Source organism: Streptomyces sp. NPDC057280 (genome assembly GCF_042668605.1).
Classification (GTDB): domain Bacteria; phylum Actinomycetota; class Actinomycetes; order Streptomycetales; family Streptomycetaceae; genus Streptomyces.
Window position 1 is genome coordinate 1,752,501 of record NZ_JBHUYR010000001.1, and the last position, 226,070, is coordinate 1,978,570.

Below are 226,070 nucleotides of genomic sequence, written 5' to 3' on the forward strand. Positions count from 1 at the left end.
CCTGGACTCGCTGCTGGCGGAGAGCACGCTGCCGGACGGCACGCGCCTCGACCCGGCGCTGTCGGCCGACCCGCTGCTCGAGCCGGCCATGACGGACGGCGCCCGGCTCGACCCGGCCGCGGCCACCTCGTACGCGGCGGAGATCCGCGCCTGGGGCGCCACCGTCCAGGAGCGTCTGCGCGGCCTCGAGGCCCCCGCGAACCGGACCGTGGCCCAGGCCGCCGACCCCGTGGACGATCTCATCGCCCAGGTCGAGGCCGCCGTCGACGGTCTGCTCAGCTCGCTGACCTCGCTGGACCTCGGCGGGGTGCTGAGCGCGGTGACCGGGCTCCTGTCGCCCGTGCTCGGCCTCATCACCGGGCTGCTGGGCAGCGCGGTGCCGGACCTGCCCGACATCCCCGCGGCCTGATCAGCCGGCCTGCGCGGCGAACACCGCGTACGCCTGCTCAGCCGGCCTGCGCGGCGACACCTCGTACGCCTGCTCAGCCGACCTCCGCGGCGAACACCTCGTACGCCTGCTCGCCGAAGAGGACGAACCGCACCTCCGTCACCGAGGTCCGCGCGGCCCGCACCGTCTCCACGGCGATGCGGGCCGCGTCGTCCATCGGCCAGCGGTAGACACCGGTCGAGATCGCCGGGAACGCGACCGTACGGGCACCGAGCTCGTCGGCGACCTTCAGGGACTCCCGGTAGCAGGAGGCGAGCAGGGCCGAGCGGTCCTCGCTCGCGCTGAACACCGGGCCGACCGTGTGGATCACCCACCGCGCGTCCAGTTCACCGGCCGTCGTGGCGACCGCCTGGCCCGTCGGCAGCCCCTTGCCGTATCTCGAGGCGCGCAGCGCGCGGCACTCCGCGAGGATCGCCGGGCCGCCGCGCCGGTGGATGGCGCCGTCGACTCCTCCCCCGCCGAGGAGGGAGGAGTTCGCCGCGTTGACGATCGCGTCGACGCTCTCGCGTGTGATGTCGCCCTGGACGAGCGTGATGGTGGTCTCGGTCATGGCCCCCACTCTGTCCCGAGGCGGCTCACCATGCCACGGGCAGCGCCCTCTTCGCGACCTCGTCGGTGCCGGCCGGGTCCTTGACGCAGACGTGGGCCACCCGGTGGTCGGCGACCGCGCTTTCGCGCAGGAAGCGTGGCCGGCCGTGGAGGCACCGGACCGGTGAGATTCTTCGTCCGCCTATGCCTGCTGCTGTCGCAGCCGCCGCCACACCGCCTTCGCCGCGTTGTGCCCCGACATGCCGTGCACACCGGGGCCCGGCGGGGTGGCCGAGGAGCAGATGAAGACGGCCGGGTGCGGGGTGCCGTACGGGGACAGGGAGAGCTTGGGGCGCAGCAGGATCTGCAGGCCGGTGACCGCGCCGGCGCCGATGTCGCCTCCGACGTAGTTGGCGTTGCGGGCGGCCAGTTCGGGCGGGCCCGCGGTGGCGCGGGCCAGGACCCGGTCGCGGAACCCCGGGGCGAAGCGCTCCAGTTGGCGTTCGAGGGCGTCGGTGAGGTCGCCGTCCCAGCCGCTGGGGACATGGCCGTAGGCCCAGAAGACCTGCTTGCCCTCGGGTGCCCGGTCGGGGTCGACCACACCCGGCTGGACGGTGATCATGAACGGCTTGTCGGGGGCCCGGCCCTCCCGGGACGCGGCCCGCAGCGCGGTACCGATCTCCGCGCTGCTCGCACCGATCTGCACGGTCCCGGCGACGCGGGCCTCCGGCGCGGTCCAGGGCACCGGGCCGTCGAGCGCGTAGTCGACCTTGAAGACGCCCGGGCCGTACCGGTAGCCGTCGTAGTAGCTGCCGAGGCCGGCGATCCGGGCCAGGGCGGTGGGCGAGGTGTCGAAGACGTAGGCGCGCGCGGGCGGCAGGTCGTCGAGACGCTTGACCTCGTAGTCCGTGTGGACGGTGCCGCCGAGGTCCTTGAGGTACGCGGCGAGCGCGTCGGAGATCGACTGGGAGCCGCCGCGGGCGACGGGCCAGCCCCGGGCGTGCGCGGCGAGGGCGAAGACCAGGCCGATGGCGCCGGTGGCGAAGCCGGAGAGCGGTGCCATGACATGGGCGACGAGGCCGGAGAACAGGGCCTTGGCCCGCTCGTCGCGGAAGCGGCGCATCAGCCAGGTCGACGGCGGCATCCCGACGAGCCCGAACCGGGCGAGGGTCACCGGGTCACGGGGCAGCGCGGTCAGCGGCAGTGACATGAAGTCACGGGCCAGGGTGTCCCACTTGGGCAGGAACGGCTCGACGAGCCTGCGGTACGGCCCCGCGTCGCGCGCCCCGAACGAGGCGGCCGTCTCGGCGACCGACCGGGACAGCACGGCGGCGGTGCCGTCGGTGAAGGGGTGCGCCATGGGCAGCTCGGGCTGCAGCCACTCCAGGCCGTACCGCTCCAGGGGCAGGGCGCGGAACGCCGGGGAGTTGATGCCGAGGGGGTGGGCCGCGCTGCACGGGTCGTGCCGGAAGCCGGGGAGGGTGAGTTCCTCGGTGCGGGCTCCCCCGCCGACGGAGTCGCGGGCCTCGAAGACGGCCACGGAGAAGCCACGGCGGGCCAGCTCCACGGCAGCCGTCAGTCCGTTCGGCCCCGCACCCACCACGACCGCATCGAGCATCGACGGCACCTTCGGACCCCTTCGTCAGCCGATGGCCACTGGATCAGGATATGACGGGGCACCGACAGAGCCGGGCCGCGGGGGCGGTTCGGCGGGCGGGGCCGCACATCGGTCCATGACCGTCATCCCACCAGCCGCCGCTTGTGCCGTGCCGGACCTCAGACCGCGCCCGACGCCTGTGCCGTGCCGGACCACAGGCCGTGCCCGACGCCTGTGCCGTGCCGGACCTCAGGCCGTGCCCGCCAGCACCTCCGCGATGCGCCGGGCCGTCGCGGTGTCCCGGGCGGCGGTGAACGGCAGGGTGTTGCCGCCGGTGATGCGGAAGGGGTCGCCGGCACGGGTGAGGTGGGCGCCGCCCGCCTCCTCGACGAGGAGCAGCCCGGCCGCGTGGTCCCAAGCCGCCTCCCACGAGAACGCGGTGGCGTCCAACTGCCCGCGGGCGATGGCCAGATACTCCAGTCCGGCCGAGCCGCAGGGCCGCGGCGCGAGCCCGTCCCTCCACAGTCCGCGCAGGGCGTGCTTCTGCTCGTCCGTCGTGTAGTCCGGGTGGGACGTGGCCACTTCGAGGTCTCGGCCGGGCTCGGGCGGCCCGGCGTACAGCCGCTCCCCGTCGAGGAAGGCGCCCTGGCCCCGTACCGCCGTGGCCAGTTGGTCTCGGGCGGCCGCGTACGTCCACGAGGCGCGCACGACGCCGCCCTGGGCCAGCGCGATCAGCGTGCAGAACCCGGGGTCGCCGTGCACGAACTGCCGGGTCCCGTCGACCGGGTCGACGATCCAGACCGGGGCGTCGCCGCGTATCGCCTCGTACGAGGCCGGGTTGGCGTGCACCGCCTCCTCGCCGACCACGACGGAGCCGGGCAGCAGCGCGCCCAGCGCCTCGGTCAGATACTGCTCGGCGAGCCGGTCGGCGTCGGTCACCAAGTCGTGCGGTCCGCTCTTCTCGTCGACCTCGTGGGCGGCGAGCCGGCGGAAGCGGGGCATGATCTCGGCCGCGGCGGCCTTGCGGACCGCCTCCTCCACGTCGGCCGAGTGGCGGGCGAGAAACTCGTCGATGGTTTCCGTGTCTTCGATCATGACTCCATGAGAGCACGCGCCACTGACAATCCCCACCCGGCGGGTGGATGCCGGGTGGAATCGGGATGAACTCGCGAAGGCACAGGCCGGGGGCTCAGCGCCCCACGGCGTACCCCTGCATCCCGCGCGGGTTGGCCGCCGCCGACAGCACGCCGGTCTCCGGGTCCCGCGCGACGGCGCACAGCCGCCCTTCCGACCAGGCGTCCCCGACGGTCACGTCGTGCCCGCGCCGCCGCAGCTCCTCGACGACCTCCGCGGCCGTGCGCGCCTCGACCGTGACGCTCCCGGCCCGCATGCCGCGCGGGTAGAAGGAGCCGGGGAAGCTGTCGTTGTGCCAGTTCGGGGCGTCGACGGCGCCTTGCAGATCGAGCCCGCCCCGCACCGCCGGCCTCAGCGCGACGGCGAGGAAGAAGTGCAGCTGCCACTGGTCCTGCTGGTCCCCGCCGGGCGTGCCGAACGCCATGACGGGCACCCCGTCACGCAGCGCCAGGGAGGGCGTGAGGGTGGTCCGGGGTCGCCGCCCGGGCGTCAGCGAGTTGGGCAGGCCCTCCTCCAGCCAGGTCATCTGGAGCCGGGTGCCGAGCGGGAAGCCGAGTTCGGGCACCACGGGATTGGACTGCAACCAGCCTCCGCTCGGCGTGGCGGCGACCATGTTCCCCCACCGGTCGACGACGTCGAGGTGGCAGGTGTCGCCGCGGGTGGCACCGTCGGCGCCGACGCCGGGCTCCCCCGGCACCGGGGAGGTGGGCGGCTTGGCGACGGTGGGTTCGCCGACGCCCATGGGGCTGAACCCCGGATCGTCGGCAGCCGGCGCATGCGCCTGCGCGCACAGCCGGGGCGCCCGCCCTCCGGGGCTCCCGGGCCGCAGCTCGTACGAGGCCTTCTCCCCCACGAGCCCGCGCCGCCCGGCGTTGTACGCGTCCGACAACAACTCCCCCAGCGGCACCTCACCGGCGTCCCCGTACCAGGCCTCCCGGTCGGCCATGGCGAGCTTGCAGCCCTCGATCAGCAGATGCACGTACTCGGCGGAGCCGTACGCCGGAAGCTCCGCCGGCAGCAGGGCGAGCTGCTGCAACAGCACCGGCCCCTGGCTCCAGGGCCCCGCCTTGCACAGGGTCCAGCCGTTCCAGTCGTACGTCGCCGGCGCCTCGTACGTCGCGGACCACTGGGCGAGATCGTCAGCGGTGAGCGTCCCGGCGTGCCGCTCCCCACTGGTGTCCAGGGTGGGCCGCTGCGCCTGCCGCACCAGCGCCTCCCCGATGAACCCGGTGCGCCAGACCTCCCGGGCGGCCTCGATCTGCGCGCCCCGGTCACCGGCCCCGTCGACCTCGTCGAGCAGCCGCTTCCAGGTGGCGGCCAGGGCAGGATTCCGGAACAGCTCACCGGCCCTCGGCGCCTTCCCGCCCGGCAGGTACACCTCCGCCGACGAGGTCCACTCCGTCTCGAACAGTTCCCGTACGGTCTCGACGGTGGCGCCGACGTTCTCCACGGGCGCGTGGCCGTGTTCGGCGTACCCGGTGGCGTACTTGAGGACATCGGCGAGGGACTTGGTGCCGTAGTCCCGCAGCAACAGCATCCAGGCGTCGAAGGCGCCGGGGACGGCGGCGGCGAGGGGCCCGGTGCCGGGGACGAGGTCGAGCCCGAGCGACTTGTAGTGCGCGACGGTCGCCCCGGCGGGGGCAACTCCCTGCCCGCACAGCACACGCACGTCCCCACCGGCGGGCGCGAGCAGGATGGGCACCTCCCCGGCGGGCCCGTTGAGATGCGGTTCCACGACATGCAGCACGAACGCCCCTGCCACGGCGGCGTCGTAGGCATTGCCCCCGTCCTCCAGCACGGCCATCGCCGACTGCGAGGCCAGCCAGTGCGTGGAGGAGACCATGCCGAAGGTGCCCTGGAGGGTGGGGCGGGTGGTGAACACGGGCGGACTCCTCACAGCGCGGTGACGGTCCGATGATCGTACGCAGCCACACCTCTGCGTCAGGCCGCTCATCCGGCCGCCCCGCCCCGCGCCGTCACCAGCCCCGACTCGTAGGCGAACACCACCAACTGCGCCCGATCCCGCGCCCCCAGCTTCGTCATCGCCCGGCTCACATGGGTCTTCGCCGTGAACGGGCTGATCACCATGTGCTCGGCGATCTCCTCGTTGCTGAGGCCGCGTGCGGCCAGCGCGGTGACCTCGAGTTCGCGGCGGGTGAGGCATTCCAGGCCGGGGGCGGTGGCGCGGTCGGGTGGGCGGGAGACGAACTCGCCGATCAGGGTGCGGGTGACGGACGGGGACAGCAGCGCCTCACCGCCCGCCACCACCTCGATCGCCTGCAACAGCTCCGCCGGCTCGGTGTCTTTGAGGAGGAAGCCGCTCGCCCCCGCCCGCAGCGCCTCGAAGACGTACTCGTCCACGCCGTAGTTGGTGAGGATCACGACCCGGACGGTCGCGAGCGACGGATCCGCCGCGATGCGACGCGTCGCCTCGATGCCCGTCATCACCGGCATCTGTACGTCGATCAGCGCGATGTCCGGCACCTGCGCGCGCACCAGCTCCACGCCCCGTTCCCCGTCCGCCGCCTCCCCCACCACCTCGATGCCGTCCTCGGCGTCGAGGAGCGCCCGGAACCCGGCCCGCATGAGGGCCTGGTCGTCGACGAGGGCCACTCGGATCACGCGGCCACCTCCAACGGCAGCTCGGCCCGCACGCGGAACCCGCCCTCCGTCCGGGGAGCGGCGATCAGCGTGCCGCCCAGTGCGGTGACGCGTTCGTGCATGCCGCGCAGGCCGATGCCGGGCGTCACCGGGCGGTTCGGGTCAGCGTTGCCGTCGTCCTCCACCACCACCGTCACGCACTCCTCCCCGTACGCCAGCCGCACGCCCACCTTCGCCGCTCCCGCATGCCGCGCCGCGTTCGTCAACGCCTCCTGGACGATGCGGTACACCGCCCGGTCGACCGTCGCCCTCAACGGCTTCTCCTCGCCCTCCACGGTCAGCTGCACCGCCAGGCCTGCCGCCCGCGCCCGCTCCACCAGCACCGCCGGCGTGCCCGTGGGCTCGTCGGTGCGCAGCACCTCCAGCGTGGCGCGGAGTTCGCGCATGGCCTCGCCGCTCGCCTCCTGGATGGCGAGCAGGGCCTCCGGCACCTCCTCGCCGCGCTTGCGTGCCAGGTGCACCGCCACGCCCGCCTGGAGCTTGACGATCGAGATGCTGTGGGTCAGGGAGTCGTGCAACTCCCTGGCGATGCGCAGGCGTTCCTCGCCCGCGCGGCGCAGTGCGACCTCCTCGCGGGTGCGCTCCGCCTCCAGGGCGCGCTGTTCCGTCTGGCGGAGGTAGGCCTGCCAGTTGCGGTCGGCCAGGCCCGTCACGACCGCGCACAGGAACCAGCCCATGAGCAGCGCGGCCTGCTCGACGATCTGCCGGGTGGTCGGGCCCGTCGCGAGATACGCCACCAGGAACACCCCGCCCGCGACGGCCGCCCACGCGCGGTGGCCCACGCGTGCCGCCACGTGGCTCGCAGCGATGACGGGGAGGGCGGCAGGCGGGCCCGGGTGGGCGTGCAGGACGTACGCCGCGCCGCTCGCCGTCGCCACGGCCAGCACCGCCCTGGGCGCCGTGCGGTAGAGCGCCAGGACGGTCGAGGCGACGCCGATCAGCGCGTAGTCGGCGACCGTCGTGTCCGCGTCGAAGGCCGCCGTGACCCCGACGAGGGTGCCGACGAGGACCGCGAGGATCACGTCGACGAGCCGCTCACGCACGGCCACCCGCGCCCCCGGCCCAGCGCCCGCACCCAGCCCCGCCCCCGCCCCCGTCGCCGCTCCCGAGTCCGTCCCGTCGGCCGCCCCCGCCACCGTGCCTACGGTCGCCCCGCCCTGGATCCCGCTCATGTCGGCACACTAGACGGCCGTGCCGACACCCGCGTCAGCCCTGTGGACAACTCCGCGGCTACTCCCCCCGTAGTAGTCCGGCGCCCCCTCCGGCCTCGGCGTCGCAGCGGCAACTCCCTTCCGCCGTACGACGACCGGAGCCCCGTCCCCGGCGCACGCTGTCGCCCATGTCCACTTCATTCCGCTACACCGAGCCCCTGCCGCCCAAGGCAGCCACCGGACGCACCGCCGCGGTCTACGCGCAGCTGTCCCGCGACTTCGGCATCGACGAGCCGCCCACCTTCGTGGTGCTGTCCTCCGCTCCGGAACTCCTCGCCGCCACCTGGGCGTTGACGCGCGAGTCCCTGATCGCCGGCCCCGGTGGCCGGACCGGCAAGGAGCTCGCGGCGCTCGGGGTGTCGCTCGCCAACAAGTGTCCGTTCTGCGTGGACGCGCACACCGTGCTGCTGCACGCCACCGGCGACCACGTCATGGCCGAGCGCATCGCCAAGGGCCATCGGCCCGAGAACGAGGAGCACGCGCGCGTGCTGGACTGGGGCAGGCGGAGCAGGGTGCCCGGCGCGGCCTTCGGCGACGGATCGCTGCCCTTCTCCCGTGAGGACGCCCCGGGCTATCTCGGCACCGTGCTCGCCTTCCACTTCATCAACCGCGTCGTGTCCGCCCTGCTGACCGAGCGGATGCTGCCGGGCAACCTCCAGCGGTTCCGCGCGGTGCGCAGTCTCGCGGGCCGTACGCTCGCCCGGACCGTGCGCCGTACCGCCGTGCCCGGCGAGAGTCTCCCGCTGCTGGACCGCCCCGACCCCGGCGAGGCTCCCGCGTGGGCGGGCGGCACGCCGGTCGGGGTCGCGTACGCGGCGCTGCTCAGGGCCGCCATGGCGGGCGCGGGCCTCCTCACCCGCGAGGACCAGGACGTGGTCGAGGAGGTCCTTCAGGACTGGGGCGGGGAGCACCCCTCGCTCGCCCTGCCCGGCATCCCCGGCCGGGGCGAGCGGCCCGGGGCGCGGCTGGTGCTGCTGGCCGCGCTGGCGCCGTACCGGATCACGGACGAAGACGTGGCGGCGTGGCGCCGGCCGGAGCACACCGACCGCCACCTCGTGCACCTCGTGTCGTACGGGGCGTTCCTCGCCGTCGACCGGATCGAGTCGGCGTTCCGCCACGACATCGCACGCACATGAATCACAGAGAAACAGAGGTTCATAACGGGACACTCGGCGCGTCTGGTGTGCGTCAATCACAGGGCTCAGTCACCGCACATGCACGGAGCGAGTTGGCACTACCGCCCCACAGGGACTCGTGTGACACTGGCGTCCCGTCCACAGTGCGGACACCCTCCGCACCGCCTCCCGTCCACCGTGCGGGCGCCCCGCGCAGCCCGCGCCGCCCCCGTCCGCTGTGCGGACCCGTTCCGCACCCATCCCCCACGAGAAGTGCGCCTGTGCGTTCCCTGCCCCTGCCGCTCGCCCTGACCGCACGTCTGTCCCCGGTCGTCGTGCTCGCCGCCGTCGGCTGGACGCTGTCGTCCGGTCCCGCCTCCACCGGAGGTCACGAGTCCGCGTCGAACGACGACGGCGGCGGCACCAAGTCCGCGTCGGCCCCCGCCACCGCGGCGGCCTCGAAGACGTACGCCTCCTCGCCCGCTCCCTGCGGCAGCATCACGGTGAAGAACATCAAGTCGCTGGTCCCGGGCGCCAAGACGGCCGGCAAGGAGATCCCGTCGACGGACACGAAACTGCGCCGGACCTGCTCCTGGAACGCGCTCAAGGGCTACGACTACCGCTGGCTCGACGTGTCGTACGAGATCACGGACTCGGACGAGTCGGCGGCGAAGACGTACAAGCAGCGCATCGAGGAGAAGAGCGGCGGCGGGGCCGTCCCGGGTCTGGGCAACCAGGCCTACTCCGTCGTGAACCTCACCACGGAGGACAAGCAGCAGACACGTGAGGGCGTGGTGATCGTCCAGGCGTCCAACGCGCTGGTGGTCGTCACGTACAACGGCAGCGACTTCGAGTCGAAGAAGGCGCCCGACACCGACGTCATCAACAAGGGCGCCATCAAGGCGGCGAAGGACGCGGTGGCGGCGCTGGAGGCCGGTCAGTCCGGCTGACCGGCCTCCGCGCCCCCGGGGTCACACGCTCTCCTGCTCCCTCCCCAGCGGCAGCATCAGCGCGACGTACAGCACCAGCGAGGCCCCGAGGCCCACGGCCCAGCCGTAGTCGGCCAGCGGCTTGAGGAACGGGATCAGGCCGTCGGTCGGGAACGGTCCCGTCTTGGATCCGTCGGCGCCGACGCCGGAGTACGAGCCGCCGACCGCGAGCACACCGCCGACGACGAAGGCGAGGATCGCCCGCCAGTTCCAGCCGCCCGAGTACCAGTAGCGGCCGCCCGGCGTGTACAGGTCCGCCAGGTGCAGGACCGTACGGCGCACGATCCAGTAGTCGGCGATGAGGATGCCCGCGACCGTGCCGAGCAGACCGCCGACCACGCCGAGCCAGGTGAAGATGTAGAACTCCGGCGTCGAGATCAGCTTCCACGGGAAGATCAGGATGCCGACGACACCCGTGATCAGCGCGCCCGTACGGAAGTTGATGAGCTTCGGCGCGAGGTTCGCGAGGTCGTACGCCGGGGACACCACGTTCGCCGCGATGTTCACCGAGATGGTCGCGACCAGCACGATGATGAGCGCGAAGAGCAGGCCGAAGGCGTTGTCCGCCTTGGCGGCGAGGGTGACCGGGTCCCAGATCGCCTCGCCGTAGACCACCTCGGAGCCGGAGGTGACCAGCACCGCGAGGACCGCGAAGAGCGTCATGGTCGTCGGCAGGCCGAGCGACTGCCCCCACGTCTGCGCCTTCTGGCTGGCGCCGAAGCGGGTGAAGTCGGGGATGTTCAGCGACAGCGTCGCCCAGAAGCCGATCATGCCCATCAGCGACGGGAAGAAGACCGGCCAGAAGTCAGGGCCCCAGCCCAGCTTCGACGGCTGGTCGAGCAGCGCGCCGAAACCGTCCGCCTTGACCGCGATCCACACCAGCAGCACCAGCGCGCCGACGATCACGAAGGGCGCGGCCCAGTTCTCGAAGTGCCGCAGGAAGTCCATGCCGCGGTAGATGATCGCGATCTGCAGCGCCCAGAACAGCAGGAAGCACAGCCACAGCGGCCACGGGTTCCCGGCGATCTTCCCCGCGTTCTCCCAGTGCCCGCCGGTGAGCTTGGAGCCGAGGGCGAAGATGCCGCTGCCGCCGATCCAGGTCTGGATGCCGAACCAGCCGCAGGCCACGGCCGCCCGGATCAGCGCCGGGATGTTGGCGCCGCGCAGCCCGAACGAGGCACGCGCCAGCACCGGGAAGGGGATGCCGTACTTGGGTCCGGCGTGCCCGGTCGCCAGCATCGGCAACAGCACGATGACGTTGGCCAGGGCGATGGTGAACACCGCCTGCTTCCAGTCCATCCCGAGCGCGACCAGGCCGGAGGCCAGGGTCCAGCTGGGGATGCAGTGGGCCATGGAGATCCACAGGGCCGCGAAGTTGTACGTCGTCCACTTGCGTTCGGAGACCGGGACGGGACGCAGGTCCTCGTTGGCGAAGGGACTCTCGGCGGGAAAGGCCTCGGGACTGAGTTCGATACGGCCGCCGGCGTCGGCGGACTGGGATATGTGCGACCCCGTGGGGACTGTGTCGGTCATGGGCAGGCCAATCAGTGAGCGGGACGGGAGAGGCCGTGCGGGGGCCTTGGGCCCCTCTCCGCCCCGGGACGGCGGGGGGAGAGAGGTGTCAAGGTGTGGGGGGTCGGGGAGGTGGGGCTCAGGCGTTGACCGCGGGGATGACCTTCGCGCCGTACGCGTCGATGGTCGTCTCCTGCGCGTCGTGCATGTCGTAGACGGCGAACTGGTCGACGCCCAGCTCACGCAGGGCGTTGAGCTTCTCGATGTGCTTCTCGACGGGTCCGATGATGCAGAACCGGTCGACGATCTCGTCGGGTACGAACGCGGTGTCCGGGTTGTCGGCGCGCCCGTGATGCGAATAGTCGTACCCCTCACGGGCCTTGATGTAGTCCGTGAGTTCGTCCGGTACGGCGGCCGAGTGCTCGCCGTACTTCGACACCAGGTCGGCGACGTGGTTGCCGACCATCCCGCCGAACCAGCGGCACTGCTCGCGCGCGTGGGCGAGCGCCTCGGGCGAGTCGTCGGCCGTGACATAAGCGGGCGCGGCGACGCAGATCTTGACGTCGGACGGGTCACGACCGGCGGCGGCCGCCGCGTCCTTCACCGCCTTGACCATGTACTCGGTGAGATACAGGTCGGCGAGCTGGAGGATGAACCCGTCGGCCTCCTCCCCGGTCATCTTCAGGGCCTTCGGTCCGTATGCCGCCATCCATACGGGGAGTTCGGCGTCCTCCTTGATCCAGGGGAACTTGATGACCGTGCCGCCGAGGTCGGCCTCCTGGCCGGAGCCGAGGGCGCGGATGACCTTCATGGCCTCGCTGATGCGGGCCAGGGTGTTCGGGGTGCGGCCCGCGACGCGCATCGCGGAGTCGCCGCGGCCGATGCCGCAGACGGTGCGGTTGCCGAACATGTCGTTGAGGGTGGCGAAGGTGGAGGCGGTGACCTCCCAGGTGCGGGTGCCCGGGTTGGTGACCATGGGGCCGACCGTCAACTTCGTCGTGTTGGCGAGGATCTGACTGTAGATCACGAACGGTTCCTGCCAGAGCACGGCGGAGTCGAAGGTCCAGCCGTAGGTGAAGCCGTTGCGCTCGGCGCGCTTCATCAGGCTGACGACCTTCGAGGCCGGCGGGTCGGTCTGCAGGACGAGTCCGAAGTCCATGGGCGCCACTCCTAGTTGAGGTACTGACAGGTGGAACGCGGGGTGTAGACGCCGTGCCCTGCGTGCCCGGTGTACTCCCGCTCGGTGATGACGAGTTCGCCGCGCGAGAGAACGGACTCGACCCGGCCGGTGATGCGCTTGCCCTCGTACGCCGAGTAGTCGACGTTCATGTGGTGCGTCTCGACGGACAGGACCTGCTCGGCGTGCGGGTCGTAGATGACGACGTCCGCGTCGGCGCCGGGGGCGATGGTGCCCTTCTTCGGGTACATGCCGAACATGCGGGCCGGGGTGGCGCAGGCGATCTCGATCCAGCGGCGGCGGGTGATGTGTCCGTCGACGACGGCCTGGTGGAGCAGGTCCATGCGGTTCTCGACGCCGGGGAGGCCGTTGGGGATCTTCGAGAAGTCGCCGCGGCCGAGTTCCTTCTGTCCGACGAAGCAGAAGGGGCAGTGGTCGGTGGAGACGACCTGGAGGTCGTTGGTCCTCAGGCCCTGCCACAGCTTGGCCTGGTGCTCCTTGGGGCGCAGGGGCGTGCTGCACACGTACTTCGAGCCCTCGAAGTCCGGCTCGGCGAGGTTGTCGGTCGACAGGAAGAGGTACTGCGGGCAGGTCTCGCCGAAGACGTTGAGCCCCTCGTCGCGCGCCCGCGCCAGCTCGGCCACTGCCTCCATGGCCGAGACGTGCACGACGTACAGGGGGGCGCCGGCGACCTGGGCGAGCTTGATGGCGCGGTGCGTGGCCTCGGCCTCCAGCAGCGCCTTGCGCACCTCACCGTGATAGCGCGGGTCGGTCTCCCCGCGGGCCAGCGCCTGCTCGACCAGCACGTCGATCGCGATGCCGTTCTCGGCGTGCATCATGATCAGGCCGCCGTTCTCGGCGGAGCGCTGCATGGCGCGCAGGATCTGGCCGTCGTCGGAGTAGAAGACGCCGGGGTAGGCCATGAACTGCTTGAAGGAGGTCACCCCTTCCTCGACGAGCAGGTCCATCTCCTTGAGCGTCTCCTGGTTCACATCGGAGACGATCATGTGGAAGCCGTAGTCGATCGCGCAGTTGCCCTCGGCCTTGGCGTGCCAGGCGTCGAGGCCCTCGCGCAGGGAGTGGCCGACGCTCTGTACGGCGAAGTCGACGATCGTGGTCGTGCCGCCCCAGGCGGCGGCCCGGGTGCCGGTCTCGAAGGTGTCGGAGGCGAAGGTGCCGCCGAATGGCAGCTCCATGTGGGTGTGGGCGTCGACGCCACCGGGGATGACGTACTTCCCGGTGGCGTCGATGGTCCGCTCGCCGGTGAACGCTTCGGCGGCGGACGTGCCCGAGGCGGCGAGGGCGGCGATGCGGCCGTCCTCGATCAGCACGTCGGCGTGGATCTCGTCGGACGCGGTGATGACGAGACCACCGCGGATCACGGTACGGCTGCTCATGCTCCCTCTCCTGCCAGGGTGGACGATGTGATCAGGGTGCGGTCAGCGGCGGGTAGGCGTCCGGGCGGCGGTCCCGGTAGAACTGCCAGCGGTCGCGGACCTCGCGGAGCTTGGCCAGGTCCAGGTCGCGGACGACGAGTTCGGTCTCCTTGTCGGAGGCGACCTCGCCCACGAACTGGGCCTCCGGGTCGACGAAGTAGGTCGTCCCGTAGAAGTCGTTGTCGCCCAGTTCCTCGACACCCACCCGGTTGATCGCGCCGACGAAGTACTCGTTGGCGACGGCCGCGGCGGGCTGCTCCAGCTGCCACAGGTAGGCGGACAGTCCGCGGGAGGTGGCCGACGGGTTGAAGACGATCTCGGCACCCGCGAGGCCCAACGCCCGCCAGCCCTCGGGGAAGTGGCGGTCGTAGCAGATGTAGACGCCGATCCTCCCGACCTTGGTGTCGAAGACCGGCCAGCCCAGGTTGCCGGGGCGGAAGTAGAACTTCTCCCAGAATCCCGGGACTTGGGGAATGTGGTGCTTGCGGTACTTGCCGAGGTACGAGCCGTCGGCGTCGATCACGGCGGCCGTGTTGTAGAGGACGCCGGGCTGCTCCTCCTCGTACATCGGCAGGATCAGGACGATGCCGAGTTCCTTGGCGAGCGCCTGGAACCGCTTGACGATCGGCCCGTCCGGGATCTGCTCGGCGTACTCGTAGAACGCCTTGTCCTGGACCTGGCAGAAGTAGGGCCCGTAGAACAGCTCCTGGAAGCACAGGACCTGAGCACCCTGCGCGGCCGCGTCGCGGGCCGCCTGCTCGTGTACCTGGATCATCGATTCCTTGTCGCCCGTCCACGCGGTCTGGAAGAGGGCGGCACGGATCACTCTGCTCATCGGGACCTCCGGTCGCTCGGTGTGCGAGAAGGCTAGAAAGCCGGCGAGCAGGCTTTGAGTTGCACCGTGTCACGTCTGCGGGCGCCGGGCGAGCCACGGTGTCACCCTGTCGTGGACCCATGTTTCACCGCCGTTTTCCCAGGTCGTGGCATGTTTCAGGCCTGTTGCGCGTCATGCGCGAGGAGCGCGATGTGCACCGAGGCGGCCTGCTCGAAGTCGTCGAGGTCGACGCCGAGCCGGGTCTGTATCGCTTCGAGGCGCCGGTACAGCGCGGGGCGCGAGACGTGCTGGAGCTGGGCGGTGCGGGACTTGTTGCGACCGGTGGCGAGATACGTCCGCAGGACGGCCAGCAGCCCCTCCCCCGATCCGGAGTCGCACAGCAGCCCGTCCAGCTCTCGTTCGGCGAAGGACTGCACATGCGGGTCGTCGCGCAACAGCCGTATCAAGCCCCGCAGATGAACGTCCTTGAGGCGCACGACGGCCGGGAGGTCGAGCGCTCCGGAGGCGACGGCGTCGGCGACGTGCTGGGCCTCGCGCATCCCGGCGGGGACGTCGTCCCAGGCCGTGCGCGGGTCGGCCGCGGCCACGACCGTCTGGGTCAGCCGGGCCGCGAAGTTCGCCGTCAGGACGGCCGCGTCCTGGTCCCGGGCCAGGCTCAGCAGCACGGCGGTGACCCCGTCGGCGAGTTCGGCGACGAGCCCCGGCAGCCCCAACAGCCGCAGCACCCGGTCGAGTTCGGCCGGGTCACCGTCCCGTACGACGAGCGGCACGAACGTCCGCCGGTTGACGGGCAGTCCGGCGGCCCGCGCCCGCGGCAGCAGTTGCCGGGCCGGTACGACCCCGCTGACGAGGTCGGTGAGCAGGCTCTGCGCGGACTGCTCCTCCCAGGTGTGGGCGGAGTTGCCGCCGAGCATGCGGTGCAGGACGAGGGCCTCGGCGGCCCGGTCGGCGAGCAGCCGTCCGGAGGCGGTGTCGCCGCGGTAGCCGCAGAGCAGGATCTGCCCCCAGCGTTCCCCGCGCCCGCCCAGTTCGGCGCGGATCCAGCCGTCGCCCTCGGTGCCGCCGGCCTGCCGGGCGATGCGCTCCCAGTCGCGCAGCACGTCGTCCACGGCCGGCCGCTCCCCGGCGGTGGCGAGGACGCGGTGGGCGAGGTTGGTGACGACGACCGGGCAGGCGCTGTGCTGGGCGACCTCGTCGAGCAGGCGCTGGAGCGGGGCGCCCGCGGTGATGAGCCCGGTGAGGGAGGTCCGTACGGCTTCGGAGAGGCTGACGGCGGCGAACTTCCGCCGGACCAGCCGGGACTGCACCTCCTCGGTCAACTCGGCGAAGGGGAAGGGCCGGTGGAGGACGACCATGGGCAGCCCGCACCGCTCGGCGGCCCGGCGCATGACGTCCGGCGGGGCCGGGAAGGCCCGGCCCAGACCGAGGACGACGGCGGCGGCCTCCGCCCGGTGCAGGGACTGGATGTACTCGGCCTGCGCACCCTCGTCACCGGCGAGCAGCACCCCGGTGGTGAGGACCATCTCACCGCCGCTGAGCATGACGCCCACGTCGGCGGCCTCGGCGACATGCACCCAGCGCACCGCCCGGTCGAGCTGGGCCGCGCCGGCCACCACCTCGGGCTCCCCGGCGAGCACCCGTTCCAGGGTGAGGACCTGGCGGACGGACAGGGCCGGTGCCAAGTGGTCCAAGGTGGTGGTCATGGCGTACATCCCTTGCTGTGTCCTGCTAGTGAATGCTCCTCAGAGCGCTCTCGAGGATCGCGGCGCCCTCCTCGGCCTCCGCGACGGTGAGGGACAGCGGCGGGGCGACCCTCAGGGCGCTGGTGTTGTGGCCGCCGCCCTTGCCGATGAGCAGCCCGCCCGCGCGGCACGCCTCCAGCACGGCGCTCGCGGCGTCCGGGTCGGCCTGGTCGGTGCCGGGTTTCACCAGTTCGATGCCGAGCATCAGCCCGCGGCCACGGACCTCACGTACGCCGGGCACCTGTGCGGCGACGGCCCGCAGCCGTTCGACGAGGAGTCCGCCGACGCGCCGGGCGTTGCCCTGGAGGTCGTGTTCCAGGAGGTACGACAGGTTCGCGAGCCCCGCCGCCATGGTGATCTGGGTGCCGCCGAACGTCGAGATGCTGTTGGCGTCCAGGCAGTTCATGATCTCGGCGCGGGCGACGACACCGCCGATGGACATGCCGTTGCCGATGCCCTTGGCGAAGGTGAGGATGTCGGGCGGGCCGTGCTGTCCGTGGGCCTGCCAGCCCCAGAAGTTGTCGCCGGTGCGGCCCCAGCCGGTCTGCACCTCGTCCGCGATCCACAGGATGCCGCGCTCGTTCAGAACCTCCCGGAAGGCGGCGTACAGGCCGTCCGGCGGAGAGGTGAAGCCGCCGACGCCCTGGATCGGCTCGGCGATCAGGGCGGCGGGCGGGCGGGTGTGGCCGAGAAGATCCTTCAGGTCGTCGACACAGGCCGCGATGAAGTCGTCGTCGCTCAGCTCGGCGTAGGGGCCGCGGGTGCGGACGCCGCCGTGGACGTACAGCGTCTGGAGCGGGGACAGCGAGGTCGGGGACCAGCCGCGGTTGCCGGTGATGCCGACCGCGCTGAAGGAGCGGCCGTGGTAACTGTTGCGCATCGCCAGGATCGTGTTGCTGCGGCGGTACGTCGTCGCGAGCAGCAGGGCGGTGTCGTTGGCCTCGGTGCCGGAGGTGGTGAAGAACACGCGGGCGTCCGGGATGCCGGACAACTGGCCGATCCTCTCGGCCAGTTCGACCATGGGCCGGTTGAGGTAGAGCGTGGAGGAATGGATGATCCGCCCGGCCTGTTCGCTCACCGCCTTGGTGACCTCGGGCAGCGCGTGGGCGGTCATCGTGGTGAGGATGCCGCCGAAGAAGTCCAGATACTTGTTGCCCTCGGCGTCCCACACGTACCGGCCCTCGCCGTGCGTGATCTCCAGCGGGTTCTCGTAGTAGAGGGCGAGCCAGTCGGGGAGGACCGAACGATGGCGTGCGAACAGGTCGTTCACGGCTGCACCAGCCCCTCGTACGCGTCGGGCCTGCGGTCCCGGTAGAAGGCCCACTGCTGCCGTACCTCTTCGATGAGGTCGAAGTCGAGGTCGCGGACGACGAGTTCCTCCTCCTTGTCGCTCGCGGTCTCGCCGACGAACTGACCGCGCGGGTCGACGAAGTACGACGTCCCGTAGAAGTCGTTGTCGCCGTACTCCTCGACGCCCACGCGGTTGATCGCGGCGACGAAGTACTCGTTGGCGACGGCGGCCGCCGGCTGTTCGAGCCGCCAGAGGTAGGAGGACAGGCCGCGGTGGGTGGCGGAGGGGTTGTAGACGAGCTGGGCCCCGTTCAGGCCCAGTTGGCGCCAGCCCTCCGGGAAGTGGCGGTCGTAGCAGATGTAGACGCCGACCTTCCCCACGGCGGTGTCGAAGACCGGCCAGCCCACGTTGCCCGGCTTGAAGTAGTACTTCTCCCAGAAGCCCTTCACCTGCGGGATGTGGTGCTTGCGGTACTTGCCGAGGAAGGTGCCGTCGGCGTCGATCACGGCGGCGGTGTTGTAGTAGAAGCCGGACTGCTCGACCTCGAAGACCGGCACGACGATCACCATGCCGGTCTCGCGGGCGAGGTCCTGCATACGGCGCACGGTCGGCCCGTCGGGCACCGGCTCGGCCCACCGGTAGTGCTCCGGCTCCTGGACCTGGCAGAAGTAGGGGGCGTTGAACACTTCCTGGAAGCCGATGATCTTCGCACCCTGGCGGGCCGCCTCACGGGCGTGCTCCTCGTGTTTCGCCACCATGGACTCGGTGTCGCCGGTCCAGGTGGCCTGGACCAGAGCGGCACGAACGACGTTGGCCATGAGCTGCTCCTTCGACGGGACCTCAGAGCCTCTACGCCCGTAGACGCAGGCCGTAGAGGGTCGAAAGTAAGCCTCTCCGGGAGCCTTGCCAAGACCATCGTCGTTAACCCGCGGAGTCGATCACGTTTCACACTCACGTGGGTGAGCGCGGGCAGGTCGGACGGGCCCGCTCAGCCGGTGTGACCGGCGACCCGGAGGGCGTGGACGAGGTCCCAGTGCCGTTCCTCCGAGACCCCCTGGGCGGCCTCCAGGAGCAGCGGTACGAGAGTCTGCGGGCCGGGGGCGGCGCTGCGGGCGGCCTCCTCCGGGGTGCGGACGCGGACGTAGGCGTCGAGCAGGGCGCGCACCTCGCGCCGGCGCCCTTCGTGGACGAGCTCGAGCACGGCGTGCCCGACCTCCTCGGCGGGCCGTACGACGCCCTGCCGCAGCACCTGCTCCCCGTCCGCGCCGCGCCCCGCCTCCACCAGCGCGTCCGCCGCCGCGACGAGCCGCTCCGCGGGCAGCGAGGCGGCCTCCCACAGCAGCGTCGCCCAGTCGGCGCCGAGCCCGGCGTGCTGGAGTTCGGCGGCGAGCAGCGGGAAGCGCGCGGCGGGCCAGTAGGCGGCGTCGACCAGCAGGGCGTGCGCTTCCCCGCTCCGCCCCTCGCGACGCAGTCGTACGAGCTGCTCGACGGCCTGCACCACCTCGCGCCGGTCCCCGTCGTCCAGCCGCTCGGCCTGCGGCTCCGGTGCCTCAGCCGCCGCCCCGGCCCCGGCGAACCGGGCCCCGCGCGGGGTGCGCCGACCGGTCGCGGCCGGGGCGGACGGCGTCGGCTCGGCCGCGGGCGGCACGACGACAGCGGCGGCGTCCTCCTCGACCATCCCGGCGAACCGCGCACTGCCGCGGCGGCGCTTGCGCTGCTTGGGGGTGGGAGCCGGGTCGGTCACCTGACCGGAGGGCACGCCTGGATCACGGGGGCCGTCGGGGCCTTCGGGCCCTTCCGGAACGTCCGTGGAGACGGTCACGGGGTCACCGAGACCCTGCCGGGCCTGGCCCGCCGGTTCCTCCCAGGAGCCGGGGGAGCCGTCCGCCGGGGGGTGCCCGTGCCCGTACCACTCCTGGCCCGCGCCCACCCCTCCCGAGGCCGGCGCACCGCCGACGGCTTCCCCGCCGCCCGGCCATCCGGCCTCGCCCGCCTCCGCGCCGGTACGCGCGTCACGCTGCTGCGGCACGCTCGGGGCTCCCGCGCCGGCACCCCCGCCGTACGCGCTCCCGCCGTACCCGCTCCCGCCGTACGCGTCACGGCCGGACTGCCGTCCCGCCTGCGCCGCGCCACCGCTCGTCCGAGCGCCGCCGGCGCCCGCCTGGCCGCTCCCGCCGGACTCGTCGCCGAGGCGGAACACCGGCCGTCCGCGCCGGACCACCTGGGCCTGGCCACTGCTCGTGCGGCGCTCCAAGTCGGCCATGCGGGTGCGGAGTTCGGCACAGCGGGCGGTCGCGCGTTCGTGGTCGTCGCGGGCCCAGGCGAGGTCGAGGCGGATCGCGTCGGCGGCCTCCCGGGTGGTGGCGGTGGCGAGCAACTGGCCGAGTTCCGCCTGGCGTTCGGCGGCGTAGCGCTGCTCGCGGAGCATGACGTCGAGGCGGTCGCCGAGCGCGTCACGGGCACCGGGGCGGGCGTCGTACGCGGCGAGGGCCTCGGCGTGCAGGGTCCGGGCCCGTGCGACCTCGGGGGCGGCGACGGCGGGGCCGTACTCCGTGACGAGGTCCTGGAGGAGGGCCTCCACCACGTCCCAGGGCGGCACTTCACGCCCTTCGAGACAGGCCTGCATCCCGTCGGGGTCGCGCTGCCAGAACACCGCGCACCAGCCGCCGCCCTGATCCAGGCGCGCCAGCAGAGCGTCCAGGTAGTTCACGAACTCCCGTATGCGGCCCGGGAGTTGATCCACTGACATCGTTCAACTCCCGCCAGACCGGAGCACTCCGGTCCGTAAGACAACACGAGCCGTGTTACGAACGCGCTACGAAGAGTTTTCGGACTGGACGCAGAGTACGCCGCACCTGGCGGAACGTGACGTGCGGCAAGGTCACACAGGGACCAGGGCGCACCTCTCCACGATCTCGTCCATCGACAGCCCGAGGGCCCGCGCGAGCGCCGCCACCGTGAAGAACGCCGGCGTCGGCGCGCGGCCGGTCTCGATCTTCCGCAGGGTCTCGGCCGAGAGGCCCGCGCTCGCGGCGACGTCGGCCATGCTGCGGCCGCCGCGCGCCTCGCGCAGCAGCCGGCCGAGCCGCTCGCCGCGTTCACGCTCTTCGGGGGTCAGGGGGGTGCGCACCATGTCCCCCATTCTAATACCGGTATAGTAATTGGCATGGTGGAGCTGAAGACAGACACATCGATCGACGCCATGTACGAGGCCGGACAGGTCGTCGGACGTGCCCTCACGGCCGTGCGCAAGGCCGCCGACGTGGGCGTTTCCCTGCTGGAGCTGGACGAGGTGGCACACGACGTGCTCCGCGAGGCGGGCGCGACCTCGCCGTTCCTCGGCTACCGGCCCTCCTTCGCGCCGACCCCGTTCCCGGCCGTCCTGTGCGTCTCCGTGAACGACGCGATCGTGCACGGCATCCCCACCCGCTACCGGCTGCGCGACGGCGACCTCGTCTCCGCGGACTTCGGCGCCGAACTCGGCGGCTGGGTCGGCGACTCGGCGATCAGTTTCACGGTCGGCACTCCGCGCGAGGCGGACCTGCGCCTGATCGAGGCGGCGGAGCGGGCGCTGGACGCCGGGATCGCGGCGGCGGTCGTCGGCAACCGCATCGGCGACATCGCGCACGCGATCGGCACGGTGTGCCGCGCGGCCGGTTACGGCATCCCGGACGGCTTCGGCGGACACGGCATCGGCCGCCGGATGCACGAGGACCCGGGCGTCCCGAACGAGGGCCGCCCCGGCCGCGGCATGAAGCTGCGGCACGGCATGGTGCTGGCGATCGAGCCCATGGTGATCGGCGGCGGCACGGACGGCTACCACGCCGACGCCGACGGCTGGACCCTGCGCACGAACGACGGCTCCCGCGCGGCCCACGCGGAGCACACGGTGGCGATCACGGACGCGGGCCCCCGCGTCCTGACAGCACGCAACGACTGAATCTCCCGGCCCGGGGGCTCGTCCTGACGGCGCTGAGCCAGGGGCGTCGTCCTGAAGATGCTGGGCCGGGGGTCCGTCCTGAAGATGGTGGGCCGGGGGTCCGTCCTGAAGATGGTGGGCCGGGGCCTCGCACTGAGGCGCTGGCCCAGGAGCCTCGTCCTGAGGCGCTGGCCCGAGGACCTCGTCCTGAGGCACTGGGCCAGGGGCCCGTCCTGAAGATGCTGGGCCAGGGGCCTCATCCTGAAGGCGCTGCCCCAAGCTCCCGTCCTCAAGGCGCTGCCCCAAGCTCCCGTCCTCAAGGCGCTGCCCCGAGCTCCCGTCCTGAAGGCGCTGGCCCAGGCGCCCGTCCTGAAGGTGCTGCGGGGCAGCGATCGTGCGATCGTGTTCTACGAGCGCCAGGGCGGCCCGCACCCGGTCGGGCGCCGCCGCAGAGGTGCACGCGGGTCGTACGACGGAGCAGCGGTCGCAGGTGTAACGGGCTGCGGCCCGGGTTACCCGACTCCGGCACGTCGATCAGCGAGGGCGTCCCGGGCCCCGCAGGGACACCGGATGGGAACGGCCATGACCAGCGGCTTCAGCGGACCCGAAGGCTACGACCCCTTCGGCGAGTTCCTCGCCCGTTTCTTCGGCGGGCCCCGCCCCGGCCCCCGGCAGATCAACATCGGCCAGCTGCTGAGCCAACCGGCCCGGGAGCTGGTCCGGGGTGCCGCCCAGTACGCCGCCGAGCACGGCAGCCGGGATCTGGACACCCAGCATCTGCTGCGGGCCGCGCTGTCCGCAGAGCCGACCCGGAGTCTGCTCAGCCGGGCCGGCGCCGACCCCGACGAACTGGCGACGGAGATCGACGAGCGGTCGGGCCCGGTGCTGCACCCGCCGGGCGAGGCCCCGCCGCCGACCTCGCTGTCGCTGACCCCGGCCGCGAAGCGGGCCCTGCTCGACGCCCACGACCTGGCCCGGTCCCGCGGCGCCGGTCACATCGGCCCCGAGCACGTGCTGAGCGCGCTGGCCGCCAACCCCGACTCGGCGGCGGGCCACATCCTCAACTCGGCCCACTTCGCGCCGACCGGCCTGCCGCCCGAGGCCGCGCCCGACGCCGGGACCGCCCGCACCGACGCGCCGCGCGGCACCGGCACCCCGACCCTCGACAAGTACAGCCGCGATCTGACCGATCTGGCCCGGCGGGGCGGCATCGACCCGGTCATCGGGCGGGACGAGGAGATCGAGCAGACCATCGAGGTGCTCTCCCGGCGCGGCAAGAACAACCCGGTCCTCATCGGCGACGCCGGTGTCGGCAAGACCGCCATCGTGGAGGGGCTCGCCCAGCGGATCGCCGACGGGGACGTGCCCGACGTGCTCATCGGGCGGCGGGTCGTCGCACTAGACCTGACGGGCGTGGTCGCGGGCACCCGCTACCGGGGCGACTTCGAGGAGCGCCTCAACTCCATCGTCTCCGAGATCCGCGCGCACTCCGACCAGTTGATCGTCTTCATCGACGAGCTGCACACGGTGGTCGGCGCGGGCGGTGGCGGCGAGGCCGCGTCCATGGACGCCGGCAACATCCTCAAGCCCGCTCTCGCGCGCGGCGAGTTGCACATCGTCGGCGCGACCACGCTGGAAGAGTTCCGCCGGATCGAGAAGGACGCGGCGCTGGCCCGCCGCTTCCAGCCTATCCTCGTGCCCGAGCCGTCCGTCGCGGACGCGCTGGAGATCCTGCGCGGGCTGCGCGACCGCTACGAGGCCCACCACCAGGTCCGCTACACCGACGAGGCGTTGACGGCGGCCGTCGAGCTGTCCGACCGCTATCTCCCCGACCGCCGCCTGCCCGACAAGGCGATCGACCTCATCGACCAGGCGGGCGCCCGGGTACGGCTGCGGGCGCGCACCAAGGGCACGGACGTACGCGCCCTGGAGCGCGAGGTCGAGCAGCTCGTCCGGGACAAGGACCAGGCGGTCGCCGACGAGCAGTACGAGCAGGCCATGCAACTGCGCGACCGCATCACGGAGTTGAAGCAGCGCATCGGCGAGGCGAGCGGCAACGGCACGGCCGACGAGGGCCAGCACCTGGAGGTGACGGCTGAGGCGATCGCCGAGGTGGTGTCCCGGCAGACGGGCATCCCGGTCGCCAGCCTCACCCAGGAGGAGAAGGACAAGCTGCTCGGCCTGGAGGAACACCTGCACCAGCGGGTCGTCGGCCAGGAGGAGGCGGTCCGGGTCGTCTCCGACGCGGTGCTGCGCTCCCGGGCCGGGCTCGCCAGCCCCGACCGCCCGATCGGCAGCTTCCTCTTCCTCGGCCCGACCGGCGTCGGCAAGACGGAGCTGGCCCGCGCGCTCGCCGAGGCGCTGTTCGGCAGCGAGGAGCGCATGGTCCGCCTGGACATGAGCGAGTACCAGGAGCGCCACACCGTCAGCCGGCTGGTCGGCGCCCCGCCCGGATACGTCGGCCACGAGGAGGCCGGCCAGCTGACCGAGGTCGTCCGCCGGCACCCGTACTCGCTGCTGCTGCTGGACGAGGTCGAGAAGGCCCACCCGGACGTCTTCAACATCCTCCTCCAGGTCCTCGACGACGGGCGCCTCACCGACTCGCAGGGCCGCACGGTCGACTTCACCAACACGGTCGTGGTGATGACCAGCAACCTCGGTTCCGAGGCGATCACCCGGCGCGGCGCCGGCATCGGCTTCGGGGCGGGCGGCGCGGAGGCCGACGAGGAGGCGCGGCGCGAACAGATCCTGCGCCCGCTGCGGGAGCACTTCCGGCCCGAGTTCCTCAACCGTATCGACGAGATCGTCGTCTTCCGCCAGCTCACGGAGGAGCAACTCCGCCAGATCACCAACCTGTTGCTGGACCGCACCCGGCGCATGCTGCACGCCCAGGGCGTCACGGTCGACTTCACGGAGACGGCGGTCGACTGGCTCTCCCGCAAGGGCTACCAGCCGGAGTACGGCGCGCGTCCGTTGCGCCGCACGATCCAGCGCGAGGTGGACAACCAGCTGTCGCGGCTGCTGTTGGACGGGCGGGTGCAGGAGGGCGGCAGGGTCACGGTGGACGTGGCGGGCGAGCAGCTCGCGTTCCGGGCGGAGGGCGAGCTGCCCGCCCCCGAACTATGACGCGGGGTACACCACCTGCGCAGATCCCCCACCCCGCCGCACCGTCTCAGCGGCCGCCAGCCACTTCCCACCCGGCAGCCGCTGCACCCCGGTGGCCGCACCGATCTCGGCGTTCAACCGGAACCCGTGCCCGAGCGCTTCCAACTGCTTCCTCAACTCGCCGTTGTAGAGCGCCGGTTCGAGTTCGGTCGTGGTCTGGTTGCGCTGGCTGGCCCGCGGCGCGGCGATCGCGTCGACGAGCGGCAGCCCCCGGTCGACGAACTCGGTGAGCACCTGAAGAGCGGTCGTGATGATCGTCGCCCCACCGGGCGAACCCAGTGCCACCACGGGCTTGTTGTGCTGGTCGAGCACGATCGTCGGCGAGATGGACGACCGCGGCCGCTTGCCCGGCCCCGGCAGGTTCGGGTCGTGCACGGCCGGGTTCGCGGGCACGAAGGAGAAGTCGGTCAGCTCGTTGTTGAGAATGAACCCGCGCCCTGGCACGGTGATCCCGCTGCCGCCGGTCTGCTCGATGGTGAGGGTGTAGGCGACGACGTTCCCCCACTTGTCGGCGACCGTGAGATGTGTGGTGTTCTCGCCCTCGTACGTCGTCGGCGCCGCCGTCCCCGTGGAGCCGGGGGTGCGCGGGTCGCCGGGCGCCACCGGGCTGGTGAGCACCGCGTCGTCCTTGATGAGCGCGGCCCGCTCGTCGGCGTACCGCTGCGAGAGCAGCCCCTTCGTCGGTACGTCCTCGAAGGCCGGGTCGCCGACCCAGCGGCCGCGGTCGGCGAACGCGATGCGGCTGGCCTCGATGTAGTGGTGCAGGTACTGCACCTCGCTCGCCTTGGAGAGGTCGGTGTTCTCCAGGATGTTGAGGGCCTCACCGACCGTGGTGCCGCCGGAGGACGAGGGGGCGATGGAGTAGACGCCGAGGCCGCGGTAGGAGGTCTTGGTCGGCTTCTGGAGCTTGGCCCGGTAGGTCGCGAGGTCCTTCTCCGTCAGCTCGCCCGGGCGGGCTTTCCAGCCCGAAGCGGGGTCCACGGGAGGCTTGTTGACGGTGTCGAGGATGTCGTCGCCGAGGTCGCCGTGGTAGATCGCACCGACGCCCTTCTTGCCCAACTCGGCGTAGGTGCGGGCGAGATCGGGGTTCTTGAAGGTGGAGCCGACGACGGGGAGGGCGCCGTTGGGCAGGAAGAGCTTCGCCGTGTCGGGGAAGTAGCGGAAGCGGGTCTCGTTGAGGGCGGTCTGCGCGCGGAAGGTGTCGTCGACGGTGAAGCCGTCACGGGCGAGCTTCTCGGCCGGCTTGAGGACCGTGCCGAGTCTCCTGCTGCCCCACTGGTCGAGGGCGGTCGCCCAGGTGGCCGGCGTGCCGGGGGTGCCGACGCTCAGGCCGCTGGTCACCGCGTCGGCGAAGGCGAGGGGCTGGCCGTTCTCGACGAACAGGTCCGAGCCGGCGGTGAGCGGGGCGGTCTCGCGTCCGTCGATCGTGTGCACCGTACGGGACTTGGCGTCGTAGTAGACGAAGTAGCCGCCCCCGCCGATGCCGGAGGAGTAGGGCTCGGTGACGCCGAGCGCGGCGGCCGTGGCGACGGCGGCGTCGACGGCGTTGCCGCCCTTCCTCAGCACCTCGATGCCGGCGGCGGAGGCGTCCGCGTCGACGCTGGCCACGGCGCCGCCGTAGCCGACGGCGACGGGCACCTTCGGTGGTGTCGTGGCGGTTGTCGGTGGCGCCGCCGCCCCGACCGACACCACGGCGGCCGAGACCGCGAGCACCGACAGTTTCCGCGCGACAGGGCGACGCATGCGCACCTCCAGGCCAGGACAGTCCGCGCAGCGTAACCACAACACCGCGGGCTCGACAGCCCCATTCAGGGCAGCTGACATGAGATCGCCACACATCGAACACGGGTACGTACCAGCCATCCTGGCCCGCTAGCATGCGCGCCCATGAATGACGACGTGCGCAACATCGTCCTGGGCGTGGTGGCCGCCGGCATCAGTGCCACGCTCGGCTGGCTGGCCCGGACCTACTTGTGGAAGCGGAAACTCCGGCGCAAGCAGGCCTTCTTCGGGCTGCCCGACCACTCGGAGTCGCTGCTCGTCGTCAACCGGGACGCCGCCAGTCCCGACCTCGCGGTGCACCGCTACGACGTCTTCGCGCTGCTCGAACTCTCCGCGCTCATCAAGGACTGCGGCGCGCACGCCGATGTGATCACCCAGGACGCGGCGCGGCAGGGCTTCGGCGAACGGACGGAGTTCTGCGTGGGCGGGCCGGGGTCGAACCGCCGGATGGCCGCCCATATGCACGCCATGCTGCCGGGGGTGCGGGTCAATCTCGATCCGGAGCCGGGCCCCGACAAGCTGGCCTTCCAGATCGGCAGCGAGCGCTACCGGATGGAGAAGGGGCAGACCGAACACGTGCTGCTGGCGCGGCTCACCGCCGGCCAGCCGGGCCAGAGCCGCCCGGTGTTCCTGTTCTGCGGCCAGACCGCCATCACCAACCAGGCCGCGACCCGGTATCTCGCCCGCAACCACGAACGCCTGGCCCGCAAGTACGGGAACAACTCCTTCGTCCTGCTGCTGAAGGTGGTCAACTCACAGGCGTACGGCCCCGATGTCGCCGAACTGCTCGCCGACGTGACCCGGGCGGCACAGGCTCCGCTGCCGACCCCGCCGGCTCCCCGCAACTCGCACCGCGCCTCCTGAATTCATTCACACGACAACAATCGTTACCCCCACGTAACTTACCGACGGGTTACTTCCGGTAAGCGGCCGAGGTTACCGTTCGGTCACTTTGCACTGACACGAGTGAGGAGTGACCCGTGGGACACCATCGCAAGGCCCTGCGCACGACCGCCGTGGGCGCCGTCTCCGCGACGCTGATCGCCGGAAGCGCCCTCGGGTTCGCCCCGGCCGCCCAGGCCTCGACGGGCGGCATACGATTCGTCGACATCGCAGGCGACGGCGGCACCGTCCTCAAGGCGAACGTCATCACCCCGGCGGGCGCGGACGGTTCGCGGCGCTACCCGCTGATCGTGCTCCCCACGAGCTGGGGCCTGCCCCAGGTCGAGTATCTGGCGCAGGCGCAGAAGCTCGCGAACTCCGGCTATGTCGTGGTCAGTTACAACGTGCGCGGCTTCTGGCAGTCGGGCGGCAGGATAGAAGTCGCCGGCCCGCCCGACATAGCCGACGCGTCCAAGGTCATCGACTGGGCGCTCGCCAACACCCCCGCCGACGCACAGCACATCGGCATGGGCGGGGTCTCGTACGGCGCCGGCATCAGCCTCCTCGCCGCAGCGCACGACCAGCGCGTCAAGGCGGTCGCCGCGCTGAGCGGCTGGGCCGACCTCATCGACTCGATCTACTCGGGCCGCACCCAACACCTCCAGGCGGGCGCGCTGCTGGACGGCGCGAGCGTCGTCACGGGACGGCAGAGCCCCGAGATCCGGGAGATCTTCGACAACTTCTACGCCTCCAACCTGTCCAAGGAACAGGACATGATCAATTGGGGGAAGAAACGTTCTGCCGCCACCTATGTGGACCAACTGAACAAGAACGGCGCGGCGGTCATGATGGCCAACGCCTGGGGTGACTCGGTCTTCCCGCCCAACCAGTCGGCCGACTTCTACGAGAAGCTGACCGGCCCCAAGAGACTGGAGTTCCGCCCCGGCGACCACGCGACCGCCGAACTGACGGGCCTGTTCGGGCTCCCCAACGACGTGTGGACGGACACCGAGCGCTGGTTCGACCACTACCTCCAGGGCGACGACAACGGCATCGACCGCGAGCAGCCCGTCCAGCTCAAGTCCCGTTCCACCGGCGGCTACGAGGGCTACCCGGACTGGAAGTCGGTCGGCGCCACGACGAAGAAACTGGCCCTGTCCGGCACGACCACGCTCCACACCAACGTCGACTCGGGCGCGGACGGCGGGGTCGTCTTCCTCTCCAGCATCCTCGACCAGGTCGCCCGGATCCCCCCGGTCGCCTCGATCCCTCTGCTCCCCCGCCGCTGGGCGGCCGTATGGCAGTCGGAGAAGTACGCGACCGCCCAACGGGTGCGCGGCACCGCGAAGTTGCACACCACCGTCACCCCGACCGCGGAGAGCGGCACCCTCATCGCCTATCTGTACGACGTGGGCCCGCTCGGCCTCGGCAAGCTGGTCTCCCACGCGCCGTACACCTTCCACGGGCGGACGCCCGGCACGGCGTTCGGCCTCGACCTGGAGCTGTACTCCACGGCCTACGACGTCCCCGCGGGGCACCGTCTCGCCCTGGTCGTCGACACGGTCGACCCGCTCTACATCGAGCACAACCCGTCCGGCGCGCAGCTGACCTTCTCCTCGCCGGCGAACGACCCGTCGTACGTGTCGATTCCGCTGCGCGAGCAGTGATCTCCGGCCTACGCGCCGGGCGGGTATGGCTCTTGTGAGCTGCCACCCCCTACGGTCCCGGGGGCCGTGGGGGGCTCCTCACCGGGCGGCAGCGAGATCGCCTTCATCACAGGGATGAACGGCACATCGTAGTCGAGGCGCGGCACTCGGCCCGTCAGCGCCGTCAGTGCTTGAGGATCTTGGACAGGAAGTCCTTGGCCCGGTCGCTCTCGGGGTGGGTGAAGAACGCGTCGGGGGCGCGGTCCTCGATGATGCGGCCGTCGGCCATGAAGACCACGCGGTTGGCGGAGGCGCGGGCGAAGCCCATCTCATGGGTGACGACGACCATGGTCATGCCGTCGCGGGCGAGTTGCCGCATGACTTCGAGGACCTCGTTGATCATCTCCGGGTCGAGGGCCGAGGTCGGCTCGTCGAACAGCATCGCCTTGGGCTCCATGGCGAGGGCGCGGGCGATGGCCACGCGCTGCTGCTGGCCGCCGGAGAGCTGCGCCGGGTACTTGTCCGCCTGGTCGGCGAGGCCGACGCGGTCCAGGAGCCGGCGCGAGTGCTGGTCGGCGTCGTCCTTCTTGCGTTTGCGGACCTTGACCTGGGCGAGCGAGATGTTCTGCAGGACCGTCTTGTGGGCGAAGAGGTTGAAGGACTGGAAGACCATGCCGACCTCGGCGCGGAGCCCCGCGAGGGCTTTGCCCTCCTCCGGCAGCGGCCGGCCGTCCAGTTGGATCTCCCCGGACTGGATGGTCTCCAGCCGGTTGATCGTCCTGCACAGTGTCGACTTTCCCGACCCTGACGGGCCGATGACCACGACCACCTCCCCCTTGCCGACGGTGAGGTTGATGTCCCGCAGGACATGCAGCTCCCCGTAGTACTTGTTGACGTCACGCAGCTCGATCAACGGATCGACGGCCATGCCCAGCCCTACCCACTCTCAGCTGTGTCGCGGTTGCCGCAACCTATCCAGACAACAGTGGAGTTAATACACGACACGCACTTTTCGGGCATTAGCCGTATTTACGCCATGCTTATGTGCGGGTCCCGCTTCAGGCCTCCGCCACCTCACCGTAGACCTGGGAGAGTTCGGGCACCCCGCTCGCCGCCCAGTCGTGCCCGTCGGCGACCACGTCGAACTCCCGGCCGGAGGCGAGCCGGATCACCGGCTGGCCGTCGGCCCGGATCCCCCACACGGCGCCCGGCACGGTCCGCACGATCACCGTCCCGAGATACAGCCCGGCGTCGTTGCCGAGCCACTCCAGCACCTCGGCGTCGTCCCGCCACCGCGGCACCAGCTGGTCGAGGTCCTCCAACGAGGCGACGGTGTCGTCCAGTTGGACACCGGACCGGGCCGCCTGGTGGCGCAGCAGCTCGCACTCGGCGAGGAGTTCGGCGATGCCCTCGGCGTCGTGCGCCCCGGGTTCCTCGCGGCGGTTGCCCACAAAAGGGATCTTCATACGTCCAGCGTGTCATTCGCACCGGCGTGCGCACCACAGGCGCGCGGGCAGTCGATTCCGGGCGACTTCGCGCCGAGTTCGCGCATGGCGCGTTGACGCGTCACCCAGGGCCTCCCTACCTTCACCGTGCGTCACACGTCTCGTCCTGACCGGTCGTGAACGGGGGAATCAGGTGCGCCGCGGTGCCCGCATGTCCGTGCTCGTCCTCGCCCTGTTCACAGCGCTGACGCCGACCGCTCCCGTGCGGGCGGCGCCGGAGCACGGCGCCGAGGAACCCCTGCCGCTGGAGCGGCTCTTCGACAACACGGCCGTCAGCGACGACGCCCGCCCCGGCGAGGCGGACTTCGACGGCACCGGCGCCTCGCTGTCGGCAGCGGACCTGACGGCGGCGGGCTGGACGCCGGGCCGGACCCTGACCGTGCAGCGGGCACGGCTGACGTGGCCGCGCCGGGAACCGGGCGAGCCGGACAACGTGCGCGCCGCCGCCCAGTCGGTGCGCGTGACCGGCCGCGGCGACGCGCTCGCCTTCCTCGTGGCGGGCACGGACGGCGGCGACGTGACGGGCACGGGGTCGGTGTCGTATGCGAACGGCAGGACCTCCTCCTACCGCCTGGCCGCCCCCGACTGGCGCATCGGCCCGCTCGCCACGAAGGCGGTGGCCCTGCCGCACGTGAACACGCCCGGCGGCCAACTCACCGCGCGGGCGCGGCTGTACGTCGTGACAGTGCCGCTCGCGCGTGGACAGCAGGTGGCCTCGGTACGGCTGCCCAAGTCGCTTGGCATGCATGTGTTCGCCATGTCCGTGCGGGGCGATACGCCCGGCTGGACGGGGAGTTGGGCGGCGGCGACCGCCGGATATCCGGAGGTCGGGCCGTGGAGCGACCGTACGCTGCGGCTCGTCGTGCACACCTCGGTGGGCGGGCCTCGGGTGCGGCTGCGGTTCGACAACACCTTCGCGGCGGCGCCGGTACGGATCGGAAGTGCCACGGTGGCGGTCCAGGCCGCGGGCGCGGCGGCGCGGAAGACGCCGGTGGCGGTGGCCTTCGGGGGCGCGGCGGGCACCGAAGTGGCCGCCGGGGCCCAGGTGTTCAGCGATCCGCTCGACTTCGACGTACCCGCGGACAGCCATCTGCTGGTGAGCTTCCATCTGCCGGCGACGGTGACGGCGGCGCCCGTGCACCGGCTCGCGCGGCAGCGGTCGTACGTCAGCGAGGCGGGCGACCACGCCACGGACACCGCGGCGACGGCGTACACCACCGTCCTGACCAGCTGGCCGCTGCTGACCGGGGTGGACGTGGGCGGCGGCCCGGGGTCGGTGGTGCTGCTCGGGGACTCGATCACCGACGGGGAGAAGTCGACGGCCGACGCCGACCGGCGCTGGCCGGACGTGCTCGCGGACCGGCTGCTCGCCCAGGACGAGATCCCGCACTACGGCGTGCTCAACCAGGGGATCTCCGCGAATCGCGTGCTGAGCGACCGCTATCCCGGCGACGACGTCTCCACCGACACCGGCGGGGTGAGCGCCCTGCACCGCTTCGACCGGGACGTCCTCGCGCAGACCTCGGCGCGTACGGCGGTCGTCTTCCAGGGCGTCAACGACGTGCGGTGGGGTGCCACGGCCGACGAGGTGATCGCCGGGCTGCACGAGCTCGCCGACCGGGGGCATGCGCGGGGGCTGCGGATGCTGGCGGCGACGATCCTGCCCTGCGAGGGCGAGACCCGCTGCACAGCCGCCGTCGACGCCGAGCGGGCCGAGGTCAACGCCTGGATCCGGGACGCCGGTGAGTTCGACGGGGTCCTCGACTTCGACGGGGTCGCACGGGACCCCGGCCACCCGGCGCGGCTGCTGCCCGCGTACGACAGCGGGGACCATCTGCATCCGGGGGACGCGGGACTCGCGGCCCTGGCGGAGTCGGTGGATCTGCGGCTTCTGGTGCCGTAGGCGGGGCCACGGCCTCCGAGTCACCGGGCTCCCGGGTTCCGAAGCCGCTGCCGGCTACGGCACGTCGAGGTCCACGACCACCGGCGCGTGGTCCGAGGCGCCCTTGCCCTTGCGCTCCTCGCGGTCCACGTAGGCGTCGGTGACGGCCTTCGCGAACGGCTCGTTGCCGTAGACCAGGTCGATGCGCATGCCGCGGTTCTTGGGGAAGCAGAGCTGGCGGTAGTCCCAGTACGTGAAGGGGTGCTCGTACTTCAGGGGACGCGGGACCACGTCCGAGAGGCCGGCCTCACGCAGGGAGGCGAGGGCCGCGCGCTCGGCCGGGGTGACATGGGTGAGGCCCTCGAAGGCGGCCACGTCGTAGACGTCGTCGTCCGTCGGCGCCACGTTGTAGTCGCCCAGGATCGCGAACGGCCTGCTGCCCGCCGCGTCACCGGCGACGGCCGCCTTGAGGGCCTCGAACCACTGGAGCTTGTACGCGTAGTGCGGGTGGTCCACCTCGCGGCCGTTCGGCACGTACACCGACCACACCCGGACGCCGCCGCAGGTCGCGGAGATGGCACGGGGCTCGGGGGCACCGTCGTACCCGGGGTCGCCGGGCAGGCCCTTGACGACGTCCTCCAGGCCCACCCGGGACAGCACCGCCACGCCGTTCCACCTGCCGGTCGCGTGGACCGCCGCCTCGTAGCCCAGCTCGCGCAGCTGGTCGAAGGGGAACTGCGCCTCGGCCAGCTTGGCCTCCTGGAGGCAGAGCACGTCGGTGCCGCTGCTCTCCAGCCAGGCCAGGAGCCTCGGCAGGCGGGCGGTGATCGAGTTCACGTTCCAGGTAGCGATGCGCATGCCTGACAACCTACCGGGCCCCACTGACACTCACACCGACGTGCTCTCCCCGGGCGCGAGACGCAGGTGCTCGGCACCGCCGAGGGCGCCGATCTGGTTGTCGTAGATCGGCCGGGCGAGGTCGGTGAGCAGGGCGTCATGGACGTCGTACGCCCGGTGCGGCTTGACCTCGCGGACGTAGTCGATCACCTCGGAGATCTTGCTCCAGGGCGCCATGACCGGCAGCATCAGCGTCTCGACCGCGTGGTCGGGGACGGTGAGGGCGTCGCCGGGGTGGAAGACGCGGCCGCCGTCGATCAGGTAGCCGACGTTGGTGATGCGCGGGATGTCCGGGTGGATGACGGCGTGCAGCTCGCCGTGGACCTGCACGTCGAAGCCCGCGGCGGTGAAGGTGTCGCCGTGGCCGACGGTGTGCACGCGGCCGGGGAAGGCGGCGGAGATCTTCTCCGCGACCGACTTCAGGGTCCAGATCTCGGCGGCCGGATTCGCGTCCAGGGCCGCGCGCAGCCGCTCCTCGTTGAAGTGGTCGGGATGCTCGTGCGTGATCAGGATCGCTTCCGCGCCGACCGCGGCGTCCGCCTCGCTGAAGCCTCCGGGATCGAGGACGAGGGTGCGTCCGTCCTTCTCCAGACGGACGCAGGCGTGCGACTTCTTCGTGAGCTTCATGGGTCCCATCCTGCCGCGCCCGAGGGCCTCTCACTCCTCGGGGGTCGTCTCCTCCCGGATGACCTCCTGGGCCACCTTGAAGGCGCTGTTGGCCGCCGGTACGCCGCAGTACACGGCCGCCTGGAGGAGCACCTCCTTGATCTCGGCCGGGGTGAGGCCGTTGCGCAGGGCGGCCCGGACGTGGAAGCCGAGCTCGTCGAAGTGGCCGCCCGCGACCAGCGCGGTGAGCGAGACACAGCTGCGGGAGCGGCGGTCGAGGCCGGGGCGGTCCCAGATCTCGCCCCAGGCGTAGCGGGTGACGAACTCCTGGAAGTCGCCGGAGAACTCGTCGGCCTGCGCCAGCACCCGGTCCACGTGCGCGTCGCCGAGCACCTCGCGGCGCACCTTGAGCCCGGCGTCGTACGGGTCGGGCCGCCCGCCCAGCGCCTGGGGCGCCGGTGCGGCCGGGGCGATCTCGGCGATCGGCACGGTCTGGGGCGGCGGTCCCGCGGCGGCCAGGACCGGCTTGACGGGGGGCGCGGGGATCGCCGTCTGACCGGTGGTGGAGTCGTAGGCGGGCTGCCACGCGGTGGAGAAGTGCCGGACCAGGAGATCGGTGACGGCCCCGGGCTGCTCCACCGGTACGAGGTGCGAGGCGCCCGGTACGACGGCGAGCCGCGCGTCCGGGATGCCGGCGACCAGCGTACGGGCCTCCGCGGGGCCGGTGACCTGGTCGTCGGAGCCGACGAGGACAAGGGTCGGCACCCCGACACGGGCGAGTTCGGCCCGGACGTCGAACGCGGCGAGGGCCTCGCAGGCGGCGATGTAGCAGCCGGGGTCGGTGGTGCGGACCATCTGCACGGCCCAATCGGTGATCGCGGGCTGCGCGGCGGCGAACCCGCCGGTGAACCAGCGGTCCGGGGAGGTACGGGCGATGGGGTCGAGGCCGTTCGTCCGGACGATCACGCCCCGCTGCCGGAACTCGTCCGGCGTCCCGAACCGGGGCGAGGCGGCGATCAGGGCGAGCGAGGCGATCCGCTGCGGGTGCCGCAGCGCCAGCTCCAGGCCGATCGCGCCGCCGAACGCACAGCCCGTGTAGCCGAAACGCTGCACGCCGAGACCGTCGAGGGTGGCGAGCAGCCGGTCGGTGACGGCACCGACCGAACCGGCCGGGTAGGCGGGCGCGCCGCCGTGGCCCGGCAGGTCGAACCGGAAGACCCGCCACTGCTTGGCCAGCTCGGGGACCTGCCGGTCCCACATGTGCCAGGTGGTGCCGAGCGAGGGCCCCAGGATGAGGACCGGGGCGTCGTCCGGGCCGTCGAGGCGGTACTGGAGGGTGGGGGTCTGCGTCTCACTCACCGCTCCACGCTAACCGCCGTTTCCGAGGGCCCGGCCCCTGGGCCCCCAGTCCCCACACCTGGCTCCCGCACATCGACGGCGAACCCTCACAGGGCCTTCACCGAAGGGCGCGCTACCGGAAGCCGGGCGCCGGGGCGGGGACCTGGCCGCGGACGCGCACGCCGTAGCGGGTGCGCATGCGCCGCAGTTCCCACAGCCCGACGACGGTCACCGACACCGGGCCGCCGAGCAGCGAGCAGAGCTGCACGCCGGGCGGGCCCTGGGCCGGCATGCCGCTGTCGATGAAGTTGAAGATCGCGAAGACCCACACGAAGACCATCGTCACCACGGGCGGCAGCATCGGGTGGACGTGACCGGTGTTGAAGGCGCTGCGGGCGGAGTAGAGCGAGGCCAGGACGAAGAAGGGCAGTCCCCAGGCCAGCGCGACCAGCCCCACGATGCCGACGCAGAACCCCTGCCAGCCGCTCAGGTCGGTCTTGGCCAGCAGGGAGATCCCGAAAAGGATTCCGCCGAGGACGAGGACGGTCGTCACGTACCAGCCCACCGTCTTCAACGGGACCCGGAGCCGGGAGCGCAGGTGGGGCCGCAGGTGCGGGGGCGCGTAGTAGATGAAGCCGAGGATGATCAGGGGGCCGCCGACGATCAGCAGGACCGGGGCGACGAGCGCCTGGGCGGCGCTGCCGGCCGCCGCGTCCTGCCAGCCGCCCTGGTCCGTGCCGTAGACGAGGAACAGCAGGACGGTGGCGGCGGCGCCGAGGACGGTGCGGGCCGTCTGCACGCGGTCCACGGTGCGGTCCTGGATGTGATCCTGGCCCGCCTGCACGAAGAGGCGGCTGGCGACGCGGTGCGCGGAGCGGATGATGCTGCCGGTGAGGTAGGGCAGGGAGAAGAACCACAGCCGGCTGCGGCGGCGCGGCGCCCGGCCGCGCGTGGGCACGGGGGCCGGGGGCACGTAGGGGTAAGGGTTCTGCGGCGCCGTCGGCCCGTAGGGGCCGCCCTGGGGCGGCAGCCCGTAAGGGCTGTTCACCGGTTGCCCCGGCGGCGGGCCCCAGCCCTGGCCGCCGCCTGCGGTGCCGCCTGGATGTCCGGCCTGTCCTCCCGGGCCCGTGCCAGGACCCCACCCGCCCGTTGCCATGTCTCGTCCCCCGAGGTGTTTCTCTGTCAGTTCGCTGTGTCGCACGGCGACATCGCGGCAGTGTAGTGGCTCATGTGCCGAGCGCCGTCTCTGTATTTGTGGCGACATCGTGCACGAGAGATGTCAACTCTCCGGCGAGGCCCCGAGCCCGGTCAGGGCACCGACCGGGTCGAGGTCGGGTGTGCCGCGGGGCCACCAGTCGTCGGCGCCGGGGTCGGACTCGTAGGCGTACCACAACCCGTCGCGGCCCAGGCGGAGTTGGACATGGCCGCGGGGATGGGTGAGACGGTTGCGCCAGGGGCGGAAGGCCGGGAGGTCGGCGGCGAGGAGGAGCGGGCGGGCCCGGTCGAAGCGGCCGGCCGGCGGGTCCCAGGGTTCCTCCAGTACGGCGAGTCCCTCGAACCCGCCCTGCCGCCAGGCGGCGACCGCGCGCGCCAGATCGGACGGGGTGCGGTCGGCGGCGGAGGCGAGCGAGGCGTACAGCGAGCGGGTGGCGGCGGTGAGCCCGGAACCAGGGCGGGCCGCGGCGAGCCGCACCGCGTCCTGCCACAGCGTCAGCTCGGCGACCGGGTCGCGGCCGGTGGCGAGCAGGGCGTGGGCGCGGGCGGCGGCGTCGGTCGCGAGCTGGTCCAGCGCGAAGGGGTCCGGGCCGCCCGGGGCCGCCGGATAGACCGGGGGCTGCTGGGGGTGCGGCGGCACGGGCAACGGGGCGGGGAGAGGTGGAAGTCGCCGGGGGGCGAGGGCTTCGGCGGCGCGTACGCCGGGCAGGGGCGCCGGGCCCTTCTCCTGGGCGGCGCGGGCCGCGCGTGCGGCGCTCAGCCGGGAGAGGGTGTCGAGGAGTTCGCGCTCGCCCCGGCCACGCAGCAGGAGCAGCACGAAGGGGTCGGCGTCGAGCAGGCGGGCCGTCTGGTAGCAGAGCGCGGCGGCGTGCTTGCAGGGGTGGCCGCGGTCCGGGCAGCTGCAGTGCGGGTCCAGCTCGCCGGGCCCCGGGAGCAGCCGCGCCCTGCCCTCGGCGAGCGAATGCGGCATCTCCTTGTCGAGCAACGCGGCGATGTGCCCCGGCCGTTCGGCGGCGGCGTCTAGGAACCACTGCCACTCCGCGTCGTCCAGCGTCCGCAGCCGCACCTGGACCCGGTAGGGGCGGGGACGGCTCCCCTGCACGTACGCGAGGACCAGCCCGGGGGTCACGGTGATGGCGTCGACATTGCCCTGCTCGGCGTACCCGCGGCCGCGCGCGAGCCGCTTCGCGTCCAAGGCGCCCTCCTCCAGCGCCGTGACCCAGGCGTTGCCCCACCAGGTCTCGGCGAAGCCGTGCTCACCGTCCGCGGAACGGGGGCCGAACGCCGGGAAGGTACGCCGGAGTTCGCCGTCCCGGCCGGGGGCGGCCATGGAGCGGGGGTGGTGGGGGGCGGTGGTTGTGGTCGTGGTGGGCGAGTGCGGCCAGGTGGGGGCGGGGGCGGTGTCCGGCTCGATCGCTGTGGCGGTGGGGGGTGCGGGGCTGGTGGCCGCCGCTGTCGGTGGGGTGGTGCCGTGGGTCGCTGCCCAGTCGGCTGAGCTGTCGTGGGCGGCGATCGAGTCGGCCGAACTACCGCGGCCTGCCTGGCTGTCGCCGTCCTCCCTCCCTGTCCGCTCGTCCTCCTCGCTGGGCATGCTGAAGGCGTCACCGATGAGTGCCCGGAGGTCACGGGCCCGCACACCATCGCCTCGCCCGCCGCGCGGGGAGCCGGATGCCGCCGGCGCCGACCGCGGTACCGGACGCCTGCGCCGAGCGGCCTCGACCGCGTTCTCCTGCTGAGCCCGCCGCGCTTCCTTGCGCGCGGCGCGCAGGGCTTCCCGCACACGGTCGGCAGCCCCGTCCGGAGCGGGCGTCCCCACGCCGAGGGCGTCATCGGGTTCGGCCGGGTCGGGGGCTCCCCCAGCGGGGGCGCCTTCGGGCCTCGACCGGTCCGGAGCGGATCCTCTGCGGCTCCCCGGCTGGCCCGAAGCGGATTCCCCGTGGCTCTCCGACCGGCCGGGGGCGGATTCTCTGCGGCTCCCCGGCTGGCCCGAAGCGGGCTCTCCGTGGCTCCCCGACCGGCCGAGGGCGGATTCCCGCTGCCTCCCCGGCTGGCCCGGAGCAGGTTCCCCTCGCCTCCCAGGCTCATCATGAGCAGGTTCCCTCTGGTCCCCGACACCCTCGCCCGGGGCGCCGGCGGCCTCCGGCGCGTCATGCTCAGGTAGGCCGTCCGCTCCCGGCGCACCCCGCCGCTCCGATCGCGCCCGCCGCAACGCCTCGCGTGCGGCGTCGCCCGGCCGGGCCTCCCGGCGCTCGCCCGGCGCCGGTCCGGCGCCCTCGCTCCCCGTCGTCTCCGCAGCCGGTGCGGAGGCGGTCTCCTCGGTCGCGGAACCGGTACCCGCCGAGCCCTCCGTCTGCTCCAGGGCCTTCCGCTCCCGTGCCTCCCGCAGCGCGCGCCGCGCCTCGTCCGCCGGACGCCCGGTCATGATGTCCTCCGCAAGGAGACCAGGTCCGTCAGTTCGCGGTCCGTCAGTTCCGTGAGGGCCGATTCGCCGGAGCCCAGGATCGCGTCGGCGAGGGCCCGCTTCGCTTCGAGCATCTCGGCGATGCGGTCCTCCACCGTGCCCTCGGTGATCAGGCGGTGGACCTGGACCGGCTGGGTCTGGCCGATGCGGTAGGCGCGGTCGGTGGCCTGTTCCTCGACGGCCGGGTTCCACCAGCGGTCGAAGTGCACGACATGGCCCGCGCGGGTGAGGTTCAGGCCGGTGCCCGCGGCCTTCAGAGACAACACCAGGACCGGGGTCGCGCCGGCCTGGAAGCGGTCCACCATGCGCTCGCGCTCCGGCACCGGCGTGCCGCCGTGCAGCAGGTCCACGGGCACCGCGCGGGCGGCGAGGTGGGCGGTGATCAGGCGGGCCATGCCGACGTACTGCGTGAACACCAGTGCCGAGCCGTCCTCCGCGAGAACGGTGTCCAACAGCTCGTCGAGCAGGGCGAGTTTGCCGGAGCGCAGCACCAGTCGCTCGGCCGCCCCGGCCTCCTCCTTGAGGTACAGCGCGGGGTGGTCGCAGATCTGCTTCAGCGCACCCAGCAGCTTCAGCACCAGGCCCCTGCGGGCGATGCCGTCCGCCGTCTCGATGGCGTACAGGGACTCGCGGACCACCGCCTCGTAGAGGGAGGCCTGTTCGCGGGTGAGCGGGACGGGGTGGTCCGTCTCGGTCTTGGGCGGCAGTTCGGGGACGATGCCGGGGTCGGACTTCTTGCGGCGGAGAAGGAAGGGGCGGACGAGGCGGGCCAGTCGCTCCACGGCCTCCGTGTCCTCGCCGTTCTCCACTGCGCGGGCGTGCCGGGCCCGGAAGGACTTCAGGGGGCCGAGCAGGCCCGGGGTCGTCCAGTCGAGCAGGGCCCAGAGTTCCGAGAGGTTGTTCTCGACCGGGGTGCCGGTGAGGGCGACGCGCGCGGGCGACGGGATCGTGCGCAGCGCCTTCGCCGTCGCCGAGTACGGGTTCTTGACGTGCTGGGCCTCGTCCGCGACGACCATGCCCCAGGGCTGCTCGGCCAGGCGGGCGGCCGTCGACCGCATGGTGCCGTAGGTGGTCAGGACGAAACCGCCGTCGAGGTCGTCCAGGGTGCGGTCGGGGCCGTGGAAGCGGCGGACGGGGACGCCGGGCGCGAAACGGGCGATCTCCCGCTGCCAGTTGCCGAGGAGCGAGGCCGGGCAGACCACCAGGGTCGGCTCGCGGCGGGCGCGCTTGAGGTGCAGCGCGATCACCGTGATCGTCTTGCCGAGGCCCATGTCGTCGGCGAGGCAGCCGCCGAGGCCCAGGGTCGTCATGAGGTCCAGCCAGGCCAGGCCCCGGAGTTGGTAGTCACGCAGGGTGGCGTGCAGGCCCGGGGGCGGTTCCGCGGGCCTGACTCCCGTCGTCAGGCGGTCGCGCAGGGCGGCCAGCGCGCCGACCGGTACCGCCTCCACCGTCTCGCCGTCGACCTCGGCGCTGCCGGTGAGGGCGACGGAGAGAGCGTCGACCGGGTCGAGCAGGCCCAGTTCGCGCTTGCGGGCCTTGCGGACGAGCGCCGGGTCGACCAGCACCCACTGGTCGCGCAGGCGGACGACGGGCCGGTGCGCCTCGGCGAGCGCGTCCATCTCGGCCTCGGTGAGCGGGTCGCCGCCGAGCGCCAGCTGCCAGCGGAACTGGAGGAGTTCCTCGCTCCCGAAGAACCCGGTGCCGTCGGTCGCCGAGCCGGGGGCCGGTCGTACGACGGCGGCGGCGCTGAGGTCGTGCGCCAGGTCCCGGGGCCAGTGCACGGCGACTCCGGCGGCCGCGAGCCGGGTCGCGGCGACGCCGAGCAGTTCGCCCAGCTCGTGCTCGGACAGGGCCAGTACGTCGGGGACGTCCTGCTCGGCGAGCCGGTCCAGGGGCGGCCAGACCCGGGCCGCGCGCCGCACCGCGAGGGCCGCGTCCACGCGCGCGCGGGGCCCGAACACCGCGTCCGCCTCGCCCGCCCACAGGGCCGCGGCGTCGGCGACGAGGGTGGGGTCGGCGAGGCTGTGCACCTGGACGATCGCGGCACCGGCGCTGCGGACCTGTTCGTCGGCGTCGAACAGGTGGTACGCCGACAGGTCGAGGCGGAGCGAGATCCGCACGCCCGCGTCCATGCCGGCGGCGACCTCCGCGGCCCAGTCCTGCGCCCCCGGCAGATGCTGCGGGCGGCGGTCGGCGAAGGGCCTGCCGGAGGCGAAGGGGGCGGCCGGGGTGCGCGGGAGGGTGTCGGCGACGGCGTCCAGGAAGGCGCGCAGCAGCGCCTCCGGCTCGGGCAGCCGCAGCGGTCCGGGGCCGGGCAGGGGCACCGCGTGGCCTTCGTAGGGAAGGGCGGCGGCGATGGCGCGCAAGTGCGCGATGTCGTCGGGGTCGAGGGGGCCGGCCCGCCAGGCGTCATGGCCTGTCGCGGTCAGGCCGGGCAGCAGCCGGCCGCGGGCGGCGAGCCGCAGGGCGTGCAGTGCGGCGGCGCCCCAGCAGGCGGTGGCGGGGTGGGCGGCGGGGTCGCGGCGGGCGCGCGCGAGGAGGGGCAGGGCCTCGGCGAGGGGGAGGGTGAGCGCGGGGGCGGTGCGGCGGCGGACACCGGCGCCGTGCGGTCGTACGACCGTCAGGTCCGTGAGACCTGCGGAATCCTCCGGCAGCGGGCCGTCCTCGGGGTCCCAGAACGCCATCCGGCCCTCGCGCGGGAGGGGCGCGGGGAGGAAGACGGCGGCGAGGTGTGCGGAGAGCGGCCGGGTCGCCCGCTCGGCCACCGCCGTGGCCGTGTCACTCATACGTCCTGCCACCTCCCCACCCGTGTGTCGGATCAGACGTCTACGACTCTACGGGCGGGGTCTGACAATCGGCTCCGGCGACGGGCCGCACCCCCGGCTACGGGACCGTGCGCGAGACGACGTACACCATCGGGTTGGCCGGGTCCGCGGTGTTCACGACGATGTCCTGGGTCGGCGCCGGGTTCTTCTGCTTGTGGACCAGGCCCGCCCAGGGGCCGGGGCCGGCGAAGGTCCAGCCGGTGATCTTCTTGTCGCGGGCGCCGATGGTGATGTCGCCCTTCTTGAGATCGTCGCGGCCGACGCCGACGCCCGCCAGGAAGGTGTCCAGGCCGGCGTTGGAGGTGCGGAACTGGACGTAGAGGCGGCTGGTCTTCCAGTTGTTGGTCTCGTAGTAGGCGATCAGGTCCGCGGGGTGGGGGACCGGCACCTGGTACAGCCGGCGCTGGACCTTCGACGGGTACCCGGCGGTGAGGCCGGTCGCCGAGTACTTCTCCTCCTTGTCCTTGCCGCTGTTGCGGCTCTGGTTGGCGGAGATCACCAGATAGCCGGCCGGGACGCCGATGAGCAGCACGATGATGAGCAGCGTGAGCGCCCGGCGGCGGTTGCGGTGGCGGCGGTCCTCGGTCGGCGGGGGCGGCTCGTCCGGGGAGTGGGCCGCCTGGCGGGGCAGCGAGGCCGTCACAGGGACTCCCGGGTGGTGCGGCGGGCCTCCGTGTACTTCGCGTAGCGCTCGTACCGCTCGACGCGGCGTCGGTTGGCGCGCCGGAAGCGGCGGGCGACCAGCCGCGCCAGGTCCGCGGCACCGACCATGCCGGCCTCGGGGCCGAGCTGGGCTCGGACTATGCGTGCCTCGGGGCGGTAGCCGCGGCCGGTCAGCTGGCGCTTGAACGCGTCCCGCGCGGGGCCGATCAGCAGCTCGTCGGCGGCCGACACCCCGCCGCCGATCACGAAGCAGGACGGGTCGAGGGCGGCGGCGAGGTTGGCGATGCCGACGCCGAGCCACTGGCCGATGTCCTGGAGCAGCTCGATGCACATCGCGTCGCCCTCGCGGGCCAGCTCCGTGATCATCGGGCCGGTGATGTCGCCGATCTGGCCCTTGACGTGCTCGATGATCCCGTACGCCACCGGGGAGTCGGCGGCGGCCAGCTCCTTGGCCTCGCGGACCAGCGCGTTGCCGGAGCTGTACTGCTCCCAGCAGCCACGGTTGCCGCACGGGCAGCGGTGGCCGCCGGGGACGACCTGCATATGGCCGAACTCGCCGGCGACGCCGTACTTGCCGCGCTTGACCTGGCCGTCCTCCAGGATCGCGCCGCCGATGCCGGTGCCGAGCGTGATCATGACGAGGTGGTCCTCGTCGCGGCCGGCGCCGAAGCGCCACTCGGCCCAGGCGGCGGAGTTGGCGTCGTTGTCGACGAGGACGGGCACGGCGAGGCGGCCCGCGAGGCGGTCGCGCAGCGGCTCGTTGCGCCAGGACAGGTGGGGGGCGAACAGGATGCGGTTGCGGTCGGCGTCGACCCAGCCGGCCGCGCCGATGCCGACCGCGTGCACGTCGTGCCGGTCGGAGAGGTCCAGGACCAGCTCGACGATGGTGTCCTCGACGACCTTCGGGCTCTTGGACTTGTCCGGCGTCTCGGTCCGGAGCTTCTCCAGGATGTTGCCGTCGGCGTCGACGACTCCGGCCATCACCTTGGTCCCGCCGATGTCGATGCCCACGGTGGGCACGCGGGGTGCGGTGAGGTGGGAGCGGCGCTCGCGGGTGCCGACCGTGCGCAGGGCCGGGGCGCGGCGGGAGCCGATCGGGGCGCTGAAGTTGCCGTAGGTGCTCATCGGCCTCGATTCTGCCTCACCGCCGGTATGGGTGCCGTACGGGGAAACACCGGGGCGGTTCCGGAGGGCACGCAATGTCCTGACATTGCGACCAAGTCGGTCCTCTCCGAGCGGCTCTTCAGCACTCCGCCGGGCCGGCTCAGGCCGTTCTCCACGGCCGCACGAGTTCTACGGCCGCACGAGCAGCTGGAACTCGAAGGAGTAGCGGGTCGGCCGGTAGGTGTGCGTGCCGAACTCGACCGCGCGGCCGGTGTCGTCGAAGGTCACCCGCTGCATGGTGAGCAGCGGGGCGCCTTCCTCCTCGGCGAGCCGCTCGGCCTCGGCGGCGGTGGCGGCGCGGGCGCCGATGGACTGCCGGGCGCTGTGCAGGGTGATCCCGGCGGAGCGCATCAGCCGGTACAGGCCGGTGGCCTCCAGCTGGGCGGTGTCCAGGTCGAGGAGGCCCGGCGGGATGAAGTTGCACAGGTACGCCATGGGCTCGCCGTGCGCGAGGCGCAGCCGCTCGACGCGGTGCACGTCACTGTCCTCGGCCACGCCGAGGGCGGCGGCGACCTCGGCGGAGGCCGGGACGACGGTGTTGACGATGACCTTGGTCGCCGGGCGCTGGCCGGCCGTCTCCAGGTCGTCGTAGAGGCTGCTGAGCTCCAGCGGGCGCTTGACCTGGCTGTGCACGACCTGCGTGCCGACCCCGCGACGGCGCACGAGAAGGCCCTTGTCGACGAGCGACTGGATGGCCTGGCGGACGGTCGGCCGGGACAGGCCGAGGCGCGCGGCGAGCTCGATCTCGTTGCCCAGCAGGCTGCCAGGGGTGAGCGTTCCGTGCTCGATCGCGGCCTCCAGCTGCTGGGACAGCTGGAAGTACAACGGCACCGGGCTGCTCCGGTCCACACTGAGGTCGAGCGTCACGGTCGGGTCCACATCTGGTTTCGGCACGGGCCGAGCGTAGCTCCGCGGCCGGTTGACGGGAAGTTGTGTAGTCAGATTGTCCAGACATATGCATTGACAGCGGGAGGTCCACGGCCACACTTTGTTCACATGCGCATCGGGGTCATCGGGACGGGCCGGATCGGCACCATTCACGCGAACACGCTCAGCCGGCATCGCGACGTAGGGTCCCTGATCCTCACGGACGCGGACGGCGTGCGGGCCCAGGAGCTCGCGCACCGGCTGGGCGAGACGGCCGCGCCGGGAGTGGACGAGATCTTCCAGTGGGGCGTCGACGCGGTGGTGATCACCACGGCGACGTCGGCCCACGCCGAACTGATCGGTCGGGCAGCACGCTCGGGGCTCCCGGTCTTCTGCGAGAAACCGATAGCTCTCGACCTGCCCGGCACCCTGCACGCCATCGAAGAGGTGGAGACGGCCGGAACGGTCCTTCAGATGGGCTTCCAGCGCCGCTTCGACGCGGGGTACGCGGGCGCGCGGGAGGCGGTGCGCTCGGGACGGCTCGGGCGGCTGCACACCGTACGGGCGCTCACCTCCGACCAGGCGCCGCCGCCCGCCGCGTGGCTGCCGGTGTCGGGCGGGCTGTACCGGGACACGCTGATCCACGACTTCGACGTGCTGCGCTGGGTGACCGGGCGCGAGGTGGTGGACGTGTACGCGGCCGGGTCCGACGCCGGGCCCGCGATGTTCCGCGAGGCGGGCGACATCGACACGGCCGCGGCGGTTCTCACCCTCGACGACGGCACGCTGGCCACGGCGACGGCGACCCGGTTGAACGGGGCGGGCTACGACGTCCGCATGGAGCTCGCCGGGGAGCTGGACCAGATCGTGGTCGGCCTGGACGACCGCACCCCGATCGCGTCCACCGAGCCGACGGGCCCACCGGCCGCGGACAAGCCGTGGGCAGGGTTCCTGGAGCGGTTCGGACCGGCCTACGAGGCCGAACTGAACGCGTTCGTCGAGGTGGTACGAGGGGAGCGCGCCAACCCCTGCGACGGGCGCGAGGCGTTGCAGGCGCTGCGGATCGCCGAGGCGTGCGAGGTGTCACGGCGGGAGCGGCGTCCGGTGCGGTTGGCGGAGGTCCTGGGCTGACGGACGCTCAGCTGGGCGCGCCGCGGGTCACCACCGCACCGGCAGGCTCCGCATCCCCCGCATCAGCATCCCCGGCAGCCACTCCCCCGTCGGGCCGTCGAGGGCTAGGTCCGGTGCCCGCTCCAGCAGCGTGCGGATCGCCGTGCGGCCCTCCAGGCGGGCCAGGGGCGCGCCCAGGCAGTAGTGGATGCCGTGGCCGAAGGCGAGATGGCCGCGGGTGTCGCGGTGGAGGTCGAAGCGGTCGGGGGTGGGGTAGCGCGCCGCGTCACGGTCGGCGGCGGTGAGGCCGACCATCACCGCGTCGCCCCGCGCGATGTGCGTACCGCCGATCTCCAGGGGCTCGGCGGCATAGCGGAACGTGCCGTTCTCCACCGGGCCCTCCCAGCGCAGCGTCTCCTCGACCGCCGCGTCGGCCAGGCTCATGTCGGCGCGCAGGGCCGCGAGTTGGCCGGGGTGGGTGAGCAGGGCGTACACCCCGCTGGTGATGAGGTTGACGGTGGTCTCATGACCCGCGATCAGCAGGACGAAGGCCATGCCGCGCAGTTCCTCCGGCGAGAGGCGGTCGCCGTCCTCGGCGGTGGTGCGGATGAGGTCGCCGAGGAGGTCGCCGCTCGGCCCGGCGCATCTCTTGTCCTCGATGAGGCCGGTGAGGTACTCGGCGAGCCGGACGAACGCGTCGTACTCGCTCTCGGCGCTGGTGGGGGCGACGGCCTCGCCGGAGATCTTGCGGAACTCCGTGCGGTCCAGCTCGGGGACGCCGAGGAGTTCGCAGATGACGGTCAGGGGCAGCGGGTAGGCGAGGGACTCCACGAGGTCGGCGCGGCCCTGCGGGAGCATCGCGTCGAGCAGGTCGTCGGTGATCCGCTGGATCCTGGGCCGGAGCTCCTCCACGCGGCGCATGGTGAAGGCGCGGGAGACCAGGGAGCGCAGCCGGGTGTGCTGGGGCGGGTCGGCGACCAGCAGATACTTGCCGATCAGTTCCTCGTCGAGGAACGTCACGCCGATCTTGCGGCCGTCCTTGGACAGGCGCGGGTCGGTGAGGGCCGCGCGCGCCTCCTCGTACCCCACGATCAGCCACGTCTCGTGGTGGGCGTCGGGTGACGGCAGCCGGACCCGGTGCACCGGTCCACGGGCGCGCAGGCGCGCGTACACCGGATGCGGGTCCGTGCGGAACGCCGCGCCGTACTCCCCCAGGTCGATCACTTCGCTCATCCCGGTCCCCTCCCCGTTGCCCCGACAACGCGCGGGGCCGCCCGCTAGTGCCCGTCCTCCTCCAGTTCCTCCAGAAGCCCCGCGTCGTACGCGAGGAGGGCGATCTGCACCCGGTTGTTGAGGTCGAGCTTGGCGAGGACGCGGGAGACATGGGTCTTGACGGTGGCGACGCTCATGTAGAGCTCCGTGGCGATCTCGGCGTTGGACAGGCCGCGGCCGACGGCCACCGCCACTTCGCGCTCACGGTCGTTGAGGCCGGCGATGCGCTCCCGCGCGCGCGTGCGGCGCGTGTCGGCGGCGGTCCCCGCCGCGTGCCGCATCAACTGCCGGGTGACGGTGGGCGACAGGACGGGGTCACCGGCCGCGACCCGGCGCACCGCCTCGACGATCTCGGCGGGCGGTGTGTCCTTCAGGACGAACCCGGCGGCACCCGCGCGCAGCGCGCGCAGCACCTGGTCGTCGGCGTGGAAGGTGGTGAGGAGCACGACCTGCGGGGCGTCGGGGCGGCCACGCAGCCGCTCGGTGGCGGTCAGGCCGTCCATGGACGGCATCCGGATGTCCATGAGGACGACGTCCGGACGGCTGCGGTCGACGAGCGCCTCGACATCGCTTCCGTCGGCGGCCTCCCCGACGATCTCGATGCCGTCGGCACCACCGATCATCAGGGACAGGCCGGCCCGCACCAGCGGATCGTCGTCGACGAGGAGCAGTCTGATCGCGGTCATGGGGCTTACGTAATCACGGTTTCGAGGGGCGCACTTGCCATGCCGTCAGCCGCGCAGCCGCACTCCGTGCCGGGTCCGCAGCCGGTGGACCTCCCACCAGGCCACCGCGCACACCGAGGCCGGGCCGCCCACGAAGGCCAGGACCGAGACCAGGGGCGGTCCGGGCGGCGGTCCGCCCGCGGCCAGGCTGATGATCGCGAACTCCCACACGAGGACGCCGGTGAGCAGGGCGGGCAGGGCCGCGTGCACCTCGGCGGAGTTGAAACCGCTGCGCACGGCGGGGCCGGTCGCGAACCCCAGGAAGAACAGCAGCCAGTACAGGGGCACCAGGAGCACGACGGCGAGCCAGGACACGTCGGTGGTGGACTGCCCCTCCTGTTCGAGCAGCGCGAACATGCCCCCGATCAGGAAAATCGCCGTCACCGCGCCGACGTACCACAGGGCGGCCTTGCCCGCGGCGCGCACCCGCTGCCACATGTACGGCCTGGCGTGCGGCGGCGCCCAGCGGTACACCACGGCGATCACCACGGGGGCGCTCAGGAGCAGCAGCGGCGGGGTGACCATCAGCCGTACCACGTACTGCTCCTCCACCTCGCTGAAGTCCTCCGGCTTGCCGTAGGCGACGAGCAGGGCGAGGGTCATGGCGGCCGCGCTCAGGGCCCGCGCCTTCTGAAGGCGTGTCACCTGAGGGTCGTGGTGCAGGCGGTGGGCGCGCGGCGGGAAGAGGCGGTGCGCCCTGACGCGGGCCGAGCGGGCGAAGACGTACGCCACCATCAGGCCCGGCACCACGAACCAGGTGCACGGGACCAGCAGGAACAGCCAAGCGCAGCCGTGCATCCGCTGCCGTGCCTGGCGCAACAGGTCGCGCAGGGGCGGCCATTCGGCACCACGCAGACGGCCCAGCAGGCCCCTCTGCGGGACGTACGGCGGATAGGGGTTGGGGGCGGGATACGGGTACGGATACGGCTGGGGCGGGACGTAGGGCCCGGTGTACGGGGGTGGTGGTGGCGGGCCGTACGGGCCGGGGTTCGGCGGTGGTGGCTGATACGGCGGCTGGTACGGATTGTCGGGTCCCCCGAAGCTCACGCTGCTGTTCCTTTCCGTGCTCGCGATGCCGCTCCAGTCAACTCGCTTCACGCCACCGAGTCAGGGGGTTGTGCGGATCCGACCGGCACGCGCCCCGTCAACGCCCCGTATGCGCCCTGTCATTGCTGGCAAGATCTCCGTATGCGCACGGTGTACGCCCTGTTCGTGGGCATCGACGACTATCCGGGACGCCATCGGCTGCGGGGCTGTGTCAACGACGCGCGGGAAGCGCAGAGTTGGCTGCGGCGGCAGTCCGGGACGCTGACGCCGGCGGTCAAGGCCCTGCACGACAAGGAGGCCTCCAGGGCGGCCGTGCTGGCGGCCGTGGAACGGCATCTCGGGCAGTGCGGGCCGGACGACACCGCGCTGTTCTGGTTCAGCGGGCACGGCAGCGCGTACCGCACCGACGATCCGCGCGAGGCGACGGGCTGGGCGCAGGCGCTGGTGTGCCAGGACAGTCTGGGGCCAGGCGGCCAGCCGATGCTCCAGGACAGCGAGCTCGGCGCACTGCTCGACGGCATCGCGGCGCGCGGCACCCATGTCCTCGCGGTCCTCGACTGCTGCCACGCGGGCGGCGCGACCCGCGACCTCGGCTTCGGGCCGGCCGGCGGGACGGCGCGGGGCGTCGAGTGGCAGCCCTGGTGGCGGACACCGACCTGGGACCGCGAGACCGGCGGCGCGGGTGCCGAGGCGGCCCGGCATGTGCTGCTCGCGGCCTGCCGACCGGACGAGCGCGCGCACGAGAACTTCGTCGACGGACGCTACCGCGGCTACTTCAGTCACGCGCTGCTGAGCGCACTCGACCGGTTGGGGCCCGCCGCCGCGTACGGCGCGCTGCACGCGCTGGCAGAGGAGGGGGTGCGCGCGAAGACGCCGTTCCAGCATCCCGAGCTGCGGGGCCCGGAGAACGGCGGCTTCCTGTCGGGGGATCCGGTCGCAGCCGAGCCGTTTCTGCTGCGGCACACGACGTCCGGCTGGGAGGTCAACTGCGGCCGGGCGCACGGGCTGCGGGCGAGCGGCGCGGAGTTCACGCTGCTGGGCGGGCACGCGTCACGCAAGGTCGTCGTACGCCATGTGCTGCCCGAGTCCTGTCTGGTGGACCCGGACGGCTGGCAACCCGGGCCGCACGAACGGCGCTTGGCGCATCCGGTGACACCGACCGCGCTCGCGTTCACGCCCGCCGCCGTGACGCTCGCCGGGGACGCCGGGGCCGTACGGCTGCTGTCGGCGGCCATGGCGCCGGTGCCGGTGCTCGCCCTCGGTGGGGAGGGGCTGCCGTTGCGGGTGGACGTGGCGGGCGGATGGGCGCGGGTGTCGGGCGGGGCCGGGTATCCGGTGCCCGAGCTGCCGTTGCGGACGCGGGCGGACGCGGAGCGGGTCGTCGACTGCCTGGCACATCTGGCGCGTTGGCATCACATCCTGGAGCTGCACAATCCCGACGCCCTGCTGTCGTCGCTGGTCCGGGTGACCGTCGAGGGCACTGCGGTGGGCCGGGTGGAGCACTCCGCGGACGGCGAGATCGTCTGCGGGTACACCCCGGACGGCCGGGAGCCGCAGGTGATGGTCCGCGTCCACAATGTCTCCGACCGTCGACTGTGGTGCGTACTGCTCGATCTGACGGATCGTTACGCGTGCTCTCCGCATCTGTACGAAGGCGAGTTCGTCGCGCCCGGCAGGGCCGGTCTGGCGCGGCGCGGTGAGCCTGTGTGGGTGCGGCTTCCGCCGGGGCGGGCGTTGGTGCGGGGAGCCTTCGCGCGGGACTGGCTGAAGGTGATCGTGACCGAGAACGAGCTGAACCTCGCGCCGTTCCGGTTGCCCGCCTGGCCGCCTGCCGACCCCGCCGCCGGGTCCCGCGAGAGCGAGGCGGGCGGTGCGGGCGGTCTGTTGCGGCTCACTTCGCCGGCGCACGGGCGGGACGCGGGCGGGCCGGCGGGCACCGTGGGCCGCTGGGGGACGGCCCAGGTCGTGGTGCGCACGGTGGTCACCTGATCCCGGTTCACCAGCCCAGGTGGGTGAAACCGGCCCAGGCGGTCAGGTCGGCTCCGCTGATCCGGCGGACGCGGCCCTGGAGGTGGGCCGGCATCCCGGGCGGGGCCGTGCGGTGGTCGTCCAGCATCCACAACTGCGCGCTGCGCAGGGCGGGTCCGGGCGCGAGGCCGTCGCGGCTCATGAAGTGGTGGGTCATGTACATCAGCAGGGACGTCGCCTCGTCGGGCACCGGCCACAGGGAGCCGATCACCGAGCGGGCACCGGCCACGAGGAACGCGGTGGACAGGCTGTACGCCTCGTCGTAGCCGCGCCCCGACACATTGGTGCGGCACGCGGCGAGGACGACCAGCTCCAGCTCCTGGAAGCGGCTGCCGCCCTCGGTGAGCTCCTCGGCCGCCAACTCGCCGCCGGACAGGGCGAGATAGGCGCTGTGCCGCTCGCCTTGGCGCACCACGCCGTGGCAGGCGAGGTGCAGCAGTCCGCCGCGCTGCCGGCGCAGCCAGTCGGTGACGGCGGCGGGCGTGGCCTGGCCGGGGCCCAGCAGTTCGCCCTGCGGATGGAAGGCGCGGCGGATGGCCTCGGCCTCCTCGCCGGCGTGGTGGAGGTCGCGGGTGGGGTTGCCGACGACGAGGGCCTGCCGGGTCCGGGCGGCGGGCCGGGCGGCCACCTCGCACAGCAGCCGGGCCGAGGGCAGGTAGGAGACGTCCACCTCCTGGCAGGCGTGCCGGCCGCGCCGTCCGGGCATCCGGGCCGCGTGCCAGGGCACGGCACCGAGCTCCGTCATGGGCACCAGTACGACCGAGGGGACTCGGCCGTAGCCGCGCGGGAGGTGCTCGAGGAGCGGCTCCATCACGGCCCTCCCGGCCCAGTCGCACAGCCGTTCCAGAGCGGCTCGGCTCGCCTCCGGGCGGGGCGGCGGGGCGGGGGTGGGGTCGGTGGGCGGGCCGCCGGCGTCGCGGCCTGGGGTGCCGGTGGCGCGGTAGGAGGCCAACTCCGGTGCCTCGACGAGGAGTCGGGGCAAGGGTACGGCCCGGGTGCTGCCGTCGGCCGAGACGATGAGCGCCTGACCTTCGTCGGCGTACCGGCCGAAGACCATCCGGTCCGTCAGGCTCACGTGCTCCGCGCTGCCGGGGACGAGGTAGACGAGGGCGGTCGCCCCCATGGTGCGCAGGGCCGCGCCGATCTCCTCGGGGGAGGGTGCGTCCAGCAGCCGCTGCCGCAGCGGGGACGCGGAGAGCACCTGGAGCACCCGGCGGCGTAACCGGCTGGACGGGCCGGAGACGGGCAGCTGCCCCGCGAGGGTCAGTCCGCCCTCCGGCTGAGGCGCCACCGCACCGCCGGCGCGGCGCCATTCGTCGGCGAGTGCCGGCTGCCCCGCGGCGGCCAGCAGGTCGGGCACGGTGGTCGCCATCGTCGCGGCGTGCAGGGCGAGTCCGCGTCCGGCGTCGAGAGCGCGGACGGCGTCGGCGTGGGCGCCGTCGGCGATGCACCAGCGGGCCACGTCGAGCGCGTTCTCGCCGGCCCGGCGGGCGGTTTCGGCGGCGTGGGCGGTACCGGACTGGAGGATGCCCTGCCAGGCCGCGGCCCGCAGCGCGTCGAGGCCGACGCGCCGGGACTCCTGGTGGTTGCGGCGCTCGGCGTGGCGGTCGCGTGGATGCAGGTAGTCGCCGCGCACCCGGTAGGCCATGGCGAGCGCCATCCCGGTGTTCCCCCAGATCGGGTGGTCCGGTCCGCCGGTCAGCTTGAGAGTGTGCCGCAGCCAGGAGATGCCCTGGTCCAGGTGGTGGGGGCAGTCGGCGGGAGGTGCGATGGCGTTCATCGCGAGCATGCAGTGGGCCATGCCGAGGGTGCCGGCGTTGCGGAACCACCGTTCGTCGTCGGGCTCCAGCAGATCCATGGCCTCCTCGACCAGGGCGAGCGCCTCGATCGTGCCCCGGTGATCGCGGGCCAGCATGGCGCGGGTCGCCCGGGCGAGACCGACGTCGCCGAGCCGGTCGATCCGTGCGTTCTCCGGGACGGTGCCGAGTTGCCGTCGCACCTCGTCCAGGGGAGCGGCGGGCGGGAAGTCCGCCGCGGTGAGGTCCTCGCCGGTGCGGCGGGCACGGAGGACCGCCAGGTTGCCGCGGGCGGCGTCGAGATAGGCCTCCAGGTTGGGCCGGTCCATCTGGTCCGGCGACAGTCGCGCCAGCCCGGACTCCATCTCCCTGATCCGCAGGGCGAGTTCGTCCTCGTCCTCGCGCCGGGTCGCCTGGTGGGAGCGGTATCCGGCCAACTGCACGGCCAGGGCCAGACGCTGCTGCTCGCCGAAGGCGGGCGAGTCGGCGAGCCGGGCCAGGTCCTCGACGGCGGAGTCGAAATCGTCCTCGCCTCCGCCGAGTTGGGCCAGGAGGATACGGGCTCCGGCATGGGAGACCTCGATCGCGTCCCGCTGGGGGCTGCCGGGCGGCAGCATGTCGCGAGCCTCCTCCAGACGGGCCAGCGACGCCTCCAACTCCACCGGGTCGCCCAGGCGTTGCATCGCCTGCATGCCGCTCACGCCCAGGACGCCGGCCTGCCAGGCCTGTTCCTGTGGCCCGTGCTTCCGCGCCTCGTCGAGGAGTTCCCGCTGCCGCCCCTCGTCGGCGACCGGCCGGTCGAACATCAGGTGGGGAAGGACGCTGATGATCTGCCCCGCGCGCAGACCGGACATCGTGGTGCCCCGGGGCAGCGCCTTCCAGTCCTCGTAGAGCATGTCGTACGCCTCGCGTCCTGAGGCGCAGCCCAGACGGCCGAGCACCAGGGAGGTGAGCCGGACCATGTCCTGGGCGTCGTTCATCCCCTGCTGCGCGCCCTGCTGGATCTCGTAGAGCAGCGACTGCAAGTCGTAGGCCTGCTGCGGCACTTCAGATCCCATTCCGGCCGCCGAGGCGCGGCCTGAGTCCTGTACGGCGCGAGAACGCCCTTGAGCCGACACTCCCCCTCCTCGGTCCCGAAGCCGACGGCCGGCCCACCCGCCGCGTCCAGGACCGCTCCCCCGCAGCACCAGGAGACATGACCACCTGATCGCCGGCCCGCCGCATCGGCCACAGGTACCGCACAACGGACCACGCTAGCGGGTCAGGGGGGCGATGAAGGGGCGGTTGATGGGACGTCACCTGGTCATGAGCGGGGCGGAGTTGGGGCGTGGCGGAGTCGGGGCGGGGCGGAGTCGGGGCGGGGACGCCGACGCCACCCATGCCCCCAGAGGCCGACGCCGCCACCCCTCACCCCAGAGACCGACGCCGCCACCCCTCACCCCCAGGGCAGCCAGGCCCTTACCCCGAAGCCCCCACCCGCCTCCGGGCCGTGTTCCAGGCGGCCGCCGGCCAGGGTTGCCCGTTCGGTCAGGCCGATCAGGCCCTGGCCGGAGCCGGGTACGGGGGTCACCTCGCCGTCGGGTGCCGGGTTGCGGACGGAGATGGTGAGGCCTGCTCCGGGGGCGCCCTCGACGGAGACGGTGACCTCGGCGCCGGGGGCGTGTTTGCGGGCGTTGGTGAGGCCCTCCTGGGCGATGCGGTAGGCGGTGCGGCCGACGGAGGCGGGGACGCCCGCGGGGTCGGTGACGCGGGTGTCGAGGACGACCTTCATGCCGGCCTCACGGGACTCGGCGACCAGCGCGTCCAGGGCGGCGAGGGTGGGCTGCGGGCGACCCGTGTCGTCCTGGTCGCCCGCGCGCAGGACGCCGATGATCTCCCGCAGGTCCTGGAGGGCCTCGTGGGCGCTCTCCCGGATCACGCCGGCCGCCCGGGCGACCTCCTCCTGCGGGGCGTCGGGCCGGAACTCCAGTGCGCCCGCGTGCACGCTGAGCAGGGTCAGCCGATGGGCGAGGACGTCGTGCATCTCGCGGGCGATGGCCTCGCGGGCCAGCCGCTGCGCCTGCTCGGCGCGGAGCCGGGCCTCGGTCTCGGCGCGCCGGGCACGGTCCCTGAGGCTCAGCATGAGCTGCCGCTTGGAGCGCACGACCATGCCGCAGGCGACCACCACCACGGTCAGCAGCACGACGATGACGACCGCGGCGAGGTACGGCAGGTCGGCGTCGGGCCGCAGCCAGAAGTAGAGCGGGATCAGCGCGAGGTTGATGCCGCCCACCCAGGCCACGTAGCGGAAGGGCCGGTGCACGGCGAGGGTGAACAGGGCGATCAGACAGGCGCCGCCCGCGGTGTCGGAGAGGACCCCGACCGGAACCGTCGCGACGGCGAGCCCGAGCGGCCAGCGGCGGCGCAGCCAGACCGCGCCGCAGGCGACCGCGCCGATCATCTGGTCGACGTGGGCGAAGTTGTCGGAGACATGGGGGTTGTCGGCGACGGACTCGGCGCCGACGAGGCCGATGACCACGGCCACCGCGAAGCAGCTGAAGTCGACGAGCCAGTCGCGCGCGGTGCGCCGGGGTCGGCGGCCGACGCGGTCGGCGTCCGGGTCGAGTTCGTTCAGGACGGCCGAGGGCAGCAGCCAGCGCCGGCCCGCGTGGAACCGGGGCACCTCCGTCTGCTTGTCACCGCTCACGATCGACAAATCTACGCACGGAATCCCGGTGACACCGCCGTGCGGACCGCATCGGCTACCAAAGTCGCGGGAGTGGCGACTTTCGGCGCGGCGGGGTCACGCGCACCGGGTACTTCCGGCGGACGTGGCTCGCCCCGCGGCCGATGACTGTGGGGGGACCGCGGGGCGAGGGTCGTGCCATGAAGGAACTGCTGGAACTGATCGGCTTTCTCGCCCTGGTGCAGGGCGTCGCCGGCCTCGTGAACGAGTTCACCGACTGGCACTGGGGACTCGTGCAGAAGCTGGGCTTCCTCGACGGCTACGAGCTCTACGCGAGCATCGCCCTGGTGGTGCTGGCGATCGCGCTGTTCGCCGCCGCGGAGAGCCGGAAGTCCGGCTGAACGCGGACCGGACCTCCGGCTGGTCGCACTGTTCCTCGACGCCTCGGTGGGGGTTTCGACCCGTCGGCTCAGCAGCCGTAGTCGATCAGGTCGAACGTGGCGTAGTGGTCCGCGGTGTAGTAGTCCTCCTGGTACTCCTGGCCCGTCACGATGCGGCGCGCGCCGCGCGTGGAGGAGCCGGGGGTCTTGACCGTGTACTCGTGGTAGTACCCGGAGGACCGCGAGGGCAGGACGCGTTCCCGGTTCTGGAAGACGACGCCGTCCTGGGAGTACGGGTAGGGGCCGCCCTGCTCGATCAGCCTCAGGGTGTCGTACGCCTGGGAGGGCAGGTCGCCGTAGCAGATGCTGCCGACCGCGGCGGCTGCGGGGGAAGCCGTGGCGACGGTTCCGCCGACGAGGAGGGCGGACAGCACGGCGGCCGCCGCGCCGATGCGAGTGATTCGTGGGGGGAATCTCATGCGCTCATGATGACGCGCGTAGACAGTGGCATGTCAATGACAACTCTGGAGATTTTCCCGTCAAGTCCGATGAATTTTCCGGGAGTTAACTTGTGGCCCGGCGTCCCCACGCGGTCCCCACAAGCACCAGTGCACCGCCCGCGAGACCGAGCACGCCGAGGCGTTCACCGCCGAGGGCGATGCCCGCGAGGGCGGCCCACAGGGGCTCGGTGCCGAGCAGCAGGCTGACCCGGGACGGGGAGGTGCGGCGGACCGCCCACATCTGCACGAAGAACGCGAAGAGCGTGCAGAACGCGGACAGGAACAGCAGCCCGGCCCACTCCCGCGGCCCGAAATCCGCGGCCGTCCCCCACGGCGTGGCGTCGGCGCCGGTCGACAGCAGCGCGAACACCGCGACGGCGGCGCCGAGTTGGACGGTGGTCAGGGACAGCGCGTCGGCCCCCCGCACCGTCTTGATGCGGGACATGGCGAGGACGTGGACGGTACGGGCGAGCGCGGCGAGCAGCATGAGCAGGTCGCCGAGGGAGGGCCGGGTGAAGCCGCCGCCCTGGGTGAGCAGGACGACGCCGAGCACGGAGAGGGCGGCGGCGCCGAGGAAGGTCCGCGAGGGGCGGGTCCGGGTGACGGCGGCCTCAGCGAGCGGCGTGAAGATCATGGTCAGGCTGATGATGAGGCCGGCGTTGGTCGCCGAGGTGTGGACGACGCCGTACGTCTCCAGCAGGAAGATCCCGCTGAGGATCAGCCCGAGCATCCCGGCACCGCGCCACTGGGCGGCGCTCAGGGCGCGCAGCGCGCGCCACCCGGCGACGGCGAGGACCGGCAGGACGATCGCGAAGCGCAGCACGAGGACGGCGATCACGGTGCGCGCGGTGGTGATGTCCTTGGCGGCGAGATAGCTCGCGCCCCACACCACCGCCACGAGCAGGACGGGCAGGTCGGTCAGCCAGGTGCGGCGCGGCGCGAGCGCGCCGGGTACGGCGATCGAGGACATCGGTGCGGCTCTCCCGGTCTCCGTCTGGGGTGTGGAGACGTCGGTGGCTCGCACATGGAGCGATCACCGTACCCGTGCGGCTGACCTGGGGCTAGGCGTTTTCCGGGAGCCCGAACGTGCCGTACTGCGGGCGGCCCGTCCTGTCGTACGTCTGGATGGAGACGCCCTTGGACGTGACGAGCCCGGTCCGGTGCCGGAAGGCGGTCGGGAGGCTGCCCTCGTCGAAGAGGCGGCGGCCGGCGCCCAGCACGACCGGGACGGTGATCACGTGGAAGGTGTCGATCAGGTCCAGGTTCAGCAGGGACCGCACGAGGGCTCCGCTGCCGTGGACCTGGAGCTCGCCGTCGGTGCGCTCCTTGAGGGCGGTGACCTCCTTGGCCAGGTCGCCGCCGATCACGGTGGTGTTGTTCCACTCCGGGGCGGTGAGGGTGGACGAGGGGACGTACTTCGGCAGGGCGTTGAGCCGGTCGGCGATGAGGTTGCCGGGATCGGTGACCTTCGGCCAGTACGCGGCGAAGATGTCGTACGTACGGCGGCCGAGGAGGAACGCGCCGACCTGCCCGAAGACGTCGGTGACGAAGCGTCCGAAGTCCTCGTCGTCGTACGGGACCATCCAGCCGCCCTGCTCGAAGCCGCCGCTGGGGTCCTCCTCGGGGCCGCCAGGAGCCTGGTAGACGCCGTCGAGGCTGACGAAGATCTGGGAGACGAGCTTGCCCATGGCGGGTGCCTTCTCTCGTGGGTGGGGTCTGTTCTCATCAGCTCAGACCCCACCGGCACCGGCAACTCATCGGTGGCGCCGCGCGGCCTCAGCCCGCGTGCGTGGAGAACAGGCCGCCCGTGGGGCCCTGCTTGTCGCCGCCCTGGGCCTTCTTCAGGGCGTTGGCGAGGCTCTCGATGGTCAGGGACTGGAGGATGACCCGTCCGTTGCCCTCCAGGGTGGCCAGGGACAGGCCCTCGCCACCGAAGACGGCGTTCATGAGGCCCTGCCGGTTCAGCCCGCCGACGCGCTGGACGCCGTACTGGATGCCCTCCTCGAAGGCGACGACGCAGCCGGTGTCGACTTCGATGCGGCCGCCGAAGTCGGCCGGGTTGAGGTCAATGAAGTTTCCGGCGCCGGCGATGATCACGGTGCCGCGGCCGGTGAACTTCTCCAGGATGAAGCCCTCGCCGCCGCTGCGGCCGGTCCTGCCGCCCTGGAAGGCGATGCCGAAGTCGACGGTGGACTCGGCGGCGACGAACGCGTCCTTCTCCGCGAACCACGCGCGCGTGCCGTCCAGCTCCAGGGCGCGCATCTCGCCGGGCAGGACGCCCGCGAAGCCGACGGTGCCCTCGCCGCCGGTGGACGTGAAGTACTGGAACGCCAGTGACTCGCCCGCGAGGGCGCGCTGGCCGACCTGCATGGCGGTGCCCATGGCCTGGCGGAGCATGCCGCCCATGCCTCCGGCGCCGCCGCCCTGGGGCTGCTGTCCGCCGCCGGACGGGCCGCTCAGACGCGTCTCCATGGTCACGTTCGTGGTCTTGAACAGGAACTTTCCGGCCTCGCAGTACACGGTCTGGCCGGGCTGGAGGCTGACGACCGCCATCTGCATGGCGTTGCCGACGATTTCTTGCTGAAGGGTCACGCGAGGACAACGCGGGAGGCGGAGGGAAGAGTTCCGGGTTCGGGTTTCGGGGTGCGAGTTCGGTGTCCGTTCGCCGCCAGCAAGCGCGCGTGCGCGCCGCTGAGATGGAGGCATGACAACGACTTACGGAACTCACGGAACAACGACTCACGGAACGCTGCACGGCAAGGTCGCCCTCGTCACCGGTGGCAGCCGGGGGATCGGGGCGGCGACGGTGCTGCGGCTCGCCCGGGAGGGCGCGGACGTGGCGCTGACGTACGCGAGCGGCAAGGAGGCGGCCGAGGACGTCGTACGGCGGGTCGAGGCGCTGGGGCGGCGTGCGGTCGCCCTGCGCGCGGACTCCGCGGACCCTCAGGAGGCGGCGGAAGCCGTGGCGGGTGCGGCGGAGGCGCTCGGCGGTGGCCTGGACGTGCTGGTGAACAACGTGGGTGTCGGGGTGCTGGGGCCGCTGGAAGGGCTGTCGCTCGCCGACGTGGACCGGGTGCTGGCCGTGAATGTGCGCGGAGTGTTCCTGGCCTCGCAGGCGGCCGCGGCACGGATGGAGGCCGGTGGGCGGATCATCACGATCGGCACCTGCATGACGCAGCGGGTGCCCGGGCCCGGCGGCACGCTCTACGCGATGAGCAAGTCGGCGCTGGTCGGGCTGACGAAGGCGCTGGCCAGGGAGCTGGGCGGGCGCGGGATCACGGCGAACATCGTGCATCCCGGGCCGACGGACACCGACATGAACCCCGCGGACGGGCCCTATGCGGCGGGGCAGGCGGCGATGACGGCGCTGGGGCGGTTCGGCACGGCCGACGAGGTCGCCTCCACGGTGGCGTACCTGGCGACCGCCGACTACGTGACGGGGGCCGAGTTCGCGGTGGACGGGGGTCACGCGGCCTGAGCGTCAACGGGTCGGGCCGGGACCTCCTGCTCCGACCTTGGACAGGGGCCACGCGGGCTGAGCGTCACCGGATCGGCCGGGGCCTCCTGCTCGGACCTCGGACGGGGCCACGCGGCGTGGTCCTCAACGGATCGGCCGGGACCTCCTGCCCCGACCTCGGACGGGAGCCACCCGGCGTGAGCGTCAACGGGTCGGGCCGGGGTGCTCCGGCTCGGGCCGTTCCGCCTGGAGGCGCCGCTGTTCCTCGTCGTCCGCGGCTGTGGCGGTGCGGTGCGCGTCGGCGAACCCGAGGACCAGGGCGAGCAGTTCGTCGCGGGCGGCGAGGCCTTCGGCGCCAGGGCGGGTGAGGGCTTCACGGAGGGCGGTCCGCAGGGTCTCCACGACGTGGGGCCACGGCCCGGTGACGGGGCGGCTGTGCTCGGCGAGGCTCCGGGCGAGGTGGTCCAGGACTCGTACGGAGTCTTCGTCGAGCGCCTGCTTGTGGCGGCCGGACTCACCCAACAGGTACCACAGTGAGCCGGCGTGGGAGGCCGACAGCAGCACGGTCGTCGGGTCCGCCTCGTCCAGCGCGGCCCTGAGCGCGTCGACCGGACCTCGCTCCCAGTCGCTGAGGGCGTCCCGCAGTCCCTCGGCGGCCCGCCGGAGCTCACCGACCTCGGTCGGCCGCAGCTCCAGCGCTATGGTCCCCGCTTCCCTGTCCAGGGCGCCGCGTGGCACGCCTGACCGGTCCTGGCTCCAGCCCGTCACGGCAAACTCCACTCCGTCGTGCGGTCGACCGGCCGATGACGGGTCACTGCGCTCGTAGCCGTACTGGCGCAGCTCCCGGTCGATCTCGGTCCACCTGAGGCCCCGGACATACGTGCGCGCCAGTTCGACCGAGAACTCATTCCGCGGGCCGTCCTTGGTGAGGATGCGCACGGTCAGGCGCCCGTCCTCCAGCCGCGCCCGGCCGAAGACCCGTGCCTTCAGCGTCATGCCGTGCCTCCTCAGGCCAGTGTGCTGTGCACCCGGTGCAGATAGCTGAAGTCGTGTTCGTCCCGGGCCCTGCTGAGCGGGCGGATCTCGCGCGTGGCGACGTTCAGGGCGTACCCGCCGACGGTTCCCAGGAGCCAGCCCAGATCCGGCAGCAGCAGTGCCCCGCCGGCCGATGCGGCGAGCGCCACGGACACCGTGACCGAGCGGTGCACCCAGGCCATCCGGCTGCCGCGGCCGGCGGCCCGGTAGTCCTCCACGGCCTGGGAGAGTTCATGTCTGAGCTGGGAGAACACATCCGCGGGATGCTCGTAGTCGCGGCGCAGATCGCCCAGGAGCCGGTGCACGGCACGCATCAGGCGCAGCCGTTCGTCCGCGTATCTGTCCCGGAAGGCGAGGACGTCGGCGATCGGTGTGCCGGGGGCGGGCACGGGCAGGAGCCGGCCGAGCTCCACTTCCCAGGCGAGGGCACCGGTCGGGGATGCCGGTCGCAGGCCGTTGCGGTACGCCGTCTCGTCCTCGGTGTACGGGAAGAAGGCCACGTCCGGGTGGTGGGCGAACTCACGGGCCAGGACGCCGATGATCAGCGACTGGACCTCCCTGGAGACATTGAGAGCGTCCCATCCGTCCCGCACTGCGAGTCCCAGGCTCAGGAGCAGTTGTTCCAGCGGGTAGCTGAGCTTCGACGGGTAGATGACGGCCTCGGGCGGTGTGGTGGGCCGGGGCGGGTCGACGCGCCGGGCGAGGCGCCGCAGCTCCCCGTACAGGAGAGACCAGGTGTGACCGCCACGCCAGGCGGGTCCCGTCCCGTCGAACAGCCCGAGCACGTTCAAGGTGTCGGAGGTGAAGGCGAGCGGCCGGTACAGCTCCCGCTCCTCCAGTCGCCGGAGCTCCTCCCCCACCACGACGTCGTACACCTGTGGGTCGCGCGGTACGACCGACGCGATCCCGTCCCAGTACAGCAGCGCCTGATGAAGCACCTCGGTGGGCGGGTTGATCGTCGGGTAGTACAGCAGCACGCCCATCGGATCCCCCCGGCACCTCGACACCGACGGGATCAACGATAGCGAGGCGCACCGGAGTTGCCCCTCCGGTGCGCCTCACGGGATCAAGGGCCCGTCCTAGCCGCCCAGTTCCTGGTGGCGTGCCGTCAGCGCTGCCGTGCCGGCGTCCGTCAGCGAACCGAACAGCCGCAGCCGCGAGATGCCGCCGTCCGGGTAGATGTCCACGCGCGCGTGGGTGCCGATCGCCGGGGTCGGGAGGACGAAGCGGTGGTTGGTGTCGGGCTGGAGACGGGTGCGCGGGAGGATCTCCTGCCAGTCGCCGTCCTCGCCGTCCTTCACCGACACCGACGCCCAGCCCGCGCTGTTGCCCTTCAGATACGCGGTGTCGATCTCGATCGCCCGGATCTGGGACTGGGCCGCCAGCCGGTACCGGATCCAGTCGTTGCCCTGGTCGCGGCGGCGGCGGGTCTCCCAGCCGTCGTCCATCTTGCGGGAGCGGCCCGGCTGGATGGTGTTGGAGGCCGGCGAGTAGAAGAGGTTGGAGGCGTCCTCGGCCCGGCCGCCGTTCTCCAGGGCGACCACGTCGAAGGTGCCGAGGACCGACAGCCACGCGGGGTCGGGGACGACCTCGCCGTACACGCGCAGGCGCGCGATGCCGCCGTCCGGGTGCTGGTTGACGCGCAGGTGCGTGAAGCGCTGCTCGACCGCCACCTCGAAGCCGTTGGCCGCATGGCCGCCCACCGGTGTGCGCGGGACGAGCGTCGTCCACTTCACGTCGTCACCGAGCAACTCCTCCGGGGAGGGCGAGCCCGCCACCGACGTGCCTTCGACCGACACCGCCTGCGGGTAGTTGCCACGGAAGTGGGCCGTGTCGACGACGATTCCGCGGATCACGCCGGGCGCGCCGAGGCGGACCAGTGCCCAGTCGTGGTCCTCGGCCGTCGGCCACGGGTGCTCGGCGGAGACACCGCGGCGGCGCCGCGTCTCCCAGCCGTCCATGATCTTGCCCTTGTGACCGAAGTGCTCGGGGTCGAACTCGGCGCGCTCGGGCAGCAGCAGGTTCTCGCGCTGGGCGAAGAACTCGTCGTTGGCGGCGATGACTCCGGCGCCGAGCTGCCGGGCGGCGAGGTCGGCGTACTGGGTGAAGGGGAAGTCGGCGGTGCGGTAGTCGGCGTACGGGTCACCGCCGCCGTACGGGTTCGCGTCGCCGGTGAAACTCGGGATCGCCGTCACGAAGAGAGCCTTTCTGAAGAGTCGGCCGCTGCGGGTGCGGTGGTGAAAGTCAGGTCGCGGTGGTGAAGTCAGGGTGTCCGGGTGAGGAGTCGGCCCTTCGGGTCCGTGAACTCGCCGTCCGCGACGATGCGTTGGCCGCGCAGCCAGGTCGACTTCACGACGCCGTACAGGGTTTTGCCCGCGTACGCCGTCACGCGGTTGCGGTGCTGGAGTTCCGCCGGGTCGACGGTGAACGTCTCGTCGGGTGCGAGGACCGCGAAGTCGGCGTCGCGGCCGGCCTCGATGGCGCCCTTCTGGTCCAGGCCGACCAGCTCCGAGGTGCGCGTGGACATCCAGCGGACGACGTCCTCCAGGCCGTGGCCGCGCTTGCGGGCCTCGGTCCAGACCGCCGCGAGGCTCAGCTGGAGGCCGGAGATGCCGCCCCAGGCGGTGGCGAAGTCCGCGGTCTTCAGGTCGGCCGTGGACGGGGAGTGGTCGGTGACGACGCAGTCGATGGTGCCGTCGGCCAGCGCCTGCCAGAGCAGGTCCTGGTTGGCGGACTCGCGGATGGGCGGGCAGCACTTGAACTCGCTGGCGCCGTCCGGGACTTCCTCGGCCGTCAGGGTGAGGTAGTGGGGGCAGGTCTCGACCGTGATGCGGACGCCTTCGGCCTTGGCCGCGGCGACGATCGGGAGGGCATCGCTCGACGACAGGTGCAGCACGTGCACGCGCGCGTCCAACCGCTTGGCCTGGGCGATGAGCTGGGCGATCGCCGTGTCCTCGGCGTCGCGCGGGCGGGAGGCCAGGAAGTCGGCGTACTTGGGGCCGCCCTGCTGCGGTGCCGCGTCCAGGTGGTGCGGGTCCTCGGCATGCACGATCAGCAGGCCGCCGAAGGAGGCGATCTCGGCCAGGGACTGGGCGAGTCGATCCTGGTCCAGATGCGGGAACTCGTCCACGCCGGACGGAGACAGGAAGGCCTTGAAGCCGAAGACCCCGGCCTCGTGCAGCGGACGCAGGTCCTTGACGTTGTCCGGCAGGGCGCCGCCCCAGAAGCCGACGTCGATGTGGGCCTTGTCGGCGGCGACATCCTTCTTCGTGCGGAGGTTGTCGACCGTGGTGGTCGGCGGGAGGGAGTTGAGGGGCATGTCGACGAGGGTCGTGATGCCGCCGGCCGCCGCCGCGCGCGTGGCGGTCCAGAAGCCCTCCCACTCGGTGCGGCCGGGGTCGTTGACGTGCACGTGGGTGTCGACCAGGCCGGGCAGGACGACATGGTCGCCGACGTCCTCCAGGCGGGCGCCGGCGGGGACTTCGGCGTCGTACGGCAGTACGGCCGTGATCTTGCCGGCGGCGACCGCGACCGAGGCGGCGCGTGTCCCTTCCGGAGTGATGACGCGCGTCGAGCGCAGCAGCAGTTCAGCGTCGGACACCCGGACCCCTCTCTGACACCTGTTTACCTCCGCGACACCGGTTTACTTCCGCGTAACGGAATTCAACTTTCTGTTGAAGGAGTCTTCACTCCCGTTCTCGCGCCGTCAAGGGCACACTTCCCCACAGCACCTTCGGCGCCCACACTCTGGACGTTTCCATAAGGCGGAATTAGAATTCCGCCAGGCAGAACGTAGCTACGCACAACAAGGGAGTCAACCGACTGCCGGGTAGGCTTCTGCCCTTCCTGCCAGGTCCCGAAAGGAACGCGCCGTGCCGACGTCCAGCGCCAGCACCACCGACTCCGCCAAGTCCGCCGGCGGCGGGGTCCAGTCCCTCGAGCGCGCCTTCGATCTGCTGGAGCGGATGGCGGACGCGGGCGGGGAGGTCGGCCTCAGCGAGCTCTCCGCGACCAGCGGGCTGCCGCTGCCCACCATCCACCGCCTCATGCGCACGCTCGTGGCCTGCGGATACGTCCGCCAGCAGCCCAACCGCCGCTATGCCCTCGGCCCCCGCCTGATCCGCCTCGGCGAGTCCGCCTCCCGGCTGCTCGGCACCTGGGCCCGCCCCTACCTCGCCCGCCTGGTCGAGGAGACCGGCGAGACGGCGAACATGGCGCTGCTCGACGGCGACGAGATCGTCTACGTCGCCCAGGTGCCGTCCAAGCACTCGATGCGCATGTTCACCGAGGTCGGCCGCCGCGTCCTGCCGCACTCCACCGGCGTCGGCAAGGCCCTCCTCGCCGACGTCCCGGACGCCGAGGTGCGCGCGCTGCTCTCCCGTACCGGCATGCCGGCCGCGACGGAGAAGACGATCACCACACCGGACGGCTTCCTCGCGGCGCTGGCCGACGTACGGCAGCTCGGGTACGCGGTCGACGACAACGAGCAGGAGATCGGCGTCCGCTGCCTCGCGGTGTCGGTGCCCAACTCCCCGACCGCCGCGGCCATTTCCATCTCCGGCCCGGCGGGCCGCGTCACCGAGTCGGCCACGGACAAGATCGTGCCGGTGCTCCAGCAGGTGGCGACGGAACTCTCGGAGGCGCTGGCCACCCAGAGCCCGGCGTGACGTCGATCGAGGACCGTCTCGCCGCGCTGATGACGGCGCCGCCGGCGGGCCTGGTCGATCCCGGTCATCAGATACGGCCGGCGTCGGTGCGGGGGTGGCGGCTGCCCGAGTCGGATCTGCGGGCGCTCACGGACTGGGGGCTGCCGGACGACGTCCTCATGACGCCGTCGTTCCAGACCGAGGCCGAGCCGACGCTGGTACCGAACCTGGCGGGACCGCGCGAGCGTGAACTGGCCACCGCGGACGACCGGTTCTACGACCTGGGCCTGTGGGGCAACGACGACCTGACGCCGAGAATGGGGGCGGTACGGGGCGACGGCCGGGTCCTCGCCATCCTGCCGGCGCCGATCACCGCGGCCGACGTCGCGCCGGCGCTGCGCGAGTCCTATGCGGACCTCTATCTCCCGGCCGTCAGTTTCATCAGCTCCTCGGTCGCCCGGTTCGTCGACCTGAGCTGGCGCTGGCGGGCCGCGCGCTCGCTCTTCGCCGAGCTCACGGAACCGCCTCTGGGGTGCCCGCAAGAGGAGTTCGACGCCTATCTCGACCGCTGCGACGACTGCGAGCGGATCGTGCTGCGGGGCTTCGCACGCATCGACCCCGCCCTGCGGTCCGACACCCCGCACACCCTGTGGGGAGGGCTGGTCCGGGACCGGGGTTGCTGAACACCGGTCGGGCCGTCAGCCCCGCCCCGGCTCCCCGAACAGCTCCACCGCGTCCCGCACCTCCGACAACCCCCGCGACAGCGCGCTGACCGACCCGATCGCTCCCGCGATCAGCAGCAGCGAGCGGCGCAGCCGCGGAACCTCCGGTACGCCGTCGGTCGTCATCGCGGCCAGGGCCGCCAGCTCGTCCTCGGCGATCGCGCGGTCGGGGAACTCGGCCGGGTGCGCGGCGAGTTCGCGGCGCAGTCGGGACACCGCGGTGCGCAGTCCCGCCACTCTCGGATCGTCCTCGTCGCTGCCGGTCACCGGCCTCTGCCCCAAGCTCCGCAACACAGCTCTCCCCCCCGGCGCACCCCGTCGCGCGCCCCCACTCGTGATCCCGCCCGAAACAGCCCCGTGGCGCTGGTCGGGCGCCCAGGGACGCGGGTCAGTAAACGCCACCCCGGGCGCGCCGCGCCACCGCGCGGACCGAAATTCAGCCTCCCGAAACCGGCCACTCGCCTGGGCGTCAGGTATGCAGGACGCATGACGGAGAACGAGGACCAGGTGGCCGGGCTGCTGCTGGCGGCGGGCGGCGGGCGGCGGCTCGGCGGGCGGCCCAAGGCGCTGCTCGATCATCGCGGCAGGCCACTGGTGGAACACGCGGTGAGCGTCCTGCGCGAGGCAGGCTGCACCCGCGTGCACGTGGTGCTGGGGGCCGCCGCCGACGCCGTACGGCAGCAGGCCGATCTGGCGGGCTGTGTGCTCGTCGACAACCCGGAGTGGGCCGGCGGTATGGGGTCCTCGCTTCGAGCCGGTCTCGAGTCGCTCTCCGGCACGGGCGCGCGGGCGGCGCTGGTGTCGCTCGTCGACCAGCCCGGCATCGGGGCGGAGGCGTTCGCGCGGGTGCGCGCCGCGTACACCGACGAGACGACGCTGGTCTCGGCCGCCTACGACGGCGTCCGCGGGCATCCCGTGCTGTTCGGGTCCGCGCACTGGGCGGGGATCGCCGCGACTGCCACCGGGGACCGAGGGGCACGCGCGTATCTGAAGGAACACGCCGCACGGGTCTCGCTCGTCGAGTGCGGTGACATCGCCCGGCCGTACGACATCGACACCGTCGCGGATCTGCACCACCTTGAGTGAGCGGGGTGGCACTGAGCGCCACCTTTCCTCGACTCAGAGAATCTCGACATCAACAAACCATTGAACTTCCACGATGAGGAAACTAGTATCCACTGTTCAGAAGCGCCCTCAGGCTCCAGGGGCGTTGCTCGCCGTACCCGGTTCGACTGGCACCCGGTGCCACGCTCGCTGAAGGAAGTGACAGCTCATGTCCGCACCAGCGCCGTCCCCGCTGGCCATCGTCGACGCCGAGCCCCTGCCCCGGCAGGAGGAGGTCCTCACCGACACGGCCCTCGCCTTCGTGGCCGAGCTGCACCGCCGGTTCACGCCCCGGCGTGACGAACTCCTTGCCCGCCGTGCCGAGCGCCGCGCCGAGATCGCCCGCACCTCCACGCTCGACTTCCTCCCGGAGACCGCCGCGATCCGCGCGGACGACTCCTGGAAGGTGGCCCCCTCCCCCGCCGCCCTGAACGACCGCCGCGTCGAGATCACCGGTCCCACCGACCGCAAGATGACCATCAACGCCCTCAACTCGGGCGCCAAGGTCTGGCTCGCGGACTTCGAGGACGCCTCGGCACCGACCTGGGAGAACGTGGTCCTCGGCCAGGTCAACCTCGCCGACGCCTACACCCGGAACATCGACTTCACCGACGAGAAGTCCGGCAAGACGTACGCCCTGCGCCCGAACGAGGAGCTGGCGACGGTCGTCATGCGCCCGCGCGGCTGGCACCTGGGCGAGCGCCACCTCGTCGACGCCGACGGCAGCCAGGTCCCCGGCGCCCTCGTCGACTTCGGGCTGTACTTCTTCCACAACGCGCAGCGCCTCCTCGACCTCGGCAAGGGCCCGTACTTCTACCTCCCGAAGACCGAGTCGCACCTCGAAGCCCGGCTGTGGAACGACGTGTTCGTCTTCGCGCAGGACTACGTCGGAATCCCGCAGGGCACCATCCGCGCCACCGTCCTCATCGAGACGATCACAGCGGCGTACGAGATGGAGGAGATCCTCTACGAACTCCGCGACCACGCCTCCGGGTTGAACGCCGGGCGCTGGGACTACCTCTTCTCCATCGTCAAGAACTTCCGTGACGGCGGCGCCAAGTTCGTCCTCCCGGACCGCAACCTGGTCACGATGACGGCCCCGTTCATGCGCGCGTACACCGAACTCCTCGTCCGCACCTGCCACAAGCGCGGCGCGCACGCGATCGGCGGCATGGCGGCGTTCATCCCGTCCCGCCGGGACGCCGAGGTCAACAAGGTGGCCTTCGAGAAGGTCCGCGCCGACAAGGACCGCGAGGCCGCCGACGGCTTCGACGGCTCCTGGGTCGCCCACCCCGACCTGGTCCCGATCGCCATGGAATCCTTCGACAAGGTCCTCGGCGACAAGCCGAACCAGAAGGACCGGCTGCGCGAGGACGTGCACGTCGAGGCCGCCGACCTGATCGCCATCGACTCGCTGGACGCCAAGCCGTCGTACAACGGACTGGTCAACGCCGTCCAGGTCGGCATCCGTTACATCGAGGCCTGGCTGCGCGGGCTCGGCGCGGTCGCCATCTTCAACCTCATGGAGGACGCGGCGACCGCCGAGATCTCCCGCTCCCAGATCTGGCAGTGGATCAACGCGGGCGTGGAGTTCGAGAACGGCGAGAAGGCCACGCCGGAGCTGGCCCGCAAGGTCGCCGCCGAGGAACTGTCCAACATCCGCGCCGAGCTGGGCGAGGAGGCCTTCGCCGCCGGCCACTGGCAGCAGGCCCACGACCTGCTGCTCGAAGTGTCGCTCGACGACGACTACGCGGACTTCCTCACCCTGCCCGCGTACGAGCAGCTCAAGGGCTGACCTACTCCGCAGCCGCCTTGTCCGAGTGGCCCAGGGACTTTCCCGGGGCCACTCGGTCGCGTACGGCCTGCTTCACGGCCGTCGGCTCCGGGAAGCCCTGCTCGCGCCGGTCCCAGACCACCTCGTCGTCGACCCGGACGACGAAGACGCCGCCCGTACCGGGCTTGAGGGACAGCTCGCCCAGCTCCTGCTCGAACGTGGTGAGCAGCTCCTGCGCCAGCCAGGCCGCGCGGGGCAGCCAACGGCACTGGGTGCAGTACTCGATCTGTACGACGGGGCTCGCGGGGCTCATCCGAGGTGCACCGACCAATCCTGTTCCGCCGCGGGCTTGCCGTGCAGATCGGGGACCTGCTTGAGCCACGCGGGACGTCCTCGCTGGTTCTTCGCCGCGCGGAGGGCCTCCTCGGCGGCGAGTTCCTCCCGGGTGGGGAAATCCATGGGCAGCCAGTCCGCCGACGACTGCACGCGCGCGTGGAGGTACGCCACGTACGCCTCGCGCGCCTCGTCGGGGGTGGCGTGGTCCGTGAGCCAGGCGTCGGGGACGGCCGCGGTGACCTCGCGCAGCAGGTCGAGCGTCACCTTGGGGGCCAGTTCGGTGTCGGCGGCCCGGACGTCGGGGGCGTAGTGGCCGAGCGCGTGGTGCCGGAAGTCGTACCGCTTGGCGGGGTCGGAGCCGTCCCAGCGGTGGTGGAAGACGAGGGCGGCGCCGTGGTCGATCAGCCACAGGCGCGGCGGCGCGACGCCGAGCGTGGGCCACACCATGAGGTTCGAGCTGTGCACCGTGCGGTCCACGTTGACGGTCAGCGCGTCGAGCCAGACGATCCGGCCCGCCTCCAGCGCGTCGACCGGGAAGCTCTTGGCGACCTCCGGGGTGAAGTCCCGGGCGCCCGGCAGATAGTCCATCCCGAGGTTGAGGCCCGCGCTCGCGCTGTGCAGCTCGCGCACCTCCTGGTGCGGCTCGCTGTCCGCGATCGCCGGGTCGAAGTGCACCAGCACCAGTTCGGGGAAGCGCAGCCCGAGCGCGCGGGCCAGCTCGCCGACGATCACCTCGGCGACCAGCGCCTTGCGGCCCTGCGCGGAGCCGGTGAACTTCACGACGTACGTCCCCAGGTCGTCGGCCTCGACGACCCCGGGCACGGAGCCACCGGACCGCAACGGGGTCACGTATCGAACAGCAGTCACTTCGCGCAGCACACCCGCCAGGGTATGCCAGGGCTCACGCGGGGAGCGGGCTGGGCGGCGCGCACCCGAACGCCGGGCGGGCCGTGCTCACTCGGCCAGGGGGTTGGGCAGCGGCAGGTAGCGGGCGTCCGCGCCGTCCGCCTCCGTCCAGCGCAGCAGCAGGTTGGTCTTGCCGGGGAGCGTGGGCGAGGTGAGCAGGGTCGTGATCTCGGGCAGGTCGTGGCGGGCGAACTCACGGCGCACGGCGGGCCAGGGATCGAGGCCGGGATGCCGCTCGGCGAGGACCGCCGCGACCTCGCACAGGTGGTTCACGACGAGCGTGTACACCAGCCGCTCCCACCCGGCCGCCCGCCCCACGTCCGCCAGCAGTTTCACGCCCTCCGCGTCCCGGAACAGCGCCTGCACGGGCATCCCGTCGGCGTCCACGGCGACCAGCGTGTTCTGAAGGTGTGCTTCGAGTACGACGCCGTGGTCGGCGAAGGCCGCGAGGGCGGGCGGTACGACGGCCCGCAGATACGCCTCCCACCAGGCCGCACCACCGGTGGGGGCGCCCTCGAAGCCCTCCACCAGCCCGGCGGCCAGCAGCGGGGTCGTACCGGGGCGGAGATGCCCCCGGAAGCCGTCGCGGACCAGGACCGCCAGCTCCTCGAAGGCGAAGCCGGCGGTGCGGTAGCCGCGGTCGGACAGCCATGCGGCGGGGCCGGTCTCGAAGGCGCGGGCCGCCGCCGCGTCGGTCCGCCGGAGTTTCAGCAGGTCGTGGCGCCACAGTCGGCGGATGTCGTTGGTGATGCGGACGTCCAGGCTGAACTTCAGGAACAGGTCCCGTTCGGGGGCGTAGAGCGTGCGGATGGCTGCCGTGGGCCAGACGTCGAAGCCCGTCGTGCCCAGCCGGATCAGCCGGCCGTCGGCGAAGGCGTCCTTGAGGTCCACGAGGTCGAGCTGCCAGGGGTGGGCGGGCAGCAGCCGGTAGCCGGGCGGGGCCTCGCCGAGGGCGTCCAGGGCGGAGGTGTCGCCCTCCTCGACGACCGTGTCCTCGCGCACGCCGAGCAGCGTCAGCGGGAAGCGGGCGTGCGCCTCGGGCGCGTAGGGCAGCCAGGCCGCGACGGGGCCGCCGCCGCGCGCCTTCGGGGCGGGGTGGTAGGGGTGGCCGGTGAGGAGGGACTGCTCGGAGCGCAGATACGGGTCCGTGGGCGGCGTCGCCCGCGCGCGTGCCGTGAGCAGGGCGGCCACCGCGTCCCGGCTGTCGATCATCTCGGCCGGCAGTTCGTGGTTGGGCAGGCCGGTGTGGCGGGTCAGCTCCTCGGCGACGAGCTTGACGAGTTCGGTGTGGCCGATGCGGTGCCAGTGACCGCCGGTGTGCACCTCGGGTTCCGCGGGCCGCCGCGCACCCCGCACCCGCAGCAGCCGGCCGCTGGGCAGCCGGTGCGTGCGCGGCTCCCCGGCGCCCGGGAGCGCCTCGGCGACCTCCCGCAGCAGGCAGTTGAGCAGCGGCGCGGCAGCATAGGCGTCGGCGGCGGCCGGGGGGATGAGGTCCACGCGTTTCACTCGTTCTCTACATGCGGGCGGAGACGATCAGTATCTCTGTCGCCGGCCGCCCGCCGTGCCACCTATGTGTACCCGAGGAGCCCACCCGTGCACCGTTCCCCCACCGCCGAGGCCGAGGTCGCCCAGGAGCTGGCCGAAGCGCGCCCCGACCTGGTGTCGCGGCACGCGGCCGAGCTGCCGGGCGCCCGGGCCGCCGTCCTGACCCGGCTGTGGCGGGCGCTCGCGTACGAGCCGCTGCCCTGGATCACCGGCCGGGACGGTCTCACCCTGCGTCTGAAGGACGGACGCCGGCTCGAAGGCCCGGCGGCCGACCCGTACGCGACCGCCGCGTACGTCTCCGTCGTACGGCTCGACGACACCGCGTACGACGATCCCGCGCGCCTCATGACCGACCTCGGCGTGCCGCACGGCACCGGCGTGGCGGCCGAACTCGGCCACAGTGTGGCGTCGTTGGCGCTGTCGCGGGCCGGGCAGCCGGCGGCCGACCCGGACGAGTGGCCCGCGACCGACTGGGAATGGGAGCAGCGGGTCGTGGACGGGCATCCGTTCCACCCCAACTGCCGTTCCCGGCCCGGGTTCTCGGTGGCGGAGCAGCTGGCGTACGGCCCTGAGCACCGGCCGCTGGTCGGGCTGCGGCTGATGCCGGTGCGGGCGGACGAATGCCTGGTGACCGGGGCTTGGCCCGCCGGGATGCGGGACGGGGCACGGCTGTTGATCCCGGTGCATCCGTGGCAGGCGGCGCATGTGCTGAAGCGGGCGGGCGACGCGGGTCCGGCCGCGCATCCGCTGATGTCCCTGCGCACGCTGGCCCTGACCGGCGAAGGCCCGCATGTGAAGACGGCGTTGAGCGCCCGGCTCACATCGTCGGTGCGGGACATCTCGGTGTACTCGATCGGCATGTCGGCGACCCTGTCGGCCTTCGCGGAGTCGCTGGCGGCCCGCACGGACGGCCTGCTGCACTTCACCCGCACCCTGGGCGCGGCCACCGCCGACTCCCCCGACCTGGCCGCCGTGGTGCGCGAGTCGCCGCAGGTGTACGCGGGCAGCGGGGAGCGGGTGGTGCCGGTGGCCGCGCTCGCCGGCACCGGTCTGCCGTCGGACGCGTCCTGGCTGGCGGACTTCACGCGGCTGGCGCTCACCGTCGGACTGCGGCTGCTGGACCTCGGGGTGGCCCTGGAGGCGCACGGGCAGAACCTCCTGGTCGTGCTGTCGGCGACGGGAGCACCGCTGCGGCTCGTCTACCGCGACCTGGCCGACATCCGGGTCAGCCCGGCCCGGCTGGCCCGGCACGGCATCGCCGTACCGGAGTTGAGCGGCCGGGTCGTCACCGATGACGAAATGGCCCTGCGGCGCAAGCTGTTCGGGGCGCTGGTGGCGGGAGCGCTGGCGGGGACGGCGGGGTCGGGGGCGGCGTTGGGCCGGACGCTGGAGACGGTCGTACGGGATCTTCCCGACACCCCGGATCTCGTGGCGCTCCGTGAGAACCCGCTGCCCACCAAGGCGTTGACGCTGATGCGGCTGTCGCCGGGCATCCCTGGGGACCAGTGGGCCGAGCTGCCGAACCCGGTTCGTTTTGGAGGCTGACACCTCCGTTCCATAGGATCCGCCGATGATCACAAGACAACGGCTGGCGGCAGGAGTGTGCGTCCTGTTCGCCGCGCTGACGGCCGGGATCGCCTTCCCGGTCGCGGCGGTCGCCGGTGAGCCCACGGGCGGGACCGCGCCCCAGGTCGACCTCGTCCTCGACGTGAGCGGCTCGATGCGGACGGCGGACATCGACGGCGGCACCCGCATGGCGGCGGCGAAGCAGGCCTTCAACGAGGTGCTGGACGCGACCCCGGAGGAGGTGCAGCTCGGCATCCGGACCCTGGGCGCCAACTACCCGGGCGACGACCAGAAGACGGGCTGCAAGGACACCGCGCAGCTCTATCCGGTGAGCACGCTGGACCGCACCGAGGCCAAGACGCAGGTGGCGACGCTCTCGCCCACCGGCTGGACGCCGATCGGCCCGGCGCTGCTGAAGGCGGCCGACGACTTCACCGACAGCGCGGCCTCCAAGCGGATCGTGCTGATCAGCGACGGCGAGGACACCTGCGCCCCGCTCGACCCGTGCGAGGTGGCCCGGGAGATCGCGGCCAAGGGCATCGGCCTGACCATCGACACGCTCGGCCTGGTCCCGAACACCAAGATGCGCAAGCAGCTGAGCTGCATCGCCGAGGCGACCGGCGGTACCTACACCTCGGTCGAGCACAGCGAGGAACTCACCGACAAGGTCAACCAGTTGGTGGACCGCGCGGCCGACCCGGTGGTGACACCGGTGGCCACCGAGGGCGCCGGGCAGTGCGCCGACGCGCCCGCGCTGAAGTCGGGACTGTTCACCGACCGCGAGGAGTTCGGGCAGCAGCGCTGGTACCGGGTGGACGTCGAGCCCGGGCAGGAGCTGCGGGCCTCGGTGAGCGTGGCGGCCGACCGGGCGGTGAACCCCTCCTACGGGGTGCTGCTGCGGGCGGTGACGGTGCACGGCCGTGAGATCGTGCGCGGCGAGGCGTCGGGCAACGGCCGTACGGACGTGATCTCGACGGGTCTGCGCTACCCGAAGGCGGACAGCGACGAGGACGATCCGGCCGCCGAGACCGTGTGTCTCCAGGTCACCCACTCCTTCTCGGCCGCCTCCGGGGTGAAGACCACGCCGGGCATGCCGCTGGAGCTGACGGTCGACGTCGTGGACGCGCCGTCCTCGTCGAGCGACGTGGCCTCGTTCGGTCTCGGGCGCGGCTGGTGGCTGCTCGGTGTGCTGGTGCTGGTCGGGTTCCTCGCCGGGCTCGTCTGGGGCTGGGTGTCACGCTGGCGGGTCGCGGTCTGGAGGACCAACTGATGCGGATCACACGAGTGCTGGGTGCGGCCCTGCTGATGCTGGGGGTGGCCGTGGCCCCCGCGGCGGCCGACTCCTCGCCGTCGCCGTCGGCGTCGTCCGACGGTGACGCGCCGACGTCCGCCGGTACGTCCTTCCGTACGGCGACCGAGTTCGAGCAGGGCCAGCAGGCCACCGCGAGCGGCTCCACCGGCGATTACCTGTACTGGTCGTTCCCGGCGGACGCCGGTCAGCGCCCCACCGTCGAGGCGACGGTGAAGCTGCCCGAGACGCATGCCGGGCAGACCTGGCAGGTCGACGTGTACGACGGGCTGCGGCGCCGCCAGGCCTGCCAGTACGGGGCGCAGTCCCGCACCGCGGCGGCCGACGCGACCTCCGTGGAGCTGGCCTGCGTCCTGCGCACGGTGCGCGCCTGGTCGGAGCCGTGGGCGAACGACCCGCTGCCGGGCACGTACTACGTCCGGCTGACGGCCGTCGGCCTCACGACCGCCGACCTCGGTCAGCCGGTCGACGTCACGGTCGAGGTGAACTCCAAGGACATCGGCGGCGCGGCGGCGGTGGACGGTTCGCTGGCGAAGCCGCTGGTGCCGGGCATCTCGATGAAGTCGGAGGCCTCCTCGGAGGACGACTCGTCCGCCTCGGCCGTGCTGTCCAGCATCGAGCCGGAGGACGGCTGGGCCGGCGGCTGGTGGTCCGACCGCTGGGTGTGGACCGCGATCGGCGGCGTGCTGGCCGCGCTCGCGGGCGTCGGCGGGTACGCGCTGACGCGCGGGGCGGGACGGCCGTCGCGGGTGCCGCCGGGCGCCTGACGTTCCATCAAAAGGCCCGCTGCGCAACGGCAGCGGGCCTTTTTTCATGCGTTCCTGAGCCCCTTGGCCAGCGTCCCGTCGCCGCCCACCTCGATGCGCCCGTCCCGCACCGCGTCGGCGACACTCAACTCCCCGCGCCCGATGGCCGTACAGGTGTCGACGTCCATGGAGAGCCGGGCGTCGGGTTCGCCGGGGGCGCGCCCGTGGCCGTAGACCGGCCCGTCCTCGGCGCCGACGAACAGATGGAAGTCCCCTTCGTCCAGCCGGACTTCGACGAGCCCCTCACCCTCCCCCTTGTCCCGCAGGGCCCGCAGCATCGGCAGCGCGAACCAGTGCGCCCGTACGGCGTCGGTGGGCCGCCGTTCCCCCAGCTCCGCCTCGCCCCATGCCCCCAGCGCCTGGATGACGGGCAGCAACTCCCGCCCCCGGCCGGTGAGTTCGTAGACGTACACCGCACCGGGCGGCGGCAGCCTGCGCCGGGTCGCGAGGCCGTCCCGCTCCATGTCCTTCAGCCGGGAGGCGAGTACGTCCGTGCTGACGCCCGGCAGATCCGCGTGCAGGTCCGTGTAGCGGCGCGGGCCGGTGAGCAGCTCACGGACGATCAGCAGGGTCCAGCGGTCACCCACGGCGTCCAGCGCGCGGGCGGCGGAGCAGTACTGGTCGTAGCTTCGGCGAGGTGACATGCGACGCAGTCTAGACAAGTCGTTGGACTTTCCAAGCGGCCACTTGGTAAAACCAAGCAACACACGAAACCGGAGAGGCAGCAGCGCATGGAGTTCCGGCAGTCCAGCAAGCTCAGCGACGTCTGTTACGAGATCCGCGGCCCGGTGATCGAGCACGCCAACGCGCTGGAGGAGGCGGGCCACAGCGTGCTGCGCCTGAACACGGGCAACCCGGCGCTCTTCGGTTTCGAGGCACCCGAGGAGATCGTCCAGGACATGATCCGGATGCTCCCGCAGGCCCACGGCTACACGGACTCCAAGGGCATCCTCTCCGCCCGCCGCGCCGTCGCCCAGCGCTACCAGACCCTCGGCCTGGAGGTCGACGTCGACGACGTCTTCCTCGGCAACGGCGTCTCCGAGCTGATCTCGATGGCCGTCCAGGCACTGATCGAGGACGGCGACGAGGTCCTCATCCCCGCCCCCGACTTCCCGCTGTGGACGGCGGTGACGACGCTGGCGGGCGGCAAGGCCGTGCACTACATCTGCGACGAACAGGCCGACTGGAACCCGGACCTGGCCGACATGGAGTCGAGGATCACGGACCGCACCAAGGCCGTCGTGATCATCAACCCCAACAACCCCACCGGCGCCGTCTACCCGAAGGAGATCGTCGAGGGCATCCTCGACCTCGCCCGCCGGCACGGCCTGATGGTCTTCGCCGACGAGATCTACGACCAGATCCTCTACGACGACGCCGTGCACCACTCGGCCGCCGCGCTCGCCCCGGACCTGGTCGTCCTGACGTTCTGCGGGCTGTCGAAGACGTACCGCGTGGCCGGCTTCCGCTCGGGCTGGCTGGTGGTGACGGGTCCGAAGCAGCACGCCAAGGACTACCTGGAGGGCCTGACCATGCTGGCCTCCATGCGGCTGTGCGCCAACGCCCCTGCCCAGTACGCCATCCAGGCCGCGCTCGGCGGCCGCCAGTCCATCCGTGAACTGACCCTGCCGGGCGGCAGGCTGCACGAACAGCGCAACGTGGCCTGGGAGAAGCTCAACGAGATCCCCGGGGTGTCGTGCGTGAAGCCGAAGGGCTCGCTGTACGCCTTCCCGCGCCTGGACCCCAAGGTCTACAAGATCCACGACGACGAGAAGTTCGTCCTGGACCTCCTCCTGCGCGAGAAGATCCAGGTCGTCCAGGGCACCGGCTTCAACTGGCCGACCCCCGACCACTTCCGCATCCTGACCCTCCCCTACGCGGACGACCTGGAGGCGGCGATCGGCCGGATCGGCCGGTTCCTGAGCGGGTACCGGCAGTAGCAACATCTTCGGCGCGGTCCGGCCCGGGCTCCTAGCCTGGAGCCATGGGTGATCTCTTTCTGGTCCGGCACGGCGAGACCGCGTGGTCGCGGTCAGGGCGGCACACCGGATGGACGGACGTCCCGCTGACCGAGCACGGGCGGGAGGAGGCGCGGCGGCTGGTGCCGCTGATCCGGTCCCACCGGATCGGCGCCGCGTTCGTCAGCCCGCTCCAGCGCGCGCGGGAGACGGCCGAGCTGATCGGGGTGCCGGACGCCCGGGTCGACTTCGACCTGCGGGAGTGGGACTACGGCGGCTACGAGGGGGTCACCACCGTAGAGATCCAGCGCACCCGGCCCGGCTGGTTCCTGTTCACGGACGGGGTCGCGCCCGGTCCGCCGGAGCATCCCGGGGAGACGCCCGAGCAGGTCGGCGAGCGCGCCGACCGGGTCCTGGCCAAGGTCGACGCGGCCCTCGCCAACACCGAGGGCGTGGTGCTGCTGGTCGCGCACGGCCACTTCCTGCGGGTGCTGACGGCCCGGCGGCTGGGGCTGCCCGCCGCGCAGGGGGCGTTGTTCCAGCTGGCCACCGGGACGGTGTGCCGGCTGGGCACGGAGCACGGGCGGCCGGTGATCGCCGGGTGGAATGTCAGACCTCCGGCTTAGTCTCGGAAGAGTCCGGGCTCGAAAGAGTCCAAGGGGGACTTCGGGATGCGAAGGGGGAACGTGGTGACTCGTCCGCCCACCGCCGCGCAGCGCCGCGTCATCGACGCCGCCGACCCCGTCACCGGGCGGCTGAGGGGTACGGAGGCGCAGCTCGCGGCGCTGGTCAGGCACGGCCTGGCGTTCCGGCACGCGCGCCCGCCGCACGACCACTTCCTCACCCCGGCCGGGCACCGTCTGCGGGACGCCGAGCCCGTGCCGCCCGCGCCTGAGGCGCCCTCGGCGTCCGGGGTGTTCGCCGCCCGCATCGGCGGTGAGGAGGATCCGCCGGCAGCGGGTCCCGCCCGGGTGCGGGAGGTGCACAGCGCCTGGCAGGGGCTGCTGGAGCTGCGCCGGATGACGAATCCGGACGGGGCGACCGACCGCCCGTGCGGCTGGGAGCGGGCACATCTGGTGCAGGCCGCCGCGCTCGCCCTGGAAGCGGCCGGGCATGTTCCGGCGGGGGCCGACGGCGAGCAGGGCTACCGGGTACGGGCGACCCCGCAGCCCGAGGCCGTCGCCGTGCGCGAGCCGGACGCCGCAGCGCTGCGGGCCTGCTCGGTCACCCTGGAAGCGGCGGGCTGGCAGGTCGGCGAGTACACCGAGCCGCGGACCAGGGACCGCTATCTGCTGGCCTCGCCGCGACGCGTGTAAGGCGCACGTGTCAGGATCTGGTCCATCAACTGCCGCGTTACGAGAGGTGATTGACGTGACCGAGCCGTTCGCCGTTCCGGTGACCGTCCGCGGGTACGAGACGGATGTGCAGGGCCATCTGAACCAGAGCGTCTACCTCAACTACGCCGAGCACGCCCGCTGGTCGCTGCTGCGGGCGGCCGGGATCACCCAGGCCGGCCTCATCGGCAGCGGTGTGGGACCGGTGGCCCTGGAGACCACGATCCGCTACCGGCGCGAGCTGCTGGCGGGCGACGAGGTGGTGGTGAGCTGCGCCTTCGAGTGGGGCGAGGGGAAGACCTTCCGCATCCACCAGACGATCCGCAAGACGGACGGCACGGTCGCGGCCGAGATCACGGCCGTCGGAGGGCTGATGGACCTCAAGGAGCGCAGGCTGGTCACGGACCCGCGGAAGTACTTCAAGGAACTGGCGGCGGATCCGGCCCTGTTCGGCCTGTGAGCCACCCCGGGCCCACGGGTCAGACGTCGACCAGCTCCGGCCGGTGCTCGGTGTCGTAGGCCGCGCGCGACTCGGCGATGTAGACCCTGTTGCGCTCGGCCCAGTCGGTCAGGCGTTGCAGGGTCTCGTGCAGCTCCGTGGCGACGGGCGTGAGGGCGTACTCGACCTTCGGCGGTACCGTCGGGTGGACCGTGCGCGTCACGAGGCCGTCGCGTTCCAGGTTGCGCAGGGTGAGGGTGAGCATGCGGCGGCTGATGCCCTCGATGCTGCGCTCCAGCTCGGTGAACCGGATGGGTCCCTGGGCGGCGGCGACCAGGATCTGGACGCTCCATTTCCCGGCGACCCTGTCAAGAACTTCACGGACCGGGCACGCATGCGCGTTCACTGCCTCGACGGTTACACCGGTGTTCCTCTGGGACATCGAACTGCCTCCTTACCCCTCTCCTCATGGTCACTCAGGATGCACCCAGTTACAAGTCGTGCACCTAAGGAGAGCGAAGGTCATGTCGACCACGATGGAGTCACCGACGAAGGCGGGGCTGCCGCCTCGAACGCACTCCCGCTGGGCGTCCCTTGTCGTCCTGTGCGCGGGCACGCTGATGACGGTCCTGGACGGCAACATCGTCACGGTCGCCATGCCGGCGATCCAACGCGACCTCGGCTTCTCGGCGCCGGGACTGGCCTGGGTCGTGAACGCCTATCTCATCGCCTTCGGCGGGCTGTTGCTGCTCGCCGGACGGCTCGGTGACCTGGTCGGGCGCAAGCGCATGTTCACCGCCGGGCTGGTCGTGTTCACCGCGGCCTCGGTGCTGTGCGGGCTGGCGACCGGGCAGGGCGTGCTGATCGCGGCACGGGCGCTGCAGGGCGTGGGCGGGGCGATGACTTCGGCCGTGGTGCTGGGCATGCTGGTCGCGCTGTTCCCGGAGCCGCGTGAACAGGCCCGTGCCATCGCGGTGTTCAGCGCGGTCGGCGCGGCGGGCGGAGCGCTCGGCACGTTCCTCGGCGGGGCGCTGACCGAGGCGCTGAGCTGGCACTGGATCTTCCTGATCAACCTGCCGATCGGGATCGTGGCGTGGCTCGCGGCCGTGCGGGTGCTGGCGGCGGACGCCGGGGAAGGGCTGGGCAAGGGCGCCGACTACCCGGGCGCCGCGCTCGTCACCGGGGCCCTGATGCTCACGGTCTACGTCATCGTCGGCGCCGGCGACCGGGAGCTGACCGCCACCTTGCTCCTGGCGGCCCTCGCCCTCGCCCTCTTCACGGCGTTCACCCTGCGCCAGGCCCGGGCCGCCCGCCCCCTGCTGCGGCTGCGGCTGTTCCGCTCCCGGCTGCTCAGCGGCGCGAACGCCGTGCAGATCCTGATGATCGCGACGATGTACGGCTTCCAGTTCATCGGCGCGCTCTATCTCCAACGCGTGCTGGGCTACGGCGAGTTGCTCACCGGCACCGCGTTCCTGCCGGCGCCGATCGCGATCGGCCTGCTGATGCTCGGCCTGTCGGCCCGGACGATCGGCCGCTTCGGCGCCCACCGGGTGCTGCTCGCCGGGCTCGCCCTCATCGTCGCCGGCCTGGCCCTGCTGGGCCGCGCCCCGGCCGACGGTTCCTATCTCACCGACGTACTCCCGCCCCTGCTCCTGCTCTCCGCCGGGTTCGCCGCCGCGATGCCCGCGCTGACCGGGCTGGCCATGTCGGGGGCGCGGGAGGAGGACGCGGGTCTGGCGTCCGGGCTGTTCAACACCACACAGGTGGTGGGAGGTTCACTCGGTCTGGCGGTGCTGTCGGTACTGGCGGCGAGCCGGACGGAAGGGCTGCTGGACGGGGGCGGTACGACGCTGGTGGCCGCGACCGCCGAGGGATACCGGCTGGCGTTCCGGGTGGGCGCCGGGATCGCGGTCGCCGCACTGGCGTTGGCGGCGGTCGTCTTGCGGCCGCGCGGTGACTGAGGGGCGGCGGGGGCAGAGGGAAGGCTCGGCGCCGCGGCAGGTGACAGGCGACGCGGCACCACGGGAAGGGCGGCGCGGCGGACCATCGGTGACCCGCCGCGCCCCATCCCTGCGCCCCCCCGCCACGGACTCCGCCGGCTCCTTCTGGGGCCGCGGAATCCGCCCGCAGGACGGCACACCCGGCCCGGCGCCTCCACGGCCCGGACGCCGTCCGCCCCGCCCGCGCCCCGGCGCCCGCCGCGCTTCACCCCCCGGCGAACACCCCCTTGTGATCCTCCGCCCATTCCCGGTACGACCGCGCCGGCCGCCCCAGCGCCTCCCGTACGTCGTCCGTGACGGTCGTGTTGCCGCCCGTGCGGGCGAACTCCAGGCCGCCGAGGACCCCTTCCACCGCCGGTTCGCTCAGCCCGGACGCGGACAGCTGCTCCCGCAGCTGTTCCCGCGACGGGGTGACCGTCTCGACCGGGCGGCCGAGCACGTCGGCGAGCACCGCGGCCTGGCCGTCGACGCTGATCGCCTCGGGGCCGGTCAAGGTGTACGTCCGCCCCGCGTGCCGGGCGTCGGTCAGGGCCGCGACCGCAACCTCGGCCACGTCACGCGGGTCGACGACCCCCTGTCGCCCCTCCCCCGTCATGTTCGGCACGGGTTGGCCCGCCGCCAGGGCCTGCGCCCAGCCCAGGGTGTTCGAGGCGAAGGACGAGGGGCGCAGGATCGTCCACTCCACGTCGGAGGAGGACCGCAGGGCCTGTTCGCCGGGCAGGTGCCAGCTGCCGAACGGGCCGAACTCGGGCTCGCCGGTGCCGATGGAGGACAGCTTCACGATCCGCCGCACCCCCGCCGCCCGCGTCAGCTCGATGAGCCGCACGTCCCGCCCGCCGTCCTCCGGCCCGAGCACCCCCACCAGGAACGCGGCGTCGACGCCCGTCAACGCCGCCTCCAGGGAGGCCTGGTCGAGGAAGTCCCCGCGTACCACCTCCACGCCCCCGGGCACCACCGCCCGACCGGGGTCGCGGGTCAGGGCGCGGACCTTCTCGCCGCGTGCCGCGAGCTGTCGTACGACTTCACTGCCGATGGTGCCGGTCGCACCCGTCACTAGGATCATGGCCTCCACGCTGGCGGACGGCCCGGCGGCAACTCTTGGAAATTCCGGCACGGTTGGCCGCCCCCCTCGCAGGCGCCGCCCGCTTACGGTGGAGACGTGACGACCACCGCCCCCGCAGAAACCGCTCCGCCCCTGCCCGTGCCCGGCGCGCTGCGCCCCTGGATCTCCGAGATCGCCACGGTCTCCGGCGGAGAGTCGGTCGCGCACGCCCCGGACACGGCGACGAAGCTGGTCGTGCGGGTCGGCGAGGACGGCCGGCGCGACGCCCTGGTCGTCGGCCCGCGGACCCGCGCCTCGTACCACCGGGCCGGGGCGGAGCGCCTCGCGTCGTGTGTGCAGCTGCATCTGGCGCCGGGGACGGCCCGTCCGCTGCTCGGGGTGGCGGCGGCCGACCTCGTCGGCAGGGTGGTGCCCCTGGGCGAGCTGCCCACGCCTACGGCGAGGCAACTGGCTTACGACACGCGCGACTTGGACACGGACGCGTTGATCGACCGGCTGTCGGACACCCTCGGCGGGCTCCCGCTCCCGGACTCACGGGGCAGGCTGCTGCGGGCGGCCGTCGACGCGCTGTCGATGCGCGGCGGCCGGCCACCGGCGCAGGTTCGGGACGTGGCGCGGGAACTCGCCGTCAGTGAGCGGCAGTTGCGGAACCTCTTCGCGGAGGGGGTGGGCCTCTCCCCGAAGCACTACGCGCGCATCGACCGCGTCCGCGCGGTGCTGGCGCAGGCGCCCACCGCGAAGTGGGCCGATCTCGCCGCCACCGCCGGTTACTACGACCAGGCACACATGACGTCCGACTTCCGCACCCTGATGGGCGTCCCTCCCCGCTCCTTCTTCACCGGCCGCCTCCCCGAGGCCCGCCCCTGCCAGGCCTTCGACCGGCTCTGAACCCGGTGCGGGTGGGAGGCGGCCGGCCACAGCCACGCCCTCGGTCAGTGCGCTGCGGCGATCTCCTCGCCCGCTTCCATCGGGTGCGTCACGTCCTGGGAGTCGCGCTGCCCGCCCAGGTGGTTGAAGACCAGGTTCAGCAGGACGGCCGCCACGCAGCCCGTCGAGATCCCCGAGTCGAGGACGATCTTCGCCGTCTCGGGGAACGCGTGGTAGAACTCCGGCGCCGTGATCGGGATGATCCCCACGGCCAGCGAGACGGCGACGATCAGGACGTTGTTGTCCTTGTCCAGGCCGGCCCGTACCAGGGTCTGGATGCCGCTCGCCGCGACCGACCCGAAGAGGACCACGCCGGCCCCGCCGAGCACCGGGCGCGGTACGACGGCGATGAGCGAGGCGGCCATCGGGCACAGGCCCATCAGGACCAGGAAGGCGCCGCCGGTGGCGACGACGTACCGGCTGCGGATCCTCGTCATCGCGACCAGGCCGATGTTCTGGGCGAAGGCGCTGCACATGAAGCCGTTGAAGAGGGGGCTGATCGCGGAGCCGAGGGTGTCGGCTCGCAGGCCCGCCGCGATGGTCCTCTCGTCCGCCGGGCGCTCCACGATCTCGCCCAGTGCCAGCATGTCCGCGGTCGATTCGGTCATGGAGACCACCATCACCACGATCATCGACACGATCGCGGCGACCTGGAACTGCGGGGCGCCGAAGTGGAACGGCGTCGGGAAGCCGACCACGTCCGCGTCCGCGACCGGCCCGAAGTCCGTGACGCCGAAGGGAATCGCGACCAGCGTGCCGAGGACCAGGCCGAGCAGCACGGCGATCTGCTTGACGAAGCCGCGCGTGAAGCGGCGCAGCAGCAGCACGATCACGAGGGTCGTGGCCGCGAGGCCCAGGTAGGTCGTCGAACCGTAGTCGTCCGCCGCGGGGTTGGGCCCTTGCGCCCAGCCGAAGGCGACCGGCAGCAGGGAGACGCCGATGAGGGTGATGACCGTGCCGGTGACGACCGGCGGGAAGAAGCGGACCGCCTTGCTGAAGAAGGGCGCGGCGAGGAAGCCGAGGAGGCCCGCGACGATGACCGCGCCGAAGATGATCGGCAGCGCGTCGGACTTGTCGTCGGTCGAGGCGACGATCGCCGTCATCGGGGCCACGCCCGCGAAGGTGACGCCGTTGACGAAGGGCAGCCGGGCGCCGATCTTCCAGACGCCGAGCGTCTGGAGGAAGGTCGCGAGGCCGGCCGTGAAGAGGCAGGCTCCGGTGAGGAAGGTCAGTTCGGTGCCGGAGAGGCCGACGGCCGCCCCGACTATCAGGGGCGGGGCGACGACGCCCGCGTACATGGCGGCCACGTGTTGGAGGCCCGTGGTGGCCATTTTCAGTGCGGGGAGTTTTTCGTCGACGGGGTGGATCGCGTCGGCTCGTTGGGCGGTCACGGCGGTTCCTCCGGGTCAGCTAACACGTCGGCTCTGACGTGGGTTTCTTGGAGGTGGTGCGCGGTCGTGCGGGACCGGAGGACGGATGCATGGGGACATGCACGGTGACCGTTCCGGGGCGCACACGTGTGGCATGCGCCCCGGAGACGGCCGCCATGAACCCCGCTCGGGTTCACGGCTACCGGCCGGGAGCCGTCCCTCCCGGCCGGAGATCAAGTGCCGTACAGAAATGCCGTACAGAAATGCGGAGTTACCGCGCGGCGATCTGCGCCAGCCGCTGCGCCTGCTCCCGCGTGGAGCGCGCGATCGCGTCCTCGTCGACGTGCAACAGGCGGCCTGCCTCGACGATCTGACGGCCGTTCACGAAGGACGCCGTGACCGGGGCCGCCGCGCCGAAGACCAGCGCGGTCACCGGGTCGGCGATGGAGGCGTGGGCGAGCGTGTCCAGCTTCCACAGGACCAGGTCGGCGAGCTTGCCGGCCTCCAGGGAGCCGATCTCGGCGCTGCGGCCCAGGACTTGGGCGCCACCGTAGGTGCCGAGGCGCAGCGCCTGGCGGGCGTTCAGCGCCGCTTCCCGGTGGGCGCCGAGGCGGTTGATGAGGAGCGCGTTGCGCAGCTCGGTGTGCAGTTCGCCGGACTCGTTGGAGGCGGTGCCGTCGACGCCGAGGCCGACCGGGACGCCGGCGGCGAGCATGTCGGGGACGCGGGCGATGCCGGCGGCGAGGCGGGCGTTGGAGGACGGGCAGTGGGCGACACCGGTCTTCGTGCGGGCGAAGGCGGCGATGTCGGAGTCGTTCATGTGGACGCAGTGCGCCATCCACACGTCCTCGCCGAGCCAGCCGGTGGACTCGAAGTAGTCGGTCGGGCCCATCCCGAACAGTTCCTTGCAGAACTGCTCCTCCTCGACGGTCTCCGAGCCGTGGGTGTGCAGGCGCACGCCGAGACGGCGGGCCAACTCGGCGCCTTCGCGCAGGAGTTCGGTGGAGACGGAGAAGGGCGAGCAGGGCGCGACCGCGACCTGGGTCATGGCGTCGAAGGAGGCGTCGTGGTGCTCCTTGACGGTGGCCTCGGTGGCGGCGAGGGCGCCTTCCAGGGTCTCGACGGCGAAGTCCGGGGGCAGGCCGCCGTCCTTCTCGCTGCGGTCCATGGAGCCGCGGGCGAGGGTGAAGCGGACGCCCATCTCGCGGGCCGCGCGGATGATCGAGCCGGACAGGTCGCCGGAGTTCTGCGGGAAGACGTAGTGGTGGTCCATCGCGGTGGTGACACCGCCGCGGGCCATCATGGCCAGCGAGCCCTGCGCGGCCGAGTAGGTCATCGACTCGTCGATACGCGCCCAGGTCGGGTACAGCGCGACGAGCCAGTTGAAGAGGTTGTGGTCGGTGGCCAGGCCCCGGGTGATCCACTGGTAGAAGTGGTGGTGGGTGTTGACCAGACCGGGGGTCACGAGATGGCCGGTGGCGTCGATGCGGCGTACGACGTTCTCCAGGCCCTCGGGGGCCTTGCCCGCGCCGAGCGCCTCGATGCGGTTGCCGGCGATGACGACATACCCGCTCGCGTACTCGGTGTCGTGGGCGTCGACAGTCGCGATCGAACAGTTCTCGATGACGATGCGCTCGGCTGCTGCCATGATTCGTCCTTTGCGCTGTGTGGAGTGGGCACGGCAGGACCCCGGGATTTGAGTGCCGCGGCCCGCCCAGGCGGGCCGCGGGTGCCGCAAATGGAGTTGGTCAGAGGTTGGTGAGGTCCACCGGGATCTTCGGCTCGCAGCCGTCCCGCAGGATCGTCGCCTCGATCAGGCCGTAGGGCCGGTCCGCGGCGAAGTACACCTCGTTGTCGTTCTTCAGCCCGAACGGCTCCAGATCCACCAGGAAGTGGTGCTTGTTCGGCAGCGAGAAGCGGACCTCGTCGATCTCGCTGCGGTTGTTGATGATCCGCGAACCCATCTGGTACAGGGTCTGCTGGAGCGAGAGCGAGTAGGTCTCGGCGAAGGCCTGGAGCATGTGCTTCCTGGTCTGCTCGTAGGACTTCTCCCAGTTGGGCATCCGCTGCTCGTCGTCGGTCCAGTTGAACCGCCAGCGGCCGGAGACCTGGGTGGCAAGGATGCGGTCGTACGCCTCCTGGAGCGTCGTGTACTTGTCCTTGACGTAGCCCCAGAACTCGGAGTTGGTCGAGTTCATCACGACCAGGTCCTTCAGCCCCGAGATGACCTCCCATGACGAGCCGTCATAGGTGATCTGGGTGACCCGGGTCTCCTGACCCTTGCGTACGAACGAGTGCTTGACCTCGTCCGCGCCGATGAACTGGGAGTTGGCGTCGGAGGCGGAGATGCGCTCCCACTGGTACTCCTCGATCCGGATCCGCGCCGTCCTGATCGGCTCCTGCGAGGTCACGAAGTGCCGCGCCAGGTGGATGCCGAACTGCTCGGCCGACTCGATGCCGTGCTCCTTGGCGAACGCGTACACCGTGTTCTTGGTGGTGTCGGTCGGCAGCACGTTGGCGTTGGAGCCGGAGTAGTGGACCTCGTCCATGTCGCCGCTCAGCGCGACGGACACGTTCAGGTCCTTGATGTGGTGGGTGGCGCCGTCCCGCGTGATCTTTACGACTCGGTTCTCGGCCTTGCCGTACTGGTTCTGTCCCAGAATCGTGGGCATTTAGCTAGCTCCCTCGGTAAACGGAGTAGCCGAACGGGTTGAGCAGCAGCGGTACGTGGTAGTGCTCCCCGGGCTCGACGGCGAAGGTGATCGCCACTTCCGGGAAGAACACTGCCCCTGCACCGCTGTCCCGATTCGCGGGGGCGTCCTGCTGCGCATCGGCTTGCTTCTTCTCGAAGTACGGTTCGACGGCGAAGTCGAGCCGTACGTGTGTGGTGCCCTCCGGCAGGGCCGGCAGGTCCTTGCACCGCCCGTCCGCGTCGGTCGCGCTGCCGCCGAGCGCCTGCCAGTCCGCATCCGCACCCTGGCGGGCGGACAGCTGGACGGCGACTGCCTCGGCGGGGCGGCCGATGCTGGTGTCCAGGATGTGGGTGGACACCGAGGCGGTGGTGCTGGTGCTCATGCTGCGTCAGTCCTCTTCGACGAGTCGGGCGAGCCGGATGCGGTTGATCTTGCCCAGCTCGGTGCGGACGATCTCCCGCTCCTGCTCCGGCGCGTTCCCGATCCGCTCCTTGACCGCGTCCCGCATCTGCTCGCCGGTCCGGCCGGTGGCGCAGATCAGGAAGACATGGCCGAACTTCTCCTGGTAGGCGAGGTTCAGCTCCAGCATCTCCGCCTTGAGCTCCTCCGTCGCGCCGGCCATGCCGCGCTGTTCACGGGCGGAGGTCGGGTCGCCCTCCTTGGGGCGGCCGATGGGCGGGTGTCCGGCCATCGCCTCGGCGAGGTCCTCGGCGGTCAGCTCGGCCATCGCGGCGTCGCTGGCGGCGTAGAGGTCGTCGCGGGTGGTGTAGGGGCGGGCGGCGAGCAGTCGCCGCGCCCATGCCGTGGAGGCACACGCCTCGTGGAGGGCGGCGAAGGCCGCGTGCTCCTCCAGGGCGTTGAACCGGGTCAGGCCCGGCGGCGTGGAAGTCGAAGTCACGGGAGCCTCCGTGGCCGTGTTGCTGAACGGGCTGCGGCTAGCTAACGCCCTTCGAAACACCACGTCAACACTTTGTTGAAAATTCGGGGTTACATCAGCGACCCCTTTGAAGGACCCTGAAAGACCCCGAAAGACCCCGAAAGACCTCGGAGGATCAGCCCTTGTCACGGTTCAGGTAGTTGTAGACCGTGAACCGGCTGACGCCGAGGGCGCTCGCCACGGTCTCCACGCCGTGCCGTACGGAGAAGGCGCCACGCGCCTCCAGTATGCGCACGACCTCCTGCTTGGCCTTGCGGTCCAGGTCGGCCAGCGGCTTGCCCTGCTTGCGCTCCATGGCGGCCAGGATGTGATCGAGGGAGTCCGCGAGCTGCGGCAGGCGTACGGCGACCACGTCGGCACCCTCCCAGGCCAGCACGACGTCGTCGGGGCCGGCCTCGTCCGGCGGGACCATCTCCCCGCCCATGGCGTCGACCAGCGGCTTCACGGCCGTAATGAAGGGTTCGTCCGCGGTGCCGGTCACTTCTCGCCCTCCCCGATCACGTTGACCTGCAGCGAGATACGGGTGGCACCGGCCGCCAGGCTCCCCCGCAGCAGCGCGTCGACAGCGGAGAGCACGGCCTCGGCACCGCCTTCCGCGGTGTTGCCGAACGGGCCGACGTCGACCGCGTCCAGCTCGGCCGCCTCGACCACCTCACGGGCCGCGACCGCGTGCGCGGGCGCCTCGTCCAGGTCGAAGGGTTCGGTCGTGAACTCCACTCTCAATCGCACGCGCACAACCTAACGCGCGGCACCGACTTCCGCCGAGCCCTCTTGACAAGCGACGAGACCCGACGGCAATCTTCCATTAAGCAGAAACGAACTTCCGCAATACGGAATCACTCGACACGGAAGGGAGCGCGGCGGCCCATGGGATTCGCAGACCAGCGCTTCAACGTCAACCTGTCGATCCTCTTCACGGAACTCCCGCTCCTGGAGCGCCCCGCGGCCGCCGCCGCGGCGGGCTTCACCGCGGTCGAGCTGTGGTGGCCCTGGGTCGACTCCCCCACCCCCGAGCAGTCCGAGCTCGACGCCCTGAAGCAGGCGATCGAGGACGCGGGCGTCCAGCTCACGGGCTTGAACTTCTACGCCGGCCAGCTTCCGGGCCCCGACCGCGGCGCCCTGTCGATCCCGGGCGAGGAGTCGGAGAAGTTCCGCGCCAACATCGAGGTGGTCGCGGACTTCGCCCGGTCGCTGGGCTGCAAGGCGCTCAACGCCCTGTACGGCAACCGCGTCGACGGCGTCGACCCGGCCGCGCAGGACGCGCTCGCACTGGAGAACCTCGTCCTCGCGGCCCGCGCGGCCGACCGGATCGGCGCGATCCTGCTGATCGAGACGCTGAACAAGCCCGAGTCGCCGCGGTACCCGCTGGTGTCGGCGCCCGCCGGGATCGGGATCGTCGACAAGGTCAACGAGGCGACGGGCCTCGGCAACGCCAAGTTCCTCATGGACCTCTACCACCTGTCCATGAACGGCGAGGACCTGCCGGCGGTGATCGAGGAGTACGCCGCGAAGACCGGCCATGTGCAGATCGCCGACAACCCGGGCCGTGGCGCTCCGGGCACCGGCTCGCTGCCCCTCGAAGACCTCCTCGACCAGCTGAGGAAGGCGGGTTACGACGGCTGGGTCGGCCTCGAGTACAAGCCGGGCGACCGCCCGAGCGCCGAGGCCTTCGCCTGGCTGCCCCGCTGACCCCCGTTACGTGAAAGGCACCCCCATCATGAGCAACGCACTCCCCAAGGTCGCCTGGATAGGCCTCGGCATCATGGGCTCCCCCATGTCCGAGAACCTCATCAAGGCGGGTTACGACGTCACCGGCTTCACGCTGGAGCAGGACAAGCTGGACCGTCTCGCCGCCGCCGGCGGCAAGGCCGCCGCCTCGATCGCCGAGGCCGTCAAGGACGCCGACGTGGTCATCACGATGGTGCCCGCCTCCCCGCAGGTCGAGGCCATCGCGTACGGCCCGGACGGCATCCTGGAGAACGCGAGGTCCGGCGCCCTGCTGATCGACATGTCCTCGATCACCCCGCAGACCTCGGTGGACCTCGCGAAGGCCGCCCGGGACAAGGGCATCCGCGTCCTGGACGCCCCGGTGTCCGGCGGCGAGGCCGGTGCCATCGAGGCCGTGCTGTCGATCATGGTCGGCGGTGAGCAGGCCGACTTCGACGCCGCCAAGCCGATCCTGGAGGCGCTCGGCAAGACCATCGTGCTGTGCGGTCCGCACGGCTCGGGGCAGACCGTGAAGGCCGCCAACCAGCTGATCGTCGCCGTGAACATCCAGGCGTGCGCCGAGGCCGTGGTCTTCCTGGAGAAGTCCGGCGTGGACCTCAAGGCCGCGCTCGACGTCCTCAACGGCGGCCTCGCGGGCTCGACCGTGCTGACGCGCAAGAAGGACAACTTCCTCCAGCGCGACTTCAAGCCGGGCTTCCGCATCGACCTCCACCACAAGGACATGGGCATCGTCACCGACGCGGCCCGCAACGTCGGCGCGGCCCTGCCCGTCGGCGCGGTCGTCGCCCAACTCGTCGCGTCCCTGCGCGCCCAGGGCGACGGGGGCCTGGACCACTCCGCGCTGCTGCGCGCGGTCGAGCGCCTCTCCGGCGCCCAGATCTGACGTACACCCCAAGACCCCGGGCGGCGCACGCTGCTGACACCTGTCCTGTCGCGCCCAAGCGGCGGCGCCGCCCGGAATCAACGCACCGCCGATCGCCTTCAACAAACTGTTGACGTTCGGATCGCCCCAAACCTAGGCTCCACGAAGCGGAAGTCCTTTTCCGAAGCCTCCGCTGACTCTCGTACGGAAGGTCCCCGATGTCGAAGCGCGTGCTGACGACCGAGTCCGGCGCCCCGGTCGCCGACAACCAGAATTCCGCCTCCGCCGGTGTCGGCGGTCCGCTCCTCCTCCAGGACCAGCACCTGCTGGAGAAGCTCGCCCGCTTCAACCGCGAGCGCATCCCGGAGCGCGTGGTGCACGCCCGTGGCAGCGGCGCGTACGGCTACTTCGAGGTGACCGACGACGTCACCGGGTTCACGCACGCCGACTTCCTCAGCAGCGTCGGCAAGCGCACCGAGGTCTTCCTGCGCTTCTCCACCGTGGCGGACTCGCTCGGCGGCGCGGACGCGGTGCGCGACCCGCGCGGCTTCGCGGTGAAGTTCTATACGGAAGAGGGCAATTACGACCTCGTCGGCAACAACACCCCGGTGTTCTTCATCAAGGACCCGATCAAGTTCCCCGACTTCATCCACTCGCAGAAGCGCGACCCGTTCACGGGCCGTCAGGAGCCGGACAACGTCTGGGACTTCTGGGCGCACGCCCCCGAGGCCACGCACCAGATCACCTGGCTGATGGGCGACCGCGGCATCCCGGCGTCGTACCGCCACATGAACGGCTACGGCTCGCACACCTACCAGTGGACGAACGCCGACGGCGAGGCCTTCTTCGTCAAGTACCACTTCAAGACCAACCAGGGCATCCGCTGCCTGTCCGCCGAGCAGGGCGCCGAGCTCGCCGGCAAGGACCCCAACTCGCACCAGACGGACCTGCTCCAGGCCATCGAGCGCGGGGTGAACCCGTCCTGGACCCTCTACGTGCAGCTCATGCCGGCGGCCGAGGCGGCGGACTACCGCTTCAACCCGTTCGACCTCACCAAGGTGTGGCCGCACAAGGACTACCCGCTCCAGCGCGTGGGCCGCCTGGTCCTCGACCGCAACCCGGACAACGTCTTCGCCGAGGTCGAGCAGGCCGCGTTCTCCCCGAACAACTTCGTGCCGGGCATCGGCCCGTCGCCGGACAAGATGCTCCAGGGCCGGCTGTTCGCCTACGCGGACGCGCACCGCTACCGGCTGGGCGTCAACCACACCCAGCTCGCGGTGAACGCCCCGAAGGCGACCGTCGCCAGCAACTACGGGCGGGACGGCCTCATGGCCACCAACTCCCAGGGCCGCGCGGCGAAGAACTACGAGCCGAACTCCTACGACGGCCCGGCGGAGACCGGCCGCCCGCTCTCCGCCCCGCTGGCGGTCAGCGGCTGGACCGGCACCCACGAGGCCCCGCAGCACACCAAGGACGACGACTTCTTCCAGGCCGGCGAGCTGTACCGGCTGATGTCCGAGGACGAGAAGGCGCGCCTGGTCGCGAACATCGCCGGCGGCCTGTCCCAGGTCTCCCGCGACGACGTGATCGAGAAGAACCTCGCCCACTTCCACGCCGCCGACCCGGAGTACGGCAAGCGCGTGGAGGAGGCGGTCCGCGCCCTGCGCGAGGACTGAGCGGGCGCAGACTCCCTGTTCGCGCCCGCAAGCTGAGCGACCCGGATGAGGGGTGGTCCCTCGGTACGGGGCACGGGCAGGGTGATGGACCGCGGCGGCGTGCGAGCCAGTGCGGTGGTGAAGGACCGGAGATCCTCTTCTCGACCTGAGGGAAGGGCTTCTCGGGCTCCGTCGCCGCCGCCGCGGTCCCAGCAGGACGGCAACACCCCGGAAGCACCGGATACGGACACTCCCGTATCCGGTGCTTCTCGCTGTGCCCGGGGTGCGCGCGGCGCTTCCGGGCGGGACGCTGAAGGCATGGCACACGCATCGCACCACCCGCATGTCGTGGTGCACTCGCCGGGCCTCGACGGCTCCCGGCGGGTCACCGCGGACGACCACAACCTCGGTGTCGCCTCCCACCTGGACGACGTCGTGGAGCTGCTGCGCCTCGCCGATCTCGACCGGATCGAGGTGGAGGACGAGGACATCGTGGAATGGCAGGGCGGCGGCCCGGACGACTGGCCCGGACTGTCCGAGCACCACGAGGACTGAGCCCGCCTACACCCGGCGGCGTAGACGGAGTACGGAACCCTCAAATCAACCTCTGAACCCGTCCCCGGAGGCTTCAACCGCCTTCGGGGTTGGGCACATTGTCGTCACGCGGTGCCCGCCGGCACGGGGGCGGCGGGCACCGCGTGACGGGGGAACGGGGGAACGGGGGACGGACACCCGGGGGGACGGGGCATGCCGAAAGGGCGGCCCATCCCCCCGGATGGACCGCCCCTGTACGCGCTGCGATACGTCAGACCTTCAGCGTCCTGATCGCCGTCGGCGCGTGCTCCGGCTCGGTCGCGAGCTCCTCGAACTCGGTGACGTCGCTGATGTCGGCGGTCTTGCTCATCGCGATGTTGGTGACCCGCTCCAGGATCGCCTCGACCACGACCGGCACCCGGTACTCGGCGGCCAGCTTCTTGGCCTCCTCGAAGGCCGGCAGCAGCTGGTCGGGCTCGGTGACGCGGATGGCCTTGCAGCCGAGGCCCTCGACGACCTTGATGTGGTCGACGCCGTAGACGCCCAGCTCCGGGGAGTTGATGTTCTCGAACTCCAGGTTGACCTGGAAGTTGATGTCGAGACCGATCTGCGCCTGCCGGATCAGGCCCAGGTAGGCGTTGTTGACGAGGACATGGACGTACGGGATCTTGTGCTGCGCGCCGACGGCCAGCTCCTCCAGCATGAACTGGAAGTCGTAGTCGCCGGAGAGCGCGACGACCTGGGCCTCCGGGTCGGCCTTGGAGACGCCGAGCGCGGCCGGGATGGTCCAGCCGAGCGGGCCGGCCTGGCCGCAGTTGATCCAGTGCCGCGGCTTGTAGACGTGCAGCATCTGGGCGCCCGCGATCTGCGACAGGCCGATCGTGGTGACGTACCGCGTCTCGGGGCCGAAGGCCTTGTTCATCTCCTCGTAGACGCGCTGCGGCTTCATGGGCACGTTGTCGAAGTGCGTACGGCGCAGCAGCGTGGCCTTGCGCTCCAGGTGGGAGGCGATCCACGCGGAGCGGTCGGGCAGCCTGCCCGCGGCCTTCAGTTCCCTGGCCACCTCGACGAAGAGCTCCAGGGCGGCCTTGGCGTCGGAGGTGATGCCGTAGTCCGGCGGGAAGATCTTGCCGATCTGGGTGGGCTCGATGTCGACGTGGACGAACGTGCGGCCCTGGCGGTAGACGTCGAGCTTGTAGCCGGTGTGCCGGTTGGCCCAGCGGTTGCCGATGCCGAGGACGAAGTCGGACTCCAGGAAGGTCGCGTTGCCGTAGCGGTGCGAGGTCTGGAGGCCGACCATGCCGGCGTTCAGCTCGTGGTCGTCGGGGATGGTGCCCCAGCCCATCAGGGTCGGGATCACCGGGGTGCCGGTGAGCTCGGCGAACTCCACGAGGAGGTCGGAGGCGTCGGCGTTGATGATGCCGCCGCCCGCGACGATCAGCGGGCGCTCAGAGGCGAGCAGGAACCCGATCGCCTTCTCGATCTGGGCGCGGGTCGCGGCCGGCTTGTAGACCGGGAGCGGCTCGTAGGTCTCCGGGTCGAACTCGATCTCGGTGAGCTGGACGTCGATGGGCAGGTCGATGAGGACCGGGCCGGGGCGGCCGGAGCGCATCAGGTGGAAGGCCTGCTGGAAGACGCCGGGGACCTGGGCCGCCTCCAGGACGGTGGTGGCCGCCTTGGTGACGGGCTTGGCGATCGAGGCGATGTCGACGGCCTGGAAGTCCTCCTTGTGGATGACGCTGACCGGTGCCTGGCCGGTGATGCAGAGGATCGGGATCGAGTCGCCGATCGCCGAGTACAGGCCGGTGATCATGTCGGTGCCGGCCGGGCCCGAGGTGCCGATGCAGACGCCGATGTTGCCCGGGTTGGCGCGGGTGTAGCCCTCGGCCATGTGGGAGGCGCCCTCGACGTGCCGGGCGAGCGTGTGGTCGATGCCGCCGCCCTCCTTGAGGGCGCGGTAGAAGGGGTTGATCGCCGCGCCGGGCACCCCGAACGCGTTGGTGACGCCCTCGCGCTTGAGGATCTCAACTGCCGCGCGGGCAGCGGTCATACGTGCCATCGAGTACTCCCTGCTTCGGCTGCCGGATTCGCACTCCCGTCGCGCCCCGCGGTGAGTACTTCCGTTCTGCGGTTAATTCCGTATTGCGGAAACTAACTTCTACGATCTGGAATCAATGTAAGTGGAGGGGTGAAGGCCGTCAAGAGACGGACAAGCGGGGGTCGGCTGGAGGACGATGGGAGCGCTGTCCCGACGTGGGGTCGTTCTGGAGTGGGCCATGTCCGAGAACGTGTCGGTGCGCTGCCCGGTCTGCCGGCGCGAGCACTTCTATGCGGCACCGTCCTATCCGTGCGCCTGCGGGGCGCCGGTGACACCGCCGCTGGACCGGCGCGCGCGGGCGACGGCGGTGACGCACCGGTCCTGGGAGGACGACTGGGTGACGGTGCTGTGCGCGCGCTGCGGCCGCACGGGCGAGTGGCCGCACCCCGAGGTGGGCTGCGCCTGCGGAACGGTGCTGCGGGTCCCGGTCGCGGCAGATGCGGTCGGCATCCCTACCACCCGCCGTGTCGAGCAGTCCCGGCGGCGCGCGTTCCAGCCGGTGACGATCCGCACGGCACGCGACGCGGTCACGGCCGCGGCCCTGTATCTGCGCTGGCTCGGCTACGCGGACATCCGCCGCGCCGACCAGCGCCCCCCGAACGGCATCGGCCTCGCCGCCCGCGGCCTCCTGGCCCAGGTGGACCCCACGGTCCGCCCGGCATCGCTCCGCGACGTCGAATGCCTGTGGCTGACGGCGATGACGGAGTCCGCGGACTGCGTCTACTTCTCCCTGGCCGGCTACGCCACGGACGCCCGAACGGTCGCGGACTCCCTCTCCGTCCCCTTGTTCGTCCTCGACCTCACGGGCACGCCCCAGCCGGTGAACAGCAGAGCAGACGAACTGGACGCAACCGGAGCAGACGCCTCCGGCGGTTGAGCGGGGGGCGGTGGGATGCGGTGGCGTGAGGTGAGTCGCGCGGTCCATGGGTCGGGGCGGTGGCGGGGCATGAGGATGACCGAGCCGCGGGACGGCTGACGCGCGGGGCCCGTATGGCCGACATGCAGAGCCCGCCGAGGCACGGGACGGCCCCCAGGCAAAGCGCACCTGGGCGGGGCTCGGCTCACTCCCCCGGCGTCGGAAACCCCGTGCGGTCGCGTCCCGCACCCGCCATACTCGCCCGATGCGCATCCGCCCCGTCGCAGCCGACGAGCTCACCGCCCTCCAGGACATCGAGCGTGCCGCCGGTGCCGTCTTCCGCAAGGTCGGCATGACGGCGATCGCCGAGGACGAGCCCTTCCCGGTGGACGTTCTGGACGGGTACCGCAGTCAGGGGCGGGCCTGGGTGGCGGTCGGTGGTGACGATCGTCCCGTCGGGTACTTGGTCTGCGAGCCCGTCGACGGTGCCCTGCACATCGAGCAGGTCTCGGTCCGTCCGGACTTCGCGCGTCGGCGCGTCGGGGAAGCCCTGCTCGCGTACGCCGCCGAACGCGCCCGCGAGGAGGGCCTCACCGGTCTCACCCTGACCACCTTCGCCGAGGTGCCCTGGAACGCCCCGTACTACGAGCGCCTCGGCTTCCGCGTGCTCGGCGAGGGCGAACTCACCCCCGGTCTGCGGAAGATCCGCGCCCATGAGGCCGGGCTCGGCCTCGGCCGGTGGCCGCGGGTGTGCATGCGCAGGGGCTGAAGGACGCCCTACTCCGCCGCGTACGTCTCCCGCAGTTCCACCTTGCGCACCTTCCCCGACACCGTCATCGGGAACGACTCCAGCACCTGGAGCCTGCTGGGCACCTTGTAGTGCGCCAGCCGGCCCTCGCAGAAGGCGCGCACCTCCTCCAGGGTCGGCGGATCGGACGGGTCGCGGGGGATCACGCAGGCGAGGACCTCCTCGCCGTAGCGCTCGTGGGGCACGCCCACGACCTGGGCGTCCGCGATCTTCGGGTGGGCGTAGAGGAACTCCTCGATCTCGCGCGGGTAGATGTTCTCGCCACCCCGGATGATCATGTCCTTGATGCGGCCGACGATCTCCACGTAGCCGTCTTCGCGCATCACGGCCAGGTCCCCGGTGTGCATCCAGCGGCCCGCGTCGATCGACTCGGCGGTCTTGCCCGGCTCGTTCCAGTAGCCGAGCATCACGCTGTAGCCGCGGGTGCACAGCTCCCCCGCCGTGCCCCGCGGTTGGGTCACCCCCGTCGCCGGGTCGACGACCTTGACCTCGATGTGCGGCAGGGCCCGGCCGACCGTGCCGGTGCGGTGTTCCAGGTCGTCGTCGCGGCGCGTCTGCAAGGAGACGGGGGACGTCTCCGTCATGCCGTAGCAGATGGAGACCTCCGCCATGTGCATCTCGGCGACCACCCGTTTCATCACCTCCACCGGGCAGGGCGAGCCCGCCATGATGCCGGTACGGAGGGACGACAGGTCGTACGTCGCGAAGTCCGGGTCGTTCAACTCCGCGATGAACATGGTCGGTACGCCGTAGAGGGAGGTGCAGCGCTCCTGCTGGACCGCCTCCAGCGTGGCCTTCGGGTCGAAGGACGGCGCCGGGATCACCATGCAGGCGCCGTGCGAGGTCGCCGCCAGGTTGCCCATCACCATGCCGAAGCAGTGGTAGAAGGGGACCGGGACGCAGATCCGGTCCTGCTCGGTGTAGGCGATCAACTCACCCACGAAATAACCGTTGTTGAGGATGTTGTGGTGGGAGAGCGTGGCCCCCTTGGGGAAGCCCGTCGTGCCCGACGTGTACTGGATGTTGATCGGGTCGTCGCAGGACAGTTCCGGGAACGGCGCCGGGGTCGCGCGGGCGAGCAGCGCCTCCCAGCTCGGGTCCCCGATGAACACCGTCTCCCGCAACTGCGGGCACTTCCCCCGCACTTTCGCGACCATCGCGCGGTAGTCGCTGGTCTTGTGGCTGAGAGAGGCGAACAGCAGGGAGATCCCGGCCTGGTTGAGGACGTACTCGACCTCGTGGGTGCGGTACGCCGGGTTGATGTTCACCATGATCGCGCCGATACGGGCGGTGGCGTACTGGACCAGCACCCACTCGGGGCAGTTGACCGCCCAGATGCCCACCCGGTCACCCTTGGCGACCCCGCTCGCCAGCAGCGCGTACGCCAACTCCTCGACGTCCGCGGCGAATCGGGCGTAGGTCCAGCGCCGCCCGGACGGCACGTCGACCAGCGCCTCACGCTCCGGCCAGCGGGCGACCGCCCGGTCGAGATTGGCGCCGATCGTGTCCCCGAGCAGCGCGGTCCCGCTCACCCCGTGGCTGTAGGAGCTCACCGGAAGTCCTCCTCGCGGTACTCGGCGTCGGAGCCCTCCGCCGTGGCCTCGCGCAGCTCGATGCGGCGGATCTTGCCGGACACGGTCTTGGGCAGCGGCGCGAACTCCAGGCGGCGGATGCGCTTGTACGGGGCGAGCACGTCCCGCGAGTGCTCGAAGAGCACCTTCGCGGTGTCGGGACCGGGCTCCCAGCCCTCCGCCAGCACCACGTACGCCTTCGGCACCGCGAGCCGCAGCTCGTCCGGCGCGGGCACCACGGCCGCCTCGGCGACCGCCTCGTGCTCCAGCAGCGCGCTCTCCAGCTCGAAGGGGCTGATCTTGTAGTCGCTCGCCTTGAAGACGTCGTCACTGCGGCCGATGTAGGTCAGATACCCGTCGGCGTCCCTCGACGCCACATCGCCCGTGCGGTAGTAGCCGCCGGCCATCGCCTCCGCCGTACGGTCCGCGTCGCCGTGGTAGCCGGTCATCAGGCCGACGGGACGGGCGGACAGGTCGAGCGCGATCTCGCCCTCCGTCGCGCCGGGCGCTCCCGTCACCGGGTCGAGCAGCTCCACCCGGTAACCGGGGCTGGGCCGTCCCATGGAGCCGGTCTTCAGGAGCTGGCCGGGGCTGTTGGAGACCTGTACGGCCGTCTCCGTCTGCCCGAAACCGTCCCGGATCGTCACCCCCCACGCCCGCCGCACCTGTTCGATGACCTCGGGGTTCAGCGGCTCGCCGGCCGCCACCACCTCCCGCGGAGGGTTGCGCAACTGGGTCAGGTCGGCCTGGATGAGCATCCGCCACACGGTCGGCGGCGCGCAGAAGGTGGTGACCCCCGCACGGTCCATCTCGGCCATCAGGCGGGCCGCGTCGAAGCGCGTGTAGTTGTGGATGAAGACGGTGGCTTCCGCGTTCCAGGGCGCGAACAGGTTCGACCAGGCGTGCTTGGCCCAGCCGGGCGACGAGATGTTCAGGTGCACGTCGCCGGGCTTGAGGCCGATCCAGTACATGGTGGCCAGGTGCCCGATCGGGTACGAGGTGTGGGTGTGCTCGACCAGCTTGGGGCGGGCGGTGGTGCCCGAGGTGAAGTAGAGCATCAGCGGGTCGTCGGCGAGGGTAGGGCCGTCGGGCCTGAACGAGGCGTCGGCCTGGTACAGGTCGTCCAGCGCCAGCCAGCCCTCGACCGGGTCGCCCGCCGCGATCCGGGTGTAGGAGCCGGGCACCTCCGCGAACTTGTCCGCGTCCTCGGAGCGCACGATCACATGTCGCACCCGCCCGCGCTCGACGCGGTCGCGCAGGTCGGCCGGGCCGAGCAGCGGGGTGGCCGGGATGACGACGGCGCGCAGCTTCATCGCGGCCAGTGCCGTGATCCACAGCTCGGCCTGGTTGCCCAGCATCACCAGGATGCGGTCCTCGGCGGCCACCCCCTGCTCCCGCAGCCAGTTCGCGGCCTGGTCGGAGCGGACCGACAGTTCCCCGAAGGACAGCTTGGTCTCCCGGCCGTCCTCCTCGACGATGTGCAGCGCGGTCGCGGCGTTCCCGTAGGCGATGTCGTCGAACCAGTCGAGCGCCCAGTTGAAGCGCTCGGGACGAGGCCAGGTGAACCCCTCGTATGCCGTCGCGTAGTCCTCGCGGTGGGCGAGCAGGAAGTCCCGCGCCCCGCGGAACAGCTCCGTCGTCATCTGTCCTCCCTCATGACCGGACCATTGCCGGGCGGCTCTCTGCCATCGTTTACTCCGTGATGCAGGTCTCACCACCCCCGAACGGGGGTGCGCTGCAGCGAAAGGACGAACAGGTGAGCACGGACGCGGCGGAGATCCGGAACGCGCTGGTGCGGCTGCGGCGCACGACCGGGCTCCCGGTCGCCTTCGGCGGGCTGGTGGATTCCGGCCGCCCGCAGATGCGCATCAGCGAACTGAGCGGCACCTCCACGGTCGCGCTGCGGGCGCTCGCGGTGGTCTCGGGCAGCGGTCTGGGCGGCAAGGCGGTCGCGCTCGCCCGGCCCTGCGCGGTGGCGGACTACTCCGTCTCCCGGCAGATCAGCCATGAGTACGACGTCCCGGTCGCCGCCGAGGGTCTGCGCTCGATCGTGGCGGTGCCCGTGGTCGTACGGCGCCGGGTGCGCGGCGTGCTGTACGGGGCGCTGCGCACCGTACAGCCGCTCGGTGACCGGGTGCTGAGCGCGGCGATGGAGGCGGCGCGGGACGTGGAGCAGGCGCTGGTGGTGCGCGAGGAGGCGCGGGAGCTGGTGACGGCGGCCGGGCCCGCCGGCGGGGTGGACCCGGTGTCGCGGGAGCAGGTCCGGGAGGCGCACGCGGCCCTGCGCGCGCTGGCGCCGCGGATCACCGACCCGCAGCTGCGGGCCGAACTCCTCGACGCGTGCGGGCTCCTCACGCCCCGGCAACCGGAGCGGGTCACGCTCGCCCCGCGTGAGCTGGACGTCCTCGCCTGTGTGGCCGCGGGGGCGACGAACGCGGCCGCCGCCGAGCGGCTCGGGCTGCGGCCGGAGACGGTCAAGGGATACCTGCGCTCGGCCATGCGCAGGCTCGGTGCGCACACGCGCGGGGAGGCGGTGGCGGCGGCGCGCCGGGCGGGGCTGCTGCCGTAGGCGGACCGGATGGACACGCCCGAAACGTTGCCCAGCCATTCATTCAGCTGTGCTTTGAATTTCCCCATGCTGTGAGGTTGTTATTTGCCTCACCACCTCTCCCCTCCGGATTTCAAAGAATCGTTGCCTAGAATTTGGCCCGGACACGACACGAGGGGAGCGGCGACCGTGCAACGGGACTTCCAGGAGCCTGCGAGATGCCGCCCTGACCTGGTGATCGGCCGTGAGGAGGTGTTCGGACAGGCCCGGGAGCAGCTCGCCCGGGGCGGCAGCGTGCTGCTGCACGGCCCCGCCGGAATAGGAAAGTCCACCGTCCTGCGGGCATTGGCCGCCGATAACAGCGGCTCGGCGCGTACCGTGTTGCGCTGCTCGGCCACCGAGTCCGAATCGCATCTCCCCTTCCTCGCCCTCGCCGACCTGCTCGGTCTGGTCCTCGACGAGGTCTCCGGCAAGCTGCCCGTCGCCCAGCGCACCGCACTGGAGTCGGCGCTCACCGGCCGCGGCGAGTCCACCCTCCAGCGCGACGGCCTCGCCCTGCGGCTCGCGGTGCTCTCCGCGCTGCGCGCGCTCGCCGCCGAGGGCCCGGTGCTGATCGTCGCCGACGACGTGCAGTGGCTGGACTCGGCCAGCGCCGAACTCCTCGGCTTCGCCGCCCGCCGCCTCGGCGGCACCCCGGTGCGGATGCTGTGCGCGGTGCGGACCGAGGGCCAGGAGTACGACCGTCACCTACGCGCGTCACCCCCCGACACCCTCGCCCTGCGCGTCAACCCGCTCTCCCGCACCCAGGTCTCCGAGCTACTCGGCCACCGCGGCTACACCGGCCTGCCCCGCTCCACGGTCCGCGACATCCACCGCACCAGCGGCGGCAACCCGCTCTTCGCCCTGGAACTCGGCCGCGCCCTCAGCGAGAACCCGACCCCGCCCCGCCCCGGCGAGCCGCTCCCGGTGCCGACCTCGCTGCGCACCCTCGTCCTGAACCGTCTGGAGATGCTCTCCGACGAGGCCCGCCGCACCCTCCTCGTCGCGAGCGCCGGCGCCCGCCCCACCCCCGCCCTGCTGCGCGCGGCCGGCCGGGAGAACGCCGAGGCGGAGACCGCCCAGGCCGCCGCCCTCGGTCTGCTGGCCACCGACCCCGAGGGCCCCGCCGTACGGTTCGCGCATCCGCTGATCTCGGCCGCGCTGTACGCGGAGGCGCCCGCGCACGAGCGGCGGGCCGCGCACGCCGCGCTGTCGAAGGCCGCCTCCGACCCCATCGAGCGGGCCCGGCATCTCGCCCTGGCCACCACCGGCACCGACCCGGACACCGCCGACAGCCTCGCCGAAGCGGCCTCGCTCGCCCGGGACCGCGGGGCGCCCTCGGTCGCCGCCTCCCTCGGCCTGCTCGCCGCCCGCCACACCCCCGCCGAGGGCAACCCCGACGCCCGGCGCCTCCAGGCCGCCGAGGACGCGATCACCGCCGGTGAGCTGGACCTCGCCCGGGACATCGCCCGGGACGTGCTGACCCGGGCGACCGTGCCCGCGGACCGGGTGCGGGCCTGGATCATCGTGATCGACACCGCGGGCCACGCCATGACCGAGGTCGACTCGGTCTTCCCGCAGGCCCTCGCCGACGCGGGCGACGACCCCCAGCTGCTCGCCCTGATCCACTACCAGCTGACCTGGCGGGCCGTGCTGGTGGACGGCGACTTCGACCGGGCCCGCGAGGAGGCCGCGCACTCGGCGGCGCTCGCCGCGCAGGCCGGCGACCGCTACAACGAGCTGATGGCGCTCGCCTTCCAGGCCCAGATCGAGACCCTCATGGGCCATCCCGACGCCCCCGCCACCATCAAGAAGGCCCTGAAGGAACCCCAGGACCCGAGGGTGTCGTGCCACCACAACGGCGCCGGCTACTCCCGGTTCCGCTGGCTGATCATGAGCGACCAGCTGGCCGAGGCCCGCGCGACCGTCACCGCGCTGCTGCGCGAGGTCCAGCGCACCGGGGCCGTCGAGAGCGAGGTGCACTTCCTGCGCGGGGTGGCCGAGACCGAACTGCGCTCCGGGCACTGCGGCCGCGCCCTCGACCTCGCCCGGGAGAGCCTGATGATGGCCCGGGACACCGGCATCGGCGAGGTCGCCTCCGCGGTCCTCACCTCGCTCGGCGAGGCCTCGGGCGGCGATGTGGAACGGGCACTGGAGCTGGCCCGGGAGGCCGTCGACCACGCCGAGGAGGACGGCGACCAGATGTACGTCTCCCGCGCGCTGACCGCCCTCGGCTACGCCCAGCTGGTCGCCGGGGACGCCGAAGGAGCCGTCCGCTCGCTGCGCCGGGTGCGCGAGCTGGAGCACGGGCTCGGCATCACCGACCCGGCCCGCGGCCGCTGGCAGGGCGATCTCGCCGAGGCCCTGGTCAGGACCGGCGAGCTGCGCGAGGCCCAGGACGTCATCGACGTCACCCGGGAGCAGGCGCTGCGGCTCGGCCGGGAGAGCGTGCTCGCGGTGCTGGACCGCGCCGAGGGGCTGCTGCGCGCCGCGCGCGGGGAACACGAGGCGGCGCTCGCCCAGTTGACCTCGGTGCAGGACCGGCTCGCCAAACTCGGGTACGGCCTGGAGGAGGCCCGCACCGCCTTCGCACTGGCCCAGCTGCGCACCCGGCGCCCGGGGCCGACGTCGTACGACGAGGCGGCCCGGCTCTTCAGGCGCTGCCGGGCGCTGCCCTGGCTGCGGCAGGTCGACGCGGCGAGCGTCGTCCCGGCGGCCGAGCCGGAGCCGGCCGCCGTGCCCGCGCCGGTGTCCGACGCCCTCGAGGGGCTCGCGGCGATGGAGCGTCAGGTGGCCGCGCTCGTCATGGAGGGCGCCACCAACCGGGAGATCGCCGCCCGGCTGTTCATCAGCGTCAAGACGGTCGAGGCCACGCTGACCCGGGTCTACCGCAAGCTGGGGATCCGCTCGCGGGTGGACATCGTCCGACTGGCGGCGGGGCGCCGTACGAAGTGAGGGGTCGCGGGCTTTACTGACCCGCGTGGTGTCCGCCTGCGGCCGACCGAGGGTTTTCCCTGCCCAACTCCCCTAGGGGGTTCCCTCATTGGGAGGGGGAACTTCCCGGTTCTAGGTTATGAACGTGCCGCTCGCCCGGGCATACGGGGGTCGGTCCCGCGACCCCCGTGCTCAACCCCCCACACCCGCGCGTCCCCCCACCGGCAACCCCCCACTGAGGAGACTCATGTTCGGGCTCAACCGCGCAAGAAAGACCGCGGCCGTCGTGGCGGCCACCGCTGCGGCCGCAGCGACCGCGCTGCTCGGCGCCCCCACCGCCGTAGCCGCTCCCCAGCCCATCGTCGGCGGTTCCACGACCACGACGACCTCGTACCCGTTCATGATGCAGATCACGGACGCCTCCCAGAACCAGTTCTGCGGCGGCACCCTGGTCTCCTCGACCAAGGTCGTCACGGCGGCCCACTGCATGGTCGGCGAGACGACGAGCAGCATCCGTGTCATCGGTGGCCGGACCTACCTCAACGGCACCAACGGCACGGTCAGCCGGGTCAGCAAGATCTGGATCAACCCCGGCTACACCGACGCCACCAACGGCGACGACGTGGCCGTCCTGACCCTCTCGACGGCGATGTCGTACACCCCGGCGTCGTACGTCTCCTCGTCCCAGACGAGTGTGTACGCGGCCGGCACCACCGCGCGCATCCTCGGCTGGGGCACCACCTCGGAGAACGGCAGCTCCTCCAACCAGCTGCGGACCGCGACCGTCCCGATCGTGTCCGACTCCAGCTGTGCGAGCTCCTACGGTTCGGACTACGTCAAGTCCGACATGGTTTGCGCCGGATACACATCCGGCGGCGTAGACACCTGCCAGGGCGACAGCGGCGGTCCCCTGCTCATCGGGGGCGTCCTGGCAGGGATCACTTCTTGGGGCGAGGGCTGCGCGGAGGCCGGGTACCCGGGTGTCTACACCCGGCTGACCACCTTCTCCAGCCTGGTGACCGCGCAGGTCAACTCATAGGTCCCAGAAGTTCTCCTGAGCACCCCTCAGGTGATGTACCAGGGGGCGTTGCGGGCCTCCACGAGCGGCCCGCAGCGCCCCCTATCCATGTGTGCGCATTCGCAGTGCTCCGGCCTTCAGGCCGGGGGCGAAGCGAATCTGGCGGTCGCGACGCGGAGCGTCCCGGTGACGTTCCGGCGGAGCCGGACGCTGCTTCGTGATGGTGAAGGCTCGCTCACATGTTCCCGGTTACGGCATGGGTTCGACGTGCCTAGTGTGATCGTCATGCAGCTTCGGTACAGCTTTCGCCTGTACCCGGACGCCGCTCAGCAGGCCTCGCTGGCCAGGGCGTTCGGGTGCGCCCGGGTCGTGTTCAACGACGCGGTCCGCGCCCGTGAGGACGCCCGGACGGCCGGGCGGCCGTTCCCGACGGCCGGACAGCTGTCGAGGAAGCTGATCACCGAGGCGAAGCGGACGAAGGAGCGGTCCTGGCTGGGCGAGGTCTCCGCGGTGGTCCTCCAGCAGTCCCTGCGGGACGCCGAAACCGCGTACCGCAACTTCTTCGCCTCCCTCGGCGGCACCCGCAAAGGCCGGAAACTGGGCGCACCACGGTTCAAGTCCCGCAAGGATGCCCGGCAGTCGATCCGGTTCACCGCGAACGCCCGCTGGAGCATCACCGACCATGGCCGCCTGAACCTGCCGAAGATCGGCGCGGTCAAGGTGAAGTGGTCCCGCGCCCTGCCCACCACACCGTCTTCCGTGACCGTGATCAAGGACGCGGCGGGCAGATTCTTCGCCTCCTTCGTCATCGACACCAACCCCGACCCCGACGCCGCCCGGATGCCCGCAACCGAGAGCACCATCGGCATCGACCTGGGCCTGACGCACTTCGCCGTCCTCTCGGACGGCACAAAAATTGACTCCCCACGCTTTCTGCGGCGTGCGGAGAAGAAGCTGAAGAAGGCCCAACGGGAGCTGGCCCGCAAGCAGAAGGGATCCAAGAACCGGGCCAAGGCCCGCCTGAAAGTCGCCCGCGCCCACGCCAAGGTCGCCGATGCACGCCGTGAGTTCCTCCACCAGCTCTCCACCAGGCTGATCTCCGAGAACCAAGGGATCGCCGTGGAGGACCTGTCCGTGGCGGGGCTGGCGCGCACCAGGCTGGCCAAGTCCGTGCATGACGCGGGCTGGTCACAATTCATCGTCATGCTGACCTACAAGGCCGCCCGGTACAGCCGCACCCTGATCAAGATCAGCCGGTTCGAGCCGACCAGCCAGACCTGCTCCACTTGCGGCCACCGCGACGGGCCCAAACCCCTGAACGTGCGGGAATGGACCTGTAGCGCCTGCGGCACCGTCCACGACCGGGACACCAATGCCGCGATCAACGTGAAGACAGCCGCCGGACTGGCGGTATCGGCCTGCGGAGCGCCGGTAAGACCAGGAGCGATCCCGGCACAGCGCGAAGAAACAGGAAGCCACGGATTCCCGACCGGTCGCCGTGCCGCCCAGCGGCACAGCGACCAGTCAAGGAAGGCCAGAATCCTCGGGCTTCAGCCCGAGGAGCAAGTCAATTGTCGGCGGTGAGCTTCCCCGCCGCTCCCCAGCTGTCGGTGGGCACCTCGTGGATCCAGACCTGGACGGTCTCGGCGGGGATCTTGTACGCGTCCACGAACGCGTCGGTGATCCGCTTGACGAGGTCCCGCTTGAGCTCGGTGTCGCGCGGGCCCTGCTGGACGGTGACGATCGGCATGACTGGACTCCCTTGAGCGGTCTTCCTCTTCGGTGGTCCCAGTCCATCGCGCCCGTCGGCCCCGACCAAGAAGCAGCCCGCGACCACAGCGATCAGTTCTCGTGATCGCCGCAGGCCAGGAGCAGTTCCTCCAGATACGGCGGGGGCGCCGACGCCCGCACGGCCAGCCCCGTGGACAGGGCGAGCCCCGGCGCGCGGAACGGCACGAAGGCCACCCTCGGGGTGTGCAGCACGCGCGCGTGGGAGGCGTACACGACCGTCCACAGCGGGCGGGTGCCGATGGTGGCGAGGGTGTCCTGGAGGGAGCCGTTGACCGGTCCGGGCAGCGGCTCGAACCCGGCCTCGTGACAGGCGCCGACGACGAGGTCGACCAGGGCGGGGTTGCGGCGCCGTTCGGTGAGGGCCAGCGGCAGTCCGGCGAGGTCCCCGACGCCGATCTCGGGGCGGGCGGCGAGCGGATGCGCGGCGGGCAGCGCGGCCACCAGGGGGTCCGGCCACAGGGGCAGGACGCGTACACCGGGAACGGGTTCGACGGCTCGTACGAACGCGGCGTCGAGCCGGCCGCCGGCGACCTGTGCCAGCCGCTCGGATACGGGCAGGGACACCAGCTCGACCGGCACGTCCGGCGCCCGCCGGGTGAACGCGGCGAGGACCCGGTCCAGGTGCTCGCCGAGCCCGGTGCTGGTGCCGAGCCTGAGGCCCGGCGGCGGGGCGACGGCCGCCCGGACCCGCTCGGCGGCCGCCAGCACGGCCCGTGCCTCGGGCAGCAGTCGCTCCCCGGCCGCCGTCAGCCGCACCCGGCGGGGCGAGCGGTCGAACAGCTCGGCCCCCAGCTCCCGCTCCAGCCGCTGGATCTGCTGACTGACCGCCGACTGCACGATGTGCAGCCGCTCGGCGGCCCGCCCGAAGTGCAGTTCCTCGGCGACGGTCACGAAGTAGCTGAGCTGGCGCAGTTCCATGAACGGGACTCTAGGAGGGGCGTACGACCGTCCCGAACCGGATGTCGTACGACGTCCCGGGGTGCATGGCCGCCAGCATCCGCGCCCCCTCCTCCGTGACCTCGTCCCGCTGGGCCTTGGTGAGCTTGCCGAAGGGCTCGATGACCAGGGAGTCCTCCTCCAGCTTCCACACGCCCGCCAGGAAGCCGTCGACGAGGAAGGTGCAGTACACCATGTTGCCGACCCAGCTGCGGCCCCGGTACTCGGCCGGGATGACGCGGGTGCGGTCGGCGTGGGAGAGGAGGAGGTTGTCGAACTCGGGGAGGAAGCGGGGCGGGGCCGGGGTGTCGGCGGCGGGACGCGGGGCGTCGGGGAGGTCGAAGAGCTCGACGCCGTGCTCGTCGCGGAAGGTCAGGAGCCGGGGGCGCAGGCGCTCGAAGGCCTCGCGCAGGCGGGTCAGGCCGGACCAGGTCTGCATGTCCTTGACGGAGGCGGGGCCGAAGGCGGCCAGGTAGCGCAGGACGGTGGCGTCCGGGGCGGGGACGGGTTCGGCGGGGCGGCCGAGCCAGTGCTCGGCGGTGGTGAGGGCCACCTGGCCGCTCCGCCCCCACAGTCCGCGCGGGGTGACCTGGACCAGGGGGAGCCGGCAGCGGGCGGCGATGGCGAGGGACTGCGGGTCGGCTTCGGGCCACTCGTCGAGCAGGGCCTCGCGCAGTTGCTTCATCGTGCGCGGCTCGGCCTCGACGAGGTCGCGGGCGACGGCGGCGAGCCGGTCCAGGTCGACGCCGACGAGGCCTTTGCGGAAGTTGGTGAGTTCGCGGTCGCGGGCGGCCTGGACGAGCGGGCGCAGGGTGAGGGCGTCGTCGGCGGTGTGGGTGTGGATGGTCGAGCGCATGGTGACGATCCGGACGACCGCGCGGTCGGCCATCAGCGCGGACAGCGCCTCGGGCCGGAAGCCGTCGAGGCGGGCGGCGAGCGCGTAGTACGGCGGCTTGACGTTCTGCGCCTGGAGGCCGAGCAGATGCTCCACGGCCGCCTGCGCCGTGAGGCCGGAGCGTGTCAGCAGCAACTGCCGGTCGAGGGTCGCGCGGTTGAGGGCGCGGGTGCCGAGCACGGGGGCCGTCTTCGCCGTCTTCGCCGTCTTCATCATGCTCCGCACGTTAGTCGCCGTTGCGGACACCTTCTGTCCGCAAGGCGCACCGAATCCGCGGCCACCCGCCCCCGCCGATGTCGTTTGCCCCGTATATCCTGCTCGGTGATCACGCAGCCGTGGACTCGACCTGAGAGGCAGCCGTGATGTCCGAGCGACGTGCCCGACCGAACGGGAAGGGCCGGGGCAGGTCCGCCTGGCTTCGGTCCCTGGCCGCGGCGGCCACCCCGCCGACACCGGAGCGGCGCCCGGCGCCCGAGGCGGAGCCGGCGCCCCCGGAGGCGGAACCGGCCAGCATCGTCCAGGCGGCCCTGTACCAGGACGGCGTGCGGGTGTCCTCCCCCGCGACCCTCGCCGAAACGTTCCGCGAGTTGCGCGAGCGGCGTTCCGGCATGGCGTGGATCGGTCTGGCCCGGCCCACCGAGGCCGAACTGCTCTCCCTGGCCGCCGAGTTCGACCTGCATCCGCTGGCGGTCGAGGACGCGATGGAGGCCCACCAGCGGCCCAAGCTGGAGCGCTACGGCGAGACGCTGTTCGTCGTGCTGCGGGCGGCCCGCTATCTGGACGCCCCCGAGGAGGTCGACTTCGGCGAGCTGCACGTCTTCGTCGGCGCCGACTTCGTGATCACCGTCCGGCACGGCGCCGCCCCGGACCTGTCGGCGGTCCGCAGCCGCATGGAGGCGACGCCGGACCTGCTGAAGCTGGGCCCGGAGGCGGTGCTGTACGCGATCCTGGACGCGGTGGTCGACGGCTACGCGCCGGTCGTCTCGGGCGTCCAGAACGACATCGACGAGATCGAGACGGAGGTCTTCCGCGGCGACCCGGAGGTCTCCCGCCGGATCTACGAACTCTCCCGCGAGATGGTCGAGTTCCAGCGCGCCACCCGCCCCCTGGTCGGCATGCTGCACGGTCTGATGGCCGGCTTCTCCAAGTACGGCACGGACGAGGAGCTGCAGCGCTATCTGCGGGACGTCGCCGACCACGTCACCCACACCAGCGAGCGCGTCGACGGCTTCCGCCAGGCCCTCACCGAGATCCTCACGGTGAACGCGACCCTGGTCACCCAGCAGCAGAACGCGGAGATGCGGGCGCTGGCGGAGGCGGGGTTCGAGCAGAACGAGGAGATCAAGAAGATCTCCAGCTGGGCCGCCATCCTCTTCGCCCCGACCCTCGTCGGGACGATCTACGGCATGAACTTCGTCCACATGCCCGAGCTGAAGTGGAGCTTCGGGTACCCCTTCGCGATCGGGCTGATGGGCGTGGTCTGTGTCAGCCTGTACGTGATCTTCAAACGGCGGGACTGGCTCTGAGACGAGGGGCCGGGCCCTCTGAATTCCGATGGTTTCCGATGTTTTCCGATGGTTTCGACGGAAGAGGAACGACCCATGGTCGAGCAGGACGAGCGATTCGATGTTGTCGTACTCGGCGCCGGGCCCGGCGGCTACGTCGCCGCCGTCCGCGCCGCCCAGCTGGGCAAGCGCGTCGCGGTCGTCGAGGAGAAGTACTGGGGCGGCGTCTGTCTGAACGTCGGCTGCATCCCCACCAAGGCCCTGCTGCGCAACGCCGAGCTGGCGCACCTGTTCACCCACGAGGCGAAGACCTTCGGCATCAAGGTGGACGGCCAGGTCTCCTTCGACTACGGCGAGGCCTACCGCCGCAGCCGCAAGGTCGCCGACGGCCGGGTCAAGGGCGTCCACTACCTGATGAAGAAGAACAAGATCACCGAGGTGAACGGCCGCGGCACCTTCGTCGACCCGCACACCCTCCAGGTCACCGACTACGACGGCAACACCCGCACCATCGGCTTCGAGCACTGCATCATCGCCACCGGCGCCACCCCCAGGCTGCTGCCCGGCACCAAGCGCAGCGCCCGCGTGGTCACCTTCGAGGAGCAGATCCTCGCCGAGGACCTCCCCCAGTCGATCGTCATCGCGGGGGCCGGCGCCATCGGCATCGAGTTCGCCTACGTCCTCCACAACTACGGCGTGAAGGTCACCATCGTCGAGTTCCTCGACCGCATGGCGCCCCTGGAGGACGCGGAGGTCTCCGCCGAACTCGCCCGCCAGTACCGCAAGCTGGGCATCGACGTCCTCACCTCCACCCGCGTCGACGCCATCGACGAGTCCGGCCCCCAGGTCCGCGTCACCGTCACCGCCAAGGACGGCTCGCAGAAGGTCCTGGAGGCCGACAAGGTCCTCCAGGCCATCGGCTTCGCGCCGAACGTCACCGGGTACGGCCTGGAGAACACCGGCGTGCGGGTCACCGAGCGCGGCGCGATCGACGTCGACGGCCGCTGCCGCACCTCGGTGCCGCACCTGTACGCCATCGGCGACGTGACCGCCAAGCTGATGCTCGCGCACACCGCCGAGGCCATGGGCATCATCGCCGCCGAGACCATCGCGGACGCCGAGACCATGGAGCTCGACTACGCGATGATCCCGCGGGCCACCTTCTGCCAGCCCCAGGTCGCGAGCTTCGGCTACACCGAGGCGCAGGCCCGCGAACTCGGCTACGACGTGAAGGTCGCCAAGTTCCCCTTCACCGCGAACGGCAAGTCCCACGGCCTCGGTGACACCACCGGGTTCGTGAAGCTGATCAGCGACGCCAGGTACGGCGAGCTGCTCGGCGGCCACCTCATCGGTCCGGACGTCACCGAGCTGCTGCCGGAGCTGACGCTGGCCCAGCAGTGGGACCTGACCGTGCACGAGGTCGCCCGCAACGTGCACGCCCACCCGACGCTCAGCGAGGCCGTCAAGGAGGCCGTGCACGGCCTGGCCGGTCACATGATCAACATGTGACCGGCCGGCACCGGACGCGATGGGGCGGCCGGCGCCGGACGTCACATTGTCGACCGGCGCCGGACGTCACGCCGCGGTCGGCGCCGGCCCCACCAGCTCGGACAGCACGTCCTCCATCGTCACGAAGCCGAGGACGGCACCCGCCTGACCCGTCACGGCCGCCAGATGGCTGCCGTCGGCGCGCAGGGCGGTGAGGGTGTCGTCCAGCGGGGTGTCGATGCGGACCCGGGTGACCGGGTGCAGGGCGGTGCGCGGGAAGGGCCGGTCGCGGTCGGCGACGCCGAGCGTGTCCTTGATGTGCAGATAGCCGAGGAGCGTGCCCTGCGGGCCGGTGACCGGGAAGCGGGAGTAGCCCGCCTCGGCGGCCACCCACTCGAGCCGTGCCGGGGTGACCGAGGCGTCGACGGTGCGCATCCGCCGGGCCGGGACGAGGATCTCGCCGACCGGGCGGGTGCCCAGCTCCAGGGCGTCGCGCAGCCGTTCGCCGTCGGCGGGCGAGAGGAGCCCCGCCTCGCGCGCGTCGACGACCATCCGGGCCAGCTGGTCGTCGGTGAAGACCGACTCCACCTCGTCCTTGGGCTCGACCCGCAGCAGCTTCAGCAGGGTGTTGGCGAAGGCGTTGACGCCGAACACCACCGGCCGCAGCACGCGGGTGAGCGCCACCAGTGGCGGGCCGAGCACCAGCGCGGTCGCCACGGGGGCGGCGAGCGCGATGTTCTTCGGCACCATCTCGCCGATCAGCATGTGCAGATATGTCGCCACGGCGAGCGCGATGACGAAGGCGATCGGGTGCACCAGGCCGTGCGGGATGTGCGCCGCCTCGAAGCCGGGCTCCAGCAGATGCGCGATGGCCGGTTCGGCGACCGCGCCGAGCACCAGCGAGGAGACGGTGATGCCCAGCTGGGCGGTCGCCATCATCGCGGAGAGGTGCTCCAGGCCCCACAGGGTCATCCGGGCCCGCTTGTCGCCCTCCTTGGCCCGCGGCTCGATCTGGCTGCGGCGCACGGAGATCAGGGCGAACTCGCCACCCACGAAGAACGCGTTGGTCAGCAGCGTCAGGGCGCCGATGACGAGTTGCAGGACGGTCATCGGGACTCCTCCCCCGCCTGGACCGGCACCCGGACGTGGGCCGGTGCGGTGATGCGGACACGGTCGGCGCGGTGGTGCTCGACGTCGAGGACGCCGAGCTCCCAGCCGTCGAGCGCGACGACGTCGCCCTTGACGGGGATGCGGGCGAGCCGGGTGGCGACGAGGCCTGCGACGGTCTCGTACGGACCCTCAGGAGCCGTGAGTCCTATCTCCTCCAGCTCGTCGATGCGGACGGAGCCGTCGGCCTCCCACGCCCCCGGTCCCGCGGGTGCCAGGTCGGGCACCTCGACGGGGTCGTGCTCGTCGCGGACCTCGCCGACGACCTCCTCGACGATGTCCTCCATCGTCGCGAGGCCCGCGGTGCCGCCGTACTCGTCGATGACCACGGCCATGGTGCGGGTGGTGCGCAGCCGCTCCAGCAGCCGGTCCGCGGGGAGGCTGTCCGGCACCAGCAGCGGTTCGGTGGCCAGTTCGGTGACCGGGGTGACGGCGCGCCTGCCGGGCTCCAGGGCCAGCACGTCACGGATGTGGACGGTGCCGATGACCTCGTCCAGGCTGTCGCGGTAGACCGGGAAACGGGACAGGCCGGTGGCGTACGTCAGGTTCGCCGCGTCGGCCGCCGTCGCGTGCGCCTCCAGGGCCTGGACGTCGACGCGCGGGGTCATCACGTTCTCGGCGGTCAGCTCGCCCAGGTGCAGGGTGCGCACGAACAGTTCCGCGGAGTCCGCCTCCAGGGCGCCCTCGGCCGCCGAGTGCTCGGCCAGCGCGGCCAGTTCCTCGGGGGTGCGGGCGGAGGCCAGCTCCTCGGCGGGCTCCAGGCCGAGCCGGCGTACGGCACGGTTCGCGGTGTCGTTGAGATGGCGGATGAACGGGCCGAAGGCGGCCGTGAAGCCGCGCTGCGGTCCCGCCACCACCTTCGCGACCGCGAGCGGCCGGGAGATCGCCCAGTTCTTCGGGACGAGCTCGCCGATCACCATCAGCACGACCGTCGACAGGGCCACGCCAAGGACGGTCGCCACCGTCGGGGCGGCCCCGCCGAGGCCTGCGGCCTCCAGCGGGCCCCGCAGCAGCGCGGCCAGCGACGGTTCGGCGAGCATGCCGATCACCAGGGAGGTGACGGTGATCCCGAGCTGGGCGCCGGAGAGCTGGACGGTCAGCCGGCGTACGGCCTTCAGGGCGCTGTCGGCGCCGCGCTCGCCGGCCTCGACGGCCCGTTCGAGCTCACCGCGCTCGACGGTGGTCAGGGAGAACTCGGCCGCGACGAACACCGCGCAGGCCAAGGTCAGCAGGAGGGCCGCCAGGAGCAGCAGGACCTCGGTCACCGCGCCACCCCCGGTCCCTCTGACGGGCGGGAGTCGGCACGGCTGGTACTGGGAGGCTCACCCATCGCGGGCTCGTTTCTCCTTCTCGGATCGGTGGATCGGGGTGCGTCACTGCACCCCATGGTAAAGGGCACGCAAAGCACGCTGGTCAAGAGCAGAACGCTCGGGGCTCCCCGGTTGTTCCGGCGATCGGTGGTTTACGTCGCCCGGAGTCGGCAAGGCGGACAGGATGCCGCGCTCAGCCACCACACCCGAAACTCCAGTAAGACGAGCAATTCACCCCGCGGGTTCCACGACCGCCCCGGCAAAGCAGCCCCCGCGGCGGGACGCGTTCTTCGACAACGCCAAGTACCTGGCGATCGTGCTGGTGGCGATGGGGCACGCATGGGAGCCGCTGCGCTCCGACAGCCGGGCCGTCACCGCGCTCTACACGCTCGTCTACGCCTTCCACATGCCGGCGTTCATCATCATCTCCGGCTACTTCTCCCGGAGTTTCGACGCGAGCCCGGCGAAGATCAGGCGGCTCGTCACGGGTGTCGTGGTGCCGTACGTCGTCTTCGAGACGGCGTACACCCTCTTCACCCGCTGGTCCGACGGCGAACCGGACCGGGCGATCAGCCTGCTGGACCCGCTGTATCTGACCTGGTTCCTGGCCGCCCTGTTCATCTGGCGGCTGACCACGCCGATCTGGCGGGCGGTGCGGTGGCCGCTGCCGATCGCGCTGACCGTCGCGGCGCTCGCCACCCTCACCCCGTCCATCGGCAAGGACCTCGACCTCCAGCGCACGCTGCAGTTCCTGCCGTACTTCGTGCTCGGACTGTGCCTGCGCCCCGCGCACTTCAGCCTGGTGCGGCAGTGGCGGGTGCGGCTCGCGGCCGTGCCGGTCTTCCTGGCGGCGCTCGTGTTCGCCTACTGGTCCGTGCCGCGCATGGACTACGCCTGGTTCTTCCACAAGGACGCGGCCGAGGACTTCGCGGTCCCCGACTGGTACGGGCCGCTGATGACCCTGGCCCTGTTCGGCTGCTCCCTGGTCCTGGTCGCCTGCTTCCTGTCCTGGGTGCCGGGGCGCCGGACGTGGTTCACCGCGCTGGGCGCGGGCACGCTCTACGGCTATCTGCTGCACGGGTTCTTCGTCCAGGCCGCCAACCACTGGCACTGGTCCCACATCGGCTTCTTCCACGAACCGCTCGGCAAGGTCACCGTCTCGCTGATCGCCGGGGCGATCGTGACCGTGCTGTGCACGGCGCCGGTGCGGCGGGTCTTCCGGTGCGTGATGGAGCCGAGGATGGACTGGGCCTTCCGCGGCAAGGCCTAGTGCGGGTTCGAACGGGCACTCGGATGTCACCAACCAAGTGAGGGGTGACACACCGTCCATGGAGATTTCAGGCATCATCAGCGCGATCGTCATCGGCATCGTGATCGGTGTCCTCGGCCGGCTCGTCGTCCCGGGCCGCCAGCGCATCGGCATTCTGTGGACGATCCTCATCGGCATCGTCGCCGCGTTCATCGGAACCGGCATCGCCTCCGGCCTGGACGTCGCCGACACCAAGGGTGTCGACTGGGTCGAGTGGCTCATCCAGATCGCGCTCGCCGCCCTCGGCGTCGTCGCGGTCAGCAAGGTGAAGGTACGTCGTTGACGGGACCTGGCGCCCGAGGCCTGCCCGGCGGCACAGGCCCTCGTGCGCCAGGTCACATTCCGAGCGAGAACAAGGTCACAGCCTTGCACTCTGCTGGAACTTCGGTGATCTGCCCTAGCATCCGAGCATGACGGTCCTGCCTGACGACGGGCTCGCGCTGGCCGCCGAGTTCCCTGACGCGACACACGAAGAATGGCAACACCTGGTGGCCGGGGTGCTGCGCAAGTCGGGCAAGGAGGTCTCGGGTGCGGCGGCGGAGGATGCTCTCGCCACCGCGCTCGAGGACGGACTCGGTGCCCGCCCCCTGTACACCGCACGCGACGCCGCCCCCGATCCCGGTCTGCCGGGCTTCGCCCCGTTCGTCCGCGGCGGCCGGGCGCAGGGCAACACCGCCGGCGGGTGGGACGTGCGCCAGCGGCACGCGGCGGCGGACAACCAGGCCGTCCTGACCGACCTGGAGAACGGCGTCACCTCCGTGTGGCTGCCGCTCGGCGAGGGCAGCGGCATCCAGGTCTCCGAGCTCGGCCGGGTGCTCGACGGCGTCTACCTCGACCTCGCGCCGGTCGTCCTGGACGCGGGCGCCGAGACCGAGGCCGCCGCGCGGGAGCTGCTGAAGCTGTACGAGGAGCGCGGCGTCGCCCCCGACGCGGCGCGCGGCAACCTCGGCGCCGACCCGCTGGGCTTCGAGGCCCGCACGGGACGGTCGTACGACCTCGCACCCGTGCTGAAGCTCGCCGGGCGTTACCCGAATCTGCGCGCCCTGACCGTGGACGCGCTGCCGTACCACGAGGCCGGCGGTTCGGCCGCGCAGGAGCTGGGCGCCTCGCTGGCGACCGGCGTCGCGTATCTGCGGGCGCTGACCGAGGCCGGGCTGAGCGCCGAACAGGCCTGCGCCCAGCTGGAGTTCCGGTACGCGGCGACCGCCGACCAGTTCCTGACCATCGCCAAGCTGCGCGCGGCGCGCCTGCTGTGGGCGCGGGTGGCCGAGGTGTGCGGGGTGCCGCAGGCGGGCGCCCAGGTGCAGCACGCGGTGACCTCGCCGGTGATGATGACGCGCCGCGACCCGTGGGTGAACATGCTGCGGACGACGATCGCGACGCTGGCGGCCGGTGCCGGTGGCGCCGACGCCGTGACGGTGCTCCCGTTCGACCAGGAGCTGGGGCTGCCGGACGCGTTCGCCCGTCGTATCGCCCGCAACACCTCCACGATCCTCATCGAGGAGTCCCACCTGGCCCGGGTCATCGACCCGGCGGGCGGCTCCTGGTACGTGGAGCGGCTGACCGACGAACTCGCCCACGCGGCCTGGGAGTTCTTCCGCACGATCGAGCGGGACGGCGGTCAGGCGGCCGTGCTGCGCTCGGGCCGGCTGCGCACCGACCTGGCGACGACGTGGGCGGAGCGCTCCAAGAAGCTCGCCAAGCGGCGCGAGCCGGTCACCGGCGTCAGCGAGTTCCCGCACCTGGCCGAGAAGCCGGTCGTCCGCGAGCCCGCCCCCGAGCCGCTGGCCGGCGGACTCCCCCGGGTGCGCCGCGACGAGGCGTACGAGGAACTGCGGGCCCGCTCCGACGCCCATCTGGCCGCCACCGGCAGCCGTCCCCGCGTCTATCTGGCCGCGCTCGGCCCGGCCGCCGCGCACACCGCGCGGCTGACGTTCGCCGCGAACCTGTTCCAGGCGGGCGGCATCGAGGCCGTCACCGAGGGCACGTTCGCGGAGAGCGGCGCCACCGAGGTGTGCCTGTGCTCCAGCGACGCGCTGTACGCGGAGCAGGCCGAGTCCGCGGCCCAGGAGTTGCGCGCGGCCGGTGCCACGCACGTCTCGCTCGCCGGCCGCCCGGCGGAGTACGCGGGCGTGGACTCCTACGTCTTCGCCGGCTGCGACGCCGTCTCCGTACTGACCGACGCTCTCGACCGCTTGGGGGTCTCCCGATGACCGTCCCCGACTTCTCCGGGATCGATCTCGGAACCCCGGCCGCCACCGGCACCGCCGACGACTGGCAGGCGGCCGTCAAGAAGGCCGGTGACGGCGACGACCTGCTCTGGGAGACCCCGGAGGGCATCCCGGTCAAGCCGCTCTACACGGGGCAGGACCTGGAGGGCCTGGACTTCCTGGACACGCGTCCGGGCATGGCGCCGTATCTGCGCGGCCCGTACCCGACGATGTACGTCAACCAGCCCTGGACGATCCGCCAGTACGCGGGCTTCTCCACCGCCGAGGAGTCCAACGCCTTCTACCGCCGCAACCTCGCCGCCGGTCAGAAGGGCCTGTCGGTCGCCTTCGACCTGCCCACGCACCGGGGTTACGACAGCGACCACCCGCGCGTGACCGGTGACGTCGGCATGGCGGGCGTGGCCATCGACTCGATCTACGACATGCGGCAGCTCTTCGACGGGATCCCCCTCGACAAGATGACCGTGTCGATGACGATGAACGGCGCGGTGCTGCCGGTGCTGGCGCTCTACATCGTCGCCGCGGAGGAACAGGGCGTACCGCCCGAGAAGTTGGCCGGGACCATCCAGAACGACATCCTCAAGGAGTTCATGGTCCGCAACACCTACATCTATCCGCCGAAGCCGTCGATGCGGATCATCTCCGACATCTTCGCCTTCACCTCGCAGCGGATGCCGCGGTACAACTCCATCTCGATCTCCGGCTACCACATCCAGGAGGCGGGTGCGACGGCCGACCTGGAGCTGGCGTACACGCTCGCGGACGGCGTGGAGTACATCCGCGCGGGGCGTGAAGCGGGCCTGGACGTCGACGCGTTCGCGCCGCGGCTGTCGTTCTTCTGGGCGATCGGCATGAACTTCTTCATGGAGGTCGCCAAGCTGCGCGCGGCGCGCCTGCTGTGGGCGAAGCTGGTCAAGCAGTTCGACCCGAAGAACACCAAGTCCCTTTCCCTGCGCACCCATTCGCAGACGTCGGGCTGGTCGCTCACCGCGCAGGACGTCTTCAACAACGTCACCCGCACCTGTGTCGAGGCGATGGCGGCGACGCAGGGCCACACGCAGTCGCTGCACACCAACGCCCTCGACGAGGCGCTCGCGCTGCCCACCGACTTCTCCGCGCGCATCGCCCGCAACACCCAGCTGCTGCTCCAGCAGGAGTCGGGCACCACCCGGGTCATCGACCCGTGGGGCGGCAGCGCGTACGTCGAGAAGCTGACGTACGACCTCGCGCGCAAGGCCTGGCAGCACATCCAGGAGGTCGAGGCGGCGGGCGGCATGGCCAAGGCCATCGACGCCGGCATCCCGAAGCTGCGCATCGAGGAGGCCGCGGCACGCACCCAGGCCCGCATCGACTCCGGGCGGCAGCCGGTGATCGGCGTCAACAAGTACCGGGTGGAGAACGACGAGGCGATCGAGGTCCTCAAGGTCGACAACTCCTCCGTGCGCGCCCAGCAGATCGAGAAGCTGCGCCGGCTGCGCGCCGAGCGCGACGAGCGGGCCTGCCAGGACGCGCTGGACGCGCTGACCCGCGCGGCGGGCGGCGAGGGCAACCTGCTGGAGCTGGCGGTGAACGCCGCCCGCGCCAAGGCGACCGTCGGTGAGATCTCCGACGCCCTGGAGAAGGTGTACGGCCGGCACGCGAGCCAGATCCGTACGATCACCGGCGTGTACCGCAACGAAGCAGGGGAGTCCCCGTCCGTGGACCGCACCCGCGCCCTGGTCGACGCCTTCGAGGAGGCGGAGGGCCGGCGCCCGCGCATCCTGGTCGCCAAGATGGGCCAGGACGGCCATGACCGCGGCCAGAAGGTCATCGCGACCGCGTTCGCCGACCTCGGCTTCGACGTCGACGTCGGCCCCCTGTTCCAGACCCCGGCCGAGGTGGCCCGGCAGGCCGTCGAGGCGGACGTGCACATCGTCGGGGTGTCGTCGCTGGCGGCCGGTCACCTCACCCTCGTACCGGCGCTCAAGGAGCAGCTGGCCGAGGAGGGGCGCGAGGACATCATGATCGTCGTCGGTGGGGTGATCCCGCCGCAGGACGTGCCCACACTCCTGGAGATGGGCGCGGCGGCCGTGTTCCCGCCCGGGACGGTGATCCCGGACGCGGCGTACGACCTGGTGCAGCGGCTGTCGTCGGACCTCGGGCACGACCTGTGATCGATGTCGACGCGGATGTGAAGGGCGTGCTGTGATCGATGTCGACGCCTATGTGAAGGGCGTGCTCGACGGGAAGCGGGCGATCATCGCGCGCGCCATCACGCTCGTCGAGTCGACCCGCCCCCAACACCGGGTGCTGGCGCAGGAGTTGCTCACCGCGCTGCTCCCGCACAGCGGACGGTCGCGGCGGATCGGGATCAGCGGGGTGCCCGGCGTCGGCAAGTCCACCTTCATCGACGCCTTCGGCACCCTGCTGACGGGCCTCGGTCACCGGGTGGCGGTCCTCGCCGTGGACCCGTCCTCCACGCGGACCGGCGGTTCGATCCTCGGCGACAAGACCCGCATGGAGCGCCTGGCCGTCGACCCGGCGGCCTTCGTGCGCCCCTCCCCCACCGCCGGGACGCTGGGCGGTGTGGCCAAGGCGACCCGTGAGTCGATCGTGGTCATGGAGGCGGCGGGCTACGACGTGATCCTGGTGGAGACGGTCGGCGTCGGCCAGTCCGAGACCACGGTCGCCGGCATGGTCGACACCTTCCTGCTCCTCACCCTGGCCCGCACGGGCGACCAGCTCCAGGGCATCAAGAAGGGCGTCCTGGAGCTGGCCGACGTGATCGCCGTGAACAAAGCGGACGGCCCGCACGAGCGCGACGCCCGGGCCGCCGCCCGTGAACTGGCGGGCGCGCTGCGGCTGATGCACGGCCCGGACCCGGCCTGGACCCCGCCGGTGCTGAGTTGCAGCGCCCGTGAGTCGACGGGTCTGGACACGGTCTGGGAGCGGATCGAGCAGCACCGCACCCTGCTGGACTCCACGGGCCGCCTCACCGCCAAGCGCCGCGACCAGCAGATCGACTGGACCTGGAGCATGGTCCGCGACGAACTCCTGGACCGTCTGCACGCCGACCCGGCGGTCCGTGCGCTCGCCCCCGATCTCGAACAGCAGGTCAGGGACGGGGAGTTGACGGCCACGCTGGCGGCGGAGCGCATCTTGAAGGCGTTCGGGGTCAAGAACCGCTGAAAGCCGGTTCCAAGGGTCACCGCGCCGGCAGTCGTACCCCCAATTCCTCTGCTGCCGCCCTCAGCACCGGCACCATCGCCACCATGTCGTCCATGCTGCGGCGGAAGGCGGGCGCCGCGGTGGACAGCGCCGCGAAGACGGTGCCGTCGGGGCGCAGGACGGGTACGGCGACGGCGCGCAGGCCCGCGTGGTGCTCCTCGTCCGCCGTGGCGTAGCCGCGTCCGGCGGCGCGGGCTACCTCCTCGCGCAGGACGTCCCGGTCGGTGATGCTCCGGGGGCCGTGCGGGGTGAGCTCGACGCGGTCGAGGAGGTCCTCGCGGACGTCCTCCGAGGCGAAGGCCATGAGGACCTTGCCCATGGAGGTGCAGTGCAGCGGGCCGTGCCGGCCGGGGTCGCTGCGGACGCCGACCGGCAGCGGGCCGTCGACGTAGTGCACGTAGAGATGGCGGGTGCCGTCGAGGACGGACATCAAGGTGGCCTCCTCGGTCTGCCGTGTCACGCGCTGCATCACGGGGAGGGCGGTGCCGGCGAATCCGTAGACCTGGCCCGCCTGCTGGCCGAGCTGGAAGAGCCGGAGGCCCGGCTTGTAGCGCTTGCCGGCGGTCTCGAACTCCACCAGGCCTTCCCGGCACAGGGAGTTGACCAGCCGGTGCGCGGTGCTGACGGCGACACCGCTGGCCCGGGCCAGTTCGGAGAGCGTGATGCCGTGCGGGTGCTCGCCGACCAGGACGAGCAGCCGGATCGCCCGGCCGACGACGTCGGCGGGCACGTCACTGGTGGCACTCATACTCCGCAGATTACCATTGAGTGGATAAGTTTTCCACTGAATGGAAAAGCAGCGATGAGTCATCCTCTCTTCGACGTCACCGGCAAGGTGGCCCTGGTGACCGGTTCGAGCCGTGGCATCGGCCGGGCGCTGGCCACCGGGCTGCTGGAGGCGGGCTGCACGGTCGTCCTGAACGGCCGCGACGCCGTCGCCCTGGAGGCCGCCCGCAAGGAGCTCGCGGAGACCTTCGACGGCCGGGTCCGGGCCGAGGCCTTCGACGTCACCGACTCCGCCGCGGTCACCGACGCCGTCGCCCGCATCGAGGACCGCGCCGGGCCGATCGACATCCTGGTCAACAACACCGGCGCCCAACGCCGAGCCCCGCTGCTGGACTTCACCGACGAGGACTGGCACGGCCTGCTGGACACCAACCTCACCAGCGCCTTCCTCGTAGGCCGCGAGGTCGCCCGGCGCATGGTGCCGCGCGGTCACGGCAAGATCGTCAACATCTGCTCGTTGCAGAGCGAGGCGGTCCGCCCCGGCATCGCCCCCTACTCGGCCACCAAGGGCGGCCTGAAGATGCTCACCAAGGGCATGTGCGCCGACCTCGGCCCGCACGGCATCCAGGTCAACGGCATCGGCCCCGGCTACTTCGACACCGAGCTGACCTCCGCCCTGGTCGCCGACGAGGAGTTCAGCGCCTGGGTGCGCGGACGGACCCCCGCCGGCCGCTGGGGCAAGGTCGAGGACCTCGTCGGCGCCCTGCTCTTCCTGTCCTCCCCCGCCTCCGACTTCGTCAACGGACAGCTCGTGTACGTCGACGGCGGCATGCTCTCCGTTCTGTAGGGGGTGTCTTCTGGATCAGGCCGGCTGCAAGGAACGGTGCGGACCGGCCAACCCGAGCGGGGTCTGGTGCGTGCAGCTGCAAGGCGGAGGAGGGCGGCGACGCGATGGGGGTCCCCCCGCTCGAGCGAAGTCGAGAGTGGGGGAGTCGGCAACCGACGACAACGCGGCTGGGGGTCCCCCCACGCCTTTAGGGCAGTGGGGGAGTGCGTGCCAGACCCCGCGACGCCGGCCTGATCCAGAAGACACCCCCTAGCCCCGAGGAGTCCCCATGCACGCCTGTGTCGTCCACGGAGCCGGTGATCTCCGGGTCGAGGAACGGCCGTACGACGGTCCCGGTGCCGGTGAGGTCGCCGTCGCCGTCGCCCTCGGCGGGATCTGCGGCAGCGACCTGCACTACTACCACCGGGGCCGGGTCGGCGACTTCGCCCTGCGCGAGCCCATGGTGCTGGGCCACGAGGTGGTCGGCCATGTCGCCGCCCTCGGCCCCGGCACCGACGGCCCGGCACCCGGCACACCCGTCGCCGTCCACCCCGCCACGCCCTGCGGCACCTGCCCCGAGTGCACCGGCGGCCGGCGCAACATCTGCGCCCGTACCCGGTATCTCGGCAGTGCCGCCCACACCCCGCACGTCCAGGGCGGGTTCGCGCAGACCATCACCTTGCCCGCCGAGCAGATCCGGGTGCTGCCGCCGGGCCTCGGGCTGCGGCGGGCCGTCCTCGCCGAGCCGCTGTCGGTGGCGCTGCACGCCGTCAACCGGGCGGGCGAGGTGCGCGGCCGGCGGGTCCTCGTCACCGGCGCGGGGCCGATCGGCTGCCTGGTCGTGGCCGCTCTGCGGCGGCGGGGCGCCGCCAAGGTCGTCGTCAGTGACCTCCTCGACGAGCCGCTGCGCATCGCGACGGCGGTCGGTGCCACGGCGACGGTACGGGCGGACCGGCCCGAAGACCCGTCCTGGGCCGGCGACTTCGATCTCGCGATCGAGGCGTCCGGCGCCCCGGCGGGGCTGCGCACCTGTGTGGAACGCGTCCACCGCGGCGGGACCGTCGTCCTCCTCGGTCTGCTTCCGCCGGGCGAGATCGGGCTGTTGGGCAATGTCGTGGTCACCCGGGAACTCGAACTGCGGGGCGCCTTCCGCTTCGACACCGAGTTCGACGAGGCGCTCGCCCTGCTCGCCGAAGGCCTGCCGGTCGACCCGGTCGTCACGCACACCTTCCCGCTGGACCGGGCCGTCGCCGCGTTCGCCGCGGCCCAGGACCGCACGGTGGCCTCCAAGGTGCTGCTGGACCTGTCGGGCGCCTGACCCGTCCGAACCCCCGCTCCCGTACGGGCAGTTGTCCCGGGTACGTTCGTCCACATGCGCATACGAGCGAGGGTCATCGGCGGCGGAATCGGCGGTACGGCAACGGCGTTGGCGCTGCACAAGGCGGGCGCCGACGTCGTCGTGCACGAGGCGCATCCCGACTCGGCCGAGGACCTGGGGGCGTTCCTCACCCTGGCGAGCAACGGCATGCGGGCCCTCGCCCAGATCGACGCCGATGCCGCCGTCAGGACGGTCGGGTTCCCGCTGCGGGAGATGCGGGTGCTCGACGCGGCGGGCGAGGAGATGGGGCGGGGGCCGCTGGGCGAAGCCGACGATCCGCGCCTGCGGTTCCGGTGCGTGCGCCGCGGCGACCTCAACGCCGCGCTCCAGGCGGAGGCGGTACGCCGGGGCATCGACGTCCGGCACGGGGTGCGGCTGACCGCGGTCGAGGAGGGCCCGGACGGCGTCACCGCCCGCTTCTCGGACGGCGGCAGGGCGACGGCCGACCTGCTCGTCGGCGCCGACGGCCTCCACTCCACCGTCCGGGAGACCATCGCCCCCGGCGTGCGCCCGCAGTACGCCGGGCAGCGCGTCTTCTACGGTTACACCGGCGGCGCCCGCCCACCGGGTACCGCCGGGCAGATCACCATGGTGCGCGGCAGCCGGGCCGCTTTCGGGTACGCGGTGTCGCCCGACGGGGAGACGTACTGGTTCGCCCGCGTGGCAGACGTACCGCCCAAGGCGCCCGGCGGGTGGCGGGAGCCGCTGGTGGAACTGCTGCGCGCGGACAGCGGGCCCGCCGCGGACATCGTCGCGGCCACCCGCGGCGACATCTTCGTCACCGACGCCACCGAGATACCCGTCGGCACCCCCTGGCGCTCCGCGCGGACCCTGCTCGTGGGCGACGCGGCCCACGCGGCGTCCCCCGCGACCGGACAGGGGGCGTCGATGGCGCTGGAGGACGCGGTCGTCCTCGCCAAGTCCCTGCGGGACGCCCCGGATCTCGACGCGGCGCTCGCCCGCTACGAGGCGCTCCGCCGCCCGCGCGTGGAACACAACATCACCGTCAGCGGCACCCTCTCCCGGGGCGGCCGGCCCACCGGGGCGCCCCGCCCCGGCGAGGACGACCTCGTCCGCCTGCTCGACTGGGACAGCAAGTTGGCGGCCTGAGAGGGCGGCGGCCGGTCAGATCCAGCCGTCCAGGGACTTCATGAAGCCGTCGAAGTCGTCACGGTGGATGGTGTGCCCCGCCCCGGTGACGGTGCGGACCTCGAAGCCGCTCGCCCGCAGCCGCGCCACGTCCTCGGCGCCCACCAGGAAGCTGGGGTCGGCGAGTTGGACGAGGGAGGGCACCAGCGGACGGTCGGGGACGAAGCCGGTGAGGGGGCGGCCGTCGAGGAAGTACGAGGTGTCCGCGTCCCAGTCGGCCAGCGTGGCCACCTCGACGTCGACGTCCTCGGGGTCCCAGCGCGGGTTGAGCTGCGCTATGTGCTCGCGGGTGACGTTCTTGCCGGACGCGAACACCTCGGGGTCCAGCGGCTGTTCGGGGTCCGGGGACGCCCAGGCCGGGTCGGAGTAGACCGCCCGCGAGGGTCGCAGCCGCTCCACCGCGAGGGACAGGGCGAGCCCGCCGAGGGAGTGGCCGATGACCACGTCGGCACCGGCCGGGAGGGTGTCGGCGAGGTCGTCCGCGAAGTGCCGCGGGGTGTACTCGCCGCGCGGGGAGCGGCCGTGGCCGCGCAGGTCGGCCGCGATCACCCGGTAACCGCGCTCCGCGAGGGCCGGGCCGACGCGGCGCCAGGTGCGGGAGTCGGACATGATGCCGTGGACGAGCAGGGCCGTCCGGTCGCCGGTGCCCCATTCACGGGTGTGGAGTCGCACGGAATTCCTTTCGCTCCGGTGGGTGTGCCGCAGTCAGTGTGCGGGTTTCTCCCAGACGGAGACATGCCGGCCGCTCTCATGGCCGAAGGGCTCCCGCGTCCACCCCTCCCACCGCTCCCGCAGCCGCAGCCCGGCGAGCCGCGCCATCAGGTCCAGTTCGGCCGGCCAGACGTAGCGGAAGGGGATCTCGAAGTATGTCGCGTGCCCGTCCGCGACCCTGACGTGGTGCGAACTCATCGCCTGGGTCGCCGTGTCGTAGGTGTCGAACCCCAGCCGCTGCGCGCCGACATGGAACGGTACGGCGTGCTGCCCGGGCGGCAGCTTCCGCAGTTCGGGGACCATGACCTCGACGACGAAGCAACCGCCGGGCGCCAGGTGGTCGGCGACGTTGCGGAAGCAGGCCACCTGGGCATCCTGCGTCGTGAGGTTCATGATCGTGTTGAAGACGAGGTAGGCGACCGAGAAGGCGCCGTCGACCTTCGTCGTCGCGAAGTCGCCGATGGTGACGCCGATCGCGTCACCGCCCGGCTTGGTCCGCAGTCGGGCGACCATGGCCCGGGAGAGATCGATGCCGTGGACCGGGACACCGCGGGCCGCCAGCGGCAGCGCGACGCGTCCGGTGCCGATGCCGAGCTCAAGTGCCCTGCCGGAACCGGCCCGTTCGGCCAGGAAGTCGACGACCGGCCCTACGGCGTCCGGTGCGAACATGTCCGCGGTCGACTCGTCGTAGGTCGCCGCGATGGATTCGGGGAAGTGTCCGTCCTGATCGTCCACGCTCGGACGGTACCTCCCGGCCGGGCGGGGCCGCCCGTGGATTTTCTCCGATCGCCGCGCGTTCAGCGGCGGGAGCGGCGTACTTCCGGGCGGGGCGGGTTGATGAACTGGAGGGTGAGGGTGGCCGGGGGTTCGGCCAGGCCGGGGCCGCCGGCCGCCACCCAGTCCAGGACGTCGTCCGTGCAGGCGTCGTCGCCGGACCAGCCGATCCAGGTTGCCCGGCCGCCGCGCCGCCGGCCCTCTCCGGAGGGCTGGACGACCAGGACGTTGGCCTGGTCGCAGGGGCCGAGACAGTCGGTCGTACGGACCGCGAGCCGGCCATCGGACGCCGCGGCGGCGGCCCGCAACCGGTCCAGCTGCCACTGATGGTCGACCCCGGGATGCTTGCGCGCGTCACCGCAGCAGCAGCCGCGGCACAGGACGAGGGTGCACGGCCGGGCACCGGCGGCCCCGAACACGACCCGGCTTCTCGGCACGCTCACGCCATTCCCTCCCCACGACACCATCGACTTCAAGATCGTACGTACTCGTACGGGCCGCTCGGGACCGCGGGCTCCCGAAGGGGGCGAGCCGACGGCAGGTGTCTGTGGCGAAGAACGACGGCACGTCCGGCCTTCGCCGTTCTACGCGCAGGAGCCGGTCCGCAGGCATGACCGAAGAGACTATAAACCGCGAGTATAATCGCTGTGTATAGTCCCGGCATGCCATCTCTCACCAACCAGATGCACAAAACGGGGAACAGGTTCCGAGCGGCGCTGATGTCGGCGGCGGCAGCGTGTCTGGCGCTGTCGCTGACCGGCTGCGCGAAGGTCGACACGACCGCGCCCAGCGCCGCCCGGGCCGAAGGTGCGTCGGCCGCCGCGCAGGCCCGCTTCGGGGCCGTCGACTGCCGTCACACCAAGTGCATCGCGCTCACCTTCGACGCCGGCCCGAGCGAACACTCCGCGCGGCTCCTCGACATCCTCAAGGAGAAGCAGGTCCCGGCGACCTTCTTCCTCCTCGGCAAGCGGCACATCGAGAAGTACCCGGAGCTCGTCAAGCGCATGGCGGCCGAGGGTCACGAGGTGGCCAGCCACACCTGGGACCACAAGATCCTCACGCGGCTGGAGCCGGACGGGATACGCGCGGAACTCGAGCGCCCGAACGACGCGATCGAGCGCCTCACCGGCAAGAGGCCCACCCTCATGCGGCCGCCACAGGGCCGCACGGACACCGACGTCCACGACATCTGCAAGGAGCTGGGGATGTCTGAGGTGCTGTGGACGGTCACCGCCAAGGACTACACCACGACCGACTCGGCCCTCATCCAGAAGCGTGTCCTCGCCCAGGCCTCCCGGGACGGGATCATCCTGCTGCACGACCTGTACGACGGGACGGTTCCGGCCGTGCCCGGGATCATCGACGCGCTGAAGGCACGGGGGTATGTGTTCGTGACGGTGCCGCAGCTGCTGGCGCCGGGGAAGGCGGAGCCGGGAAAGGTGTACCGCTGAGAGCAGGAGGGCTCAGAAGACGACGGTCCACCCTTCTCGGGCGGCCTGCTCCTTGGTGTACGAGACGCCGTGGACCTTCAGCGCCCTGTCGTCGAAGAGCGTGATCTCGCCGCCGTGGTTGCCGAGTCGGGCGTCGCCCCCGGCGAGCGGGACGAGAAGGCAGGCGCCCGCGGCGAGTGTCCCGGCGGGCACCGGGGACTTCTGCCCCAGCCGGTCGCCGATGCGCCACCCGGTGAGGTCGACGGGGTCGGGCGAGGCGTTGAGCAGCGTGACCGTCTCGGGCTCGGGGGCCGGACCGGGCGGGTTGACGAGCGCGGCGACGATCCGCACGGGCAGGGTGCCCGGCTCCGGCCGGTTGCCGTCGACGTCGTCGAGGGGGTGCCCGGTGACGTCGTCGGTGTGCCAGGACTGGCTCTGGAAGGCGAGGAAGATGCCGACCCAGCGGTCCGGCGCGGGGAAGTGGATCAGGACTCCCCCGTCCTGCCACACCCCGTCGTCACCGCGGAAGCGGCCCCTGTTGCCCTGGTTCATGTGGATGTCGTGGATGCCGTTGCCCGGCAGGAAGCCGAACACCTTGTCCTTGACGCCCGGTTCGGGCCCGAAGCGCTCACCGAACAGATACACCCGGGCCTCGGGGTCGGCGACGGCCCGCCGTACGTAGAGGTCGAGGAGGTCGGCGAGGTCGTTGCCGTCGCCGGGGAGGTCCGGGGGCAGGGTGCGCATCTGCTCCGGCTCGAAGAGGTTGCCGCGCACGAAGTCGAGGTTGGGCCCGCCGGGCCCGGGCGGCAAGGTGTTCCAGCCACTGGCCAGCCCAGCGAGCCGGGCGGTGACGGGGTGCCGGAAGTCCTCGTCGACGAGGTAGAGCAGTTCGGAGGGACTTTCCTGGGACAGTACGTTGACGGCGGCGCGGTAGTGGACGCCCTGATCGTCGGTGAGATGGATCTGGTAGTGCGGAGTGTCGGTGGCACCCTCACGCCGGGTGTCGACGGCTTTGGTGATCAGTACGCCGTAGGCCTTCAGTGGCATGGCGATCAACTCCCCCTGGTGACGGGCGGAATGCCCGTCCGTGGGGGAAATCGTAGGGCGCGTGTGCGCCACCGGGTGGCGCGTTCCAGTCGACGTACGCCGGTCGGCCGACCGGCGAGTGCACCAACCCTGTGAGCCCGTACTGAATACGCCGCTGAACTGCCCGGATTCCCTAAGATCGTTGCGTGGTCACCTTTCTCCTCGAACGCACGGCCCCGCTCCCCCTCCCCGAGGCCTGGCGCCGCCTCACGGAGTGGCCCCGCCACGGGGACGTGGTCCCCCTGACCCGGGTCACCGTCGAGACGCCGGGGCCGACGGGGGTGGGCACGGTGTTCGTGGCGCGCACGGGGGTGGGGCCGCTGTCGTTCGACGACCGCATGGAGGTCACGGAGTGGCGCCCGCCGACCGAAGAGACCGCCGGGTTCTGCCGGCTGGAGAAACGGGGACGGGTCGTCACCGGATGGGCGGAGATCGAGGTGGCGGTGGGGCCGGGTGGGCGCAGCCGGGTGGTGTGGCGGGAGGAGTTGGGGTTCCGGTTTCTGCCGAGGGTGGTTGATCCGGTGACTCGGGGGGTGGCGCGGTATGTGTTCGGGCGGGCGGTGAACCGGCTGCTGAGGAAGCCCTGAGGCCCTCAGGCCACCGACCCGATCCGCCCGGTCGGCGTCGAAGACGTCACGTCATGATGGATCGGCGTGTGCGCGCCGGTCAGTGACACCCCGCTCCCCCCACGCCGATTGGCGACGATCTCCGCCCCGATCGACAACGCCGTCTCCTCCGGCGTCCGTGCTCCGAGGTCCAGGCCGATCGGGGAGCGCAGGCGGGCCAGCTCCAGTTCCGTCACGCCGACCTCGCGCAGGCGTTCGTTGCGGTCCAGGTGGGTGCGGCGGGAGCCCATCGCGCCGACGTAGGCGACCGGCAGGCGCAGTGCCAGCTGGAGCAGGGGTATGTCGAACTTCGCGTCGTGGGTGAGGACGCACAGGACCGTGCGGGCGTCCACGGGCGTCCGCTCCAGGTACGTGTGCGGCCACTCCACGACGATCTCGTCCGCCTCCGGGAAGCGGGTCGGCGTCGCGAACACGGGGCGCGCGTCGCACACCGTGACGTGGTAGCCGAGGAACTTGCCGACCCGTACCAGCGCCGACGCGAAGTCGATCGCGCCGAAGACGATCATTCGGGGGGCGGGGACCGACGACTCCACCAAGACAGTGAGCGGTGCTCCGCAGCGTGAGCCCTGCTCTCCGATCTCCAGGGTGCCGGTGCGGCCGGCGTCCAGGAACGCGCCCGCCTCCGCCGCCACCGTGCGGTCCAGCTCGGGATGGGCGCCGTAACCGCCGTCGTAGGAGCCGTCGGGGCGGACCAGCAGCGCCCGGCCCAGCAACTCCTCCGGGCCTGACACGATGCGGGCCAGTGCCGCCGCCTCGCCCGTCGACGCGGCGGCCAGGCCCGCGGTGATCACCTGACGGACCGGGTCTCCCGCCCGTACCGGCGTCACCAGGATGTCGATGATGCCGCCGCAGGTCAGCCCGACCGCGAAGGCGTCGTCGTCGCTGTAGCCGAAGCGCTCCAGGACGGTCTCGCCGTCCTCCAGCGCCTGCCGGCACAGCTCGTACACCGCGCCCTCCACGCAACCGCCGGAGACCGATCCGATCGCCGTGCCGTCGGCGTCGACCGCGAGGGCCGCGCCGGGCTGGCGAGGGGCGCTGCCGCCGACGGCCACCACGGTGGCCACGGCGAAGTCGCGTCCCTGCTCGACCCACCGGTGCAGCTCTTCGGCGATGTCCAGCATCTCTCGGTCTCCTAACGGAAGTCGTGTACCGGGGGGCGGCTAGTGCACGCCCATCCAGCTCTCAATGGGATTGAGGGCGAAATAGACGAAGAAGATCACTGTCAGGGCCCACATGAACGCCCCGATCTCCCGCGCCTTGCCCTGGGCGACCTTGATGGCGACGTACGAGATGACGCCCGCCGCGACGCCCGCCGTGATCGAGTACGTGAACGGCATGATCACGACCGTGAGGAACACCGGGATCGCCGTCGCGCGGTCCGCCCAGTCCACGTGCCGGGCGTTCATCATCATCATCGCGCCGATGACCACCAGGGCCGCCGCCGCCACCTCGCCCGGCACGATCGCCGTCAGCGGGGTGAAGAACAGGCACGCCGCGAAGAACAGGCCGGTGACGACGGAGGACAGGCCCGTGCGGGCGCCCTCGCCCACTCCCGTCGCCGACTCCACGAACACCGTCTGGCCCGAGGCTCCCGCCACGCCGCCGATCGCGCCGCCGGCGCCGTCGATGAACAACGCCTTCGACAGGCCCGGCATCCGGCCCTGCTCGTCGGCCAGCTTGGCCTCCGTGCCGACGCCGATGATCGTCGCCATCGCGTCGAAGAAGCCCGCCAGGACCAGGGTGAAGACGATCATGCCGACCGTCATCGCGCCCACCTCGCCCCAGCCGCCGAACTCGACGTCACCGAAGATCGAGAAGTCCGGCATGGAGACCGCGCTGCCGTGGAGCGCGGGGGCGCCGCTCGCCCACTGCTCCGGGGCGATGACGTCGAGGGCGTTCAGGACGACGGCCAGGACCGTGCCGCCGACGATGCCGATCAGGATGGCGCCGGGGACGCCTCGGGCCTGGAGCATGAAGATCGCGAGGAGTGTGGCCGCGAAGAGGAGGACCGGCCAGCCGGCGAGTTCGCCCGCCGGGCCCAGGGTCACGGGGGTCGCCTTGCCCTGGTGGACGAAGCCGGCCTTGTAGAAGCCGATCAGGGCGACGAACAGACCGATGCCCATGGTGATCGCGTGCTTGAGGGCCAGCGGGATGGCGTTCATGATCATCTCGCGCAGGCCGGTGACGACCAGCAGCATGATGACGACGCCGTACATCACGCACATGCCCATGGCCTGCGGCCAGGTCATCTGCGGGGCGACCTGCGAGGACAGGACGCCGGAGACGGAGAGGCCGGCGGCGAGGGCGAGCGGCACCTTGCCGAAGAAACCCATCAGCAGCGTGGTGAAGGCCGCCGCGAACGCGGTCGCGGTGATGAGGGCCTTCTGGCCGAGCGTGTCCCCCGCCGCGTCCTTGCCGGACAGGATCAGGGGGTTGAGCAGGAGGATGTACGCCATCGCCATGAAGGTGGTGACGCCGCCGCGCACCTCACGCGCGACGGTCGATCCTCGCTGGGATATGTGAAAGTACCGGTCGAGCCAGGACCGTCCGGCCGGGACGCGGGTGCCTTCTCCCGCGTCGTCGGCAACGGTCTCCGGCTCCAGTGACTGCTGGGTCATGTGGGCCTACTCCCAAGGTTCACAGGGGCCCCCGCCAACCGCCTCTGCGGCTGCGGGATTTGGGAAGGTGCTTCGGCCGCACGACCCGGGGGACGGCCCGAGACGAACGAACAGAGGTACTACTGGGTCACGCTTGGTCACGCTTCAAGTGCCGCGAGCGGTGCGGGACTTGGTGCTCCGGGCGGCGCGGTGGAGGTTGTGACGTTCCCTGCGCCGCCCGGAGAGCTTCAACTGGCCGCTTACGCCGTGCCGGTGAGGTGTTCCGGGCGGACCGGCGTGCGGTTGAGCTCCAGCCCGGTCGCGTTCCGGATCGCCGCGAGGACGGCCGGGGTCGACGACAGGGTGGGGGCCTCGCCGATGCCACGGAGCCCGTACGGGGCGTGGTCGTCGGCGAGTTCGAGCACGTCGACGGGGATGGTCGGCGTGTCGAGGATGGTGGGGATCAGGTAGTCCGTGAAGGAGGGGTTCCTGACCTTGGCCGTCTTGGGGTCGACGATGATCTCCTCCATCACCGCGACGCCGAGGCCCTGGGTGGTGCCGCCCTGGATCTGGCCGACGACCGACAGCGGGTTGAGCGCCTTGCCGACGTCCTGGGCGCAGGCCAGTTCGATGACCTTGACCAGGCCGAGCTCGGTGTCCACCTCGACGACCGCGCGGTGCGCGGCGAAGGAGTACTGGACGTGGCCGAAGCCCTGGCCGGTCCGGAGGTCGAAGGCCTCGGTCGGGCGGTGCCGCCACTCGGCCTCCACCTCGACGGTCTCGCCCTCCAGCACCTCGGCCAGGTCCGCGAGGACCTCGCCGCCGTCGGTGACGACCTTGCCGCCCTCCAGGAGCAGCTCCGCCGTCGCCCAAGCGGGGTGGTACGAGCCGAACTTGCGACGGCCGATCTCCAGGACCTTCTCGCGCACCAGCTCGCAGGAGTTCTTGACCGCGCCGCCGGTGACGTACGTCTGCCGGGAGGCCGAGGTCGAACCGGCGCTGCCCACCTGGGTGTCGGCCGGGTGGATGGTCACCTGTGCGACGCCCAGCTCGGTGCGGGCGATCTGCGCGTGGACGGTGACGCCGCCCTGGCCGACCTCCGCCATCGCGGTGTGCACGGTGGCGACGGGCTCACCGCCGACGACCTCCATGCGGACCTTGGCGGTGGAGTAGTCGTCGAAACCCTCGGAGAAGCCGACGTTCTTGATGCCGACCGCGTAGCCGATGCCGCGGACGACGCCCTCGCCGTGCGTGGTGTTGGACAGGCCGCCGGGCAGCTGCCGTACGTCCGCGCCCTCGCTGGACTCCCACTGGCGCTCCGGAGGGAGCGGCATCGCCTTGACGCGGCGCAGGAGTTCGGCGACGGGGGCCGGCGAGTCGACGGGCTGGCCGGTCGGCATGATCGTGCCCTGTTCCATCGCGTTGAGCTGACGGAACGCGACCCGGTCCATGCCCACCTTGTCGGCGAGCTTGTCCATCTGGGCCTCGTAGGCGAAGCACGCCTGGACCGCACCGAAGCCGCGCATGGCGCCGCAGGGCGGGTTGTTGGTGTAGAGGGCGATGGCCTCGATGTCGACGTCGTCGACCACGTACGGGCCGATCGAGAGGGAGGAGGCGTTGCCGACGACCGCGGGGGACGCGGAGGCGTACGCGCCGCCGTCCAGGACGATCCGGCACTTGACGTGCGTCAACTTGCCCTCGGCGGTGGCCCCGTGCTCGTAGTAGAGCTTCGCCGGGTGGCGGTGGACGTGGCCGAAGAAGGACTCGAAGCGGTTGTAGACGATCTTGACCGGCTTGCCGGTGCGCAGCGCCAGCAGGCAGGCGTGGATCTGCATCGAGATGTCCTCGCGGCCGCCGAAGGCACCGCCGACGCCGGACAGCGTCATACGGACCTTGCTCTCGGGCAGGCCGAGGACCGGGGCGATCTGCTTGAGGTCGCTGTGCAGCCACTGGGTGGCGATGTAGAGGTGGACGCCGCCGTCCTCGTCCGGCACGGCGAGACCCGACTCGGGGCCGAGGAAGGCCTGGTCCTGCATGCCGAAGGTGTACTCGCCCTTGACGACGAAGTCGGCCTTCTTGGCGGCCTCTTCGGCTTTGCCGCGGACGATCGGCTGGCGGTGCACGATGTTGGGGTGCGGGACGTGACCGATGTGGTGGTCGTCGCGGTTCTCGTGGATGAGGATCGCGTCCGGCGCGGTCGCGGAGGCCTCGTCGGTGATGACGGGCAGCTCGCGGTAGTCGACCTTGATCTTGGCGGCGGCGCGGCGCGCGGTCTCCGGGTGGTCGGCGGCGACGATCGCCACCGGCTCGCCGTGGTGGCGTACCTTGCCGTGCGCGAGGACCGGGGTGTCCTGGATCTCCAGGCCGTAGTTCTTCACGTCCGTGGGCAGGTCGTCGTACGTCATGACGGCGTAGACGCCCGGCATGGCGAGGGCCTCGCTGGTGTCGATCGAGACGATCTCGGCGTGCGCGACCGTGGAGCGCAGGATCTGGCCCCAGAGCATGTCCTCGTGCCACATGTCGGAGGAGTACGCGAACTCGCCGGTGACCTTGAGGGTGCCGTCCGGGCGGAGCGTGGACTCGCCGATGCCGCCCTTGGTCTTCGAACCCTGGGTGATTTTGGTGGGAGCGCCGGTGGTGGGCATGCTCAGACCCCCTCGGACTGCCGGGCGGCCGCGAGGCGGACCGCGTCCATGATCTTCTCGTAGCCGGTGCAGCGGCACAGGTTGCCCGACAGCCCCTCGCGGATGTCCGCGTCGGTCGGGTTCGGGTTGCGCTCCAGCATCTCGTCGGCGGCGACCAGCAGACCGGGCGTGCAGAAGCCGCACTGGACGGCGCCGGCGTCGATGAACGCCTGCTGGATCGGGGAGAGTTCGGTGCCCTCGCCGGTCTGCGAGTCCTGCCCCTTGGCCGCCCACTGCTTGGCCTCGTCGAGCGAGGTCCCGCAAGTGGACCCGCAGGCACGCTGCTTGGCGTAGTCCGCCAGCCCCTCGACGGTGACGACCTCGCGGCCTTCCACCTGGCCCGCCGCGACCAGACACGAACACACCGGCACCCCGTCCAGGCGGACCGTGCAGGAACCGCACTCGCCCTGCTCGCAGGCGTTCTTGGAACCCGGCAGGCCCAGGCGCTCGCGCAGGACGTACAGGAGGGACTCGCCCTCCCAGACGTCGTCGGCTTCCTGCGGACGGCCGTTGACCGTGAAATTGACGCGCATTACGCGACTCCCTCCGTGTGAGCGGCGGTGCCGCGGTACGACTCCCAGGTCCAGGTCAGCGTGCGGCGGGCCATGATGCCGACCGCGTGGCGGCGGTAGCTCGCCGTGCCCCGGACGTCGTCGATCGGGTTGCAGGCGGCGGCGCACAGGTCCGCGAACTGCTTGGCGACCGACGGGGTGATGATCTTTCCGTTGTCCCAGAAGCCGCCCTCGTCGAGCGCCGCGTTCAGGAACTCCTCCGCGGCCTTCGCCCGGACCGGGGTGGGCGCCGCCGAGCCGATGCCGGTGCGGACCGTGCGGGTCTCGGGGTGCAGGGCCAGGCCGAAGGCGCAGACCGCGATGACCATGGCGTTGCGGGTGCCGACCTTCGAGTACTGCTGCGGTCCGTCGGCCTTCTTGATGTGCACCGCGCGGATCAGCTCGTCGGGCGCGAGCGCGTTGCGCTTCACTCCGGTGTAGAACTCGTCGATGGGGATCAGGCGCGAGCCGCGCACCGACTCCACCTCGACCTCCGCGCCGGCCGCGAGGAGCGCGGGGTGGGCGTCACCGGCCGGGGAGGCGGTGCCGAGGTTGCCGCCGACGCCTCCGCGGTTGCGGATCTGCGGGGAGGCGACCGTGTGCGAGGCCAGGGCGAGGCCCGGCAGCTCGGCACGGAGGTGCTCCATGATCCGGGTGTACGGGACGGAGGCGCCGAGCCGCACCGAGTCCTGGCCGACCTCCCACTCGGTCAGGTCGGTGACGCGGTTCAGGTCGAGCAGGTACTCGGGCCGCCGGTGGTCGAAGTTGATCTCGACCATCACATCGGTGCCGCCCGCAATGGGCACAGCGGTGGGGTGCTCAGCCTTGGCGGCGAGCGCCTCCTCCCAGCTGGCGGGGCGAAGGAAGTCCATGACCGGCTCTCTTCTTCGTCTCGTGGGTGGTACGGATTGAGCCAGATCGTGTGCGGCGGGCCCGGCTCGTTCATGTGTTGTTCACGCGGAGTGGGGCCAGTACACAGCGCCGTGCTCCGACGGGGTCAGTCACGGAAACTCTGAAGGAGTTGGCTGGTCGGGGCGGGCATCTTGTAGATTCGTATGAACAGAGGTCCTCAGTAACCTCCATGTTTTCCTGTGGAAACGCGCGACACACCGGGCGTGACCTGGGACACAGTCCGAAGGGCGGTGGGCGGAGCACACCGGGCCCACCGGACAGGCGCCTCCCGCACAGGGGCCACACAGTTCATCGTAGATTTCTAGACAAAGATCGGCGGCGACGAGAATGCGGCTGCGCGCACTGCTGGACACCGACGCGCTGGGCCTGCGGCTGCTCGGCGGCGAGGACGAGCTGGACCGCACCGTGCGCGGTGTGATGACCACGGACCTGCGGGACCCGAGCCGCTATCTGTCCGGCGGTGAGCTGGTGCTCACGGGGCTGGCGTGGCGGCGGGACGCCGCGGACTCCGACACGTTCGTCCGGATCCTCGTGCAGGCCGGCGTGGCGGCGCTGGCGGCGGGTGAGGCGGAACTCGGCAATGTGCCGGACGACCTGGTGCTGGCCTGTGCGCGCAACCGGCTGCCGCTGTTCGCGGTGCACGAGTCGGTGGCGTTCGCGACGATCACCGAGCATGTCGTACGGCAGGTCAGCGGCGAGCGCGCCGGGGACCTGGCGGCCGTGGTGGACCGGCACCGCCGGATGATGACCTCGGGGCCGGCGGGCGGCGGCCCGGACGTGGTCCTGGACCTGCTGGGCTCCGACCTTGACCTGCGGGCCTGGGTGCTGTCGCCGACCGGGCGGCTGATCGCGGGCTCCAAGACCGCCGGCCCCGGGCTCCCGGCCGACGTCTGCGCGAAGCTCGCGGCGGAGCATCTGGCGGCCGCCCGCACCGGCCGGCGCGGACCGCACCGGCTGACGCTCGGCTCGACGACGTACTCCCTGTTCCCGGTCCGCAGCAGCGGCCGCTCCCCGCAGGCCTCGCGGGACGTGCGCGAGACGGTGCTGTCGGACTGGCTGCTGGCCGTCGAGGCGGACGCCGGTGACTGGCCCGAGGAGCGCCTGGACCTGCTCCAGGGCGTCACCCAGCTGATCGCGGTCGAACGGGACCGCAGGGACGCGGCCCGCACGGTGCGGCGGCGGCTCGCCCAGGAGGTCCTGGAGCTGGTCCAGACGGGCGCCGCGCCCGCCGAGATCGCCGCGCGCCTCCGTGTCGCCGCGCCCGTCCTGCTGCCCGGCCTCGGGGCGGCGCCGCACTGGCAGGTCGTGGTGGCCCGCGTCGAGTGGGACGGCGGGGACATCGAGGGCGGCGCGGTCGCCCAGTCGCTGCTTGAGGAGATCCTCGTCGACCCGCTGTCGCCCGGTCCCGAGCCGTCCGACCGGATCGCCGTGGCGCACACCGGGGAGGAGGCCATCGCGCTCGTCCCGCTCCCGGCGGTGTCGACGGAGCACGACGGGTCCGAGACCGGTGTTCTCGCCGACGTGCTCCTTGAGTCCGTACGGGACCCGCTGGCCGCCGGTCTCGACGACGACGGGCGGGTCACGCTGGGCGTCAGCGCGGCCGTGCACTCCGCGGAGGGGCTGCGCGGCGCGCTGGAGGAGGCGCGGCACGCACGCCGGGTGGCGGCCGCGCGGCCCGGCCGGGTGTGTGCGGCGGGCCACCAGGAGCTCGCCTCGCACGTGCTGCTCCTGCCCTTCGTGCCGGACGACGTCCGCCGGGCGTTCACCGCCCGCCTCCTGGACCCGCTGCGCGACTACGACCGGCGGCACCGCGCGGAGCTGATCCCGACGCTGGAGGCGTTCCTCGACTGCGACGGCTCCTGGACCCGCTGCGCGACCCGTCTCCACCTGCACGTCAACACGCTGCGCTACCGGGTGGGGCGAATCGAGCAGTTGACGAGTCGTGACCTGTCCCGCCTGGAGGACAAGCTGGATTTCTTCCTGGCGCTGCGGATGAGCTGAAACCTCGGGCGTCCGGGTATCCCACGACTTTGTGAAATCCTTCACCCACCCTCTTGGCCGGGCCACGGGATTCGTGCTGAGATGCGGCCACCACTCAACAGCTCAATGGTGTGCCGGGGAGGGCGAGGTGGCGTATACCGCCATGTCTGGTAACGGAACGACCCCTGACGATCCACTCCAGACCGCGGTATGGCGGCTGCGCTCACGCGCCTGCTGGGCCGACGCGGCAGCGCTGCTCCAACCGGTGGGCGCGGACGCGGCGTTGCAGCGGGCCGCGCTGCTGGTCGAGCGGTGTCTCTACACCGAGCAGGGCTGGGAGGAGGCCGAGGACGCGCTGCGCACGGCCGAGGCGCTGGCCCACACCGACGACGAGCGGGGCGCCGCCGCTTGTGAACGAGGGCAACTTGCGTACGCGGCCACGCTGCACCAGGTCCGCGACCGGGCCGACGAGGCGCGGGCCGCGCTCGGGCGGGCGGCGGCGCTGATCCCTCCGGGGGCGCCGGGACGGGCGTTGCTGGACTTCCGGCGCGGACTGCTCGCCGAGAACCTGGCCCGCTCACCGCAGGCCGCGCGGGCGGCGTACCGGCGGGCGCACGCGGGTGCGGTGGCCCACGCCGATCCCCTGCTCCTCTCCTTCACTTGGCGCCACCTCGCCGGACTGGCCCTGCGGGACGGGGAGTTGGCGGAGGCACGGCACGGCTTCAGCGAATCGCTGCGCATCCGCGAGGAGTTGGGCTACCTGGTCGGCACCGCCCCGGCCCTGGCCTCACTGGCCGACGCGGAGGTGGAGCCGGAGGCGTCCCGGCTACGGGAGGAGGCGCGGCGGCTGTTCCGCCTGCTGGGCGGCGTACCGACGTGGCTGTCGCGGCAGTTGGCACCGCCGCCGGCAGCGACGGCTTGACCGGCTAGCTGTTGCGGATCCGGTCCACCAGCTTCTGGATCTCGTTGAGGACGGTGTCGCGGAGTTCCGGGTCGCGGGCGAGGACCACGACCACGACGATCACCACGAGAAGGGAGACGAGACCTCCGCCGCGACCGCCGCGGTGTGGCATCGGGGTGTGCGCCGGCGGACGGTGGTAGCCGTGCCGGACGTGCTGCTGGTGCGCCTGCCGGTGGGAGTCCACGGCTTGCTGATGTGCCTGCCGGGCTTGCTGACTGGCCTGTTGCGCCTGCTGCTGGGCCATGAAGGACGGGTCCACGGGGTCACCTCCGCTGTCGGCACCAGGCGTGCCGTCAGGGGAGGCCACGCGGGACGGGACGGGCGGGTTCCCGGCATCGCGGACCGTTGCGCGGAGCCGACAGTTCCGTGACCGCCGTCACAGGCTCAGGACGCTCCCGCGAAGTGCTCCCCCACGAGCGACCGCACCACGTCAAGGTCCCCGGCGATCAACGCGTCCAGCAGGGCGGTGTGTTCGGCCGCGTCCGCGACCAGTTCCGCTCGGCCGCGGGAGGTGGGGGTGCCGGTCAGGGGCCACTGGGCGCGGCGGTGCAGGTCGTCGGCGATCTGGACCAGTTGTGCGTTGCCGGCCAGGGCGAGGACCGCGCGGTGGAAGGCGCGGTCCGACTCGGCGTACGTCGCCCGGCATCCCGTCGACGCCGCCCGCACCGTGGCCTCGGCGGCCGGGCGCAGCTCCGCCCAGCGCTCGGCCGGCACCGTACGGGCCAGCCGCAGCATCACCGGCACCTCCACCAGGGCGCGTATCTCGGCGAGTTCGGCGAGCTCCCGCGCCCCCCGCTCCACGACCCGGAAGCCCCGGTTGGGCACGACCTCGACGGCGCCCTCCAGGGCGAGTTGCTGCATCGCCTCGCGGACCGGCGTCGCGGAGACCCCGAAGCGCTCGCCGAGGACGGGTGCCGAGTAGACCTCGCCCGGGGTCAGTTCGCCGGTCACCAGCGCGGTGCGCAGCGCGTCCAGGATCTGCCCGCGCACGGAGGCCCGCTGGACGACGGGCCGGGCGCGGTGCCCGGCGGGCGGCGCCGGCATCGGCTGCTCGGCGGACGCAACCCGTCGCGCCGGCATCGGCTGTTCCGCGGGCAGAACCCTCGGCGCCGGCATCGGCGGTTCGGCGGGTGGGCGGCCGCCTCGGGCCTTCGGTACGGCGTCGGCGGCGCGGGTGCGCTCGACCTGCGGCTCCGGCAGCCCGCCCTGGGCGCGCGCCTGCCTGTCCCGGGCGGCGTCCACATCCGCCGCCCGCACCTGCGAGGGCACCCGCACCGGCCCGGTGATCCCGGTGCGCTCCGTCCCGGTGGAGCCCTGTGTGCCCTGATTCACAAGGAGCCTCCTCCGGACGTGTCGGTACTTGGGGTCATTACGGCGGGTTGTTACTCGCCCGTCAAGCACCTTAGGCGCAGAAGCCGACGGTTCAAAGCGTGACGACCTTGGGTAAGGTGAGGCTTACCTTCAGAGCGCCCGTGCGGCACCGTCGCACCCCTGTCCTGGATTGGTGGCCCCGCATGACCGCTCCCGCCTCGGCCCTCACGGACGCCTACACCCGTCTGACCGAGGCCTTTCCGGGCATGACGGTGCGGGAGCTGGGGCCCGCGGAGACAGCGCCCCGGGGCGACGGCTGGGTCGGTGCCGACGCGCTCGCGGCGGGCGGGGCCGGACTTGAGTCCTTTCTGATGTGGGACGACGCACAGGTGCGGCGCGATCACGGACGGCCCGGCCGGCCGGACGTCGTCGCCAGCTTCGGACTGCACCGCTACGCCTGGCCCGCCTGCCTGCTGATCACGCTGCCCTGGTTCCTGCACCGCCGGGTGCCGCGCTTCTCCGTGGCGCAGGTGTCGTACGACCGCACCCGGGGCCCGATGGACTTCGCCGTGCGGACCGGCACCTTCGCCTGCCTGCCGGGCGATCCGGCCGCGGCGCTGCCCGGCGCCCGGGTGGTCCCGGACGAGGAGGCGCTGCGCGCCGAGGTGCGGGACGCCGTCGCCGAGCACATGGAGCCGCTGCTGGCCGGGTTCGGGCCGCGGATGCGGCGGCGCGGGCGGGCGCTGTGGGGCATGGTGACCGACGAGGTGGTGGAGGGGCTCTGGTACGTCGCCGGGCTGCTCGGCGAGCACGAACAACGGCGGGCCGAGCGCGAGCTGGAGCTGCTGCTGCCGGGCACGACCAAGCCGTACGTCGGCACCGCGGCCTTCCGCGAGTTGAGCGGACCGGACGGTGAGGCGCTGCCCACCAGGGACCGGGTCAGCTGCTGCATGTACTACACGCTCGCCCCGCAGGACACCTGCGCCACCTGCCCGCGCACCTGCGACGCCGACCGGGTCGTCAAGCTGCTGGCGGAAGCCGCCAGTTGACACCCCCCGGGGAACGACCGCGTGCGCCGGTCCCGTAAGATCACCTTCGAACAGGACTCCCGGCGGGTTACAGGCGATTCACAATTTCCTCACCTGCCGCAGGAACTTTCCGTGGAACCACCCGTACGGGTAGTCTTATTCGAACTCAACTCCCGCCCCTCATGCGGCAGTTCGAGCAGAACGCCGCCCTGGGCAATCCCTTGCACCTCCTTGGCGGCCTCTTGCCCCGAAACCCCCTGAGGGCCGGTGGGATTGGGCCACTATGGCGGGCGTTACGCCCTATCCCAATGCAAGGGACCCCAGATGAGACTGACCGACATATCGCTGAACTGGCTGCTTCCGGGCGCCGTACTGCTCCTGGGCATGGTCGCGGCGATGGCGGTGCTGGCGCGGAGCAAGCGGTCCGGCGGGGAGCACGCGAAGGACGACTCCTGGGAGCGCAGCGAGGAGCGCCGGCGGCGCAAGGAGGCCATATACGGCACCGCCTCCTATGTCCTGCTGTTCTGCTGTGCGGCGGTCGCCGCCGCCCTCTCCTTCCACGGCCTGGTCGGCTTCGGCCAGCAGAACCTGAACCTGTCCGGCGGCTGGGAGTACCTGGTCCCGTTCGGCCTGGACGGCGCGGCGATGTTCTGCTCGGTGCTCGCGGTGCGCGAGGCCAGCCACGGTGACGCGGCGCTCGGCTCCCGGATACTCGTGTGGACGTTCGCGGGTGCCGCGGCCTGGTTCAACTGGGTGCACGCGCCCAGGGGCATGGGCCACGACGGCGCCCCGCAGTTCTTCTCCGGCATGTCCCTGTCCGCGGCCGTGCTCTTCGACCGCGCCCTGAAGCAGACCCGCCGGGCGGCGCTGCGCGAGCAGGGCCTGGTGCCCCGTCCGCTGCCGCAGATCCGCGTGGTCCGCTGGCTGCGGGCGCCCCGTGAGACGTACAAGGCCTGGTCGCTCATGCTGCTGGAGAACGTGCGCAGCCTCGACGAGGCGGTGGACGAGGTCCGCGAGGACAAGCGGCAGAAGGAGGAGAACCGGCTGCGCCGCCGCGAGGCGGACCGTCTGGAGCGGGCCCAGCTCAAGGCGATCAGCCGGGGGCACCGCGGGTTCATCGGTCGCGGTGGCGGCCGGCAGGTCGAGGCTCTGGAGCGGGGCGGCGGCGACGACCGAGCCACCGCGGAGCCTGCCATAGCGACGACGCCGGAACCCCTGCCCGTGCGCTCACGTCCGTCCCTTCAGCCGGTCCGTCAAAGTACTGAGCCGATCACCGTCGACCTCACCGCGGAGGACGACACCATGGCCCTGCCGCGGCTCGACTCCCTGGAGCGCAAGCTCAAGGACCTCGAGCAGCAGTTCGGCTAAGTCCCTCCGGGGACCACGCGAGGGGGGTACGGCCCGATGGCCGTACCCCCCTCGCGTTCGTCCGTCACGCGGCGCCCGCGTCGAGTTCGAACCACACCGCCTTCCCCACGCCGTGCGCCCGTACGCCCCACGCGTCGGCGAGGGACTGTACGAGGGCCAGGCCCCGGCCGTGCGTACCGTCGTCGGCGTTCGGTACGTGCAGTCTGGGTCTGCGGGCCACGAAGTCCCGTACCTCCACCCGTAGTCCACGGGGTCCGACGGTGGCCGTCAGGACCGCGTCGTGGTCGGTGTGGACGAGCGCGTTGGTGACGAGCTCGCTGGTGAGCAGTTCCGCTATCTCCGATCGTCCGGGCCTCCCCCACTGCCGTAACAACTCGCGCAGCTGGCGGCGTACTTCGGGCACCGCCCGCAGATCCGCCCGCCCGAGTCTGCGCCGTAGCGATACGGCCTGCGCCGGTTCGCCGGCGCTCGTGGCCCTGTCCTCCACCGTCTCCGCCGAGAAGGCCCCGATCGCCGTGGGACCGCCTCCTCGTGCCTGCCTCTTCATGACCCCCGCCCGCGTGCCGATGTCGGTTCCCCTCCTGCTCGAACACGTTCACGGGGATCCATGCCCCGTCGTTCACGGCGCAGTCATGTCGAATCGTCAATGACCAGGTGTTCGGCCATGGTTCTGGGGTGCGGGGCCGGGCGCGCGACCTCCGCCGCACCGCTCCTCGAACGTCCTTCGAGGCACCGTGCAGCGCGGCCGTACCGCGGTGGCGACGGGGCCGGGGCGGGGCGGGAGTGCCGCTGGTCCCCCCGGTTGGCATGTGCCGCGCGTGCCGTGGGCCGGGGCGAGGCGCCGCGCGGGCGGCGGGGCGCGGGGAAAGCCCTGGTCGAGGAGGTCGTTCCGGTTGCCGCCGGAGCCGGCCTCGGAATGGGACGGGCGCCAGGACCGGCCAAGGTCGCGGGCGGGGCACAGCTGTTACGACGGCGCCGGCGTCGCCTCCGGCGGCGTACTTCTCGGCATCCCCCGGCGGCCGGGGCCGTGCACCCGGCGTTCGTGACGCCCGACCGGTCCGGCTGTCCGGCGGGGCCTCGGGCCCACGCACAGGTGAGACACCTGACCGACGCGCCTCGGCCGAACTGCCCATGCGCGTCTGCACGGGAAGCCGTACCCGGCCCCAAAAAGGGGCGGCCGGCGCGGCAGGTCACGCCACGCCGGCCGCCGTTCCCCCCTCGGGCGAAAGTGGCTGGAATTCACCAGCCCGGTACCGGACTTGCGGCGGGGTGCCGCCCTCCCGACCCCCGTGGCGAGAGGGCGGCCCCGCTTCCTCGGTTGGCTCAGTAGAGCTTGTTCACCGCGGTGGTCGTCGTCTTGCGGAACGCCTTCACGGGCGCGTCGGCGAAGTCGCCCATCTGCCCCCACTGCACGACCGTGACGGTCTTTCCGTCCCGGCCGACGGAGAGCAGATGGATGTCGGAGGCGCCCCAGGAGGCCTCGATGTGCAGACCGTGGACGCGGGCGCCCTCCTCGACCGGCAGCGTGCCGTAGTCCCGGTGCGTGGCCTCGACCTCCGGGTCGGCCTGCTCCAAGTGCGTGGGGCAGGTCTTGATGTCCTTGTTCAGCCGGGTGGCGAGGGCCTTGGCCTTGCCGGTGTCGCCGACGACGATCGTGAGCTGCAGGGCGCCGGTGTCGAGATCGGTGCGGAAGGTGCGGTACCGGGAGTCGTAGCCGGGCATCGTGTCCTGGAGGCAGGACAGCAGGCCGTCCGGGACGCCGTCGGTGACCTTGCCGGCCGTCCAGGAGGACGAGGGGTGCGGCGGCAGTTCGGACGCCGACAGGAACTTCGGAGACGTCTTCGGGGCGGCGTCCGCGGGTGAGGCGAGCGTCGCGCCGAGGGCGAGTCCGGTGGCGGCGACGGCGAGGAGCGCGCCGGCTCGGTTGCGCATGGGCATGGGTGTGTCCCCCGTGTACGAGTGAGTGCGAGAAGATGTGCGAGTAAGTAGCGTGTCGCCCGAGGGTGGTTGGTCGGTCCGGCCCGCTCGGTGCGACACCAAGAGCATCAGCGGTCACAGGCAGCCGACGCAACCGCTGACGGACGATGTGTGCGGGTGGAACCATCCCAGGCCATGTGACCTGCGGGTATGCGAGTGCCTGGGACGGCGGAACGGGGGCGGGACAACGGTGTCGGAGCAGCACGACGCAGACGAGGTGGCCCAGTTCGCGGCGCTGCTGGCGCGGCTGAAGGAACGGACGGACCGCAGCTACGGCCAGTTGGCCCGCCGGCTGAACATGAACACCTCGACGCTGCACCGGTACTGCGCCGGTGAGACGGTCCCGGTGGACTTCGCCCCCGTGGAGCGGTTCGCGGCGCTGTGCGGTGCGACGCCGGAGGAGCGGCACGAACTCCACCGGCGCTGGCTGCTCGCGGTGGCGGCACGCCAGCGGTCCCGCCCGCAGGAGCCTGCGCCGGTGCCTGGGTCGGCGCCTGCGCCTGCACCTGTGCCGGGTGCGGTCGACACGGACGCCGAGGCGAACGCCGCAGCGACCGTCCTGGCGAGCACGGACGACGACGACCCCGTCACCGAACTGCGGCTGCCCGGCCCGCCCCGCCCCTGGTACCGGCGTCGACAGACCCTCGTCGCCTCGGCCGCGGCCGTCGCGCTGATCGCCACGCTCGGCAGTCTGTCCGCCCTCTCTGACGGCCGCTCCTCCGCCGCCGACTCGGTACGCCCCACCGACCCGGCCGTCACCAGTTCGGCCGCCGCCGCGTCACCGGACCCCACCGCGTCGAAGAAGAAGCCGAGTCCGTCCGCCTCCCCGGACCGGGGAACCTCTTCCCCGTCCGCTTCCGGAAGCGGCCGCCCGCACGCCGGCCCGTCCGCCAAGGGCGGCGGCAGCCCCACCGGCGGGGCCGGGCCGGGGGCCGCCGTGCCGCTGTCCTGGACGGTCAACTCCCATGTCTGGAACGCGGGCTGCGGCCACCAGTACGTCATCGACAAGCCGTCGACGCAGGTGCCACCGCCGCCGGTCGCGCAGGATGCCGCCGTCTGGGCGGCGGCGCAGGGCGCGCTGCACGGCGGCGAGACGATGGTGCAGATCTCCGTGCAGGGGCGCAGTTCCACGGCCGTGGTCCTGGAGGCGCTCCGGGTGCGGGTGGTCGGGCGTTCGGCCCCGGCCGGGGGCAACTCGTACGCCATGGACAACGGCTGCGGTGGCGCGCTCACGCCCCGCATGTTCTCCGTCGACCTCGACGCGGACCGGCCGATCGCCCGCTCGGAGGCCGGCAACGACGGCGAGAACGAGATCCCGGCGATCCGGATGCCGTACCGGGTCTCCGCCGAGGACCCGGAGATCCTGCTGGTCACCGCGCGGACCGTGGGCTGCGACTGCAGCTGGTACCTCGAACTGGACTGGTCCTCCCAGGGCCGCACCGGCACCGCCCGCATCGACGACCACGGCACCCCGTTCCGCACGACGGGCGACAAGGGGCTGCCGCAGTACTCGTACGACTACACGAACCGGAAGTGGGTCGCGGGGGACTAAGGCCGGGGCACGTTGCGCAGGTTGGAACGGGCCATCTGGAGCATGCGGCCGACGCCGCCGTCGAGGACGATCTTCGAGGCGGAGAGGGCGAAGCCGGTGACCATCTCGGTGCTGATCTTCGGCGGGATGGACAGCGCGTTGGGGTCGGTGACGACGTCGACGAGGGCGGGGCCCTTGTGCTTGAAGGCGTCCTTCAACGCCCCCGCGAGATCCTTGGGCTTCTCGACGCGGACGCCGTGAGCGCCACAGGCGCGGGCGACGGCCGCGAAGTCGGGGTTCCTGTTCGTGGTGCCGTACGACGGGAGTCCCGCGACCAGCATCTCCAACTCGACCATCGACAACGAGGAGTTGTTGAAGAGGACGACCTTCACGGGGAGGTCGTACTGCACGAGGGTCAGGAAGTCGCCCATCAGCATGGAGAATCCGCCGTCGCCGGACATCGACACGACCTGGCGCTTGCGGTCGGTGAACTGGGCGCCGATCGCCATCGGCAGCGCGTTGGCCATGGAGCCGTGCGAGAAGGAGCCGATGACGCGGCGGCGGCCGTTGGGTGAGATGTAGCGGGCGGCCCAGACGTTGCACATGCCGGTGTCGACCGTGAACACGGCGTCGTCGGCGGCGAGTTCATCCAGCACGGAGGCCACGTACTCGGGGTGGATCGGGACATGCTTCTCGACCTTGCGGGTGTAGGCCTTGACCACGCCTTCCAGGGCGTCCGCGTGCTTCTTGAGCATCTTGTCGAGGAAGCGCCGGTTCTGCTTCTCCTTCACCCGCGGGGTCAGACACCGCAGGGTCTCCTTCACGTCGCCCCACACCGCGAGGTCGAGTTTCGAACGCCGGCCCAGGTTCTCGGGACGGACGTCGACCTGGGCGATCTTGACGTTGTCGGGCAGGAACGCGTTGTACGGGAAGTCGGTGCCGAGCAGGATCAGCAGGTCGCACTCGTGGGTGGCCTCGTAGGCGGCGCCGTAGCCGAGCAGACCGCTCATGCCGACGTCGTACGGGTTGTCGTACTGGATCCACTCCTTGCCCCTGAGGGCGTGCCCCACCGGGGACTTGACCTTCTCGGCGAACTCCATGACCTCGGCGTGCGCGCCGGCCGTGCCGCTGCCGCAGAAGAGGGTGATCTTCTCGGCCTTGTCGATCATGCGCACGAACGCGTCGATTTCGGCGTCGCCGGGACGGACCGTGGGCCGGGTGGTGACGAGGGCGGTCTCCAGCGGCTTGTCCGGGGCGGGGTCGTCGGCGATGTCGCCGGGGAGGGAGACGACGCTGACGCCCGAGCGGCCGACCGCGTGCTGGATGGCGGTCTGCAGCAGCCTGGGCATCTGCTTGGGGCTGGAGATCAGCTCGCTGTAGTGGCTGCACTCGCGGAACAGCTGGTCGGGGTGGGTCTCCTGGAAGTAGCCCAGGCCGATCTCGCTGGACGGGATGTGCGAGGCGAGGGCGAGGACGGGCGCCATGGAGCGGTGGGCGTCGTAGAGGCCGTTGATGAGGTGCAGGTTGCCGGGGCCGCAGGAGCCGGCGCAGGCGGTCAGCTTGCCGGTGATCTGGGCTTCCGCCCCGGCGGCGAAGGCGGCGGTCTCCTCGTGCCGGACGTGCACCCAGTCGATGCCGCGGTTGCGGCGCACGGCGTCGACGACCGGGTTGAGGCTGTCGCCGACGACGCCGTAGAGGCGTTTCACTCCGGCGCGCACGAGGATGTCCACGAACTGTTCGGCGACGTTCTGCTTGGCCATGAGTCCATGTATCCACACCGCCCGCGGTTACGCCTCCCACACGGCGGCCGCCGTACGGTCGTCGGCGTAGCCCTTCACCCGGACCTGGGTGTCGGCGAGGAACGCGGCGAGGCCCGGCGCGGTGGGGCCGGACCACCGTCCCGTGAGGTACGCGCACAGCTCCGGCTCGCCGCGCAACGGCTCCGCGAGGCCACTGCTGCACATCAGGAGCGTGTCACCCGGGCGGGCTACCGAGGCCCGGAACCGGAACGGTTCGCGGGGCGGCTCGGGGGCGGGTTCGTAGGGGCTCGGCGGGGTGGGGATGCCGAGGTCCATGGTGAGGCGGTCGCCCTCGGGGGTCTCGGCGGGCAGCGAGCCGAAGCCGACGACCGGTTCGCCGGCGGCGTCGGTGACGCGCGGCTCGATGTCCTGCCACTCGCCGTCCCGGAGGCGGAACAGGCCGCCCGCGCCGACGCCGAAGAAGACGCGGGTACGGCAGTCGGTGTCGGCGGGCAGGAGCAGACAGCGCAGGGTGGCGGAGTACTCCTCCGGGTCGATGCCCTGTTCGGCGGCGCTGGCGCGGAGCTTGCCGAGGCTGCGGTCGGTCAGGCGGTGCAGGCCGGACTTGAGGTCGCCGCGGCGGGCCGCCCTTATGTCCTCGGCGAGCCGGGCGTGACTGCGGCCGACGGCCCTGCCGATCCAGTGGCAGGCCTCGGCGGCGGCCCGGTGGGCGCCGGGCGTCGCGCGGGCGCCGGTGGCCATCGCGACGAGGACCAGGGCGTGGTCGCCGGTGCCGAAGCGGGCGGTCAGGAGGGAGTCGCGACGGGGTTCGCCGCGGAAGCGGGCGGAGTCGCCGCGGACGGAGGCGGCGCGGAGGGTGCAGGAGCCGTAGTGGGCGCCGTCCAGGACGGTGTCGGCCACGAGGTCGTCGAGTTCGTCGGGGTTCGCGGGTGGGAGGGCGGTGGGTTCGGCTTCGTAGGTGGGCGGGCCTGAGCCGAGGTAGGTGACGGCGGGTGGGGGGAGGGCGGGGAGGTCGAGGCGGGTGGCCGTGCGGAGGGGCGTTTCGGTGGGCGGGGCTTCACTGTCGGCCGGAGGTGGGGCGGGGGCGGGGTTTTCGCTTGCCCGCGCCGGCGGGGTGCCGCTGCGCCCACCCGTGCCGCCCTGCGGCACGACTGCCCGCAGCGAAGGCGACGGCGACGGCGGGGAAGGCGGGAACGACGGCGGCGACGGCGGCGCTGCCTGCGCAGGGGCTGCCGATGGCGGCGACGATGGCGATGGCGGCGCTGTCTGCGCTGTCGACGATGGCGATGGCGGAAGCGGCGACGTCGGTGGAACTGCCTGCGCAGGCGCTGACGACGGCGGCGTCGATCGTGAAGGCGGGACCGGCGGCGACGTCGGTGGAACTGCCTGCGCAGGCGCTGGCGGCGGCGTCGATGGTGATGGCGGGAGCGGCGGCGGTTCAGGGTCGGCTGCCGGGGCGGGCTCCGCCCCAGCGGCACGACCGCCCGCAGCTCGCTCGGGGATGTCCGCACCCCGCGCAGGGGCATGAGCAGGCTGCGCGGGAATCTCCGCACCCCGTGCCGGGATCTCAGCAGGCCACGCGGGGTTGCCCCCAGCCGGTGCAGGGGCCTCCGCAGCCTGCGCCAAGATGTCCGCAGGCCCCGCCGGGATGTCCGCAGCCTGCGCCCGGATGTCCGCAGGCCCCGCCGGGATGTCCGCAGGCTGCGCGGAGTCCTCCGCAGGCCGCACCCGGGGCCCCGCATCCTGTGCGGCCCGGGGCCCCGCATCCTGCGCTGGGATTTCGGCCCTCCCCGCGTCCCCGTTCACCGTTCCCGCCGCCGACTCGTATCTGTCGTCCAGCGTGTCCGGGGCCGAGGTCGGGCCCGCGTCCTCGGTCTTGTCGTCGTACAGCTGTCCCCACCAGTCGTCCTCGTGGCCGGTGGGCCTTCCCCCCTGATGGCTCATGCCCCTAATTGTCCACCGCGAGGGCCGGATGAAAACGGGGCAACCGGAAAATCAGCAGGTCGTGCGAAACAGGTCGCCGGGCGGTCCCACCCCCCACGGGAGAACCGCCCGGCGACATCCGAGTGACCCGGGCCCGCGATCCCCTGACGTGCTAGCGCACGTCGTAGGCCCGGGTCACGATCTGGGTGACCGAGTTGCCGTTGGCGTCGGTCAGACCGGCCCTGAGTGTGACCTGCTTTCCTGTCGCCGAGCTGTGGTCGACGACCGCCTGCCAGACCCCGCCGCGCCGCTCCGTCCTCGCCTCGGTCCAGGTCTCGCCGCCGTCGTAGGAGTAGGCGAGCCGCACCGAGGTCAACGCGCCCGGGTGGTAGCCCGCGTGGCCCGTCGCGGTGAGCGTGATGCGTTGGCCGTCCTTCGCGGGGAGGGTCTTGAGGCCGTCCTCGGGGAGGGCGTAGTGGGGGAAGAGCAGCGGGATGCCCTGGGAGTAGGCGGTCTCGTCGAGGGCCGAGCGGAAGGACCAGGTCGTGGTCGTCTGCGTGGTGCGGTTCCAGACCCGGGCCGGCTGGCCGAACTTCGCCGTGTTCAGGGTGAGTTCGTACGACGACTCCTCCGCCGGGACCGTGAACACCCCGAACGGGTAAGGGCTGTCGCCGATGGTCTCGCCGTTCCGCTTCAGGACCATGTTGCCCAGGTCGCCGAAACTGCCCTGGACACCCATGTGTTGGCCGTCGCCGTAGAACGCGGGGGCGACTCCGATGAGGTTGCCCTGGCGTTCCGCGGCCGTCGCCTCCGCCCCGGTGTCGTCGAGGGGGCCGGTCGGCGCGAGGACACCGCCGTACCACTCCTCCTGACGACGCTCCCCCTTCTCGTACGTCCGCACGGGGTCGATCATGAACTCGCCCCACGGGAAGCTGCTGGACAGCTGGTGCCCCCAGCCGGTCGTGCCCGGCGTGCGGTACTCGGTGCGGGTGAACGGCGCGGGGACGGTCTCGATGTCGCCGAAGTAGCCGGTCAGGCCGCTCGGGCGGGTCATCGACGGGAGGTCGATGTGGTCCGTCGCGTCGCCGGACATCGACTTGTACGTCGCCTTCGTCGCCGCCAACTCCCGGTCGCGGGCTCGGTAGACGCGGTCGCTGCGGAGCTGTCCCGTCTCCGGGTGGGCGAGGGTGTAGACGTACGGGCTCTTCGCCGTCGCCGTCCAGCGCAGGGTCGTCGCCGTCCCGGCCGCCAGAAGCGCCTTTGCCTCCTCCGTCGGGATTCCCAGGATCGGCAGCGGGCCGCCGGTGAAGCCCGCCGACGGGTACCAGCGGCCCGGCGCCTCGCGGTAGCCGAGGACGGCCACGGCACCGGCGGCCTGCGCGCGGTTCGCGACCTCGTAGGCGCCACCGTCGTCCGGGAGCCTGACGAGTGCGATCTTGCCCTTCGCGCCCGAAAGGTCCGCCTCCGTACCGGACTTGGCGTCGTAGAGGGCGGCCTGCCCCTTGCCGTCCAGGTTCACGGAGCTCGTCGACGCGGTCACCGGGTGGAGCTTCCGCCCGCCCACGACCGCCAGTTCGGTGATCTGCGGGGCCGCGGCACGCCAGAAGCTGTCGAACTCGAAGCTGCCGTCCGTGGCCTTGCCGTCGACGGAGGCGTAGTAGCCGCGCAGGGTGCGGCCGCCCGCCGCGGTGCCGCCGTGCAGCCAGGTGTCGTCCCACGAGCGGGCGAAACCGAGCGTGACGCCGCGGAGTTCGGTCGGCTGGTCCGTGCGGACGCCGAGGCGGTGGGCCTTGCGGGCGTCGAGGACGACCGTGGTGTCCCCGCGGACCTCCAGCTGCGGACGGGCCAGGCAGGCGAGGGAGTTGTAGAGGGTTCCTTCGGTCTCGGGGGTGGTGACGAAGGCGGAGAGGAAGTAGCTGCCGGGGCGGATCTCGTACGTCTGGTCGGTGGCGCCGTCGTTGAAGCGGCGCTCGCCGGTGGCGTCGTCGGTGCCGATGACGTCGACGGAGGAGGCGCCGGTGGCGGGGTCGCCGTGGCGGTCGATGAGCTTGACGCGCAGGGTGACCGTCTCGGGCTGGACGTAGAGAGAGAAGGGGGTGGAGACACGCACCCCGTTCGCCTGGGCGAGCACCCGGCCCGTGATGTCACCGTACTGGGCGCGTCTGAGCGTGGCCGTGGGGTCGATGCGGAGCGGGACCTCGGCCGTCCTGCCGGCCGGGACGGTGACCGAAGCCGAGCTCAGCCGGGCCACAGGTGAGCGGACGGTGGAGCCGTCGTTGCCGGTGACCCCCGTCACCGACAGCTTCAACTCCACCGCCCTGTCCGTGGTGTTGGTGTACGGCACGGAGACGGTGGTGCGGTCGCTGGTGTCCTGCGGCCAGGCGTAGGTGCCGGCCTGGACGGCGGGCGTGCCGAGGACCGTCTGGTCGAGGGCGGCCTTGACGTCGAGGCGGCCGCCACCGGTCTCGCGGACGTCGCCGGGGATGTCCGCGTCGGCGGCGGAGACGAGGGCGGCCTTGATCCGGGCGGCACTCCAGTCCGGGTGCCGCTGCTTGAGGATGGCTGCGGCGCCCGCGACGTGCGGCGTCGCCATCGACGTACCGCTCATGGACTGGTAGGCGTAGACGCCGCGCCCGCCCGCGTTGGCCGCGGAGATGCCGACGCCCGGGGCGGTGATCTCGGGCTTGAGGGTGTGGGCGCCGTAGACGGGGCCGCGGCTGGAGAAGCTGGCGGTCGAGTCGTCGCGGTCGACGGCGCCGACGGTGAGGACGCTCGGGGCGCAACCGGGCGAGGAGACCGTGTTGTCGCCGGGGCCGGAGTTGCCGGCCGCGATGACGAAGAGGGTGTTCGGGTGCGAGCGGGCGAGTTCCTCGGTGGCCTGGGCCATCGGGTCGGTGCAGTCCCGCTCGTCGGGGTTGCCGAGGCTCATGGAGACCACGTCGGCGCCCTGCTCGACGGCCCACTGCATGCCGGCGATGATCCACGAAGTCTCGCCGTAGCCGCCGTCGTTGAGGACCTTGCCGTTGAGCAGTGCGGCGCCGGGCGCGACGCCCTTCTTCTTGCCGCCGCTCGCGGCGCCGGTGCCGCCGACGGTGGAGGTGGTGTGGGTGCCGTGGCCCTGGTGGTCGTCGGCGTCGGCCGAGTCGGTGAAGTTCTTCGACGCGCTGATCCGGCCCTTGAGGTCGGGGTGGCCGGCGTCGACGCCGGTGTCCAGGACGGCGACCTTGGTGCCCTTGCCGTCGTAACCGGCGGCCCAGGCCTCCGGGGCGTGGACCTGCTTGGTCGACCGGTCGAGGGTGGCCGACACCTTCGCGTCCAGCCACAGCTTCTTGAGGGACCCCCGGTTGACGTCGTCCCAGAAGGCGCCGGCCTTCTCCTTGTCCGCGTCCAGCGCCACGCCGTCGATCGCGTCGAGCACCCGGTCGCGTGCGGCGCCGCGCGGGGTCTTCGGGACGCTGCGGGCGGTGACGGCACGGTCGTAGGTCGCGATCAGCGGCAGCGTGTCGGTGTGGGCGTCGTCGTAGCCCTGCCGGACCAGGCCGGTGACGTTGAACAGCTCCTCGTCCACACGTCCGGCGGCCAGCGCCTCGACCGCGCCCTCGGGATAGACGTACAGGTCGTCGCCGTCCTGGCGGGTCTGCGTGAAGGGGGTCGTGCCGTCCTCGCCGGGCAGGGCGACGGCCCCGTCCTTCGTGACGAGGACCCGGTCGCCGGTGACGAGGGTGACGACGGTCCCGGCGCCGGGGGTGGCCCGGCTGCCGGTCAGCGGTCTGTGTCCATCGTCCTCGGCCGCGTGCGTGGGCGCGGCGGTCGTGACGGCCAGGACGACGGCTGCCGCCGCCCCCATGGCCGTACGGCGTATCGCTCTCGCCAAGATCGCTCTCCTGCCGTGTCGCCGCATGCCCGCGTACGCGAAACGCGCAGGCCGAAGGTGCCCAAGGCGGGCATTGCGGACGGTGGTTGATGCTGCGGTGGCGCCACGATGGCAGAGGGGCGGGTGGTGCGGCGATGATGTGCCGAGGCGGGTTTGCGCCGTGGCCGGTTCCCGCCACCGCGCCGCCGGGGAGGGGTCGTTGATGCTGGGTGCGCTGGGACTGGACGAGACGCACGAGTCGGCGTACCGGGCGCTGGTGTCCGTGGGTGCGGCCGACGTGCCCGATCTGGCGCGGCGGCTGACGCTCGCGGAGCACGACACCGAGCGCGCCCTGCGCCGCCTGGAACGCCATGGACTCGCGGCCCAGTCCTCCGCCCGTCCCGGCCGCTGGGTCGCCGCTCCCCCGGGGGTGGCGCTGGGCGCGCTGCTCACCCAGCAGCGGCACGAGCTGGACAAGGCGGAGCTGGCGGCGGCGCTGCTCGCCGAGGAGTACCGGGCGGCGGCGGCCGAGCCGGCCGTGCACGACCTGGTCGAGGTGGTGATCGGGGCGGCGGCGGTGGCGCAGCGGTTCCTTCAGTTGCAGCTGGGGGCCACCGAAGAGGTGTGCGCCCTGGTCACCGGCAATCCGGCGGTGGTCTCCGGCGGGGAGAACGACGCCGAGGAGCAGGCGGCCGGGCGCGGGGTGCGCTACCGGGTGGTGGTGGAGCGGTCGGTGCTGGACCTCCCGGACGGCATCACCGAGCTGTCGGCGGCGCTGGGCCGGGACGAGGAGGTACGGGTCGTGGACCGGGTGCCGACCAAGCTGGTCGTCGCCGACCGCGTCCAGGCCCTCGTACCGCTGACCTCGCACACGGCGGAGCCGGCCGCGCTGGTCGTGCACGCGAGCGGGCTGCTGGAACTGCTGTCGGGACTGTTCGAGTCGGTGTGGCGGGAGTCGCTGCCGCTGCGCCTGGGCGCCGCCGGGGTGACCGAGGCGGAGGCGGACGCCCCCGACGTGACGGACCTGGAGGTGTTGTCCCTCCTGCTCGCCGGGATGACCGACGCGAGCGTGGCCAAGCAGCTCGACCTGGGGCTGCGGACCGTGCAGCGCCGGGTGAAGCGGCTGATGGAGCTGGCGGGCGTGACGACGCGGTTGCAGCTGGGGTGGCATGCGTACGAGCGGGGGTGGGTGGCCCGGGGGTGAGCGGGGCGAACCTTTCTGACCTGCGGTTTCTTCGGGCGTCGGGCACCCTGGACGCATGGGAGTGTGGGACCTCCTGCTGGTCGGCCTGGTCCTCCTGCTCGGCCTGTGCGGAGTGCTCGTACCCGGGGTGCCGGGATCGTGGCTCGTGTGGGCCGCGGTCTCGTGGTGGGCGCTGAAGGATCCGCAGCCCGTCGCGTGGTGGGTGCTGGTGGGGGCCACCGTGGTGCTGTTCCTGTCCCAGGTGGTGCGCTGGGCGCTGCCGCCACGACGGCTGCGCACGAGCGGCGCGACGCCCCGGATGGGCGTGTACGCCGGTGCCGGCGCGTTCCTCGGTTTCTTCCTGATCCCCGTGCTGGGCGCGATCCCCGGCTTCATGGGCGGCGTCTACCTGCATGAGCGCCTCCGTCTCGGCCGGCACGGGGAGGCGGTCGCGGCGCTGCGCACGGTGATGCGCTCGGGCGGGTCCAGCGTGCTGACGGAACTGTTCACGTGCCTGCTGATCATGGGCGCGTGGCTGGGGGCGGTGATCTGGGGGTGACGTAGGCCCGCGGCCCTAGGCCGAGGAACCGATGTGCGGTGAGGACGGGCGTGTTTGGGTGGGCGCATGACCGAATTCAGCGAGGCCGAACGCGCGTATCTGAGGTCGCAGCGGCTGGGGCGGCTCGCCACCGTCGATCCCCAGGGGCAGCCGCAGGCGAACCCGGTCGGTTTCTTCCCGCAGGACGACGGGACGATCCTGGTCGGCGGCCATCAGATGGGCCGCAGCAAGAAGTGGCGCAACCTGCGCAAGAACCCGAAGGTCGCGCTCGTCGTCGACGACGTCGTCAGCCTGCGGCCCTGGAAGGTGCGGGGCATCGACATCCGCGGGGAGGCCGAGCTGCTGGTGGGCCCGCACGAACTCGGCCCGCACTTCAGCGAGGAGGTCATCCGCATCCATCCGCGGCGGATCCACAGCTGGGGTCTAGAGGACACCCTCGAGGGTCAGTAGCGCGATCTTGCGTTCCAGCCCGCCCGCGTACCCGGTCATCGACCCGTTCGCGCCGATCACCCGATGGCAGGGCCGGACGATCAGCAGCGGGTTGGCGCCGATGGCACCGCCGACCGCCCTCACGGCGACCCTTGACGCCCCGATCCGGGCGGCGATCTCGCCGTAGGTGACCGTCGCACCGTAGGGAACGTCGTCGAGGGCGGCCCAGACCCGCTCCCGGAAGGCGGTGCCCTCGGCCCGCAACTCCAGCCGGAACTCCTTGAGTTCCCCGGCGAAGTAGGCGGCCAGCTGCTCCTCGGCCGCCCGGAAGGGCCCGGGGTCATGCCGCCAACTCCCCTGCACGGCACGCCCGTTCTTCTGTCCGGGAACGGACAGCGAGGTCAGCGCCCCACCGGGGTCCGCGGTGAGCAGGAGCGGCCCGACGGGGCTTTCGACGGTCGTCCAGTAGAGGGTCATTCGGTCTCCAACTCCCCTGCGGTGCGCAGGTGTTGCAGGGCGTACGAGCGCCAGGGGCGCCAGCTGTCGGGGACGTCGAGGTCGGGCGGGGCGACGTCGGGGTCGCCGAGGGCGCGGGTGCGGATGACCGCGACCGTGCGGGCGTCCATGCCCGGGAGGGTGAGCAGGGCGGCCTGCGCGTCGTCGCGGTCGGCGCCCGGGTCGAGCCGTACGTGACCGTCGGCGAGGGCGGCGCCGAGGGCCGCGACGGGGCCGTCGGCCTGGGCGAGGGCGCCGGCCTCGGGGAAGAGGTGCGTGAGGCTGCCGCAGGGCGCGTCGAGAGCCTTGCCGTACCGCTGCACAAGCCGCTCGGCCTCCTCCGCCCCGACCAGCGCCCGCACCGCGAGCTCCTCGGGATCGGCCGCTCCGGGTGACCGCAGCCCGGGCCGGGCGGCGACCAGCGCAGCGAGCCTCGGATCGGCGCCGAGCCGCTCGTCGACGGCGTACGGATCGGCGTCGAGGTCGAGGAGCCGCCGCAGCCGGCCGACGGCGGTCGTCAGATCGCGCAGGTCGGTGAGGTGCAGCCGGGCGTCGAGCCATCCCCGGGCCCGCTCGTCGACGGCGACGATCCCGGTGCCGTACGGCAGCCGCAGCGTCCGCCGGTAGACGCGCTTCCCGGGTTCCCCGCTGACTTCCTCGACGCCGGGTACGGCCTCGGCGGCCAGGACGTCGAAGACGGCGGCGGACTGATAGGCACCCCGGTAGGCGAGCCGCAGCGGCACCCCGGCCGACGGGGTGGCCGTACGACGCGCGCCGGGGGCGGCGGCGCGCAGTTCGCTCGGCGTCGAGGCGTACACGGCGCGGATCGTGTCGTTGAACTGCCTGACGCTGGCGAAACCGGCGGCAAAGGCCACCTGGGTGACCGGCAGCCCGGTGGTCTGGAGCAGGACGCGTGCCGTGTGCGAGCGCTGGGCCCGGGCGAGGGCGACGGGCCCGGCGCCTAGCTCGGCGGTGAGCTGGCGCTGGACCTGCCGCGCGCTGTACCCCAGCCGCCCGGCGAGCCCCGCGACGCCCTCACGGTCGACGACCCCGTCCCCGATCAGCCGCATCGCCCGCCCCACCACATCGGCCCGCACATTCCACTCCGCCGACCCCGGCACGGCATCCGGCCGACACCGCCGACAGGCCCGGAACCCCGAGCCCTGAGCGGCGGCGGCGGTCGCGAAGAACCGCACGTTCCGCCGCTTCGGCGTGACGGCGGGACAGCTGGGCCGGCAGTAGATCCCGGTGGTGGAGACGGCGAAGAAGAACTCCCCGTCGAACCGCCCGTCCCGGCTGCGCACAGCTTCGTACCTGGTGTCTTCGTCCATCACAGGTTCCAGTGTGGTCCAGGTACAAAAATGCGGCTGGCGGATTTCAGACACGGCACTGAGAAGGCTCTTAGGGGCGCGGGGAACTGCGCGAGCAACCACAGACAACCCGCACCCGCCGAACAACCGACCCGGCACCCCCGTAGGCGCTAAACCCACCGCCCCCGCTTCACCTCCATCGCCGCCTTCCCCTCAGCCCCCCGCTTCTTCCACTCCCGCCGAAGCTCCGCACGGACCCGCGCATCGGTCTTGGCGACGATCCGCTGATTCTCCCGGATCAGCTTCCGATAGCTCTCCAGCCGCCGCTCCGCCAGCTCGCCGGAGTCGATCGCGGCGAGCACCGCGCACCCCGGCTCGCTCTCGTGCGCGCAGTCATGGAACCGGCAGTCCGCGGCCAGCTCCTCGATCTCGGAGAAGACCTGCCCGACGCCGCTCTCGGCGTCGAAGAGCCCGACCCCCCGCAGTCCGGGCGTGTCGATGAGGACACCCCCGCCGGGCAGGGCGAGCAGGTTGCGGGTCGTGGTGGTGTGCCGTCCCTTCCCGTCGACGTCCCGGGCGGCCTGGACCGCCATGACGTCCGAGCCGACCAGGGCGTTGGCGAGGGTCGACTTCCCGGCGCCGGACTGTCCGAGCAGCACGGATGTGCCGCCGGAGACCACCGCGGTGAGGACGTCGAGCCCGTCCCCGTCCACGGCGCTGACGGTCAGCACCGGCACACCCGGTGCCGTCGTCTCCACGTCCTGGACGAGATGCGCGAGCGTCACGGCGTCCGGGACGAGGTCGGCCTTGGTGAGCACGACGACGGGCTGGGCGCCGCTCTCCCAGGCGAGGGCGAGGAAGCGCTCGATGCGGCCGAGGTCGAGTTCGACGGCCAGCGACACGGCGACGATCGCGTGGTCGACGTTGGCGGCGAGGATCTGCCCCTCGGAGCGCTTGGAGGAGGTGGAGCGCACGAAGGCGGTACGGCGTGGCAGATACGTCCGTACGTAGCGCGGGTTGCCGCCGGGTTCGACGGCGACCCAGTCGCCGGTGCACACGACCCGCAGGGGGTCGTTGGGGGTGACGAACGCGGTGTCGGCGCGCAGCGTCCCGTGGGCGGTGACGACGTCGCACTGCCCGCGGTCGACGCGGACGACCCGCCCGGCGAGCAGTCCTTCGGCGTCGTAGGGGGCGAACTCGTCCGCCCATGCGTCGTCCCAGCCGTAGGGAGCGAGCGCGGAGAAAACAGCAGAGGAAGTGGAAGGGGTGGAGCTGGAGGAAGTCAAGGGTGACCCTTCGAAGGGCGGCCCCGGCAAGGAAGTTGAGTGAGGTCAGCCGGCGGCCACGGAGGTGGACGTGATGATCTGGATGCGGGCAGCGCTCATCGCAGTGACAGCCATCGGTCGACACCTCCTCGAACACACTCACTCGGCCGGCTCGTCCGGCTGGAACGTCCCCACCGTATCCGGGGCACCCTCGACCCCGTCAACCGAATTAATCAGGCCTTCGTGCAGGCCTGCCCGTTCAACGTCACGTCGTACCCGGGCGAGTTCGTCCCCTGCCAGGAGGCGATGAAGCCGAAGGCGAGGTCGGCGCCCGCGGCGACGGTCTTGTTGTAGTCGGCGGCGGTGGCGGTGACGCGGGAGTCGCTCTGGGAGAAGTTCGCGTCCCACATCTCGCCGACCTTCTGGCCGTCCTTGAACGACCAGTCGACCCGCCAGTCGTCGAGGGCCCGCGCGGTGGTGACCTTGACCGTGGCCTGGAAGCCGTCGGGCCACTGGTTGACGAGGGTGTACGTGTAGGTGCAGGCGGCGCGTGCGGTCGTCGGGCCGGGGGCCGGTTTGTCGTCGTCCTGCGCGGCGGAGGAGGTCGTGCCCTGGGGTTCGGGGTCTGGGTTCTTCCGGGTGGGCGAGCCCTGGGTGGCGCTGGCGGAGGGGGCCTTGGAGCCCGACGACGGGGTGGCGCTCGCGGACGGCAGGGTGGTGCCGGGGTCGGCCGCGACGGGCTGGCGGTCGGCGGAGTCGCCGGGGCTCGCGGTGCCGTCGTGCATGCCGCCCTCGCCGAACGGCATCATCGAGACGCCGAGCGCCAGCAGCGACACCAGGACGGCGGTGACGAGGAGACTGGTGCGCACGACCCGCGCCTTCTGCGCCCCGGGGTTCGGCGGCAGGGCGTCGACCGGTTCCGGGCGTCCGGCACCCAGCCGCACCTCGGCGGCCCGGCGTCGGCGTTCCAGGTAGGCGAGGCCGCCCCAGCCGATGACCCCGCCCGCGAGTGCCGCGGGCAGCCCGCCGCCGTGCAGCCGCAGACAGGCGGCGGCCTCGGCGCACTGCACGCAGGTGGCGAGGTGCCTGGAGAGGTCCTCGGGTGTGTCGGCGCCGGCGGACCGGGTGACCGCGTCGAGGAGCCGGGCGTAGCTGCGGCACTGCGCGGCCATCGGGGTGTCGAGGTGGTTGCGGTGGCTGCGGTCCCTGAACAGGCCGCGCACCTGGGCGAGTTCCTCGGACACGGTGGCCGGGTCGAGGCCGAGCCGGCGGGCCACCACGGACAGCGGCAGCGCCTCGACCTCGGCCAGCCAGAGCAGGTCGGCGTCGTGTTCCTGCATGTCGCGCAACCCGCGCAGGGCGAGCGGGCGTTGGAGCGGCGGCCCGGTGTAGCGGTCGGCCTTCTCGGAGTTGAGCCAGAGCCGCAGGTCGGGGTCGAGCTTGTGGCCCTGTCCGCCGGTCTCCCAGTCGGCCGCCGTGGTGCGCACCGCGGTCAGCAGCAGGGGGATCATGGGCAGCCGGGGCGCCCGCCGGCCGGCGCCTCGGCCCGGGTTCGCGCCGGCCGCCCGGGCCTCGCGCATGCCGAGCGCGAAGGCCTCCGTGGACAGCTGGTTGGCCGCGGTGGACCCAGACGTGCAGAGGTCGGCATAGGAGAGGACCGCGTCCCAGCACTCCGAGAACAGGGCGGCCTCGGCGGCGTCATGGGGGGTCGGCAGGTCGGGCATCGGTCTCCTGCATCCAGAGCGAGGTCAACTCACCTTATTGGCAACGGAGTTGCGGGGAACCTCGCGACAGCGCATGAGCTTTTCACGGGTTCCACACAACTGACAAGCGGGCTATTCAAATCCGGTTACCGGGAGTCGGCGAACGCCCACGTCACGTTGCCCTTGTTGTGCCTGTTGCGCCAGTTCCTCGTGGTGTCACTTCTGGATACATACGCAAAGAAGGCCCGGACGTCTCGATCCGGACCTTCTTTTCCGAGGGCGTCGTCGACGACCCGCTTTCCCCGGGAACCCGCGGCTACGCCTCCACCGGCTCCTGCGCCGGCAGGCTGTCCATGAAGGAGCTCACGGAGAAGACCGCGCGGCCGGCGCCGGGTTCACCGTAGCCGGGGGGTGAGGAGAGGCCGAACTCCTCCATCGTCTGACGGTAGGCCTGGAGCAGCCGGATGTGGTACTCCAGCGGCGCGCCCTGCGGGTTGGCCTTGCCGAGCGGGGTCGTCGGCTCCGGGCACCAGGTGGTGAAGCGGGGCGTGATGCCCTGCGACATGAAGAAGCGCAGGCCCTCCGTGGTCGAGGCGATCGCCTCGTCGACCGTCTTGAAGCCGAAGGGCTCGGCCATCTCCACGCCCGCCACGAAGTTGGGGATCACGTTGCGGGCGCCGAAGATCTCCGCCGAGTCGAGGATGCGCTTGTGCCACTCGTCGCGGCCGACGTAGCGCTCCTTGCCCGGGCAGTACATCTTGAACAGATACTCGTCCCACACCTCGTAGTTGGGGTGGTAGATCTGCACGCCGTAGTCCTTGAACCGCTGCACGTCGTCCCTGGGCAGCGCCTGGGCGACGACCTTGCCGATCCAACGGCCCGGGAAGCGCTCCTCGATGGCCTTGGCGTAGTGGCCGTAGAAGTCGGCCTCGTCGCGCCCGGAGACGGTCTTGGTGATCGCGCCGCCGGTGAGCGTGTACGCGGTCGACGCCTTCTGGGTGTCGTAGCGGTCGATGATCTCCAGGGCTTCGAGGACCTCCTCGACGTCCTTCACACCCGTGTACGGCCGCCCCGCCGCCTTGTGCTGGCGCCAGTTGTGGTTGATGTCGCAGTACTGGCACTCCTCCTTGGCGCCGAAGTACTGGCACACCCGGAAGACCGTCAGGTAGATGAGGTAGCCCCACTGGATGGTCGGGGCCACCTCCATCACGGACTTCCCGTTGGCGAGCTTGTGCTTGTAGTACTCCGGCATCGGCGGCACACCGACGTCGGCGATGCGCTTGCCGTCGAGGTAGAGGCCGAGCATGCCGCTGTCGTCCGCGGCGACGCGGTACGGCGAGGCCGGGTTCACGCGCACGGAGACGACGGTGCGGCGCAGGTCGTACGGGCCGCCGGTGAGGATGATCTCCTCCGGCGGGCGGCGCAGGGCGGCCTCGCCGAGCTCGGGGAGGGTGCCGTGGTCGAAGGAGAAGATGAAGTACGACTTCGGCTTGACCTCACCGCCCTCGTTGTCACTGAGGGCGGACGGGTCGAAGGCCACTCCGCCCCGGAGCAGATCCTCCTTGAAGACGGCCTCCCGCGGTACGTGCGGGAACCTCTCCATCAGATCTTCGACCAGCGCGGTACGGCTGCCCATCCGTCATCTCCTCCCGGCTAAGGCGTTCGACTCCTCACGGTATGCCCCCGCCCGCCCGTCACGCGTACCGGGTCCCCTCGCGCCGAGCGATATGTGCCGGTACGGGCGTTTCGGCGGCCAGCGCGGGGTCCGCGACCGGCGCTCCCCACACGGAGGTGAGCGGAAGCACACCGGCCCACAGGCCCAGCTCCGCGTCGGGGCCGTCACCGTCCTCGGGCGGACCGGTGCGGATCTTGACCGAGGCCTCGTCGAGGGAGAGCACGAGGAGGGTGGTGGCGGCGAGTTCCCTGCGGCTCGGCTGCCGGGCGTACGACCACTGCCCCGGTGTCGCGTGTTCGGTGAGCCGGCGCAGGCCTTCGCGCTTCTCCTCGGGGTCGGTGACCCTGCGGGCCTCGCCGTGGATCATCGCGCTGCGGTAGTTCACCCCGTGCTCGAAGACGGACCGGGCGAGGACGAGACCGTCCACGTGCGTGACGGTGACGCAGACCGGCGTCCCGCCCGCGAGACTGCGGCTCGCCACGGAGCCGTGGAGGTAGAGGTGCCGCTCGTCCCGCCCGTAGACGGTCGGCACGACCAGGGGCCGTCCCTCGACGACCACGCCCAGATGACAGACGAACCCGGCGTCGAGGATCGCGTTCAGGTCGGCCCGGTCGAGGCTGCCCTGTGCGCGGAGACGGCGGTGCCGGGTGAGGTCGGTGTCGGGGAGCGGATCGAGGGTCATGACAGCGGAATCTACTGATCTCGCCGCACAGAAGCCAGATCTTTACTGATATCGATAGTCATACGGCACCACGTCAACGAAAACCGCAACTCTCACGCCTCACGCTCCAGCGCCGCCCACTCCACCGGATACGCCGGCTTCTCCCCCGCCGCCAGCCGCGCCGCCTCCTCCGCGACCGTCGCGCCCAGGCGGGCCAGCTCGTTGCCCTGGGAGCCCGCGAGGTGCGGGGTGACGAACGCGTTGGGGAGGTCGTACAGCGGGGAGCCGGCCGGGAGGGGCTCGGGGTCGGTGACGTCGAGGACGGCGTTCAGGCGGCCGGTGCACAGCTCGGCGACCAGGGCCTCGTGGTCGACGAGGCCGCCGCGCGCGGTGTTGATCAGGGTCGCCCCGTCGGGCATCAGGGCCAGCTCGCGGCGGCCGATCAGGTGGCGGGTCTCCGGGGTGTCGGGGGCGTGGACCGTGACGATGTCCGAGGTGCGCAGGAGGTCGTCCAGCTCCAGCAGGGGTACGCCGAGTTCGGCCGCGCGGGACGTGTCGACGTACGGGTCGGCGAGGGCGGGACGCAGGTCGAAGGGGCGCAGGAGCTCCAGCAACCGGCGGCCGATGCGGGAGGCGCCGATGACGCCGACGCGGCGGCCCAGGTTGCCGATGCCGGGGACGACGCCCCAGCCGGGGTGGGCGCGGGTGCCGCGCAGCCGCTCGCGGGCGGTGAGCGCGTCCTTCCCGGCGAGGAGGATCATGGCGAGGGTGTACTCGGCGACCGGCAGCGCGTTGGCGACGGCGGCGGAGGAGACGGTGATGCCGCGCCGCCAGACCTCCGGTGCCGTGAAGCCCTTCACCGAGCCGGCCGCGTGCAGGACGGCCCGGAGTTCCGGGGCGGCGTCGAGGACGGCCGGGTCCAGGCGGGGGCAGCCCCAGCCGGTGACGAGGATCTCGGTGCGGGCGAGCACCTCCCTCACGCGCGGGTCGGTGAAGTCCTCGGCCACGAGGCCGTCGTCGATGTCCACCGACTCCCGCAGCCGCGTCAGCACCTCCGGCGGGAAGACGAGCGGAACGTTGGCGGCGGTCATGGCGAACAGGGCCTGGGGGCGCTCGGGCAACGAAGGGGCCTTCCCGCTGGGCGTCTTGGATGGCAAACGGTTTCCAACGTAGGCGGCGGCCAATGAGAGGGTCAACGCACACGCACTCACGTGGAGGGACGACGGGCATGACGGAGACGGTCACCAACTGGGCGGGCAACATCACGTACACGGCGAAGGAGCTGCACCGGCCGTACTCGCTCGACACGCTCGCGGCGCTGGTGGCCGGGAGCGCGACGGTGCGGGTGCTCGGCAGCGGGCACTCCTTCAACGAGATCGCCGAGCCGGGCGCCGAGGGGACGCTGCTGTCCGTCGCCGGGTTTCCGCCCGTGATCGACGTGGACTCGGCGGCGCGGACCGTGCGGGTCGGCGGTGGCGTGCGGTACGCGGAACTCGCCCGAATGGTCGACGCGCACGGGCTGGCACTGCCCAACATGGCCTCGCTGCCGCACATCTCGGTCGCCGGGTCGGTCGCGACCGGGACGCACGGCTCGGGCGTGGCCAACGGCCCGCTGGCGAGCGCGGTGCGCGAGGTGGAGCTGGTCCTCGCCGACGGCTCGACGCTCACGATCGGGCGGGGCGACCCGCGGTTCGGCGGTGCGGTGACCTCACTGGGCGCGCTGGGGGTCGTCACCGCGCTGACGCTGGACCTGGAGCCGTCGTACGACGTCGAACAGCATCTCTTCACCGAACTCCCCCTGACGGGCCTGGACTTCGAGACGGTGATGGCGGCGGCGTACAGCGTCAGTCTGTTCACCGACTGGCGGGCGCCGGGCTTCCGGCAGGTGTGGCTCAAGCGGCGGACGGACCAGCCGCTCGCCGACTTCCCCTGGGCCGCGCCCGCCACCGAGAAGCTGCACCCGGTGCCGGGGATGCCCGCGGTCAACTGCACCGAGCAGTTCGGGGTGCCGGGCCCCTGGCACCAGCGACTGCCGCACTTCCGGGCCGAGTTCACCCCGAGCAGCGGGGCGGAGCTGCAGTCGGAGTACCTGCTGCCGCGCGAGCACGCCGTCGAGGCGCTGCACGCGGTGGACGGCATCCGGGAGACGGTCGCCGGGGTGCTCCAGACCTGCGAGGTGCGCACGGTCGCCGCGGACGAGCAGTGGCTGAGTCCGGCGTACGGACGGGACACCGTGGCGCTGCACTTCACCTGGATCGAGGACACCGCGGCCGTGCTGCCCGTCGTGCGGCGGCTGGAGGAGGCGCTCGACGGGTTCGCGGCGCGGCCGCACTGGGGGAAGGTGTTCACCACCCCGGGCGCGGCGCTGCGAGAACGCTATCCGCGGCTCGACGACTTCCGGACCCTGGTGCGCGACCTCGATCCGAGCGGTAAATTCGCCAACGGCTTCGTGCGGGACGTTCTGGGCGACTGACTCAAATGAACCTGGGTGACTGACTTTATAAAGCCCCTTTCCTAACCCCTTGTCGAAAGGCTGGGACGGCCATAGCCTTGCCGCGCGCCGGTGCCGACGTCGTCCCGGCACGAGCCGAAGGGACGGGGGCTACCTGGTGAAGCGCACCTCACGTGACATCCGCACCGCGAACCGCTACGAGGTGCTGCGCCAGATCATCGCCAAGTCGCCCACGTCCCGGCAGGAGCTGGCGGCCGCCACCGGGCTGAGCCTCGCCACCGTCGCCACGCTCGTCGGGGAGCTGCTCGACCTGCGAATGATCACGGAGGTCGGGTTCGAGGACTCGGCGGGCGGCCGGCCCCGGGGGCTGGTCGCGGTCAACGCGTCGGGCGGCGCGCTGATCGGTGTCGACATCGCGGAGACGTACGTCCATGTCGAGCTGTTCGACCTCGGGCTGAACGTGCTGGCCCGGGCCGAGGAGGACGTCCGGCCGAGCGAGAGCCGGCCCGAGCAGGTGGTCGGGCATGTGGCCGCGGTCGTCGGCTCGGTGGTCGCGCAGGCCGGGATCGAGGGGGCGCGGGTCCTCGGCGTCGGGGTGAGCGTGCCGGGCCAGGTCGACCGGGCCACCGGTATCTCGGAGTACGCGCCCAACTGGGACTGGCACGACGTGCCGTTGCTCGACCTGCTGACCGAGCACATCGCCTATCCCCTCTATCTGGACAACCCGCTGCGCGCCTCGGCGGTGGCCGAGCTGTGGTTCGGGGCGGCGCGCGGACGCGGCAACGCCGTGGTGGTCAACCTCGGGACCGGTGTGGGTTCCGGGCTGATCCTCGGCGGCGGGCTGCACCGGGGCGTCAGCAACAGCGCCGGCGAATGGGGCCACACCACGATCGTGCTGGACGGCCGGCTGTGCCGCTGCGGCAAGAACGGGTGCGTGGAGGCCTACGTCGGCGCGTCCGGGATCATGCTGACCCTGCGCGAGACGGGCGCCGACAGTCCGCTGCTGCACCCGGAGGACCAGACGGCGACGATCGCCGCGCTGGCGCGGGGGCTGGCCGAGCGGGACCCGGTGGCGGTCAGGGTGGTCCGCGACACCGTCCGCTATCTCGGCGCCGGCATCGCCGACCTGGTCAATCTGTTCAACCCGGAAGTGGTCGTGCTCAGCAGCTGGGTCGCGGCCGCCCTCGGCGAGCCGCTGGTCGAGGAGGTGCGCGAGGCCGTCGCCCGGCACGCGCTGCCCCGGCCGAACGCCGCCACCGAGATCGTCCTCTCCCCGATCCCCACCGACCCGGTGTGCCTGGGCGCGGCCACGTTCGCGCTCGAAGGGGCACTCCAGTCGGTCGGGCAGAGGCAGCAGAAACGCACCCCGTCGGCGCGGGTCAAGGCGCGCCGCCAGTAGCGACCCAGGGCCGCGGTGCGCCGTGCCGACGGCCCGCACTCAGGGATGTCCGGTATCCCGAACATCCCGCAACGCTTCGAACAGACTTCGTCCAACCCCTTGCCGAAGCCTTAGCCGAAGGTTAACGTCCCGCACCGCAACTCCTTTTGAGCCATGGGCGCAGAGCCGCAGCCGTACTCGAGACAAGGACGTCACATGTCGGCAATGAGCAACAACACCTGGTCCCGCCGATCCCTCTTCCGGGCCGCAGCGGGCATGGCGGCCGCCGGGACGCTGGCCGCGTGCGGCAGCAACACCGGTCGTGGCAGCGGCTCCGGGGACACGCTCGTCCAGTACTTCCACGCGTACGGCGAGGCGGGCACCGAGCAGGCCATCAAGCGCTACGCCAAGGCCTACAAGGACGCCAACGTCACGACCCAGTGGATCACCGGCAGCAACTTCGAGAACAAGCTGTTCCCGGCCCTGCTCACCAAGAACGCGCCCGACGTCTTCGAGTTCCACCCGCAGCTTCAGCTGGTGACGAGCGGTCAGGTCGCCGACCTGTCCGACATCATCAACCCGGTCAAGGACGACTTCAACCCGGCCGACATCGCCTCGCACACGGTCGACGGGAAGATATACGGCGTCCGGATGATCGACGACCCGCAGTTCTTCTACTACCGGCCCTCGCTGTTCGAGAAGGCCAAGATCGAAGTCCCCCAGACGCTGGAGGAGTTGATCGAAGCCGCCGACAAGCTGACGACGGACAAGGTCAAGGGCGCCTTCCTCGGCAACGACCTCACCGCCGTGCAGAGCCCGCTGATCTGGTCGGCCGGCGCGGACACCCTCAACGCCCAGAACGAGATCGCGTACCACACGGACGCCGTGGCCGACGGTCTCAGCCAGCTCCGCAAGCTGTTCACCAGCGGCAACCTGCTCCTGGACGCCCCCGCCGACTGGTGGGACCCGTCGGCCTTCACCCAGGGCCTGACCGCGATCCAGTGGTGCGGCATGTGGGCCATGCCGGTCATCCAGAAGGCGCTCGGCGACGACGTCGGCATCTTCCCCTTCCCGAAGGTCGGCTCCGCCGGCAAGTTCTCGGTCACCAACGGCGGTTGGTCGATGTTCGTCAACGCCAAGGGCGACAACGTCGACGCGGCCAAGGAATACGTCAAGTGGCTGTGGATCGACCAGAAGAAGTACCAGGAGGACTGGGCGCTCTCCTACGGCTTCCACATCCCGCCGCGCACCTCGATCGCCCAGTCCGCCACCAAGCTCAAGTCGGGTCTGCCGGCCGAGGGCGTCAAGCTCTTCAGCGAGTACGGCCACTTCGACAACATCGGCTGGACGCAGTCCATGATCACCGCGATCAACGACGTGATCGCCAACTCCGTACGCAAGGGCGGCAGCCCGGACGCCGCGCTCAGCGCCGCCGACAAGAAGGTCGACGCCGAGCTCAAGAAGCTCTTCGGATAGACCGGCGGACGGACCTCGACATGTCGACCACCACCGAGATCGACCTCGCGAACCCCGCCCCGGCCAAGCCTGAGAAGGTGCGGCCGCGGCGGGGCCTGCGGGCCAACGCCACGCTCAACTTCTGGCTGTTCACCGGTCCCTTCCTCATCGGCCTGATCGTCTTCGTGTTCGTGCCGATGGGCTGGAGCATCTACCTCAGCTTCTTCGAGGCCCGCTTCACCGTCTCGCCGAGCAGCTTCATCGGCCTCGACAACTACCGGGCGATCCTCGACAACCCCGACTTCACCCAGTCGCTGGTCACCTTCACCGTCTTCGCCGCGTTCATCGTGCCCACCACGTGGGCGCTCTCGCTCGGCCTGGCGCTGCTCGTGCACCGCATCCGGTTCATGAAGGCGTTCTTCCGGTCGGTGTTCTTCCTGCCGACCGCGGTGTCGTACGTGGCCGCCGCACTGGTCTGGAAGATGTCCATGTTCAACGGCGTCCGCTTCGGCCTGGCGAACACGATCCTGAGCTGGTTCGGCGTCGACAACGTCGCCTGGCTCGCCAACCCCGACCCGCCCTGGTACTGGCTGGTCATCGTGTCGCTGCGACTGTGGCTGCAGGCCGGCTTCTACATGATCCTGTTCCTCGCGGCGCTCCAGAACATCCCGGCCGAGCTGTACGAGGCCGCGTCCATCGACGGCGCCAAGCCTGGCTGGCAGACCTTCCGCTACATCACGCTCCCCCAGCTGCGCGCCACCTCCACCGCGGTGATCCTGCTCCTGCTGATCGCCGCCTACCAGGCCTTCGACGAGTTCTGGAACCTGCTGAGCAAGGCCACTTGGGGCCAGCCGCCGCTCGTCGAGCTGTACAAGACGGCGCTGGGCGAGAACCAGGACTACGGCCAGGGCAGCGCGGGCGCGGTCATCCTGACCCTGCTCATCCTGGTCATCACGCTGTTCCAGGGCAGGATCATGGGCTTCGGAAGGGGTGAGGAGTCCAAGTGACCACCACCGCACCTGACGTCAGGAAGACTCCCGCGAAGAAGAAGCGCGGCGGGGTCATCGGCAACACCGGCCTCTACCTCGCCACCGGCGTCGCCGCCCTGCTCTTCCTGATCCCCTTCTATCTCATCGTCCGCAACGCCCTGATGACGGACCCGGAGATCACGGGCGAGAACTGGAAGTGGTTCCCCACCGACATCCAGTGGGGCAACATCACCGAGCCGTTCAAGGACGAGACCGTCGACTTCGGCCGCGCCCTGTGGAACTCGTGGGTCGTCGCCGTCCTGCACACCAGCGGCATCCTGCTGATCTGCTCGCTCGCCGGTTACGGACTGGCCCGCATCCCGTACAAGCACGCCAACAAGGTCTTCTACGCCGTCCTGGTCACCCTGATGATCCCGACCGCCGTGACCTTCGTGCCCAGCTTCGTGCTGGTCTCGTCGCTCGGCTGGGTGGACTCCTACCGCGGTCTGATCATCCCGGGCCTGTTCAGCGGCTTCACCTGCTTCCTGTTCCGGCAGTACTTCCTGGGGTTCCCCAAGGAGCTGGAGGAGGCGGCGCGCGTGGACGGGCTCTCGTACTGGGGGGCGTACTGGCGGGTCGTCGTGCCCAACTCGCTGAACTTCTTCGCGGCCATGGCCACGATCACGTTCATCAGCGGCTGGAACTCCTTCCTGTGGCCCCTGGTCATCGGCCAGGACCCCAGCGCCTGGACCATCCAGGTCGCGCTGTCGGCGTACATGACCAACCAGACGGTGAACTACCACCTGATCTTCATGTCCACGGCCATCTCCATCCTGCCCCTGGTGCTGGTGTTCCTCTTCCTCCAGCGCTGGCTGGTGCAGGGGATCGCGCAGACCGGCATCAAGGGCTGAGCCCGCTTTCCGAACGACCTGGAGACCGATGTCCTTCCGCACCACCGACCTCGACTACATCGAGGACGTCTCGCCCGGCAGCGGGGCCCTCCCGCCCCGCGCCTGGTACGCCTCCTCCGACGCCAAGTCCCTTTCCCTGAACGGCAGCTGGCGCCTGCGGGTGTCCCCGACCGCCGACGCCGAGGACGACTCGTTCGCCGCGGAGGGCTACGACGCCGGGGACTGGGCCGAGGTCACGGTCCCCGGGCACTGGGTCCTCCAGGGCGACGGCGCCTTCGGCAAGCCCATCTACACCAACCACCTCTACCCCTTCCCGGTGGACCCGCCGCACGTGCCGACGGAGAACCCGACCGGCGACCACCTGCGCGTCTTCGACCTGCCGGAGGGCTGGGACCTCGTGGAAGGCGGTGCCGTCCTGCGCTTCGACGGCGTCGAGTCCTGCGCCCGCGTCTGGCTCAACGGCACGGACATAGGCGAGTTCAAGGGCTCGCGCCTGGCGCACGAGTTCGCGGTCGGGCATCTGCTGAAGCCGTCCGGCAACGTCCTCGCGGTCCGCGTCCACCAGTGGTCGGCCGGCTCCTACCTGGAGGACCAGGACCAGTGGTGGCTGCCCGGCATCTTCCGTGACGTCACCCTGCTGCACCGGCCCGCGGGCGGCGTCCTCGACTTCTTCGTGCACGCCGACTACGACCACGTCACCGGCGAGGGCACGCTGCGCGTCGACTCCGACGTCGACGGGCGGGTGCTCGTGCCCGCCCTGGACATCGATGTCGCGACCGGTGAGCCGGTGACGGTCCCGGTCGAGCCGTGGAGCGCCGAGGCGCCGAGGCTGTACGACGGTGAACTGGTCACCGAGGGCGAGCGGGTGCCCCTGCGGATCGGCTTCCGCACGGTCGTCCTGGAGGAGGGCCTCATCAAGGTCAACGGCCGGCCGGTCCTCTTCAAGGGCGTCAACCGCCATGAGTGGCATCCGCGGACGGGCCGCGCGCTGGACCTTGCCACCATGCGCGAGGACGTGCTGCTGATGAAGCGGCACAACCTCAACGCGGTGCGCACCTCGCACTATCCGCCGCACCCGGCCTTCCTGGACCTGTGCGACGAGTACGGCCTGTGGGTCATCGACGAGTGCGACCTGGAGACCCACGGCTTCACCGAGCAGGACTGGCGGGACAACCCCGTCGACGACGACCGCTGGACCCCGGCCCTCCTGGACCGCGCGGCCCGCATGGTGGAGCGCGACAAGAACCACCCGTCGATCGTCTTCTGGTCGCTGGGCAACGAGGCCGGCACCGGCCGCGGCCTCACCGCCATGGCCGAGTGGATCCACGGCCGGGACTCCTCGCGCCTCGTGCACTACGAGGGCGACTGGAACTGCCGTGACACGGACGTCTATTCACGGATGTACGCGAGCCACGCCGAGGTGGAGGCCATCGGCAAGGAGCTCGACGGCGGCACCCTGAAGCGGCGCCAACTCCCCTTCATCCAGTGCGAGTACGGGCACGCCATGGGCAACGGCCCCGGCGGGATCGCCGACTACCAGGAGCTGTTCGAGAAGTACGACCGCATCCAGGGCGGCTTCATCTGGGAGTGGATCGACCACGGCATCGAGCACGCCGAGCTGGGCTACGCCTACGGCGGCGACTTCGGCGAGGAGCTGCACGACGGCAACTTCGTCTGCGACGGCCTGATCTTCCCCGACCGCACGCCGTCCCCCGGGCTCGCCGAGTACAAGAAGGTCATCGAGCCGGTCCGTATCGAGGGCGACGGCACCGACGGCACCGTACGGGTGACGAACACGTACGACTTCGCCGATCTGTCGGGGCTCGCCTTCGCGTGGTCGTACCAGGTGGACGGCGAGACGGTGGAGTCCGGCTCGCTGTCGGTGCCCGCCCTGGAGCCGGGCGAGTCCGCCGACGTGAAGCTGCCCGAGCCGCCCGCTCACCAGGGCTCCGCGGAGACCGGGTGGACGGTGCGGGCGATCCTCGCCGCCGACACGGCGTGGGGCGAGCGCGGCCATGAGGTGGCGTGGGGTCAGTTCCCGGGCACCGCACGGGCGTTGCCGTCCGTGGCGGCCACCGACGGGCCCGTGCGCGACGGACGGACGATCACGCTCGGCCCGGCCGCCTTCGACGCCCGCACCGGCACGCTCATGTCGATCGGCGGGGTGTCCGTCGAAGGGCTGCGCCTGGACGTGTGGCGGGCGCCCACCGACAACGACGAGGGCACCGACTGGGTGTCGGGCGTCCAGTACGCGGCGCTGTGGCGCACGCTGGGCCTGCACCGGATGCGGCACCGGCTCGACGCGGTGGAGCTCACCGACGACGCGCTGACCGTGCGGACGCGGGTGGCCCCGGCCGCCCGTGAGGTGGGCCTGGCCACCGTGTACCGGTGGACCTCCGACGGCAGCCGGCTGAAGCTGACGGTGTCCGTGGCACCCGAGGGCGACTGGAAGGTGCCGCTGCCCCGCCTCGGCATCCGGTTCGGGCTCGCCAAGGCCGACGCGGTGACATGGTTCGGCGGCGGTCCCGGCGAGGCGTACCCCGACACCCGGGCAGCGTCGCGGATCGGCCGGTGGACGTCGAGCGTGGACGGCCTCCAGACGCCGTACCTGCGTCCGCAGGAGAACGGCGCCCGGGGCGAGGTCCGTTGGGCGCAGCTCGGCGGTCTGCGGATCGAGGGCGACCCGGAGTTCGCGTTCAGCGCCCGCCGCTGGACGAACGAACAGCTGGAGACGGCCTCACACCTGACCGACCTCAAGCCCGGGAACACGGTGTGGGTCAACCTCGACCACGGGCAGAACGGCATCGGGACCGGCTCCTGCGGTCCGGGCCCGTTGCCGCAGCACCAACTGACGGCCGCTCCGGCCGAGTTCTCGTTCGTGTTCTCGGCCGACGAGCAAGAGGACCATGCATCGATCGACTGATTGACCGATGGCCCGATGGCCCGATGGACCGGCTTTTCGACGCCGTCGGGTCTCAGGGACAGCTGAGGCGGGTGTCTCCGGTGTCCGTCGTGCAGGTGTCGGTGCCGAAGCCGCCGTTGGCGGTGTCGTTGCCGGAGACGTTGTCGACGGTGTTCAGGCGGTCGTTGCCGTAGTTGCCGATCAGGTTGTCGTTGCCGGGGCCGCCGTTGAGGGTGTCGTCGTCGAAGCCGCCGTCGACGCGGTCGTTGCCGTAGTTGCCGTACGCGGTGTCGGTGCCGTAGCTCGCGTTGATGGTGTCGTCGCCGCCGAGGCCGCAGATCACGTCGGCGCCGTAGGTCCCGGTGATCGTGTCGTTGCCGCTGGTGCCGACGCGGGTGCAGCCGCGGGCGTTGTTGACCGTGGTGGTCACCGTGGCGGTGTTGTTCGCGGTCGCCGGGTCGGTCTGGGCGGCGGCGACCGTGGCCTTGTCGGTGAGGGTGCCGGTGGCCCGGGGTTCGGCGACGACGGTCACGGTGGCCTTGGCGCCCGGTGCGAGGGTGCCGAGGGCACAGGAGACGGCGGTCGTGCAGCTGCCCTGGGAGGCGGTCGCCGAGATGACGGAACCGGCGGGGCCGGTGAGGGTGTCGGTGAGGGTCACGCCGGTGGCGCTCGTGGTGGTGCTGGCGTTGGTGACGGTCACGGTGTAGGTGGCCCGGTCGCCGATGCTCACCGTGGCGGTGCCGGTCTTGGTGACCGACAGGTCGACGCCGGTGGGCGGGGGCGGCGGGGTCCCGCCGCCGAGGTAGCGGGCGAGGGCGCGGTCGTCGCCGGTGTCGCCGGCCGCGACGGTCTTGCCGTCGGTCTGGAGGGCGAGGGCGCCCACCCGGTCGAAGGCGCCGAAGTCGGTGGTGGTCCGGCCGCCGGTCGCGAAGCCCGTGTCGGCCGTGCCGTCGGCGTTGTAGCGGGCCAGGGCGAAGTCGGTGCCCGCGGAACCGCCGGCGAGGATCCGGTCGTCGGGCTGGACCGCGAGGTCGTTCACCGCGGACGTGGGGCCGAAGTCGGTGGTGACGACGCCGCCGGTGCCGAAGCCGCCGTCGAGGGTGCCGTCCAGGTTGTAGCGGACCAGGGTGAAGTCCTCGCCGGTGCCGCCGGACATGAGGATCTTGCCGGTGGACTGCACGGCCACGGTCTCGCCCCAGTTGTAGCCGCCGAGGTCCGTGGTGACCTTGCCGTCGCCGCCGAAGGTGGTGTCGAGGCTGCCGTCGGGGTTGTAGCGGGCCAGCGCGAAGTCGAAGGAGGTCGCGCCCGAGTAACCGCCCAGCACGATCTTGCCGTTCGACTGCACCGCCATGTCCTTCGCGATGGCGCCGCCCTCCGCGCTGAAGGAGGTGTCGACCACGCCGTCGCCGTCGAAGGAGGTGTCCAGGGTGCCGTCCGGCAGGAGGCGCACCAGCGCGAAATCGCCGCCCGCGCGGGCCCCGGCAAGGATCTTCCCGTCCGGCAGCACCGCGACGCCGGCGGCGTCCTCGGCACCGCCGGCGAGGCCGGGGCTGATCCAGCCGTCGCCGCCGCCGAAGGAGGTGTCGAGGCTGCCGTCGGTGGTGTAGCGGGCCACGGTGAACCAGCAGCAGCCGGCGAACTCGTCGTCGGTCTCCTGATGGCGGCCGACCACGACGATCTTCCCGTCGCCCTGGAGCGCCACGCCCTGGGCGACGTCCTCACCGAACTCGAAGTCGGTCAGCACCTCGCCGTCGCCGCCGAAGGAGGTGTCCGGGGTGCCGTCGGGGTTGTGGCGCATCACGGTGAAGTCGGAGGCGTCGAAGTCGGAGCCCTGGCTGGAACCGACGGTGACGATCTTGCCGTTGCCGGCCTGTACGGCGACGTCCTGGGAGTCGGCGCGGAAGCCGTTCTCGACGACGACCTTCCCGCCGGTGCCGAACGCGGTGTCGAGGTCACCGGGTGCGGCGAGCGCGCTGCCCGGCAGGGCGACGACGAGCGCGAGTGCGGCCGCGCCCCGCAGGGCCGCCGCGCGCAGAGATCCCCGTAGGGAGTCAAGGGTGGACATGCGCCCAGCTTCCGGACGCCCGTACGACGCGGTGGCGTGGCTGGCCGGTGTCTGGTCCCACTGGGCCGCACACTTCCACTCCACGGGGTGACCGGACCGACAATCGGCCCGCGCGGCAGGCGGCATAGGGTCGGGCGCGATGGACGAGCGACAGGAAAAGGAACGGGCGTACGCCGCCGAGGGGGTCGTGTGGTCGCGGCTCGCCGGTTTGCTGCCGGACGCCGAGGACGTGGACGAGATCCAGGGGTGCTGGGACATCGGTGAACAGGAGGCCGGCCTGTTCCGGCTCGTGGACCGGCTGTTCGACCTGGGACTGTCCGTGGACGACCGCACGCGGGCCGAGCTCGCGGCGATGGCCGAGCAGTGGGGGGTGTGGGACCAACTGGCCACGGACATCGTCGATCTGCCCGGCTTCGAGGGGAAGGTGCGGGTGGTCGAGGGCCTGGAGCCGGTCGACCGGGCCGGCGGTCTGGCGCTGGTGCCGTGGATGCGGTGCGAGCCCTGCGGCCGCATCCTGGCACTGGAACACCGGCGCGAGGCGTGGGGCACCCTGTCGTTCGCACCCCTGTCGTACGTCGTCTCCATCCCGGACGACTCGGGCACCCAACTCGTGCTCGACACCCAGGAACCGGACGCGGTGTGGCGGGCACTGGACACGTTGACGACGGGCTGCCGGTAGAGCACCGGCCACCTGCACGGCTCAGGCGTCGACGAGTTCGTTCTGCTTCAACTCCCACGCCACCCATGAATGTTGAACAGTTTTCTCAACTACCCTTTTTAATCCCTCGCGTTGACATGAACATGGACTCATGAGACGACTTCTCGGCACCCTCGCGGCCGCGGCCCTGGCCGTGACCGGCCTCGCCGCCACCGGGGCGGCACCCGCCGCCGCTGCCACCACCGGCACCTTCAATGTGCTGACGTACAACGTCGCCGGCCTCCCGGAGGGCCTGAGTTCGGGGCACCCGGCGACCAACACCCCGCTGCTCGCGCCCCGGTTGGCGCCGTACGACATCGTCAACGTGCAGGAGGACTTCAACTACCACGCGGCCCTGTACGCGGGCGACAACCACCCGTACCGCACCGCGACCAGCGGCGGCGTCCCGTTCGGTGACGGCCTCAACACCCTGTCGGACTACGCCTTCGACGACTTCGAGCGCGTGAAGTGGAACGACTGCACCGGCACCAACTGCCTCACCCCCAAGGGCTTCTCGCTGGCGCGGGTGCGGCTCGCCGAGGGTGTCTTCGTGGATCTGTACAACGTCCACACCAACGCGGACGACACCGACGACGCACTGGCCGCCCGGCGTGCCAACATCGAGCAGCTGTCCGACTTCATCCAGGCGAACTCCGCGGGCAATGCCGTGATCGTCATGGGTGACACGAACACCCGGTACACCCGCTCCGGCGACAACATCCGCACGCTGGCCGACGAGAACGGTCTCACGGACGCGTGGGTGCAGCTGGTGAAGGGCGGGGTGCGGCCGACGCAGGGCGCGGAGCCGCTCGTGTGCCCGACGACGGCTCCCACCAACTCCTGCGAGGTCGTGGACAAGGTCCTGTACCGGGGCAGCAAGCTGTTCTCGCTGACGGCCACCCGCTACAACGACGAATGGGCGTCGTTCCTCGACTCCGCCGGCGGCAACCTCTCCGACCACTTCCCGCACACGGTCGACTTCTCCTACACCCTCAACTCGTCCCTGAAGGCCAGCGACTTCTTCGGCGGCCCGCACGGCACCGCCTTCAACGACGCGGACGACCTCCCGTCCACCGTCTCCCCGCGCACCCTCACCCTGCGCGGCGCCTCCCGCCTCGACGCGGTGTCCCTGACCCACGACGGTGGCACGACGCTCAGCCACGGCGGTACGGGCGGCACGGCGACGTCGCTGACCCTGGCGTCCGGCGAGCACCTCACGTCCGTGAAGCTGACCCAGGGTCAGAAGGACGGCCGCACCAGGATCTTCTCGGCGGCGTTCACCACGGACAGGGGCCGCACCCTGTCGTCCGGTACGGCGACCTCGGACACGAAGACCTTCACGGCACCGTCGGGCTGGCAGATCGCCGGCTTCACGGGCCGCGCGGGCGACGAGATCGACAAGCTGGGTGTGGTGTACGCGCCGATCGGCTGACGGGGCCGCTGAGCGGCCCGAGTCGGAGTTTGCGGTGTCCGGCCTGTACGTAAGGAGTGATCAGTACAGGCCGGAGGGGGGCCGGTGACGCCGGAGGCTCTTGGACCGTTCAACCCGTCGGGTTCGCCTGGCCGGTGTGCGCCCGGCTGACCTCCAACAGCACCGCTGAGCCAGGGCTCCGCGCCGCCGTGGCATCCTCACCCTCAAGTCACCGTCGGAGAAGTCCTGTTCACCGCACGTCGGCGCCACGGGGAGCGGCGGAGCAAAGCGCGCAGGGGCCGGGCCGGCGGCGGGTCGTAGGCGGCGTCGTGCCACAGACGGCGCAGGTGGACGAACCCGTAGTCGCGCCCGGCGTCCGAATCCAGGAGCGTCTCGGCCCAGACGCGGTCGAACGGCGGACGGTGCATCTGCGCGTGGATGGCGCCGCCCCACTCACCCCAGGTCTCGTCGGAGACCCACCCCTGGGCCCGGAGGTCGGCCTCGTCCTCACTGAGCCGGAAGTAGAGCCGTATCGCGGTCGTGTCCGAGTCGGAACCGTATGCCGCGGCCGTGGTCGACTCGGCGTCACCGCCGGCGCCGGCCCCGCGCAGCGCGGGCAGCGACAGCCGGTCGAGCAGCGACCAGTAGCGGGCGACATAGACGTCCTCGAACTGCCGGACGCGCTGGGTGCGCACCTGCCAGATCGCGGTCCCCGTGGCCGCGAACGCCGCCAGCACAGTGATCACAAGGGAGAGCAGTTCCATGGCCAGGAATTGTGACGGACCCGCGGAGGGAGCCGCCCATCACCCCCCTCCCCCTTCCTGCACTAGCATGGTGCCTAGACCCCCTAGGTTCCCAGAGAGTCGCCCAGAGAGCCGGAGAAATCCCCATGGCCCGCGCAGGTATCACCGCCGATCGGCTCACCGAGGCGGCTGCCGATCTCGCCGACGAGGTCGGGTTCGAGAAGGTCACCATGTCCGCGCTCGCCCGGCACTTCGGGGTCAAGGACGCGAGTCTGTACTCGCACATCAAGAACCTCCAGGAGCTGCGCACCCGCGTCGCCCTGCTCGCCGGGGCCGAGATGATCGACCGGATCGCCGTGGCCGTGGCGGGCCGGGCCGGCAAGGACGCACTGGCCGCGTTCGCCGGGGCGTACCGGGAGTACGCCCTGGAGCGGCCCGGCCGCTACGCGGCCACCCAGATCCGTGTCGACCAGGCCCTCGTCGCCGACTCCCCCGGCTTCCGCCGCACCGCCGAGATCACCTACGGCATGCTGCGCGCCTACGGCCTGGAGGAACCCGACCTCACCGACGCCGTACGCCTGCTGCGCAGCACCTTCCACGGCTACTGCGCCCTGGAGTCCACCGGCGGCTTCGGCGCCGCCCGCGACGTGCGGAAGTCCTGGACCCGCGCGATCGACGCCCTGCACGTCCTGCTGGAGAACTGGCCCCGCGAGGAGCCCACGGACGGGTGAGCGGCGCGGGAGGCGCTCATCGACGCCTTCCGGCGCGACCGAGGGCCACGACCTCGTCGTACGAGAGTGCGGCGCCCTGCGGTGAGCGGCCCTCCGCGACGGCCGTGACCGTCTCCAGCATCGCGCCCAGCGCCCGCCGGTACGGCAGCGAGCCGAGGCTGACCCGGCGGACGCCGAGGGCGGCCAGCTGGGGGACCGTGGGTCCGGTGGGCGAGTAGAGGATGTTGAGGGGGACGTCGAGGCGTTCGACCAGGGCGCCGATCGCCGCCGGATCGGCCACCCCCGGCACGAACACGCCGTCCGCGCCCGCCTGTTGGTAGGCGTCGAGGCGCCGCAGGGTCTCCTCACCGTCGCCCTCGCCGAGCCAGTACGTGTCCGTGCGGGCGTTCACGAAGAGGTCCGGTGCCGCCGACTTGACGGCGGCGATCTTCGCGGCGTGCAGGCCGGCCGGTCCGAGGCCGTCCTCCAGGTTGATGCCGACGGCACCCGCCGCCGCCAACTCCACAGCGAACGAGGCTACTTCGTCGGGGTCGTCGCTGAAGCCGTCCTCGGCGTCCACCGACAGCAGGAAGGACTCGGTGCCCAGCGCCGACGCCAGCCGCATGGTCTCGTCCCGGGTCGCCGAGGCCCCGTCCGGCAGCCCGGCCGCCGCGGCGACGCCGAGACTCGTGGTGCCGACGGCCGAAAAACCCCGGCCGGCCAGCGCCATCGCCGAGGCGTGATCCCAGGCGTTGGGCAGCAGCAGGGGCGTGTCGGCGTGGTGGAGTGCGGCGAAGGGCGTCATGACAGCTCGCCCACCGCGTCGGCGTAGTACGTCGAGCCCCCTAGGTGGTGGGCGAGTTCGCGGAAGCTCCAGCCCTCACCGGGCGAGGTGTCGAGCTGCTCGTCGGTCAGCGTCTCCAGGCGGTTCGCCCAGATCCGGGCGAGCCGGGTGAGCCTGCTGCGGGCCTCGTCGAGGTCCTCCTGGGTGAAGGCCGCGCGGTCGGCCTCCGTGGTCACCGCCGACGCGTGCCAGTGGTCGGCCTGCGGTTCCTCGCCCGCCAACCGGGCCTCCAGCTCGGCCAGATGATCGACCAGGTGGTCGGCGACCCGTCTGATCGCCTTGTGCGGGGTGTAGACCCGGTCGTCGGTCTCGAAGAGCCTGCCGTCCCAGCGCGTCCAGGTCGCGGCCAGGGCGAGAACATGATCGACCATGCCGGTGACGGCCTGGGCGGGGGTTTCGTGCGCGTGCTCGGTCATGAACGGCACGCTAGAGCCGTATCCGTTCGGCCCCCGCCGAAGTGTCCTGGCCCCCTACGAGGTGTCCTGGCCCGCTGCTCGGCCGGCCGGCCCGCCTACTCGCCGCGTTCCGCCTGGCTCCGCTCCACGCAGAACTCGTTGCCCTCGGGGTCGGCCATCACCACCCACCCGGTCCCGTCCGGCTTGCGCCGGTCGTCGGCGACGGTCGCGCCGAGGGCGAGGATACGCTCGACCTCCTCGTCGCGGGTGCGGTCCTGGGGCTGCAGGTCGAAGTGGATGCGGTTCTTGACCGTCTTGGTCTCGGGGACGGTCACGAAGAGGACGCCCGCGGCTTCGATCAGGGCCTCGGGGTCACCGGGCTCGTCCTCCTCGTGGAGGGGCTGGCCGAGCACCTTGGACCAGAACGTCGCGAGGGCGTAGGCATCGGCACAGTCGATCGTCACGTGGCGAATCAGAGAGGTCATGTGGGCGATCTTGGGGTACGCCGCGACGCCGGGCAACCGATTAGGCACCCCCTCGGGTGGTCAGCCCGGCCCGCCCCGGCCGGCCTTCATTTCCCCCACCATCCGCCGCATGACCTCCACCGGCAGCCCCGGGTTCCGGGCAGCCGTCTCCGCCCCGCCCCCGCGCAGCAGCCCGACCAGCAAGCGGGCCGGCATCCGCGGGTGCAGGGCCGCGGCCTGCCGTACGTGCTCGTGCGGGTCCTCCAGCAGCCGCGCCGCGGCGGTCGCCGACAGCCGTGGGTCGGTCGCGGCGCGGTACCGCACGCCCGCGCCGGCGTCCCGGCTGAGCCGCTCGACCAGCTCGGGCGTCGACTCGGGGTCGTCCAGGGCCAGTTGACGCATGCGCGGGTTCGGGTGGCCGGCGTGCCGGACGAGGTCGCGGCGGGGGAAGTTCGGATGGCCGCGCGGCCGGTCCGGGGTGCTGAGACTGCCGTCCCACCACTGCCACACCCGCAGCAGCATGTCGGCGGGCGCGTCGTCGCAGGACTCGGCGAGGAAGAGCTGGACGATCCGGTCCTCGTCGCGGGCGAGGCGTTCGACGACGTCCGGGGGCAGCCGCCGGGCCCTGGCCACGCCTCTGCGCACGAGGAAGTGGGCGGAGGCGGCCAGGCGGCGCATGGCGTCCTCGTCCTCGTGCAGGTCCTTGACCCAGTCCAGCTCGAAGTAACGGATACCCGGGTCGAGTTCGACCGGGATGGCGGCCCGCTGCTCCTCCGTGAGCTCGGGCCGGGTGGACACCTGGAAGCGGACTCCGTCGTCCGGGTCCTCGGCGAGGAGGGCGACCAGGTCCGGGTCCAGACGCGGGTTGGCGGCGAGGGCCCGGCGTTGCGCACGGTCCCCGTGGCGGACCAGGTGCTCGGCGAGGTCACGTTCCAGGAGGCAGCTCTCCAGAGCCCCGGCGTCCACCTCCTCGGCATCGAACACCGACCGCGGCATCGGGTGGTCCCGGTGGTGCAGCATCCGCGCCCTGGCCCGCACGACGGCGTGCGGGTCGGCGAGCAGCGTCTCGCGGCCCGCCGCGTCGAGATGGGGCCAGGCGGTCCGGCAGGCTACGGCACGCACCCCGTCGGCCGGGTCGGCAGCCAGTACGACCGCCACGGAGGCGGGCAGTCCTTCGAGGCGCGCGGCTTCGGACCGCACCCGCGCGGACGGGTCGGCGGCGAGGGCACGGCAGGCGTCCTCGGCGACCCGGGCCTGGAACTCCCCCGCCGTCATGGCGAGAAGCCACCGCTGCCGCTCGTCCCGCTCGGCGAGGATCACTCGGCCCCACTGCTCGGGGGTGATGCCCGGCTGGGTGCTGGCGGTCCTGAACCGGACCTCCCAGTCGGGATCGGCGAGCAGCCCGTCCACGACCTCGGCCGGCAGGGCGCCGTACAGGCTGTAGGAGGACAGCACCGGCAGCAGCGGCCGCAGCTCCGCCGGCAGGGCCGGGTTCAGCGAGAGTCCGCTCGCCCAGGAATCCAGCACGTCCTGCGGGCACTTGGGCCCCTGGAACAGCGCCTCCCAGGCAGCCTCCCGCTCCTTCGGGCTCTCCCGCCCTGCAACCCGGACAGCCTCCTCGCGCCGCGCCCGAACCGCGTCGACGGCGACGAGCCGCACCGCGTCCTCCCGCCTGCCGACCCCCACCAAGGCGTCTCCGTCCAGCGCCATGGTGACGAACCCGGGCGGCTCCCCGAGCACACCGGCGAGATCCCACTCAGCGCGCAGCCGCACCCTCACCCACCCGCCGGTCCGACGTCCCGGAACGTCGACGAGGAACACGCCATCCGCGCCGAAGACCCCGGTCTCGGACGCCAACCGATGCCACTCGGCGTTGAGTTCACCGACGAGGCCGGCCCGCTCCGAGGAGACCGACACGGCGTCCCCGAGCACATACCGCCAGGCGAGCGGAGTCGGCAACACCTCCTCGACCCGCCGCTCCGCCACGACATCGAGCCCGGCCCGCCCCAGCAGTTCCACGAGTTCGTCTTCCCCGCCCATGATCCCCATACTGCCCCAGCCGGCTCATGGCGCGGCGGTGACCTCCACACCGGCCCTGTCCACCCGGGCCTCGACCGCGCCCTCATCGCCCCACCGCACGTGCAGCACCCCCGAGTTGTCGCGCCGCACACACACCGCGTCCTCCAACGGCACGGCCGCCACCTCGGCACTCAGCCGGACCACGGCGACGAACAGGCTGTCCCCGTCCCCGGTCGCGCCGGACAGCTCGGGCCCCAGCCCGACAACCGGCAGAATCTCCGCCCGCGTCCCCTCCCCGCCATCGGCCCACCCCGTGACCCGTACCGGCGTCCCCGGCTCCGCCCCCGCCACCAGATGTGCCCGCACCTCCACGGCTCCGTGCGCCAGCACCAGACTGGTCACCCGCGCTCCCCCACCGGCCGCGTGCCGCGAGGCCGCCCAGCCGTCACCGACGCCCAGCGGCTCGATGTCCGTACGGCTCGGATCACCGCCGACGATCACGCTGTTGTCGTACGACGGTGAAGGCGTCGTCACCGTCGAATAGGCGAGGCGCGTGTAGTACGGGTCGTAGCGGACGTCTTCGCTGCCGTGGTTGTGGAGACGGACCACCCCATCGGAACGCGTCGTCTGGACAAGCCAGTTGGGGGCACTGATCGCCCGCAGAACGTCCGAACGCTCAGCAGGTCCGGGTTCCTCGACGGCCGTCCACACCTCGTGCTCGGGCGGCAGGAGCAGCCCGAGGAAGGCCTTGCCGGCCCAGTACGGGGAGGCGGGACCGGAGTACCCCTGCAGGACGGCCTCGTCAGGACCGTGCCAGCCCAGCGTCAACAGCCCGTCGGCGTTCACCGCGCCCCGGTCCAGGAAGTACTTGAGCGCCCCGGACGCCAGCCGCCGCGTCTCCCCCGGCGTCAGCGGCGTACGACCGGTCAGGGCGCCGAGCCACAGCGGGGCGGTGGTCGCGAAACGGTAGGTGAGGGAACGTCCCTGGTGCATCGGAGCACCGTCACCGCCGAACAGATGGGCGTAGTCGGCGAGATGGGCTTCGAGACGGTCGCCGTACAGACGCAGCAGCCGGCGGTCGTCGGCCAGCCAGGCGTGCAGCACCGGGTAGAGGTGCATCGCCCAGCCGTTGTAGTAGTCGTACTTGCGGCCGTCGCCGTCGGTGTACCAGCCGCCGCCGACGTACCACTCCTCGATCCGCTCCAGCCCTCGGTCGATCGCCTTGCCGGCCGCCTCGGTCTCGTACCCGATCTCCTTCAGGAACCCGCCGACGGTGACGGGGAACAACTCCCAGTTGCAGGGCCAGGCCTCGGCGCCGAGCGCATCACCGAGCCAGGATGCCGCCCGCTGTCGCACCCCGTCGTCCAGCCGGTCCCACAACAGGGGCCGGGTCAGCCGCAGCGCGAGGGCGATCGATGCGGCCTCGACGAGCGGCTGGCTACGGTCCTCGACACGCGGCCACACACCGCGGACACCGGCGGCGAGACCGTCCGCGTACCGTTCCAACGCGGTCTCGTCCCGCCGGAAGGCCGCCAGCAGCAACGTCCGGGCGTACCCCTCCAGCCCGTCGGAGAGCCGCCCGGACCAACTCGTATGCGTCCCGGGAAACTGGTAGAGAGCGCCGCCTTCGATGGCATAGGGCTCGGTCGCGGCGAGCAGCGAGTCGGCGACGGCTTCCCAGTGGACACGGGTGTAGCCGGTGTACGGGCTCGGCGTGAGGTCTTCGGATGGGAGGTGCATCGGCTCTCTTTCCACTGACCGAGGTGTGACGTCCCCTTTTTTTGGGGGTGCGGGACTGTATCCATATGCGGCTCCGCCGCGTGGGCGCGACCAGCCCCCACCGCCCCGCAGACGACAGCGCGGCCTTTCTCAGGCCGACAGGCCTGGGGCGCCCCGGTTCCGGTCGAGGCGCCCCAGGGGCTCATTCCGCCGCCCTCACCCACCCCGCGGGGATCAGGTGCTGAGCGACAAGTTCATCGCGGACGAGTCCGGCGTACACCGTGGCCCCACGCACCGACGTGTGCGTGTTGTCGCGCTTCTCGTTGTACAGGTACAGCCCCTTGGAGCCCTCCGTCCCGGGGGACTCCACGAGCGACTTCGTCTTCGCGGTCAGGTCGATCAGCGGGACGTCGTTGTCTGCCGCGACCGAGCGGATGACGGCGGGGTGGTCGACGCCGAGGCCGTTGACCAGGAGTGCGGTGTTGTTGTTCAGGGTGCCGTCCGAGTTGAACCAGCGTCGCACGATCGGCGTCACGAGGACAGGCTCCCCGCCCTTTTCACGGATCCCGGCGACCAGAGTCTCCAGGTTCGCCCGGTAGGTCGCCCCGTCGGTCGTCTTGTCGTTGTGGGCGAGCTGGACGAGGACGAGATCGCCGGGGCGGATCAGGGGCCGGACGGTGCCCCAGAGCCGGTCGCTCGCGAGGTAGCTGACCGTGCTCTCGCCGGAGTCGGCGTAGTTGGCGACGGAGAGGCCCTTGCGCAGGTACTGGGGCAGTTGCTGGCCCCAGCCGGAGTAGGGGTCGCCGGGCTGGTCGCAGACGGTGGAGTCGCCGACGAGGAGGATCTGGCGGGCATGACGGGCCGGGGTGACCCTGATGTCGGCGAGGGCGGGGGCCGTGCCGCCGATGACGAGGTCGAGGCCGGGGGTGCCCTCGGCGCCGGTGGGCTCGCCCTCGGGAGTGCGGACGTTCACCGTGAAGCTGCGGGCGATCCGCTCGCCGGCGGGCGCGTCCGTCGCCGGCAGCAGGGAGCGCCGGGTCTCGCCGCTGATCGCGGTGCTGGAGTCGGCGTCGCCGCCGAGAAGGACCTTGACGTCGTACGTGCCCGCCGGGACGTCGAAGTGGCAGGCGTCGGCGGTGCAGTTGGCGATACCCAGGGGGGCGTGCCGCTCCCCGGCGTGCGCCGGTACGGCGGTGAGTCCGGCGCCCAGGGTGAGCGCCGCCAGCACGGCGAGGTTGAAACGTCTCATTCGCTGCTCCTCCGACACATGGCAGACCTGGCGGCTGGACCGTACCCGCATCGGCAAGCGCTTTCTAGACCCCGGACCGATTTCACAAGATTGCCAACCCCCCGCAAGCGAAAGCCCTTTCGCGAAATCGATTCAACTGTCACCCTCACTGACACCCGCACCTCCCCCACACGTCTCGAAGGAGGCACCCCCATGTCCGGAGCCGCATCCCGCAGAGCGGTCGGCCGCCGCGCCTTCGTCATCGGCAGCGCCGCCGCGGCCGGTACCGCCGCACTCGCCGGGCCGCTCGCCCGGCCGGCGTCCGCCGCGTCCTTCGGCTGGCGCGACGACGGCTCGAACTACGTCGTCGACACCGGCGCCAACCTCGTCTTCAAGGTCAGCAAGACCAACGGCGACCTGACCTCGCTGGTCTACAAAGGCACCGAGTACCAGGGCTACGGCGGCAAGAACTCGCACATCGAATCCGGCCTCGGCACCTCGACGGTGACGATCGGTCAGTCCGGCTCGACGATCCTGATCTCGGTCGCGTACGGCACGCTGCGGCACTACTACGCGGCCCGCAGCGGCGAGAACAACGTCTACCTGTGGACCAACCGCGCCGACACCTCGGTCGCCTCGACCCGCTTCATCCTGCGCGTCAAGGCGGGCCTGTTCCTCAACGACGAGCCCGATTCCTACACTTACGCGCCCACCACCATCGAGGCCTCGGACGTCTTCGCGAAGTCCGACGGCCAGACCCGCTCCAAGCACTACTCCAAGCTGCGGGTCATCGACTACGACTACATCGGCTGGAGCGCGAACGGCGTCGGCCTGTGGATCGTCCGCTCCAACCACGAGAAGGCCTCCGGCGGCCCCTTCTACCGCTCCCTGCTGCGCCACCAGAGCGCGGACGGCGGCGGGCTGTACGAGATCCTGCACTACGCGCAGAACCAGACCGAGGACGAGCGCTTCGGCCTCCAGGGCCCGTACGTCATCGCCCTCACGGACGGCGGCGCCCCCTCCTCCTCGCTCTATCCGGGCAACTTGACCACCTCCTGGGCCGACTCGCTCGGCATCTCCGGGTACGTGGCGGCGAGCGGCCGCGGCCGGGTCGCGGGCGTCGGGATCACCGGCCGCAACACGGCGTACCCGTACACGGTCGGGCTCGCCAACTCGGCTGCCCAGTACTGGGGTTCGGCGCGCTCGTCCGACGGCTACTTCTCGATCGGCGGGGTACTGCCGGGGACGTACACACTGACCGTCTACAAAGGCGAACTCGCCGTCCACACCACGTCGGTGACCGTGACGGCGGGCGGCACGACCACCCTCAACACGATCGCGATCCCGTCCTCGAACGACCCGAGCAACGCGAGCGCGATCTGGCGCATCAACGACTGGAACGGCACCCCGAGCGGCTTCAAGAACGCCGACCTGATGACGTACGCCCACCCCTCCGACGTCCGGGCCGCGGCCTGGACCGGCAACGTGGTCATCGGCAGCGGCACCGAGACCTCGGCCTTCCCCTGCTACCTCTGGAAGGACGTCAACAGCGGTCTGCTGGTGTACTTCAGGCTGACCGCGGCCCAGGCCGCCGCCGCGCACACCCTGCGCATCGGCGTGACGACGGCCTACGCCAACGGACGGCCGCAGGTCGTCGTCAACGACACCTGGACGTCGGCGATCCCCTCCCCGCCCACCCAGCCGAGCACCCGGTCCCTGACCAACGGCTCCTACCGGGGCAACAACCACACGTTCACCTACAGCGTCCCGGCGAGCGCCTGGCGCACGGACGCCGGTCAGTACAACATCCTGAAGATCAACGTGGTGAGCGGTTCGGGGACGACGGCCTATCTGAGCGCCGGCACCGCGATCGACGCGATCGACCTGCTGGCATGACCTGACGTCAGGTCCCGCGCGTCCACTGCTGGTTGCTCGCTCCGTTGCAGGTGTACGTGATGATCGCGGCGGAGTTGGCGGTGGACGCGCCGTTCACGTCGAGGCACTCGCCGGTGGCGCGGGCCTTGATGTTCACGTACGAGCCCGAGGTGACCACCGACCACTGCTGGGTGGCCGCACCGGAGTCGCAGTCCTCCTGGGTGACGTTCGTGGCGTTCTCCTGGAGGCACAGGGAGCTGCCCCGGCCGACCAGCTGGTAGTAGCCGGTGCCCAGGTCCTTGAACCACCACTTCTGGTTGCCGCCGCTGTTGCAGGTGTACTGGGTCAGGGCGATGCCCTGCCAGAGGGACTGGTTGGGCACGTCGGCGCACTTGGAACTGTGGCGCGCGACCAGCGTGTGGTACGTGGCGCTCGTCCCGCCGACGGTCCCGGCGGCCGTGTCCACGGTGACCTCCGGGTACCAGGGCAGGGACATCGTGGTGGAGCTCGGGAAGGTCAGCGGCAGCCACACGTACCGGGAGTCGCTGACGGTCCCGCCGAAGGAGTTGCCCCAGCGGTCGCCCATGTAGAGGTACGAGGTGCCGGACGTCCCGGTGACCGGGAGGACGTACGCGGTCTGGGAGTTGTACGTCGTGGAGTCGCCGACGTTGGCCATCGAGGTCCACGGTCCGGCGAGCGAGGTGGCGGTGGCGTACTGCTGCTGGTTGGCGCTCCAGCCGGTGGCGCCCGAGGTGAGCATGAAGTAGACGCCGCCCCGCTTGAACAGCGCCGGTGCCTCGCGGTGGCCGCCGGGCCAGGGACTGGCGACCAGGCTGTCGATGCCGGTGTAGTCGGCGGTCAGCTTGTAGATGTGCAGGTCGTAGTTCTCGTTGGCGGCCGAGACCATGTAGGCGGTGCCGTCGGTGTCGACGTACGTGGTGATGTCCCGGGACATGTACTGGCCGAGCGGGCGGAAGCTGCCCTGGTAGGTGTAGCTGCCGTCGACGGTGTCGGAGACGGCGACGGCCGCCCGGGCCTCGCTGTAGTCGGTGCCGTTCTCCTTGTGCATCCACATCACGAACTTGCCGGTGGACGCGTTGTAGACGACCTTGGGCCGCTCGATGTAGGCGGTGCCCAGCTCGGCGGCGGAGGACTGGGTCAGGACGTTGTTCCTGAACTCCCAGTTCTTCAGGTCGGTGGAGCGGTAGACGGAGACGGCCTTGAAGGTGTTGTCGGCGTTGCGGTTCTCGCCGAACCAGTAGTAGTACGCGCCGACCTTGAGGACACCACCGCCGTGGGCGTGCAGCACGTTGCCCGAAGTGTCGTGGAACTGGACGCCGTTGGGGATGGTGAGGGCGGCGGCCTGGGCGGGACCGGCGGTGACGAGGGCGCCGGCGAGGGCCAGACAGAGGGCGAGCAGAACCGCGTACGCACGTCTCATGACGCGACCTCCAGATCCGTGACGGCGGTGTCCGCCAACGGGATGCCGAAATCGGGGGTGCCGTCCGCGTGCCAGCCGAGCTTCTGGACGCGGGTGTGCCGGTTGGGGTCGTCCAGCGGGTCGCCGACGATGTCCTTGTACGGGCGGGCGTGGTAGACGAGGACGTCGCTGCGGCCATCCTCGGCGACGGTGAAGCAGTTGTGGCCGGGGCCGTACTGCCGGGTCGTGTCGTTGCTGGTGAAGACCGGCGTCGGCGACTTGGACCAGTTCGCGGGGTCCATGAGGTCGGCGTCCGCGTCGACCGTCAGCAGTCCCATGCAGTAGTGGAAGTCGGTGGCGCTGGCCGAGTAGGACATGAAGAGCCGGCCGTGGCGGGCGATGACGGACGGGCCCTCGTTGACCTTGTAGCCGACGCACTCCCAGTCGTACTCGGGGGTGGAAAGCCGTACTTGAGGTCCCGTCAGGGTCCAGGGGTTCGCCATCTTCGAGAGCCACAGGGCGGTGTTGTTGTCCATCCCCGGCTCGTGCTGGGCCCAGGCGAGGTAGCGGGTGCCGCGGTGGGTGAAGGTGGTGGCGTCGAGGGAGAAGGTCTCCCAGGCGGTCCTGAGCTGACCGCGTTCGGTCCACGCGCCCTTGAAGGGGTCGTGGTTGGCGTTCTCCAGGACCCAGATCCGGATGTCCCACACGCTCTCGGCGGGCGCGGAGGCGAAGTAGATGTACCACTTGCCGCCGATGCGGTGGATCTCCGGCGCCCAGATGTGGGCGCCCATCGGGCCGGTGGCGTGCTTGGTCCAGATGACCGACTCGGCGGCGGTCGCGAGGCCGTTCAGGGTGCGGGAGCGGCGCAGGATGATCCGGTCGTACTCCGGGGCGGTGGCCGTGAAGTAGTACGTGCCGTCGGAGTGCCGGTGGATGTGCGGGTCGGCGCGGTTGCGGACGAGCGGGTTCACGAGCGGGGCCGCCTTCTGCGGGCGCGGGCTCGGGTCGGCTGCGGCGGCGGTGGGGGCGGCGGCCAGGGCGCCCGCGGCCAGGGCACCCTTCAGCAGCAGTCGTCGGTCGGGGGCGGGGGGAACGCGGCTCATGCGGACTGCCTCTCGGGTGGGGGTGTCCTGAGAGCGATGTTCGATATTGCGAACATCTGTTGTTATTGCGAACAGCCGAAAGGTACGGCCGGTAACAGGGGAGGTCAACGGGTCGGACGCGATAAAGAGAGAGCGCTTTCCATCCTCCGAAGGCCACGCTTGACCACATTTCTGTTATCGGCCGCCGCCCCGCCCCGTCTCCCCTTCCGTGCACAGCCATACCCACAAGACAGCAGCGGCCGCCGGCGCCCTCGCGGCCGTCGCCGCCCTCCTCGCCACCGCTCCCCCTGCCCAAGCCGCCGGCGCCCGGGACGCCACCGCCGACGTGCTCGCGGGCCGGGACGTCACGCTCACCGGCGACACGGTCGTCACCGTGCCGTCGGGGACGACGACGTACGACGGGGTCTTCCGCGGTGAGGGCACGCTCACCGTGCGCGGTACCGGGACGCTGATCCTCACCAAGGACAGCGACTTCACCCTCCCGAAGGCACGGCAGCGGCAGAAGGTGTCGATCCAGGGCGGCAACCACCCCTACGTCACCACCGCCACCCCCGACCCGCCCGCGATCACGGTCGAGCGCGGCGCCACGCTCCAGTACGGCAACGGCGGCTCGACCGGCGTCATCGGCCACTACCCGTACAACACCCCGGCCTTCCGCCTCAACCAGGACAACATCCGGGTCGACGGCACCCTGCGGTTGGTGTTGAAGGACGTCGCCTACAACCTGGGCACCATCAGCGGCTCCGGGCTGATCGCGCAGCCGCGCTTCCTGTGGTCCACCTGGGACGTGACGTCCGGCCCGTTCTCCGGGGTCATCGACAACGGCACGCAGACGAACGCCGGGGCGCCGGAGTACGCGACCTCGCTGCCGAACATGCGCAAGGTCCTCAACCAGGGCACCTGGACCGTGGACACCCCGCTGGGCCAGACGGTCACCCAGCGCATGGACTTCTACCAGCGCGAGTACGGCAGCGACATCAACGTCCAGTCCCGGCCCGGCAGCAAGGTGATCCTCACGGGCCAGTACAGCTGGTCGGACCAGGGCGGCGACACCGATCCCTCGCTCAGCGACCCGGCCCTGAACTGGACGCCCGCCCGCAAGAACGTCAACAAGCGCGGCACCAACATCAAGGGCGCCAACGTCCAGTGGGGTGACGGCACCACGCACAGGATCTTCATGCCGGGCACGGCGGAGACGGTCTACATCAACCTCCTAGCCGCGCGCTCCCGTTCCCTGCTCACCTTCGACTACAACGGCCCGGTGACGCTGGGCGCGCCCATCGGCGGCGGCGTCTTCCACGACACGCTCGCGGCGCCCGGTGCCGGGGACATCGTCATCGCCGGGACGCGCGGCAACGACGTGACGTTCGCGGCCGTCCAGTACTACGACGGCTCCACGACCGTCGAGAAGGGGGCGGTGCTGCGGCTGGGCAGCGGCCGGGCGGGCGGTGACGGCGGGCTGTACACGGCCGGCGGCCTGTACAAGGTCGTCAACAACGGCTCGCTCATCCTGAACAACGTCACCAAGTCCCTTTCCCTGCCCCGGATCAGCGGCAGCGGCTCGCTCACGCAGACAGGCCGCGCGACGACGACACTGACGGGGACCTCGGTGACGTACACCGGGACGACGACGGTGAAGAAGGGCACGCTGGCGCTGCGGGGCGGGGCAACTCTGCGCCACAGCAGGGCGATCCGGCTGACCTCGCCGGGCGCGCGCCTCGACGCCGGTACGGCGGGCCTGCGGGTGGCGACCTCGCTGAGCGGCAAGGGCACGGTGAAGGGGGCGGTGACGAACGACGGCGTGGTGACGGGCGGTCTGACGGTCTCGGGCCCCTACACGCAGGGCGAGAAGGGCGAACTGGTCCTGGGTATCGAGCCGTTGACGGTGACCGGCGCGGTCCGGCTGGCCGGGGACCTCGACCTGGCGGCGGCCGGGTCCGATCCCGCGAAGAAGATCACCGTCGTGGACCACCAGGGGGCCGCGAAGACCGAGGGCGCCTTCACCGGGCTGAAGGAGGGCGCGAAGCTCAAGCTCGCGGACACCACCTACCGGATCACCTACAAGGGCGGCGACGGCAACGACGTCGTCCTCACCGCCGCACAGGCCAGGACGACCCGGGCGACAGGAACCCCGGCCGCCGTGGCCGACGCGCCCCGCACCGCGGGCGCCGCGCAGGACGACAGGCTCGGCTGGTGGCCGTACGCCCTGGGCCTCGGGCTGCTGGGCGGTCTGGCGGTGCCGACCGCGCGGTACAGGCGCAGCCGCCGGGCCGGCGGAAGACATGCAGCGCGCTGAGTGACGGTTCAACGGCTGCCGGGTGCGCCTCACGTCCTCAGGGGCGCGGGGAACTGCGCGACCCGCCGCAAGAGAGCCGCACCCGGCCACGAACATCAAGACGCACCCTCGTAGCCGCAACGACTACTGTCACCCCCATGACCTCCTCCCTCGCCCAGGCGCTGGCCACCCGCACGGTCGTCCTCGACGGCGGCATGTCCAACCAGCTCGAGTCCGCCGGCCACGATCTGAGCGACGAGCTGTGGTCGGCCCGTCTCCTCGCCGAGCGCCCCGAGGCGATCACCGAGGCGCACCTCGCCTACTACGAGGCCGGCGCGGACGTCGCGATCACCTCCAGCTACCAGGCGACGTTCGAGGGTTTCGAGAAGCGCGGCATCGGTCACGACCGCGCCACCGAGCTGCTGTCCCTCAGTGTGGAGCTGGCCCGCGAGGCGGCCCGGCAGGCGCAGGCGAAGGGCGTCACCCGCCCGCTGTACGTCGCCGCCTCCGTCGGCCCCTACGGGGCGATGCTCGCGGACGGCTCCGAGTACCGCGGCCGGTACGGGCTGAGCGTGGCCGAGCTGGAGGCCTTCCACCGCCCGCGCCTGGAGGTGCTGGCCGCGGCCCGGCCCGACGTCCTGGCCCTCGAGACGGTGCCGGACGCCGACGAGGGGCGGGCGCTGCTGCGGGCGCTGCGCGGTCTGGACACGCCCGCCTGGCTGTCGTACTCGGTCGCGGGCGACCGTACCCGTGCCGGACAGCCGCTGGAGGAGGCGTTCGCACTCGCCGCCGAAACGGACGAGGTCATCGCGGTCGGCGTGAACTGCTGTGCCCCGGAGGACGTGGACGGGGCGGTCGAGATCGCGGCCCGCGTCACCGGCAAGCCGGTCGTGGTCTACCCGAACAGCGGCGAGGCCTGGGACGCCGAGGCCCGTGCCTGGAACGGCCGCTCCAGCTTCGCGCCCGGCGAGGTGCTGGCCTGGGAGGGGGCCGGGGCGCGGCTGATCGGCGGTTGCTGCCGGGTGGGCCCGGAGGCGATCGCGTCGATCGCGGGGACGCTGTCGTCGTCGCACGCGTAGTGCACGCCCCCCGGCACCGTGCTCACGGCCGGCGGACGGAGCCGGGGAGGCGAAGGCGTCGCACCACCGACCGCAGTTCCGTAGCGCGCGTGGGCGAACCCGCGACCAGGGGCGATACGGGTGTGGATGCCGCGGGCGCGGGGGCAGGGGTCCACAGCGCCAGCTCGGCGTCGAGCGGGCCGTACGCGAGGTGCGGGTCGCCGTCGCCGAAGATCCGCACCGGGTGCGTGGCGTCCCACGCCTGCCACCCGGGGTTCCCGTCCGCCACGAACCGCACCCACGCCCCGTGCATGGCGTCGCTGAGCTCCTGCGGGGCGCCGTCGCCCGCCAGCTTGGCGGACTCGGGGCTCTCCCCGGTGTCGAAGACGAACCCGAGTTCGAGGGCGTGGCAGGAGCCGAGGTCGGGGAGGTTCGAGGGCCAGGCGAACTCGTAGACGTACGACGTGCCGGGGCGGGCGTCGGCCAGCCGGTGCAGCGGGATGCGCAGCAGGTGGTCGGTGACCATCTGGCCGACGATCTCGGCGGTCCCGGCGTCGGGGTGCAGGGCGCGGTAGCCGCGCGGCACCTCGTGGCCGGTGTGGCAGCGGGCCATGGCGCCGGCGAGGGCGACCGGGCCGAGCCGGTCGACGCGTGCCAGCAGGCCGCCGGGGACCAGCCAGAGCCGGTACTCGTCCCGGGTCCAGCCGGTCATCAGCTCGACGTCACGGGCCACGTCGCCGTCGACCAGGGCGTCCAGCGGGTCGCGGGGGACGAGGTCGCCGTCGACGACGATGCCGAAGGCGGGGCCGCCGAGCACCGGGCTGCTGAGCTTGCCGACCTCGGCCTGGGTGCGCAGCAGCAGTTCGCGGTCGACCTCGGCGAAGGCCGCGGCGGTGGCGGGGATCTTCAGCCGGGTCGCCATCCGGCGGACCATGCGCCGCACCTTGTCCCGGTCGGAGGCCTCGGGCGGGCCGCTCTGCAGGATCGCGCGCCGGACCAGGCCCTGGGCCTGCGGTGCGGCGAGCAGGGCGCCGGTGCTGATCGCGCCGGCCGACTGGCCGGCCAGCGTGATGCGGGCCGGATCGCCGCCGAACTCCTCCACCGACCGGTGGACCCACTCCAGGGCGGCGAGCTGGTCACGCAGGCCGGGGTTGGCGGGGGCGTCCGGGAACAGTCCGTAGCCCTCCACCCCCAGCCGGTAGTTCACGGAGACGAAGACGACGCCGTCCCGGGCGAAGGCATGCCCGTCGTAGACCGGCACGGCCGAGGAACCCCTGGTCAGGGCGCCGCCGTGCAGCCACACCAGGACCGGGAGCCGGGCCCCGCGGCCCGGCTCCGGTGTCCACACGTTGAGGTTGAGGCAGTCGTCGCCGGGCACCGCCGGGTCGGACAGGTACTGCGCGAAGGCCTCGGAGTACGGCGGTTTCGGCGCCGTCGGTCCGAAGGCGACGGCGTCCCGCACGCCGTCCCAGGGCTCGGGCGGCAGCGGCGGCCGGAACCGGCGCGCTCCGAAGGGCGGCGCCCCGTAGGGGATGCCCCGGAACACCGCCACACCCCGTTCGTACCGGCCACGGACGGCCCCGTAGGGCGTCCTGACCACGGGGTTCGCCTGGTCTGCCGTCATGCGCCCACCAGCCCTTCGCCGCGCTCGTGCACCGGTCTTACAAGAGCATCACAGCCGCTGCTCGTATTCCGGTGCACGGGCGCTGGCGAGGGCCGTTCGGCGTACAGGGCCCCTGCGGGAGGGCATGACGGCTTCCCGGGGTTCCGGCTCAGCTACGAAGGGCAGTAAGCGCATTCAGTGTTTCGAAAGTCATCACCCGCGGACCCCTCTGAAGCCCGACCTCTTCCGGACTTCACGCGGTGAACTTAAGGTAGGAAGCGCTTACTGTTTTCGCGCCGACCGAAACTTTCCAGGGCCCACGGGCGGGCCGGAGAGGTGGTTACCGATGGTCCGTACGGGAGGTACGAGCGTGGCGACCGGGCCGACCCTCGCGGTCGTGGCCCGGGCGGCGGGGGTGTCCGTGCCCACCGCCTCCAAGGTCGTCAACGGCCGCGAGGACGTGGCGCCCGAGACGCGACGCCGGGTCACGGAGGCCCTGGACCGGCTGGGATATGTGCGAAGACCCCGGTTCGACGCGACGAAGCCGCCCGGGCTCGTCGACCTCGTCGTGCACTCGCTGGAGACGTCCTGGTCGGGCGCGGTGCTGCACGGCGTGGAGGAGGCCGCCCACGACGCGGGTCTGGAGGTGGTCGTCTCGACGGGGCTCGCCCGGAACCGGGGCGGCCGCCCCGAACGGGGCTGGCTGGACAAGCTCAGCGCCCGCGGCTCGTCCGGGGTGCTGTTCGATCTGGCCGAGCTGACGCCGTCCCAGTACGCGTGGCTGGAGCAGCACCGCATCCCGTACGTGATGATCGACCCGGTGCTCGAACCGCCGCCGGGCGTGGTGTCGGTCGGGGCGGCGAACTGGCAGGGCGGGGTCGGCGCGACGGAGCATCTGCTGGGGCTGGGCCATGAGCGGATCGCGGTGATCGCCGGGCACCGGCGCCGGACGTGCAGCAGCGCGAGGGTGGCCGGCTACCGCTCGGCACTCGCGTCGGCCGGGGTCCGGCAGCGTCCCGAGTACGTGCGGTACGCGGCTTTCGACGAGGGCGGGGCCCGTCACCGCATGCGGGAACTCCTCGACCTGCCCGAGCCGCCGACGGCCGTCTTCGTCTGCTCGGACCGGATGGCACTGGGCGTGTACGAGGCACTCTCGGAGCGGGGCCTGCGGGTGCCGGACGACATGAGCGTCGTCGGCTTCGACGACCTGCCCGAGTCCCGCTGGCTCACCCCGCCCCTGACCACGATCCGCCAGCCGCTGTCGGAAATGGCGGCGACGGCGACCCGGCTGCTGGTCCGGATGATGGACGGCAAGCGGCCGGAGGGGACACGGACGGAGTTGTCGACGCGGTTGGTGGAGCGGGGGAGTACGGGGCGGGCGCGCGCGTAGGTGTGCTGCGGCGCCCCCGCCTAGGTCGCCGGCCAGACCGTCATGTCCACGTACACGGAGCTCATGCCGGGCGTGTCCCACATGGCCGTCGACTTCAGCTGGATGACGAGCAGCGCGATGTCTCCCGAGGGATGCTTGACGCAGTACTCGGTTCCGGCGGCCGCCGCGGTCAACGACCAGTCACGGAACCTGTCTTCCTTGGCGCCGCCGAGGAACAGTTCGCAGTCCTCGAAGGTGGTGCCGGGGTCGGCGTACATCTGGACCATGTGGCTGCTGTCGCTCACCAACGAGCAGCCGATCTTCTTGCAGCTGAGGCGGATGTCTCCCTTGCGGTCGTCCCGTGTGCCCGGCTTGTCGTGGATGTACAGGGAGTTGTCCTCGTCCAGCCGCTGCTGGGGGTAGGCGTGGGCGCGCGGCGGCCCGGACGCGCTCGGCGACGGAGTTCCCGCAGCGTCCACCGCGCCCTCGTCCGCCGGGTCCGCGTCGGCTGCCGACGAGGATCCCGCCGACCGCCCCGAGGCCGTCGCGTCCGGCGTCGAGGAGGACGAGGTGGTGTCCCGGGCGCGGGTGTCGTCCGTGTTCTGGCGGGTCTGCCACACCAACCCCGTGATCAGCAGCGCGCCCGCCGTCACCGCGGCCGCCGTGATCGCGGCGATGCGGCGGCGCCCCCTGCGCTGCTCCGCTGCCACCGGGACCGTCGCCCCCGCCGGTGCGATCAGGGGCTGCGTGTGCGGCGGTGCGCTCAGCAGTTGCGTGTGCGCCGTCCCGGGGGCGGGGACCGGGGCCGGGGCCGGGGCCGGGATCGTCGCCTCGGGGCCCGTGATCTCCCGCCAGACCGCCGGGCCGGTGCCCGCCTCGGTCTGGGTGCCCAGGCGTTCACGGCACCAGTCGACGATCTCGGTCAGCGTGGCCCGTTGCGTCGGGTCGGTGGCCAGGCAGCGGGCGAGCAGGGGGCGCAGGGGTTCGGGCAGGCGGGAGAGGTCGGGTGCGGAGTGGACGATGCGGTAGAGGACGGTGGCGGCGGGACCGTTGCCGTACAGGGGCTCGCCCAGGGCCGCGAACGCCGCCGTCTGACCGAGCGCGAAGACGTCGGTGGCCGGCGTGATCTCCCCCGCGAGGGCCTGTTCCGGCGCCATGAACTGAGGCGTGCCGATGGCCGCGGCGCCGGTCGCGGTGTACGCCGTGAGGTCGGCCGCCAGCGAGATGCCGAAGTCGATGACACGGGGGCCGTCGGCGGCCAGCAGCACGTTGGACGGCTTCAGATCACGGTGCACGATCCCGGCGGCATGGATGGCCTGCAACGCCTCGGCCACGCCCGCCATCAGCCACAGCACGGCCGGGACCGGCAGCGGACCACGCCGGTGTACCGCCTCGGCCAGCGAGGGTCCGGGGACGTAGAGCGTGGCGAGCCAGGGCGGGGTGCCGTCGGCGTCGGCGTCGATCAGCTCGGCCGTGTAGGCGCCCCGCACCCGCCGGGCGGCCCTGATCTCGCGGCCGAAGCGCCGCCGGAAGTCCGGGTCGTCGGCGAGTTCGGGGCGTACGACCTTGATCGCCACGGGCCGGCCGCCCGCGGTGTGGGAGAGATAGACCCGCCCCATGCCACCGGCGCCGAGCCGGGCGGCGAGACGGTAGCCGGCGACCACGGGCGGATCGTCCACCTGAAGTGGCTCGAAGACCTCAGCCGCGTCGTTCACCGATCCCCCTGATTCCCTGGCCCCCGGGTCGCCTGGGCCCCTCTCCCCTGCCGCGGCGGTCCGATCATCCGTGCGACAGCAGCAGCCTAAAGGGTTTTCTGTGACCGTCGACCGGGGGCGCGGGCGGGTGGCGCCGCAGCGCGGGGGCCGGGTCGCGCTCCACCCCTTGCCGCACAGGTGTTCCATCGCGGACCCGCCCCTGCGTAGCCTCGATCGCACGATGAACACGATTCCCGCACACCTTGACCACCTCGTCCTCGCAACCCCCGACCTGGCCGCGACGGTCGCCGACTTCACCCGGCGTACGGGAGTGGCGCCCGCTCCCGGCGGGGTGCACGTCGACCGGGGCACCCGCAACTTCCTGGTGTCGTTGGGCGGTTCGGGTTATCTGGAGATCATCGGCCCTGACCCGGAGCAGCCGGAACCCGGGGGACCGCGCCCCTTCGACGTCGACGCCGTCAGCCGTGCGCGCACGGTCACCTGGGCGATCAGCCCGCCCGACCTGGACGCGGCGGTCGCCACCGCCCGGTCCCGGGGGTACGACCCCGGCGACATCCGCCCCATGAGCCGCCGCACCCCGGACGGCACGCTGCTGGCGTGGCGGCTGACGGACGGCGACACCCAACACCCCTCCGGGCTCGTACCGTTCCTCATCGACTGGGGCACCGCACGCCACCCGTCCGCCTCGGGCCTGCCCAGCACACCGCTCCTGGCGCTCTCGGCGACGGCACCCGACCCGGACGAGATCCACCGCCTCCTGTCCACCCTGGACACCGAACTCCCCGTCACCGAGGGCCCGGTGGGACTCACGTTCACGGTGGACACCCCGCGGGGGCCGGTCACCTTCGACTGACCGGCCGCGCCCCCGTCGGCAACCCCGCGCCGCGTGATGTCCGATTCCTTCAAGACCGCGGCCACGGGACCTGCCTACGGTGGCCGCATGACTCCACGTTTCGACGCCATCGGCCTGATCGTCTCCGACATGGCCGCCTCGGTCGCCTTCTACCGACGCCTCGGATTCGCCTTCCCGGAGGGCGCGGCCGACGAGCCGCACGTCGAGGCCCAACTCCCGGGCGGTCTGCGTCTGTTGCTCGACACGGAGGCGACGGTGCGCTCCTTCCACGCGGGCTGGCGGCCGCCGACCGGAGGTGACAGCCGCACCGCCCTCGCCCTCCGCTGCGACAACCCGGCCGAGGTGGACAGGGTGTACGAGGAGATGGTGAACGCCGGCCACCACGGCGAGCTCAAGCCCTGGGACGCCTTCTGGGGCCAGCGCTATGCGACCCTGCACGACCCGGACGGCAACGGCGTCGACCTGTTCGCCCCGCTACCGCCGGCCCAGTAGCTCCCCGAGCGGCACCCCCGCCAACTCCCGTACGTCCCGGGCGAGATGAGGCTGATCCGCGTATCCGGCACGGGCCGCCGTCTCGGCGTACGGCATCCCGCTCCGGGCCAGCCGCAGCGCCCGCTGGAGCCGCAGCACCCGGCCCAGCGTCTTGGGTCCGTACCCGAAGGCGGCAAGGCACCGCCGGTGCAACTGGCGGGCCCCGAGGCCGAGTCGATCGGCGGTGGCGGCGACCGGTCGCCCCGCGTCGAGGGCGTTCACGACCTCCCCCAGCAACGGATCGGGAGCGTCGGTGTCGGCCGCCAGCCCCAGCGCCGCCTCTTCGAGCCCGTGCGCGGGATCGGCGGCGGCGTTCACCCGTGCGGTGAGCCGCCGCACCCGGGCGGCGGGCCAGAGGTCGGCGAGTTCGATCCGCCGGTTGAGCACCTCAGGGGCGGGGACACCGAGGAGGGTGGGCGCGGTGCCGGGGAAGAAGCGGATGCCCGCCCAGGCACTCCGGTCGCTTCCGGTGACGAAGGCACGCGTGTCGGGTCCGGCGACGAGCAGCCGCCCGTCGTGCCAGAGCAGATCCATACAGCCGTCGGGGAGGACACGGCCGGGCTGGGACGGGGACGGGGTGCTGGTCCACACTGCGGAGCCGGGAAGCCGTCCCGCTCTCTCCGCGTACATACGAACAAGGCTAAGGGGCGCACCCCGTCCCCCGGCACCCCCTAGATCCCCCTCCCCCGGTGCTCCTGAGGACTCACCCCGTACACCCTCTTGAACGCACTCGACAGAGCGAACGCACTCCCGTACCCCACCTGCCGGGCGATCGCCTCCAGCGTCGCGTCGCCCTCCCGCAACCGGTCCGCCGCCAACGCGAGCCGCCACCCCGTCAGATACGTCATCGGCGGCTCCCCCACCAGCTCCGTGAACCGCCGCCCCAGCGCCGCCCGCGACACCCCCGCCTTGGCCGCCAGCGACGCGACCGTCCACGGATGGGCGGGGTCGTCCTGGAGGAGCCGCAGGACCCGGCCGACGACCGGGTCCGCCAGCGCCCGGTACCAGCCGGGTGCCGCCGCCTCCGGGCGGGAGAACCAGGCGCGCAGCGCGGCGATGACGAGCAGGTCGAGGAGGCGGTCCAGGACGACTTCCTGGCCGGGTTCGTCGCGGACGATCTCCGTCATCAGGAGCGGCGTGAGCGGGCAGTCCCACACCTCGGGGGTGAGTGTCAGCAGCGGCGGCAGCGCCTCCAGCAGGCGTCCGCTGACCTCGCCCTGCCACAGATACGTGCCGATCAGCATCACGGCCGACCCGTCGAGCCGGTCGCCCCAGGTGCGGACGCCGAGGTCCATGACGCCGCTGAGCGAGCGCCCGTCGGGATAGTGGCACTCCCCGCCCGGCAGGATCAGCGCCTGCGGCTCGGTGCCGGGGTCGTCGGCGCAGGTGTACGGGTCGGGGCCGCGGGCGATGGCGAGGTCGCCGGCGCGCAGCCGCACCCGCTCCCCCGCGTCCGGCATGACCCACGCCTCGCCGCGGACCATGAGCATGACGGTGAGCGGGGCGCGGTCCTCGATGCGCACGCTCCAGGGCGGTTCGAAGCACGCCCGGATCATGAAGGCGCCCCGCGCGCGGGGCCCTTCGAGGAGGCCTGCGAGAGCGTCCATGGCGTCAGCGTAGACGCCCGCGCATGGGAATGAGCCGTTCAGCGATGGGGTCCTGGCGGGCGTGGGCGTTGACTCGGAGGCATGACGCAGAACGCGAAGAACATGACGGTGGTGGTGACCGGTGCCTCGGGTCGTACGGGCAGCCGGGTGGCGCGCGCGGTGCGGGCGGCCGGTCTTGAGGTGCGGGCCGCGTCCCGGGCCCGGGGCTTCGACTGGGAGGACCCGACGACCTGGGCCGGGACCCTGCGGGACGCGGACGCCGCGTATCTCGTGTACCCGTCCGACGTGGGGGCTCCGGCGGCGACCGAGGGCGTCGGGGCGCTGGCGCGGGAGGCCGTGGGGCTCGGGGTGCGGCGGCTGGTGCTGCTGTCGGCGCGGGGCGAGCGGCAGGCCGTGGCGACCGAGGAGGCGCTGAAGACGTCCGGGGCGGACTGGACCGTCGTACAGGCGTCGTGGTTCTCGCAGAACTTCAGCGAGGGGCCGCTGGTGGCGGAGGTGCGGCAGGGCGGGCTGACGTTCCCGGCCGGTGAGGTGCGGGAGCCGTTCATCGACGTGCGGGACATCGCGGACGTGGTGGCGACGGTGCTGGCGTCCGGGGAGCGGTACGTGGGGCGGTCGGTGGAGGTGACGGGGCCTCGGCTGCTGTCGTTCCGGGAGGCCGTCGCGGAGATCGGGGCGGCGACCGGGCGCGAGCTGACGTACACGCCGGTACCCGCGCGCGCCTACGGGGAGGCGCTCACCGGGTTCGGGGTGCCCGCCGAGGAGGCGGAGCTCCTGGTCGAGGTGTTCGAGGGGCTGCTCGACGGGCGGAACGCGCGGGTGACGGACGGGGTGCGCGAGGTGCTGGGGCGGGCGCCGCGGGACTTCGCGGAGTTCGTACGGGAGTCCACGGCGGCGTGGGTGTAGCGGCCAGGAGCTCGCACGGGAGTCCGGGGCGCCCTGGGTGCAATGGTTACGAGCCGTCGACCGGCTTGTGGGGTGGGTGGGTGCTCTTCACATGGGTGCGGAGCCTGGACGTCACGTCCTCCGGTGGGAGGAAGCGGGACCACCGCTCGGGGAACTCCGACGGCATGTCCGGGTCGTCGGGGTCGTCCGGGTCGGTGTCCCGGTGGGCGGCGGCCCGGGCCACGTACTCGGCGACCTGCGCCTCGCGGACGCGTTCGTTCGCGGCGCGGGCCGCCGCGGTGGCGGCAGCCGGCCAGACCCGGTCGATGGCGGCGTTGACGGCGGCGCCGACGAGGACGGCGAAGGCGGAGACGCCGATCCAGAGCATGACGGCGACGGCGGCGGCGAGCGAGCCGTAGATCGAGGCGCCCTCGATGGTGTTGGTGAGGTAGATGCGCAGCAGGAAGCTGCCCAGCACCCACATGGCGAGGGCGACGAGGGAACCGGGGACGTCCTCGATCCAGGGCGACCGGACGGGGACCGAGACGTGGTAGAGCGTGGTCAGGAAGGCGATGGACAGCACGATCACCACGGGCCAGTACAGGATCTGCACGACCGTCGCCGACCAGGGCACGATCCGGACGACGGCGTCGGGGCCCGCGACCATCAGCGGCAGCGCGATCGAGCCGATGACCAGGGCGGCGAGGAAGAGCAGGAACGCCACCACGCGGGTCTTGACGATGCCGCGGACCCCGTCGAGGCCGTACATGACGGTGATGGTGTCGATGAAGACGTTGACCGCCCGCGAGCCGGACCACAGGGCGAAGAGGAAGCCTATCGAGATGACGTCAGGGCGGCCGCCCTTCATGACGTCGTCGAGGATCGGCTGGGCGATCTGCCGGACGCCCTTGTCGGAGAGGACCGTGCGGGAGGCCTCCAGGAGGTTGGCCTCCAGGCTGCTGATGGAGTCGGTGCCGGTCCAGTCGTCGACGTAACCGAGCAGGCCGATCATGCTGAGCAGCAGCGGCGGCACGGACAGCAGGGTGAAGAAGGCGGCCTCGGCGGCCAGGCCGAGGATGCGGTACTCCATGCAGGAGTTGACGGTGTCCTTGAGCAGCAGCCAGGCGGTCCTGCGCTTGGAGACGTTCCGGTAGAGGGCACGCGCCCGGTGGAGACGGCCGGAGGGGGGCCGCTGAGGGGATTCACTTGCTGGCTGCACGACCTAACGGTATCCGCCGTACGAGGCTGTACTCATCCCCCACCGGCCCACGGCCTCGGCGATTCAAAGAGTTTTCCTGTCATGTCCCCGTGGGAGGCGACGTGTGCTGCGCGGAGCGGGCGGTAAGTTCCCAGGTATGGCAGGCAGCACCCACACCGTGACCAACCAGCCCCCGCCTCTGACCGGCCACGACGTCTTCACCGCCGACAAAGCCCTGACCGCGGCGGTGGAGCGGCATGTGGAACCCGGCGCCCTGGACGAGGTGCGCGCTGAGCTGGAGGCCCTCGGCCGGGCCTCCGGGTCGGCGCAGCTCCAGGAATGGGCCGTACAGGCCAACGACAACCCACCCCGTCTCCGGACCCATGACCGTTACGGCCACCGCGTCGACGAGGTCGAGTTCCACCCCGCCTGGCACCGCCTCCTCGGCAAGGGCGTCGCGGCCGGCCTCACCGCCGCCTGGAACCGCCCGGCGGGCCACGTGCGCCGCGCGGCCGCGTTCCTGGTCTGGACGCAGGTGGACGCCGGCAACCTCTGCCCGCTGTCGATGACCCACGCCGCCGTGCCCGCCCTGCGCCAGGAGCCCGCGCTCGCGGCGGAGTGGGAGCCCCGGCTGACGTCGATGATCTACGACCGCGGTACACGCCCGGCGCACCTCAAGGCCGGCGCCCTCTTCGGCATGGCGATGACGGAGAAGCAGGGCGGCAGCGACGTACGCGCGAACACGACGACCGCGACGCCGCTCGCGCAGGAGGGGACGTACGAGCTGACGGGGCACAAGTGGTTCTGCTCGGCGCCCCTGTCCGACGGCTTCCTGGTGCTGGCCCAGGCCCCGGAAGGCCTCACCTGCTTCCTCCTCCCCCGCGTCCTGGAGGACGGCACGCGCAACACGTTCCTCATCCAGCGGCTGAAGGACAAGCTCGGCAACCGCTCCAACGCCTCGGCGGAAGTGGAGTTCGACGGGACCTGGGCGCGCCGGGTGGGCGAGGAGGGGCGCGGGGTGCGGACCATCATCGAGATGGTCGCGGCGACCCGGCTCGACTGCGTCCTCGGCTCGGCCGGCCTGATGCGCCAGGCCGTGTCGCAGGCGGTCCACCACTGCACGCACCGCGCGGCGTTCGGCGGAAAGCTGGTCGACAAGCCGCTGATGCGCAATGTCCTGGCCGACCTCGCGGTGGAGTCCGAGGCGGCGACCACGCTCGCGCTGCGGCTGGCGGCCGCGTACGACGACGGCAGCGAGCAGGAGCGGGCGTTCCTGCGGATCGCGGTGCCGGCCGCGAAGTACTGGGTGACGAAACGCTGCGCGCCGCTGGTGGTGGAGGCCGCCGAGTGCCTGGGCGGCAACGGCTATGTGGAGGACTCCGGTCTCCCCCGCCTGGTCCGCGAGTCCCCGCTCAACTCCGTCTGGGAGGGCGCGGGCAATGTCCAGGCGCTGGACGTCCTGCGAGCACTCCAACGCGAACCGGCGGCCTTCAACGCCTACCTCCAGGAGATCGGCAGGGCCCGAGGCACCGACCACCGCCTGGACGCGGCGATCAAGGACCTCCTGACGGACCTGGCGGACCTGGACGGCATCGAGGCGAGAGCACGCCGCCTGACGGAGAGGCTGGCACTGGTACTCCAGGGCTCCCTGCTGGTCCGTTTCGCACCACCAGAGGTGGCGGACGCCTTCTGCGCATCGAGGCTGGGCGGGGACGCGGGCGCGACCTTCGGAACCTTGCCGTCAACGCTGGACTTGACGTCGGTGGTGAACAGGGCACGCCCACTGGAGTGACCTAAAGGGGCGCGGGGAACTGCGCGCTCAGCCACATCGAAGCCCGCAGACGCCACCCGGCATCAAGAGGCACCCCGAACCGCGGCGGCGAGGGGTGGTGCTGCGCCGACACGGCACCACCCCCGCCTGGGCCCGTTCAAGGCCGCTGACGCCGCTCGGGACGGCGTCGCTCAAGTTTCAACCAGCGGCGCCCGGTCCACCAGGGTTGCAGGGGGTTGCAACTTGCTGCTGACTGTGGCCGGACTGTACCCCTCCGCGACGGACGAACGGCACTATGAGACGGACAGTCAGGACGGATTGTCCGCAGCCCCTCCGGGAGGACCAGTGGCGCTCTCGCCGACGGACGTCACCCAGTTGGCAGCCGTGGACTCGGCCCGGGCGGCACGGCTGCTGAGCGACGTCCGCACCGCCACTCTCTCCGGTCAGCGCGCGCCCGTGGCCCCCCGCCCGGTGATCGAGCAGTCGTGGGACCGGATGCTGCGCGGCGGCGTCGACCCCGACCACGACTTCCGCACCGGGCTGCTGCCCCGGGACGAGGTGCAGCGGCGCCGGGAGAGCTCGGAGCTGCGGCATGTCCTGCCGGTGCTGCGTGAGGGGCTGTTGTCGGTCGCGGACGTCGCCCACCACATCATGGTGGTCGCCGACGAGGAGGGCCGGGTGCTGTGGCGGGAGGGCAGTTCGCCGGTGCTGCGCAAGGCCGACGGGACCGGGTTCGAGCTCGGGGCCGACTGGCGGGAGGACGTCGTCGGCACCAACGGCATCGGCACACCGGTGGTGGCGCGCCGGCCGGTGCAGGTCTTCGCCTCGGAGCACTTCGTGCGCTCACAGACCTCGTGGACCTGTACCGGGGCACCGATCACCGACCCGAGGGACGGCCGCCTGCTCGGCGTCGTGGACGTGAGCGGGCCGCTGGAGACGATGCATCCGGCCACGCTCGCGTGGGTCGACTCGGTGGCCAAGCTCGCCGAGTCCCGGCTGCGCGAGCTGCACCAGTCCTCGCTGGAGCAGCTCCGGGCGGTGGCGGCGCCGGTGCTGGCGCGGCTCGACGGCCGGGCCGTGGTGGTGGACCGGCACGGCTGGACGGCCGCGGTGGCGGGGATGCCGTACCAGGGCCGGGTCCCGTTGCCCAAGTCGCCGTCGGCGGGCCTGCGGTGGCTGCCGACGCTGGGGCTGTGCACGGTGGAGCCGCTGGCCGGGGGGTGGTTGATCCGGGCGTCCGCCGAGCCGGTGCCGCGGGGCGCCACCCGGATCGTGCTGGATCTGTCGCAGCCGCGCCGCTGGTCGATGACGGTGTCCGGGGACGCCGGCACCTGGAGTCATGAACTGAGCCCGCGGCACGCCGAGTTGCTCTATCTCCTGGCTCTGCACCGCGCCGGGCGCAGTGCGGCGGGGCTGGCCGAGGACCTGTTCGGCGATGCGGGCCGTACGGTGACGGTGCGGGCCGAGATGTCGCGGGTGCGCCGGTATCTCGGGGGATTCCTGGAGCATCGGCCGTATCGTTTCTGCGAGGGCGCGGAGATCGAGGTGCTGCTCCCCGACGACCCGCACGACCTGCTGCCGCACTCCACGGCCCCCGCGGTGGTCGGCGAACGGCTGTCCCGGCAGACTCCCTGAAACTCGCGCATATTTGCAGGGTCTTCGTCCCCGGCACGCCCTTACTGCCGTAGCATCCCTCTACGGGCCACCCCACCTGCTCCTCGGTCAACGTACGGATCACCAGGCGCAGTTGGCCCGCCTCGGGAGGTACGACATGATGCATCGCGGAAGACACCGCAGGCGGAAGCGGGGCAAAGCGCTGCGCGCGTTCCTGGCCGGGACCGCCCTCGCGCTCACCGCCGCGGCCACCATGATCAGCGCCTCGCAGGCCACCGTCGCCGCCGATCCGGGCGCCCTGAAGCCGCTGGCCACCGCCGCCGAGACCGACGCCCTGCGGCTGCACGAGCAGTTGGAGCCGCGGTCCACCCTCGACCGGCTCGCCTCCGTGATGGGGCGGCCGGAAGGTGTCGGCGCCGTCCTCGCCGACGCCGACCACACCCTGCGCACCGGGAGCGACTGCGCCCCGGCCGAGCGCAAGGCCCTGCCCGTCGAGCCCGCGGCCACCCGCGCCTACTGCTGGGGCGCCGCCGACACCCGCTCCTGGCGGCCCGGCGCGGTCACCACCTCGGGCGACGCCGACGACGACGGTCTGTGGGGGCAGAACCGGGTGATCCTCTCCGCCTGGAGCCGGGGCGCCCACGATCTGGCCCGGGTCGCGTTCATCGACGCGAACGACATCGACCGCCTCACCTACACCTGGGTGCTGCTCGCCGTCCCCGTCGACGGCGGGCGCGACTACCGCGCGCTCGACTCCCAGGTCTCCGGCATGGTCTGGTACCAGGACAAACTGCTGGTCACCGCGGCCGACGGGCTGTACGTGTACGACATGAACCGCGTCCAGCGCGCCACCAGCGCCGCCTCCGCGGTCGGCCGGGTGGACGGCGGCTGGGCGGCGCACGGCGACCGCTGGGTGCTGCCCGCCGTCGGGAGCTACCGCGCCGGCGCCACGCACCCCGACTACCTCTCCCTGGACCGCAGCACCTCCCCCGACAGCCTGGTGGCCAGCGACTGGGTCTCCGCGGACAGCGACCGCGACGTCCGGCTGTGGCGGTACGACCTCAGCTCGTCCTCCGACCGCTCCGGCCTGCTCACCACCGACCCGTCCGGGTACACCCCCGTCGACGAGGCGTACGAGACGAAGACACCCGGCGTCGGGGCCGTGCTGTCGTACCGCTCGGAGTGGTACCTGGGCCGCACGTCGGACGACCAGGACGGCCGCGGGACGCTGTGGCGGCAGGACGCGACCGGCGCCCGGGCCACCCGCTGCGGCACCGACGAGACGAACCGCTGCTGGAGCGGCGAGGCGGAGTCCCTGTCCTACTGGGAGTCGACCGGCGAGGTCTGGTCCCAGTCGGGCCGAATGCTGTTCGCGCTACCGCTGAGCACGCTCGACAGGTCGCTGCGGTAGATCGGCGGGTACCTGCGGCAGACGGCCGGAGCCCGGGCTGGAGCCAGGGTGGATCGACAGATCGCCGGGCCGGATGGTTGCCTGGGGGCATGCCCAGCATTCCCGTGACCACCTGGTCCCTCGAGCAGACCGCCCCGACCGATCTCCTCCCGGCCGCCGCGCCGGAGGGCGATGTCCGGATCGTCCGTGCCGAGGTGCCCTCCCCCGAGTTCAGCCGCTTCCTCTACGCCTCCGTCGGCGGCGACATCCGCTGGATCGACCGGCTGGGCTGGACGTACGCCCAGTGGGAGGAGCATCTGAACCGGCCGGGCGTGGAGACCTGGGTAGCGTACGACCGGGGCACGCCCGCGGGGTACGTGGAGCTGGAGCCGCAGGACGACGGGGTCGTGGAGATCGTCTACTTCGGGCTGATCCCGGGCTTCCGGGGCCGGCGGATCGGCGGCCACCTGCTGTCGTACGGCGCCGCGCGCGCCTGGGACCTGTCGGACCGCTGGCCGGGACTGACCGACACCAAGCGGGTGTGGCTGCACACGTGCAGCCTGGACGGCGAGCACGCGATGGCCAACTACCAGCGCCGGGGCTTCACCCTCTTCGACACCAAGGTCGAGGAGCAGCCGCAGGTGACCGCGCCGGGCCCCTGGCCGGGGGCGCACCCCGCCTGACCTCGGCCTCCCGCTCCGCGGCATAGCGCGGCTGACCTGCGCGGACAAGACCTCCCGCAGCGCATGTGATCGACGCCACCCTTGTCTCGTTCTTCGAGACAAGGGTGTCCGCATAATGGACGAAGCTGGACTGTGTCCAGATCGCCGTGACACGCTTCCGTCATGTCTGGAACTGGAATTGCCTTGGTGAGTCGGCGGCACGTCGACCTCGGCCGCATGTCCAGCGCCATCTGTCCGGCGCGCTAAGCATCCATCAGTGGCCTCCGGCCACGGGGCCGCAGCCCGCCGCGATCTCCTGACTCTCTGCTTCCCCCCGCGCAATGAGGCGCACCTATTTCCATGCGCCCGTACGCGCAGGTCAGAGCCGCTTTCCCGCCTGTCCCGAAGGACGTAACCACCATGGCCGCCACCCCGCAGAACCCTGCCGCCGCGACTCCCCGCCGCAAGGTGAGCCGTCACCGCGGTGAGGGTCAGTGGGCCGCGGGGCACCACACCCCGCTGAACGGCAACGAGCAGTTCAAGAAGGACGACGACGGTCTCAATGTGCGGACACGCATTGAGACGATCTACTCGAAGCGCGGCTTCGACTCGATCGACCCCAACGACCTGCGCGGCCGGATGCGCTGGTGGGGGCTCTACACCCAGCGCAAGCCCGGGATCGACGGCGGCAAGACCGCGATCCTGGAGCCGGAGGAGCTGGACGACAAGTACTTCATGCTGCGGGTGCGGATCGACGGCGGACGCCTCACCACCCAGCAGCTGCGCGTGATCGGTGAGATCTCCGAGGAGTTCGCGCGCGGCAGCGCGGACGTCACCGACCGGCAGAACATCCAGCTGCACTGGATCCGCATCGAGGACGTCCCGGAGATCTGGAACCGTCTCGAGGCGGTCGGGCTGTCGACGACCGAGGCCTGCGGTGACACCCCGCGCGTGATCATCGGCTCGCCCGTCGCCGGGATCGCCGAGGACGAGATCATCGACGGCACCTCGGCGATCGACGAGATCCACGAGCGCTACATCGGCAGCAAGGAGTTCTCCAACCTGCCGCGCAAGTTCAAGACCGCGATCTCCGGCTCCCCGCTCCTTGACGTGGTCCACGAGATCAACGACATCGCGTTCGTCGGTGTCGAGCACCCCGAGCACGGCCCCGGCTTCGACCTGTGGGTCGGCGGCGGCCTCTCCACCAACCCCAAGCTGGGCGTCCGGCTCGGCGCCTGGGTGCCGCTGGAGGAGGTCCCGGAGGTGTGGGCCGGCGTGGTCGGCATCTTCCGTGACTGGGGCTACCGCCGCCTTCGTACGAGGGCCCGACTGAAGTTCCTCGTCGCCGACTGGGGCCCGGAGAAGTTCCGCCAGGTGCTGGAGGACGACTACCTGAAGCGCAAGCTGGTCGACGGTCCCGCGCCCGCCGAGCCCTCGGGCCGCTGGCGTGACCACGTCGGTGTGCACAAGCAGAAGGACGGCCGCTACTACGTCGGCTTCGCGCCGCGCGTCGGCCGGGTCGACGGCGCCACCCTCACCAAGATCGCCGAGGTCGCCGAGGCCCACGGCTCGGGCCGCGTCCGGACCACCGTCGAGCAGAAGATGATCATCCTCGATGTGGAGGAGGCACAGGTCGAGCCGCTGGTCGAGGCGCTGGGCGCGCTGGACCTGACGGCGAAGCCCTCCCCGTTCCGGCGCGGCACCATGGCCTGCACCGGCATCGAGTACTGCAAGCTCGCCATCGTCGAGACCAAGGCGCGCGGCGCCGCGCTGATCGACGAACTGGAGCGCCGTGTCCCGGACTTCGACGAGCCGCTCACCATCAACCTCAACGGCTGCCCGAACGCCTGCGCCCGTATCCAGGTGGCGGACATCGGTCTCAAGGGCCAGCTGGTCCTCAACGACCGGGGCGAGCAGGTCGAGGGCTTTCAGGTGCACCTGGGCGGCGCGCTGGGCCTGGAGGCCGGTTTCGGCCGCAAGGTCCGTGGCCTGAAGGTCACCTCCGAGGAGCTGCCCGACTACGTCGAGCGGGTCCTGAAGCGGTTCCAGGCCGAGCGCGAGGAAGGCGAGCGGTTCGCCGCCTGGGCCTCCCGCGCCTCCGAGGAGGCCCTGTCGTGAGCGAGCGGGCCGCCCCCTTCTACTGCCCCTACTGCGGCGACGAGGACCTCCGCCCGTCCGAGCAGGGCCACGGCGCGTGGGAATGCGCGGCGTGCAACCGCGCATTCCAGCTGAAGTTCCTCGGGCTGCTCGCCCGCGGCCTTCAGCACCATGACGCAGGGGGAGATCAGATATGACCACGACTCAGGAAGAGCGCACGACCGACGAGCTCAAGGCCCTCGCCGAGCAGGCGGGCCGCGACCTGGAGGACGCCTCCGCCCTGGAGATCCTCCAGTGGGCGGTCGACACCTTCGGCAAGCGCTTCTGCGTGACCTCGTCCATGGAGGACGCGGTGGTCGCGCATCTCGCCTCCCGCGCGATGAAGGGCGTCGACGTCGTCTTCCTCGACACCGGCTACCACTTCGAGGAGACCATCGGCACCCGGGACGCGGTCGAGGCCGTGATGGACGTCAACGTCATCACGCTCACCCCCCGCCAGACGGTCGCCGAGCAGGACGCGGAGTACGGCCCCAGGCTGCACGACCGCGACCCGGACCTGTGCTGCAAGCTGCGCAAGGTGCAGCCCCTGGAGCAGGGCCTGACGAACTACCTGGCCTGGGCGACCGGCCTGCGCCGCGACGAGTCCCCGACCCGGGCGAACACCCCGGTCGTCGGCTGGGACGAGAAGCGGCAGAAGGTCAAGATCTCCCCGATCGCCCGCTGGACCCAGGACGACGTGGACGCGTACGTCGCCGAGCACGGCGTCCTCACCAACCCGCTGCTGATGGACGGTTACGCCTCCGTCGGCTGCGCCCCCTGCACCCGCCGGGTGCTGGAGGGCGAGGACGCGCGCGCCGGCCGCTGGGCCGGGCGCGGCAAGACCGAGTGCGGGCTGCACGGATGACGACGACAACCCAGGAGAACCAAGTGACGACCGGAGCCACCGTCTGGCTCACGGGTCTGCCGAGTGCCGGCAAGACCACCATCGCGTACGAGCTGGCCGGCCGGCTGCGCGAGGAGGGCCACCTCGTCGAGGTGCTCGACGGCGACGAGATCCGCGAGTTCATCTCCGCGGGCCTCGGCTTCAGCCGCGAGGACCGGCACACCAACGTGCAGCGCATCGGCTTCCTCGCCGAGCTGCTCGCCCGTAACGGCGTCAAGGCGTTGGTCCCGGTGATCGCGCCGTACGCGGACAGCCGTGAGGCGGTGCGCAAGCGCCACCAGGAGAGCGGGGCCGCGTACCTCGAGGTGCACGTGGCGACTCCGGTCGAGGTGTGCTCCGTACGCGATGTGAAGGGTCTGTACGCCAAGCAGGCCGCGGGCGAGCTGACCGGGCTGACGGGTGTCGACGACCCGTACGAGGCGCCCGAGTCGCCCGATCTGCGGATCGAGTCCCAGAACCAGACCGTCCAGGAGTCCGCGGCCGCGGTCCACGCGCTGCTCACCGAGAGGGGACTGGCATGACGACGACCGTCACGGCGGTGACGGAGGGCACGCAAGCTCCGTACGCCCTCTCGCACTTGGACGCTCTCGAGTCGGAGGCGGTGCACATCTTCCGTGAGGTGGCGGGTGAGTTCGAGCGGCCGGTGATCCTGTTCTCCGGCGGCAAGGACTCCATCGTCATGCTGCACCTCGCGCTGAAGGCGTTCGCCCCGGCGGCGATCCCCTTCTCGCTGCTGCACGTGGACACCGGACACAACTTCCCCGAGGTGCTGGAGTACCGGGACCGCACGGTGGCCAAGCACGGGCTGCGGCTGCATGTCGCCTCCGTGCAGGACTACATCGACCGGGGTGTGCTGAAGGAGCGTGCGGACGGCACCCGCAACCCGCTCCAGACGCTGCCGCTGACCGAGAAGATCCAGGCGGAGAAGTTCGACGCCGTCTTCGGCGGCGGCCGACGGGACGAGGAGAAGGCCCGGGCCAAGGAGCGGGTGTTCTCGCTGCGGGACGAGTTCTCCCAGTGGGACCCGCGCCGGCAGCGGCCCGAGCTGTGGAACCTCTACAACGGACGGCACGCCCCCGGCGAGCACGTCCGCGTCTTCCCGCTGTCCAACTGGACCGAGCTGGACGTCTGGCAGTACATCGCCCGCGAGGGCATCGAACTGCCGGAGATCTACTTCGCGCACGAGCGCGAGGTGTTCCAGCGGGCCGGGATGTGGCTGACGGCCGGCGAGTGGGGCGGCCCGAAGGAGACGGAGACCGTCGAGACGCGCCTGGTGCGCTACCGCACGGTCGGCGACATGTCCTGCACCGGTGCCGTGGACTCCGACGCCGTGACCCTGGAGCAGGTCATCACGGAGATCGCCGCCTCCCGGCTCACCGAGCGCGGCGCGACCCGCGCCGACGACAAGATGTCCGAGGCCGCGATGGAAGACCGCAAGCGCGAGGGGTACTTCTAAGCATGAGCACCACCACTTCCGAGGCGCTCTCGGAGACGACCCTGCTGCGGTTCGCGACCGCGGGCTCCGTCGACGACGGCAAGTCCACCCTCGTCGGCCGGCTGCTGCACGACTCCAAGTCGGTCCTCACCGACCAGTTGGAGGCCGTCGAGCGTGCCTCCGCGTCGCGCGGCCAGGAGGGCCCCGACCTCGCGCTCCTCACGGACGGTCTGCGCGCCGAGCGCGAGCAAGGCATCACGATCGACGTGGCGTACCGCTATTTCGCCACGGCCAAGCGGCGGTTCATCCTCGCCGACACCCCCGGCCATGTGCAGTACACCCGCAACATGGTGACGGGTGCCTCCACGGCCGAGCTGACGGTGATCCTCATCGACGCCCGCAACGGCGTCGTCGAGCAGACCCGCCGGCACGCCGCCCTCGCGGCGCTGCTCCGGGTGCCGCACGTCGTCCTCGCGGTCAACAAGATGGACCTCGTCGACTACCAGGAGTCCGTGTTCGCCGCGATCGCCGAGGAGTTCACGGCGTACGCGACCGAGCTGGGCGTCCCCGAGGTCACCGCGATCCCGATCTCGGCGCTCGCCGGTGACAACGTGGTGGAGCCGTCCGCCAACATGGACTGGTACGGCGGCCCGACCGTCCTGGAGCACCTGGAGACGGTCCCGGTCACCCACGACCTGAGCCACTGCCACGCCCGCCTGCCCGTGCAGTACGTGATCCGCCCGCAGACCGCCGAGCACCCCGACTACCGGGGGTACGCCGGTCAGATCGCCGCCGGTTCCTTCCGCGTCGGCGAGGCGGTCACCGTGCTGCCCTCGGGTCACGCCTCGAAGATCGCCGGCATCGACCTGCTCGGTCAGTCCGTCGACGTGGCCTGGACCACCCAGTCGGTGACCGTTCTCCTGGAGGACGACATCGACATCTCGCGCGGCGACCTCATCGTGCCCAGCAAGGACGCGCCGCCGACCACCCAGGACATCGAGGCGACCGTGTGCCACGTCGCCGACGCGCCGCTGACCGTCGGTCACCGGGTCCTGCTCAAGCACGGCACCCGCACAGTGAAGGCGATCGTCAAGGACATCCCCTCCCGTCTCACGCTCGACGACCTGTCCCTGCACCCGCACCCGGGACAGCTCGTCGCCAACGACATCGGCCGTGTGAAGATCCGCACCGCGGAACCGCTGCCGGTGGACTCCTACGCCGACTCACGCCGCACGGGCTCGTTCATCCTGATCGACCCCAGCGACGGCACCACGCTCACCGCGGGCATGGTCGGCGAGTCGTTCGCGTCCCCCGAGCCCGTCAAGGACGAGGCCGAGGACGACGGGTGGGACTTCTGACATGAACTCCACCGACTACTTCTCCACGTTCGCCAAGGAGGGCGGCCGCGTCGGCAGCGGTGACCTCGGCAGCGGACAGGGCGGAGTCGCGCGATGTGCGCGATGACGTACGCGCACTGCCTGCGCGCCCTGTCCCCCCACCCGACGTCCCGGAAGAGACGAAGACCTGCCGACCTCCCGGCCACGACCTGAGAGACCGTGACCGCCGGGCCTCCGAGAGGAAACCCTCCCGTGCCTGTCAACCGCTCAACGTTCCTTCGCCGCGGCGCCGCCGTGGCCGCCGCTCTTCCGCTGCTGGCGCTCGGCGCCTGCGGGTACGGGTCGGACTCCAAGGACGACAACTCCAAGGCGAAGGTCGCCGCCGGCTCCGAGAAGATCGACGGACTCGACTCCGTCAAGATCGGCTACTTCGGCAACCTGACCCACGCCACCGCGCTGGTCGCCAACCAGAAGGGCTACTTCCAGAAGGAGCTCGGCGCCACGGAGGCGAAGTACCAGGTCTTCAACGCGGGCCCGTCCGAGATCGAGGCCCTCAACTCGGGCTCCATCGACATCGGCTGGATCGGCCCCTCCCCGTCGATCAACGGCTACACCAAGTCCAAGGGCACCAACCTGCGCATCATCGGCGGTTCGGCGTCCGGCGGTGTGAAGCTCGTCGTCAACCCCAAGAAGATCAAGTCCCTGAAGGACGTCAAGGGCAAGAAGATCGCCACCCCGCAGCTCGGCAACACGCAGGACGTGGCGTTCCTCAACTGGATCGCGGACCAGGGCTGGAAGGTCGACGCCGAGAGCGGCAAGGGTGACGTGTCGGTCATCCGCACCGACAACAAGGTCACCCCGGACGCCTACAAGGCCGGTTCCCTCGACGGCGCCTGGGTGCCGGAGCCGACCGCGTCGAAGCTGGTCGCCGAGGGCGCGAAGGTGCTGCTCGACGAGTCCGACCTGTGGCCGGACAAGAAGTTCGTGATCACGAACATCATCGTGTCGCAGAAGTTCCTCAAGGAGCACCCGAAGGCGGTCGAGGCGGTTCTGAAGGCCTCCGTCGAGACCAACAAGTGGATCAACGCCAACCCGGACGAGGCGAAGGCCGCGGCGAACAAGCAGCTGGAGGCCGACTCCGGCAAGGCGCTGCCCGCGGAGGTCCTGGACCCGGCGTGGAAGTCCATCCAGTTCACCAACGACCCGCTGGCCTCCACCCTCAACACCGAGGCGGAGCACGCGGTGAAGGCCGGTCTGCTGGAGGACCCGCTGCTCAAGGGCATCTATGACCTCACGCTGCTGAACAAGGTCCTCAAGGCCGACGGCGAGAGCACGGTCGACGACGCCGGGCTCGGCGTCAAGTAAGCCCCGATCCCCGAGAGTTCCCAGGAGGTGACGACCATGGCCACCGCGGTTGCCAAGGCCGAACAGGCCGAGTCGGTCGAGTACGCCGCCCGCATCGAGCATGTCTCGAAGTCCTTCGGCGGGCCCGCCGGGCAGCAGCTCGTCCTCGACGACATCACGCTCGATGTCGCGCCGGGCGAGTTCGTCACCCTCCTGGGCGCCTCGGGCTGTGGCAAGTCCACGCTGCTCAACCTGGTGGCGGGTCTCGACGACCCGAGCGCCGGCAGCATCAAGACCGATGGGCGTCCGGCTCTGATGTTCCAGGAGCACGCCCTGTTCCCGTGGCTGACCGCGGGCAAGAACATCGAACTCGCCCTGAAACTGGGCGGAGTCGCGAAGAGCGACCGGCGCACCCGCGCCGAGGAACTGCTCGAACTGGTCCGGCTCAAGGGCTCGTACGGCAAGCGGGTGCACGAGCTGTCCGGCGGTATGCGCCAGCGGGTGGCGCTCGCCCGGGCGCTGGCCCAGGAGAGCCGGCTGCTGCTCATGGACGAGCCGTTCGCGGCGCTGGACGCGATCACGCGGGACGTGCTGCACGACGAACTGACCCGGATCTGGGAGGAGACGGGGCTGTCCGTCCTGTTCGTCACGCACAACGTGCGCGAGGCGGTGCGGCTGGCCCAGCGGGTCGTCCTGCTGTCGTCGCGGCCGGGCCGGATCGCGCGCGAGTGGACGGTCGCCATCCCGCAGCCGCGCCGCATCGAGGACGCCCCCGTGGCCGAACTGTCCCTTGAGATCACCGATCAACTGCGTGGGGAGATCCGCCGTCATGGCCAGCAGTGACACTCAGACGGCCCAGACGGCCCAGACGGCCCGGACGGACGAGACACGGGAGCGGTCCGCCGGTCTGGAGGCCGGTCTGGACGCCCTGGAGACGTCGGCCACCACCCGGACGCCGTTCTCCGTGACCGCCCGCACCAAGATCCTCCCGCCGCTCGTGGCGACCGCCGTGGTGCTGGTGATCTGGCAGGGCCTGATCTCCTTCAACATCGTCACCGATCCGACCAAGCTGCCCTCCCCCTCCGACGTGGCCACCGAGTTCAAGGACGCGTGGCTGGAGGGCAAGCTCCTCGGCTACATCTGGACCAGCGTCGAGCGCGGTCTGCTCGGCTTCCTGCTGGCCCTCGCGATCGGCACCCCGCTCGGACTGGTCGTGGCCCGGGTGAAGTTCGTGCGCGCGGCCATCGGCCCCGTCCTGTCGGGCCTGCAGTCGCTGCCGTCGGTGGCGTGGGTACCGCCGGCCGTGCTGTGGCTGGGGCTGAACAACTCGATGATGTACGCGGTGATCCTGCTCGGCGCGGTCCCGTCCATCGCCAACGGTCTCGTCTCCGGCATCGACCAGGTGCCGCCGCTGTTCCTGCGGGCGGGCCGCACGATGGGCGCGACCGGCTGGAGGGGCGCCTGGCACATCGTGCTGCCGGCCGCGCTGCCCGGCTATCTCGCCGGTCTGAAGCAGGGCTGGGCGTTCTCCTGGCGCTCGCTGATGGCGGCGGAGATCATCGCCTCCTCGCCCGACCTCGGCATCGGTCTCGGCGCGCTCCTGGAGAACGGCCGCAACGCCAGCTCCATGCCGATGATCTTCGAGGCGATCTTCCTGATCCTGTTCGTCGGCATCGCCGTCGACCTGCTGATCTTCAGCCCGCTGGAGCGGCGGGTGCTGCGCAGCCGCGGCCTGCTGGTGAAGGGGTAAGTCCGTTGTTCAGGAAGCCCGTTCTTCTCGTCATCGCCCACGGCAGCCGCGATCCGCGGCACGCCGCGACGGTGCACGCCCTCGTCCGCCGGGTGCGCGCGCTGCGCCCGGACGTACGGGTGGAGACGGGCTTCCTGGACTTCAACATCCCGTCCGTACAGGGGGTGTTGGAGTCCCTGGCGGCGGAGGGCGTACGCGACGTCGTCGCCCTTCCCCTCCTCCTGACCCGCGCGTTCCACGCGAAGGCGGACATCCCGGCGGTACTGCGGGACGCGCCGCCGCAGCTGCGGATCCGGCAGGCCGACGTCCTCGGCCCGTCACCGCTGCTGCTGTCCGCGCTCGAACGGCGGCTGTACGAGGCGGGGTTGACGCCCGCCGACAAGTCCTCGACCGGGGTCGTGCTGGCCTCGGCGGGGTCCACGGACCCGGAGGCGATCGCAGTGATCGCAGACATCGCGCGGGAGTGGCGGCACACCGGTTGGTGCGCCGTGCGACCTGCGTTCGCCTCCGCCGCGCTTCCTCGGACCGAGGATGCGGTACGGGAGTTGAGGGACCTGGGCTGTTCCCGGGTCGCCGTTGCGCCGTACGTTCTTGCGCCCGGTTTTCTGCCGGACCGGATCGCTCGGGGTGCGGTGGAGGCGGATGTGCTGGGGGATGTGCTCGGGGCTTCCGCTGAGGTGGCGCGGGTTTTGCTTGAGCGGTATGACGAGGCTCGGGTGCCTTCGCTGGCGGTTGTGGGCGCGTAGTTGGCTGCAGGCCGGTGGGGGCTGGTCGCGCAGTTCCCCGCGCCCCTTAGGTATCTAGCGGCACAAGGCGTTTCCCAGGGCCGTACGTGCATATCGCACGACCCTCCCGTTCCGTGTCCTGCTGAGCAGCCCCGCGTCGTAGAGCACCGCCAGATGCTGGCTGACGGCGCCCGGCGTGACATCCAGACGGTGGGCCAGTTCGGTCGTCGAGGCGGGGTCGGCCAGGAGGAGCAGGAGCCGGGCCCTGGGGCGGCCCAGCAGCCGTACCAGGGCGTCGTCGGTGACCGGCGGCGGCTCCGCGGAGAGGGTGGCGCTGCCGCGGGCCGGATAGATGATCGTGGGCGGCCGGGTGGGGTCGATGAGGGGCTGGGCGCCGCGGGCGAACAGGGACGGCAGCAGCACCAGACCGCGTCCGGCGATGCTCATGTCCGTCCACGGCGCCTGGATCATGAAGTCGTCGGTGGACAGCAGGAGTTGGCCGTCCTCCCAGCCGAGCCGCCGGTCGAGGCCCGCGAACAGCGCGCCTGCGCCCTGCTCGGCGAGCACCCGCGCCTGGTGGGCGAGGTCGGCCTCCATGATGCTCTGCACGCGCGGCCACCAGTCGGCGGCCAGACAGGCGTGCCAGTACGCGTCGAGGGCCGCCACGATCCGGTCGAGGAACCGGCCCGGCTCGGCGAGCCCGTGGGCGACGACCGGCGGCAGCGCGCTCTCGGTGCGGTAGGCGGCCCGGAAGTCGGCGTCGAGGAGGTCCGGCGGGGTGGCGCGGAGCCGGTCGAGCTCGTCGGCGAAGTGGGGGCGGGCCCGTTCGGGGCGGGGGGTCAGACAGTCCGGCACCCACAGCCAGGGCGTGGTCAGCGCGATGAGCAGCTCGTGGTCGAGGGCGTCCAGGCGGGGGCGGATGCGGCGCAGCCACGGCCGGTGGTGGGGGTAGCGGGCCGGGTCGTGCAGACAGCGCAGGGAGAACACCGTCTCCTGGAGCGGGGAGTACGCGAAGGAGGTGGTGGCGAGGTCGTCGACGGCGAAGCGGAATTCGATCATTGAGCGCCACGCTAAATCATTGTCGGCGCGGTGCCGCCGCCGGGTGTGATGTCCGCATGACCACGACACCCGTCACCACCCCCGCCGCGGACCCCGCCGCCACCCCCGGGCCACGCCCCTCCCGGCTCCCCGTCGACCCCACCCTGCGCCGCGCCGCCCTGCTGACCGCCGCCAACTCCCTCGGCAACGGCCTCTACTTCCCGCTCGGCGTCCTGTACTTCACCCGCATCGTCGGCCTCGACGCGACCTCGGTCGGCCTCGGCATGACGGGCGCGGGACTGGTCGGCGTCGCGGCCGGGGTGCCGGCCGGGCGGGCCGCGGACCGGTGGGGCGCCCGGCGCGTGGGGGCGTGGCTGTGGGCCGGGACGGGCGTGGCGACGGCCGCGTACGTGTTCGTGCACTCGTACGTCGGTTTCCTCGTCGCGGTGGTCTGTGCCACCGGGCTCCAGATGGCGAGCCGCGGGGTGCAGGGCGCGATCTACGCCGATGTGCTGCCCGCCGCGACCCGGGTGGAGGCGCGGGCGTATCTGCGGATGGTCACCAACGTCTTCATGGGTGTAGGCGGCGCGTTCGGCGCGATCGCCCTCCAACTCGACACGAGGGGCGCGTATGTGACGGTCATTCTGGTCAACGCGGTGTCGTTCGCGGGTCCCGCGCTGCTGCTGCCCCGGCTGCCGCTGGCCCCGCACGCCCTGGCTCGCAAGGCTCCCGAGGCCGGCGCCCCGGCGGCCGACCGCTGGCGGGCGGTGCGTGATCTGCCGTTCCTCGCGGTGACGGTGCTGAACGCGATCCTCGTCGTGCAGTACACGCTGTCGGAGGTCGGGCTGCCGCTGTGGATCGTGGAGCGGACCGAGGCACCGCGCTGGACGGCGGCCCTGCTGATGATCCTCAACTGTGTGCTGGTGGCGCTGCTTCAGGTGCGGGTGGCCCGCAGCGCCTCCCGAGTCCCCACCGCGGTGCGGGCGATGCGCTGGTCGGGGCTGCTTCTCACGGTGGCGTGTGCGGCGTACGCGATGTCGGCGGGCCTGTCCCCGGTGTGGGCGGTACTGGCGCTGACGATCGGCGCGGTCGTGCAGGTCTTCGCCGAGGTGCTGTCGGCGGCGGGCGGCTGGACCCTCGGCTACGAGCTGGCCGACGCTCGCGTCCACGGTGTGTACCAGGGCGTGTTCGGCGCGGGCATGTCGGCGGGCATGATGGCGGGCCCCGCCCTGGTCACGGTGACCGCGATCCAGCACGGCAGGGCGGGCTGGGCGGTCCTCGGCGTCCTGTTCGCTCTCGCGGGCCTCGCGGTGAGCCCGGCGGTGAAGTGGGCGCTGCGCGACGGGCAATGGCGGGGCGACCAGGCTTAGTCGAAGCTGAGGCCTCCGGTGCGGGTGCGCTTGAGTTCGAAGAAGTCCGGGTCCGTGGCCAACACCCGGAAGCTGTCGAAGAGTCGCGCCGCCCGGGCGCCTCGCGGGATCGCCCGCAGCACCGGCCCGAACCACACCGTGCCGTCGACGTGCAGCGTGGGCGTGCCCACATAGCCTCCGGAGTCGGGCTCGACGCCCGCCTCGTGGCTGCGGCGGACGGCCTCGTCGTACGCGGTGTCGTGCGCGGCGGCGGCGAGATCCGTCGCGAGCCCGAGCTCGGCGAGGGACTCGGTGACGACGGCGTCGAAGTCCTCCTGCTTCCGCTCGTGGATACGGGTGCCGAAGGCCGTGTAGAGGTCACGGAGCACCTTCTCCCCGTGGCGGTCGGCGGCGGCCGCGGCGACCCGCACCGGGCCGATCGACTTGTCCACCAACTCCCGGTACCAGTCCGGGAGTTCGTTGCCGATGTTGTGCAGGTACAGGCTCATCGCGTGGAAGCGGAGGTCGAGGGGGCGCTCCCGCTCGACCTCCAGCAGCCAGCGGGAGGTGATCCAGGCGAAGGGGCAGGCGGGGTCGAACCAGAAGTCGACGCGGGTGGGTTCTGCGGTGGTCATGGCGTCGACGGTAACGGCCCATTGGCCCAGTGTCCTGGTCCAATCAAGCGCCGCTTGAGTGGTCCATTTCTTCCCTCGCCAGCCGTACCAGCTCCCCCACCGGCATCGACCCCGGCGCCCGGTGTTCCCGCGCGAAGGTGTTCGCGAGCCGCTGGAGCAGGTCGTTGAGCGGGGTCGGGACGCCGTACAGGCGGCCCAGGAGGGCGATCTCGCCGTTGAGATAGTCGGCCTCGATGGTGCCGGTGCCGCGGTTCAGGGACTGCCAGGAGGAGCCGCCACCGCGGGGGACGCCGTCGAGGGGGACGAGGGTGACCTTGTCGCCGCGGGCCGCGCGCTGCTCCTCGGCGTCGACGTACGGGACACCGGCGGCGTCGAGCACGGCCGCGCCCTCGGCCCGTACGCGTGCGGCGAGCCCTTCCGCCTCCTCCCCGGCCACGGGGCCGCTGACGGCCTCCAGCGCGTTCACGAGGTTGGCCAGCAGCTTGGCGTACTGCCAGCGGGCCACGTCCGGCACGACCGGCGCCTCGAAGTGGGACTTCTCCAGGTCGGCGGCGATCAGGCGGGCGGTCTCGTCGGTGCCGTGGGGGTGGCGGCCGAGGTGGAGGATGCCGGTGAGCGGGGCACCGGCGGCGCTGACGACGCCGGGTTCGACGAGCGTGCAGGGCAGCCAGACGCAGACGCCGTACACCCTCCGGAAGGTCCGCAGGGCCAGCCGCTGGCTCTCCACGCCGTTCTGCGCGCAGACCAGCGGCAGCCGCTCGGCGGCCGTGCCCCCGCCGGCGACCGGGGCCGGCGCCCAGGTCCGCAGCGCGGCCTCGCTGTCCTGGGTCTTCATGGCGAGGACGAGCACGTCGTCGGCGCGCAGCTCGCCGAGTTCGGCCGGCCCCTCGACGACGGGCAGCCGATGGACGAACTCCCCTTCAGGCACCCGGAGTCGCAGCCCGCGGCCACGCAACGCCGCCTGGTGCGCGCCCCGCGCCACGAGCACGACCTCGCACCCCGCCCCCGCGAGCCGCCCGCCGACGACGCCTCCGACCGCTCCAGCCCCGATGATGATGTAGCGCATGCGTCGAGCCTCGCACAGTCGACCTTGCCCCCGGATGGGCGGATCGGTCCCGCGCGGTCCGGTTTCCACTCGGTCGACCGGCTCAGGGCGCTGCGGCTGGTCCGCGCGCGGCTCCTCCAGGACCTCGCCGCACGGAACGGTCCGGCAGGTCACTCCGCGGCGGTCATCTCCACCAGCTTGAGCACGGTGTTCCAGTTGCGGCTCGTAGCGATCAGGCCCTTGTTCACGCGGGGCTTGGCGAGTTGCTCGGCGAGTTTGGAGCGGCCCAGGCCGTCCGGGACGTACAGATACAGGGCGCGGTCGCCGAGGCGGAACTCCTCGGGGAGGAAGCCCTGTTGGTCGATGCCGGCGAAGCGGTCCGCGTCGACCGGGGCGGAGAAGTACGTGACGTGCAGTTGCTTGGCCTCCAGTTCGGCGGCCGGGAAGGGGCAGTCGTCGGCGATCGCGGCGAGGTAGGCGTGGTCGCGGACGATGACGTCGACGGAGAAGCCGAAGGTCTTCTCGATCGCGGCGGTGATCTCGGCCGCGAGAGACTCATCGTCGCCGTGGTCGGCGGTGAAGACCGCCTGGCCGCTCTGGAGGTAGGTACGCACCCCTGAGTGTCCGAGGCCCTCCATCAGGGTGCGCAGATCGGCCATCGGGACCTTCTTCGCGCCGCCCACGTTGATCCCGCGCAGCAGCGCCGCATACGTCGTCATGCGCTCACCATAGGACGACCGTGTGTAGTTGTAAGGGGCACAGTCCTCCCCAGTGCGGAGGAGTCGCTGGTACGCGAGAACGAGCCGCCCACCTGCACTTCACCGGGGAGCACGACGTGATGGCTTTATCCGGCCCATACCTTCGAAACGAAAGGTGACGGCAGGGGGCCGGCGCCGTGGTCGAGGGGGCAAGCCCGTCATGGGGAACGGAGAAACAAGGGTGCGGGGCCTGGCGGCCCGGGCCGGCGGCTGGAGTGCCCGGCACCGCTGGGCCGCTGTCGGCATCTGGGTGCTGTTCGTGGTCCTGGCCATGGGACTCGGTTCGGCGGCGGGCCGGGTCGACGTCGACGAGAGCGAGGGTCTGAAGGGCGAGACCCACACCGCCGCACGGATCGTGAAGGACGCCGGCATCGAGGAGCCCGCCGGTGAGACGGTCCTGGTGCAGGCGAAGGACGGCGGCCTGAAGGCGACGGACGCCGAGTTCCGCGCCGCGGTCGACGCCGTGGTACGGGCGGTCGACGCGACCGGCAAGGTCACAGACGTCACCTCGCCGTACGACACGGACACCGTCTCCAAGGACGGCCGCAGCGCGCTCGTGCAGTTCGACATGAAGGGCGACGCGGAGACGGCCGGCGAGCGGGTCGAACCCGTGCTGGACGCCGTGGCGAAGGTCCAGAAGGACCACGGCGATCTGCGGATCGAGGAGATCGGCAGCGCCAGCATGCAGAAGACGTTCGACGACGCGTTCGGCGACGACTTCCAGAAGGCCGAGTACTCGGCCGTGCCCGTGGCGCTCGGCATCCTGCTGATCGCGTTCGGCGCGCTGGTCGCGGCGCTGCTGCCGGTGGCACTGGCCCTGACGGCGATCATGGCCACGATGGGCCTGATGGGCGTCATCAGCCACGTCATGCCGATGGGCGATGTCGCCAACTCCGTGATGCTGCTGGTCGGTCTGGCCGTCGGCGTCGACTACTGCCTGTTCTATCTGCGCCGGGAGCGCGAGGAGCGTGAGGCCGGGCGGGACGCCCAGACCGCGCTGCGGATCGCCGCCGCCACCAGCGGCCGCGCGATCATCGTCTCCGGTGTCACGGTGTGCGTGGCGATGGCGGGCATGCTGTTCACCGGGATCGCCGACTTCGAGGCGATGGGCCTGGCCTCGCTGATCGTCGTGGCCGTCGCCATGATCGGCTCGATCACGGTGCTGCCCGCGCTGCTGTCCCTGCTGGGCGAGCGGGTCGAGAAGGGCCGCATCCCGTTCCTGCGGCGCCGCAAGCGCAAGGGCAACGGCGAGAGCCGGCTCTGGACGGCCGTCCTCGGCGGAGTGCTGAAGCGGCCGATGGTCTCCGTCGTCGTGGCGGCCGGCGCGCTGCTCGCGATCGCGGCGCCCGCGGTCGGCATGAAGACCCAGAACCTCACGCTGGACCAGGAGTTCGGCGACTCGCTGCCCATCGTGCAGACCTACGACCGCGTCAACGAGGCCTTCCCCGGCGGCTCCGAGCCGGCCGAGGTGATCGTCAAGGCGGACAACATCAACTCCGCGGACGTGCAGAACGCGCTCGACGACTTCAAGGAGCAGGCGGTCTCCTCGGGTGCCTCGCGCGGCCCGGTGGAGATCAAACTGCACCCGAAGCAGAACCTCGCCTTCGTCTACGTCCCGCTGGTCGGCGGCTCCGACCTCGACAAGGCGGGCGCCAGCCTGGAGAAGCTGCGCGACGAGGTGCGGCCCGCGACCCTCGGCAAAGTGGACGGCCTGGAGGCACCGATCAGCGGTCAGGTCGCCGGTTCGAAGGACTTCAACGACCAGCTGACCGGCGCGGTCGTCCCGGTCTTCGCCTTCGTGGTGGTCTTCGCCTTCCTGCTGATGCTGCTGTCCTTCCGCTCCCTGACGATCGCGATCACCTCGATCGTGCTGAACCTGCTGTCGGTGGGTGCGGCGTACGGCATCCTCGTCGCGGTCTTCCAGCACGGCTGGGGCGCGTCCCTGGTGGGCGCGGAGGGCGTCGGCGCGATCATCTCCTGGCTGCCGCTGTTCCTCTTCGTGATCCTGTTCGGCCTGTCGATGGACTACCACGTGTTCGTGGTCTCCCGGATCCGTGAGGCCCGCCTGAAGGGCCGTACGACGAAGGACGCGATCCAGCACGGCGTGGTCACCACGGCCGGCGTCGTCACCAGCGCCGCGGTCATCATGGTCGCCGTGTTCGCGATCTTCGGGACGCTGTCGATGCAGTCGATGAAGCAGATGGGTGTGGGCCTGGCGACGGCGGTGCTCGTCGACGCGACGATCATCCGGGGTGTACTGCTCCCGGCGGTCATGGCCCTGCTCGGCGAGCGCAACTGGTACCTGCCGAAGTGGCTGCACCGGCTGCCCGACCTGACGCACGACGAGGCGGCGGACGTCGTCGCCCACGAGGTGGAGGAACCCGTCCGGGTGTGACACCCCGCAGGAACCGCCCGGGCGCAACCGCCCGCGGCACGGCGCAGGGCCCGTTGGTCACCGGGGAGCCAACGGGCCCTGCGCCATCTCCTGCTGTCGGGCGGGCAGTTCGGCCTCGATGAGGTCGGCCGCCCGCCGCGTACCGCCCTCCTCGGCCATCCCGGCCTGGATGTCCGTCAGCCGCCGGGCGACCTCGGGGTCGTCGACGAGTGCGAGGGCCAGGGCCCGCAGCGTCTCGGCGGTGGCCTCCTCGGTGGGGACCTGCCGGGCCACGCCCAGCGCCTGGAGCATGTCCGCGTTGCCGAACTGGTCCACGGCCTGCGGTACGGCGATCATCGGTGTGCCGGTCGCGAGGCCCTCCTGGCTGCCGCCGGCGCCGGCGTGGGTGACGAACAGGTCGGCCTGCCGCAGCACCGCCAACTGCGGGACCCACGAGGCCACTTCGACGTTCGCGGGAATGTCCCCCAGCTCGGCCGGGTGCACGCTCGCGCCGATCTGGAGCACCAGATGCCAGCCGGGCAGATCACCGAAGGCCTTCACGCACTCCCGGTAGAAGCCGGGCTGTTTGGTGAAGGCCGACCCGAGCGACACGAGCACGACCTTGTCCGCGCCGGCGGGCCGCCGCCACTCCCCCTCGGCAGCGCGGTCGCCCTGGCAGGCGCCGACGAAGGAGTACACCTTCTCGTCGACGCGGTCGGCGTGGGGCTGAAGGGCCTTGGGAATCAGGACGATCGACCGGTCGGGGCGGCCGGCGAAGGAGTCGGGGTGCAGGGTGATCCCGTTCTCCTCCAGCCAGCCCTGGAAGCGGGCGTAGTACGCCTGGCCCCGCGCGGTCTTCCTCGGCTCCGCCCACATCGGCTCGGCGACCTCCTCCTCGTAGCCCTCCCAGGCCACGAGGTTCGGCGAGAGCGAGATCGCGGGCACGCCCCAGCGGTGGGCGAGCACCCGGGCCGGGTAGGAGGTGATGTCGTGCAGGACGAGGTCGGGTTCGTCCCCCTCGTACGCCTCGATCAGCTGCGGCAGCGCCTGGATGGCGTCGGCGAGGAACGGTTCGACGTTGTCGAGGAGGGTGCT

Annotated in this window: 192 protein-coding genes and 2 pseudogenes (2 of these 194 cut by a window edge); 88 read left to right on the forward strand and 106 right to left on the reverse strand. The window is 71.8% G+C overall.

Annotation, left to right across the window (positions count from 1 at the left end; translation table 11 throughout):
* A protein-coding gene (locus ACFUO4_RS08000; protein WP_383481013.1) for a hypothetical protein crosses the window boundary here: on the forward strand, positions 1-409 show its 3' portion. It extends 167 nt beyond the left edge of the window; 409 of the gene's 576 nt are visible here — the last part of the coding sequence; the start codon falls outside the window, past its left edge; the stop codon is at positions 407-409.
* 73 nt (positions 410-482) lie between these two features.
* Here ACFUO4_RS08000 and ACFUO4_RS08005 read toward each other — a convergent pair whose 3' ends face one another.
* The 6 genes from ACFUO4_RS08005 to ACFUO4_RS08030 all read right to left on the reverse strand — a co-directional run bounded on the left by ACFUO4_RS08005 (position 483) and on the right by ACFUO4_RS08030 (position 7,540).
* Entirely contained in the window at positions 483-998 is a 516-nt protein-coding gene (locus ACFUO4_RS08005) for an O-acetyl-ADP-ribose deacetylase (RefSeq protein ID WP_383481016.1), read from the reverse strand.
* 180 nt (positions 999-1,178) lie between these two features.
* Positions 1,179-2,594, reverse strand: coding sequence for a phytoene desaturase family protein (locus tag ACFUO4_RS08010; protein WP_383481019.1), 1,416 nt, complete (start codon positions 2,592-2,594; stop codon positions 1,179-1,181).
* Between the two features lie 228 nt (positions 2,595-2,822).
* Positions 2,823-3,668 carry an inositol monophosphatase family protein gene (locus ACFUO4_RS08015; protein ID WP_079312416.1) on the reverse strand — a complete coding sequence of 282 codons (846 nt, stop codon included), beginning with the start codon at positions 3,666-3,668 and terminating at the stop codon, positions 2,823-2,825.
* A 94-nt stretch (positions 3,669-3,762) separates the two neighbouring features.
* A complete protein-coding gene (locus ACFUO4_RS08020; RefSeq protein ID WP_383481022.1) occupies positions 3,763-5,589 on the reverse strand; it encodes a gamma-glutamyltransferase family protein in 1,827 nt (608 codons plus the stop codon).
* A 68-nt stretch (positions 5,590-5,657) separates the two neighbouring features.
* Positions 5,658-6,329: a response regulator gene (locus tag ACFUO4_RS08025; RefSeq protein WP_383481025.1), complete on the reverse strand. Its 672-nt coding sequence runs from the start codon at positions 6,327-6,329 to the stop codon at positions 5,658-5,660.
* A complete protein-coding gene (locus ACFUO4_RS08030; RefSeq protein ID WP_383481028.1) occupies positions 6,326-7,540 on the reverse strand; it encodes a sensor histidine kinase in 1,215 nt (404 codons plus the stop codon). The genes ACFUO4_RS08025 and ACFUO4_RS08030 overlap by 4 nt, the downstream gene beginning before the upstream one ends.
* A gap of 167 nt (positions 7,541-7,707) precedes the next feature.
* On the opposite strand from ACFUO4_RS08030, the gene ACFUO4_RS08035 reads away from it, so the two are divergent.
* Together ACFUO4_RS08035 and ACFUO4_RS08040 are read left to right on the forward strand one after the other, a co-directional pair.
* On the forward strand, positions 7,708-8,715 hold the full coding sequence (locus ACFUO4_RS08035) for a carboxymuconolactone decarboxylase family protein (protein WP_383481031.1): 1,008 nt from the start codon (positions 7,708-7,710) through the stop codon (positions 8,713-8,715).
* A gap of 260 nt (positions 8,716-8,975) precedes the next feature.
* Positions 8,976-9,644: a hypothetical protein gene (locus ACFUO4_RS08040; RefSeq protein WP_383481034.1), complete on the forward strand. Its 669-nt coding sequence runs from the start codon at positions 8,976-8,978 to the stop codon at positions 9,642-9,644.
* A 21-nt stretch (positions 9,645-9,665) separates the two neighbouring features.
* Here the strand turns inward: ACFUO4_RS08040 and ACFUO4_RS08045 are convergent, their stop codons facing one another.
* The 9 genes from ACFUO4_RS08045 to ACFUO4_RS08085 all read right to left on the reverse strand — a co-directional run bounded on the left by ACFUO4_RS08045 (position 9,666) and on the right by ACFUO4_RS08085 (position 20,809).
* A complete protein-coding gene (locus ACFUO4_RS08045) occupies positions 9,666-11,216 on the reverse strand; it encodes an NCS1 family nucleobase:cation symporter-1 (RefSeq protein ID WP_383481037.1) in 1,551 nt (516 codons plus the stop codon).
* 118 nt (positions 11,217-11,334) lie between these two features.
* Positions 11,335-12,354, reverse strand: a complete 1,020-nt coding sequence (locus tag ACFUO4_RS08050) for a TIGR03842 family LLM class F420-dependent oxidoreductase (RefSeq protein ID WP_079311879.1) — start codon at positions 12,352-12,354, stop codon at positions 11,335-11,337.
* An 11-nt stretch (positions 12,355-12,365) separates the two neighbouring features.
* A complete protein-coding gene (gene hydA, locus ACFUO4_RS08055) occupies positions 12,366-13,769 on the reverse strand; it encodes a dihydropyrimidinase (RefSeq protein ID WP_126275149.1) in 1,404 nt (467 codons plus the stop codon).
* A gap of 31 nt (positions 13,770-13,800) precedes the next feature.
* Complete coding sequence (locus ACFUO4_RS08060; protein WP_079311880.1) at positions 13,801-14,643, reverse strand: nitrilase-related carbon-nitrogen hydrolase; 843 nt, start codon at positions 14,641-14,643, stop codon at positions 13,801-13,803.
* A 155-nt stretch (positions 14,644-14,798) separates the two neighbouring features.
* On the reverse strand, positions 14,799-16,346 hold the full coding sequence (locus ACFUO4_RS08065; protein WP_383481042.1) for a PucR family transcriptional regulator: 1,548 nt from the start codon (positions 16,344-16,346) through the stop codon (positions 14,799-14,801).
* A 25-nt stretch (positions 16,347-16,371) separates the two neighbouring features.
* A complete protein-coding gene (locus tag ACFUO4_RS08070) occupies positions 16,372-17,655 on the reverse strand; it encodes an aspartate aminotransferase family protein (protein ID WP_383481045.1) in 1,284 nt (427 codons plus the stop codon).
* A complete protein-coding gene (locus ACFUO4_RS08075) occupies positions 17,652-18,494 on the reverse strand; it encodes a nitrilase-related carbon-nitrogen hydrolase (protein ID WP_383481048.1) in 843 nt (280 codons plus the stop codon). Before ACFUO4_RS08075 ends, ACFUO4_RS08070 begins: the two co-directional genes overlap by 4 nt.
* Positions 18,495-18,664: 170 nt before the next feature.
* The gene (locus ACFUO4_RS08080; protein ID WP_383481051.1) at positions 18,665-20,425 is read right to left on the reverse strand and encodes a hypothetical protein; all 1,761 of its coding nucleotides are present in this window, start codon (positions 20,423-20,425) and stop codon (positions 18,665-18,667) included.
* A gap of 132 nt (positions 20,426-20,557) precedes the next feature.
* Complete coding sequence (locus ACFUO4_RS08085) at positions 20,558-20,809, reverse strand: helix-turn-helix domain-containing protein (protein ID WP_059195366.1); 252 nt, start codon at positions 20,807-20,809, stop codon at positions 20,558-20,560.
* A gap of 33 nt (positions 20,810-20,842) precedes the next feature.
* Between ACFUO4_RS08085 and map the strand changes: the two genes are divergently transcribed.
* Positions 20,843-21,616 carry a type I methionyl aminopeptidase gene (gene map, locus ACFUO4_RS08090; RefSeq protein WP_383481055.1) on the forward strand — a complete coding sequence of 258 codons (774 nt, stop codon included), beginning with the start codon at positions 20,843-20,845 and terminating at the stop codon, positions 21,614-21,616.
* A 561-nt stretch (positions 21,617-22,177) separates the two neighbouring features.
* On the forward strand, positions 22,178-24,721 hold the full coding sequence (locus ACFUO4_RS08095) for an ATP-dependent Clp protease ATP-binding subunit (protein WP_383481058.1): 2,544 nt from the start codon (positions 22,178-22,180) through the stop codon (positions 24,719-24,721).
* Here ACFUO4_RS08095 and ggt read toward each other — a convergent pair.
* Complete coding sequence (gene ggt, locus ACFUO4_RS08100) at positions 24,716-26,503, reverse strand: gamma-glutamyltransferase (protein ID WP_383481061.1); 1,788 nt, start codon at positions 26,501-26,503, stop codon at positions 24,716-24,718. The two genes, ACFUO4_RS08095 and ggt, sit on opposite strands and share 6 nt — an antisense overlap.
* 144 nt (positions 26,504-26,647) lie before the next feature.
* Here ggt and ACFUO4_RS08105 point away from each other — a divergent pair, with 144 nt between their 5' ends.
* Positions 26,648-27,406: a hypothetical protein gene (locus ACFUO4_RS08105; protein ID WP_179143562.1), complete on the forward strand. Its 759-nt coding sequence runs from the start codon at positions 26,648-26,650 to the stop codon at positions 27,404-27,406.
* 116 nt (positions 27,407-27,522) lie between these two features.
* Positions 27,523-29,091 (forward strand): CocE/NonD family hydrolase, encoded by a 1,569-nt coding sequence (locus ACFUO4_RS08110; RefSeq protein WP_383481064.1) that lies wholly within the window; start codon positions 27,523-27,525, stop codon positions 29,089-29,091.
* Between the two features lie 163 nt (positions 29,092-29,254).
* Here ACFUO4_RS08110 and ACFUO4_RS08115 read toward each other — a convergent pair whose 3' ends face one another.
* Together ACFUO4_RS08115 and ACFUO4_RS08120 are read right to left on the reverse strand one after the other, a co-directional pair.
* A complete protein-coding gene (locus ACFUO4_RS08115) occupies positions 29,255-29,998 on the reverse strand; it encodes an amino acid ABC transporter ATP-binding protein (RefSeq protein ID WP_383481067.1) in 744 nt (247 codons plus the stop codon).
* A 130-nt stretch (positions 29,999-30,128) separates the two neighbouring features.
* Entirely contained in the window at positions 30,129-30,536 is a 408-nt protein-coding gene (locus ACFUO4_RS08120; protein ID WP_383481070.1) for a DUF6278 family protein, read from the reverse strand.
* Positions 30,537-30,726: 190 nt separating this feature from the next.
* On the opposite strand from ACFUO4_RS08120, the gene ACFUO4_RS08125 reads away from it, so the two are divergent.
* The gene (locus ACFUO4_RS08125) at positions 30,727-32,478 is read left to right on the forward strand and encodes an SGNH/GDSL hydrolase family protein (RefSeq protein WP_383481073.1); all 1,752 of its coding nucleotides are present in this window, start codon (positions 30,727-30,729) and stop codon (positions 32,476-32,478) included.
* Positions 32,479-32,532: 54 nt separating this feature from the next.
* Here the strand turns inward: ACFUO4_RS08125 and ACFUO4_RS08130 are convergent, their stop codons facing one another.
* The 9 genes from ACFUO4_RS08130 to ACFUO4_RS08170 all read right to left on the reverse strand — a co-directional run bounded on the left by ACFUO4_RS08130 (position 32,533) and on the right by ACFUO4_RS08170 (position 44,493).
* Positions 32,533-33,315, reverse strand: a complete 783-nt coding sequence (locus ACFUO4_RS08130; RefSeq protein WP_383481076.1) for an exodeoxyribonuclease III — start codon at positions 33,313-33,315, stop codon at positions 32,533-32,535.
* Between the two features lie 30 nt (positions 33,316-33,345).
* On the reverse strand, positions 33,346-33,981 hold the full coding sequence (locus tag ACFUO4_RS08135) for an MBL fold metallo-hydrolase (RefSeq protein ID WP_383481079.1): 636 nt from the start codon (positions 33,979-33,981) through the stop codon (positions 33,346-33,348).
* 30 nt (positions 33,982-34,011) lie between these two features.
* Positions 34,012-35,319, reverse strand: a complete 1,308-nt coding sequence (gene pcaC, locus ACFUO4_RS08140) for a 4-carboxymuconolactone decarboxylase (protein ID WP_383481082.1) — start codon at positions 35,317-35,319, stop codon at positions 34,012-34,014.
* 112 nt (positions 35,320-35,431) lie between these two features.
* Entirely contained in the window at positions 35,432-36,346 is a 915-nt protein-coding gene (locus ACFUO4_RS08145; RefSeq protein WP_383481085.1) for a hypothetical protein, read from the reverse strand.
* 231 nt (positions 36,347-36,577) lie between these two features.
* Positions 36,578-38,935, reverse strand: a complete 2,358-nt coding sequence (locus ACFUO4_RS08150) for an SWIM zinc finger family protein (RefSeq protein WP_383481088.1) — start codon at positions 38,933-38,935, stop codon at positions 36,578-36,580.
* Positions 38,932-41,760 (reverse strand): SNF2-related protein, encoded by a 2,829-nt coding sequence (locus ACFUO4_RS08155; protein WP_383481091.1) that lies wholly within the window; start codon positions 41,758-41,760, stop codon positions 38,932-38,934. Before ACFUO4_RS08155 ends, ACFUO4_RS08150 begins: the two co-directional genes overlap by 4 nt.
* 97 nt (positions 41,761-41,857) lie before the next feature.
* The gene (locus ACFUO4_RS08160; protein ID WP_383481094.1) at positions 41,858-42,442 is read right to left on the reverse strand and encodes a sugar kinase; all 585 of its coding nucleotides are present in this window, start codon (positions 42,440-42,442) and stop codon (positions 41,858-41,860) included.
* The gene (locus ACFUO4_RS08165; protein ID WP_383481097.1) at positions 42,439-43,587 is read right to left on the reverse strand and encodes an ROK family glucokinase; all 1,149 of its coding nucleotides are present in this window, start codon (positions 43,585-43,587) and stop codon (positions 42,439-42,441) included. Before ACFUO4_RS08165 ends, ACFUO4_RS08160 begins: the two co-directional genes overlap by 4 nt.
* A 168-nt stretch (positions 43,588-43,755) precedes the next feature.
* Positions 43,756-44,493 (reverse strand): GntR family transcriptional regulator, encoded by a 738-nt coding sequence (locus ACFUO4_RS08170; RefSeq protein ID WP_383482366.1) that lies wholly within the window; start codon positions 44,491-44,493, stop codon positions 43,756-43,758.
* Positions 44,494-44,622: 129 nt separating this feature from the next.
* Here ACFUO4_RS08170 and ACFUO4_RS08175 point away from each other — a divergent pair, with 129 nt between their 5' ends.
* Positions 44,623-45,624 (forward strand): Gfo/Idh/MocA family oxidoreductase, encoded by a 1,002-nt coding sequence (locus ACFUO4_RS08175; RefSeq protein ID WP_383481100.1) that lies wholly within the window; start codon positions 44,623-44,625, stop codon positions 45,622-45,624.
* Between the two features lie 27 nt (positions 45,625-45,651).
* On the opposite strand, the gene ACFUO4_RS08180 is transcribed toward ACFUO4_RS08175, so the two are convergent.
* From ACFUO4_RS08180 to ACFUO4_RS08190, 3 genes are read right to left on the reverse strand one after another with little or no spacing between them, the layout of a single operon-like run.
* Positions 45,652-46,836, reverse strand: a complete 1,185-nt coding sequence (locus ACFUO4_RS08180) for a cytochrome P450 (protein WP_383481103.1) — start codon at positions 46,834-46,836, stop codon at positions 45,652-45,654.
* A 44-nt stretch (positions 46,837-46,880) separates the two neighbouring features.
* Positions 46,881-47,561 (reverse strand): response regulator, encoded by a 681-nt coding sequence (locus ACFUO4_RS08185; RefSeq protein WP_383481106.1) that lies wholly within the window; start codon positions 47,559-47,561, stop codon positions 46,881-46,883.
* Between the two features lie 45 nt (positions 47,562-47,606).
* Positions 47,607-48,647: a hypothetical protein gene (locus ACFUO4_RS08190; RefSeq protein WP_383481109.1), complete on the reverse strand. Its 1,041-nt coding sequence runs from the start codon at positions 48,645-48,647 to the stop codon at positions 47,607-47,609.
* 141 nt (positions 48,648-48,788) lie between these two features.
* Here ACFUO4_RS08190 and ACFUO4_RS08195 point away from each other — a divergent pair, with 141 nt between their 5' ends.
* Entirely contained in the window at positions 48,789-50,636 is a 1,848-nt protein-coding gene (locus ACFUO4_RS08195) for a caspase family protein (RefSeq protein WP_383481112.1), read from the forward strand.
* A gap of 7 nt (positions 50,637-50,643) precedes the next feature.
* On the opposite strand, the gene ACFUO4_RS08200 is transcribed toward ACFUO4_RS08195, so the two are convergent.
* Positions 50,644-53,529, reverse strand: a complete 2,886-nt coding sequence (locus tag ACFUO4_RS08200; protein WP_383481116.1) for a CHAT domain-containing protein — start codon at positions 53,527-53,529, stop codon at positions 50,644-50,646.
* 377 nt (positions 53,530-53,906) lie between these two features.
* On the reverse strand, positions 53,907-55,166 hold the full coding sequence (locus tag ACFUO4_RS08205; protein WP_383481119.1) for a sensor histidine kinase: 1,260 nt from the start codon (positions 55,164-55,166) through the stop codon (positions 53,907-53,909).
* A gap of 170 nt (positions 55,167-55,336) precedes the next feature.
* Here ACFUO4_RS08205 and ACFUO4_RS08210 point away from each other — a divergent pair, with 170 nt between their 5' ends.
* Positions 55,337-55,537 carry a hypothetical protein gene (locus tag ACFUO4_RS08210; RefSeq protein WP_059195388.1) on the forward strand — a complete coding sequence of 67 codons (201 nt, stop codon included), beginning with the start codon at positions 55,337-55,339 and terminating at the stop codon, positions 55,535-55,537.
* A gap of 68 nt (positions 55,538-55,605) precedes the next feature.
* Here ACFUO4_RS08210 and ACFUO4_RS08215 read toward each other — a convergent pair whose 3' ends face one another.
* The 4 genes from ACFUO4_RS08215 to ACFUO4_RS08230 all read right to left on the reverse strand — a co-directional run bounded on the left by ACFUO4_RS08215 (position 55,606) and on the right by ACFUO4_RS08230 (position 58,608).
* Complete coding sequence (locus ACFUO4_RS08215) at positions 55,606-55,995, reverse strand: ribonuclease domain-containing protein (RefSeq protein WP_383481123.1); 390 nt, start codon at positions 55,993-55,995, stop codon at positions 55,606-55,608.
* Positions 55,996-56,080: 85 nt separating this feature from the next.
* Complete coding sequence (locus ACFUO4_RS08220; protein ID WP_383481126.1) at positions 56,081-56,986, reverse strand: DMT family transporter; 906 nt, start codon at positions 56,984-56,986, stop codon at positions 56,081-56,083.
* Positions 56,987-57,077: 91 nt separating this feature from the next.
* Positions 57,078-57,704: a dihydrofolate reductase family protein gene (locus ACFUO4_RS08225; RefSeq protein ID WP_383481129.1), complete on the reverse strand. Its 627-nt coding sequence runs from the start codon at positions 57,702-57,704 to the stop codon at positions 57,078-57,080.
* 88 nt (positions 57,705-57,792) lie between these two features.
* Positions 57,793-58,608: an AIM24 family protein gene (locus ACFUO4_RS08230; RefSeq protein ID WP_383481132.1), complete on the reverse strand. Its 816-nt coding sequence runs from the start codon at positions 58,606-58,608 to the stop codon at positions 57,793-57,795.
* Between the two features lie 112 nt (positions 58,609-58,720).
* Here ACFUO4_RS08230 and ACFUO4_RS08235 point away from each other — a divergent pair, with 112 nt between their 5' ends.
* Positions 58,721-59,494, forward strand: a complete 774-nt coding sequence (locus ACFUO4_RS08235) for an SDR family oxidoreductase (RefSeq protein WP_383481135.1) — start codon at positions 58,721-58,723, stop codon at positions 59,492-59,494.
* Positions 59,495-59,677: 183 nt separating this feature from the next.
* On the opposite strand, the gene ACFUO4_RS08240 is transcribed toward ACFUO4_RS08235, so the two are convergent.
* The 4 genes from ACFUO4_RS08240 to allB all read right to left on the reverse strand — a co-directional run bounded on the left by ACFUO4_RS08240 (position 59,678) and on the right by allB (position 64,109).
* Complete coding sequence (locus ACFUO4_RS08240) at positions 59,678-60,469, reverse strand: hypothetical protein (RefSeq protein WP_383481138.1); 792 nt, start codon at positions 60,467-60,469, stop codon at positions 59,678-59,680.
* An 11-nt stretch (positions 60,470-60,480) separates the two neighbouring features.
* Entirely contained in the window at positions 60,481-61,491 is a 1,011-nt protein-coding gene (locus tag ACFUO4_RS08245; protein ID WP_383481141.1) for a hypothetical protein, read from the reverse strand.
* A gap of 96 nt (positions 61,492-61,587) precedes the next feature.
* A complete protein-coding gene (gene alc, locus ACFUO4_RS08250) occupies positions 61,588-62,703 on the reverse strand; it encodes an allantoicase (RefSeq protein WP_383481144.1) in 1,116 nt (371 codons plus the stop codon).
* A gap of 68 nt (positions 62,704-62,771) precedes the next feature.
* Positions 62,772-64,109, reverse strand: a complete 1,338-nt coding sequence (allB, locus tag ACFUO4_RS08255; RefSeq protein WP_383481147.1) for an allantoinase AllB — start codon at positions 64,107-64,109, stop codon at positions 62,772-62,774.
* 271 nt (positions 64,110-64,380) lie between these two features.
* Here allB and ACFUO4_RS08260 point away from each other — a divergent pair, with 271 nt between their 5' ends.
* Positions 64,381-65,175 carry an IclR family transcriptional regulator gene (locus ACFUO4_RS08260; RefSeq protein WP_383481150.1) on the forward strand — a complete coding sequence of 265 codons (795 nt, stop codon included), beginning with the start codon at positions 64,381-64,383 and terminating at the stop codon, positions 65,173-65,175.
* A complete protein-coding gene (locus tag ACFUO4_RS08265) occupies positions 65,172-65,837 on the forward strand; it encodes an SUKH-4 family immunity protein (protein WP_383481153.1) in 666 nt (221 codons plus the stop codon). The genes ACFUO4_RS08260 and ACFUO4_RS08265 overlap by 4 nt, the downstream gene beginning before the upstream one ends.
* 15 nt (positions 65,838-65,852) lie before the next feature.
* Here ACFUO4_RS08265 and ACFUO4_RS08270 read toward each other — a convergent pair whose 3' ends face one another.
* On the reverse strand, positions 65,853-66,143 hold the full coding sequence (locus ACFUO4_RS08270; RefSeq protein ID WP_383481156.1) for a DUF5955 family protein: 291 nt from the start codon (positions 66,141-66,143) through the stop codon (positions 65,853-65,855).
* 219 nt (positions 66,144-66,362) lie between these two features.
* On the opposite strand from ACFUO4_RS08270, the gene ACFUO4_RS08275 reads away from it, so the two are divergent.
* Together ACFUO4_RS08275 and aceB are read left to right on the forward strand one after the other, a co-directional pair.
* A complete protein-coding gene (locus ACFUO4_RS08275) occupies positions 66,363-66,962 on the forward strand; it encodes an NTP transferase domain-containing protein (protein ID WP_383481159.1) in 600 nt (199 codons plus the stop codon).
* Between the two features lie 187 nt (positions 66,963-67,149).
* Positions 67,150-68,775 (forward strand): malate synthase A, encoded by a 1,626-nt coding sequence (gene aceB / locus ACFUO4_RS08280; protein ID WP_383481162.1) that lies wholly within the window; start codon positions 67,150-67,152, stop codon positions 68,773-68,775.
* A 1-nt stretch (position 68,776) separates the two neighbouring features.
* Here aceB and ACFUO4_RS08285 read toward each other — a convergent pair whose 3' ends face one another.
* The 3 genes from ACFUO4_RS08285 to ACFUO4_RS08295 all read right to left on the reverse strand — a co-directional run bounded on the left by ACFUO4_RS08285 (position 68,777) and on the right by ACFUO4_RS08295 (position 71,502).
* The gene (locus ACFUO4_RS08285; RefSeq protein WP_383481165.1) at positions 68,777-69,067 is read right to left on the reverse strand and encodes a SelT/SelW/SelH family protein; all 291 of its coding nucleotides are present in this window, start codon (positions 69,065-69,067) and stop codon (positions 68,777-68,779) included.
* Positions 69,064-69,969: a HipA family kinase gene (locus tag ACFUO4_RS08290; RefSeq protein WP_383481168.1), complete on the reverse strand. Its 906-nt coding sequence runs from the start codon at positions 69,967-69,969 to the stop codon at positions 69,064-69,066. Before ACFUO4_RS08290 ends, ACFUO4_RS08285 begins: the two co-directional genes overlap by 4 nt.
* Positions 69,970-70,044: 75 nt before the next feature.
* Positions 70,045-71,502: an IucA/IucC family protein gene (locus ACFUO4_RS08295; protein WP_383481171.1), complete on the reverse strand. Its 1,458-nt coding sequence runs from the start codon at positions 71,500-71,502 to the stop codon at positions 70,045-70,047.
* Between the two features lie 87 nt (positions 71,503-71,589).
* On the opposite strand from ACFUO4_RS08295, the gene ACFUO4_RS08300 reads away from it, so the two are divergent.
* The 3 genes from ACFUO4_RS08300 to ACFUO4_RS08310 are packed head-to-tail and all read left to right on the forward strand — an operon-like array spanning position 71,590 to position 75,183.
* The gene (locus ACFUO4_RS08300; RefSeq protein WP_383481174.1) at positions 71,590-73,086 is read left to right on the forward strand and encodes an IucA/IucC family protein; all 1,497 of its coding nucleotides are present in this window, start codon (positions 71,590-71,592) and stop codon (positions 73,084-73,086) included.
* Positions 73,087-73,111: 25 nt separating this feature from the next.
* Entirely contained in the window at positions 73,112-74,377 is a 1,266-nt protein-coding gene (locus ACFUO4_RS08305; protein ID WP_383481177.1) for a VWA domain-containing protein, read from the forward strand.
* The gene (locus ACFUO4_RS08310; RefSeq protein WP_383481180.1) at positions 74,377-75,183 is read left to right on the forward strand and encodes a hypothetical protein; all 807 of its coding nucleotides are present in this window, start codon (positions 74,377-74,379) and stop codon (positions 75,181-75,183) included. Before ACFUO4_RS08305 ends, ACFUO4_RS08310 begins: the two co-directional genes overlap by 1 nt.
* A gap of 44 nt (positions 75,184-75,227) precedes the next feature.
* Here ACFUO4_RS08310 and ACFUO4_RS08315 read toward each other — a convergent pair whose 3' ends face one another.
* The gene (locus ACFUO4_RS08315) at positions 75,228-75,866 is read right to left on the reverse strand and encodes a winged helix-turn-helix transcriptional regulator (protein ID WP_383481183.1); all 639 of its coding nucleotides are present in this window, start codon (positions 75,864-75,866) and stop codon (positions 75,228-75,230) included.
* Between the two features lie 87 nt (positions 75,867-75,953).
* Here ACFUO4_RS08315 and ACFUO4_RS08320 point away from each other — a divergent pair, with 87 nt between their 5' ends.
* The 4 genes from ACFUO4_RS08320 to ACFUO4_RS08335 all read left to right on the forward strand — a co-directional run bounded on the left by ACFUO4_RS08320 (position 75,954) and on the right by ACFUO4_RS08335 (position 78,974).
* The gene (locus ACFUO4_RS08320; protein WP_059195409.1) at positions 75,954-77,162 is read left to right on the forward strand and encodes a pyridoxal phosphate-dependent aminotransferase; all 1,209 of its coding nucleotides are present in this window, start codon (positions 75,954-75,956) and stop codon (positions 77,160-77,162) included.
* A 44-nt stretch (positions 77,163-77,206) separates the two neighbouring features.
* Positions 77,207-77,806: a histidine phosphatase family protein gene (locus tag ACFUO4_RS08325; protein ID WP_383481188.1), complete on the forward strand. Its 600-nt coding sequence runs from the start codon at positions 77,207-77,209 to the stop codon at positions 77,804-77,806.
* Between the two features lie 63 nt (positions 77,807-77,869).
* Positions 77,870-78,496, forward strand: coding sequence for a hypothetical protein (locus ACFUO4_RS08330; RefSeq protein WP_383481191.1), 627 nt, complete (start codon positions 77,870-77,872; stop codon positions 78,494-78,496).
* Positions 78,497-78,551: 55 nt separating this feature from the next.
* On the forward strand, positions 78,552-78,974 hold the full coding sequence (locus ACFUO4_RS08335) for an acyl-CoA thioesterase (protein WP_383481194.1): 423 nt from the start codon (positions 78,552-78,554) through the stop codon (positions 78,972-78,974).
* A gap of 19 nt (positions 78,975-78,993) precedes the next feature.
* On the opposite strand, the gene ACFUO4_RS08340 is transcribed toward ACFUO4_RS08335, so the two are convergent.
* Entirely contained in the window at positions 78,994-79,395 is a 402-nt protein-coding gene (locus tag ACFUO4_RS08340; protein ID WP_059195413.1) for a helix-turn-helix domain-containing protein, read from the reverse strand.
* An 82-nt stretch (positions 79,396-79,477) separates the two neighbouring features.
* On the opposite strand from ACFUO4_RS08340, the gene ACFUO4_RS08345 reads away from it, so the two are divergent.
* Complete coding sequence (locus ACFUO4_RS08345; protein WP_383481197.1) at positions 79,478-80,914, forward strand: MFS transporter; 1,437 nt, start codon at positions 79,478-79,480, stop codon at positions 80,912-80,914.
* Between the two features lie 244 nt (positions 80,915-81,158).
* Here the strand turns inward: ACFUO4_RS08345 and ACFUO4_RS08350 are convergent, their stop codons facing one another.
* Positions 81,159-82,016, reverse strand: a complete 858-nt coding sequence (locus tag ACFUO4_RS08350; protein WP_383481200.1) for an SDR family oxidoreductase — start codon at positions 82,014-82,016, stop codon at positions 81,159-81,161.
* 96 nt (positions 82,017-82,112) lie between these two features.
* Between ACFUO4_RS08350 and ACFUO4_RS08355 the strand changes: the two genes are divergently transcribed.
* Complete coding sequence (locus tag ACFUO4_RS08355; RefSeq protein WP_383481203.1) at positions 82,113-82,904, forward strand: helix-turn-helix domain-containing protein; 792 nt, start codon at positions 82,113-82,115, stop codon at positions 82,902-82,904.
* A 44-nt stretch (positions 82,905-82,948) separates the two neighbouring features.
* On the opposite strand, the gene ACFUO4_RS08360 is transcribed toward ACFUO4_RS08355, so the two are convergent.
* The 7 genes from ACFUO4_RS08360 to ACFUO4_RS08390 form a co-directional block, all read right to left on the reverse strand.
* Positions 82,949-84,334: a nucleobase:cation symporter-2 family protein gene (locus ACFUO4_RS08360; RefSeq protein ID WP_383481206.1), complete on the reverse strand. Its 1,386-nt coding sequence runs from the start codon at positions 84,332-84,334 to the stop codon at positions 82,949-82,951.
* Positions 84,335-84,584: 250 nt separating this feature from the next.
* A complete protein-coding gene (locus tag ACFUO4_RS08365; RefSeq protein WP_079312280.1) occupies positions 84,585-85,961 on the reverse strand; it encodes an 8-oxoguanine deaminase in 1,377 nt (458 codons plus the stop codon).
* 100 nt (positions 85,962-86,061) lie between these two features.
* Entirely contained in the window at positions 86,062-86,985 is a 924-nt protein-coding gene (pucL, locus tag ACFUO4_RS08370) for a factor-independent urate hydroxylase (RefSeq protein WP_383481209.1), read from the reverse strand.
* Positions 86,986-86,989: 4 nt separating this feature from the next.
* Positions 86,990-87,388, reverse strand: coding sequence for a hydroxyisourate hydrolase (uraH, locus tag ACFUO4_RS08375; RefSeq protein WP_059195418.1), 399 nt, complete (start codon positions 87,386-87,388; stop codon positions 86,990-86,992).
* A 6-nt stretch (positions 87,389-87,394) separates the two neighbouring features.
* The gene (gene uraD / locus ACFUO4_RS08380; protein WP_079312276.1) at positions 87,395-87,904 is read right to left on the reverse strand and encodes a 2-oxo-4-hydroxy-4-carboxy-5-ureidoimidazoline decarboxylase; all 510 of its coding nucleotides are present in this window, start codon (positions 87,902-87,904) and stop codon (positions 87,395-87,397) included.
* 154 nt (positions 87,905-88,058) lie between these two features.
* Positions 88,059-88,424 carry a helix-turn-helix domain-containing protein gene (locus ACFUO4_RS08385; RefSeq protein ID WP_079312274.1) on the reverse strand — a complete coding sequence of 122 codons (366 nt, stop codon included), beginning with the start codon at positions 88,422-88,424 and terminating at the stop codon, positions 88,059-88,061.
* Positions 88,421-88,672 (reverse strand): hypothetical protein, encoded by a 252-nt coding sequence (locus ACFUO4_RS08390; RefSeq protein WP_079312282.1) that lies wholly within the window; start codon positions 88,670-88,672, stop codon positions 88,421-88,423. The genes ACFUO4_RS08385 and ACFUO4_RS08390 overlap by 4 nt, the downstream gene beginning before the upstream one ends.
* Before the next feature lie 138 nt (positions 88,673-88,810).
* On the opposite strand from ACFUO4_RS08390, the gene ACFUO4_RS08395 reads away from it, so the two are divergent.
* The 4 genes from ACFUO4_RS08395 to ACFUO4_RS08410 all read left to right on the forward strand — a co-directional run bounded on the left by ACFUO4_RS08395 (position 88,811) and on the right by ACFUO4_RS08410 (position 92,743).
* Positions 88,811-89,632 carry a TIM barrel protein gene (locus ACFUO4_RS08395; RefSeq protein ID WP_383481215.1) on the forward strand — a complete coding sequence of 274 codons (822 nt, stop codon included), beginning with the start codon at positions 88,811-88,813 and terminating at the stop codon, positions 89,630-89,632.
* A 28-nt stretch (positions 89,633-89,660) separates the two neighbouring features.
* Complete coding sequence (locus ACFUO4_RS08400) at positions 89,661-90,554, forward strand: 2-hydroxy-3-oxopropionate reductase (protein ID WP_079312270.1); 894 nt, start codon at positions 89,661-89,663, stop codon at positions 90,552-90,554.
* Between the two features lie 197 nt (positions 90,555-90,751).
* Positions 90,752-92,209 carry a catalase gene (locus tag ACFUO4_RS08405; RefSeq protein ID WP_383481219.1) on the forward strand — a complete coding sequence of 486 codons (1,458 nt, stop codon included), beginning with the start codon at positions 90,752-90,754 and terminating at the stop codon, positions 92,207-92,209.
* Positions 92,210-92,506: 297 nt separating this feature from the next.
* The gene (locus ACFUO4_RS08410; protein ID WP_383481222.1) at positions 92,507-92,743 is read left to right on the forward strand and encodes a hypothetical protein; all 237 of its coding nucleotides are present in this window, start codon (positions 92,507-92,509) and stop codon (positions 92,741-92,743) included.
* Positions 92,744-92,993: 250 nt separating this feature from the next.
* Here ACFUO4_RS08410 and gcl read toward each other — a convergent pair whose 3' ends face one another.
* The gene (gene gcl, locus ACFUO4_RS08415) at positions 92,994-94,772 is read right to left on the reverse strand and encodes a glyoxylate carboligase (RefSeq protein WP_383482369.1); all 1,779 of its coding nucleotides are present in this window, start codon (positions 94,770-94,772) and stop codon (positions 92,994-92,996) included.
* Positions 94,773-94,998: 226 nt separating this feature from the next.
* On the opposite strand from gcl, the gene ACFUO4_RS08420 reads away from it, so the two are divergent.
* Positions 94,999-95,697: a hypothetical protein gene (locus tag ACFUO4_RS08420; protein WP_383481225.1), complete on the forward strand. Its 699-nt coding sequence runs from the start codon at positions 94,999-95,001 to the stop codon at positions 95,695-95,697.
* Positions 95,698-95,908: 211 nt separating this feature from the next.
* A pseudogene (locus tag ACFUO4_RS08425) lies at positions 95,909-96,445 on the forward strand (GNAT family N-acetyltransferase); the annotation flags it as partial.
* 8 nt (positions 96,446-96,453) lie between these two features.
* On the opposite strand, the gene ACFUO4_RS08430 reads toward ACFUO4_RS08425, so the two are convergent.
* Positions 96,454-98,037, reverse strand: coding sequence for an AMP-binding protein (locus ACFUO4_RS08430; RefSeq protein ID WP_383481228.1), 1,584 nt, complete (start codon positions 98,035-98,037; stop codon positions 96,454-96,456).
* Positions 98,034-99,698: an AMP-binding protein gene (locus tag ACFUO4_RS08435; protein ID WP_383481230.1), complete on the reverse strand. Its 1,665-nt coding sequence runs from the start codon at positions 99,696-99,698 to the stop codon at positions 98,034-98,036. The genes ACFUO4_RS08430 and ACFUO4_RS08435 overlap by 4 nt, the downstream gene beginning before the upstream one ends.
* A gap of 59 nt (positions 99,699-99,757) precedes the next feature.
* Here ACFUO4_RS08435 and ACFUO4_RS08440 point away from each other — a divergent pair, with 59 nt between their 5' ends.
* From ACFUO4_RS08440 to ACFUO4_RS08455, 4 genes are all read left to right on the forward strand, one after another.
* Positions 99,758-100,624, forward strand: a complete 867-nt coding sequence (locus ACFUO4_RS08440; protein WP_383482371.1) for a response regulator transcription factor — start codon at positions 99,758-99,760, stop codon at positions 100,622-100,624.
* Between the two features lie 213 nt (positions 100,625-100,837).
* Positions 100,838-103,597 (forward strand): AAA family ATPase, encoded by a 2,760-nt coding sequence (locus tag ACFUO4_RS08445; RefSeq protein ID WP_383481233.1) that lies wholly within the window; start codon positions 100,838-100,840, stop codon positions 103,595-103,597.
* Positions 103,598-103,823: 226 nt separating this feature from the next.
* A complete protein-coding gene (locus tag ACFUO4_RS08450) occupies positions 103,824-104,615 on the forward strand; it encodes a S1 family peptidase (protein ID WP_383481236.1) in 792 nt (263 codons plus the stop codon).
* 264 nt (positions 104,616-104,879) lie between these two features.
* Positions 104,880-106,178, forward strand: coding sequence for an RNA-guided endonuclease InsQ/TnpB family protein (locus tag ACFUO4_RS08455; RefSeq protein ID WP_383481238.1), 1,299 nt, complete (start codon positions 104,880-104,882; stop codon positions 106,176-106,178).
* On the opposite strand, the gene dmpI is transcribed toward ACFUO4_RS08455, so the two are convergent.
* The 3 genes from dmpI to ACFUO4_RS08470 all read right to left on the reverse strand — a co-directional run bounded on the left by dmpI (position 106,162) and on the right by ACFUO4_RS08470 (position 108,429).
* On the reverse strand, positions 106,162-106,344 hold the full coding sequence (gene dmpI / locus ACFUO4_RS08460) for a 4-oxalocrotonate tautomerase DmpI (protein ID WP_383481241.1): 183 nt from the start codon (positions 106,342-106,344) through the stop codon (positions 106,162-106,164). The two genes, ACFUO4_RS08455 and dmpI, sit on opposite strands and share 17 nt — an antisense overlap.
* A gap of 92 nt (positions 106,345-106,436) precedes the next feature.
* Entirely contained in the window at positions 106,437-107,303 is an 867-nt protein-coding gene (locus ACFUO4_RS08465; protein WP_383481244.1) for a LysR substrate-binding domain-containing protein, read from the reverse strand.
* A 10-nt stretch (positions 107,304-107,313) separates the two neighbouring features.
* Positions 107,314-108,429 (reverse strand): winged helix DNA-binding domain-containing protein, encoded by a 1,116-nt coding sequence (locus ACFUO4_RS08470; RefSeq protein WP_383482374.1) that lies wholly within the window; start codon positions 108,427-108,429, stop codon positions 107,314-107,316.
* 149 nt (positions 108,430-108,578) lie between these two features.
* Between ACFUO4_RS08470 and ACFUO4_RS08475 the strand changes: the two genes are divergently transcribed.
* On the forward strand, positions 108,579-109,742 hold the full coding sequence (locus ACFUO4_RS08475) for a magnesium and cobalt transport protein CorA (protein ID WP_383481247.1): 1,164 nt from the start codon (positions 108,579-108,581) through the stop codon (positions 109,740-109,742).
* Between the two features lie 75 nt (positions 109,743-109,817).
* Positions 109,818-111,230, forward strand: a complete 1,413-nt coding sequence (lpdA, locus tag ACFUO4_RS08480; RefSeq protein WP_383481250.1) for a dihydrolipoyl dehydrogenase — start codon at positions 109,818-109,820, stop codon at positions 111,228-111,230.
* Positions 111,231-111,296: 66 nt separating this feature from the next.
* Here lpdA and ACFUO4_RS08485 read toward each other — a convergent pair whose 3' ends face one another.
* On the reverse strand, positions 111,297-112,319 hold the full coding sequence (locus tag ACFUO4_RS08485) for a hemolysin family protein (protein ID WP_383481253.1): 1,023 nt from the start codon (positions 112,317-112,319) through the stop codon (positions 111,297-111,299).
* Positions 112,316-113,641: a hemolysin family protein gene (locus tag ACFUO4_RS08490; protein ID WP_079311082.1), complete on the reverse strand. Its 1,326-nt coding sequence runs from the start codon at positions 113,639-113,641 to the stop codon at positions 112,316-112,318. Before ACFUO4_RS08490 ends, ACFUO4_RS08485 begins: the two co-directional genes overlap by 4 nt.
* 229 nt (positions 113,642-113,870) lie before the next feature.
* On the opposite strand from ACFUO4_RS08490, the gene ACFUO4_RS08495 reads away from it, so the two are divergent.
* The 5 genes from ACFUO4_RS08495 (at position 113,871) to meaB (ending at position 120,394) form a co-directional block, all read left to right on the forward strand.
* Entirely contained in the window at positions 113,871-114,956 is a 1,086-nt protein-coding gene (locus ACFUO4_RS08495; RefSeq protein ID WP_383481256.1) for an acyltransferase family protein, read from the forward strand.
* 58 nt (positions 114,957-115,014) lie between these two features.
* Positions 115,015-115,278, forward strand: coding sequence for a GlsB/YeaQ/YmgE family stress response membrane protein (locus ACFUO4_RS08500; RefSeq protein ID WP_079311080.1), 264 nt, complete (start codon positions 115,015-115,017; stop codon positions 115,276-115,278).
* Between the two features lie 127 nt (positions 115,279-115,405).
* Entirely contained in the window at positions 115,406-117,208 is a 1,803-nt protein-coding gene (locus ACFUO4_RS08505) for a methylmalonyl-CoA mutase family protein (protein ID WP_383481259.1), read from the forward strand.
* The gene (scpA, locus tag ACFUO4_RS08510) at positions 117,205-119,379 is read left to right on the forward strand and encodes a methylmalonyl-CoA mutase (RefSeq protein ID WP_383481262.1); all 2,175 of its coding nucleotides are present in this window, start codon (positions 117,205-117,207) and stop codon (positions 119,377-119,379) included. The genes ACFUO4_RS08505 and scpA overlap by 4 nt, the downstream gene beginning before the upstream one ends.
* A 31-nt stretch (positions 119,380-119,410) precedes the next feature.
* Positions 119,411-120,394 carry a methylmalonyl Co-A mutase-associated GTPase MeaB gene (meaB, locus tag ACFUO4_RS08515; protein ID WP_079311078.1) on the forward strand — a complete coding sequence of 328 codons (984 nt, stop codon included), beginning with the start codon at positions 119,411-119,413 and terminating at the stop codon, positions 120,392-120,394.
* A 16-nt stretch (positions 120,395-120,410) separates the two neighbouring features.
* On the opposite strand, the gene ACFUO4_RS08520 is transcribed toward meaB, so the two are convergent.
* The gene (locus tag ACFUO4_RS08520) at positions 120,411-121,181 is read right to left on the reverse strand and encodes an IclR family transcriptional regulator (RefSeq protein ID WP_383481265.1); all 771 of its coding nucleotides are present in this window, start codon (positions 121,179-121,181) and stop codon (positions 120,411-120,413) included.
* 54 nt (positions 121,182-121,235) lie between these two features.
* Between ACFUO4_RS08520 and ACFUO4_RS08525 the strand changes: the two genes are divergently transcribed.
* The 3 genes from ACFUO4_RS08525 to ACFUO4_RS08535 all read left to right on the forward strand — a co-directional run bounded on the left by ACFUO4_RS08525 (position 121,236) and on the right by ACFUO4_RS08535 (position 124,473).
* Positions 121,236-122,006, forward strand: a complete 771-nt coding sequence (locus ACFUO4_RS08525; protein WP_383481268.1) for an SDR family oxidoreductase — start codon at positions 121,236-121,238, stop codon at positions 122,004-122,006.
* A gap of 268 nt (positions 122,007-122,274) precedes the next feature.
* Positions 122,275-123,303 carry an L-idonate 5-dehydrogenase gene (locus ACFUO4_RS08530; protein ID WP_383481271.1) on the forward strand — a complete coding sequence of 343 codons (1,029 nt, stop codon included), beginning with the start codon at positions 122,275-122,277 and terminating at the stop codon, positions 123,301-123,303.
* Between the two features lie 54 nt (positions 123,304-123,357).
* Positions 123,358-124,473 (forward strand): FAD-dependent oxidoreductase, encoded by a 1,116-nt coding sequence (locus tag ACFUO4_RS08535; protein ID WP_383481274.1) that lies wholly within the window; start codon positions 123,358-123,360, stop codon positions 124,471-124,473.
* A gap of 15 nt (positions 124,474-124,488) precedes the next feature.
* On the opposite strand, the gene ACFUO4_RS08540 is transcribed toward ACFUO4_RS08535, so the two are convergent.
* The 3 genes from ACFUO4_RS08540 to ACFUO4_RS08550 all read right to left on the reverse strand — a co-directional run bounded on the left by ACFUO4_RS08540 (position 124,489) and on the right by ACFUO4_RS08550 (position 126,440).
* Entirely contained in the window at positions 124,489-125,184 is a 696-nt protein-coding gene (locus ACFUO4_RS08540; RefSeq protein WP_383481277.1) for an alpha/beta fold hydrolase, read from the reverse strand.
* Positions 125,185-125,217: 33 nt separating this feature from the next.
* Positions 125,218-125,958: a class I SAM-dependent DNA methyltransferase gene (locus ACFUO4_RS08545; RefSeq protein ID WP_383481280.1), complete on the reverse strand. Its 741-nt coding sequence runs from the start codon at positions 125,956-125,958 to the stop codon at positions 125,218-125,220.
* Positions 125,959-126,020: 62 nt separating this feature from the next.
* The gene (locus ACFUO4_RS08550) at positions 126,021-126,440 is read right to left on the reverse strand and encodes a (2Fe-2S) ferredoxin domain-containing protein (protein ID WP_179143508.1); all 420 of its coding nucleotides are present in this window, start codon (positions 126,438-126,440) and stop codon (positions 126,021-126,023) included.
* Between the two features lie 240 nt (positions 126,441-126,680).
* Between ACFUO4_RS08550 and ACFUO4_RS08555 the strand changes: the two genes are divergently transcribed.
* Positions 126,681-127,448 carry a polysaccharide deacetylase family protein gene (locus ACFUO4_RS08555; protein WP_179143509.1) on the forward strand — a complete coding sequence of 256 codons (768 nt, stop codon included), beginning with the start codon at positions 126,681-126,683 and terminating at the stop codon, positions 127,446-127,448.
* Positions 127,449-127,460: 12 nt separating this feature from the next.
* Here ACFUO4_RS08555 and ACFUO4_RS08560 read toward each other — a convergent pair whose 3' ends face one another.
* Positions 127,461-128,474 (reverse strand): DUF2278 family protein, encoded by a 1,014-nt coding sequence (locus ACFUO4_RS08560; RefSeq protein WP_383481285.1) that lies wholly within the window; start codon positions 128,472-128,474, stop codon positions 127,461-127,463.
* Positions 128,475-128,659: 185 nt separating this feature from the next.
* Here ACFUO4_RS08560 and ACFUO4_RS08565 point away from each other — a divergent pair, with 185 nt between their 5' ends.
* Complete coding sequence (locus ACFUO4_RS08565) at positions 128,660-129,100, forward strand: SRPBCC family protein (RefSeq protein ID WP_383481288.1); 441 nt, start codon at positions 128,660-128,662, stop codon at positions 129,098-129,100.
* Between the two features lie 5 nt (positions 129,101-129,105).
* On the opposite strand, the gene ACFUO4_RS08570 is transcribed toward ACFUO4_RS08565, so the two are convergent.
* The 5 genes from ACFUO4_RS08570 to ACFUO4_RS08590 form a co-directional block, all read right to left on the reverse strand.
* A complete protein-coding gene (locus ACFUO4_RS08570) occupies positions 129,106-130,260 on the reverse strand; it encodes an XdhC family protein (RefSeq protein ID WP_383481291.1) in 1,155 nt (384 codons plus the stop codon).
* Between the two features lie 39 nt (positions 130,261-130,299).
* Positions 130,300-131,757, reverse strand: coding sequence for an NCS2 family permease (locus ACFUO4_RS08575; protein ID WP_079311070.1), 1,458 nt, complete (start codon positions 131,755-131,757; stop codon positions 130,300-130,302).
* Between the two features lie 239 nt (positions 131,758-131,996).
* Positions 131,997-134,381, reverse strand: a complete 2,385-nt coding sequence (locus ACFUO4_RS08580; RefSeq protein ID WP_383481294.1) for a xanthine dehydrogenase family protein molybdopterin-binding subunit — start codon at positions 134,379-134,381, stop codon at positions 131,997-131,999.
* Positions 134,382-134,383: 2 nt separating this feature from the next.
* Positions 134,384-134,953, reverse strand: coding sequence for a (2Fe-2S)-binding protein (locus tag ACFUO4_RS08585; protein WP_383481297.1), 570 nt, complete (start codon positions 134,951-134,953; stop codon positions 134,384-134,386).
* Positions 134,953-135,843, reverse strand: coding sequence for a xanthine dehydrogenase family protein subunit M (locus ACFUO4_RS08590; RefSeq protein ID WP_079311067.1), 891 nt, complete (start codon positions 135,841-135,843; stop codon positions 134,953-134,955). Before ACFUO4_RS08590 ends, ACFUO4_RS08585 begins: the two co-directional genes overlap by 1 nt.
* Before the next feature lie 367 nt (positions 135,844-136,210).
* Between ACFUO4_RS08590 and ACFUO4_RS08595 the strand changes: the two genes are divergently transcribed.
* A complete protein-coding gene (locus ACFUO4_RS08595; protein ID WP_383481300.1) occupies positions 136,211-137,884 on the forward strand; it encodes a PucR family transcriptional regulator in 1,674 nt (557 codons plus the stop codon).
* A gap of 127 nt (positions 137,885-138,011) precedes the next feature.
* Positions 138,012-138,785, forward strand: a complete 774-nt coding sequence (locus tag ACFUO4_RS08600; RefSeq protein ID WP_383481303.1) for a hypothetical protein — start codon at positions 138,012-138,014, stop codon at positions 138,783-138,785.
* A 4-nt stretch (positions 138,786-138,789) separates the two neighbouring features.
* Here the strand turns inward: ACFUO4_RS08600 and ACFUO4_RS08605 are convergent, their stop codons facing one another.
* On the reverse strand, positions 138,790-139,083 hold the full coding sequence (locus ACFUO4_RS08605; RefSeq protein WP_383481305.1) for a hypothetical protein: 294 nt from the start codon (positions 139,081-139,083) through the stop codon (positions 138,790-138,792).
* Between the two features lie 125 nt (positions 139,084-139,208).
* Entirely contained in the window at positions 139,209-140,156 is a 948-nt protein-coding gene (locus tag ACFUO4_RS08610) for a GntR family transcriptional regulator (protein ID WP_383481308.1), read from the reverse strand.
* A 182-nt stretch (positions 140,157-140,338) separates the two neighbouring features.
* Between ACFUO4_RS08610 and ACFUO4_RS08615 the strand changes: the two genes are divergently transcribed.
* Complete coding sequence (locus ACFUO4_RS08615; RefSeq protein ID WP_383481310.1) at positions 140,339-141,184, forward strand: (2Fe-2S)-binding protein; 846 nt, start codon at positions 140,339-140,341, stop codon at positions 141,182-141,184.
* A 303-nt stretch (positions 141,185-141,487) separates the two neighbouring features.
* Positions 141,488-142,531 carry a DUF2637 domain-containing protein gene (locus ACFUO4_RS08620; RefSeq protein ID WP_079311064.1) on the forward strand — a complete coding sequence of 348 codons (1,044 nt, stop codon included), beginning with the start codon at positions 141,488-141,490 and terminating at the stop codon, positions 142,529-142,531.
* Positions 142,532-142,595: 64 nt separating this feature from the next.
* Here ACFUO4_RS08620 and ACFUO4_RS08625 read toward each other — a convergent pair whose 3' ends face one another.
* Both ACFUO4_RS08625 and ACFUO4_RS08630 read right to left on the reverse strand, forming a co-directional pair.
* Positions 142,596-143,078 (reverse strand): ATP-binding protein, encoded by a 483-nt coding sequence (locus ACFUO4_RS08625; protein ID WP_383481312.1) that lies wholly within the window; start codon positions 143,076-143,078, stop codon positions 142,596-142,598.
* Between the two features lie 776 nt (positions 143,079-143,854).
* A complete protein-coding gene (locus ACFUO4_RS08630) occupies positions 143,855-144,469 on the reverse strand; it encodes a hypothetical protein (protein ID WP_383481315.1) in 615 nt (204 codons plus the stop codon).
* A 229-nt stretch (positions 144,470-144,698) separates the two neighbouring features.
* Here ACFUO4_RS08630 and ACFUO4_RS08635 point away from each other — a divergent pair, with 229 nt between their 5' ends.
* On the forward strand, positions 144,699-146,060 hold the full coding sequence (locus ACFUO4_RS08635) for a helix-turn-helix domain-containing protein (protein ID WP_383481318.1): 1,362 nt from the start codon (positions 144,699-144,701) through the stop codon (positions 146,058-146,060).
* Here ACFUO4_RS08635 and ACFUO4_RS08640 read toward each other — a convergent pair.
* The 3 genes from ACFUO4_RS08640 to ACFUO4_RS08650 form a co-directional block, all read right to left on the reverse strand.
* Positions 146,057-147,799 carry a pyruvate dehydrogenase gene (locus tag ACFUO4_RS08640; RefSeq protein ID WP_383481321.1) on the reverse strand — a complete coding sequence of 581 codons (1,743 nt, stop codon included), beginning with the start codon at positions 147,797-147,799 and terminating at the stop codon, positions 146,057-146,059. The two genes, ACFUO4_RS08635 and ACFUO4_RS08640, sit on opposite strands and share 4 nt — an antisense overlap.
* Positions 147,800-147,826: 27 nt before the next feature.
* Complete coding sequence (locus ACFUO4_RS08645; protein WP_383481324.1) at positions 147,827-149,743, reverse strand: protein phosphatase 2C domain-containing protein; 1,917 nt, start codon at positions 149,741-149,743, stop codon at positions 147,827-147,829.
* Between the two features lie 151 nt (positions 149,744-149,894).
* Positions 149,895-153,569, reverse strand: coding sequence for a S8 family serine peptidase (locus ACFUO4_RS08650; RefSeq protein ID WP_383482377.1), 3,675 nt, complete (start codon positions 153,567-153,569; stop codon positions 149,895-149,897).
* 229 nt (positions 153,570-153,798) lie between these two features.
* Between ACFUO4_RS08650 and ACFUO4_RS08655 the strand changes: the two genes are divergently transcribed.
* From ACFUO4_RS08655 to ACFUO4_RS08665, 3 genes are all read left to right on the forward strand, one after another.
* Positions 153,799-154,779, forward strand: a complete 981-nt coding sequence (locus ACFUO4_RS08655; protein ID WP_079311248.1) for a LuxR family transcriptional regulator — start codon at positions 153,799-153,801, stop codon at positions 154,777-154,779.
* 55 nt (positions 154,780-154,834) lie between these two features.
* Positions 154,835-155,317 (forward strand): DUF456 domain-containing protein, encoded by a 483-nt coding sequence (locus ACFUO4_RS08660; protein WP_079311249.1) that lies wholly within the window; start codon positions 154,835-154,837, stop codon positions 155,315-155,317.
* Between the two features lie 66 nt (positions 155,318-155,383).
* Entirely contained in the window at positions 155,384-155,767 is a 384-nt protein-coding gene (locus ACFUO4_RS08665) for a PPOX class F420-dependent oxidoreductase (protein ID WP_079311250.1), read from the forward strand.
* On the opposite strand, the gene ACFUO4_RS08670 is transcribed toward ACFUO4_RS08665, so the two are convergent.
* The 7 genes from ACFUO4_RS08670 to ACFUO4_RS08700 all read right to left on the reverse strand — a co-directional run bounded on the left by ACFUO4_RS08670 (position 155,741) and on the right by ACFUO4_RS08700 (position 163,976).
* Positions 155,741-156,223 carry a methylated-DNA--[protein]-cysteine S-methyltransferase gene (locus ACFUO4_RS08670; RefSeq protein WP_383481328.1) on the reverse strand — a complete coding sequence of 161 codons (483 nt, stop codon included), beginning with the start codon at positions 156,221-156,223 and terminating at the stop codon, positions 155,741-155,743. The genes ACFUO4_RS08665 and ACFUO4_RS08670 overlap by 27 nt on opposite strands.
* Positions 156,220-157,572 carry an AlkA N-terminal domain-containing protein gene (locus ACFUO4_RS08675; RefSeq protein ID WP_383481331.1) on the reverse strand — a complete coding sequence of 451 codons (1,353 nt, stop codon included), beginning with the start codon at positions 157,570-157,572 and terminating at the stop codon, positions 156,220-156,222. Before ACFUO4_RS08675 ends, ACFUO4_RS08670 begins: the two co-directional genes overlap by 4 nt.
* Before the next feature lie 149 nt (positions 157,573-157,721).
* Entirely contained in the window at positions 157,722-158,837 is a 1,116-nt protein-coding gene (rsgA, locus tag ACFUO4_RS08680) for a ribosome small subunit-dependent GTPase A (protein WP_079311252.1), read from the reverse strand.
* Between the two features lie 212 nt (positions 158,838-159,049).
* The gene (locus ACFUO4_RS08685) at positions 159,050-160,540 is read right to left on the reverse strand and encodes a cellulose binding domain-containing protein (protein ID WP_383481334.1); all 1,491 of its coding nucleotides are present in this window, start codon (positions 160,538-160,540) and stop codon (positions 159,050-159,052) included.
* A gap of 295 nt (positions 160,541-160,835) precedes the next feature.
* Positions 160,836-162,155 (reverse strand): radical SAM protein, encoded by a 1,320-nt coding sequence (locus tag ACFUO4_RS08690; RefSeq protein ID WP_383481337.1) that lies wholly within the window; start codon positions 162,153-162,155, stop codon positions 160,836-160,838.
* Positions 162,156-162,213: 58 nt separating this feature from the next.
* Positions 162,214-162,876 carry a pyridoxamine 5'-phosphate oxidase family protein gene (locus ACFUO4_RS08695; protein ID WP_383481340.1) on the reverse strand — a complete coding sequence of 221 codons (663 nt, stop codon included), beginning with the start codon at positions 162,874-162,876 and terminating at the stop codon, positions 162,214-162,216.
* Positions 162,877-162,968: 92 nt separating this feature from the next.
* Positions 162,969-163,976, reverse strand: coding sequence for a hydroxyacid dehydrogenase (locus ACFUO4_RS08700; RefSeq protein ID WP_383481343.1), 1,008 nt, complete (start codon positions 163,974-163,976; stop codon positions 162,969-162,971).
* Between the two features lie 107 nt (positions 163,977-164,083).
* Here ACFUO4_RS08700 and ACFUO4_RS08705 point away from each other — a divergent pair, with 107 nt between their 5' ends.
* The 6 genes from ACFUO4_RS08705 to ACFUO4_RS08730 all read left to right on the forward strand — a co-directional run bounded on the left by ACFUO4_RS08705 (position 164,084) and on the right by ACFUO4_RS08730 (position 172,942).
* Positions 164,084-165,328 (forward strand): D-arabinono-1,4-lactone oxidase, encoded by a 1,245-nt coding sequence (locus ACFUO4_RS08705; protein ID WP_383481346.1) that lies wholly within the window; start codon positions 164,084-164,086, stop codon positions 165,326-165,328.
* A gap of 136 nt (positions 165,329-165,464) precedes the next feature.
* Positions 165,465-166,706: an ROK family transcriptional regulator gene (locus ACFUO4_RS08710; RefSeq protein WP_383481349.1), complete on the forward strand. Its 1,242-nt coding sequence runs from the start codon at positions 165,465-165,467 to the stop codon at positions 166,704-166,706.
* Positions 166,707-166,901: 195 nt separating this feature from the next.
* Positions 166,902-168,161: an ABC transporter substrate-binding protein gene (locus tag ACFUO4_RS08715; protein ID WP_383481352.1), complete on the forward strand. Its 1,260-nt coding sequence runs from the start codon at positions 166,902-166,904 to the stop codon at positions 168,159-168,161.
* Between the two features lie 20 nt (positions 168,162-168,181).
* The gene (locus ACFUO4_RS08720) at positions 168,182-169,147 is read left to right on the forward strand and encodes a carbohydrate ABC transporter permease (protein WP_383481355.1); all 966 of its coding nucleotides are present in this window, start codon (positions 168,182-168,184) and stop codon (positions 169,145-169,147) included.
* Positions 169,144-170,019, forward strand: a complete 876-nt coding sequence (locus tag ACFUO4_RS08725; protein ID WP_079311260.1) for a carbohydrate ABC transporter permease — start codon at positions 169,144-169,146, stop codon at positions 170,017-170,019. Before ACFUO4_RS08720 ends, ACFUO4_RS08725 begins: the two co-directional genes overlap by 4 nt.
* Before the next feature lie 28 nt (positions 170,020-170,047).
* Positions 170,048-172,942: a glycoside hydrolase family 2 TIM barrel-domain containing protein gene (locus tag ACFUO4_RS08730; protein ID WP_383481359.1), complete on the forward strand. Its 2,895-nt coding sequence runs from the start codon at positions 170,048-170,050 to the stop codon at positions 172,940-172,942.
* A 52-nt stretch (positions 172,943-172,994) separates the two neighbouring features.
* On the opposite strand, the gene ACFUO4_RS08735 is transcribed toward ACFUO4_RS08730, so the two are convergent.
* The gene (locus tag ACFUO4_RS08735; RefSeq protein ID WP_383481362.1) at positions 172,995-174,986 is read right to left on the reverse strand and encodes a calcium-binding protein; all 1,992 of its coding nucleotides are present in this window, start codon (positions 174,984-174,986) and stop codon (positions 172,995-172,997) included.
* A gap of 139 nt (positions 174,987-175,125) precedes the next feature.
* Here ACFUO4_RS08735 and ACFUO4_RS08740 point away from each other — a divergent pair, with 139 nt between their 5' ends.
* On the forward strand, positions 175,126-175,665 hold the full coding sequence (locus tag ACFUO4_RS08740) for a hypothetical protein (RefSeq protein ID WP_383481365.1): 540 nt from the start codon (positions 175,126-175,128) through the stop codon (positions 175,663-175,665).
* A 130-nt stretch (positions 175,666-175,795) separates the two neighbouring features.
* Positions 175,796-177,115 (forward strand): jacalin-like lectin, encoded by a 1,320-nt coding sequence (locus ACFUO4_RS08745; RefSeq protein WP_383481368.1) that lies wholly within the window; start codon positions 175,796-175,798, stop codon positions 177,113-177,115.
* 203 nt (positions 177,116-177,318) lie between these two features.
* Here ACFUO4_RS08745 and ACFUO4_RS08750 read toward each other — a convergent pair whose 3' ends face one another.
* Positions 177,319-177,858 (reverse strand): hypothetical protein, encoded by a 540-nt coding sequence (locus tag ACFUO4_RS08750; RefSeq protein WP_383481371.1) that lies wholly within the window; start codon positions 177,856-177,858, stop codon positions 177,319-177,321.
* Positions 177,859-177,983: 125 nt separating this feature from the next.
* On the opposite strand from ACFUO4_RS08750, the gene ACFUO4_RS08755 reads away from it, so the two are divergent.
* The gene (locus ACFUO4_RS08755; protein ID WP_383481374.1) at positions 177,984-178,568 is read left to right on the forward strand and encodes a TetR/AcrR family transcriptional regulator; all 585 of its coding nucleotides are present in this window, start codon (positions 177,984-177,986) and stop codon (positions 178,566-178,568) included.
* A 16-nt stretch (positions 178,569-178,584) separates the two neighbouring features.
* Here the strand turns inward: ACFUO4_RS08755 and ACFUO4_RS08760 are convergent, their stop codons facing one another.
* The 6 genes from ACFUO4_RS08760 to ACFUO4_RS08785 form a co-directional block, all read right to left on the reverse strand.
* On the reverse strand, positions 178,585-179,352 hold the full coding sequence (locus tag ACFUO4_RS08760) for an isocitrate lyase/phosphoenolpyruvate mutase family protein (RefSeq protein WP_383481377.1): 768 nt from the start codon (positions 179,350-179,352) through the stop codon (positions 178,585-178,587).
* The gene (locus tag ACFUO4_RS08765; protein ID WP_383481380.1) at positions 179,349-179,807 is read right to left on the reverse strand and encodes a hypothetical protein; all 459 of its coding nucleotides are present in this window, start codon (positions 179,805-179,807) and stop codon (positions 179,349-179,351) included. Before ACFUO4_RS08765 ends, ACFUO4_RS08760 begins: the two co-directional genes overlap by 4 nt.
* A 95-nt stretch (positions 179,808-179,902) precedes the next feature.
* Positions 179,903-180,271 carry a VOC family protein gene (locus ACFUO4_RS08770; protein ID WP_383481383.1) on the reverse strand — a complete coding sequence of 123 codons (369 nt, stop codon included), beginning with the start codon at positions 180,269-180,271 and terminating at the stop codon, positions 179,903-179,905.
* Between the two features lie 60 nt (positions 180,272-180,331).
* On the reverse strand, positions 180,332-182,290 hold the full coding sequence (locus tag ACFUO4_RS08775) for a PE-PGRS family protein (RefSeq protein ID WP_383481386.1): 1,959 nt from the start codon (positions 182,288-182,290) through the stop codon (positions 180,332-180,334).
* Positions 182,291-182,314: 24 nt separating this feature from the next.
* Positions 182,315-184,009: a DUF2264 domain-containing protein gene (locus tag ACFUO4_RS08780; protein ID WP_383481389.1), complete on the reverse strand. Its 1,695-nt coding sequence runs from the start codon at positions 184,007-184,009 to the stop codon at positions 182,315-182,317.
* Between the two features lie 181 nt (positions 184,010-184,190).
* Positions 184,191-185,237: a rhamnogalacturonan acetylesterase gene (locus ACFUO4_RS08785; RefSeq protein WP_383481392.1), complete on the reverse strand. Its 1,047-nt coding sequence runs from the start codon at positions 185,235-185,237 to the stop codon at positions 184,191-184,193.
* Positions 185,238-185,429: 192 nt separating this feature from the next.
* Between ACFUO4_RS08785 and ACFUO4_RS08790 the strand changes: the two genes are divergently transcribed.
* The gene (locus ACFUO4_RS08790) at positions 185,430-187,112 is read left to right on the forward strand and encodes a rhamnogalacturonan lyase B N-terminal domain-containing protein (RefSeq protein WP_383481395.1); all 1,683 of its coding nucleotides are present in this window, start codon (positions 185,430-185,432) and stop codon (positions 187,110-187,112) included.
* A 7-nt stretch (positions 187,113-187,119) separates the two neighbouring features.
* Here the strand turns inward: ACFUO4_RS08790 and ACFUO4_RS08795 are convergent, their stop codons facing one another.
* Entirely contained in the window at positions 187,120-188,532 is a 1,413-nt protein-coding gene (locus ACFUO4_RS08795) for an RICIN domain-containing protein (protein WP_383481398.1), read from the reverse strand.
* Positions 188,529-189,614: a family 43 glycosylhydrolase gene (locus tag ACFUO4_RS08800; RefSeq protein WP_383481401.1), complete on the reverse strand. Its 1,086-nt coding sequence runs from the start codon at positions 189,612-189,614 to the stop codon at positions 188,529-188,531. Before ACFUO4_RS08800 ends, ACFUO4_RS08795 begins: the two co-directional genes overlap by 4 nt.
* Before the next feature lie 208 nt (positions 189,615-189,822).
* Here ACFUO4_RS08800 and ACFUO4_RS08805 point away from each other — a divergent pair, with 208 nt between their 5' ends.
* Both ACFUO4_RS08805 and mmuM read left to right on the forward strand, forming a co-directional pair.
* Positions 189,823-191,910, forward strand: a complete 2,088-nt coding sequence (locus ACFUO4_RS08805) for an autotransporter (protein WP_383481404.1) — start codon at positions 189,823-189,825, stop codon at positions 191,908-191,910.
* 137 nt (positions 191,911-192,047) lie between these two features.
* Positions 192,048-192,968: a homocysteine S-methyltransferase gene (gene mmuM, locus ACFUO4_RS08810; RefSeq protein WP_383481407.1), complete on the forward strand. Its 921-nt coding sequence runs from the start codon at positions 192,048-192,050 to the stop codon at positions 192,966-192,968.
* Between the two features lie 22 nt (positions 192,969-192,990).
* On the opposite strand, the gene ACFUO4_RS08815 is transcribed toward mmuM, so the two are convergent.
* Positions 192,991-194,571 carry a carboxylesterase/lipase family protein gene (locus tag ACFUO4_RS08815; RefSeq protein ID WP_383481410.1) on the reverse strand — a complete coding sequence of 527 codons (1,581 nt, stop codon included), beginning with the start codon at positions 194,569-194,571 and terminating at the stop codon, positions 192,991-192,993.
* Between the two features lie 325 nt (positions 194,572-194,896).
* Between ACFUO4_RS08815 and ACFUO4_RS08820 the strand changes: the two genes are divergently transcribed.
* Positions 194,897-195,940 carry a LacI family DNA-binding transcriptional regulator gene (locus ACFUO4_RS08820; protein ID WP_383481413.1) on the forward strand — a complete coding sequence of 348 codons (1,044 nt, stop codon included), beginning with the start codon at positions 194,897-194,899 and terminating at the stop codon, positions 195,938-195,940.
* A gap of 20 nt (positions 195,941-195,960) precedes the next feature.
* On the opposite strand, the gene ACFUO4_RS08825 is transcribed toward ACFUO4_RS08820, so the two are convergent.
* Positions 195,961-197,634 carry a serine/threonine-protein kinase gene (locus tag ACFUO4_RS08825; RefSeq protein ID WP_383481416.1) on the reverse strand — a complete coding sequence of 558 codons (1,674 nt, stop codon included), beginning with the start codon at positions 197,632-197,634 and terminating at the stop codon, positions 195,961-195,963.
* A gap of 220 nt (positions 197,635-197,854) precedes the next feature.
* Between ACFUO4_RS08825 and ACFUO4_RS08830 the strand changes: the two genes are divergently transcribed.
* Positions 197,855-198,487, forward strand: coding sequence for a VOC family protein (locus tag ACFUO4_RS08830; protein ID WP_383481419.1), 633 nt, complete (start codon positions 197,855-197,857; stop codon positions 198,485-198,487).
* Between the two features lie 87 nt (positions 198,488-198,574).
* Complete coding sequence (locus ACFUO4_RS08835; protein ID WP_383481422.1) at positions 198,575-198,979, forward strand: VOC family protein; 405 nt, start codon at positions 198,575-198,577, stop codon at positions 198,977-198,979.
* Here ACFUO4_RS08835 and ACFUO4_RS08840 read toward each other — a convergent pair.
* Both ACFUO4_RS08840 and ACFUO4_RS08845 read right to left on the reverse strand, forming a co-directional pair.
* On the reverse strand, positions 198,962-199,648 hold the full coding sequence (locus ACFUO4_RS08840) for a helix-turn-helix transcriptional regulator (protein ID WP_079311205.1): 687 nt from the start codon (positions 199,646-199,648) through the stop codon (positions 198,962-198,964). The two genes, ACFUO4_RS08835 and ACFUO4_RS08840, sit on opposite strands and share 18 nt — an antisense overlap.
* Before the next feature lie 41 nt (positions 199,649-199,689).
* The gene (locus ACFUO4_RS08845; protein WP_383481426.1) at positions 199,690-200,625 is read right to left on the reverse strand and encodes an AraC family transcriptional regulator; all 936 of its coding nucleotides are present in this window, start codon (positions 200,623-200,625) and stop codon (positions 199,690-199,692) included.
* Between the two features lie 81 nt (positions 200,626-200,706).
* Between ACFUO4_RS08845 and ACFUO4_RS08850 the strand changes: the two genes are divergently transcribed.
* Entirely contained in the window at positions 200,707-201,531 is an 825-nt protein-coding gene (locus ACFUO4_RS08850) for an NmrA family transcriptional regulator (RefSeq protein ID WP_383481429.1), read from the forward strand.
* A gap of 46 nt (positions 201,532-201,577) precedes the next feature.
* On the opposite strand, the gene ACFUO4_RS08855 is transcribed toward ACFUO4_RS08850, so the two are convergent.
* Positions 201,578-202,729 (reverse strand): YihY/virulence factor BrkB family protein, encoded by a 1,152-nt coding sequence (locus ACFUO4_RS08855; RefSeq protein WP_079311203.1) that lies wholly within the window; start codon positions 202,727-202,729, stop codon positions 201,578-201,580.
* A gap of 136 nt (positions 202,730-202,865) precedes the next feature.
* Between ACFUO4_RS08855 and ACFUO4_RS08860 the strand changes: the two genes are divergently transcribed.
* From ACFUO4_RS08860 to ACFUO4_RS08930, 15 genes are all read left to right on the forward strand, one after another.
* The gene (locus ACFUO4_RS08860; protein ID WP_383481433.1) at positions 202,866-204,500 is read left to right on the forward strand and encodes an acyl-CoA dehydrogenase family protein; all 1,635 of its coding nucleotides are present in this window, start codon (positions 202,866-202,868) and stop codon (positions 204,498-204,500) included.
* Positions 204,501-204,824: 324 nt separating this feature from the next.
* Positions 204,825-206,114 carry a GAF domain-containing protein gene (locus ACFUO4_RS08865; protein WP_079311201.1) on the forward strand — a complete coding sequence of 430 codons (1,290 nt, stop codon included), beginning with the start codon at positions 204,825-204,827 and terminating at the stop codon, positions 206,112-206,114.
* Positions 206,115-206,250: 136 nt separating this feature from the next.
* Positions 206,251-207,504 carry a hypothetical protein gene (locus tag ACFUO4_RS08870; RefSeq protein WP_383481437.1) on the forward strand — a complete coding sequence of 418 codons (1,254 nt, stop codon included), beginning with the start codon at positions 206,251-206,253 and terminating at the stop codon, positions 207,502-207,504.
* A gap of 89 nt (positions 207,505-207,593) precedes the next feature.
* A complete protein-coding gene (locus tag ACFUO4_RS08875) occupies positions 207,594-208,166 on the forward strand; it encodes a GNAT family N-acetyltransferase (RefSeq protein ID WP_079311200.1) in 573 nt (190 codons plus the stop codon).
* A gap of 162 nt (positions 208,167-208,328) precedes the next feature.
* Complete coding sequence (locus ACFUO4_RS08880) at positions 208,329-208,412, forward strand: putative leader peptide (protein WP_310591794.1); 84 nt, start codon at positions 208,329-208,331, stop codon at positions 208,410-208,412.
* Positions 208,413-208,565: 153 nt separating this feature from the next.
* Entirely contained in the window at positions 208,566-210,263 is a 1,698-nt protein-coding gene (locus ACFUO4_RS08885) for a nitrite/sulfite reductase (protein WP_383481441.1), read from the forward strand.
* Positions 210,260-210,439, forward strand: coding sequence for a hypothetical protein (locus ACFUO4_RS08890; RefSeq protein WP_062021767.1), 180 nt, complete (start codon positions 210,260-210,262; stop codon positions 210,437-210,439). Before ACFUO4_RS08885 ends, ACFUO4_RS08890 begins: the two co-directional genes overlap by 4 nt.
* Positions 210,436-211,146: a phosphoadenylyl-sulfate reductase gene (locus tag ACFUO4_RS08895; protein WP_079311197.1), complete on the forward strand. Its 711-nt coding sequence runs from the start codon at positions 210,436-210,438 to the stop codon at positions 211,144-211,146. The genes ACFUO4_RS08890 and ACFUO4_RS08895 overlap by 4 nt, the downstream gene beginning before the upstream one ends.
* Positions 211,143-211,706 (forward strand): adenylyl-sulfate kinase, encoded by a 564-nt coding sequence (gene cysC, locus ACFUO4_RS08900; protein WP_079311196.1) that lies wholly within the window; start codon positions 211,143-211,145, stop codon positions 211,704-211,706. The genes ACFUO4_RS08895 and cysC overlap by 4 nt, the downstream gene beginning before the upstream one ends.
* On the forward strand, positions 211,703-212,641 hold the full coding sequence (cysD, locus tag ACFUO4_RS08905; protein WP_383481446.1) for a sulfate adenylyltransferase subunit CysD: 939 nt from the start codon (positions 211,703-211,705) through the stop codon (positions 212,639-212,641). The genes cysC and cysD overlap by 4 nt, the downstream gene beginning before the upstream one ends.
* Positions 212,642-212,643: 2 nt before the next feature.
* On the forward strand, positions 212,644-213,978 hold the full coding sequence (locus tag ACFUO4_RS08910; protein WP_079311194.1) for a sulfate adenylyltransferase subunit 1: 1,335 nt from the start codon (positions 212,644-212,646) through the stop codon (positions 213,976-213,978).
* A 231-nt stretch (positions 213,979-214,209) separates the two neighbouring features.
* Positions 214,210-215,322, forward strand: coding sequence for an aliphatic sulfonate ABC transporter substrate-binding protein (locus tag ACFUO4_RS08915; RefSeq protein ID WP_383481449.1), 1,113 nt, complete (start codon positions 214,210-214,212; stop codon positions 215,320-215,322).
* A gap of 36 nt (positions 215,323-215,358) precedes the next feature.
* On the forward strand, positions 215,359-216,144 hold the full coding sequence (locus ACFUO4_RS08920; protein ID WP_383481452.1) for an ABC transporter ATP-binding protein: 786 nt from the start codon (positions 215,359-215,361) through the stop codon (positions 216,142-216,144).
* Positions 216,131-217,051: an ABC transporter permease gene (locus ACFUO4_RS08925; RefSeq protein WP_383481455.1), complete on the forward strand. Its 921-nt coding sequence runs from the start codon at positions 216,131-216,133 to the stop codon at positions 217,049-217,051. The genes ACFUO4_RS08920 and ACFUO4_RS08925 overlap by 14 nt, the downstream gene beginning before the upstream one ends.
* A gap of 5 nt (positions 217,052-217,056) precedes the next feature.
* Positions 217,057-217,797: a sirohydrochlorin chelatase gene (locus ACFUO4_RS08930; RefSeq protein WP_079311192.1), complete on the forward strand. Its 741-nt coding sequence runs from the start codon at positions 217,057-217,059 to the stop codon at positions 217,795-217,797.
* Positions 217,798-217,851: 54 nt separating this feature from the next.
* On the opposite strand, the gene ACFUO4_RS08935 is transcribed toward ACFUO4_RS08930, so the two are convergent.
* Positions 217,852-218,835, reverse strand: a complete 984-nt coding sequence (locus ACFUO4_RS08935; protein ID WP_383481459.1) for a helix-turn-helix domain-containing protein — start codon at positions 218,833-218,835, stop codon at positions 217,852-217,854.
* Between the two features lie 56 nt (positions 218,836-218,891).
* On the opposite strand from ACFUO4_RS08935, the gene ACFUO4_RS08940 reads away from it, so the two are divergent.
* Positions 218,892-220,184, forward strand: coding sequence for an MFS transporter (locus tag ACFUO4_RS08940; RefSeq protein WP_383481462.1), 1,293 nt, complete (start codon positions 218,892-218,894; stop codon positions 220,182-220,184).
* Here the strand turns inward: ACFUO4_RS08940 and ACFUO4_RS08945 are convergent.
* The 3 genes from ACFUO4_RS08945 to ACFUO4_RS08955 all read right to left on the reverse strand — a co-directional run bounded on the left by ACFUO4_RS08945 (position 220,181) and on the right by ACFUO4_RS08955 (position 222,562).
* Positions 220,181-220,798, reverse strand: a complete 618-nt coding sequence (locus ACFUO4_RS08945; RefSeq protein WP_383481465.1) for a DsbA family protein — start codon at positions 220,796-220,798, stop codon at positions 220,181-220,183. The genes ACFUO4_RS08940 and ACFUO4_RS08945 overlap by 4 nt on opposite strands.
* Before the next feature lie 43 nt (positions 220,799-220,841).
* Positions 220,842-221,864: a ketopantoate reductase family protein gene (locus tag ACFUO4_RS08950; RefSeq protein WP_383481468.1), complete on the reverse strand. Its 1,023-nt coding sequence runs from the start codon at positions 221,862-221,864 to the stop codon at positions 220,842-220,844.
* A gap of 149 nt (positions 221,865-222,013) precedes the next feature.
* Positions 222,014-222,562 (reverse strand): DUF1697 domain-containing protein, encoded by a 549-nt coding sequence (locus ACFUO4_RS08955; RefSeq protein WP_383481471.1) that lies wholly within the window; start codon positions 222,560-222,562, stop codon positions 222,014-222,016.
* A gap of 199 nt (positions 222,563-222,761) precedes the next feature.
* Here ACFUO4_RS08955 and ACFUO4_RS08960 point away from each other — a divergent pair, with 199 nt between their 5' ends.
* On the forward strand, positions 222,762-224,996 hold the full coding sequence (locus ACFUO4_RS08960) for an MMPL family transporter (protein WP_383481474.1): 2,235 nt from the start codon (positions 222,762-222,764) through the stop codon (positions 224,994-224,996).
* Positions 224,997-225,053: 57 nt separating this feature from the next.
* Here ACFUO4_RS08960 and mgt read toward each other — a convergent pair.
* Positions 225,054-226,070: pseudogene (mgt, locus tag ACFUO4_RS08965) on the reverse strand (macrolide-inactivating glycosyltransferase) (it continues 253 nt past the right edge of the window).

What these genes read in the sequence shown, in the direction of transcription:
- ACFUO4_RS08940 (WP_383481462.1), top strand. Translation starts at nt 218,892, where the DNA reads ATGACCACGACACCCGTCACCACCCCCGCCGCGGACCCCGCCGCCACC.
- ACFUO4_RS08485 (WP_383481253.1), bottom strand. Translation starts at nt 112,319, where the DNA reads ATGACCGTCCTGCAACTCGTCATCGGCGCCCTGACGCTGCTGACCAAC.
- ACFUO4_RS08350 (WP_383481200.1), bottom strand. Translation starts at nt 82,016, where the DNA reads ATGATCCTAGTGACGGGTGCGACCGGCACCATCGGCAGTGAAGTCGTA.
- ACFUO4_RS08595 (WP_383481300.1), top strand. Translation starts at nt 136,211, where the DNA reads ATGCGGCTGCGCGCACTGCTGGACACCGACGCGCTGGGCCTGCGGCTG.
- aceB (WP_383481162.1), top strand. Translation starts at nt 67,150, where the DNA reads ATGTCCGCACCAGCGCCGTCCCCGCTGGCCATCGTCGACGCCGAGCCC.
- ACFUO4_RS08590 (WP_079311067.1), bottom strand. Translation starts at nt 135,843, where the DNA reads ATGGACTTCCTTCGCCCCGCCAGCTGGGAGGAGGCGCTCGCCGCCAAG.
- ACFUO4_RS08285 (WP_383481165.1), bottom strand. Translation starts at nt 69,067, where the DNA reads ATGAGCCCCGCGAGCCCCGTCGTACAGATCGAGTACTGCACCCAGTGC.
- ACFUO4_RS08470 (WP_383482374.1), bottom strand. Translation starts at nt 108,429, where the DNA reads ATGAAGACGGCGAAGACGGCGAAGACGGCCCCCGTGCTCGGCACCCGC.
- ACFUO4_RS08165 (WP_383481097.1), bottom strand. Translation starts at nt 43,587, where the DNA reads ATGAGCACCTACGGCAACTTCAGCGCCCCGATCGGCTCCCGCCGCGCC.
- ACFUO4_RS08615 (WP_383481310.1), top strand. Translation starts at nt 140,339, where the DNA reads ATGACCGCTCCCGCCTCGGCCCTCACGGACGCCTACACCCGTCTGACC.
- ACFUO4_RS08650 (WP_383482377.1), bottom strand. Translation starts at nt 153,569, where the DNA reads ATGGGGGCGGCGGCAGCCGTCGTCCTGGCCGTCACGACCGCCGCGCCC.
- ACFUO4_RS08245 (WP_383481141.1), bottom strand. Translation starts at nt 61,491, where the DNA reads ATGGGCGTGCTGCTGTACTACCCGACGATCAACCCGCCCACCGAGGTG.
- ACFUO4_RS08695 (WP_383481340.1), bottom strand. Translation starts at nt 162,876, where the DNA reads ATGACCCTCGATCCGCTCCCCGACACCGACCTCACCCGGCACCGCCGT.
- gcl (WP_383482369.1), bottom strand. Translation starts at nt 94,772, where the DNA reads ATGACCGCTGCCCGCGCGGCAGTTGAGATCCTCAAGCGCGAGGGCGTC.
- ACFUO4_RS08815 (WP_383481410.1), bottom strand. Translation starts at nt 194,571, where the DNA reads ATGACGGCAGACCAGGCGAACCCCGTGGTCAGGACGCCCTACGGGGCC.
- ACFUO4_RS08670 (WP_383481328.1), bottom strand. Translation starts at nt 156,223, where the DNA reads ATGACCCTCTACTGGACGACCGTCGAAAGCCCCGTCGGGCCGCTCCTG.
- ACFUO4_RS08960 (WP_383481474.1), top strand. Translation starts at nt 222,762, where the DNA reads ATGGGGAACGGAGAAACAAGGGTGCGGGGCCTGGCGGCCCGGGCCGGC.
- ACFUO4_RS08200 (WP_383481116.1), bottom strand. Translation starts at nt 53,529, where the DNA reads ATGGGATCTGAAGTGCCGCAGCAGGCCTACGACTTGCAGTCGCTGCTC.
- ACFUO4_RS08575 (WP_079311070.1), bottom strand. Translation starts at nt 131,757, where the DNA reads ATGACCCAGCAGTCACTGGAGCCGGAGACCGTTGCCGACGACGCGGGA.
- ACFUO4_RS08185 (WP_383481106.1), bottom strand. Translation starts at nt 47,561, where the DNA reads ATGACCGCGATCAGACTGCTCCTCGTCGACGACGATCCGCTGGTGCGG.
- ACFUO4_RS08320 (WP_059195409.1), top strand. Translation starts at nt 75,954, where the DNA reads ATGGAGTTCCGGCAGTCCAGCAAGCTCAGCGACGTCTGTTACGAGATC.
- ACFUO4_RS08830 (WP_383481419.1), top strand. Translation starts at nt 197,855, where the DNA reads ATGAACACGATTCCCGCACACCTTGACCACCTCGTCCTCGCAACCCCC.
- ACFUO4_RS08950 (WP_383481468.1), bottom strand. Translation starts at nt 221,864, where the DNA reads ATGCGCTACATCATCATCGGGGCTGGAGCGGTCGGAGGCGTCGTCGGC.
- ACFUO4_RS08770 (WP_383481383.1), bottom strand. Translation starts at nt 180,271, where the DNA reads ATGACCTCTCTGATTCGCCACGTGACGATCGACTGTGCCGATGCCTAC.
- ACFUO4_RS08060 (WP_079311880.1), bottom strand. Translation starts at nt 14,643, where the DNA reads ATGAGCAGAGTGATCCGTGCCGCCCTCTTCCAGACCGCGTGGACGGGC.
- ACFUO4_RS08085 (WP_059195366.1), bottom strand. Translation starts at nt 20,809, where the DNA reads ATGGTGCGCACCCCCCTGACCCCCGAAGAGCGTGAACGCGGCGAGCGG.
- ACFUO4_RS08015 (WP_079312416.1), bottom strand. Translation starts at nt 3,668, where the DNA reads ATGATCGAAGACACGGAAACCATCGACGAGTTTCTCGCCCGCCACTCG.
- ACFUO4_RS08405 (WP_383481219.1), top strand. Translation starts at nt 90,752, where the DNA reads ATGTCGAAGCGCGTGCTGACGACCGAGTCCGGCGCCCCGGTCGCCGAC.
- ACFUO4_RS08570 (WP_383481291.1), bottom strand. Translation starts at nt 130,260, where the DNA reads ATGCTGGACATCGCCGAAGAGCTGCACCGGTGGGTCGAGCAGGGACGC.
- ACFUO4_RS08910 (WP_079311194.1), top strand. Translation starts at nt 212,644, where the DNA reads ATGAGCACCACCACTTCCGAGGCGCTCTCGGAGACGACCCTGCTGCGG.
- ACFUO4_RS08050 (WP_079311879.1), bottom strand. Translation starts at nt 12,354, where the DNA reads ATGGACTTCGGACTCGTCCTGCAGACCGACCCGCCGGCCTCGAAGGTC.
- ACFUO4_RS08945 (WP_383481465.1), bottom strand. Translation starts at nt 220,798, where the DNA reads ATGACCACCGCAGAACCCACCCGCGTCGACTTCTGGTTCGACCCCGCC.
- lpdA (WP_383481250.1), top strand. Translation starts at nt 109,818, where the DNA reads ATGGTCGAGCAGGACGAGCGATTCGATGTTGTCGTACTCGGCGCCGGG.
- ACFUO4_RS08505 (WP_383481259.1), top strand. Translation starts at nt 115,406, where the DNA reads ATGACGGTCCTGCCTGACGACGGGCTCGCGCTGGCCGCCGAGTTCCCT.
- ACFUO4_RS08780 (WP_383481389.1), bottom strand. Translation starts at nt 184,009, where the DNA reads ATGCACCTCCCATCCGAAGACCTCACGCCGAGCCCGTACACCGGCTAC.
- uraH (WP_059195418.1), bottom strand. Translation starts at nt 87,388, where the DNA reads ATGAGCACCAGCACCACCGCCTCGGTGTCCACCCACATCCTGGACACC.
- ACFUO4_RS08735 (WP_383481362.1), bottom strand. Translation starts at nt 174,986, where the DNA reads ATGTCCACCCTTGACTCCCTACGGGGATCTCTGCGCGCGGCGGCCCTG.
- ACFUO4_RS08750 (WP_383481371.1), bottom strand. Translation starts at nt 177,858, where the DNA reads ATGGAACTGCTCTCCCTTGTGATCACTGTGCTGGCGGCGTTCGCGGCC.
- ACFUO4_RS08125 (WP_383481073.1), top strand. Translation starts at nt 30,727, where the DNA reads ATGTCCGTGCTCGTCCTCGCCCTGTTCACAGCGCTGACGCCGACCGCT.
- ACFUO4_RS08720 (WP_383481355.1), top strand. Translation starts at nt 168,182, where the DNA reads ATGTCGACCACCACCGAGATCGACCTCGCGAACCCCGCCCCGGCCAAG.
- ACFUO4_RS08795 (WP_383481398.1), bottom strand. Translation starts at nt 188,532, where the DNA reads ATGAGACGTGCGTACGCGGTTCTGCTCGCCCTCTGTCTGGCCCTCGCC.
- ACFUO4_RS08870 (WP_383481437.1), top strand. Translation starts at nt 206,251, where the DNA reads ATGATGCATCGCGGAAGACACCGCAGGCGGAAGCGGGGCAAAGCGCTG.
- ACFUO4_RS08920 (WP_383481452.1), top strand. Translation starts at nt 215,359, where the DNA reads ATGGCCACCGCGGTTGCCAAGGCCGAACAGGCCGAGTCGGTCGAGTAC.
- ACFUO4_RS08845 (WP_383481426.1), bottom strand. Translation starts at nt 200,625, where the DNA reads ATGGACGCTCTCGCAGGCCTCCTCGAAGGGCCCCGCGCGCGGGGCGCC.
- ACFUO4_RS08585 (WP_383481297.1), bottom strand. Translation starts at nt 134,953, where the DNA reads ATGCGCGTCAATTTCACGGTCAACGGCCGTCCGCAGGAAGCCGACGAC.
- ACFUO4_RS08625 (WP_383481312.1), bottom strand. Translation starts at nt 143,078, where the DNA reads ATGAAGAGGCAGGCACGAGGAGGCGGTCCCACGGCGATCGGGGCCTTC.
- ACFUO4_RS08820 (WP_383481413.1), top strand. Translation starts at nt 194,897, where the DNA reads ATGGTCCGTACGGGAGGTACGAGCGTGGCGACCGGGCCGACCCTCGCG.
- ACFUO4_RS08195 (WP_383481112.1), top strand. Translation starts at nt 48,789, where the DNA reads ATGCGCACGGTGTACGCCCTGTTCGTGGGCATCGACGACTATCCGGGA.
- ACFUO4_RS08225 (WP_383481129.1), bottom strand. Translation starts at nt 57,704, where the DNA reads ATGGGCAAGCTCGTCTCCCAGATCTTCGTCAGCCTCGACGGCGTCTAC.
- ACFUO4_RS08440 (WP_383482371.1), top strand. Translation starts at nt 99,758, where the DNA reads ATGCAGGTCTCACCACCCCCGAACGGGGGTGCGCTGCAGCGAAAGGAC.
- ACFUO4_RS08655 (WP_079311248.1), top strand. Translation starts at nt 153,799, where the DNA reads ATGCTGGGTGCGCTGGGACTGGACGAGACGCACGAGTCGGCGTACCGG.
- ACFUO4_RS08935 (WP_383481459.1), bottom strand. Translation starts at nt 218,835, where the DNA reads ATGATCGAATTCCGCTTCGCCGTCGACGACCTCGCCACCACCTCCTTC.
- ACFUO4_RS08065 (WP_383481042.1), bottom strand. Translation starts at nt 16,346, where the DNA reads ATGACCACCACCTTGGACCACTTGGCACCGGCCCTGTCCGTCCGCCAG.
- ACFUO4_RS08235 (WP_383481135.1), top strand. Translation starts at nt 58,721, where the DNA reads ATGACAACGACTTACGGAACTCACGGAACAACGACTCACGGAACGCTG.
- ACFUO4_RS08030 (WP_383481028.1), bottom strand. Translation starts at nt 7,540, where the DNA reads ATGAGCGGGATCCAGGGCGGGGCGACCGTAGGCACGGTGGCGGGGGCG.
- pucL (WP_383481209.1), bottom strand. Translation starts at nt 86,985, where the DNA reads ATGCCCACGATTCTGGGACAGAACCAGTACGGCAAGGCCGAGAACCGA.
- ACFUO4_RS08785 (WP_383481392.1), bottom strand. Translation starts at nt 185,237, where the DNA reads ATGAGACGTTTCAACCTCGCCGTGCTGGCGGCGCTCACCCTGGGCGCC.
- ACFUO4_RS08955 (WP_383481471.1), bottom strand. Translation starts at nt 222,562, where the DNA reads ATGACGACGTATGCGGCGCTGCTGCGCGGGATCAACGTGGGCGGCGCG.
- ACFUO4_RS08325 (WP_383481188.1), top strand. Translation starts at nt 77,207, where the DNA reads ATGGGTGATCTCTTTCTGGTCCGGCACGGCGAGACCGCGTGGTCGCGG.
- ACFUO4_RS08115 (WP_383481067.1), bottom strand. Translation starts at nt 29,998, where the DNA reads ATGGCCGTCGATCCGTTGATCGAGCTGCGTGACGTCAACAAGTACTAC.
- ACFUO4_RS08880 (WP_310591794.1), top strand. Translation starts at nt 208,329, where the DNA reads ATGTCTGGAACTGGAATTGCCTTGGTGAGTCGGCGGCACGTCGACCTC.
- ACFUO4_RS08275 (WP_383481159.1), top strand. Translation starts at nt 66,363, where the DNA reads ATGACGGAGAACGAGGACCAGGTGGCCGGGCTGCTGCTGGCGGCGGGC.
- ACFUO4_RS08525 (WP_383481268.1), top strand. Translation starts at nt 121,236, where the DNA reads ATGAGTCATCCTCTCTTCGACGTCACCGGCAAGGTGGCCCTGGTGACC.
- ACFUO4_RS08640 (WP_383481321.1), bottom strand. Translation starts at nt 147,799, where the DNA reads ATGGCCAAGCAGAACGTCGCCGAACAGTTCGTGGACATCCTCGTGCGC.
- ACFUO4_RS08210 (WP_059195388.1), top strand. Translation starts at nt 55,337, where the DNA reads ATGAAGGAACTGCTGGAACTGATCGGCTTTCTCGCCCTGGTGCAGGGC.
- ACFUO4_RS08010 (WP_383481019.1), bottom strand. Translation starts at nt 2,594, where the DNA reads ATGCTCGATGCGGTCGTGGTGGGTGCGGGGCCGAACGGACTGACGGCT.
- cysD (WP_383481446.1), top strand. Translation starts at nt 211,703, where the DNA reads ATGACGACGACCGTCACGGCGGTGACGGAGGGCACGCAAGCTCCGTAC.
- ACFUO4_RS08665 (WP_079311250.1), top strand. Translation starts at nt 155,384, where the DNA reads ATGACCGAATTCAGCGAGGCCGAACGCGCGTATCTGAGGTCGCAGCGG.
- ACFUO4_RS08500 (WP_079311080.1), top strand. Translation starts at nt 115,015, where the DNA reads ATGGAGATTTCAGGCATCATCAGCGCGATCGTCATCGGCATCGTGATC.
- ACFUO4_RS08755 (WP_383481374.1), top strand. Translation starts at nt 177,984, where the DNA reads ATGGCCCGCGCAGGTATCACCGCCGATCGGCTCACCGAGGCGGCTGCC.
- ACFUO4_RS08435 (WP_383481230.1), bottom strand. Translation starts at nt 99,698, where the DNA reads ATGACGACGGAGCTGTTCCGCGGGGCGCGGGACTTCCTGCTCGCCCAC.
- ACFUO4_RS08740 (WP_383481365.1), top strand. Translation starts at nt 175,126, where the DNA reads ATGGACGAGCGACAGGAAAAGGAACGGGCGTACGCCGCCGAGGGGGTC.
- ACFUO4_RS08175 (WP_383481100.1), top strand. Translation starts at nt 44,623, where the DNA reads ATGCGCATCGGGGTCATCGGGACGGGCCGGATCGGCACCATTCACGCG.
- ACFUO4_RS08400 (WP_079312270.1), top strand. Translation starts at nt 89,661, where the DNA reads ATGAGCAACGCACTCCCCAAGGTCGCCTGGATAGGCCTCGGCATCATG.
- ACFUO4_RS08105 (WP_179143562.1), top strand. Translation starts at nt 26,648, where the DNA reads ATGAATGACGACGTGCGCAACATCGTCCTGGGCGTGGTGGCCGCCGGC.
- ACFUO4_RS08220 (WP_383481126.1), bottom strand. Translation starts at nt 56,986, where the DNA reads ATGTCCTCGATCGCCGTACCCGGCGCGCTCGCGCCGCGCCGCACCTGG.
- ACFUO4_RS08365 (WP_079312280.1), bottom strand. Translation starts at nt 85,961, where the DNA reads ATGGCAGCAGCCGAGCGCATCGTCATCGAGAACTGTTCGATCGCGACT.
- ACFUO4_RS08120 (WP_383481070.1), bottom strand. Translation starts at nt 30,536, where the DNA reads ATGAAGATCCCTTTTGTGGGCAACCGCCGCGAGGAACCCGGGGCGCAC.
- ACFUO4_RS08075 (WP_383481048.1), bottom strand. Translation starts at nt 18,494, where the DNA reads ATGGCCAACGTCGTTCGTGCCGCTCTGGTCCAGGCCACCTGGACCGGC.
- ACFUO4_RS08800 (WP_383481401.1), bottom strand. Translation starts at nt 189,614, where the DNA reads ATGAGCCGCGTTCCCCCCGCCCCCGACCGACGACTGCTGCTGAAGGGT.
- ACFUO4_RS08475 (WP_383481247.1), top strand. Translation starts at nt 108,579, where the DNA reads ATGTCCGAGCGACGTGCCCGACCGAACGGGAAGGGCCGGGGCAGGTCC.
- ACFUO4_RS08715 (WP_383481352.1), top strand. Translation starts at nt 166,902, where the DNA reads ATGTCGGCAATGAGCAACAACACCTGGTCCCGCCGATCCCTCTTCCGG.
- dmpI (WP_383481241.1), bottom strand. Translation starts at nt 106,344, where the DNA reads ATGCCGATCGTCACCGTCCAGCAGGGCCCGCGCGACACCGAGCTCAAG.
- ACFUO4_RS08455 (WP_383481238.1), top strand. Translation starts at nt 104,880, where the DNA reads ATGCAGCTTCGGTACAGCTTTCGCCTGTACCCGGACGCCGCTCAGCAG.
- ACFUO4_RS08340 (WP_059195413.1), bottom strand. Translation starts at nt 79,395, where the DNA reads ATGTCCCAGAGGAACACCGGTGTAACCGTCGAGGCAGTGAACGCGCAT.
- map (WP_383481055.1), top strand. Translation starts at nt 20,843, where the DNA reads ATGGTGGAGCTGAAGACAGACACATCGATCGACGCCATGTACGAGGCC.
- ACFUO4_RS08465 (WP_383481244.1), bottom strand. Translation starts at nt 107,303, where the DNA reads ATGGAACTGCGCCAGCTCAGCTACTTCGTGACCGTCGCCGAGGAACTG.
- ACFUO4_RS08155 (WP_383481091.1), bottom strand. Translation starts at nt 41,760, where the DNA reads ATGAGTGACACGGCCACGGCGGTGGCCGAGCGGGCGACCCGGCCGCTC.
- ACFUO4_RS08150 (WP_383481088.1), bottom strand. Translation starts at nt 38,935, where the DNA reads ATGACCGGGCGTCCGGCGGACGAGGCGCGGCGCGCGCTGCGGGAGGCA.
- ACFUO4_RS08690 (WP_383481337.1), bottom strand. Translation starts at nt 162,155, where the DNA reads ATGGGCAGCCGTACCGCGCTGGTCGAAGATCTGATGGAGAGGTTCCCG.
- ACFUO4_RS08215 (WP_383481123.1), bottom strand. Translation starts at nt 55,995, where the DNA reads ATGAGATTCCCCCCACGAATCACTCGCATCGGCGCGGCGGCCGCCGTG.
- ACFUO4_RS08035 (WP_383481031.1), top strand. Translation starts at nt 7,708, where the DNA reads ATGTCCACTTCATTCCGCTACACCGAGCCCCTGCCGCCCAAGGCAGCC.
- ACFUO4_RS08530 (WP_383481271.1), top strand. Translation starts at nt 122,275, where the DNA reads ATGCACGCCTGTGTCGTCCACGGAGCCGGTGATCTCCGGGTCGAGGAA.
- ACFUO4_RS08045 (WP_383481037.1), bottom strand. Translation starts at nt 11,216, where the DNA reads ATGACCGACACAGTCCCCACGGGGTCGCACATATCCCAGTCCGCCGAC.
- ACFUO4_RS08675 (WP_383481331.1), bottom strand. Translation starts at nt 157,572, where the DNA reads ATGGACGAAGACACCAGGTACGAAGCTGTGCGCAGCCGGGACGGGCGG.
- ACFUO4_RS08765 (WP_383481380.1), bottom strand. Translation starts at nt 179,807, where the DNA reads ATGACCGAGCACGCGCACGAAACCCCCGCCCAGGCCGTCACCGGCATG.
- ACFUO4_RS08310 (WP_383481180.1), top strand. Translation starts at nt 74,377, where the DNA reads ATGCGGATCACACGAGTGCTGGGTGCGGCCCTGCTGATGCTGGGGGTG.
- ACFUO4_RS08345 (WP_383481197.1), top strand. Translation starts at nt 79,478, where the DNA reads ATGTCGACCACGATGGAGTCACCGACGAAGGCGGGGCTGCCGCCTCGA.
- ACFUO4_RS08420 (WP_383481225.1), top strand. Translation starts at nt 94,999, where the DNA reads ATGTCCGAGAACGTGTCGGTGCGCTGCCCGGTCTGCCGGCGCGAGCAC.
- ACFUO4_RS08095 (WP_383481058.1), top strand. Translation starts at nt 22,178, where the DNA reads ATGACCAGCGGCTTCAGCGGACCCGAAGGCTACGACCCCTTCGGCGAG.
- ACFUO4_RS08850 (WP_383481429.1), top strand. Translation starts at nt 200,707, where the DNA reads ATGACGCAGAACGCGAAGAACATGACGGTGGTGGTGACCGGTGCCTCG.
- ACFUO4_RS08745 (WP_383481368.1), top strand. Translation starts at nt 175,796, where the DNA reads ATGAGACGACTTCTCGGCACCCTCGCGGCCGCGGCCCTGGCCGTGACC.
- ACFUO4_RS08560 (WP_383481285.1), bottom strand. Translation starts at nt 128,474, where the DNA reads ATGCCACTGAAGGCCTACGGCGTACTGATCACCAAAGCCGTCGACACC.
- ACFUO4_RS08495 (WP_383481256.1), top strand. Translation starts at nt 113,871, where the DNA reads ATGCCGCGCTCAGCCACCACACCCGAAACTCCAGTAAGACGAGCAATT.
- mmuM (WP_383481407.1), top strand. Translation starts at nt 192,048, where the DNA reads ATGACCTCCTCCCTCGCCCAGGCGCTGGCCACCCGCACGGTCGTCCTC.
- ACFUO4_RS08520 (WP_383481265.1), bottom strand. Translation starts at nt 121,181, where the DNA reads ATGAGTGCCACCAGTGACGTGCCCGCCGACGTCGTCGGCCGGGCGATC.
- ACFUO4_RS08840 (WP_079311205.1), bottom strand. Translation starts at nt 199,648, where the DNA reads ATGTACGCGGAGAGAGCGGGACGGCTTCCCGGCTCCGCAGTGTGGACC.
- ACFUO4_RS08775 (WP_383481386.1), bottom strand. Translation starts at nt 182,290, where the DNA reads ATGGGCGGGGAAGACGAACTCGTGGAACTGCTGGGGCGGGCCGGGCTC.
- ACFUO4_RS08885 (WP_383481441.1), top strand. Translation starts at nt 208,566, where the DNA reads ATGGCCGCCACCCCGCAGAACCCTGCCGCCGCGACTCCCCGCCGCAAG.
- ACFUO4_RS08645 (WP_383481324.1), bottom strand. Translation starts at nt 149,743, where the DNA reads ATGAGCCATCAGGGGGGAAGGCCCACCGGCCACGAGGACGACTGGTGG.
- ACFUO4_RS08620 (WP_079311064.1), top strand. Translation starts at nt 141,488, where the DNA reads ATGAGACTGACCGACATATCGCTGAACTGGCTGCTTCCGGGCGCCGTA.
- ACFUO4_RS08315 (WP_383481183.1), bottom strand. Translation starts at nt 75,866, where the DNA reads ATGTCACCTCGCCGAAGCTACGACCAGTACTGCTCCGCCGCCCGCGCG.
- ACFUO4_RS08180 (WP_383481103.1), bottom strand. Translation starts at nt 46,836, where the DNA reads ATGAGCGAAGTGATCGACCTGGGGGAGTACGGCGCGGCGTTCCGCACG.
- ACFUO4_RS08685 (WP_383481334.1), bottom strand. Translation starts at nt 160,540, where the DNA reads ATGCCCGACCTGCCGACCCCCCATGACGCCGCCGAGGCCGCCCTGTTC.
- ACFUO4_RS08660 (WP_079311249.1), top strand. Translation starts at nt 154,835, where the DNA reads ATGGGAGTGTGGGACCTCCTGCTGGTCGGCCTGGTCCTCCTGCTCGGC.
- ACFUO4_RS08925 (WP_383481455.1), top strand. Translation starts at nt 216,131, where the DNA reads ATGGCCAGCAGTGACACTCAGACGGCCCAGACGGCCCAGACGGCCCGG.
- ACFUO4_RS08410 (WP_383481222.1), top strand. Translation starts at nt 92,507, where the DNA reads ATGGCACACGCATCGCACCACCCGCATGTCGTGGTGCACTCGCCGGGC.
- ACFUO4_RS08705 (WP_383481346.1), top strand. Translation starts at nt 164,084, where the DNA reads ATGACGGAGACGGTCACCAACTGGGCGGGCAACATCACGTACACGGCG.
- ACFUO4_RS08240 (WP_383481138.1), bottom strand. Translation starts at nt 60,469, where the DNA reads ATGACGCTGAAGGCACGGGTCTTCGGCCGGGCGCGGCTGGAGGACGGG.
- scpA (WP_383481262.1), top strand. Translation starts at nt 117,205, where the DNA reads ATGACCGTCCCCGACTTCTCCGGGATCGATCTCGGAACCCCGGCCGCC.
- ACFUO4_RS08450 (WP_383481236.1), top strand. Translation starts at nt 103,824, where the DNA reads ATGTTCGGGCTCAACCGCGCAAGAAAGACCGCGGCCGTCGTGGCGGCC.
- ACFUO4_RS08080 (WP_383481051.1), bottom strand. Translation starts at nt 20,425, where the DNA reads ATGTCAGTGGATCAACTCCCGGGCCGCATACGGGAGTTCGTGAACTAC.
- cysC (WP_079311196.1), top strand. Translation starts at nt 211,143, where the DNA reads ATGACGACGACAACCCAGGAGAACCAAGTGACGACCGGAGCCACCGTC.
- ACFUO4_RS08130 (WP_383481076.1), bottom strand. Translation starts at nt 33,315, where the DNA reads ATGCGCATCGCTACCTGGAACGTGAACTCGATCACCGCCCGCCTGCCG.
- ACFUO4_RS08135 (WP_383481079.1), bottom strand. Translation starts at nt 33,981, where the DNA reads ATGAAGCTCACGAAGAAGTCGCACGCCTGCGTCCGTCTGGAGAAGGAC.
- ACFUO4_RS08305 (WP_383481177.1), top strand. Translation starts at nt 73,112, where the DNA reads ATGATCACAAGACAACGGCTGGCGGCAGGAGTGTGCGTCCTGTTCGCC.
- ACFUO4_RS08535 (WP_383481274.1), top strand. Translation starts at nt 123,358, where the DNA reads ATGCGCATACGAGCGAGGGTCATCGGCGGCGGAATCGGCGGTACGGCA.
- ACFUO4_RS08895 (WP_079311197.1), top strand. Translation starts at nt 210,436, where the DNA reads ATGACCACGACTCAGGAAGAGCGCACGACCGACGAGCTCAAGGCCCTC.
- ACFUO4_RS08760 (WP_383481377.1), bottom strand. Translation starts at nt 179,352, where the DNA reads ATGACGCCCTTCGCCGCACTCCACCACGCCGACACGCCCCTGCTGCTG.
- ACFUO4_RS08790 (WP_383481395.1), top strand. Translation starts at nt 185,430, where the DNA reads ATGTCCGGAGCCGCATCCCGCAGAGCGGTCGGCCGCCGCGCCTTCGTC.
- ACFUO4_RS08395 (WP_383481215.1), top strand. Translation starts at nt 88,811, where the DNA reads ATGGGATTCGCAGACCAGCGCTTCAACGTCAACCTGTCGATCCTCTTC.
- ACFUO4_RS08730 (WP_383481359.1), top strand. Translation starts at nt 170,048, where the DNA reads ATGTCCTTCCGCACCACCGACCTCGACTACATCGAGGACGTCTCGCCC.
- ACFUO4_RS08005 (WP_383481016.1), bottom strand. Translation starts at nt 998, where the DNA reads ATGACCGAGACCACCATCACGCTCGTCCAGGGCGACATCACACGCGAG.
- ACFUO4_RS08860 (WP_383481433.1), top strand. Translation starts at nt 202,866, where the DNA reads ATGGCAGGCAGCACCCACACCGTGACCAACCAGCCCCCGCCTCTGACC.
- ACFUO4_RS08835 (WP_383481422.1), top strand. Translation starts at nt 198,575, where the DNA reads ATGACTCCACGTTTCGACGCCATCGGCCTGATCGTCTCCGACATGGCC.
- hydA (WP_126275149.1), bottom strand. Translation starts at nt 13,769, where the DNA reads ATGAGCAGCCGTACCGTGATCCGCGGTGGTCTCGTCATCACCGCGTCC.
- ACFUO4_RS08580 (WP_383481294.1), bottom strand. Translation starts at nt 134,381, where the DNA reads ATGCCCACCACCGGCGCTCCCACCAAAATCACCCAGGGTTCGAAGACC.
- ACFUO4_RS08875 (WP_079311200.1), top strand. Translation starts at nt 207,594, where the DNA reads ATGCCCAGCATTCCCGTGACCACCTGGTCCCTCGAGCAGACCGCCCCG.
- ACFUO4_RS08555 (WP_179143509.1), top strand. Translation starts at nt 126,681, where the DNA reads ATGCACAAAACGGGGAACAGGTTCCGAGCGGCGCTGATGTCGGCGGCG.
- ggt (WP_383481061.1), bottom strand. Translation starts at nt 26,503, where the DNA reads ATGCGTCGCCCTGTCGCGCGGAAACTGTCGGTGCTCGCGGTCTCGGCC.
- ACFUO4_RS08630 (WP_383481315.1), bottom strand. Translation starts at nt 144,469, where the DNA reads ATGCCCATGCGCAACCGAGCCGGCGCGCTCCTCGCCGTCGCCGCCACC.